205 protein-coding genes, 1 pseudogene and 1 riboswitch (2 of these 207 cut by a window edge) are annotated in these 230,686 nt (G+C 62.6%); of the genes and pseudogenes, 88 read left to right on the top strand and 118 right to left on the bottom strand.

The features are described 5' to 3' along the window. Window positions 1–812: the 3' portion of a citrate synthase gene (locus F3J17_RS07100; protein WP_167055259.1), read on the top strand. 439 nt of this gene lie to the left of the window's left edge; only the last 812 of its 1,251 coding nucleotides appear in the window; its start codon lies beyond the left edge, outside the window; the stop codon is at window positions 810–812. Window positions 813–838: 26 nt separating this feature from the next. On the opposite strand, the gene F3J17_RS07095 is transcribed toward F3J17_RS07100, so the two are convergent. The 6 genes from F3J17_RS07095 to F3J17_RS07070 form a co-directional block, all read right to left on the bottom strand. After that, window positions 839–1,777 carry a helix-turn-helix domain-containing protein gene (locus F3J17_RS07095; RefSeq protein ID WP_167055257.1) on the bottom strand — a complete coding sequence of 313 codons (939 nt, stop codon included), beginning with the start codon at window positions 1,775–1,777 and terminating at the stop codon, window positions 839–841. 42 nt (window positions 1,778–1,819) lie between these two features. Next, window positions 1,820–2,188: a cupin domain-containing protein gene (locus F3J17_RS07090; protein ID WP_167055254.1), complete on the bottom strand. Its 369-nt coding sequence runs from the start codon at window positions 2,186–2,188 to the stop codon at window positions 1,820–1,822. A gap of 39 nt (window positions 2,189–2,227) precedes the next feature. After that, window positions 2,228–3,529, bottom strand: a complete 1,302-nt coding sequence (locus tag F3J17_RS07085; RefSeq protein ID WP_167055251.1) for an FAD-binding oxidoreductase — start codon at window positions 3,527–3,529, stop codon at window positions 2,228–2,230. Window positions 3,530–3,621: 92 nt separating this feature from the next. Further along, a complete protein-coding gene (locus tag F3J17_RS07080; RefSeq protein ID WP_167055248.1) occupies window positions 3,622–3,981 on the bottom strand; it encodes a cupin domain-containing protein in 360 nt (119 codons plus the stop codon). 113 nt (window positions 3,982–4,094) lie between these two features. Beyond that, window positions 4,095–4,796, bottom strand: a complete 702-nt coding sequence (locus F3J17_RS07075) for a methyl-accepting chemotaxis protein (RefSeq protein WP_167055245.1) — start codon at window positions 4,794–4,796, stop codon at window positions 4,095–4,097. Between the two features lie 35 nt (window positions 4,797–4,831). Continuing rightward, complete coding sequence (locus F3J17_RS07070) at window positions 4,832–6,043, bottom strand: porin (protein WP_167055242.1); 1,212 nt, start codon at window positions 6,041–6,043, stop codon at window positions 4,832–4,834. A 277-nt stretch (window positions 6,044–6,320) separates the two neighbouring features. On the opposite strand from F3J17_RS07070, the gene F3J17_RS07065 reads away from it, so the two are divergent. The 4 genes from F3J17_RS07065 (at window position 6,321) to F3J17_RS07050 (ending at window position 11,695) form a co-directional block, all read left to right on the top strand. After that, complete coding sequence (locus F3J17_RS07065) at window positions 6,321–7,316, top strand: LysR substrate-binding domain-containing protein (protein ID WP_167055239.1); 996 nt, start codon at window positions 6,321–6,323, stop codon at window positions 7,314–7,316. Window positions 7,317–7,456: 140 nt separating this feature from the next. Then, window positions 7,457–9,415 carry a phosphatase PAP2 family protein gene (locus tag F3J17_RS07060; protein WP_167055236.1) on the top strand — a complete coding sequence of 653 codons (1,959 nt, stop codon included), beginning with the start codon at window positions 7,457–7,459 and terminating at the stop codon, window positions 9,413–9,415. Window positions 9,416–9,799: 384 nt separating this feature from the next. Further along, window positions 9,800–11,218, top strand: coding sequence for a PLP-dependent aminotransferase family protein (locus F3J17_RS07055; protein WP_167055234.1), 1,419 nt, complete (start codon window positions 9,800–9,802; stop codon window positions 11,216–11,218). Window positions 11,219–11,299: 81 nt separating this feature from the next. Continuing rightward, window positions 11,300–11,695: a Rieske 2Fe-2S domain-containing protein gene (locus tag F3J17_RS07050; protein ID WP_205194666.1), complete on the top strand. Its 396-nt coding sequence runs from the start codon at window positions 11,300–11,302 to the stop codon at window positions 11,693–11,695. Window positions 11,696–11,713: 18 nt separating this feature from the next. On the opposite strand, the gene F3J17_RS07045 is transcribed toward F3J17_RS07050, so the two are convergent. The 4 genes from F3J17_RS07045 to F3J17_RS07030 are packed head-to-tail and all read right to left on the bottom strand — an operon-like array spanning window position 11,714 to window position 14,391. After that, a complete protein-coding gene (locus F3J17_RS07045) occupies window positions 11,714–13,078 on the bottom strand; it encodes a HAMP domain-containing sensor histidine kinase (protein WP_167055232.1) in 1,365 nt (454 codons plus the stop codon). Beyond that, window positions 13,075–13,815 carry a response regulator gene (locus F3J17_RS07040; protein WP_167055230.1) on the bottom strand — a complete coding sequence of 247 codons (741 nt, stop codon included), beginning with the start codon at window positions 13,813–13,815 and terminating at the stop codon, window positions 13,075–13,077. The genes F3J17_RS07045 and F3J17_RS07040 overlap by 4 nt, the downstream gene beginning before the upstream one ends. 7 nt (window positions 13,816–13,822) lie before the next feature. Beyond that, window positions 13,823–14,014 (bottom strand): hypothetical protein, encoded by a 192-nt coding sequence (locus F3J17_RS07035; RefSeq protein ID WP_167054550.1) that lies wholly within the window; start codon window positions 14,012–14,014, stop codon window positions 13,823–13,825. After that, window positions 14,011–14,391 carry a GFA family protein gene (locus F3J17_RS07030; protein ID WP_167055228.1) on the bottom strand — a complete coding sequence of 127 codons (381 nt, stop codon included), beginning with the start codon at window positions 14,389–14,391 and terminating at the stop codon, window positions 14,011–14,013. The genes F3J17_RS07035 and F3J17_RS07030 overlap by 4 nt, the downstream gene beginning before the upstream one ends. A gap of 264 nt (window positions 14,392–14,655) precedes the next feature. On the opposite strand from F3J17_RS07030, the gene F3J17_RS07025 reads away from it, so the two are divergent. Further along, entirely contained in the window at window positions 14,656–15,516 is an 861-nt protein-coding gene (locus F3J17_RS07025; protein ID WP_167055226.1) for a DUF2071 domain-containing protein, read from the top strand. On the opposite strand, the gene F3J17_RS07020 is transcribed toward F3J17_RS07025, so the two are convergent. Then, on the bottom strand, window positions 15,470–15,907 hold the full coding sequence (locus F3J17_RS07020; protein ID WP_205194665.1) for a hypothetical protein: 438 nt from the start codon (window positions 15,905–15,907) through the stop codon (window positions 15,470–15,472). The two genes, F3J17_RS07025 and F3J17_RS07020, sit on opposite strands and share 47 nt — an antisense overlap. Before the next feature lie 281 nt (window positions 15,908–16,188). Between F3J17_RS07020 and F3J17_RS07015 the strand changes: the two genes are divergently transcribed. Continuing rightward, window positions 16,189–16,440: a toxin HicA gene (locus tag F3J17_RS07015; protein WP_167055224.1), complete on the top strand. Its 252-nt coding sequence runs from the start codon at window positions 16,189–16,191 to the stop codon at window positions 16,438–16,440. Continuing rightward, window positions 16,437–16,760 (top strand): toxin-antitoxin system HicB family antitoxin, encoded by a 324-nt coding sequence (locus tag F3J17_RS07010; protein WP_167055222.1) that lies wholly within the window; start codon window positions 16,437–16,439, stop codon window positions 16,758–16,760. The genes F3J17_RS07015 and F3J17_RS07010 overlap by 4 nt, the downstream gene beginning before the upstream one ends. Window positions 16,761–16,768: 8 nt before the next feature. Here the strand turns inward: F3J17_RS07010 and F3J17_RS07005 are convergent, their stop codons facing one another. The 3 genes from F3J17_RS07005 to F3J17_RS06995 form a co-directional block, all read right to left on the bottom strand. Further along, complete coding sequence (locus F3J17_RS07005) at window positions 16,769–18,013, bottom strand: MFS transporter (RefSeq protein WP_167055220.1); 1,245 nt, start codon at window positions 18,011–18,013, stop codon at window positions 16,769–16,771. Between the two features lie 15 nt (window positions 18,014–18,028). Beyond that, window positions 18,029–18,505, bottom strand: a complete 477-nt coding sequence (locus F3J17_RS07000; protein ID WP_167055218.1) for a MarR family transcriptional regulator — start codon at window positions 18,503–18,505, stop codon at window positions 18,029–18,031. Between the two features lie 69 nt (window positions 18,506–18,574). Next, window positions 18,575–19,231: a glutathione S-transferase family protein gene (locus F3J17_RS06995; RefSeq protein WP_167055216.1), complete on the bottom strand. Its 657-nt coding sequence runs from the start codon at window positions 19,229–19,231 to the stop codon at window positions 18,575–18,577. A 209-nt stretch (window positions 19,232–19,440) separates the two neighbouring features. Here F3J17_RS06995 and F3J17_RS06990 point away from each other — a divergent pair, with 209 nt between their 5' ends. Next, on the top strand, window positions 19,441–19,767 hold the full coding sequence (locus tag F3J17_RS06990; protein WP_167055214.1) for a DUF4148 domain-containing protein: 327 nt from the start codon (window positions 19,441–19,443) through the stop codon (window positions 19,765–19,767). Between the two features lie 71 nt (window positions 19,768–19,838). On the opposite strand, the gene F3J17_RS06985 is transcribed toward F3J17_RS06990, so the two are convergent. Then, on the bottom strand, window positions 19,839–20,948 hold the full coding sequence (locus F3J17_RS06985) for an alkene reductase (RefSeq protein WP_167055584.1): 1,110 nt from the start codon (window positions 20,946–20,948) through the stop codon (window positions 19,839–19,841). 293 nt (window positions 20,949–21,241) lie between these two features. Between F3J17_RS06985 and F3J17_RS06980 the strand changes: the two genes are divergently transcribed. Further along, complete coding sequence (locus F3J17_RS06980; RefSeq protein WP_167055211.1) at window positions 21,242–22,189, top strand: LysR family transcriptional regulator; 948 nt, start codon at window positions 21,242–21,244, stop codon at window positions 22,187–22,189. A gap of 24 nt (window positions 22,190–22,213) precedes the next feature. Here F3J17_RS06980 and F3J17_RS06975 read toward each other — a convergent pair whose 3' ends face one another. Next, complete coding sequence (locus tag F3J17_RS06975; RefSeq protein ID WP_167055210.1) at window positions 22,214–23,101, bottom strand: SDR family oxidoreductase; 888 nt, start codon at window positions 23,099–23,101, stop codon at window positions 22,214–22,216. Between the two features lie 99 nt (window positions 23,102–23,200). Here F3J17_RS06975 and F3J17_RS06970 point away from each other — a divergent pair, with 99 nt between their 5' ends. Beyond that, on the top strand, window positions 23,201–24,088 hold the full coding sequence (locus F3J17_RS06970) for a helix-turn-helix transcriptional regulator (RefSeq protein ID WP_167055208.1): 888 nt from the start codon (window positions 23,201–23,203) through the stop codon (window positions 24,086–24,088). 290 nt (window positions 24,089–24,378) lie between these two features. Next, complete coding sequence (gene pstS / locus F3J17_RS06965) at window positions 24,379–25,416, top strand: phosphate ABC transporter substrate-binding protein PstS (protein ID WP_167055206.1); 1,038 nt, start codon at window positions 24,379–24,381, stop codon at window positions 25,414–25,416. A 20-nt stretch (window positions 25,417–25,436) separates the two neighbouring features. Here the strand turns inward: pstS and F3J17_RS06960 are convergent, their stop codons facing one another. Next, entirely contained in the window at window positions 25,437–26,483 is a 1,047-nt protein-coding gene (locus tag F3J17_RS06960; protein WP_167055204.1) for a LacI family DNA-binding transcriptional regulator, read from the bottom strand. 178 nt (window positions 26,484–26,661) lie between these two features. On the opposite strand from F3J17_RS06960, the gene hisD reads away from it, so the two are divergent. Further along, window positions 26,662–27,975, top strand: a complete 1,314-nt coding sequence (hisD, locus tag F3J17_RS06955; RefSeq protein ID WP_167055202.1) for a histidinol dehydrogenase — start codon at window positions 26,662–26,664, stop codon at window positions 27,973–27,975. Window positions 27,976–27,996: 21 nt separating this feature from the next. Here hisD and F3J17_RS06950 read toward each other — a convergent pair whose 3' ends face one another. The 12 genes from F3J17_RS06950 to F3J17_RS06895 form a co-directional block, all read right to left on the bottom strand. Continuing rightward, window positions 27,997–28,911 carry an ABC transporter ATP-binding protein gene (locus F3J17_RS06950; protein WP_167055200.1) on the bottom strand — a complete coding sequence of 305 codons (915 nt, stop codon included), beginning with the start codon at window positions 28,909–28,911 and terminating at the stop codon, window positions 27,997–27,999. Between the two features lie 53 nt (window positions 28,912–28,964). Further along, window positions 28,965–29,936 carry an ABC transporter permease gene (locus F3J17_RS06945; protein WP_167055198.1) on the bottom strand — a complete coding sequence of 324 codons (972 nt, stop codon included), beginning with the start codon at window positions 29,934–29,936 and terminating at the stop codon, window positions 28,965–28,967. Window positions 29,937–29,964: 28 nt separating this feature from the next. Continuing rightward, on the bottom strand, window positions 29,965–30,996 hold the full coding sequence (locus tag F3J17_RS06940) for an ABC transporter substrate-binding protein (RefSeq protein WP_167055196.1): 1,032 nt from the start codon (window positions 30,994–30,996) through the stop codon (window positions 29,965–29,967). A gap of 65 nt (window positions 30,997–31,061) precedes the next feature. Continuing rightward, window positions 31,062–32,855: an allophanate hydrolase gene (atzF, locus tag F3J17_RS06935; protein ID WP_240160836.1), complete on the bottom strand. Its 1,794-nt coding sequence runs from the start codon at window positions 32,853–32,855 to the stop codon at window positions 31,062–31,064. A gap of 23 nt (window positions 32,856–32,878) precedes the next feature. Further along, window positions 32,879–36,487 carry a 5-oxoprolinase/urea amidolyase family protein gene (locus tag F3J17_RS06930; RefSeq protein WP_167055192.1) on the bottom strand — a complete coding sequence of 1,203 codons (3,609 nt, stop codon included), beginning with the start codon at window positions 36,485–36,487 and terminating at the stop codon, window positions 32,879–32,881. Continuing rightward, window positions 36,487–37,140: an urea amidolyase associated protein UAAP2 gene (locus tag F3J17_RS06925; RefSeq protein WP_167055190.1), complete on the bottom strand. Its 654-nt coding sequence runs from the start codon at window positions 37,138–37,140 to the stop codon at window positions 36,487–36,489. The genes F3J17_RS06930 and F3J17_RS06925 overlap by 1 nt, the downstream gene beginning before the upstream one ends. Window positions 37,141–37,149: 9 nt before the next feature. Then, window positions 37,150–37,917 (bottom strand): urea amidolyase associated protein UAAP1, encoded by a 768-nt coding sequence (locus tag F3J17_RS06920; RefSeq protein ID WP_167055188.1) that lies wholly within the window; start codon window positions 37,915–37,917, stop codon window positions 37,150–37,152. Between the two features lie 56 nt (window positions 37,918–37,973). Then, window positions 37,974–38,125, bottom strand: a riboswitch (guanidine-I (ykkC/yxkD leader). 428 nt (window positions 38,126–38,553) lie between these two features. Beyond that, on the bottom strand, window positions 38,554–39,993 hold the full coding sequence (locus F3J17_RS06915) for an MFS transporter (RefSeq protein WP_167055187.1): 1,440 nt from the start codon (window positions 39,991–39,993) through the stop codon (window positions 38,554–38,556). A gap of 184 nt (window positions 39,994–40,177) precedes the next feature. Then, entirely contained in the window at window positions 40,178–40,474 is a 297-nt protein-coding gene (locus F3J17_RS06910; RefSeq protein ID WP_167055185.1) for a ferredoxin family protein, read from the bottom strand. Then, window positions 40,471–40,785, bottom strand: a complete 315-nt coding sequence (locus tag F3J17_RS06905; RefSeq protein WP_167055183.1) for a hypothetical protein — start codon at window positions 40,783–40,785, stop codon at window positions 40,471–40,473. The genes F3J17_RS06910 and F3J17_RS06905 overlap by 4 nt, the downstream gene beginning before the upstream one ends. Before the next feature lie 12 nt (window positions 40,786–40,797). Next, window positions 40,798–41,379, bottom strand: coding sequence for a sigma-70 family RNA polymerase sigma factor (locus tag F3J17_RS06900; protein WP_205194664.1), 582 nt, complete (start codon window positions 41,377–41,379; stop codon window positions 40,798–40,800). 85 nt (window positions 41,380–41,464) lie between these two features. After that, the gene (locus F3J17_RS06895; RefSeq protein WP_240160835.1) at window positions 41,465–42,079 is read right to left on the bottom strand and encodes a LysE family translocator; all 615 of its coding nucleotides are present in this window, start codon (window positions 42,077–42,079) and stop codon (window positions 41,465–41,467) included. Window positions 42,080–42,294: 215 nt separating this feature from the next. Here F3J17_RS06895 and F3J17_RS06890 point away from each other — a divergent pair, with 215 nt between their 5' ends. Continuing rightward, the gene (locus tag F3J17_RS06890; protein ID WP_205194663.1) at window positions 42,295–43,215 is read left to right on the top strand and encodes a LysR substrate-binding domain-containing protein; all 921 of its coding nucleotides are present in this window, start codon (window positions 42,295–42,297) and stop codon (window positions 43,213–43,215) included. 56 nt (window positions 43,216–43,271) lie between these two features. On the opposite strand, the gene F3J17_RS06885 is transcribed toward F3J17_RS06890, so the two are convergent. Continuing rightward, window positions 43,272–45,803: a response regulator gene (locus F3J17_RS06885; RefSeq protein ID WP_167055579.1), complete on the bottom strand. Its 2,532-nt coding sequence runs from the start codon at window positions 45,801–45,803 to the stop codon at window positions 43,272–43,274. A 548-nt stretch (window positions 45,804–46,351) separates the two neighbouring features. Between F3J17_RS06885 and F3J17_RS06880 the strand changes: the two genes are divergently transcribed. Then, window positions 46,352–47,332, top strand: coding sequence for a PDR/VanB family oxidoreductase (locus tag F3J17_RS06880; RefSeq protein WP_167055177.1), 981 nt, complete (start codon window positions 46,352–46,354; stop codon window positions 47,330–47,332). Here F3J17_RS06880 and F3J17_RS06875 read toward each other — a convergent pair. Next, on the bottom strand, window positions 47,277–48,323 hold the full coding sequence (locus tag F3J17_RS06875; protein ID WP_167055176.1) for a LysR family transcriptional regulator: 1,047 nt from the start codon (window positions 48,321–48,323) through the stop codon (window positions 47,277–47,279). The genes F3J17_RS06880 and F3J17_RS06875 overlap by 56 nt on opposite strands. Before the next feature lie 145 nt (window positions 48,324–48,468). Between F3J17_RS06875 and F3J17_RS06870 the strand changes: the two genes are divergently transcribed. The 3 genes from F3J17_RS06870 to F3J17_RS06860 are packed head-to-tail and all read left to right on the top strand — an operon-like array spanning window position 48,469 to window position 50,684. After that, window positions 48,469–49,746 carry an aromatic ring-hydroxylating dioxygenase subunit alpha gene (locus F3J17_RS06870; protein WP_167055174.1) on the top strand — a complete coding sequence of 426 codons (1,278 nt, stop codon included), beginning with the start codon at window positions 48,469–48,471 and terminating at the stop codon, window positions 49,744–49,746. Next, entirely contained in the window at window positions 49,743–50,243 is a 501-nt protein-coding gene (locus F3J17_RS06865; RefSeq protein WP_167055172.1) for an aromatic-ring-hydroxylating dioxygenase subunit beta, read from the top strand. The genes F3J17_RS06870 and F3J17_RS06865 overlap by 4 nt, the downstream gene beginning before the upstream one ends. 54 nt (window positions 50,244–50,297) lie before the next feature. Then, entirely contained in the window at window positions 50,298–50,684 is a 387-nt protein-coding gene (locus tag F3J17_RS06860; protein ID WP_167055170.1) for a tautomerase family protein, read from the top strand. 17 nt (window positions 50,685–50,701) lie between these two features. Here the strand turns inward: F3J17_RS06860 and F3J17_RS06855 are convergent, their stop codons facing one another. Then, window positions 50,702–52,171, bottom strand: a complete 1,470-nt coding sequence (locus F3J17_RS06855; RefSeq protein WP_240160833.1) for an ATP-binding protein — start codon at window positions 52,169–52,171, stop codon at window positions 50,702–50,704. 272 nt (window positions 52,172–52,443) lie between these two features. On the opposite strand from F3J17_RS06855, the gene F3J17_RS06850 reads away from it, so the two are divergent. From F3J17_RS06850 to F3J17_RS06830, 5 genes are read left to right on the top strand one after another with little or no spacing between them, the layout of a single operon-like run. After that, window positions 52,444–53,643, top strand: a complete 1,200-nt coding sequence (locus F3J17_RS06850) for an acyl-CoA dehydrogenase family protein (protein WP_167055166.1) — start codon at window positions 52,444–52,446, stop codon at window positions 53,641–53,643. 52 nt (window positions 53,644–53,695) lie between these two features. Next, window positions 53,696–54,076 carry a hypothetical protein gene (locus F3J17_RS06845; RefSeq protein WP_167055164.1) on the top strand — a complete coding sequence of 127 codons (381 nt, stop codon included), beginning with the start codon at window positions 53,696–53,698 and terminating at the stop codon, window positions 54,074–54,076. A 7-nt stretch (window positions 54,077–54,083) separates the two neighbouring features. Further along, window positions 54,084–54,623, top strand: a complete 540-nt coding sequence (locus F3J17_RS06840) for a nuclear transport factor 2 family protein (RefSeq protein ID WP_167055162.1) — start codon at window positions 54,084–54,086, stop codon at window positions 54,621–54,623. After that, window positions 54,620–55,753: an amidase gene (locus tag F3J17_RS06835; RefSeq protein ID WP_167055160.1), complete on the top strand. Its 1,134-nt coding sequence runs from the start codon at window positions 54,620–54,622 to the stop codon at window positions 55,751–55,753. The genes F3J17_RS06840 and F3J17_RS06835 overlap by 4 nt, the downstream gene beginning before the upstream one ends. A 44-nt stretch (window positions 55,754–55,797) precedes the next feature. Beyond that, window positions 55,798–56,541, top strand: coding sequence for an SDR family oxidoreductase (locus tag F3J17_RS06830; RefSeq protein WP_167055158.1), 744 nt, complete (start codon window positions 55,798–55,800; stop codon window positions 56,539–56,541). Between the two features lie 84 nt (window positions 56,542–56,625). On the opposite strand, the gene F3J17_RS06825 is transcribed toward F3J17_RS06830, so the two are convergent. Beyond that, complete coding sequence (locus tag F3J17_RS06825) at window positions 56,626–57,261, bottom strand: response regulator (RefSeq protein WP_167055577.1); 636 nt, start codon at window positions 57,259–57,261, stop codon at window positions 56,626–56,628. A gap of 297 nt (window positions 57,262–57,558) precedes the next feature. On the opposite strand from F3J17_RS06825, the gene hpaC reads away from it, so the two are divergent. Beyond that, window positions 57,559–58,092, top strand: a complete 534-nt coding sequence (hpaC, locus tag F3J17_RS06820; protein WP_167055156.1) for a 4-hydroxyphenylacetate 3-monooxygenase, reductase component — start codon at window positions 57,559–57,561, stop codon at window positions 58,090–58,092. A 71-nt stretch (window positions 58,093–58,163) separates the two neighbouring features. Here hpaC and F3J17_RS06815 read toward each other — a convergent pair whose 3' ends face one another. Both F3J17_RS06815 and F3J17_RS06810 read right to left on the bottom strand, forming a co-directional pair. After that, on the bottom strand, window positions 58,164–59,174 hold the full coding sequence (locus F3J17_RS06815) for a 3-hydroxybutyryl-CoA dehydrogenase (RefSeq protein ID WP_167055154.1): 1,011 nt from the start codon (window positions 59,172–59,174) through the stop codon (window positions 58,164–58,166). After that, the gene (locus F3J17_RS06810; protein ID WP_167055152.1) at window positions 59,171–60,283 is read right to left on the bottom strand and encodes an NAD/NADP-dependent octopine/nopaline dehydrogenase family protein; all 1,113 of its coding nucleotides are present in this window, start codon (window positions 60,281–60,283) and stop codon (window positions 59,171–59,173) included. Before F3J17_RS06810 ends, F3J17_RS06815 begins: the two co-directional genes overlap by 4 nt. 252 nt (window positions 60,284–60,535) lie before the next feature. On the opposite strand from F3J17_RS06810, the gene F3J17_RS06805 reads away from it, so the two are divergent. After that, window positions 60,536–61,516 carry an AraC family transcriptional regulator gene (locus F3J17_RS06805; RefSeq protein WP_167055149.1) on the top strand — a complete coding sequence of 327 codons (981 nt, stop codon included), beginning with the start codon at window positions 60,536–60,538 and terminating at the stop codon, window positions 61,514–61,516. Next, window positions 61,513–62,550, top strand: a complete 1,038-nt coding sequence (locus F3J17_RS06800) for a LysR family transcriptional regulator (RefSeq protein ID WP_167055148.1) — start codon at window positions 61,513–61,515, stop codon at window positions 62,548–62,550. The genes F3J17_RS06805 and F3J17_RS06800 overlap by 4 nt, the downstream gene beginning before the upstream one ends. On the opposite strand, the gene F3J17_RS06795 is transcribed toward F3J17_RS06800, so the two are convergent. After that, entirely contained in the window at window positions 62,547–63,659 is a 1,113-nt protein-coding gene (locus F3J17_RS06795; protein WP_167055146.1) for a porin, read from the bottom strand. The two genes, F3J17_RS06800 and F3J17_RS06795, sit on opposite strands and share 4 nt — an antisense overlap. Window positions 63,660–64,022: 363 nt before the next feature. Between F3J17_RS06795 and F3J17_RS06790 the strand changes: the two genes are divergently transcribed. Further along, window positions 64,023–65,423, top strand: a complete 1,401-nt coding sequence (locus F3J17_RS06790) for an MFS transporter (RefSeq protein WP_167055144.1) — start codon at window positions 64,023–64,025, stop codon at window positions 65,421–65,423. A 60-nt stretch (window positions 65,424–65,483) separates the two neighbouring features. Here the strand turns inward: F3J17_RS06790 and F3J17_RS06785 are convergent, their stop codons facing one another. From F3J17_RS06785 to F3J17_RS06755, 7 genes are all read right to left on the bottom strand, one after another. Further along, window positions 65,484–67,028, bottom strand: coding sequence for a dynamin family protein (locus F3J17_RS06785; protein WP_240160857.1), 1,545 nt, complete (start codon window positions 67,026–67,028; stop codon window positions 65,484–65,486). 26 nt (window positions 67,029–67,054) lie between these two features. Next, on the bottom strand, window positions 67,055–68,311 hold the full coding sequence (locus F3J17_RS06780) for a GTPase (protein WP_167055142.1): 1,257 nt from the start codon (window positions 68,309–68,311) through the stop codon (window positions 67,055–67,057). A 59-nt stretch (window positions 68,312–68,370) separates the two neighbouring features. Continuing rightward, a complete protein-coding gene (catA, locus tag F3J17_RS06775) occupies window positions 68,371–69,306 on the bottom strand; it encodes a catechol 1,2-dioxygenase (protein ID WP_167055140.1) in 936 nt (311 codons plus the stop codon). A gap of 56 nt (window positions 69,307–69,362) precedes the next feature. Continuing rightward, window positions 69,363–69,653 (bottom strand): muconolactone Delta-isomerase, encoded by a 291-nt coding sequence (catC, locus tag F3J17_RS06770; RefSeq protein WP_167055138.1) that lies wholly within the window; start codon window positions 69,651–69,653, stop codon window positions 69,363–69,365. 27 nt (window positions 69,654–69,680) lie between these two features. Next, window positions 69,681–70,817, bottom strand: coding sequence for a muconate/chloromuconate family cycloisomerase (locus tag F3J17_RS06765; protein WP_167055136.1), 1,137 nt, complete (start codon window positions 70,815–70,817; stop codon window positions 69,681–69,683). 250 nt (window positions 70,818–71,067) lie between these two features. Further along, a complete protein-coding gene (locus tag F3J17_RS06760; protein WP_167055134.1) occupies window positions 71,068–71,358 on the bottom strand; it encodes a DUF1330 domain-containing protein in 291 nt (96 codons plus the stop codon). Further along, window positions 71,355–72,050 carry a GntR family transcriptional regulator gene (locus tag F3J17_RS06755; protein ID WP_205194661.1) on the bottom strand — a complete coding sequence of 232 codons (696 nt, stop codon included), beginning with the start codon at window positions 72,048–72,050 and terminating at the stop codon, window positions 71,355–71,357. Before F3J17_RS06755 ends, F3J17_RS06760 begins: the two co-directional genes overlap by 4 nt. 62 nt (window positions 72,051–72,112) lie before the next feature. Here F3J17_RS06755 and F3J17_RS06750 point away from each other — a divergent pair, with 62 nt between their 5' ends. The 12 genes from F3J17_RS06750 to F3J17_RS06695 all read left to right on the top strand — a co-directional run bounded on the left by F3J17_RS06750 (window position 72,113) and on the right by F3J17_RS06695 (window position 85,450). Beyond that, on the top strand, window positions 72,113–72,715 hold the full coding sequence (locus tag F3J17_RS06750) for an amino acid synthesis family protein (protein ID WP_167055132.1): 603 nt from the start codon (window positions 72,113–72,115) through the stop codon (window positions 72,713–72,715). After that, window positions 72,684–73,514, top strand: coding sequence for an alpha/beta hydrolase (locus F3J17_RS06745; protein ID WP_167055130.1), 831 nt, complete (start codon window positions 72,684–72,686; stop codon window positions 73,512–73,514). Before F3J17_RS06750 ends, F3J17_RS06745 begins: the two co-directional genes overlap by 32 nt. A gap of 1 nt (window position 73,515) precedes the next feature. Beyond that, entirely contained in the window at window positions 73,516–74,451 is a 936-nt protein-coding gene (locus F3J17_RS06740) for a flavin reductase (protein ID WP_167055128.1), read from the top strand. Window positions 74,452–74,462: 11 nt separating this feature from the next. Then, window positions 74,463–75,500, top strand: coding sequence for an LLM class flavin-dependent oxidoreductase (locus F3J17_RS06735; protein ID WP_167055126.1), 1,038 nt, complete (start codon window positions 74,463–74,465; stop codon window positions 75,498–75,500). Window positions 75,501–75,512: 12 nt separating this feature from the next. Then, window positions 75,513–76,982 (top strand): aldehyde dehydrogenase, encoded by a 1,470-nt coding sequence (locus F3J17_RS06730; RefSeq protein ID WP_167055124.1) that lies wholly within the window; start codon window positions 75,513–75,515, stop codon window positions 76,980–76,982. 108 nt (window positions 76,983–77,090) lie between these two features. Then, the gene (locus tag F3J17_RS06725; RefSeq protein ID WP_240160832.1) at window positions 77,091–78,506 is read left to right on the top strand and encodes a cytosine permease; all 1,416 of its coding nucleotides are present in this window, start codon (window positions 77,091–77,093) and stop codon (window positions 78,504–78,506) included. Between the two features lie 106 nt (window positions 78,507–78,612). Next, window positions 78,613–79,179: a GNAT family N-acetyltransferase gene (locus tag F3J17_RS06720; protein WP_167055121.1), complete on the top strand. Its 567-nt coding sequence runs from the start codon at window positions 78,613–78,615 to the stop codon at window positions 79,177–79,179. Between the two features lie 113 nt (window positions 79,180–79,292). Next, window positions 79,293–79,847, top strand: coding sequence for a sigma-70 family RNA polymerase sigma factor (locus F3J17_RS06715; protein ID WP_167055119.1), 555 nt, complete (start codon window positions 79,293–79,295; stop codon window positions 79,845–79,847). Next, window positions 79,840–80,904 carry a FecR domain-containing protein gene (locus tag F3J17_RS06710; RefSeq protein ID WP_167055117.1) on the top strand — a complete coding sequence of 355 codons (1,065 nt, stop codon included), beginning with the start codon at window positions 79,840–79,842 and terminating at the stop codon, window positions 80,902–80,904. The genes F3J17_RS06715 and F3J17_RS06710 overlap by 8 nt, the downstream gene beginning before the upstream one ends. A gap of 118 nt (window positions 80,905–81,022) precedes the next feature. After that, window positions 81,023–83,455: a TonB-dependent siderophore receptor gene (locus F3J17_RS06705; protein ID WP_167055115.1), complete on the top strand. Its 2,433-nt coding sequence runs from the start codon at window positions 81,023–81,025 to the stop codon at window positions 83,453–83,455. Between the two features lie 8 nt (window positions 83,456–83,463). Continuing rightward, complete coding sequence (locus tag F3J17_RS06700; protein ID WP_167055113.1) at window positions 83,464–84,477, top strand: alpha/beta hydrolase-fold protein; 1,014 nt, start codon at window positions 83,464–83,466, stop codon at window positions 84,475–84,477. Between the two features lie 79 nt (window positions 84,478–84,556). Then, window positions 84,557–85,450 (top strand): class I SAM-dependent methyltransferase, encoded by an 894-nt coding sequence (locus tag F3J17_RS06695; protein WP_167055111.1) that lies wholly within the window; start codon window positions 84,557–84,559, stop codon window positions 85,448–85,450. A gap of 198 nt (window positions 85,451–85,648) precedes the next feature. Here F3J17_RS06695 and F3J17_RS06690 read toward each other — a convergent pair whose 3' ends face one another. The 18 genes and pseudogenes from F3J17_RS06690 to leuC form a co-directional block, all read right to left on the bottom strand. Further along, the gene (locus tag F3J17_RS06690) at window positions 85,649–86,110 is read right to left on the bottom strand and encodes a hypothetical protein (RefSeq protein ID WP_167055109.1); all 462 of its coding nucleotides are present in this window, start codon (window positions 86,108–86,110) and stop codon (window positions 85,649–85,651) included. Between the two features lie 241 nt (window positions 86,111–86,351). Then, a complete protein-coding gene (locus F3J17_RS36190; RefSeq protein WP_240160855.1) occupies window positions 86,352–86,405 on the bottom strand; it encodes a hypothetical protein in 54 nt (17 codons plus the stop codon). A gap of 485 nt (window positions 86,406–86,890) precedes the next feature. Further along, window positions 86,891–87,196 (bottom strand): hypothetical protein, encoded by a 306-nt coding sequence (locus F3J17_RS06680; RefSeq protein WP_167055107.1) that lies wholly within the window; start codon window positions 87,194–87,196, stop codon window positions 86,891–86,893. A 476-nt stretch (window positions 87,197–87,672) separates the two neighbouring features. After that, window positions 87,673–88,293 (bottom strand): hypothetical protein, encoded by a 621-nt coding sequence (locus F3J17_RS06670; protein ID WP_167055103.1) that lies wholly within the window; start codon window positions 88,291–88,293, stop codon window positions 87,673–87,675. 9 nt (window positions 88,294–88,302) lie between these two features. Next, window positions 88,303–88,653, bottom strand: coding sequence for a hypothetical protein (locus F3J17_RS06665; protein ID WP_167055101.1), 351 nt, complete (start codon window positions 88,651–88,653; stop codon window positions 88,303–88,305). A gap of 662 nt (window positions 88,654–89,315) precedes the next feature. Further along, window positions 89,316–89,924, bottom strand: a complete 609-nt coding sequence (locus F3J17_RS06660; protein WP_167055099.1) for a hypothetical protein — start codon at window positions 89,922–89,924, stop codon at window positions 89,316–89,318. Continuing rightward, window positions 89,924–90,421, bottom strand: a complete 498-nt coding sequence (locus F3J17_RS36185; RefSeq protein ID WP_240160831.1) for a hypothetical protein — start codon at window positions 90,419–90,421, stop codon at window positions 89,924–89,926. Before F3J17_RS36185 ends, F3J17_RS06660 begins: the two co-directional genes overlap by 1 nt. A 160-nt stretch (window positions 90,422–90,581) precedes the next feature. Next, entirely contained in the window at window positions 90,582–90,908 is a 327-nt protein-coding gene (locus tag F3J17_RS36180; protein WP_240160830.1) for a hypothetical protein, read from the bottom strand. Between the two features lie 13 nt (window positions 90,909–90,921). Next, window positions 90,922–91,449 carry an SMI1/KNR4 family protein gene (locus F3J17_RS06650; protein ID WP_167055097.1) on the bottom strand — a complete coding sequence of 176 codons (528 nt, stop codon included), beginning with the start codon at window positions 91,447–91,449 and terminating at the stop codon, window positions 90,922–90,924. 387 nt (window positions 91,450–91,836) lie between these two features. Then, window positions 91,837–92,361 (bottom strand): annotated as a pseudogene (locus F3J17_RS06645) (RHS repeat-associated core domain-containing protein); the annotation flags it as partial. 340 nt (window positions 92,362–92,701) lie between these two features. Further along, a complete protein-coding gene (locus F3J17_RS06640; protein ID WP_167055095.1) occupies window positions 92,702–93,292 on the bottom strand; it encodes an SMI1/KNR4 family protein in 591 nt (196 codons plus the stop codon). A gap of 868 nt (window positions 93,293–94,160) precedes the next feature. After that, window positions 94,161–98,447 carry an RHS repeat-associated core domain-containing protein gene (locus F3J17_RS06635; RefSeq protein ID WP_345891145.1) on the bottom strand — a complete coding sequence of 1,429 codons (4,287 nt, stop codon included), beginning with the start codon at window positions 98,445–98,447 and terminating at the stop codon, window positions 94,161–94,163. Then, window positions 98,444–98,905 carry a DUF1795 domain-containing protein gene (locus F3J17_RS06630; protein WP_167055093.1) on the bottom strand — a complete coding sequence of 154 codons (462 nt, stop codon included), beginning with the start codon at window positions 98,903–98,905 and terminating at the stop codon, window positions 98,444–98,446. Before F3J17_RS06630 ends, F3J17_RS06635 begins: the two co-directional genes overlap by 4 nt. 13 nt (window positions 98,906–98,918) lie before the next feature. Then, window positions 98,919–101,063: a type VI secretion system tip protein TssI/VgrG gene (gene tssI / locus F3J17_RS06625; protein WP_167055091.1), complete on the bottom strand. Its 2,145-nt coding sequence runs from the start codon at window positions 101,061–101,063 to the stop codon at window positions 98,919–98,921. A gap of 374 nt (window positions 101,064–101,437) precedes the next feature. Continuing rightward, on the bottom strand, window positions 101,438–102,766 hold the full coding sequence (locus F3J17_RS06620; protein WP_345891144.1) for a leucine-rich repeat-containing protein kinase family protein: 1,329 nt from the start codon (window positions 102,764–102,766) through the stop codon (window positions 101,438–101,440). Between the two features lie 71 nt (window positions 102,767–102,837). Further along, the gene (locus F3J17_RS06615) at window positions 102,838–104,175 is read right to left on the bottom strand and encodes an MFS transporter (RefSeq protein WP_167055089.1); all 1,338 of its coding nucleotides are present in this window, start codon (window positions 104,173–104,175) and stop codon (window positions 102,838–102,840) included. A gap of 82 nt (window positions 104,176–104,257) precedes the next feature. Then, window positions 104,258–104,896: a 3-isopropylmalate dehydratase small subunit gene (gene leuD, locus F3J17_RS06610; RefSeq protein ID WP_167055087.1), complete on the bottom strand. Its 639-nt coding sequence runs from the start codon at window positions 104,894–104,896 to the stop codon at window positions 104,258–104,260. Beyond that, window positions 104,889–106,301 carry a 3-isopropylmalate dehydratase large subunit gene (gene leuC, locus F3J17_RS06605; protein WP_167055085.1) on the bottom strand — a complete coding sequence of 471 codons (1,413 nt, stop codon included), beginning with the start codon at window positions 106,299–106,301 and terminating at the stop codon, window positions 104,889–104,891. The genes leuD and leuC overlap by 8 nt, the downstream gene beginning before the upstream one ends. A 115-nt stretch (window positions 106,302–106,416) precedes the next feature. On the opposite strand from leuC, the gene F3J17_RS06600 reads away from it, so the two are divergent. Both F3J17_RS06600 and F3J17_RS06595 read left to right on the top strand, forming a co-directional pair. Continuing rightward, entirely contained in the window at window positions 106,417–107,322 is a 906-nt protein-coding gene (locus F3J17_RS06600) for a LysR family transcriptional regulator (RefSeq protein ID WP_167055083.1), read from the top strand. Window positions 107,323–107,401: 79 nt separating this feature from the next. Beyond that, window positions 107,402–108,025: a glutathione S-transferase gene (locus F3J17_RS06595; RefSeq protein WP_167055080.1), complete on the top strand. Its 624-nt coding sequence runs from the start codon at window positions 107,402–107,404 to the stop codon at window positions 108,023–108,025. Between the two features lie 59 nt (window positions 108,026–108,084). On the opposite strand, the gene F3J17_RS06590 is transcribed toward F3J17_RS06595, so the two are convergent. Beyond that, window positions 108,085–109,014, bottom strand: coding sequence for a hypothetical protein (locus tag F3J17_RS06590; protein WP_167055078.1), 930 nt, complete (start codon window positions 109,012–109,014; stop codon window positions 108,085–108,087). A 358-nt stretch (window positions 109,015–109,372) separates the two neighbouring features. On the opposite strand from F3J17_RS06590, the gene zwf reads away from it, so the two are divergent. Both zwf and F3J17_RS06580 read left to right on the top strand, forming a co-directional pair. Continuing rightward, window positions 109,373–111,010: a glucose-6-phosphate dehydrogenase gene (gene zwf / locus F3J17_RS06585; protein WP_167055076.1), complete on the top strand. Its 1,638-nt coding sequence runs from the start codon at window positions 109,373–109,375 to the stop codon at window positions 111,008–111,010. Between the two features lie 102 nt (window positions 111,011–111,112). Continuing rightward, window positions 111,113–111,838, top strand: a complete 726-nt coding sequence (locus tag F3J17_RS06580; protein ID WP_345891148.1) for an ROK family protein — start codon at window positions 111,113–111,115, stop codon at window positions 111,836–111,838. Here the strand turns inward: F3J17_RS06580 and F3J17_RS06575 are convergent. From F3J17_RS06575 to F3J17_RS06530, 11 genes are all read right to left on the bottom strand, one after another. After that, entirely contained in the window at window positions 111,835–112,971 is a 1,137-nt protein-coding gene (locus F3J17_RS06575) for a porin (RefSeq protein WP_167055075.1), read from the bottom strand. The two genes, F3J17_RS06580 and F3J17_RS06575, sit on opposite strands and share 4 nt — an antisense overlap. A gap of 21 nt (window positions 112,972–112,992) precedes the next feature. Continuing rightward, complete coding sequence (locus F3J17_RS06570) at window positions 112,993–114,492, bottom strand: aldehyde dehydrogenase (protein ID WP_167055073.1); 1,500 nt, start codon at window positions 114,490–114,492, stop codon at window positions 112,993–112,995. A gap of 93 nt (window positions 114,493–114,585) precedes the next feature. Continuing rightward, complete coding sequence (locus F3J17_RS06565) at window positions 114,586–115,377, bottom strand: gamma-glutamyl-gamma-aminobutyrate hydrolase family protein (RefSeq protein ID WP_167055071.1); 792 nt, start codon at window positions 115,375–115,377, stop codon at window positions 114,586–114,588. A 47-nt stretch (window positions 115,378–115,424) separates the two neighbouring features. Continuing rightward, a complete protein-coding gene (locus F3J17_RS06560; RefSeq protein ID WP_240160829.1) occupies window positions 115,425–116,387 on the bottom strand; it encodes a PDR/VanB family oxidoreductase in 963 nt (320 codons plus the stop codon). After that, on the bottom strand, window positions 116,384–117,415 hold the full coding sequence (locus tag F3J17_RS06555; RefSeq protein ID WP_167055069.1) for a Rieske 2Fe-2S domain-containing protein: 1,032 nt from the start codon (window positions 117,413–117,415) through the stop codon (window positions 116,384–116,386). Before F3J17_RS06555 ends, F3J17_RS06560 begins: the two co-directional genes overlap by 4 nt. Window positions 117,416–117,442: 27 nt before the next feature. After that, window positions 117,443–118,243 carry an SDR family NAD(P)-dependent oxidoreductase gene (locus F3J17_RS06550; protein ID WP_167055067.1) on the bottom strand — a complete coding sequence of 267 codons (801 nt, stop codon included), beginning with the start codon at window positions 118,241–118,243 and terminating at the stop codon, window positions 117,443–117,445. After that, window positions 118,240–118,659: a VOC family protein gene (locus F3J17_RS36000; RefSeq protein ID WP_205194658.1), complete on the bottom strand. Its 420-nt coding sequence runs from the start codon at window positions 118,657–118,659 to the stop codon at window positions 118,240–118,242. The genes F3J17_RS06550 and F3J17_RS36000 overlap by 4 nt, the downstream gene beginning before the upstream one ends. Window positions 118,660–118,687: 28 nt before the next feature. Next, a complete protein-coding gene (locus F3J17_RS06545) occupies window positions 118,688–119,761 on the bottom strand; it encodes a C45 family peptidase (RefSeq protein ID WP_205194657.1) in 1,074 nt (357 codons plus the stop codon). Then, entirely contained in the window at window positions 119,758–120,597 is an 840-nt protein-coding gene (locus F3J17_RS06540; RefSeq protein WP_167055065.1) for a polysaccharide deacetylase, read from the bottom strand. Before F3J17_RS06540 ends, F3J17_RS06545 begins: the two co-directional genes overlap by 4 nt. A 109-nt stretch (window positions 120,598–120,706) precedes the next feature. After that, on the bottom strand, window positions 120,707–122,350 hold the full coding sequence (locus tag F3J17_RS06535) for an APC family permease (RefSeq protein ID WP_240160854.1): 1,644 nt from the start codon (window positions 122,348–122,350) through the stop codon (window positions 120,707–120,709). Between the two features lie 576 nt (window positions 122,351–122,926). Further along, on the bottom strand, window positions 122,927–123,397 hold the full coding sequence (locus F3J17_RS06530) for an Lrp/AsnC family transcriptional regulator (RefSeq protein ID WP_167055062.1): 471 nt from the start codon (window positions 123,395–123,397) through the stop codon (window positions 122,927–122,929). Window positions 123,398–123,635: 238 nt separating this feature from the next. Here F3J17_RS06530 and F3J17_RS06525 point away from each other — a divergent pair, with 238 nt between their 5' ends. The 6 genes from F3J17_RS06525 (at window position 123,636) to F3J17_RS06500 (ending at window position 130,041) form a co-directional block, all read left to right on the top strand. Further along, window positions 123,636–123,800: a hypothetical protein gene (locus F3J17_RS06525; RefSeq protein WP_167055060.1), complete on the top strand. Its 165-nt coding sequence runs from the start codon at window positions 123,636–123,638 to the stop codon at window positions 123,798–123,800. A gap of 127 nt (window positions 123,801–123,927) precedes the next feature. Next, window positions 123,928–125,310 carry a glutamine synthetase family protein gene (locus tag F3J17_RS06520; RefSeq protein WP_167055058.1) on the top strand — a complete coding sequence of 461 codons (1,383 nt, stop codon included), beginning with the start codon at window positions 123,928–123,930 and terminating at the stop codon, window positions 125,308–125,310. 66 nt (window positions 125,311–125,376) lie between these two features. Beyond that, entirely contained in the window at window positions 125,377–126,690 is a 1,314-nt protein-coding gene (locus tag F3J17_RS06515; RefSeq protein WP_167055056.1) for an FAD-dependent oxidoreductase, read from the top strand. 199 nt (window positions 126,691–126,889) lie between these two features. Beyond that, on the top strand, window positions 126,890–128,200 hold the full coding sequence (locus tag F3J17_RS06510) for an MEDS domain-containing protein (RefSeq protein WP_167055054.1): 1,311 nt from the start codon (window positions 126,890–126,892) through the stop codon (window positions 128,198–128,200). Window positions 128,201–128,291: 91 nt separating this feature from the next. Continuing rightward, window positions 128,292–128,951, top strand: a complete 660-nt coding sequence (locus F3J17_RS06505; protein ID WP_167055052.1) for a M24 family metallopeptidase — start codon at window positions 128,292–128,294, stop codon at window positions 128,949–128,951. 169 nt (window positions 128,952–129,120) lie between these two features. Further along, on the top strand, window positions 129,121–130,041 hold the full coding sequence (locus F3J17_RS06500; protein WP_167055050.1) for a LysR family transcriptional regulator: 921 nt from the start codon (window positions 129,121–129,123) through the stop codon (window positions 130,039–130,041). 160 nt (window positions 130,042–130,201) lie between these two features. On the opposite strand, the gene F3J17_RS06495 is transcribed toward F3J17_RS06500, so the two are convergent. From F3J17_RS06495 to F3J17_RS06480, 4 genes are all read right to left on the bottom strand, one after another. Next, window positions 130,202–131,401, bottom strand: coding sequence for an FAD-dependent oxidoreductase (locus F3J17_RS06495; protein ID WP_167055048.1), 1,200 nt, complete (start codon window positions 131,399–131,401; stop codon window positions 130,202–130,204). Next, complete coding sequence (locus tag F3J17_RS06490) at window positions 131,398–131,565, bottom strand: rubredoxin (RefSeq protein ID WP_027819204.1); 168 nt, start codon at window positions 131,563–131,565, stop codon at window positions 131,398–131,400. The genes F3J17_RS06495 and F3J17_RS06490 overlap by 4 nt, the downstream gene beginning before the upstream one ends. Window positions 131,566–131,581: 16 nt before the next feature. Then, window positions 131,582–132,637: an aromatic ring-hydroxylating dioxygenase subunit alpha gene (locus tag F3J17_RS06485; RefSeq protein ID WP_167055047.1), complete on the bottom strand. Its 1,056-nt coding sequence runs from the start codon at window positions 132,635–132,637 to the stop codon at window positions 131,582–131,584. Window positions 132,638–132,784: 147 nt separating this feature from the next. After that, window positions 132,785–133,726, bottom strand: a complete 942-nt coding sequence (locus F3J17_RS06480) for a LysR family transcriptional regulator (protein WP_167055046.1) — start codon at window positions 133,724–133,726, stop codon at window positions 132,785–132,787. A 118-nt stretch (window positions 133,727–133,844) separates the two neighbouring features. Here F3J17_RS06480 and F3J17_RS06475 point away from each other — a divergent pair, with 118 nt between their 5' ends. Continuing rightward, entirely contained in the window at window positions 133,845–134,951 is a 1,107-nt protein-coding gene (locus tag F3J17_RS06475) for a tartrate dehydrogenase (protein WP_167055044.1), read from the top strand. A 70-nt stretch (window positions 134,952–135,021) separates the two neighbouring features. Then, window positions 135,022–136,338, top strand: a complete 1,317-nt coding sequence (locus tag F3J17_RS06470) for an MFS transporter (RefSeq protein ID WP_167055042.1) — start codon at window positions 135,022–135,024, stop codon at window positions 136,336–136,338. A 15-nt stretch (window positions 136,339–136,353) separates the two neighbouring features. On the opposite strand, the gene F3J17_RS06465 is transcribed toward F3J17_RS06470, so the two are convergent. Then, window positions 136,354–137,745 (bottom strand): MFS transporter, encoded by a 1,392-nt coding sequence (locus F3J17_RS06465; protein WP_167055040.1) that lies wholly within the window; start codon window positions 137,743–137,745, stop codon window positions 136,354–136,356. 95 nt (window positions 137,746–137,840) lie between these two features. Between F3J17_RS06465 and F3J17_RS06460 the strand changes: the two genes are divergently transcribed. Together F3J17_RS06460 and F3J17_RS06455 are read left to right on the top strand one after the other, a co-directional pair. Then, window positions 137,841–138,701: a LysR family transcriptional regulator gene (locus tag F3J17_RS06460; RefSeq protein ID WP_167055039.1), complete on the top strand. Its 861-nt coding sequence runs from the start codon at window positions 137,841–137,843 to the stop codon at window positions 138,699–138,701. 545 nt (window positions 138,702–139,246) lie between these two features. After that, window positions 139,247–140,344 carry a porin gene (locus F3J17_RS06455; protein WP_167055037.1) on the top strand — a complete coding sequence of 366 codons (1,098 nt, stop codon included), beginning with the start codon at window positions 139,247–139,249 and terminating at the stop codon, window positions 140,342–140,344. A gap of 62 nt (window positions 140,345–140,406) precedes the next feature. Here F3J17_RS06455 and F3J17_RS06450 read toward each other — a convergent pair whose 3' ends face one another. After that, a complete protein-coding gene (locus F3J17_RS06450; RefSeq protein ID WP_167055035.1) occupies window positions 140,407–141,189 on the bottom strand; it encodes an SDR family oxidoreductase in 783 nt (260 codons plus the stop codon). Window positions 141,190–141,608: 419 nt separating this feature from the next. Between F3J17_RS06450 and F3J17_RS06445 the strand changes: the two genes are divergently transcribed. From F3J17_RS06445 to F3J17_RS06425, 5 genes are all read left to right on the top strand, one after another. Then, the gene (locus tag F3J17_RS06445) at window positions 141,609–142,478 is read left to right on the top strand and encodes a branched-chain amino acid ABC transporter permease (protein WP_167055557.1); all 870 of its coding nucleotides are present in this window, start codon (window positions 141,609–141,611) and stop codon (window positions 142,476–142,478) included. Beyond that, entirely contained in the window at window positions 142,475–143,491 is a 1,017-nt protein-coding gene (locus tag F3J17_RS06440; protein ID WP_167055033.1) for a branched-chain amino acid ABC transporter permease, read from the top strand. Before F3J17_RS06445 ends, F3J17_RS06440 begins: the two co-directional genes overlap by 4 nt. Further along, on the top strand, window positions 143,484–144,251 hold the full coding sequence (locus F3J17_RS06435) for an ABC transporter ATP-binding protein (protein ID WP_167055031.1): 768 nt from the start codon (window positions 143,484–143,486) through the stop codon (window positions 144,249–144,251). Before F3J17_RS06440 ends, F3J17_RS06435 begins: the two co-directional genes overlap by 8 nt. Continuing rightward, window positions 144,235–144,942 (top strand): ABC transporter ATP-binding protein, encoded by a 708-nt coding sequence (locus F3J17_RS06430; protein ID WP_167055029.1) that lies wholly within the window; start codon window positions 144,235–144,237, stop codon window positions 144,940–144,942. The genes F3J17_RS06435 and F3J17_RS06430 overlap by 17 nt, the downstream gene beginning before the upstream one ends. A 66-nt stretch (window positions 144,943–145,008) precedes the next feature. Next, on the top strand, window positions 145,009–146,187 hold the full coding sequence (locus F3J17_RS06425) for an ABC transporter substrate-binding protein (protein WP_167055027.1): 1,179 nt from the start codon (window positions 145,009–145,011) through the stop codon (window positions 146,185–146,187). A gap of 35 nt (window positions 146,188–146,222) precedes the next feature. On the opposite strand, the gene F3J17_RS06420 is transcribed toward F3J17_RS06425, so the two are convergent. The 12 genes from F3J17_RS06420 to F3J17_RS06365 all read right to left on the bottom strand — a co-directional run bounded on the left by F3J17_RS06420 (window position 146,223) and on the right by F3J17_RS06365 (window position 161,371). After that, complete coding sequence (locus F3J17_RS06420; RefSeq protein ID WP_167055025.1) at window positions 146,223–147,803, bottom strand: class I adenylate-forming enzyme family protein; 1,581 nt, start codon at window positions 147,801–147,803, stop codon at window positions 146,223–146,225. Between the two features lie 15 nt (window positions 147,804–147,818). Beyond that, window positions 147,819–149,036 (bottom strand): acyl-CoA dehydrogenase family protein, encoded by a 1,218-nt coding sequence (locus F3J17_RS06415; protein WP_167055023.1) that lies wholly within the window; start codon window positions 149,034–149,036, stop codon window positions 147,819–147,821. A 69-nt stretch (window positions 149,037–149,105) separates the two neighbouring features. Next, on the bottom strand, window positions 149,106–150,194 hold the full coding sequence (locus F3J17_RS06410; protein WP_167055021.1) for a phosphotransferase: 1,089 nt from the start codon (window positions 150,192–150,194) through the stop codon (window positions 149,106–149,108). Window positions 150,195–150,599: 405 nt separating this feature from the next. After that, window positions 150,600–151,406, bottom strand: coding sequence for an IclR family transcriptional regulator (locus F3J17_RS06405; protein WP_167055019.1), 807 nt, complete (start codon window positions 151,404–151,406; stop codon window positions 150,600–150,602). 149 nt (window positions 151,407–151,555) lie between these two features. Beyond that, window positions 151,556–152,785 (bottom strand): porin, encoded by a 1,230-nt coding sequence (locus tag F3J17_RS06400; RefSeq protein WP_167055017.1) that lies wholly within the window; start codon window positions 152,783–152,785, stop codon window positions 151,556–151,558. Next, window positions 152,782–154,221, bottom strand: coding sequence for a cytochrome c (locus tag F3J17_RS06395; RefSeq protein WP_205194654.1), 1,440 nt, complete (start codon window positions 154,219–154,221; stop codon window positions 152,782–152,784). Before F3J17_RS06395 ends, F3J17_RS06400 begins: the two co-directional genes overlap by 4 nt. Window positions 154,222–154,260: 39 nt before the next feature. Further along, window positions 154,261–155,910, bottom strand: a complete 1,650-nt coding sequence (locus F3J17_RS06390) for a GMC family oxidoreductase (RefSeq protein ID WP_167055015.1) — start codon at window positions 155,908–155,910, stop codon at window positions 154,261–154,263. A 17-nt stretch (window positions 155,911–155,927) separates the two neighbouring features. Further along, the gene (locus F3J17_RS06385) at window positions 155,928–156,575 is read right to left on the bottom strand and encodes a sugar dehydrogenase complex small subunit (protein ID WP_167055013.1); all 648 of its coding nucleotides are present in this window, start codon (window positions 156,573–156,575) and stop codon (window positions 155,928–155,930) included. A 329-nt stretch (window positions 156,576–156,904) separates the two neighbouring features. Further along, window positions 156,905–158,308 (bottom strand): MFS transporter, encoded by a 1,404-nt coding sequence (locus F3J17_RS06380; RefSeq protein WP_240160827.1) that lies wholly within the window; start codon window positions 158,306–158,308, stop codon window positions 156,905–156,907. 93 nt (window positions 158,309–158,401) lie between these two features. Continuing rightward, window positions 158,402–159,229, bottom strand: coding sequence for a shikimate dehydrogenase (locus F3J17_RS06375; protein ID WP_167055011.1), 828 nt, complete (start codon window positions 159,227–159,229; stop codon window positions 158,402–158,404). Window positions 159,230–159,333: 104 nt separating this feature from the next. After that, window positions 159,334–160,536, bottom strand: a complete 1,203-nt coding sequence (locus F3J17_RS06370) for a YncE family protein (RefSeq protein ID WP_167055009.1) — start codon at window positions 160,534–160,536, stop codon at window positions 159,334–159,336. Between the two features lie 58 nt (window positions 160,537–160,594). Then, a complete protein-coding gene (locus F3J17_RS06365) occupies window positions 160,595–161,371 on the bottom strand; it encodes a glucose 1-dehydrogenase (RefSeq protein WP_167055007.1) in 777 nt (258 codons plus the stop codon). 202 nt (window positions 161,372–161,573) lie between these two features. On the opposite strand from F3J17_RS06365, the gene F3J17_RS06360 reads away from it, so the two are divergent. Beyond that, window positions 161,574–162,485 carry a LysR family transcriptional regulator gene (locus tag F3J17_RS06360; protein ID WP_167055006.1) on the top strand — a complete coding sequence of 304 codons (912 nt, stop codon included), beginning with the start codon at window positions 161,574–161,576 and terminating at the stop codon, window positions 162,483–162,485. 45 nt (window positions 162,486–162,530) lie between these two features. Then, window positions 162,531–163,181, top strand: a complete 651-nt coding sequence (gene yfcF / locus F3J17_RS06355) for a glutathione transferase (protein ID WP_167055004.1) — start codon at window positions 162,531–162,533, stop codon at window positions 163,179–163,181. Here the strand turns inward: yfcF and F3J17_RS06350 are convergent. The 8 genes from F3J17_RS06350 to F3J17_RS06310 form a co-directional block, all read right to left on the bottom strand. Further along, a complete protein-coding gene (locus F3J17_RS06350; RefSeq protein ID WP_167055002.1) occupies window positions 163,176–164,810 on the bottom strand; it encodes a methyl-accepting chemotaxis protein in 1,635 nt (544 codons plus the stop codon). The two genes, yfcF and F3J17_RS06350, sit on opposite strands and share 6 nt — an antisense overlap. A 13-nt stretch (window positions 164,811–164,823) precedes the next feature. Further along, on the bottom strand, window positions 164,824–165,132 hold the full coding sequence (locus F3J17_RS06345) for a hypothetical protein (RefSeq protein ID WP_167055000.1): 309 nt from the start codon (window positions 165,130–165,132) through the stop codon (window positions 164,824–164,826). A 32-nt stretch (window positions 165,133–165,164) separates the two neighbouring features. After that, a complete protein-coding gene (locus tag F3J17_RS06340) occupies window positions 165,165–167,705 on the bottom strand; it encodes an EAL domain-containing protein (protein WP_167054998.1) in 2,541 nt (846 codons plus the stop codon). A 175-nt stretch (window positions 167,706–167,880) separates the two neighbouring features. Further along, on the bottom strand, window positions 167,881–169,323 hold the full coding sequence (locus F3J17_RS35995) for a hypothetical protein (protein WP_205194653.1): 1,443 nt from the start codon (window positions 169,321–169,323) through the stop codon (window positions 167,881–167,883). A gap of 466 nt (window positions 169,324–169,789) precedes the next feature. Beyond that, window positions 169,790–170,737, bottom strand: a complete 948-nt coding sequence (locus F3J17_RS06325) for a DMT family transporter (protein ID WP_167054994.1) — start codon at window positions 170,735–170,737, stop codon at window positions 169,790–169,792. A gap of 164 nt (window positions 170,738–170,901) precedes the next feature. Further along, window positions 170,902–173,052 (bottom strand): TonB-dependent receptor, encoded by a 2,151-nt coding sequence (locus F3J17_RS06320; RefSeq protein WP_167055551.1) that lies wholly within the window; start codon window positions 173,050–173,052, stop codon window positions 170,902–170,904. Between the two features lie 701 nt (window positions 173,053–173,753). Then, a complete protein-coding gene (locus F3J17_RS06315) occupies window positions 173,754–174,881 on the bottom strand; it encodes an MBL fold metallo-hydrolase (RefSeq protein WP_167054992.1) in 1,128 nt (375 codons plus the stop codon). Window positions 174,882–175,019: 138 nt separating this feature from the next. Continuing rightward, window positions 175,020–175,160 carry a hypothetical protein gene (locus F3J17_RS06310; RefSeq protein WP_167054990.1) on the bottom strand — a complete coding sequence of 47 codons (141 nt, stop codon included), beginning with the start codon at window positions 175,158–175,160 and terminating at the stop codon, window positions 175,020–175,022. A gap of 258 nt (window positions 175,161–175,418) precedes the next feature. On the opposite strand from F3J17_RS06310, the gene F3J17_RS06305 reads away from it, so the two are divergent. Next, the gene (locus F3J17_RS06305; RefSeq protein ID WP_167054988.1) at window positions 175,419–175,685 is read left to right on the top strand and encodes a hypothetical protein; all 267 of its coding nucleotides are present in this window, start codon (window positions 175,419–175,421) and stop codon (window positions 175,683–175,685) included. A gap of 142 nt (window positions 175,686–175,827) precedes the next feature. Here F3J17_RS06305 and F3J17_RS06300 read toward each other — a convergent pair whose 3' ends face one another. Next, window positions 175,828–176,301 (bottom strand): MerR family transcriptional regulator, encoded by a 474-nt coding sequence (locus F3J17_RS06300; protein WP_167054986.1) that lies wholly within the window; start codon window positions 176,299–176,301, stop codon window positions 175,828–175,830. 60 nt (window positions 176,302–176,361) lie between these two features. After that, window positions 176,362–177,249 carry an acetoacetate decarboxylase family protein gene (locus F3J17_RS06295; RefSeq protein ID WP_167054983.1) on the bottom strand — a complete coding sequence of 296 codons (888 nt, stop codon included), beginning with the start codon at window positions 177,247–177,249 and terminating at the stop codon, window positions 176,362–176,364. Window positions 177,250–177,410: 161 nt separating this feature from the next. Between F3J17_RS06295 and F3J17_RS06290 the strand changes: the two genes are divergently transcribed. The 5 genes from F3J17_RS06290 (at window position 177,411) to F3J17_RS06270 (ending at window position 183,919) form a co-directional block, all read left to right on the top strand. After that, on the top strand, window positions 177,411–178,649 hold the full coding sequence (locus tag F3J17_RS06290) for an NADH:flavin oxidoreductase/NADH oxidase family protein (protein WP_167054981.1): 1,239 nt from the start codon (window positions 177,411–177,413) through the stop codon (window positions 178,647–178,649). Window positions 178,650–178,963: 314 nt separating this feature from the next. Next, window positions 178,964–179,251, top strand: a complete 288-nt coding sequence (locus F3J17_RS06285) for a YtcA family lipoprotein (protein ID WP_167054980.1) — start codon at window positions 178,964–178,966, stop codon at window positions 179,249–179,251. Window position 179,252: 1 nt separating this feature from the next. Further along, window positions 179,253–180,305: a multidrug transporter subunit MdtN gene (gene mdtN, locus F3J17_RS06280; protein WP_167054978.1), complete on the top strand. Its 1,053-nt coding sequence runs from the start codon at window positions 179,253–179,255 to the stop codon at window positions 180,303–180,305. After that, complete coding sequence (locus tag F3J17_RS06275) at window positions 180,286–182,337, top strand: FUSC family protein (RefSeq protein WP_167054976.1); 2,052 nt, start codon at window positions 180,286–180,288, stop codon at window positions 182,335–182,337. Before mdtN ends, F3J17_RS06275 begins: the two co-directional genes overlap by 20 nt. After that, window positions 182,324–183,919 (top strand): TolC family protein, encoded by a 1,596-nt coding sequence (locus tag F3J17_RS06270; protein ID WP_167054974.1) that lies wholly within the window; start codon window positions 182,324–182,326, stop codon window positions 183,917–183,919. Before F3J17_RS06275 ends, F3J17_RS06270 begins: the two co-directional genes overlap by 14 nt. Window positions 183,920–183,935: 16 nt before the next feature. On the opposite strand, the gene F3J17_RS06265 is transcribed toward F3J17_RS06270, so the two are convergent. After that, window positions 183,936–184,271: a DUF4148 domain-containing protein gene (locus F3J17_RS06265; RefSeq protein WP_167054971.1), complete on the bottom strand. Its 336-nt coding sequence runs from the start codon at window positions 184,269–184,271 to the stop codon at window positions 183,936–183,938. Window positions 184,272–184,634: 363 nt separating this feature from the next. Between F3J17_RS06265 and F3J17_RS06260 the strand changes: the two genes are divergently transcribed. From F3J17_RS06260 to F3J17_RS06250, 3 genes are read left to right on the top strand one after another with little or no spacing between them, the layout of a single operon-like run. Further along, a complete protein-coding gene (locus tag F3J17_RS06260) occupies window positions 184,635–187,874 on the top strand; it encodes an efflux RND transporter permease subunit (protein ID WP_167054969.1) in 3,240 nt (1,079 codons plus the stop codon). 34 nt (window positions 187,875–187,908) lie between these two features. Next, window positions 187,909–189,081, top strand: coding sequence for an efflux RND transporter periplasmic adaptor subunit (locus F3J17_RS06255; protein WP_167054967.1), 1,173 nt, complete (start codon window positions 187,909–187,911; stop codon window positions 189,079–189,081). Further along, window positions 189,078–190,538, top strand: a complete 1,461-nt coding sequence (locus F3J17_RS06250) for an efflux transporter outer membrane subunit (protein WP_167054965.1) — start codon at window positions 189,078–189,080, stop codon at window positions 190,536–190,538. The genes F3J17_RS06255 and F3J17_RS06250 overlap by 4 nt, the downstream gene beginning before the upstream one ends. Here the strand turns inward: F3J17_RS06250 and F3J17_RS06245 are convergent. The 3 genes from F3J17_RS06245 to F3J17_RS06235 all read right to left on the bottom strand — a co-directional run bounded on the left by F3J17_RS06245 (window position 190,535) and on the right by F3J17_RS06235 (window position 193,085). Next, window positions 190,535–192,004, bottom strand: coding sequence for a heavy metal sensor histidine kinase (locus F3J17_RS06245; RefSeq protein ID WP_167054963.1), 1,470 nt, complete (start codon window positions 192,002–192,004; stop codon window positions 190,535–190,537). The genes F3J17_RS06250 and F3J17_RS06245 overlap by 4 nt on opposite strands. Continuing rightward, window positions 192,004–192,681: a heavy metal response regulator transcription factor gene (locus tag F3J17_RS06240; RefSeq protein WP_167054961.1), complete on the bottom strand. Its 678-nt coding sequence runs from the start codon at window positions 192,679–192,681 to the stop codon at window positions 192,004–192,006. The genes F3J17_RS06245 and F3J17_RS06240 overlap by 1 nt, the downstream gene beginning before the upstream one ends. Before the next feature lie 122 nt (window positions 192,682–192,803). Next, a complete protein-coding gene (locus F3J17_RS06235) occupies window positions 192,804–193,085 on the bottom strand; it encodes a hypothetical protein (protein WP_167054959.1) in 282 nt (93 codons plus the stop codon). A gap of 344 nt (window positions 193,086–193,429) precedes the next feature. Here F3J17_RS06235 and F3J17_RS06230 point away from each other — a divergent pair, with 344 nt between their 5' ends. From F3J17_RS06230 to F3J17_RS06195, 8 genes are all read left to right on the top strand, one after another. Then, the gene (locus F3J17_RS06230; protein WP_167054957.1) at window positions 193,430–193,933 is read left to right on the top strand and encodes a sigma-70 family RNA polymerase sigma factor; all 504 of its coding nucleotides are present in this window, start codon (window positions 193,430–193,432) and stop codon (window positions 193,931–193,933) included. Window positions 193,934–193,944: 11 nt separating this feature from the next. Continuing rightward, window positions 193,945–194,928 carry a FecR domain-containing protein gene (locus F3J17_RS06225; RefSeq protein ID WP_167054955.1) on the top strand — a complete coding sequence of 328 codons (984 nt, stop codon included), beginning with the start codon at window positions 193,945–193,947 and terminating at the stop codon, window positions 194,926–194,928. A 189-nt stretch (window positions 194,929–195,117) separates the two neighbouring features. After that, on the top strand, window positions 195,118–197,469 hold the full coding sequence (locus tag F3J17_RS06220; protein ID WP_240160850.1) for a TonB-dependent receptor: 2,352 nt from the start codon (window positions 195,118–195,120) through the stop codon (window positions 197,467–197,469). Window positions 197,470–197,474: 5 nt separating this feature from the next. Beyond that, window positions 197,475–198,206, top strand: a complete 732-nt coding sequence (locus F3J17_RS06215; protein WP_167054950.1) for a hypothetical protein — start codon at window positions 197,475–197,477, stop codon at window positions 198,204–198,206. Between the two features lie 82 nt (window positions 198,207–198,288). Further along, complete coding sequence (locus tag F3J17_RS06210; RefSeq protein ID WP_167054948.1) at window positions 198,289–199,149, top strand: hypothetical protein; 861 nt, start codon at window positions 198,289–198,291, stop codon at window positions 199,147–199,149. Between the two features lie 71 nt (window positions 199,150–199,220). Further along, window positions 199,221–199,748, top strand: a complete 528-nt coding sequence (locus F3J17_RS06205; RefSeq protein ID WP_167054946.1) for a MarR family transcriptional regulator — start codon at window positions 199,221–199,223, stop codon at window positions 199,746–199,748. A 106-nt stretch (window positions 199,749–199,854) separates the two neighbouring features. Next, a complete protein-coding gene (locus F3J17_RS06200; protein ID WP_167054944.1) occupies window positions 199,855–201,108 on the top strand; it encodes an SDR family oxidoreductase in 1,254 nt (417 codons plus the stop codon). Then, window positions 201,105–201,575, top strand: coding sequence for a DUF2269 domain-containing protein (locus tag F3J17_RS06195; RefSeq protein WP_167054942.1), 471 nt, complete (start codon window positions 201,105–201,107; stop codon window positions 201,573–201,575). Before F3J17_RS06200 ends, F3J17_RS06195 begins: the two co-directional genes overlap by 4 nt. Here the strand turns inward: F3J17_RS06195 and F3J17_RS06190 are convergent. The 6 genes from F3J17_RS06190 to F3J17_RS06165 form a co-directional block, all read right to left on the bottom strand. Next, a complete protein-coding gene (locus F3J17_RS06190) occupies window positions 201,545–202,531 on the bottom strand; it encodes a DUF535 family protein (RefSeq protein WP_167054940.1) in 987 nt (328 codons plus the stop codon). The two genes, F3J17_RS06195 and F3J17_RS06190, sit on opposite strands and share 31 nt — an antisense overlap. Before the next feature lie 166 nt (window positions 202,532–202,697). After that, entirely contained in the window at window positions 202,698–203,510 is an 813-nt protein-coding gene (locus tag F3J17_RS06185; protein ID WP_167054938.1) for an ATP-binding cassette domain-containing protein, read from the bottom strand. A gap of 31 nt (window positions 203,511–203,541) precedes the next feature. After that, complete coding sequence (locus F3J17_RS06180; RefSeq protein ID WP_167054936.1) at window positions 203,542–204,678, bottom strand: iron ABC transporter permease; 1,137 nt, start codon at window positions 204,676–204,678, stop codon at window positions 203,542–203,544. A 16-nt stretch (window positions 204,679–204,694) separates the two neighbouring features. Continuing rightward, the gene (locus F3J17_RS06175; protein WP_167054934.1) at window positions 204,695–205,606 is read right to left on the bottom strand and encodes an ABC transporter substrate-binding protein; all 912 of its coding nucleotides are present in this window, start codon (window positions 205,604–205,606) and stop codon (window positions 204,695–204,697) included. Continuing rightward, the gene (locus F3J17_RS06170) at window positions 205,603–206,718 is read right to left on the bottom strand and encodes a ChuX/HutX family heme-like substrate-binding protein (RefSeq protein ID WP_167054933.1); all 1,116 of its coding nucleotides are present in this window, start codon (window positions 206,716–206,718) and stop codon (window positions 205,603–205,605) included. The genes F3J17_RS06175 and F3J17_RS06170 overlap by 4 nt, the downstream gene beginning before the upstream one ends. Before the next feature lie 42 nt (window positions 206,719–206,760). Continuing rightward, entirely contained in the window at window positions 206,761–209,175 is a 2,415-nt protein-coding gene (locus F3J17_RS06165) for a TonB-dependent hemoglobin/transferrin/lactoferrin family receptor (RefSeq protein WP_167054930.1), read from the bottom strand. Between the two features lie 232 nt (window positions 209,176–209,407). Between F3J17_RS06165 and F3J17_RS06160 the strand changes: the two genes are divergently transcribed. Next, entirely contained in the window at window positions 209,408–209,566 is a 159-nt protein-coding gene (locus tag F3J17_RS06160; RefSeq protein ID WP_167054929.1) for a hypothetical protein, read from the top strand. A gap of 9 nt (window positions 209,567–209,575) precedes the next feature. Further along, entirely contained in the window at window positions 209,576–210,190 is a 615-nt protein-coding gene (locus tag F3J17_RS06155) for a TetR/AcrR family transcriptional regulator (protein ID WP_167054927.1), read from the top strand. A gap of 19 nt (window positions 210,191–210,209) precedes the next feature. Here the strand turns inward: F3J17_RS06155 and F3J17_RS06150 are convergent, their stop codons facing one another. Further along, a complete protein-coding gene (locus F3J17_RS06150; RefSeq protein ID WP_167054925.1) occupies window positions 210,210–211,409 on the bottom strand; it encodes an MFS transporter in 1,200 nt (399 codons plus the stop codon). Window positions 211,410–211,507: 98 nt separating this feature from the next. On the opposite strand from F3J17_RS06150, the gene F3J17_RS06145 reads away from it, so the two are divergent. Both F3J17_RS06145 and F3J17_RS06140 read left to right on the top strand, forming a co-directional pair. After that, on the top strand, window positions 211,508–212,434 hold the full coding sequence (locus F3J17_RS06145; protein WP_167054923.1) for a LysR substrate-binding domain-containing protein: 927 nt from the start codon (window positions 211,508–211,510) through the stop codon (window positions 212,432–212,434). A 9-nt stretch (window positions 212,435–212,443) separates the two neighbouring features. Beyond that, window positions 212,444–213,286, top strand: coding sequence for a helix-turn-helix transcriptional regulator (locus F3J17_RS06140; protein ID WP_167054921.1), 843 nt, complete (start codon window positions 212,444–212,446; stop codon window positions 213,284–213,286). An 8-nt stretch (window positions 213,287–213,294) separates the two neighbouring features. On the opposite strand, the gene F3J17_RS06135 is transcribed toward F3J17_RS06140, so the two are convergent. The 4 genes from F3J17_RS06135 to eat all read right to left on the bottom strand — a co-directional run bounded on the left by F3J17_RS06135 (window position 213,295) and on the right by eat (window position 218,288). Beyond that, the gene (locus F3J17_RS06135) at window positions 213,295–214,323 is read right to left on the bottom strand and encodes a helix-turn-helix domain-containing protein (protein ID WP_167054919.1); all 1,029 of its coding nucleotides are present in this window, start codon (window positions 214,321–214,323) and stop codon (window positions 213,295–213,297) included. 247 nt (window positions 214,324–214,570) lie between these two features. Further along, window positions 214,571–215,392, bottom strand: coding sequence for an ethanolamine ammonia-lyase subunit EutC (gene eutC / locus F3J17_RS06130; RefSeq protein WP_167054917.1), 822 nt, complete (start codon window positions 215,390–215,392; stop codon window positions 214,571–214,573). After that, the gene (locus F3J17_RS06125; RefSeq protein WP_167054915.1) at window positions 215,389–216,819 is read right to left on the bottom strand and encodes an ethanolamine ammonia-lyase subunit EutB; all 1,431 of its coding nucleotides are present in this window, start codon (window positions 216,817–216,819) and stop codon (window positions 215,389–215,391) included. The genes eutC and F3J17_RS06125 overlap by 4 nt, the downstream gene beginning before the upstream one ends. A gap of 47 nt (window positions 216,820–216,866) precedes the next feature. Then, complete coding sequence (gene eat / locus F3J17_RS06120; RefSeq protein ID WP_167054913.1) at window positions 216,867–218,288, bottom strand: ethanolamine permease; 1,422 nt, start codon at window positions 218,286–218,288, stop codon at window positions 216,867–216,869. A 530-nt stretch (window positions 218,289–218,818) separates the two neighbouring features. Between eat and F3J17_RS06115 the strand changes: the two genes are divergently transcribed. From F3J17_RS06115 to F3J17_RS06095, 5 genes are all read left to right on the top strand, one after another. After that, a complete protein-coding gene (locus F3J17_RS06115) occupies window positions 218,819–220,219 on the top strand; it encodes a TolC family protein (protein WP_240160826.1) in 1,401 nt (466 codons plus the stop codon). Window positions 220,220–220,236: 17 nt separating this feature from the next. Then, a complete protein-coding gene (locus F3J17_RS06110) occupies window positions 220,237–221,370 on the top strand; it encodes an efflux RND transporter periplasmic adaptor subunit (protein ID WP_240160825.1) in 1,134 nt (377 codons plus the stop codon). Further along, the gene (locus F3J17_RS06105; protein ID WP_167054909.1) at window positions 221,367–224,450 is read left to right on the top strand and encodes an efflux RND transporter permease subunit; all 3,084 of its coding nucleotides are present in this window, start codon (window positions 221,367–221,369) and stop codon (window positions 224,448–224,450) included. The genes F3J17_RS06110 and F3J17_RS06105 overlap by 4 nt, the downstream gene beginning before the upstream one ends. A 97-nt stretch (window positions 224,451–224,547) precedes the next feature. After that, on the top strand, window positions 224,548–225,210 hold the full coding sequence (locus tag F3J17_RS06100; RefSeq protein ID WP_167054907.1) for a response regulator: 663 nt from the start codon (window positions 224,548–224,550) through the stop codon (window positions 225,208–225,210). Continuing rightward, window positions 225,207–226,568 carry an ATP-binding protein gene (locus F3J17_RS06095; RefSeq protein WP_167054905.1) on the top strand — a complete coding sequence of 454 codons (1,362 nt, stop codon included), beginning with the start codon at window positions 225,207–225,209 and terminating at the stop codon, window positions 226,566–226,568. The genes F3J17_RS06100 and F3J17_RS06095 overlap by 4 nt, the downstream gene beginning before the upstream one ends. Before the next feature lie 90 nt (window positions 226,569–226,658). Here the strand turns inward: F3J17_RS06095 and F3J17_RS06090 are convergent, their stop codons facing one another. After that, entirely contained in the window at window positions 226,659–228,785 is a 2,127-nt protein-coding gene (locus F3J17_RS06090) for a TonB-dependent receptor (RefSeq protein ID WP_167054903.1), read from the bottom strand. Window positions 228,786–229,179: 394 nt separating this feature from the next. Here F3J17_RS06090 and F3J17_RS06085 point away from each other — a divergent pair, with 394 nt between their 5' ends. Beyond that, window positions 229,180–229,599, top strand: a complete 420-nt coding sequence (locus F3J17_RS06085) for a DUF6632 domain-containing protein (protein ID WP_167054900.1) — start codon at window positions 229,180–229,182, stop codon at window positions 229,597–229,599. A 116-nt stretch (window positions 229,600–229,715) separates the two neighbouring features. Continuing rightward, window positions 229,716–230,012, top strand: coding sequence for a hypothetical protein (locus tag F3J17_RS06080; RefSeq protein WP_167054898.1), 297 nt, complete (start codon window positions 229,716–229,718; stop codon window positions 230,010–230,012). Window positions 230,013–230,110: 98 nt separating this feature from the next. Here the strand turns inward: F3J17_RS06080 and F3J17_RS06075 are convergent, their stop codons facing one another. Continuing rightward, a protein-coding gene (locus F3J17_RS06075) for a PhzF family phenazine biosynthesis protein (RefSeq protein ID WP_167054896.1) crosses the window boundary here: on the bottom strand, window positions 230,111–230,686 show its 3' portion. It continues 216 nt past the right edge of the window; the window shows 576 of its 792 coding nt (coding positions 217–792); its start codon lies off the right edge, out of view; the stop codon is at window positions 230,111–230,113.

Raw genomic sequence — 230,686 nt, 5'->3', positions numbered from 1 at the left:
TCGCAGCGAACGGCCATTCCACGCTCGGGCGCACGGATGCGGCCTTGCATGTGGAAGCCGGTCAACTGGTCGCAACGGTCGCGCGGGCATTCGGCGCGCTCAACGAAGGCGCGGCCATACCGCTACACGAACGGCTTGCACGCGGTTGGGGACAGACAACTGACGGCGCGGAGTTAATCCGCAAAGCCATGGTGCTGGTCGCCGATCACGAAATCACCAGTTCGGCCTTTGCGGCGCGTATCACAGCCTCCACGGGCGCTTCGTTGCCGGGCTGCCTGCTCACGGGTCTGGCGACGTTTTCAGGGCCGCTGCACGGCGACGCATCCGGACGCGTGCGCGCGGTGTTCGACGATGTGAATCGCCTGGGCGCAGATCAGGTGGTCACGCATCATCTGCAGTCGGCCATTCCCATTCCGGGATTTGGACATGATCTTTACCCGGATGGCGATCCGCGCGCCGAGGCGCTACTGGATGGCTTGCAGCCGCCCGGCGAGCTTGGCGCGTTTATCGCCAAGGTGGTGAAACTCACGGGTTTGAAGCCGACTATCGACGTTGCGCTGGCTGTGCTTGCCGCACAATTGAATCTGCCGCGCGACGCTGCGTTCGCGTTGTTCGCGACGGCGCGCAGCGTGGGCTTGCTGGCGCACTGCATCGAGCAATTGCGGGTGGGTAAGGTGATTCGCCCGCGCGGGCGTTACACCGGGCCTGCGCTGGAAGAAACCAGCGCGGCGCGGGAAGGTCAAGACAACGCCGATACGCTCGATGAGCAGACGTTGCAGAAGAATCAGGTTTTTAGGGCGGTGGGTGGGTGAGCACAGCGTTTGGCACGCAAGCTCACTCACCCCTTCCGCAAAGTCTGCGAAGGCAATTCCCCAAACAACCCGCGATACTCACGCGCAAAATAGCTCGGATGCGTAAATCCCCATTGCGCGGCGGCATCACCCACCATCAATTCATCTTGCCCGGTCGAACGCAATAAACGGCGCACCCCGTTCAAACGCACAGATCGCAAATATTCGATCGGCGAGACATTGGCGACACGCTGAAAGCTGGTCTGCAACGTACGTCGGCTGCAACGCAGCGCGACGCACAGATCGAGTACCGTCTGCGGTTCATCGGCGCGCTGTTGCAGAATGCGTTCGCTACGAGAGACGATTTCGGCGTAAGTCGCATGCGTGACGTCGCGCTTTTGCGCGTACTCGGGATTAAAAAGCTCCAGCAACATACTGAGAATTTCATCGCGAAAGCGCTTGCTCGCGACGGGGTTATCAAACGCCTCGGGCTGCTGCCGGAACGCATCAAGAAAACGTGACAACTCCGCGCCCACGCGTTCGCCCTCTTCCGAATCGACAGGAAGCAGATTGCGATCCAGCAACGTGGCAGCCCGGTCGCCCAGCACGCAAGCCGCTAGCGCGCGCATTTCGTCGGCGGGAATACTCGCGCCGAGGTAATACATCGTTTCAGGCGTATAAAAACGAAAGTCCTCGCCGGGACCGAGCAGCCACAGCGCGTAACCATCCAGCCTGCAGCCTTGAAACGTGCCCGAAACAGGTCGCTGCAACGGCAAGGCAATCGACGCAAAACCGCGTGGCGCAATACCGGATTGCGCCACGCTGCGATTGGTCGATTCGCGAAAGAACAGGAAGTCGGTCGCCTGCGCTTGCATGATGACGCTTTCGAAGCGGCCCGGCGTAAGCTGGCTATAGACCTGCTCCCAGCCGTTCACCGCCAGCGAGTGATCATGCACATCGGACAACGCCCGAACCCTGAACTCCATCCCGCTCTCCCGCGCTACGCCGTCATTCCTTGAGTATTCGCTTCAGGCAAAAGCAAGGTAATGCTTCACGAAGCCATCCGAGAGCACTTCCCACACCGTCGACGTACCCTTGGTCACGAACCACGAATCGCCTGCCTTGAAGGTGCGTGTTTCGCCGCTCGACTCGTCGGTCAGGCGCACTTCGCCTTGCACTACGGTTGCCTGTTCCGAAAACGGATAGACCAGGCGGAATTTGCCCTGATTCGTGCCGAAATAAGCCGCCGATACGGCATCGGTCGGTGCGCCGTGCGTCATCTTGCCGAAGGCGCCAATATCGCCGCCTTCAAGAATTTGCGCGCCGAGGTCGCTGAGTTTGCCCCATGCTTCGAGATCGGAAAGCTGGATGCCTTGCTGGATTGCGGTAAGACTCACGTTTTGATACTCCGTGTCAATGAATTGAAAAGCTGGCGATCAGCGACGGCCGTGCCAGTAGCCCGAGGTCTGGTGCATGACCTTGCCGAGCGTGACGAGTAACGCGCGATACTGATCCTTGCCGCGAATGCTGGCGCGCGGAATCGAACTCACGAGGCGATAACGATCCGAGCCGCCCAGAATGCCTTCAGAGAGGATCTTGCAAATGATCTGGCTGGGCGTGACGCCAAAGCCCGAATAACCCTGCACGAAATACGCGTTCGGTCGATCCGGCAACGTCCCGATCTGCGGAAACAGATTGAGCGTCGAGGCCATCGGGCCGCCCCACGCGAGATCGATTTTCACGTCCTGCAGATACGGGAAGACTTCGAGCATCAACTTGCGGTTCCACGCCTTCAGATCAGCCGGAATATGCTCGACAAGCGACGTGGACGAACCGAACAGCAAGCGGTTTTCATTCGTCACGCGGTAATAGTTGATAACCGGACGAATATCGCTGTACGCGCCGTGAATCGGGCTGATGCGCTTGATGAGTTCATCGCTCAGCGGTTCGGTCATCGAGTTATACGCGTACACATTGATCGTGCTTTTGTGCAATTCCGGCTCGATGCCGTTATTGAAACCATCGCAAGCCCAGACGATCTTTTTCGCGCGCACGCTGCCCTTGGCCGTGCGCACATGCACCGTATCGCCGTATTCGATCTGCAGCGCCGGGCTATATTCAAAGATGCGCACGCCGTAGATTTCCGAAACGGCTTTGGCTTCACCCAGCAGCAGATTCAGCGAATGCACGTGGCCGCCGCCCATATGCAGCAGGCCCGCGTGATACACGTCGGAACCGATCAGCTGTTTGACGTCCGCGCCTTCGACATATCGAATCTCGTGCGGGCTGCCCAGCGATTTGAAATCTTTTTCCCAGCTGCGCAGCGTTTTAGCCTGGCGCGCGTTGTAGGCCAGATAACCGTAACCACTGCAAAAATCGGCGTCGATGTTGTAGCGCTCGATGCGCTCGCGCATGATCTGCGGGCCAAGATCGCTGAGCGCAAAAATCGTGCGCAAGCCGTCTTCGCCCACGTCGGCCTTGATCGCATCCAGATCGTGGCCAATGCCGGCCATCACCTGGCCGCCATTGCGGCCCGTGCCGCCAAAGCCCAGATAGCGCGCCTCCAGCACGACCGTATCCGTCACGCCCCGCTCGGCGAGTTCCAGCGCAGTATGAATGCCCGAAAAACCTCCGCCGATAATGACCACTTCGGCCTGAATATCGTTTTCGAGCGACGGAAAGCTCAATTCGTATTTCTTCGTCGCCGTGTAGTACGTCGCGGTTTCATCTGTGTGCATCGTAGTTCCTGCTGGCGCATTGCACCGTCAAGCGTGAGGCGTTAATCGAGCGGAGCGCGCAGCGCGTGCTCCCGTGCAACTATTGGCGGCTTTCAGGCCACCGCGAAGTAATGTTTGACGAAGCGGTCGGTGTGAATCTCCCACGTTACCGGCGTGCCTTTTTGCACGAACCAGCTATCGCCCGCGCGATAGCGCACGGCCTCGCCGGTCAGACCATTGCGCAGCGTGACTTCGCCGCTTACCACCGTCGCCTGCTCCGTGAACGGATAGACCATGTCGAAGCGGCCCTGCGTGCAACCGAACCAGCCGGCGCTCACCGGCGAAGTGGGCGAACCATGCGTCAGCAGGCCGAACACCTTGACCTCGCCTTCCAGAATCGTCGCGCCGAGGTCCGCGACGGTGCCCAGTTCTTCCATTTCCGGCACGATTTCGCCAGGTTTGATGCTGTACATCGACTTGCTCTCCGATCAGGGTTTGAACGACTTTAAGTGCCCAAAAACGGGGAGCGTCAGCACAGATTGGCAAGGTGTCGGGGGCCCAGGGAAAACACGGCAGCAGATCAGATCTAGCCGCGAACGGGGTCGGCGAGCACCTGGCGCGCCACTTTCACGCGTTCGGAGATGCGTTTTGCGAGCTTGTCGGTATCGTCGGCGAGCCGTTTCATTTCCGAGGCGACCACGGTAAAGCCACGCCCTGCATCGCCCGCCCGCGCCGCTTCGACGCGCGCGTTGAAGGAAAGAATCGACAGCGTGCGAATGGTGCGCAGGATTTCGTCGACGTCCGCGAGTATCGGATTGGTAGCCGCCGTCATCGCCGTGAGACGATGCTGCGCCGCCAGCTGCGCAGCGCGCTCGCCCTGCACTTCGATCACCAGCCCTTCCAGAAAACGCAGCTCGCCCGTCTCCGAATACACGCCACCGCCCACTTCGCGCACCCAGATCGGATCGCCGCGTGCAGGTCGGATGCGATAGTCGATCGTCCACGACTCCCGCTTCGCCAGCGCCTTGCGCACCACGTCGAGCACGTAGACTTCGTCGTCCGGTTCGGTCAACGAGGGCAAGGTACGAACGGCGTTGTGAATGAAATCCGTCGCTGGATAGCCGGTTAGCGCGGCAATCGACGGCGTCGCGTAGACGACCGTATAGGTCGCGTCGTTGAGCTGCCGGTAGAGGAACCCGTTCATCCTGCCCGTGATGCTGTGCATGATGCCGAGTTCCTGACTACGCGCTTCGCCGTCCTTGACCTCCGCCCGAGGTATCGATGTCATTGCGTGCATGCTGTCGAATATCGAAGCGGCGACACTTAAAAGTTCACGCGAATGCCGGCCATGATGGCCAGTTGCCGATCGGAATTGCTATTCACGAGATTGGGAATCTGCGCGTAATTCGTGCTCGCCCCCGTTTGCGTATCAATGCCCAGCCCTGCGCCCGACGACTTTTGCGCAATCGCCACGGCATACAGCGCCGTCTGCTTCGAGAGCGAATAATTGGTGCCGAGATTGATCTGATGGAAGCGCGTGGAGCTGCCGCCGCTGACCTTCGCATCGTTGAAGATATACGCCGCGCCAACGGTCCATGCAGGCGTCACGGTATAAACCGCGTTGAGTTCGGCGATATCGAACGAGACGTCCGAGCCGGACGGATGCGCACCGCTGGCGAAATACTGGCTGTTTTCAAGGCGCGTATGCGTGTAGACCACGGCGATCGTTGCCTTGTCGATGACGACGGAGCCGCCCGCGCCCCATGCTTTCATTGACGATGCGTTCTGCAACTGGCAATACGACGCATCGGTATTGGAGCAGGTCAGATCGCCGATATAACCGGTCGATCCGCCCAGCGCCGCGTCAAGCGGCTGGTTCAGCGAAAGATAGCCGGCGCTAAGAGAAAACGGCCCTTGATTGTAGGCCGCAGCAAGCGCATAGCCGCGTTTAGCCGAGAAATCTCCAGCCTGTCCGCCAAAGCTAAACGTGCCGCCGAAGGTAAAGCCGCCGAAATTCGCGCTGGTGAATTTGAGCGCGTTATTGAAGTTGAACGCCTCGTTCAGGTTGTCGATGTCGCCGAAATGCGAGCCGTACAGCGTCGCCCAGTTGTTGCTGGACGCGTAGACGCCGAGAAAATCCGAATACGAATCGTACTGGCGCCCGGCTGTGAGCGTGCCGTAGCGCGCATCGCCCAGCCCAACCCACGCCTGGCGATTGAACAGCGAGCCGCTTTGCAGCATCGCGCCGGTGCCGGTGAGGAACTGGTTTTCAAGGTCGAAACTGGCCTTGAGGCCCCCGCCCAGGTCTTCGCTGCCCATCAAACCCCAGCGCGAAGGCACCAGATTGCCGCCGCTCATCTGTACAGCGTGGCCGCCGTGCACGGAGCCGTCGGCGTTGGTCGTCTGCTGGTTGGTCGAATAGATCAGGCCCGCATCCACGGTACCATAGAGCGTCACGCTGCTTTGCGCCGAAGCGCCAGCCGAAACACCCATGAGAAGGACTGCTAATGCCTGACCGGTCAATTTATAGTTCATCGTTGTTTTGAATCGTATTCAGCGTGAGTGGAAGTCCAACGCGTGCCCGCAGCAAACAGACGTGCACGGATGCGCGCGCGAGACCCGGCGGATCGAGGCGTCAGCGCGATGTCGCGCTTCGAGGGCAATGTAGAAGGCCAAAAATTGGCACCGGCAGCACAAATCGGCAACGCGAGTCGCTGAGCGGGCAAACCAGGGTTTGTTTGGAGGGAAGAAAAGGGAGACATCGCCCGGTAAAATTACCCTCGCTCCAGCCCCGCCCCAAGGACCCGATCCGATGAAACTCCACCAGTTGCGCGTGCTGCTCGCGCTCGCGCAGCACGGCAGCATGCATGAGGCGTCGCGCAGCCTGCATGTCTCGCAGCCCGCGCTTTCCAAGGCCGTCGCCGAACTGGAACGCGAACTGGGCGTGACGCTGATCTCGCGTTCCGTGCGTGGCGTGAGCCTCACGAACTACGGTCGCGCGCTCGTCAAGCGCGCGAGCGTCGTCGAGCATGAATTGCGTCACGCGCTGGAAGATATCGAATCAATGCGGGGTCACGCCGAAGCGCAATTGAATATCGGCTTTTCCGCCGTCGCTTCAAGCGGCCCGCTGCCCGAAGCGATCGCGGCGTTTCGCACGCGCTTTCCGTCCGTGACGATTCGCGCCTATGAGTTGCGCCCGCAACAAATACTCGAAGGCCTGCGTGAAGGCCATCTCGATCTCGCGCTCATATCGACCAATAGCGGCCCGGGCGCCGGGGCGTTCCAGTGGGAACCCCTCTTTTCCGTGGGCATGGTCGTGGCCGCGCGTCCCGGTCATCCATTGGGCCGCGTCACCCGCATCCGTTCGCTGGCCGAGGCGCAATGGCTCACGCTCGATCCACTCGACGATCCCGGCAGCCCGCTTGCGAGCCTCATGCGACTGCATCGACTGGAAATGCCGCGCGACGTCGTGCAAAGCAGTTCGAACCTGCTGGGCCTGCAACTGGCCACGCGTACGGATCTCATTAGCGTGTGGTCCGATTTCGTGTTCTATGGCGGCGTGGGCCCGCTGGCGCTCAATCCCGATGCGCTAAAGCCGCTGCCAATCCGTGACGAATTGCCAGATTACGACGTCTTTATGGTCTATCGCTCGACCGATCTGATGACGCAAACCTGCCTTGAATTCAGTAAGGAAATCCGCCACCGCGGGCGGCAGATGGTATCGCCGCGCGTGGCGGCACAAGCCGCATCCAACGGGACTTCGCGCGTTAAAAAGGCGTCCGGCGCATCAACCGATGCACCAAAATGAGGCCTCCATTACTTACGCGCTTTAACATATGAGTAATAAATTCGTAATTGGGGAGTAATTACCTGTAACGATAATCCGCCGCCGTGAATTCAATTTTCTAACGCTCGTTCGCGAGCTTTCACGACGACGGAGCCCCTTGAATGTCTGCTTCACGCACCCGTTTTCCGCTGCGCCTCGCGGTGCTTTCCAGCGTTGCCGCGCTGGCCGCCTGCGGTGGCGGCAATAACAATAATTCGACGACTGCCGCCACGCCGGCCCCGCCCGCCGATCCGGGTTTCGTCGACGCAGCGCCCATTCCCGACGTCCCCGCTTTCGTCGACAACATCGCCACCAACCAGCGCGGCGATGCGCGCTACGCGACGCTCGCCACCAACGCCGGCGTGCGCGTGGTGGCGCGCTTTCTCGACCTCTGGCAACCGCTTACGCTGCTCGTCGACGCGGGCGTCTCTGCGACTGCAAACGGCTCCTTCCCGGCGGTCACGCAATCGACGTGGACCGGCCTGCCCAACGACGGCACGCCGGGCGGCGCGATTCTGAACAGCACCGTGCTCGGCGCGAACGTGCAGTACGTTGTCAACGCAACGACCAGCCGCACCCAGGCGCAGGCCGATGCGGCCTATTACGACGACCGTCGCGGCAAAGGCTACAGCGTGACTGACGGCATGGGCCCGCTCACCAGCGTCTGGCGCGCGGCTGCGCAGCAGACCACCAGCATCACCTCGATTCCCAGCGACGCCACCACCACGCTCTACAACGATTCGGGCAATAACGTCGGTGTGGGCAGCAGCACCAATACGAGCTTCGGGCAGGTCGTGGATCTGCTCAACACGATGGGCAATAACGCCTCGACGGAACCGGCCAAGCGCTTCTACAAGTACGCGCGGCCGTTCCGCTGGAGCACCAGCGTCGTGGTCGATCCCACGCTGGTGCCTGCAATCAGCACCGCTCCCGCGACCGATGGTGGCTTCATCAGCGGCCACGAAGCCGAAGCGATGCGCGACGCCATGACGATGGCCTACCTCGTGCCTGAGCGCTTCCAGGAAATGGCCAGCCGCGGTCTGGAACTCGGCGAAAACCGCATTCTTGCGGGCATGCACTCGCCGCTCGACGTGATCGGCGGGCGCATGTTCGCGCTTGCGGCCACGGCGGCCAATCTCTACGATCCGGCCAACGCCACGCTCAAGAGCGCCGCCTACACGCAGGCGCATAACACGCTCATGCAGTTGACCAGCACGAGCGCGACCACCTTCGCGGCTTACGCGCATTCGGGCACCAGCACGACGGACCGCTTCGCCAATTACGCGACCAACAAGAGCGAATTCGCGCGCCGCATGACCTTCGGCTTCTCGCAGATCGAATCGACCGAAGCGCCGCCCGTGGTGCCTAAAGGCGCGGAAGTGCTGCTTGAAACGCGCTTTCCGTATCTGAGCGCCGATCAACGCCGCGTGGTGCTGAAGACCACCGAACTCGCATCGGGCTACCCCGTGATGGACGATGCGGAAGGCTGGGGCCGCCTGAACATGTTCGCCGCCGCCGACGGTTACGGCGTGTTCAACGGCAACGTGAGCGTGTCGATGGACGCCACCAAGGGCGGCTTCAACGCGGCCGACACGTGGCGCAACGATATCTCCGGCACGGGCAAGCTCACGCTGCAAGGCAGCGGCACGCTCAAGCTCGCGGGCAATAACACCTTTAGCGGCGGCTCGCAGGTGAGCGGCGGCGTGCTCGAAGCGGATTCGGCCAATGCGTTCGGCAGCGGCGATGTGTACGTGGGTGGCAATGGCGGCGTCGCAGTCGCCGCAAGCGCCACGCCGGTGACGGTCAACGGCAAGTTCACGCAGCTCGCCAACACCACGCTCGAACTGTCGCTCGACGGCAATGGCGGTGGACGTCTGCGCGTGGGCGGGCAGCTCACCATCGCAGGCGGCACGCTGCACGTGAAATTCGTCAACGGTTACACGCCCAAGGCCGGCGATACGCTCGACCTCATCGACGGCAGCGGCGGCGCAAAGCAATTCACGACCATCAACGTGGATGGCTTCAAGGCCACGCCGGTTTATACGAACACGGGCGTTTCGGTGAAGCTCTCGGCTTCGTAATTAATTTAGACGTAAAAAAACCCCAGCGCGTCGACACGCTGGGGCTGAGTGCTTGCCGCGCAAACGGAAAAATTCAGGCAAAAACTAGCCGCAAGCTCTGCGGGTTTTAAGGGGTGATGACCCAGGGCACTCGCGCAGTTATCCGCATGCCCGATGTCGACAGATTGGATGTAAGTAGCATCAGGCACGGATGTCATTATTCAAGTTAGCCATTGCAGCGTATAGAAGCAGTTGCGCGCAGCGTCATCGCAGCAGCGCGCAAAATGTCGCAGGTTTATCGCACGTTTAACGCATCCGGACATCGTCCGGACATGAGGATTCCGTAGCAGATTCGCACGCGTCATCGTAGGATGCAGGCTTTATCGCTATTACGTCGTGCGCCGCATGCATCGCTACGAAACCCTCGCGCACACCATGGCCGAAGAGATCCGCTCCGGCAGCATTCCGGTGGGTGCGCGCATGCCCTCCCTGCGCCATGTGATCGCGCAACACGGCGTAAGCCAGGCCACCGCCACGCGCGCCTACTATCTGCTGGAAGAATGGGGGCTCGTGCGCGCGCAGGAGCGCTCGGGCTACTACGTCGCGCCGGGCGCGGGCGTCATGGCAGTCGAACGCACGCCGCTCGCCGCCGCAGGCAAGGTCGATATCAGCGATCTGGTGTTTTCCGTGCTCGATGCCGCGCGCGAACCGGATATCGTGCCGCTCGGCTCGGCGTTTCCTTCGCCGCAACTCTTCCCGCTCGAACGGCTCGCGAAATCGCTTGCCACTGCTTCGCGCAACCTCAATCCGTGGAGCACGGTGGTCGATCTGCCGCCCGGCAACGAGGCGCTGCGCCAGCAGATCGCGCTGCGTTACATGGGGATCGGCATCGCCCAGCCGATGGACGAAATCGTCGTGACCAACGGCGCGCTCGAAGCGCTCAATCTCTGCCTGATGGCGGTCACGCGGCCCGGCGACTGCGTTGCGGTGGAATCGCCCGGTTTTTACGCCGCTTTGCAGGCGATCGAACGGCTCGATCTGCGCGCGGTGCCGATTCGCGTCGATCCTGTCACGGGCCTCGATCTCGATGCGCTCGCCGCCGCGCTGGAAAACCATCCGATCCGCGCGTGCTGGTTCATGACCAATTTCCAGAATCCCACTGGCGCAACGCTTTCCGTCGAGAAAAAACGTACGCTGGTCGAATTGCTTGCACGCCACGAGATCCCGCTGATCGAAGACGACGTCTACGGCGAGCTGCATTTCGAATCTGACTACCCGCTGCCCGCGCTCGCGTTCGATACGCAAGGGCTCGTGATGCACTGCAGTTCGTTTTCGAAGACGCTGGCGCCGGGCTATCGCATCGGCTGGACGGCTGCCGGCCGCTATGCGCAGAAGGTGCAGCGGCTCAAGCTCATGTCCACGCTTTCCGCGAGCATTCCGGTGCAGGCAGGCATGGCCGATTATCTGCAACACGGCAGCTACGACCGCCATCTGCGTAAAGTGCGCGCGGCGCTGCTGGCGCAACTGGGCGACATGGAGCGCGCGATCCGCCGCTGGTTGCCGCGCGGCGTGCGCTACGCGCGGCCACGCGGCGGCTATTTCGTGTGGCTCGAATTGCCCGAGGCCATCGACGCGATGGCCTTGCATCGCCTCGCCATTGCGAGCGGCGTGAGTCTCGCGCCGGGGCCGATCTTTTCGCCGGAACATGGCTTTCGCAACTGCATCCGTCTGAACTTCGGCCACCCGTGGAGCGAGCCCATCGAGGCCGCGATGCGCACACTCGGCAGACTGCTCGCCGACCCGGCGGTACGCATACCGTTGTAACGCCGCCTCGGCGTGAATGCCGAATCGGCGGTCGATGTCGTAAGATAGGTTTTTTGATGCTTTCTGGATGGATCGACACGTATGCCACTTTCGGGACGGGGTGCGAGCGCTGCGCGGCAGTTTGAAGAAGACGCGATGGACTGGTCGGCGCTCTGCGCGAGCGACGAGGTGGCCGACTGCACGGCGCGCGCGGTGACGCTCGGGGCCGCAAGGCTGGTGGTCTGGCGCGACGGCGAAGGCGGCGTGCACGTCTGGGACGATCGCTGCCCGCATCGCGGCGATCCGCTGTCGGGCGGCAGCGTGAACGGCGGCCTGCTCACCTGTCCCTCGCATGGCTGGCGTTTCGACGTGAACGGCCAGCAGGTACGCATGCTGACCGTGGCGTCGCCGCGCTGCATGAGCGCGAACGACGCCACGGTCTATCCGGCGTGTGAACGGGATGGGCTGATCTGGGCTTGCGTCACGTCGCCAGCATAAAGCGGCCCATGCTGCCGGTCATGCGCGTTTGAGCACGAGACGCGCTTCCAGCCCGCCGCCGGTGCGGTTATGCAGCGAGAGCTGCGCGCCCATCGCCACCGCCAGTTGCCTTGCGATCGCCAGGCCCAGGCCAGTGCCGCCCGTGCCGCGATTGCGCGACGTTTCGAGCCGGTAGAACGGCTCGAACACTTTCTCCAGCGACTCCTCCGGAATGCCCGGCCCACGATCCATCACCGAAATCGTGACCTGGCCGTCGCCGGGACCTTCGACCAGCGCAATTTCCGCCGCACCCGCGAACTTCAGCGCGTTATCCACGAAATTGCCGACGATGCGCTTGAGCGCCTGGGCGCGCGTCACCACCGCCAGCGGCGCGCGGGTGTCGTAACGCACGTCGCTGCCGGCATCGATGTAGTCGCACACGATGCTGTCGAGCATCGAATCCAGATCGAGCCGCACTGGCACTTCCGCCGCGCCGTGCAGCGTGCGTGCATAGGCGACGCCTTCCTTGACTAGCTGCTCCATCTCCTGCAGATCCTGGCGCAGACGCGTGGCCTGGGTGTCGTCGTCCATCACGTCGACACGCAGACGCATGCGCGTGATCGGCGTCTGCAGGTCGTGCGAGATGGACGCGAGTATCTGCATGCGCTCGGCCATGTAGCCGGAGATACGCGCCTGCATCGCATTGAATGCACGCGCCGCGCGAGCGACTTCCGACGGCCCGTTTTCGTCCAGATGCTCAGCCTTGAGATCGGGGCCGAGCGTATCGGCGGCCTTGGCGAGCGCATTCAGCGGCCGCGTCGCCACGCGCACCGCCAGATAGCAGCACACCGCCAGCACGATCAGTTGCACCGCCAGCACCAGCGGCAGCCAGCGCGAGAGCGGCAGCGCATGCTGAGGGCGCACGTCGATGGTGAGCGGCGTGCCGTCGCTCAGACGTAGATGCACCTGAAAATTCTCGCCGTTGCCGGGGATCGCATTGGCCGTCATGGCGTAGTGCTTGCCGATGCCCTTCGAGATCGCCGATTCGTAGCGCATCGACAGTTGCGCGTCGGGCGCAACGCCTTGCACGCCCTCGCCCAGCACGAACATATAGCTGCGTCGCGCGAGCTTCGGCAGCCAGGCGGCGCGTTCGGCGGGCGGCAGATTGTCGAGCAGCGCCACGGAGCTGGCCACCTCGCGCTCGACGTAATCCATCATCATGTTGGCCGTGGTTTCGTCGCGCTCGGTGAGCGTGAGCCAGACCGAAAGCGTCTGCGCGAGCGCGAGACCCACGCAGAGAATCAGCGCGAGCCGCGCGAACAGCGTGCGCGGCCAGTGCAGCAGATGGCGCGCCGGGTTTTCGCCCAGGGCGGCCGCTGGCGCAGCATGCGTGGCGGCGCTCATGGCGTCCCCTCAATCGCGCTCACTGTCGCCGAAAACACATAGCCCTCGTTGCGCAGCGTCTTGATGTAGCGCGGTTCGCGCGCACCATCGCGCAGGCGCTGGCGCAGACGGCTCACGAGCAGATCGATGGAGCGGTCGAACGCATCGGCCTGACGCCCTTGCGTGAGGTTGAGCAACTGGTCGCGCGTGAGCACGCGCTGCGGATTGTCGAGAAACACGCGCAGCAGGCGATATTCCGCTCCGGAGAGCGCCACCAGCGTGCCTTCCTCGTCGAGCAGATGGCGTGCCGTGGTGTCCAGCCGCCATTCGCCGAAGCCTAGCATCGGCGCGGTTTCCGTCACCTGCATGCCAGGCGGCAGCATGCGCGTGCGGCGCAGCACCGAACGGATGCGCGCGAGCAGTTCGCGCACGGCGAACGGCTTGGACAGATAGTCGTCGGCGCCCATTTCAAGGCCGACGATGCGGTCGGTTTCCTCGCTGCGCGCCGTGAGCATGAGCACCGGCACCGCGCGGAAGCGGCTCGCGCGCAGGTCGCGGCACAGCACGAGACCGTCTTCGCCAGGCATCATCAGGTCGAGCACGATGAGGTCCGGCGCGCCATTTTCGAGCGCCTGACGCATCTCGCGGCCATTGGCGGCTAGCGACACGCGAATGCCGTTCTTTTCGAGGTAATCCGCAATCAGTTCGCGGATGCCGCGATCGTCGTCGACGATCAGGATGTGGTCGATTTTTTCCATGCGCCGATCATACTCCGCGCTGTGCCGGACGACGCGTAAGGCGGCGGCGTCGGCGCTCGTTCGGGTTGGCCGCCGGATCGTCGTCCGGTTCGAGGGTTTCGCGCCGCGTGGCCGGGGCCATCGTGCAGACGAGCGGATGCACCGCTTCGTTGGCGAGACCGCCTGCCAGCAGCGCGAGCATCGCAAAGAGCCGCTTCATGCGTCCTCCACCACGGAAACCACCGAAAGACTCGCGCCATCGTTCAAACCTGCTTCCAGCGCGTAGACGTCCACGCCCTCCAGACAGCCCAGATTCACACGCCAAAGTTTGGGATCCTTTCGCGTCTGATGAAACGGATAAATACCGCAGTGCTTGCAGAAATAGTGCTTCGCTACGCGGGTGTTGAACTGGTAGAGCGTGAGGTCTTCTTCGCCGCGCGTGATGGTGAGTTCGGCGGCCGCAAACGGCGGCGACATCAGCGCGCCCTTGCGGCGGCACAGGCTGCAGTTGCAGCGCGAAGCGGGCGTAAGCGCGGTGCGGACTTCGAAGCGCACAGCGCCACAGTGACACGAACCGTGCAGGACCTCGGCGTTCATGGACGTTCTCCTCGATGCATTCGATTGCGATGGAAGCTTTATAGCGCAGCGCGAAGAACGCTTTGTATCCCAATGTATCCGTCTGTCCCGGCGACACAAAATATTGCACGGCGAACGTGAAAAGCGGGTTTTTTGCGCCTGGCCATGCGCGCTGGATTGCCATGAGCCGGGATGGACAATCAGCCGACGTGACTCGATGGCCTCGGGGCATACTGCGCGTCTTCGTTTGAAACCAGTCCCCCTCTTTCGCGCCGGAGTTCCTGTTTGTTCACCAACGAATTCGTTTCGCCCTCAAGTGGCTTTACCAGCGTTGCCGCCGAAAAGCTGATCAACTGCCGCTCGCTGCTGCGCGCACGCCGCGCCGTGCTTGGGCGGTTGCCGTTCCCGACACTGGCGAGCGATGTCGTCGACATTGTGTATTGCACCTGGAGCGTCGATCTCGCACGCATCGAAGCGGCCAGGCTCGTACCGCCCGGCGTCGAGCTCGCGCAACGCGACGGCAAGACGCTCTTCACGATCCTCACCTACGCGCACCGTCACTTTGGCCCGGCGCTAGCCGGCCCGTTGCGGCGGCTCTTTCCATCGCCGCTGCAAAGCAACTGGCGCTTCTATGTCGACCGATTCGACGGCGCCAACGTCGCAGAGCCTACCGTTCTGTTCGTCAAGAACGTGGTCGATCAATGGGTTTATGCCATCGGCAGCCGTGTGTTCAGCGACGCGCTGCCCTCGCATCTTCCTGAGCGCTTCGAGCATTGCGCCCAGGCAGATGGCTACAGCACGCTCATCACGGGTGGGCGAGGAAGCGCGCCGGGGTTCCGCTGCGACGCGCGGCGCACGTCGGTGCGCGCCGTGCCGGCCGAATTTGGCGCTTTTTTTGGCTCATGGGATGAAGCAGTCGCGCAGCTATGCCTTCAGGATGCAGCGCTATCGCATGTCGAGGATTGTGGGCGGCTCGCGCATGCGCGCATAGATTTGCCTATCGATCTGCGTAGCGCTCAGCCGCTCGAAGTCGCGCCTTCGGCGGTGGGCAGTGCGTTTCTCGACGGTATCGGCGCGACGGGTTCGCCGTTTTGCTTCGTTATCCCAGGCGCACCGTTTCGCGTGATTTCGGAACGTCTGATTTAAGCGCATCGATGGGGCCGCGCAAGCGAAACGGCCTCGCCGCCAGCGGCGTCATCGCCAGCACCGCGACACAAAACGCAAGCTGGGAAACATAGAACGTCGCCAGCCACTGCCCATGGCGCGCGACGTACCAGCCGTTGTGCAGCACATCGCACACGATGATCGCGACCGTCAGCGCGAGCCCCGCACGCGGGCGCACAAAAAGCAGCAGCGCGGCGAGCGGATCGAGCAGCGTGAGCGCGGCCCAGAAAACCCTGCTGGCGAACACGGCGTCGTCGCCGTAGCCGTAGTCCCAGAGCAGCCCGTGCGCTGCGATGGCCCGCGCGTGATTGAGGGTCGCGGCGAGCAGGCAGAGCGCGAAGAACGCGCGAATGACAAGAGAGCGACGATGCATCGGGCGGGCGGTTCCGTTAATGAGAAGGCGCGAAGGCTAGCGGCTCGGGAAGCGTAGCAGGTCTGCGCCCGCAGCTTGATTGCCCGACCGCTGGCCATCCGGCCAGGTGTTGCGCGCCGGATCCCCTTCTTAAGATTTCAGCGTCGGACTCGATCCCGCAGTCCCCTCTTGTTTCGCCACCATTCGCACTTCCGCCGTGCGCGCGCCGACCATGACGGCGCGCAAATTCGCGCCACGCGAGCCCTGCACCCGGCTTGACGAATGGTGTCAATAGTGACACCATGAGACACGAACAGAAAATACTCGAGCAGATGCGCGGCGAGCCCGCCAATGTGCGATTCAACGACCTCTTCAAGGTGTGCGAGACGTATTTCGGCGCGGCGCGTCAGTCCGGCTCCAGTCATGCGGTTTTTAAAATGCCGTGGCCAGGCGACCCGCGCGTGAATATCCAGAACGATCACGGCAAGGCCAAGGTGTATCAAGTGCGCCAGGTTCTCGAAGCGATCGACAAGCTCAAGGAGCTGCAATCATGAAGCACGACCACTACACGTATCGCATCTCGTGGTCCCCTGAGGATGAGGAACACGTTGGGCTGTGCGCGGAGTTTCCCTCGCTGTCATGGCTCGACAAGTCGCCCGAAGGCGCGCTCGCCGGTATCCGCCGCCTGGTACACGAAACCGTGCAGGAAATGACGGCCGACGGCGAGAAGGTGCCCGATCCCATCGCGGATCGCAGCTATAGCGGCATCTTCAAGGTGCGGATTCCGCCAGCGGCCCATCGCGCGCTGGTGATCCAGGCCACCGAAGAAGGCGTGAGCCTCAACCGCCTCGCCAGCGCAAAGCTCTGCGCGTAATTGTCACGTCAATTCGCGCGGTCTACCGGATCTGCCGGGTTCAGGCGACCGCGCGTCATCACCCAGATCGCCACCGCTGCCGCCGCGAATCCAGACGAGGCCCCAACCAGCAATGCCCAGCGCGGCCCCCAATGGTCGGCCACCCAGCCGACGATCGGCGCGCCAATGGGTGTACCGCCCAGCGCCACGGCCAGGCGGATCGCGAGTACGCGCCCGCGCATCGAAGGCTCGGTGGAGAGCTGCATGAGGCTGTTGGTTTCCGTCATGACCGTCAGCGACGCCACGCCAATCACCACCAGCGCTGCGCCAAACCAGCCATAGCTGGGCGCAATCGCCGCCAGCACACAGCCCACCCCGAACATCGCCGATGCAATCAGCAGCGATGCAAAACGCGGGTTGCTGCGATGCGCGCCGAACAGCGCGCCCGAGACCGTGCCCACCGCCATCAGCGATGAAAGCAGGCCATAGCCGCCCGCGTCGGCGTGAAAGACGCGCACGGCCATCGTCGAAATGAAGATCGGAAAATTCAGGCCGAAGGTGCCGATCAGAAACAGCATGACCACGATCGCTTTCAAGTCCGGGCGCGACCACACGTAGCGAAATCCCGCCACGAGGTTGCCCTTGGCGGGCTTGGCGCGCGAGCGCATGCGCAATTCGTGCGAGCGCAGCCGCGTGAGCGACACCAGCACGGCGACGAAAGACAGCCCATTGAGCACGAACGCCCAGCCGACGCCCACCGATGCGATCACAATGCCCGCCACCGCCGGTCCGACCATGCGCGCGGCGTTGAACGAGGTCGAATTGAGCGCGACCGCGTTGGCGAGGTCGGAATCGCCGACGAGTTCAGAAACGAAGGTCTGTCGCACCGGCGAATCGAACGCCGTGGTGGTGCCAAAGAGGAAGGCGAACAGATAGACGTGCCAGAGCTGGACGACGCCCGTGATCGTCAGCAAGCCCAACGCCAGCGCGAGAACGCCGAGTATCGCCTGCGTGAACATCAGCAGGCGGCGCTGATCGAAGTGATCGGCCGCGTAGCCCGACCAGGGCAGAAACAGCAATTGCGGCCCGAACTGCAGGCCCATCACCACGCCCACTGCCGCCGCGCTGTGATGCGTGAGGCCCGTCAATACGAGCCAGTCCTGCGCAGTGCGCTGCATCCAGGTGCCGACGTTGGACACCAGGGCGCCCGCCGACCACACGCGATAGTTGAAGCTGCGCAGCGAACGGAACATGCCGGTGGCGGAATCGCTCATGGCTGGCCTCCGTCCTTAGGGCTGCACGAGCCGCTGAAGCAGCGCGATGGCGTGAGCGAGTTCCGTCTGTTCGAGGCCGGAAAGGCGCGCTTCGATCGTGCGCGCGAGCCAGTCCTGGCGCGCCGCACGGCTTTCGCGCATCCAGTTAGCGAAGACATCCGTGAGCGACCAGAGCGTTTGCCGCCCATCGGCTGGGTCCGGCGCGCCGGTCAGCAATCCCGTCGATTCCAGCGCGGCGACCACGGTGCCCATCGACTGCGGGCGCATGCCTTCCGCGCGTGCGAGGCTGGATACCGTCGCCGGGCCATCGCGTTCCAGCCGTTGCAGGACCGCCAGTTGGGACGGCGTGAAATCGCCTGCGCTCGCCTGCTCGCGCAGCCGCCGTTTGAGCTTGCCGACCAGCGCGCGCAGATCGCCCGCGAGGGCGTCAGCCTGGGCGGAAACGGGTTGAGCGTCGGGTCGCGTCGTGCTGGAGGTCGGATGAGAGGTCATGCGCGCATTCTAGATAATATGAAGCTAAACTGCAAAGCTAGGCTTCATATCTGCGCGCCGTGATGCGTGTTAAGGCGTTCCGTTGAATAGCGCCAGTTGCGCGGCGAAAGCCCGCTGGTAAGCACTCCGCGCCTCGCCGCGCGCGACATAGGCGCTGAGATCCGGATACTCGTCCAGCAAACCGGACGCCCTCAGACGCAGCAAAACCGACACCATCATCAGATCGCCCGCGCTGAACGCGCCGTCGAGCCATTCGGCTTTGCCAAGGCGCCTGGAAAGATCACCCAGGCGCTCGCGAATTCGATCCCCGACGAGCGGCAGGCGTTGCTCGAACCAAGGCTTATCGCGTTCCTGAAACTTGAGGGTCTGGAGTTCGAGGATGGGCGGCTCGACCGTGTTGAGCGCGGCAAAGAGCCAGCTCATCGCGCGTGCCCGGGCGTTGGCGTCGGCGGGTAGCAGCCCGGCGTGGTGCTCTGCGATATGCAGAACAATCGCGCCCGATTCGAACAGAACAAGATCGCCCTCCTCATAGGTGGGAATCTGCCCAAACGGATGCAGCGCCCGATGCGCGGGTTCCTTCATCGCGCTGAACGAGACGAGGCGAACCTCATACTGCTGGCCTGCTTCTTCGAGCGCCCAGCGCACGCGCATGTCGCGCGCGAGTCCCTTGCCGCGATCGGGCGAGCGTTCGAAAACGGTGATAACGGGGATCGATTGATGTCTCATGCCGGTGTCTCCTGTTGGGTTATCTCTGTCGACGTTCGAGAGCGGGTCGAATCGACATCGTCTGCGCAAACCCGCCAATCCTTCCACCACGTGGAAGAATGCTTTTCGGAGATCATGGTTAACCCCAGGCGTCCAAACTCCTAGACTTTGCTCATCGGTTGCAGCGAATCCGCCGCATCGAATACCAAAGCACAATGGAGGTTGTCATCATGAAGTCCCTGATTCAAGCCGTTGCAGTTGCCGCTGCCCTTATCGTTCCGGTTGCGTCGTTTGCCCAGTCGAATGTGTCGTCGAACGGTCCGGTGACCCGCGCTCAGGTTCGCGCCGAACTGGTCCAGCTCGAAAAGGCCGGTTATAGCCCCGCACGCGGCAACGATCCGCACTATCCGGACGATCTGCTTGCCGCCGAAGCCAAGGTTGCCGCGCAGAACAACGCCGTTGGCGGCGTCGCGGATGGTTCATCGGCTTCGGGCGCCGCGGTTGCTGCAGCGCGCCCGGCCTACGACGGCATGAAGCCCGTCTACTTTGGCCAATAAGCCAGCATGACTAAAACGCCAAGGGCCGCGCGACGCTCGCCGTGCGGCCCTCGGCATCTGAAAGCCCCCACTCACGCCGTAACGGCGTCCTCGGCGAAGAACGGGTAGTCGGTGTAACCCACCGCAGTGCCGCCGAAAAACGTTGCGCGGTCATACGGATTCAACGGCAACTGCTTGCGCAGACGCTCCGGCAGATCCGGATTCGCGATGAAGTGCCGCCCGAACGCGACCAGATCCGCGTCGCCTGATTGCACGATCGCTTCAGCGCTTGCGCCATCGAAACCGCCCGCCGCAATGATCGGGCCGTGGAACACCGCGCGCAGCGTCTTCGCAGCCACCGGCGCCTGGTCGCGCGCACCGTCCTCGATATTGCCGGCGATGCGCGGCTCGATCAGATGCAGATACGCAATGCCCAGCGCGTTCAATTGCGCGGCAACGTAGGCGAACAGCGCTTGCGGATCGCTATCGGACATATCGCCCCACGAACCGCTCGGGCCAAGCCGCACCGCCACTTTATCCGCGCCCCAGACGTCGATCACGGCGCGCGTCGTATCGAGCAGCAGACGCGCACGATTCTCAATCGACCCACCGTATTCGTCGGTGCGCTGGTTGCTGCCGTCCTGCAGAAACTGATCGAAAAGATAGCCATTGGCTGCGTGCAGTTCGACACCGTCGAATCCTGCCGCAACGCCGCGCTTTGCGGCCTCACGAAAACGCTCGACGACACCCGCCACTTCCGCGGTTTCCAGCGCGCGATTTGGCGTATTCGGCACCCAACCCGCTGCCGTGTAGGCCACGCCGCCGTGCGCCACTTCGGACGGCCCGACCGGGCGGCCACCGTTGGGCTGCAATTGCGCATTCGATTGCCGGCCCGCGTGATAAAGCTGCAGGAAGATCTTGCCGCCTTTGGCGTGCACGGCGTCGGTGACGGTTTTCCAGCCGGCGATCTGGCTATGGTCGTAAAGACCGGGCGCGCCGAGATAACCGTTGCCTTCCGGCGCGGCGATGGTCGCTTCGCCGATCAGCAAGGCGCCGGCCGAAGTCCGTTGTGCGTAGTATTCGGCCATCAGCGGGCCGGGGCGTGCGCCTTCCTCGGCGCGCATGCGGGTCAGCGGCGCGAGGACGACGCGATGCGAAAATGCATACGAGCCGACTTTGACTTGCGAAAAGAGCTTGGACATTTCGAGCTTGGACATTTCGTTCTCCATCATTCCGTTTAGCGGTTGCGTCTTGCCGAGGACCGGCGACGCTTGAGACGAAATGTAGACGGGCGGCCGTGCGGGAAAAACGGCCTGGCGGTGCGCTCACCCCGGACACGCCTGTCCGCAATCGCGCTGCGCCCTTTGGCGACGGGCCTGTGCGGATTATTCAGGCAAGCCGAATAGTCATGTCGCCCATGTGGCGTTGATCGCGCCGCATGCCGTTGCGCTCATGCACAATCAGGTTCCCGAACGCCCACAGGAATGGCCTCGCGATGACCGAACCCGAACGCGCTACAACCATCGGCGTCACCCGCACGTCCGGAGCGCTCGATCATATGAGCGGCTTGGTGGTGTTCACCCGCGTGGCGGAAACACTGAGCTTTGCGCAGGCGGGGCGGCAACTCGGGCTGTCGGCATCGGCAATCGGCAAGGCGGTGGCGCGGCTGGAAACGCGGCTCGGCGTGCGGCTCTTTCATCGCAGCACGCGCAGCGTGCGCCTCACGCCTGAGGGCGAGCTGTTTCTGGCGCGCTGCCAGCGCATCCTCGGCGAAATCGAGGAAGCCGAATCCGAACTGGCGATTTCACGCGCAAAGCCAATGGGGCGTCTGCGCGTGAGTATCCCGCTCGTCGGCACTTTGCTGATGCCGGTGCTGTCGGCGTTCATGCACGCGTATCCGGAAGTGCAACTCGATATCGACTTCAGCGATCGGATGGTCGATATCATCGAAGACGGTTTCGACGTGGTGCTGCGTACCGGCGACGCCGTCGATTCGCAACTCACGATGCGCACGCTCGGCCATTACACGCATCTGATCGTGGGCGCGCCCGCTTATCTCGCGGCGCGCGGCGAACCGGCCACGCCCGAAGAACTGACTGCGCACGCCTGCCTGCAGCACCGGTTTTCGCGTTCCGGGCGTCTGCGACGCTGGACTTTCGTGCGCGACGGCGCAACCTTCGACGTCGACCTGCCCTCGACGGCCATCGCCAGCGCGGTGGAACCGCTCATCGCGCTGGCCGAAGCGGGACTGGGTTTGGCGAACGTGCCCGATTACACCGTGCGCAGACAACTCGCCGATGGCTCGCTGGTCGCCGTCCTGCGCGATTTCACGGCAGACCGGATTCCATTTCGCGCGCTATGGCCTTCGGGGCGCATGACGCCGCCGAAGGTGCGCGTGTTCGTCGACTTCCTGCATCAACACCTGTTTCCGGACGCGGCGTAATCAAACGGCACGATCGCGGCATCGTTACAGATAGCGCGCCTGATCCAGATCCGAAATCAGCGACGGCCCGACCGGTTTCCAGCCCAGACGCGCCTGCGTCAGCGCACTGGAAGCCGGCATATCCAGGCTGACGAACATCGCCATCCAGCCGAACTGCGCCTGCGCCTCATCCGGCGAAATCGACACGACCGGCAGCTTGAGACCACGCCCGAGCGATTCGGCGATCTCGCGGCTGCTGACGCCTTCCTCGCCTACAGCGTGATAGCGCGCGCCCGGGAGCGCCTTTTCGATTGCCAGCCGATACAGCCGCACGGCATCGGTTAGATGCCCGGCCGGCCAGCGGTTGCGGCCTTCGCCGATATAAGCGACCGCGCCTTTCTCGCGCGCAATCGCGATCAGCGGTGTAATCAGCCCTTGCTTAAGCGGGTTATGCACTTGCGGCAGGCGCATCACCGAGACGTTCACGCCAGCGTCGAGCAGCGCGTTGCCCGCGATTTCCGAGCCGATGCGTGGATTCGGATGCTGCGCGTTGAAAACATCTTCGCTTGCGGGTTCGCCGTGCTCGCCGCTGCCCACACCCGTGCCCGAGGTGATCAATAGCGGCCGGTCCGAGCCCTGCAATACCGATCCCAGCGCCGCGATGGCGCGCTTGTCCTTCTCGCAGTTTTCGACGAATCGCGAGAAGTCGTGATCGAACGCGGCGTGAATCACGGCGTCCGCGTTTTCGGCGCCGCGCTTCAGGCTTTCGACGTCTTCGAGCGTGCCAAAGTGGGGTTGAGCGCCCGCCGCCTTAAGCGCCTGCGCGCCCGCGTCCGAGCGGGTCATGCCGATCACCTGATGACCCGCCTCAATCAGTTCCGGAACAAGGGCCGAGCCGATAAAACCGGTCGCACCCGTCAAAAAGATTCGCATCGTCAGCTCCTTCTGGTCGTGACCTGCGCACTATCTGCCGAATCTTTATTCCGTTAAAGTAGTGACGTTATCATGGTAAAACGACTAACAGGAATGGCCATGTCAGTCACCACCGCCACCTCGCTCGGCGACTTCCTGAAGAGTCGCCGCACGCGGCTCGATCCCGCGAGCTTCGGCTTTTCCGGCCGTCGGCGCACGCCTGGCCTGCGCCGGGAAGAGGTCGCGCAACGGGCGAATATCAGCCCCACCTGGTACACCTGGCTCGAACAGGGACGCGGCGGCGCGCCCTCGGCCAGCGTGCTCGAACGCATCGCCAGTGCGCTCATGCTCACCAACACCGAGCGCGAACATCTCTTCATGCTGGCCTTGGGCCGACCGCCGGAGGTTCGCTATCACGCCGTCAACGACGTCCATCCGCGCCTGCAGCGGTTTCTCGATTCGCTGCAATCGAGTCCCGCCATCATCAAGAATCCCGTGTGGGACGTGGTCGCCTGGAATCGCGCAGCGGCGGTCGTGCTAACCGACTACGGCGCGCTGCCGCCCAACGGGCGCAATATCCTGCGCTTTCTGTTTGGCAACGCCGACGTGCGCGCGAAGCAGCACGACTGGGACAGCGTGGCGCGTTTTGTCGTGGGCGCGTTCAGAGCGGATGTGGCGCGCGCGGGTCTGGTGTCCGAGGCGGGAAAACTCGTCGATGAACTGAGTGCCGCGAGCCCGCAATTCGCAGCGCTTTGGCGCGAGAACGATCTGCATAATCACGCCGATGGCGGTGTCAAAAAACTGCTGCATCCCAAGCTTGGGCCGATCGAGCTGGAGTATTCGGCGTTCGCAGTCGATGGGCGGCCCGATCTGGGCATGATCGTTTATACCCCGCTCGACAACGAGATGGCCGAGCGCATCAAGACGCTTGCGGAAACTACGACGCTGGGCGCAAATTCCACCGAACCTACGCCGACGATAGAATTCGCCGCCGTCTCATCAGACTAAATCGGCTGGCTCATGGTGAGCCTTTTTGATTTTCTTATTCAGGATTGCAAATCTTCATTCGCAAATCTTCAATACGGCGAAGACAGCGCGCGCGATAGCTTGATTCAATTTGAATAGCGACTGTCACCGTCCTGTAATGGTGAGAATGTGGCGAATCGCCGGGCATGAATCTGGAATAACCAGGTTTGCAATCCAGGCGATCTTTGATTCGTCCACGTTCGACCGGGATCGATTTGCCCGGCACAACAAACTCCGCGACGTTTTAAAGCGCGATCAAGCCGGAGATAACCATGAGACCAGCTCGCCCTCTGTTTTTTGGGCTGATATTCGGCTTTTGCGCGCTCACCGCTCACGCCGACGGTGTGACGGGAGCGGGAAGCACACTCGCCGCCCCGCTCTATGCACGATGGGCTGCCGAATATCGGCAATCGGGCGGCGGTAAAGTGGTCTATCGCGGCACGGGTTCTTCCGAAGGGCTCAAACAGGTCATCGCCCATGAGGTGGATTTCGCAGGCTCCGATGCGCCGCTCACCGAAGACGAGCTCAATCACCATGGCCTTCAACAATTCCCCACCGCGATTGGCGGCGTCGTGCCCGTCGTCAATCTACCGGGAATCAAGGCCGGACAAGTGATATTGACGGGCGAAGTGCTCGGCAATATTTTTCTCGGCAAAATCCAGTATTGGGACGATCCAGCCATCGTGCGTTTGAATCCGCAGATCAAAATGCCGGATACGCCGATTGCGGTCGTGCGTCGTCAGGACGGTTCAGGTACGACGCTGATCTGGACGCACTATCTCTCCCAGGTCAGCCCCGAATGGAAACGTCGCGTAGGCGAAGGCACCAGCGTTCATTGGCCACTGGGAATTGGCGGTAAAGGCAATGAAGGCGTTGCGACCTATGTGGGTTATCTGCCCGGCGCAATTGGCTATGTTGCATGGGATTTTACGAAGCAGAATCATCTAACCTATGTGGCGATGACCAATTTTGCGGGCGCGGTGGTGCAGCCCGGACCGCCCTCGTTCAATGCCGCGGTCGCCAGCGCCAACTGGACGACTTCGCTTGCCCCGGCCTTGACCAATCAGCCGGATCACAATGCCTGGCCCGTGGTTGGCGCGACCTACGTGTTGCTGCACGCAGCACCGGAAGGCTCCGGAAACACCGATGCGACCTTGAAGTTTTTCGACTGGGCCTTTGCGCACGGCGCAGCCGCGATCCAGACGCTCGATTACGTGTCGCTGCCTGAGACCGTGGTGGCCCGTATTCGCGCGCAATGGACCGATGCCTCGCACAGTGACCTGATGCACAAGGCCGTCGCCGCCAAATGACATCCCGCTACGATCAGCGATCAGGCGACCGGCCCGGTCGAATCGCGCCTGAGTAGCTGAATCGGCAGCACGTCGCGCGTGGGCGCGCCCATGCCGCCCGCGCGGATGCGCTCAACGAGACGCCGCGCGGCGGTGCGCGCCATTGCCTCGACCGGTTGCCGGATCGACGTCAAGCCCACTAGCGGCGAACCCGCCAGCGGCATATCGTCGAAGCCGATGATCGACAGTTGATCCGGCACGGCGATGCCTCGGCGGCTCGCGGCTTCCAGCACCCCCAGCGCAATTGTGTCATTGCCCGCGACGATGGCAGTCACCGGCCTGCTCTCGCCCAGCAGCGACATCGTGCTGGAATAGCCAGCCTCGGTCGTGTAGTCGCCCCACATGATCGAGAGCGCGTCAGCCGGCAAGCCCGCGCCTTGCAGCCATTCGATCGCGCCGCGCGCGCGGTCGCGGCTCGTGGACGTATTTTTTGGCCCCATCACCAGCCCCATGCGGCGATGGCCGAGTTGATAGAGATGCTCGGCCGCCACCGCGCCCGCATGCACGTTATCGATCTCGACGGTATCCACGGCCACGTCGTCCACCGAGCGCACCACCAGCACGAGCGGAATGCCGCGTCTTTGCATTTCGGCGACCACGGGCGAATCGAGCGTCGCCGTCGCGAACACGAGGCCATCGAGATAGCCGTCGATCAGCGGACGAAATGCGAGGAGATTGCCCGCGTCGTTCATGGGATCGATCATCAGCGTGATCTGGTAGCCGAACTCCTGCAACGCGTCATGCAGATGCGTGAGCAGCACCGTCATGAAGCGGTTGTGCAGCGCGCCCACCACCACGCCAATCAGCTTCGTTTCCGATTTGCGGCCGCGCCGCCCTTGCGAAGGGATCCGGTAGCCCAGTTCGGCCGCCACCGCCTGCACGGCGCTGCGCGTTTGATCGCTAATGGCGGGATGACCCGCGAGCGAGCGCGAGACCGTCGAGACCGAGACGCCCAGCCGCTCGGCCACGTCGTCGAGCCGGACTTTCGCCGCCTTCGGCCGGCCTACTCTATTTGCATTTTTTTGCATGATTGTTTCCGGATTGCAGCGCCCACAAACCCTGTATCGACGGGAGTACCAGGGTAATTTCGGACTATTTGCACTGCATTTGCATAAAAGCTTGCGCTAAATTTGCGTCCAATCGTAGCGCAACGCCAAAGCAAACGGCAACGCAAATCAACCGGTCCTCACCTCCCCAGGAACCATCATGGCAATCCAGTTTTTGAAGCACGGCCGCACCGCCGAAGCATCGTCGCAGGACGCCGCCAGCGTGCGCGACACCGTCACGGGCATCCTCGCCGATGTCGCGGCGCGCGGCGACGCAGCGGTGCGCGAACTCTCCGAGAAATTCGATAACTGGTCGCCGGAGCGCTTCCGTCTCTCCGAAGACGAGATCGCTGCATGCGTGCGCTCGCTCTCGCAAGGCCAGCTCGAAGACATCAAATTCGCCCAGGCCCAGGTGCGCAATTTTGCACAGGCGCAGCGCGAATCGATCCGCGATATCGAAGTCGAAACGCTGCCGGGCGTGGTGCTCGGCCACAAGAACATGCCGGTGGACAGCGTCGCCTGCTACGTGCCGGGCGGCAAGTTTCCGCTCGTCGCGTCCGCGCATATGGGCGTCGTGACAGCCAAGGTGGCGGGCGTGCCGCGTATCATCACCGCCTCGCCGCCCGTGCAGGGCCGCCCCAATCCCGCTGTGATCGCGGCGATGCACCTGGGCGGCGCGGACGAGATCTACACCTTCGGCGGCGTGCAGGCGATCGCCGCGATGGCGCTCGGCACGCAGAGCATCGATCCGGTATCGATGGTGGTCGGTCCCGGCAATGCGTTCGTCGCCGAAGCGAAGCGTCAATTGTTCGGCCGCATCGGCATCGATCTGATTGCCGGTCCCTCCGAAACGCTGGTCATCGCCGACGACAGCGTGGACGCCGAACTGTGCGCAACCGACCTGCTCGGTCAGGCCGAACATGGCTACAACACGCCCGCGATCCTGCTGACGAACTCGCTGCAACTCGCGAAGGACACCATTGCCGAAGTCGAGCGCATCCTGAAGATCCTGCCCACGGCCAACACCGCAGGCGTATCGTGGCGCGATTTCGGCGCGGTGATCGTGGTGGACAGCTACGAGGAAATGGTTCAGGAAGCTGACCGCATCGCGTCCGAACACGTGCAGGTCATGACGCGCGACCCGGATTACTTCCTGAACAATATGAAGAACTACGGCGCGTTGTTCCTTGGCGCGCGCACCAACGTGGCGTTCGGCGACAAGGTGATCGGCACCAATCACACGCTGCCGACGGGCAAGGCCGCGCGCTATACCGGTGGTTTGTGGGTCGGCAAGTTCATCAAAACCTGCACCTATCAGAAGGTACTGACCGATGAAGCCAGCGCGCTGATTGGTTCGTACTGCTCGCGACTGTGCGCCATCGAAGGGATGACCGCACACGGCGAACAGGCGAATATCCGCGTGCGCCGCTACGGCCAGCAGGACGTGCCTTACGGCTCGGCCGTGCCGGCCTGATACGTTTAACCGCGCATGGGTTCACTCGACCGAATCGTGAATATCGGTCAGACGGATCATATGCGGTTGCGCGCCGATCTCGTCATCCGTTTCGTCCTGCGCGGGCGGATGGATGAGGGCATCGAGCCGCGCGCGCGTGGCGAGAAATTCGGGCGAATTGAATTGCGCGTAGCTGCGCGGTCGCGGCACCGGCACTTCGATCAGTTCCTGCACTTCGCCCGGATTCGCCTTGAGCACGAGAATGCGGTCGGCAAGAAAGATCGCCTCGTCCAGATCGTGCGTAATAAAGAAAATCGTAATATCGACATTGCGCCAGATATCCAGCAGATGCCGCTGCATTTTCGCGCGCGTCTGCGCATCGAGCGCGCCAAACGGCTCGTCCATCAGCAAGATTCTGGGCTTGTTGGCGAGCGCGCGCGCAATCGCCACACGCTGCTTCATACCGCCCGAAAGCTGATGCGGATAAGCATTGGCGAACTTCTCCAGCCCCACCAGATCGAGCCATTGCAGCGCTTCGCGCTCCGCTTGCGCCGCGCCCTGCCCGCTCATGCGCAGGCCGAACATCACATTCTTCTTCACCGTGAGCCACGGAAACAGCGTGTAGCCCTGAAACACCATGCCGCGCTCCACACCGGGGCCGCGCACGGCTTTGCCATCGACGCGCACTTCGCCCGAAGTCTGCGTTTCCAGCCCCGCGAGAATGCGGATCAAGGTGGATTTGCCGCAACCCGAAGGCCCGATCACGCAGACGAACTCGCGCCGGTGTGTCGTGAAGCTGATATCCGATAGCGCGGTATGTTCGCCCTGTGGCGAGGCAAAGCATTTGGTCAGATTGCGCACTTCGAGAATCGGCTCGCGCGCCTTGATCCGCGCAAAGCGCTCGCGCACTTCGCTGGATTGCAGAAGATAGTCGGGGACGGGCTGCGGGTTATACATGGTGGCGTCCTTTGAAATGAATGCGTGATGCAGATAAGGCTCATGAAGCGCGTTCACGCCTTCAAGATGCGGTCCCACGGAAAGAGCTTGCGCCCAACGAACGCCAGCACCAGATCGGTTCCCAGCCCGATGATGCCGATCATCATGATCGCGGCGTAGACATTGTCGAAATGCTGATAACGCGCCTGCTGCGTGATGTACCACGTGATGCCCGAACTCGTGCCCACCAGTTCCGCGACGATCAGATAGGTCCACGCCCAGCCCAGCAGAATGCGCTGGTCGCGATAAAGATCGGGCAGGATGCCGGGGACGACGACATGGGTGAGCAGTTTCAACCGCGTGGTCCCCAGCGTCATGGCCGCTTCGAGCAAGCCGAATTCCAGCTTGCGCGTAGTGTTTGCGATAATCAGCACCTGCTGGAACAGCGTACCGATCACGATAATCGCGATCTTCGGCGCATCGTAAATACCGAGCACGGCCACCATCAGCGCGCCGAATGCGGGTGCGGGCAAATAGCGGAAAAATTCGAAGAACGGCTCCTGCAGGCGCGCGAGCGCGCTATAAGTGCCGCACACGATGCCCAGCGGCACGCCGATCAACGACGACACCAGAAAGCCCCAGAAAATGATCTGCACGCTGTGCCAAAGGCTTTGATGCAGCCACACGCCATCCGCCGAAGCGGGCGGCGTGGTAAAGGCCGTATAAAACGCACGCAGCACTTCATGCGGCGCGGGCAGATACACGGGGTTCGCGGGCACGCCGGACGGCAGCGCTGCATGCGTTTCGCGCGCATGGGAGAGCTCGTCGGCGAACACTGCCTTGTCGATACGCATGCCTGGCTGAAAATAATCGACACTGCCAGGCTGCGTAATCAACACCTGCGGATGCCACACGAACGGCACGTAGCTCACCACGCACCAAACGAGGAGCGGCACCAGAAACGAGCCGAGTCCCAACATCCATTTGCCGCGCGACGTAAGCTCGCGGCGTACTGCAAACATACCGGTCTGGCTGATTTCGGCCATGGCGCTCTCCTCTAATGCAGCGATGCGGTTACTTCAAGGCGCTCGTGATGGACGGGTCCACATACGCGCCCACATCCTGCGACGTCTTGTAGACCTGATACTTCACGTTGAATGCATCGGCGGCGTGGCTGGAGCCATAAAGCGACTTGAAGCCATCGGCTTTCACGTAAGCCTGTTGCGCTTCGGGCAGCGTGAGCAGTTTCGTGCCTTTGAGCAGCGGCAGATATTGCGCGGGCGTCAGACCCACTCGCGCCGACATGATCTTCACCGCGTCGCCCTGCGTGGCCGGATCTTCGATGTAATGCACCACGCGATACCAGACCTTCGCGAGTTTTTTGTAATCGGCCTTATGCGCCGCGAGACTCACGGGATTGACGGCGAGCACGTCGTAAATGAGGCCCGGTTCGTCGGCGGAAGTGAACACCGGTCGTGCGCCTGGCACCGCGCGTTGCGCCTCGCCCGCATTAGGCTGCCATGCCGCAATCGCGGCCACATCGGATGAGGCGAGCACTTGCGGCGTTTCCGTGGTCTTGGCGTTCACGAGTGTGACGTCGCCCTCTTTCATGCCCGCGCGCTGCAAGGCGTCGAGCAGCAGCAAATGATCGACCACACCGAATTCCACGCCAATCTTCTTGCCCTTCAGATCCTGAATCTTGCGCGCGGGCGGCTTGGCGATCACCATGTCATTGCCGTTCGAGTAATCGGTGATCAGCGCCATCACGTTTTTCGCGCCGTTCGCGCCCATCGTCAGCGCGTCTCCATTGGTCACGAGCACGGCGTCGAGCTTGTTGGCCGCAAACGCATCCATCGAGGCCGCGTAATCGAACCAGTCGAACTTCACGTCGAGACCGGCTTCCTTGAACCAGCCCTTGTCGATGGCGACTTGCCAGGCCACCCAGCCCGGCCAGTCGCTATAACCGATACGCAGCGGCGCGGCGCTCGCCGCCTGGCCGGTTGCCGCAAACAGTCCGGCAGCAAGCGCAACGCCTGCGGCAAGACGGGTGGCCCAGCGGCGCGCCGGGGACGTGCCCTGTTCAAACGTAACGTGCGTGGCTTTCATGACTGATCTCCATGTATTGAACGGTACGGCGGGTGTTTCTGAAACTTTGGAATTGAATATTTTCATCAGCATTCCTGCTTTTCTGACGATTCGATGGGCGTTGACGCATTGCGCTGGAGCCATGCACGCCAGCCGCCGAATGCGCTGATATCAGCGGCACCTTGCAAGGCAATGCTTTCGCACAGAAAGCCCTGCACCGTGCTGCCATCGACGAGCGACAGCGTGCCAATGCCAAGCGGCGCGGGAATGAGCGCGACAAAGGAGCCAAATTGCGCCGCAGGCATTTCCCAGACCTCGACTTCGATCTCAACGCCGCCTTCGGCTACGCGCTGAAGGCCCGGTTTCTGGCCTTGCGGCAACGCGTAAAGGCGATACGCAGGCGCGGTACGCGTCGTTTCGATAAGGCGCGCGCCGCGCGAGGTCAGTTGATCGTTGAGTGGCTGGCCGCTCAGATGTGCGCCCACCACGGCAACACGCACGTTTTCCGCCGTAGCCTTTTTGACCGTAAGCGCTCGCTCGCCAAGCCAGGCTTGCGCAATTGCCAGAAGCTTCGAATCTTCGTGTGCGCGCGCAACGAAAGTGATACCAAAAGGCTTTCCCGCATGCGCGCCCGTTTCGCAAATGCCAGCAGGCACGGCCAGCGCGGACAGATCGAGCAGATTCACGAAGTTCGTGTAATAGCCGAACTTCGCATTCACGCCGATCGGATCGGCTTCGAGTTCGGCGACGGTCGAGGTGGTCGGCGAGGTGGGGGTCAGCAGTGCGTCGATATCTGGCCAGACGCGTTCGGATTTCATCCGCAGCGCGGCCAGCCGGTCGAAGGCGGTGAAGGTGTCTGCCGCGCTCCAGCGCGTCGCGCCGCCAATGATCGCGCGCGTCACGGGATGCAAGGCATTGGGATTCGCTTCATAAAACGGACGAATCGCCGCCAGTCGCTCCGCCACGAACGGTCCTTCGTAGAGCAGGCGCGCGGTGTCGATAAACGGCTCGAAATCGATCTCGATGATTTCAGCGCCTTCGGCACGCAGTTTGTCGAGTGCAACATCGAATGCCTCAGCATACGACGCATCGCCATAGAACTCGCGTTGCGCCTCGCGCGGCACGCCCAGACGCAGCCCGCGCAGCGAAACCACATCGCCAGAGGCACCTTCCCATGCACGCGCATACGGATCGCCTTCCGTCACGCCGTGAGCGGATTCGAAGACCGTCTGCGCATCGTCCGCCGTGTGCGCGAAGATCGATACGCAATCGAGCGAGCGGCACGCGGGCACGACGCCCTGCGTGCTCAACACGCCCTTGGTCGGTTTCAGTCCCACGAGGCCGTGGAAGGCGGCCGGCACGCGGCCCGAGCCGGCGGTATCGGTGCCCAGTGCGAAGGCCGCGATCCCCAAAGCCACCGACACAGCCGAACCCGAACTCGAACCGCCCGAAGCGTATTCCGGGTCCAAGGCATTGCGGCAAGCGCCGTACGGCGAGCGTTGGCCCGAGAGGCCCGTGGCGAACTGATCGAGATTGGTCTTGCCGACGGGAATCGCGCCCGCAGCAATCAGGCGCGCGACAACGGCCGCGCTGGCCTGTGGCGTGTACGCGTAATCCGGGCAGGCCGCCGTGGTCGGCACGCCTGCAAGATCGATGTTGTCCTTGATAGCGAACGGAATGCCGTACAGCGGCAACGTGGCCGGATCGCGCCCGGCGAGCGCTTCCACATAACGCATCATCTCGTCGCGCGTGAGTGCGCGAATCCAGACGTGGTGCGGATCGTCGCCCGACGTGCGCGCCGCAATCTGCTCGACGACCTGCGCGGGCGTGAGGCTGCCATCAAGATAACGCGCACGCAGCGCGGCAATCGTCATTGGCATAGGGGAAATCGTTGTGAGCGCATTCATTGGCATTCGGCCTCCTCGTCGCCGATGTTTTCTGTTGCCGTTACCGAAGCCGTGCAGTCGGCGTCGATGCGGATCACCATCAGCCGCTGCCCTGCGGTGACCGCGTCGCCTTCCGCGCACGCGAGCGATTCGACCACGCCCGCCGCGAGCGCCGACACTGTCACTTCCATCTTCATCGATTCGAGAATCGCCACGTCCTGGCCTTCTTCGACGCGTTCGCCCTCGGCCACCAGCAGCTTCCACACGCTGCCCGACACATCCGCGCCAATGGCCCGGCAATCGTCGTCGAGCGCATCCGGCGTGGCCGCTTGAGCCGCGCTTTCCGCACCGGCCTCGCCCACGTATTCGGCGTGGCCCGCGGCGCGCCAGCGTTCGCGTTCCGCTTCGAACGAGGCCTGCTGCGTAGTCTTGAAAGCGGCAATCGAAGCAGATTCGTCGCGCAGGAAACGCTCGTATTCGCCAAGATCGAACACGGATTCCTCGATGCGCAGCGCGCGCCGCCCCGCGATGAATTCGCTGCGCCATTCCGCCAGTTCCGCCTCGCTCACTTCGAAGAAGCGGATTTCATCGAAGAAGCGCAGCAGCCACGGCTGGCCCGGCGCAAATTCTGCCGTCGAGCGATAGCGGTTCCACATCTGCACCGTGCGCCCCACGAACTGATAACCGCCGGGGCCTTCCATGCCGTACACGCACATATAGGCGCCGCCGATGCCCACTGCGTTTTCCGGCGTCCATGTACGCGCCGGGTTGTACTTGGTCGTGACGAGACGATGGCGCGGGTCCACCGGCGTCGCCACCGGCGCACCCAGATAGACGTCGCCGAGACCGAGCACGAGGTAACGCGCGTCGAACACGATGCGCTTCACGTCGTCGATACTGTCGAGCCCGTTGATGCGGCGGATAAATTCGATGTTGCTAGGACACCAGGGCGCATCGGGACGCACGCTCTGCATATAGCGCTCGATGGCGATGCGCGTCGACGGATCATCCCAGGACAGCGGCAGATGCACGATGCGATTGGGCACGCGCATCGCATCGACGGCGGGCAGTTGCGCCTGCGCACACTTGATGTGATCGATCAGCCGTTCGAGCGACAACACCGCGGGGTCGAAATGCACCTGCAAGGAGCGGATGCCCGGCGTGAGATCGACAATACCGGGCACGCGATGATCGGCGAGCCAGTTCATCAGCGCGTGCACGCGAAAGCGCAGCTTGAGATCGAGCACCGGCGCACCGTATTCGATCAGCAGATTGCGATCGCCCGAGCGGCGGAATACGACGGCCGACTCCTCGCCATCTTCCGCGGGCGCGCTGCGATAGAGCACGCATTCGTGCGCGTCCTCTTGCGATTCTTTCCGCGCGGGAACGAAACGCACCGTATCGCCGGGCCGCAACTGGCCGAGTTTCCACAGCTCCTCGCCCACCACCGTCACCGGGCAGACGAACCCGCCCAGGCTCGGGCCGTCCGGTCCGAGAATCACCGGCATATCGCCCGTGAAATCCACTGCGCCAATCGCATAGGCGTTGTCGTGAATATTCGACGGATGGAGGCCCGCTTCGCCGCCGTCGGTGCGCGCCCATTGCGGCTTCGGGCCAATCAGGCGCACTCCCGTGCGGCTGGAGTTGTAATGCACCGTCCAGCGCGCCTCGTAAAGCATGGCGATATCCTCGCGCGTGAGGAAATCCGGCGCGCCATGCGGGCCGTCCAGCACCGCCAGTTCCCATGCGTGCGTGAGCGCCGGAATGCGCTCCGAAGGCAGTACCGCGCCTGCCTCGCCCTTGCCAGCGCCGGGCGCAAGATGCAGCACATCGCCCTTGCGCAGCGCGCGGCCCGCATGACCGCCAAACTGGCCCAGCGTAAATGTCGCCTTGCTGCCGAGATAATCGGGCACCTGCAAGCCGCCCTTCACCGCCAGGCACGCGCGTACGCCGGCCCCTGTCACGCCACCCAGCTTGAGCACATTGCCCGCCGCCGCGCGCATAACCTGCCAGAACGGCACGGGCTTGCCACCCAGCGTCGCGGCCAGCGGCGCGCCGCCCAGCACGAACAGCGTGTCGCAATTGAAACGCAGCGTCGCGCCGACCATCGTGAATTCCAGACCCGCAGCATTGGCTTCGTTGCCTAGCAATTCATTAGCAAGACTGAACGACAGATCGTCCATCGGCCCCGATGGCGGCACGCCCACGTCCCAATAGCCCAGGCGTCCTGGCGTTTGCTGCACGGTAGTCTGCACGCCGCCGTCGAGCACATCAACGGTATGCGGCGCAAACAGGAACCGGCCCAGAAACGCGGTGGTCTGCTCGCCCGCTGCAAAGGTCGCCGATCCCACCACCGCGCGCAGGTAGTCGAGATTGGTCTCGATACCGTAAAGCTGCGTGCGTTCGAGCGCGCTCGTGAGTTTCGCGAGCGCGGCTTCGCGCGTGTCGGCGGTCGCGATGATCTTGGCCACGAGCGGATCGTAAAAGGCGCTCACTTCCGTGCCCGCATCGACCCAGGTATCCACGCGCACGTCGTCCGGAAACACCACATGCGTAAGCAGTCCGGAACTCGGCTGGAACTGGCGGTTCGGGTCTTCGGCATAGACGCGCACCTGCACGCTCGCGCCGTGCGGCGCTTTGACCGCCAGCGTGTCGAGCGGCGCGAGCGTGCCCTCGGCCTGACGAATCATCCATTCGACCAGATCGACGCCATAAACGGCTTCGGTCACACCATGTTCGACCTGCAGACGCGTATTGACTTCTAGGAAATAGAACGCACGCTCGCGCGCATCGAATACGAACTCCACCGTGCCCGCGTTGGCGTATTGAACCGCGCGGGCGAGACGCACCGCTGTTGCGTGCAAAGACTCACGCTCCTGTGCGCTCAATCCCGGCGCGGGCGTTTCCTCGATCACCTTCTGATTGCGCCGCTGCACCGAGCAATCGCGTTCGCCCAGCGCAATCACGCCGCCCTTTCCATCGCCGAAAATCTGCACTTCGATATGGCGCGCATGCTCGACGAACTTTTCCAGGTACACGCCCGCATTGGCGAAGTTGCTCTGTCCAAGCCGCGCCACCGATGCAAAGGCCGCTTCAAGCTGCGCCGCGTCGCGGCACAACGACATGCCGATACCGCCGCCGCCCGCCGTGCTCTTGAGCATGACCGGATAACCCAGCGCGCCGGCCGCTTCGAGCGCAGCCTGCACATCGGGCAGCAAACCGGTGCCGGGCAACAGCGCCACGCCGTTCGCCTGGGCGATCTCGCGCGCCGTGTGCTTGAGGCCGAACGCCGTCATCTGATCGGCGCGCGGCCCAATGAACGCGATGCCCGCGGCTTCGCAGGCACGCGCAAACGCCGCGTTTTCGGACAGAAAGCCGTAGCCCGGATGCACGGCCTGCGCCCCCGTCTGGCGCGCGGCGTCGAGAATAGCCGCAGCATTCAGATAGCTCTGCGCCACCGGCGCCGGGCCGATGCAGATGGCTTCGTCCGCCAGCATCACATGCATGGCGTGACGATCGGCTTCCGAATACACCGCCACCGAAGCAATGCCCAGACGCTTGAGCGTGCGAATCACGCGGCACGCAATTTCGCCGCGATTGGCGATCAGGATCTTGTCGAACGCCATCACGCCTCCCACACGAGCAGGCGCACCGGCGTGGGGTTATAGCCGTTGCAGGGGTTGTTGAGTTGCGGGCAGTTCGAGATCAGCACGGTCACGTCTTCTTCTGCGCGTACTTCCACGTATTTTCCGGGCGCGGAAATGCCGTCTTCGAACGTGAGCTTGCCCAGCGGCGTCACCGGCACGTTCATGAAGAAGTTGATATTGCTGACGAGATCGCGCTTGCCGAGCAAGGCCGCCGCGCCACAGGTGCAATGCGCGAGCGCGTTGAGGTAGCTGTCCCGGCAGCTATGCATATGGCGTTTGTCGAGCGCATAGCGCACGGTATTGCTCTCCGCCGCGCACGCGCCGCCGAGCGTATCGTGACGCCCGCAGGTATCGGCGACGATGGTCAGGAGCGGATTGCCCAGATTCGACATCAGCACGCTGCCGGCGCTCAGATACAGATTGCGTTGCGCGCGAATCGTGTCCTGCGCGCTATAGCGTTCGACCGGATCGGCGCTGCGATAGAACAGCGTATCGACGGCCTGATTGCCTTCGAGATCGACAATGCGCAGCGTCTGCCCGCGCTTGAGGTCATAAAGCCAGGGCTCGCCTGCGGGGAGCGTGAAGTCGTAATGGGCATGGCGCGCGTCGAGCGCGCTTTCGATGATCGGCATGGCGGCTCCTCAGGCGAACAGGCGGTCGGTGTTGGTGAAGGCGCGGCCGTTCTCGGCGCACGAGGCGCGGCAGAGATCGTCTTCGGGCGCGCGGGCATCGGCGGCATAGGCGCGCCATGCGATCAGTTTCACCGGCTTCGGTGCGTAGTCGCGTTGAGGATCGAGCGGATGCGGCGCAGTGGAGAACGCCGCAAGCGTATTCATTTCGAAGCGCAGATCGAGCGCAGCGCCCGCCTGAGAATGGCGCGGCACATATTCGAGCGAGCCGTCCTCGCCCACCGACACCTTGCTGAAGAAGTTCACATTGGCAACGAGATCGCGCGCGCCCAGCCCGTATTTCGCGAGTTCGAGTACAAGGCTGTCGCGGCCATTTCGGATCATCTCGTTGCGATGATCCTGATAGCGCTTTGCAGCGTATTTACGCGCGAACAGCGCGGCGTCGCCCACGCCGCCCAGCGGATCGTGCCAGCCAAGCGTATCGCCGGTAATCGACGCGATGACGCGGCCCATATCGGTATGCAAGGCGTGGCCGCGCGTGAGATGCGCGGTGTGCTGCGCCTTGAGCGTATCCGCCATGTTGTAGCGTTCGAGCGGATCTTCCTGACGATGGAACACGGCGGCGAGATTCGCACCGCCTTCGAGATCGACGATGCGCAGCGTGAGGCCGCGGCGCAGAATGCCGGACCAATGCGCGCCTGCGGGAATCACGGTTTCCCACAGCGGTGCTTGACTGGCTAATTCGGTTAGCGCGAATTCAGCGTGGAGGCTGGACGGCATGGAGGCTCCTGGTGGCGAAGGGAATAAGCGTGAGAGGGCGATCAAACGACATCGCGACCTCCCGGGCTTTTATCCCTCCGTGGAGCCTCGGCACCGCCCTCGGAACGAAGGTGGGAGACGAGACCGGATTGCTCTCGGACCAGGCATCGGGCGCGGACTAAATACGACATCGTCCTGCGCAGCGACCGGAACCCTAGCGATCCTAAGATGATGCAAATTACTTCGCACCTCTCGCAGACTCGTTTAGCGAGATCTGTGCCAGTGCTTCAACCGTGATTGAAAAATCGCGGTATTTAAAGGGTTTGGCGGGGCGTTGAGCTGGTGGAGCGTTGCGCTTGAACTGCCGCGTTCGCAGAGAGTGCGCGCCCTATGTTGGGGATTAATGCGCTATGGGCGAACCGCGCGGCACTATTTGAGGGCACGCGGTTCGCCTTACGCATCAGTAATATGCAGAATTGATGGATGGCATGGCTGTTGCATTCAACGCGATCATTTTGCTTCGGCTGGAGAGTGATCGTGTCTAATGCCCTGCGCCAGTTTTTCTATTCGATCTTCGCGTCGAGATTCATTGAATTGCAACGTGGTCGCGCTGGCGAACCGCAACACCGCAATCGTTCATAGCTGGACGCGCTTCGCTTATTTCTCCCAGACCTCGTTGCCCGCAATTGGCGCTGCAATCGCGGCATCATCGCTCGACGTCAGTGCTTCGAGCGACAATCCTTTGGTTTCGATACCCAGCGTCCAGACCGCGAGCGCAGCAATGGCAAATGACAACGCGCCCAGCATGAACACGCCGCCCTGCCCGAACAACGGCAACACCACGCCCACTGCGTAAGGCCCGATCAACGACCCGACGCGCCCGATTGCCGATGCGAATCCCGAGCCGGTTGCACGCGCGCCGGTGCCATAAAGTTCGGGCGTGTAGGTGTAAAGCGCGGCCCACATCGCGAACAGGAAGAATTGCATGACGAGGCCCGTGCCCAACAGCAGCGGAATGCTCGCGCCGTGCAGCGCGGTCTGCCCATAGGCGTAGGCCATCACGCCGCCGCCCAGCAGCGACGCCACGCAGGTGGGCTTGCGGCCCCAGACTTCGACCAGCCACGCCGCGCAGAGAAAACCCGGCACGCCGCCTAGCGAAATTAACACCGTATACAGCACGGACTTCGTGACCTCGAAGCCCGCCTGCTGCAACAGCGCGCCCAGCCACGATGTGAGTCCATAGAATCCCAGCAACGCGAAGAACCAGAGCCCCCACACCATCACCGTACGGCGACGGTAGGCTGCGCTCCAGATTTCGCGCAGCGCGCTGCGGCCGCGCACAGGCGCGGACTCCACCAGACGCGCAGGCGGCGGCAGGCTCGACAGTCCGGCGGAACGCATCACACGCGCCTCGATCTGTGCGACGACGCGATCTGCTTCATCCGCCTGACCGCGATGTTCAAGCCAACGCGGCGATTCAGGCACGACCCTGCGCACCACCAGCACAAAAGCTGCCGGAATCGCAAGCAGCGCGAATACGGTACGCCAGCCCAGCACGGGCAGCACGAAGTACGAGACGATCCCCGCCGTGATGAAGCCGAGCGGCCAGAAACCGTCCATCAGTGCGACGAGGCGGCCACGCTTCGCCGCGGGCACGAACTCGGACAGCAGCGCCTGGGCAATCGGAAACTCCATGCCCATGCCAAAGCCCAACAGAATGCGGTAGATAATCAGCGAATTCATATCGTGCGCTGTCGAGCACAGATACGAAGCTACGCCCCAGAGCACCATGCTCCATTGAAATACGGGCCGACGCCCAAAGCGATCCGCCAGCAGTCCCGCCACCGCCGCGCCAAGCGTCATACCGAAGAAGCTCGAACTCGCCACCAGCCCGGCCTGTGCGTTCGAGAGTGCAAACTCTTTCTTGATCGAACCCAGCACGAAAGTCATCGTGCCGAGATCCACCGAGTCGAAAAAGAACGCCAGCGCGATGATGGTAAAAATCAGCTTGTGGTAGCCGGAAAGCGGCAAACGCTCAAGCCTGGCCGCAGCGCTCGCGCGTGATTGCGTTGAGGGAGAAGCGGAAGCAATTCGCATGACGTCCTCTGATGGGGAACGGCAACGTCACGGGACGTAAAGTTGCCGACCGGCTCAGTAGAGGCCGCCATTAAGCGCTGCAATAGAAGGAGAACGGCATTTAGACAGAATGTAAGCGTCAATGGCGTTTATGGAAAACTTTGTGTCGTTTTCAGTTAACCCGGCATCACAGCGATATTTCGCACTACGCCGTTCTCGCGAGTTTGATTGCGCGTTCAGGGCACGCCGTCACACAAAGACCGCATGAGCGGCAGGCCTGTGCATTCGGCGTATAAGCGACTTTCATTCCGTGTACGCGCAGCTTTAGCCGATTTCCCCAACCCAGTTCGCGATAATCCGCGTCATCGATCCGGCGAATCTCGAACACATTCTCCGGGCAAACTTCCAGGCAATCGCCCTTGCCTTCGCAGCGTTTCAGATCGACCACGGGCGCAATGACGCCCGGCTTCTGTTTGCAGTCGGCAGTGGATTTCACGCTCATGCTTCATCTCCCGTGCGCCGTGCGTGGCGCGCACGCCATGCCGACTGGAACTGCTCGCGCTCCTCGGGCGTCATGGCTTCCCACTTGCGCCAGTGACGCCGATAGCGCCCGCCGCCATGACCGCGAAATCCGCCAAACAAAATGCGGCTCAATACCAGCAACCCCAGCGCATGCGCGAAGTCAATCGTGCGCGCGCCGACGAATAGCGCCGGAATCACCCAGTTCCACAGGGTCATCACGACCCATCCCAGCACGACGATGGCCACCACAGCAAGCAGCGCTTTCCCCGCACATCTAATTCGAAACCTCATCAGTCGACTCCTTTAAATATCCAGTTCGTCATAAACAGGCTGTAGCCGCGCGCGCAGATGCAGCACGGCATAGCGCTTGCGCGCCAGCAGCGTATTGAGCGCGACACCGCTTTGCGCCGCCAGATCCTTGAAAGACCGCCCTTCCAGTTCGTGCGCGATAAAGACATCGCGTTGCTCCGTCGGCAACTCGTCCAGCGCTTCCTGCAAGGCCTTGAGCAACAGACTGCGGGCGTAGACGGCCTCCGGCCCGGCGTCGTGCGAGGGCAGCGCCAGGTCGAGGCGATACTCGCTGTCGGCGTCGTCGCCGGTTTCGGCAAACTCGGCCAGCGGCTGCTCTTTCTTCTTGCGAAAACGATCGACGATGCGGTTGCGCGCGGCACGAAACAGCCACGCGCTCGCCTGCTCGATCGGGGCGGGAAGCCGGTAGGCCTGCACGAATTCGTGAAACACGTCCTGAAGGATGTCCTCGGCATCATCCTGGTCGCGGATGCGACGCCGGATGAAATTGACCAGCCTCGTGCGCTCACGCACCACGGTCGCGGTGATTTCGCTGTCTCGGTCGGTCATCGGCTGCGAGGTGGGTGGCGGTTCCATGCGTCTGAAGACGTTTCAGCCGCAGGAATATTGTGGCGAACGCGAAAAATATTTCGCCGGCTGCATGGCACCCCAGTTTATGACGCTAGACGCCAGCGCGCGCGGCGCCTGCCAGCCCCGCCATTGCCACCACGAGCAGGAAGCCCGCTGAGAGAACCGCAATCCAGCGCTGCTGCCGGTGGATCAGCGGGTGCCTGGACGCAAGGATATAAGCGCTCAGAATCGTGAAGTCGACCACAATCCAGAGTGCTGCCAGAATCGCCAGGCTCGCGCGCGAGTCCGAGGTGATGCCAATGAACTGCGGAAAGAATGCGACGAAGAACAGCACATCCTTGGGATTGGCAATGCCGACGAAAAAGCCCTGAAAGACAGCGGGCAAACGGCGCGATGCGGGCCCGGCGTCTTGCGCGGTTCTATCACCAGGCGTGGTCGATGGCTGCGATGGCCGCGATGTACGCCATTCGCCATACAACGTCCGGACCGCGAGCAGCGAAACGAAGACGCATCCCAGTAACTGGAGCCAGCCAAGCAGGCGATCGCTGACCATCACCACACCGAATACCATCAGCGTCGCCAACGCGATCAAAAGCAGGCTCGCCGCATTCGCCCCCGCTGCGGTCAGGACGCCCTGAGACGCGCCCCGTCGCGCTGCAGTGCCGACGACGAGCATCACGACAGGGCCGGGCGTGGCGATCAGCAATACGATCGCCGCAAAATAGGCGAGCAGAAGCGAGGCATGGAGATTCATGAGAAAAAGTCGAGATAAAAACCGGAGCCGAGCGCCGACGACATAGCGGCTTTACTGGGGAGATTCCTGAAATGTCGGCTGAAGGTATAGTATTGCCGCACAGCAGCGCCGATAAAAACGGAAAATACTGTGCGCAAGCATGACTTTTATTCATGTGGATACCCGTCTTGAAAGCCAAGCCCCTACCCCCTGTTTACGCGTTGCGCGCGTTCGAAAGCGCAGCCCGCACTGGTTCCTTTACGCTTGCCGCCCAGGAGCTGAGCCTGACGCAAAGCGCGGTCAGCAAGCATGTGAAGACGCTCGAAGATTATTTCGGGCGCAAGCTATTCGTGCGGCAAGGGCCGAAATTAAGCGTCACCACGCAAGGACAGCTTTTTGCTGCCGGGTTACGGCGCGGCTTTCATCAGATCGAAGAGGCCTGCACGCTGTTTCGCACCCGTCATGACGTGTTGCGGCTCAAGGCCCCGTCCACGCTGACGATGCGCTGGCTGCTCGACGCGCTCGCGGCATTCCGCAAGACACAGCCCGCCTTCGAGGTGCAGATCACCAGCGTCTGGATGGATGTCGATACCGTCGATTTTTTCAGCGAGCCGTATGACTGCGCCATCCTGCTGGGCGCAGGCGGGTTTGGCACGGAAACGCACAGCATCAAGCTGTTCGACGAATGGCTGATCCCTATCTGCTCACGCGCGCTCGCGGCGGCTGCGCGAGCCGATCTCGCGGCGTGCGAACTCATTCATCCGTCGCCCGATCGCCGTGACTGGCGGCGCTGGCTCAAAGCCAGTGGGCATGAAGCGAACGTCGACCTCGCCCGTGGCCAGGTGTTCGACATGCTCGAACAGGGGATTGCCGCAGCGGCCGCGGGCCATGGCATTTCGATTGGCGATCTGGCGCTGTGCGCCAACGCAATCGATGCGCGTCAACTGGTGCTGCCGTTCAAAACCGCCGTAGGCAGTGGCGACGCCTATTACCTCATCAGGCCGGAAGATTCCGATAAAGCCGCACAGGTGGAGGAACTGCACGCATTCCTGGCAAGCCGCATGCCGACACTCGCCTGGCCGGGCATCCAGTTCAAGACGCTGCGCTAATGCCCGATTGAGCCAAAGCCGCGCGCGCAATCGTTTCACGCGCAACGAACTAAAATTCAGCGCAGCAATTGCGGACGCAGCGACGCGACTGACTCGAAGTAGGCGTCGAGCGCATCGGCGGAACGCGCGCCCAGCAAGCCCAGGCGTTCGACCCAGTCGGGCTCCAGCGGCCAGCGCCCTTCGACCATCGACGGATAGATGCGCCGTCCGAACGCATGCAGGGCCTTCGCGCCGATATTGCCGCTCACGCCCAGCAGGCGATGCAGCGCCTCGTGGGTCGCGTCGATCTCCTTCGCGCGCGCGGCTTTCGCAATCTCGCCGATCAGGGCGCGCAACTGGGCGATGCCATCGAGGAAAGTCTGGTCGAGCATATCCAGCCCAACGAGTTCGTCGAGATGCCGTTCGTCGAGCAGGTCGCGTTCATCGAGCGCCAGCACCTCGTTCCTGGCCGATTCTGCGACCGGCGGCACGCGCACTGCTGGCGTATGCACGCGCGCCAGGTGCGTCATCAGCGAAGCGTAGAGCGTGGCGGCCTGCACGGGCTTCACCAGCACGTCGTTCATGCCCACGGCGATACATTCGCGCACCGCTTCCATATCCGACTGCGAGGTCAGCGCGATGATCGGCGTCGCCGCATAGCGGTCGCTGCCCGCGCGAATCCGCGCCGTGGCTTCCACGCCGCCCATGCCCGGCATGTTCATGTCGATCACGATGGCGTCGATGGCCATGTCCGATTGCAGGCGCACCAGCACCGCCTGGCCGTGGCCCTCTTCCACCACGCGCGCGCCGCCGCGTTCGAGCACCGCCTTGGCGACCTGGCGGCTATAGACATCGTCGTCGGCGACCAGGATCGACTTGCCCAGCAGCCCGTCGAAACCACCATAGGCGCGGCGGCGCTTGCCGCTAGCGAACAGCGATTCCAGGGCGACGATCAGCCCCATCGCACCGCCCGACTTGCCGATCACGATATCCATGCCCGCGCGCCGCGCGCGCACCTGCGCGACGTTGCCTTCCTCCACCGTATAGCCGGCAATCGGCACGCCCTGATTCGGATGCGCATGATTCGCGCGGATCTTTTCCGCCACCGCATAGCCGTCGAGCACCGGCATGTTGACGTCGAGCAGCACCAGATCGGAAGGCGGCGCTTCGCTGTCGCCCAGCATCGCCAGCGCCGTCTGGCCGTTGCCAGCCTCGCTCACCAGCGCGCCCAGGCCCGCCAGCACGCGCCGCGTGCGGGTGCGATGGTGCTCGTCGTCGTCGACGATCAGAATGCGTTTGCCCGCGAACACGGGCATCGCGCGATCGAGAATCTCGCGCTCGTACTCGGCCACTTCACGCTCGGGCACCGGCGGAAAGCGCAAGGTGAATTCGGTGAACTGCCCGGGTTCCGAGCGACACTCGATACTGCCGCCGAACGCCTCCATCGCGCGCTGGCAATAGAGCAGGCCCAGCCCGGTTCCCGCCGTGTTGCTCGCGGTGCGAAACGGACTGAACAGATGCGGCATAAGCTCGGGCGGCACGCCGCCGCCGGTATCGCGCACGCTGATTGCGTGGCGCTCGATCGTCAGCGTGAGCGTGGCGGCCGGCTGCGCGGCCATCTGATGCAGCGCGTTCTTGATCAGATTGAACAGCGTGAACAGATATACGGTTTCATCGACGCGGAAGGTGAAGTCCTCGCGCACGATCAGGCGCACCTTGTTGCGCTCGGCTTCATCGGCAAAACCGTACTCGTCGAGCGCCTTGCGCGTGGTGGCGGCCGCGTTGAGATAGGCGAGCCGCTCGGGGCGAATGGCCTTGGTGCCCACTTCGTCCAGCGTCATGGCGATCACGCGCAGTCCGCGCTCGATCGACATCTTGCCCTGCGCGAGATGGCGATAGAGCGAGGCCGCGTCCTCGGGCGAGATCATGGTCGAGCGGCGGGCATCGTGCGTGGCGGGCAAGGTTGCCTCGATACTGTCCAGCACGTGCTTCAACTGGCTCAGCGGATTGCGCATCTCGTGCACGATGGAGCCCGCGAGCGCCTGCAAGGCGCGATTCTTCGCGACGAAAATACGTCCCTTGCTGATCGCATGGCTGAACGCCATGCTGCACAGCACGACCACTGGCAGCAGCGCGAGATCGGCCTGGGTGGCCGCGCTCAACACGATGGGCGTTGGCGAGGTCAGCATCGCCGCCGCCGAGCCCGCGGCCACGCCGATGCCCAGGCACGCCAGCAGCAGGACCGGGTTGTCGATACAGAGCGCGAGGATGAAGATCATCATCACCTCGGTCATCATCCACATGGTGGAGAAGCCGTTTCTGATCGTGAGGAAGGTGCAGGCGAGCGGTAAAACGTAGATCAGGCACGCGTGCCAGTACACCAGCAGCCAGTTGTTGAAGCGCTGCGGCCAGCGCGCCTGAAAAATCAACGGGATGCACACGAGCGCTGCGCTCAGACGCACGAACAGATTGTCGTACGGCTGCGGCAGCACATAGGTCCAGACGACCCAATAGATGGGGTGGCACAGGAGGCCGAGAATGCCTCCCCACCGGATAGCCAGACGGCTAGGTTCCAGTACCTCCCCCATTCGCTCGCGCGACATCACAATCAGCCCTCCCAGGCTCTCTTTTGGTCCTGCCAGTTCAGTGTTGCTGCCATGCGGCCAAACAGCGGACGAAGATCGTACGCGATCTGCTGCTCTCATGGCGCATAACCTTCGGCAAAGCAGGTGTAGCCATCGCGTGACGAAGTCGGCTCAAACGGAAAGCCGCCGCCGAGGCCGCTCCGGCCCCGGGCAAAGCCCCCAATATATAGCGTCTCGCCTTACTAGGCGAGTTCTAGCTCGCCGCTCACCGCGTGCGAATGAGAACGACCGTGCAATACCGCTCACCAGCAGGGCATGACGATGACGCTCGGGAGAATGGCAACATCGGACGCAACGTCGGACTGTGGCAACTGCATGTCGGCACGTCAGGGGTCCGTCCTGATGAGGGTTTTCCCGGGTAAAGTCGCGAAAAGCCCTCCAGATATCAGGCACATGGATTTGACTTACTAATTTTCATCAATTTGCCGGATCAAAGGGGAGTGGATAAGCTCCGCTCACACGCTGCCCTTCGTGGCATCACAGTCAACGTCCCTCCCCCGCCCGGTGTCATCATGCAAGCCAACACGTTCAAGGTCCGCGTCGACAGCATTCGCGACGAAGCCCACGGTATCCGTTCATTCCGCATCGCCCGCGTCGACGGCCAGCCCTTCGAGAGCTATGAGCCGGGCGCGCATATCGACGTCACCGCGCCCTCCGGCATCACCCGCCAGTATTCGTTGTGTGGCGATCCGGCGTTCAGCGCGTTCCAGCTTTTCGCCGTCAAACGCGAACCCGAGTCACGCGGCGGTTCGCGCTCGCTCCATGACGACGTGGGCATCGGCTGCGAACTGCTGGTCGGGCCGCCGCGCAATCTGTTTCGCCTGGACGCCCAGGCGAGCGCGCATGTGCTGATCGGCGCGGGCATCGGCATCACGCCCTTGCTGTCGATGGCGTACCGGCTTGCCGCGCGCAACGAGCCATTCGTGCTCCATTACTTTGCGCGCAGCGAAGCGCACGCCGCGTTTCTTCCCGTGCTCGCGCAGGAGCCGTTCGCATCCCACGTGCGCTTTCACTTCGGCATCGGCAACGGCGATCTGGCTGCGGCACTGCGCGAGTGTCTGGCCGGGGTGCGGGACGGCGCGCATGTCTACACCTGCGGCCCCGCGCCGTTCATGGACGAAGTGGTGAGCGTGGGCGAAGCGACGCCGGGCGTCGCGCAGGTGCATCTGGAGCGCTTCGGGGCCGATCCCGCCGCCGTGGCCGCGATGGATAGCGGCGCGGCGCAGGGAGAATTCGACGTCAAGATCGCCAGCAGCGGCCAGGTGGTGCGCGTGGGCAAGGAGCAGTCGATCGTCGACGCCCTCGCCGCCATCGGCATCGAGATCGACACCTCGTGCGGCGAAGGCGTGTGCGGCACCTGTATGGTCGACGTGGCCGAAGGCGAGCCCGAGCATCGCGACCATTGCCTGAGCAAGGCCGAACGCGCGAGCAACAAGGTTATTTGCTGCTGCGTTTCGCGCTCGCGCTCGCCGATGCTGATCCTGGACGTTTGACCGCGGGCTTCTTGCCGGCGCGGCCGGTCGTAGCCGTAGCCGCGCCAGCCGAGGCGGACGCATCGGCGCTGGCCGGCCCGGCGAAGCGCCGCATGATATTCATCAGCAGGTCGCGCATCCACGCGATCCCTTCGTCCTCGTGAAAGTGCTCGTGCCAGTGCATCGTCACGGCCGCCGACGGGATCTCCACTGGCAACTCGAAAATCTCGAACCCGCCGCCTTGCGCCAGAATCCCGGCGAGGCGGCGCGGCAAGGTCGCGATCAGATCGGTTACGGCCAGCACACCCGGCAGCGCCACGAAGTGCGGCACCTCCAGGCCGATATTGCGCGCCACGCCCTTCGAGCGTAATGCGTCGTCGATGGCGTGATGGCTATGCTCGACCGAACGGATCAGCACGTGTGTGCCTTCCACGAATTCCGCCAGCGTCATCTGCTGGCTCTTCGCCATTTCCGGCCGACGACGCCGCACGCACACATATCCCTCTTCGAATAGCACCTGATGGCGCGTGCGCGAAGTCAGCTCCGGCAAATTGCCGATGGCGAAATCCAGCTTGCGCGCCCGCAACGCTTCTTCGATCTGCCCGACTGGCAGCGGCTCGATACAGATCTTGATGCGCGGCGCGAGCCGCTTTACTTCCTCGCAGATCGACGGCAAATACGCCATTTCCCCCGCATCGGATAACGACAGCCGGAACGCCCGCGTACTCACCAGCGGATCGAAACGTTCCGCATACCTAAGCGCCTCACGCACCGAATCGAGCGCCCTCGCGACGATCACCGCCAGCTCCTGCGAAATCGGCGTGGGCTGCATGCCGTGGCGCGTGCGCACGAATAGCTGATCGTCGAATAACGCGCGCAGACGCGCCAGCGAATAGCTCATCGCGGGCTGCGAGAGCGCGAGACGCTCGCCCGCTTTCGTCAGGCTCTGCTCCTCGACGATTGCAAGGAAGACCCGCAGCAGATTCAGGTCGATGCCATCGAGCGTTTGCATGTGATATCCATCCGATTTATGTGTCGACCAATTTTAGATCAATTTGACGCATGACACGAGCGGAACGACACTTCATCTACGCGCTATTCAACGCCCAAGCGAAGCAAAGCATTCATCCCCGCATTCACCTCGATACCCTTAAATCATGAGCGAAACCTGGCAAAGCATCGACACGAGCTCGCTGCGCGGACTCGCGCAGGCCGACCGCATCGCGCCGTCCCTCTACTACGATCCGGCGCTGTTTGAAGCCGAACTCGACCGCATCTTCTACAAGACGTGGATCTGGGTCGCGCACGAAAGCGAACTGCCCAATCCCGGCGACTTTCGCACCACCACCATCGGCCGCCAGCCGGTGATCGTCGTGCGCGATAAAACCGGCGCGATCAATGTGCTGCAAAACCGTTGCCGCCACCGCGGCGCGACGGTGTGCGAGGAACACAAGGGCAACGCGAAAGGCTTCACCTGCCCGTATCACAGCTGGTCGTACGCGCTCGACGGCACGCTGCGCGCGCTGCCCTACGGCGACGGCTACGAAGGCGTCTGCGAAAAGGGCGATCTGCCGCTGGAAAAGCTGCGTGTGGGCGTCTATCAAGGCCTGATTTTCGCGAGCTTCAATGCGGAGATCGAACCGCTCGAAGACTTCCTCGGCGGCGCCAAGCCGTGGATCGATCTGTTCATGAAGCAAGGCGCGGGTTATCCGGTCAAGTCGAACGGCGAACATAAGTTCCGCTTCAAGGGCAACTGGAAAATCCAGCTCGAAAATACCACCGACCTTTATCACTTCCCGGTAGTACATAAATCGTGGCTCAAATCGATCGATGAAGAAACCACGGCGGTTATCACGAGCTTCATGACCAGCGATCAAGCCTTTTGCCGCTCGCTCGGCAACGGCCACAGCCTGGCCGTGCTGGTACCGGAACTCGTCGATCTCGATCAGGACGACGGCGCGCCGCTGCCCGAGCGCTTCGATGAACTGGCCGCGCAGCTCTCGGAAAAGCACACGCCGGAAGAAGTGCGCCGCATCGTGCGCTCGCTGATGGGCGTGGGCTTCAATCTCAACCTGTTCCCGAATCTTGCGTTGTCGATGGCGTTCTTCCGCGTGCTGCGGCCGATTTCCGCCGACGAAACCGAAATCCGCCACGTGGCGCTGGCAATGGACGGCGGACCGGAAGAAGCGAACCGCGTGCGCCTGCGTATCCATGAACACTTCCAGGGCCCGTTCGGCTTCGGCAGCCCCGACGACGCGGAAGCGTGGGAACGTGTGCAGCGCGGCTCGCATGCGGGCGCCAATACGCCGATTCTCGTCAATCGCGGTCTGAACCGCGAAACCACCGCGCCCAATGGCGAAAAAACCGCGCACGCAACCGATGAAACCGGCATGCGCGAAGCTTATGCGCAGTGGCGCAAGATGATGGAGGCATGATGGACGACCGCAACAAGCTGATGTCTCAAGACACGTTTTCGCGCGCCGTGCGCTTCATCTGGCGCGAAGCCGAAATGCTCGACCGCCGCGAATATCGCGAGTGGCTGCAGTTGTGGGATCCCGCCGGTTTCTACGTAGTGCCGATCGATCCGGCCACCACGGACTTCGCCGCCACGCTGAACTACGCCTACGACGATCAGGACATGCGCGAGAAACGCGTGGAGCGCATGACTTCGGGCTACTCCGCTTCGGCATCGGATGCGGCGCGCACGGTGCGTACGGTGTCGCGCTTTACGCTCGCCAGCGACGAAGCGGATGTGGTGGAAGTGCAATCGGCTCAGATTATCGTGGCCTACAAGCGCTCCATTCCGACGATTTTCGCCGCCGATCTCACGCATCGAATCCGCTTCGACGGCGATGAGCCGCGCCTTGTGCAGAAAGTGATCCGCCTGATCGATTCGACGGACGCATTGAACGCCATTGGCTTCCTGCTTTAAATAACCTCAAGGCCTCGATATCGAATCGAGGCCTTGTCACTTCCGGTTAATTTCATGCCTACGCTTGAAGTGTATTTGCCCGCGGGCCACGCCGAAACGCGCAAAGCCGCGCTCATCGAACAACTCACGCAAGCGACTGTCGACACCATCGGCGCGCCGGCGGAAGCAGTGCGAATCCTCTTGAGCGAACTGCCGTCAAGCGACTATGGCATTGGTGGGCGCGCGGCTTCGCAAGGTACGCCGCCTGCGTTGCCCGTCATCATCGCCATCCTCATTGCGGGGCGCACCGATGAGCAGAAGCGCGCGCTGATTCATGCGCTGTGCGAAACGGGCGCCAGCGTTCTGGATACGCCGCTCGACGCCACGCGCGTGATGATCAAGGATATTCCGAACACGGACTTCGGTCTGGGCGGAAAAACCGCCAGATCGCTCGGCCGGTAATCGTTAGCCACTAATCGTTAGTCGTTGGCAAACGGCAACCAGAAGCGGCATTCGAGCCCGCCCGTCTCCACCGGAAACGCGCGGATCACGCCGCCATGTCTTGCAATGATGCTTTTGCACAGCGACAGGCCAATGCCATTGCCCGTCTCCTTCGACGATGAAAAGCCGTCGAAGAGACGCTCATGCCCTTCCGAAATGCCAGGCCCGTTGTCGCGTACGAAAACCAGCGCCTGGCCTTCATTCACGCGCGCGCCAATGGTCAAACTCTTGCGGTTCTGGTGTTCGCCATGCGCCGTGGCCAGCGCGTCGATTGCATTGAACGCCAGATTCAGCACGACCTGCCCGATCAACACCCGCTCGCATTCGATCAGCAGCGGCTCGTCGCCCAACTCGACATGAACGCTGACATCGGCTTCACGCGCGCGCACCTGCACGAACCATGCGGCTTCGGAAAGAATCGTGCGCAGATCCGTGACGGCGATATTCGGGTCGCGCCGCGCGACGTATTCGCGCACGCTCTTGATGATCGCCGCCGCGTGCTCGGCCTGCCGGTCTGCCGCGCGCAATCCCCAGATCGCCGATTGGAGCGAATCTGGCTGCGCAAGCCGCTGGATCGCGCCTTCCACGAAATTGCGGATGGCGGCCACCGGCTGGCTCAACTCGTGCGCAATCGCCATCGCCATTTCACCCATCGCGTTGTAACGGCCCGCGTATTCGAGCAGGCGCGCTTCGGCGCGGCGCGCTTCTTCGGTTCGCACCACGTCGGTGATGTCGCGAAAGTGAATCAGCACGCCGCGCAGATCTTCTTCAAGCTCGATGCGTCTGCAGGTGAGACGCAGCCAATGCTCGCCGTCGGCGCTTCGATAACGACTGGGGCTGGACGGGCCATCCGTTGGCGCTTCAGCGAGTTGTTGCAGAAGGCCCGGCACCTCGTCCGCTGCGAGGTAGCCGACGATGACGCCGGGCGCATCGTCTGCCGCAAGGCCCAGCAAACGCCTGCCCGATTCGCTGATGTACTGGATCTCAGCGGTTTCGTTGAGCAGCGCCACGCCTTCGCTGAGGTCCTGCATGAATTCGCGCAACCGCGTTTCGTGCGCGCGCAACTTTCTTTTAATGCATTCTTCGGCGCTGATGTCGCGAAACTGCACCATCACGACGTCGCGCTCCTGCAGATGGACCGTCGTGGCGATCGCCTCGGACAGCATGTCGCCGCCCGTTCTCGACCGGTAACACCACTCATACACCTGCGGCCCCTGCGTCGCCGAACGGTTCATCGCCGCAATCGCCAGTTCGCGATCGTATTTCGGCTCGGGCCGCGTCATGTCGCGCGCCTTCAGCGGAATCAGTTCGTCCACGCTGAAACCCAGTGCGTCGCACGCCGCCCGGTTCGCCCACACGATCGCCTTGCTTTGCGAATCGTGCAGCAGCACGCAAAGCGTCAATGCGTCGAGCAAACTATGGAAATCGGCTTCTACCAGGGACGTCATATGCACAGTTCTCTCAAACGAGCCGCAGCGCTCAGTCGAAACGCTAGTCGGAACGATATCACCGGCCCTGTGCGCCGGGAACCTGAAGATTTCTTTAGATGGCCGCTGGATTTCACCCATGTTTCGAGTCTGCGCCCCAATTGCTGGCCAATTTTGTCGTTCCTAGACTGAATAGCAAATCGGACGAGACGCGGACGAGACGCTTTTCGGCAGGTCCGCAGCGCCCGCACCACAACATCGAACACTTGCCCCCAATCTTCAGGAGATGCTTCATGCGCGCTACCGCGACCGCCCTTTCGCCCCAGGCCAGCCACTTTCCGGCCTCGCTTCCCGCCGACGCCAACGAAACCCTGACACTGGACGAGCTTGTCGAGGTCATTGTCGCGCGCCGCGATGAGTTCGAGCGGCTCTCGCACGTGCCGCGCGACGTGATCGACATGTTCAAGCGCGCGGGCATCTATCGCGCCGCCACGCCGAAGCGCTTTGGCGGCGACGCCCGCCCGCCGGCGGAATTTCTGCGCATGATCGAACGCATCGCCACCGCCGACGGTTCCGCCGCGTGGGTCGCAAGCTTCGGCTCGGCGAATATCTATCTGGCCGCGCTGCCCCTTGAAACGCAGGCCCAAATCTACGCGAGCGGTCCCGATCAGGCCTTCGGCGCGGGCCTCTTTCCGGTCCAGAAAGTGCAGCCCGCCGAAGGCGGCGGCTGGCTGGTCGAAGGCACCTGGAAGTTTGCGAGCGGCTGCAAGGGTGCGGACTGGCTGGGCGTGGGCATCGACACCGGCGCCAAAGATGGCGGCGCGCCGGGCAAGCCGCGCACCGCCGTGTTTCGCGCCTCCGATATTGAAATCGTCGAGAACTGGAGCGTCGTGGGCATGCAGGGCACCGGCAGCCACGACCTGCGCCTCAAGGGCGCGGTGGTCTCCGACGAATGGACCTTCGTGCGTGGCGGCCCCGCCACCGTCGATGAGCCGCTTTATCGCTACCCGACGGTCGCTTACGCGGCGCAAGTGCTGGCCGTCGTGAATCTGGGCCTTGCGCGCGCCGCGCTTGATGTGGCCAACCAGATGTCGGGCGGCCGCCGCACCACGACCGGCGCGCCGCAACTCGCGGACCGCGCCTATTACCGTATCGAACTCGCCAAAGCGGAAGCGCAATTGCGTTCCGCGCGTGCGTTCTTCTACGAAGCGACCGAAAGCGTATGGGAGTCGATTGCGGCAGGCAATAGCGCCACGCCCGATCAGGTCAGCCTGTTGCGCCTTGCGGCCACCCAGGTTGCACGTGAAGGCGCGGACGTCGTGATGCGCGCCTATCGCCTGGGCGGCACCATGGCGATCTATCGCACGCACCCGCTCCAGCGCCTTTTGCGCGACGCCATCGTGGTGACGCAGCACGCTTTCCTCGCCGAAGGCAATTACGATGGCGCGGGCGCGGTTTTTGTGGGCGTGCCGCCGATTCCCGGCTATCTGTGAAGCGTTTTCACTAAATCCAGTTATTTGATTCGAACTACCAAGGAAATAATCGATGAACACCGCCAACAAGCTTCCCCTGCGTGTCCTCTTCTGCTGCGGCGTCACGCAAAACTTCTTCGATCTGCCGCGTGAGCAGATCGGCACGGTGTGGCAGGCCTACGGCAAGATGCTGGCCGCTATCGAAGCGATGGAAGGCGTGCGCGTGCTCGGCATCATGGACGACGACCGCCTCGTGGTCGGCCAGTCGGACGGCGCGCCGTGGACGTTCTACATCATGGCCGACGTGGTGGATTTCGACACGGTCACCGCCGTCTGCAATCTCTATCGCACGACTGCGGTGGGCGAATACAACCTCTGGCGCTACGGCAAGATCGAAGCACGCGTGGGACGCGAACTGGTCGTGCCGCCCGCAGTGAACGCAGCGAACGCGTGAGCACGCAATGAGCGACACTGACGCACGCATCGCGGCGCTCGAAGCGCGCCTTGCCTATCTGGAAGCGGAGCGCGCCGTGCGCCGCACGTTCACGCGTTATATGGCGCTGTGCGACGTGCCCGCGACGGTGCTCGACGGCGAATCGCTGGGCGCGCTCTTCACCGACGATGCGGTCTGGGAAGGCGTTGGCACGCACTACGCGCAGACCTTCGGGCGCTCGCTCGGGCGTGCGCAGATCGTCGCGATGCTCTCGCGCTACTTGCCACCCACGCCGCATTTCACCACCAACGTGCATTTCGTCACGTCCGAAACCATCGACGTCAACGGCCAGCAGGCAACGGGACGCTGGATCATGATGCAGGCGTCCGGTTATGTCGACGGCAGTGCGGAGTTGATTGGTGCGCGGCTCGCGGTGGATTTCACACCGTCGCCAAACGGCGTGGACTGGCTGATTGCGCATTTCCGCACCGAACGTCTGTTCGACGCGCCGTGGTCGGTCAATGCTCGCGCCGCCCTTCTTCCATCGGATCAGGAAACGTCAGCATGAGTGCATTGCTTGAGCAATTTTCATTGGGCGGCCGCGATGCCGCGAGTCCGACCATCGTCATCAAGGACTCGATCGACATCGCAGGCTATCGCACCACCGGCGCGAGCCGTGCGCTGGCCGACGTCGCGCCCGCCCAACGCCACGCCGAAGTCGTGCAACGCCTGCTCGACGGCGGCTGGAAGATCGTCGGGAAGGCCAATATGCACGAACTGGCTTTTGGCATGACCGGCATGAACGAATATACGGGCACGCCGGTGAATCCGCAGGACGCCACGCGTATTCCCGGCGGCTCATCCAGCGGTTCCGCTGTCGCAGTGGGCGCACGCCTGGCGGACGCCGCGCTCGGCACCGATACGGGCGGTTCAATACGCGGCCCGGCGGCCTGCTGCGGTGTGATCGGGTTAAAGCCGACCTTTGGACGTGTCTCGCGCGTCGGCGCTGCGCCCGCTCACAGCACGCTGGATTGCGTCGGGCCTTTTGCGCGTGAGATGCGGGTGATCGTCGCGGCGATGTCCGCGATCAGTCCGGCATTCGACCTCGGCGTTGCCGAAGGCGGCGCTGGCGCGGCGCGTGTTGGCATCGTGCAGGCCGAGGCTCGCCCCGAAATTTCTGAAGCGGTCGAACTGGCCATACGCAAAGCCGATTTTGCATCGGCATACGTCAATCTGCCTGGCCTCGCCGATGCGTTCAACGCGGGACTGTCAATCATCAACCGCGAAACATCGGTGGCATTTGGCCAACTCGTCGAAACGGGCCACCTTCAGCCCGATCTCGCAGCACGGCTGCGTGCGGCGGCAAAGACCAGCGATCTGGACGTGGAAAACGCGGAGCGAGTGAGAACACGCTTTACCCAGGCCGTCAATCATGCGCTGGAAACCGTGGACGTTCTGGTTATGCCCACCCTGCCCGATTTTCCCATCACGCTTGAACAGGCGCGCAATGGCACGTCGGTGATCGCCATGTCGTCACTGATCAGGCCATTTAATCTGAGCGGGCATCCGGCCTTGAGTCTGCCGGTTACCGTTAAAGGCACTGCGCTTAAAGCGGGTCTGCAGATCATCGGCCGGCACGGCGCAGACGAACTGGTTTGCGCCGTGGCGTCGCGTATTGAATCTGCGCTTGCCGCTTGATCGTTGCTTGAGCAACAACCTATGAATTCCAGGAGTTTATTCTCATGACGACAAGAGTCGTGATCGTAACGGGTGCGGCACGCGGGCTGGGCGCGACCATCGCCACGAAATTCCACGCAGCGGGCTATCGCGTCGCGCTGGCCGATCTCGCGCTCGACGCGGCGCGTGAAGTTGCTGCCTCGCTGAGCCCCGATGGCTCGACGGCCTTTGCCGTGCCTCTCGATGTCACCTCGAAGGCGGGCTTCGAAAGCGCGCTGAAAACCGTGGCCACACGCTGGGGCCAAGTCGACGCACTCGTCAACAACGCCGGTGCGTCCAAGGTCGTACCCGTCATGGAGATTACCGGCGAGCAATTCGATCAGGTCATCAACGTGAACCTGAAAAGCGTGCTGTTTGGCTGCCAGGTTTTCGGCCAGTATTTCGCCGATCGCGGCGAGGGCCGCATCGTCAATATCGCTTCACTGGCGGGGCAAAATGGCGGATCGGCCACGGGCGCGCATTATGCCGCAGCAAAAGGCGGCACACTGACGCTCACTAAAGTCTTTGCACGCGACCTCGCCGCCAAGGGCGTGACGGTGAACGCCATCTCGCCCGGCCCGCTGGATTTGCCCATCGTTCATGAAAGCGTGCCAGCAGATAAGCTCGACAAGGTGATTGCAGGCATTCCAGTGGGACGGCTCGGCAATGCGGAATATGTGGCCGATGTGGCGATTCTGCTGGCTTCTGGGCAGGCATATTTCGCCAATGGCGCCTGCTGGGATGTGAACGGCGGTCTCTATATGCGCTAATGGCGCTTGAATTACGCGTGCTTGTCAGGCTCTCGCAGTCGCCTGTCCGTCGCACACTGCGGCTGACAAGCGACTAAAACCCGCTCAGACTTTATCTGCGCCGTCATCCGGATTCCATACAGCGACCACGTCGCGCACGAGCATCGCAATCGATTCTGCGCCGAGCTTGTCCTTGATGCTCGCACGATGCACATCCACCGTTTTCACGCTGATCTCCAGATCGGCGGCAATGCGTTTGCTGCCCTTTCCATCGATCACACCACGCAGGACTTCCTTTTCACGCGCCGTCAGCGATTCAATTCTTTGCCGCAATTCACTGCGCTTCATGTCAACGGCGTGACGTTGCCCGGCGATCTTGAGCGCACGCTGGACGCGGTCGAGCATCTGCTGCGAGTTATAGGGCTTTTCCACGAAATCGATTGCGCCATTCTGCATCGCACGAACCGACATGGGAATATCGCCGTGACCGCTCACAAAGATAATCGGTAGCGTAGCGCCGCGCCGGTTCAGCTCGAACTGCACATCAAAGCCGCTGCGCTCGGGCATCCGAACATCGAGTATCAGGCAGGCTGGCGTCTTCGCGTCGTAGGCCGCGAGAAATTCCGCAGCGCTGCCAAATCCTGCAGATTGAATCCCCACCGAATCGAGCAGCCATGCCAGCGAGGTACGCATGCCACTATCATCGTCTACGATATAAACGACCTGAGCAGGAACCGTCATCTGCTCTCTCCACAAAAAGTTAATGCGGCTTCGACCCGCGAGACTCACACATCCTGCACGTGCGTTGCAGGCTCAGATATAGCGTCCTGCCAGCGCACCATCCTATCCGATCAAAATCGCCCGGGAAACCAGGTATTGCGCTTAGGTGACGTTTGCCATGCATTGCGCACTGCGCTGAAGAAATCTTTAGATCGATGCGGGCAAGCGCCTATGAAGCAGGCAATCATGCCGATACTTTTCAAAATTACCGTGCCCTAATCTGAGTCTATCGCTCACGCCTGAATACGGAACCGACGTATGTCCCACACTGCCAATCACGCTCCCACGCCCGCCGACGACGCCCGCGCCAATTTCCGGCAAGCCATGGCCCACCTCCCCGCTGCGGTCAATGTCATCACCACGGATGGTCCATCTGGCCGCTGCGGCATCACGGCTAGCGCAGTCTGCTCCGTGACCGATACGCCGCCCACCGTGCTCGTGTGTCTCAACCGTTCGAGCGCGATGCATTCAGTGTTCGAAGGCAACCGGCGCGTGTGCATCAACGTGCTGCCCGGCGAGCATGAAGACCTGGCGAAACACTTTGCGGGCATGACGAAACTGCCCATGGAAGAGCGCTTCGCGTTGCCAGGCTGGCTCGACGGCGACGCCGACGTTCCCGTGCTGCGTGACGCGCTAGCGAGCATCGAGGGCAACATCGTGGAGATGAAGGAAGTCGGCTCGCATTCGGTGATGTTCGTGGAAGCCACCCGTATTCGCGTGCGCCACGATGGTGACGGGCTGGTGTATTTCAGCCGGAATTTTCATCGGATCGCGCGTCCGGTTGCGGCTTGATCGCTTTTATCGTCTTGATAGCCGATGTAAAAAGCGCCCAATCGGGCGCTTTTTTGGTCGCTCGGTCTGGATTACCCGGCGGCTTTGCTTAACGCGCCGTCAAACTCGGGCGCTAAACCCAGATGGTCGAGCAAGGCGCCAAACGACTGCACCCGCCGACGCACGTAATCGGGCACATCGACATCGGCGTAATCGTAGAAGCCTTTACGCGTGCGCAATCCGTCGCGGCCCTGCTCCATATTGTCGATCACCGCTTGCGCCGGTTCGAAGCGCGGCGCAATTTCGCGTGCAAGATAGTGCGAAGCGTAATAGAGAATATCGCAGCCGCCCCAATCGATGAATTCGAGCAGCCCAAGCACAGCAAAACGCAGGCCGAAACCCGTGCGTATTGCCGTGTCGATATCCTCGGCACTTGCCACGCCCTCTTCGACCATGCGCGCCGCTTCGTTCATCGCCAGGGCTTGAATGCGCGGCACGATGTAGCCGGCGGACGGCGCGCAAACAATCGGCCGCTTGCCGATGCGCGCAAGCAGTTCAGTGGTGAGCGCGACAGCGTCGGCGTCCGTTGCATCGCTGCGGCTCACTTCGACGAGGGGAATCAGATGCGCGGGATTAAGCCAATGCGCGTTGATGATGCGGCCGGGCCGCGCACTGAATGCCTGCAATTGCGTGACCAGGAAAGTCGAGGTAGTCGACGCAATCACCGCATGATCGCTGAGCGCGCTTTCCATCCATCGCAACGCTTCGGCTTTCACGTCGAGCACTTCGGGCACCGCCTCGAATACCAGCGTTGCCTCACCCAGCGCTTGCTGGCCATGTTCGCGGCTCACGAATGCGATGCGATCCAGAACGCGTGCGGCCTGATCGGCGGTTAAACGCCCGAGCGCGACCAGCGATTGCAATTGATCGCTAATCGAAGCGCGCGCTTTCTGGACGAACGCATCGTGTTCCGCGTACGAGCGCGCCTTGAAATCGACCAGCGTCGCGCGCAAGCCCGCGAAAGCCACTGCAAGCGCGATACCCTGGCCCATGCGGCCCGCGCCCACCAAATGCACGCGATCGATGCCATGCGCCGCGCTCACGAACGCGCTCCACTATCAAGGAAGCCGCGCAATTGCGCCGGTGCGAGCGAGGCAAGACCCAGCGCTTCCAGCGTGCGTCCTTGCGCGTAGAGGTCGCGCCCGGTCACCGCGCTCGCCAGCGAAAGCAGGCCTTGCGCAACCGGCGTCGGCACACCCGCATAGCGGCCACACGAAACGATAAAAGACAGACCAAGGCGCGTGTCTTCCAGCATGTATCGATGCGTCTGCAAATCGATTTTTTCGCGCCAGTCGCCGCTATCGGTCAGCTTGCCGTGCGCGCCACGCCCGTACATCCATTCGTCGCCTTCGCTTGCGTAATGATCGGCAAGCGGAAAATGCGGCGCGCCATAACCCAGCGCCTCGCGCACTGCCATGCGCTCCGCGTCGAGTGCATTCGTCACGCGGCGAATCGATGGCTGCGTGCCTTCATTATGAATATCCCAACTCTCAAAGTGTTCGAGTGGCCCGGCATTCATCAGAATGAGTGGCGGATGAATGACGGGACCGGCGTTCATCAACGCGCCAGACAAGGCGTCTTCGATACGCTCGACCGATGGATATGCGCTTTCCAGAATTTCGAAAGCCCAGTTTCCTGCGCTTGTCGGGAACACACCGGTCGGCAAACGCGTCGCATAGGCGCTGATCACCACGCGGTTCGCGCCGTGCGTACGCACGAGATAGGGCAGCGTGCCGGTTTCGGCAATGGCCACGCGGCTGCGATTGCCGACAGCAGCGAGCGCATCGGCAAACACCATACTGCCGAACGTGCCAGGCGGCAGGTAAATCACCTGGCCGTCCTTGAGCAGCGGCGCAAGTTGCGCAGCAAGCGGCTCATGAGTGATCGCTGGCAACGGAATCACGATCAGCTGCGCGCCGTCCACAGCGTATGCCAGTTCATCGACAAGATGGATTGCACCGGACGTACGCAGCGCTGAAAGCGGCACACGGCGCGTGCCGTGCCAATCCTGCACTTCCAGTTCGCCGAGCGTGCGCAGCTTTTGCGCCGCTTCGCGATCGCGCCGCCACCAGCTCACTTCGTGCCCTTTTTCAAGCATGTCGATTGCAGCGGCGTGACAGCCGTGCCCCCCACCCAGAACGCAGACTTTCATTCCAACCTCTCCTTTATGGCGCATGCAGCGCCTCGGTTATTTGCATCCGGCGCGCGATGGCTTGATTCGCGCGCTGCCTGGAATGAAATTACGCGTCGCGCGCAGTGGTGTCGCTTCAATTCACGCAAGTTCAGTACAAATCCGGCAAGCCCTGGTTGCGGGCGCTTTTTTTCTCGCCGATCATTGCACTCACGCATACGGCACTACGCGTCACAGAACGACACAAGCACGACGAATCGAAGAGAACGGCTTATGACTCCCGCAATATCCCGCATGAACGCCAATCTGTTGCACGCCACGCACGCCCGCGCCGATGTCGAGCGCACTGTTGCGCGTCTGCTCGGCCCGCACAGCATGCAGGCGCAGGGGCGCGAGCCGCTCAACGCAGAGCTTTACGATGTCGCGCTCGCCCATGGCGGTCTTGCGGAACTCAGCTACGGACGCGCCACGCGTATCGATTTCGCGGGCAATGCCGGACAATTCCTGTTTCGTCTCACGCTCGCAGGGGCGTGCGAATTAAGCTCGGGGCGCGAGCATGCGGCGGTGACGCGGGGCGCGATCAGCGTTTCGTCGCCCGCACGCGCGAGCCGCATCGAAACGAGTAGCGACTGCCGCAGCCTGTTGCTGCGTATCGATCGCAACGCGCTTGAACACAAGCTCGCGGATTTGCTGCAAGCCACGCCGCGTGCGCCGCTGCGCTTCGCGATGAGTGTCGAGGCCGAACACCACGGCGCGGCTATCGTGCGCGACACGCTCGGTCATCTGCATCGCATGCATGCGCAGTGCGATAGCGCGAGCGCCGCGACGCTATTCGGCGGCGATCTCACGCAATGGCTCATGACGATGCTGCTCACGCAGCTTCCGCACTCGCACAGCGATGCGCTTTTGCGCAGCGACACACGCACGCCCTTGCCCGCCCATGTGCGCCGCGCACGAGACTATATTGACGCTCATCTGGACAGCCCACTCACGCTCGCGGTTCTCGCTCGCGTGGCCAACGTATCGCCGCGCACCTTGCAAAATGGCTTCGCGCAGTTCGTGGGCCTGTCGCCCGCTGCCTATGTGCGCGAGCGACGTCTGGAAGCCGTACACGCCAGGCTCACGCACGATCCGCACACGAGCGTCGCGCAAACGATGCTCGCCTGCGGTGTGCAGAGCTTCGGGCATTTCACGAGGGCCTATGTGCGCCGCTATGGCCACGCGCCTTCGGTTACGCGCGGGCGGTTCGCATGAATCACGCGCTCAACGAAGCCCCCGCCCATCCCGCCGCACTGCGCGTGCAGGATCTGGATCTCAACCTGCTCAAAACATTCCGCGCGGTGTATCAGGAAAAGCACGTGGGCCGCGCCGCCTTGAGCCTGGGCGTCACGCAGCCTTCCGTGAGTTATGCGCTCGGGCGGCTGCGCCTCATGTTTCGCGACGCATTGTTCGTACGCACCGGACTGGGCGTCGAGCCGACGCCGCGCGCGCGGCGCCTCGCAGCCTCGGTCGACAAGGCGCTGGCGATCCTTCAGGACGTGCTAGACGATGGCGCGAGTTTCACTCCCGAGACGACCCAGCGGGTGTTTCGCCTGCATATGAACGATTTCGCCGCGAGCGCCTGTTTGCCAACCTTATTGGGCGTGCTGGACGCGCGCGCGCCGGGCGCGGTCGTCGAAACCCTGCATCTGGACGAGCAACAGCTCAATATCGCGCTGGAAGCGGGCAAGATCGATTTCGCAATCGGTCACTTCAATCAGGCATCCGAACATTTTCAGCGAACGGAATTGCTGAGCGAGCGCTGCGTGCTGATTCTCTCCGAAGCGGCCAACCGGCGGATTGGCCTCCCGGCAGGCTTCGTGCTCGACGCGCAGGCGCCCGCGGCGCTGCGTCTGGTTGCGGTGATGTCGCATCCGCAATCGATGACGCTGCTGGAGCGCCACGAATTGATGCCGCGCGTGCGCGCATCGCTGCCTGACTTTCTCGTGCTGCCTTCCCTGCTGCAAGGCGCCGATTACGCGGCGATCGTGCCTCGCACGATTGCACTGAGTTTCGCCGCGCAGCACGCCTGCGCGATCCATGAAATCGCCGATGCGCAAAGCTGGAGTGTGAATGCGTATTGGCATCGGCGTTTCGACGTTGATCCGGGCCATCGCTGGCTGCGTGCGCTGCTGGTCGAGTTGTTCGGGATTGGCGAGCGCGAGCCGTTCGATGCCTGGCTCGCCTCGCCGTGCCTCGATCACGCTGCCATCGGCGATGCAAGCGATCTGGCCGACCCGGAAGACTAGAACGATACGAGCATGCCCGCCACCAGCGAGCTTGCCGTAGCGCCCGCCTTCGCCACCGCGACGCCACCTCCGCCCGCGCCGTTCACCGTAAACGACGCGTGGCTGTTGTTGCGCACCATCGCCGCGCCCGTGTAAAGCACCGTGCGCTTCGAAAGCGGATAGTCGAGGCGCAGCGCATACGAATCGGCATTGCCGTCGCTATCCGCGGTCTTGCGGTAGTGACCGTAGCTCGCCAGCAGTTTCGCGCGCCCCAGCGGCACCGTTGCATCAATTTCGTAGACGTCGTGATGCGGATAGGCGCTCAACGAATCGACAGCGGTTTGCACATCAGGGCCGCCGCGGTGGCGCAGATACAAGCCTGCCAGTTTCGCCCAGCCGAAGTCATATGACGCACCCGTCACGAAATAATTGCCCTGCGCCGTGGGGCTTTCCGTGTTGAGCGTAGCCGCCGTAACCGGGCTGAACTTCTGCTCCATATAGGCAACATCGAAGGACACCGGACCGCGAGCGTAATTGAGGCCCGCGCCATAAGTATCGCCAAGCGTAGCGGGTTGTCCGCTGGCTCCATTCGCGCCGCGCGCCACGATGCCGCGCAGCATGAAGCCGTTCCACTGCGCCGAGGTCAGGCGCACGGCGTTGTGCACGCGCAGATAAGCGGGACCGACAAAGTTATTGGTGGCATTGCCCCATTCGAGACCCGCGCCATAGGCTGGCAGCGAATACGTGACCAGCACCGTGTGCAGAATCGTATAAAGCTCGCCAAGCTGCACGCCGCCGTAAGGACTCGTGAGGCCTACCCATGCCTCGCGGCCAAACATCGCGCCATTATTCGAAAATGCGCCATTGGCCGAATTAAAACCGTTTTCGAGCTTGAAGATCGCAGCATAGCCGCCGCCCAGATCTTCGATACCCTTCATACCCCATTCGGTCGCGAACAGATTGCCGGTCCCCATGCGCACAACGTGATTCGGGCCGAAGTTCGTATATTCAAGCGACGTATCGATACGCCCATACAGCGTAATGCTCGATTGCCCGAAAGCAATCGCAGGAAAAAGAAGCGCAGCACCGCATGCCGCGATTGAAATACGTTGGAGAGCGTGAGGTTTCATCTGTGTGTTTATCGAATGACCTGAAATCGGTTGCGCCGCGTAGGCAGGCATGAATCTGCATTGCGTAGCGAGTCTAGGAACACCAATTTTCCAGGTCGATTAAACGCTCTCTATAACGCTTATAGACCGCATGCACGGATTGACGCGAACCCTTTCCCACAGGCGCTTTCACGCATCTTGCGCATACGTGTATGGGTGTTTTCTTTACCCTTCCCGGGGAAACTCACTATGCCCAAGGGTGCACGCCCCATTTGTAATGGGATTTTGGCTGGATACATTGCTTTCGTTTGCCCATTTCGTTTGCTGATTTTGTTCGCGTGCCTCGCCGCACCGAACATCCCCATGTCCCCTTGGAGAATTCGTATGAACACTACTGCGGCCGCCCCCCGCCCCGGCCGGCGCGACGCCTATGCGTGGTATGTCGTGATCGTCTGCATGCTCGCGTATGTGTTTTCCTTTATCGATCGCCAGGTGCTCGTGCTGATGATCGAGCCTATCAAACGCGATCTGATGCTGACTGACACGCAATTCAGCCTGCTAAGCGGCTTTGCGTTTTCGCTTTTCTACGCCTTCATGGGCCTGCCGATTGCGTTTCTCGCTGACCGCTACGCGCGGCCGCGCCTGATTTCCGTGGGCATCGCCATCTGGAGTGTCGCAACGGCGGCATGCGGCGTCAGCCAGAACTTCGTGCAGATGTTCGTTTCTCGTATGGCGGTGGGTGTGGGTGAGGCCGCACTTTCACCGGCCGCTTATTCAATGCTTGCGGACTATTTTTCAAAAGAGAAATTAGGCCGCGCGATTGCCGTGTATTCGCTGGGATCGTTTATCGGCGGCGGCGTGGCGTTTCTGGTGGGCGGCTATGTGATCGCCCTGCTCAAGCACGCATCGGCCTTTGCCGTGCCGTTTTTTGGCCAGATTCACCCGTGGCAAATGACCTTCTTTATCGTCGGGCTGCCTGGCCTCGTTGTCGCGCTGCTGGTGCTGTTTACCGTGCGCGATCCGCAACGCAAAGGACTCGCGCAGGACGGAAAAGGCAGCGCCGCACGCATGACGACCGCCGACGCCCTGCGCTTCGTGTTCCGTCATCGCGCCACGTTCGGTTGCCATTACTTCGGCTTCTCGTTCTACGCCATGACCTTGTTCTCGCTGATGAGCTGGACGCCGGCGTTCTATATCCGCCATTTCGGTCTCACGCCGGTTCAAGCGGGTTACACGCTGGGCACGGTGCTACTGGTAGCGAATACGGCTGGTGTGTTCTGCGGCGGCTGGTTCAACGACTGGCTGCTGCGACGCGGCTATCAGGACGCACCGATGCGCGCCAGTTGCATAGGCGCGGCGTGCATGCTCGTACCTGCTGCCTTATTCACGCAGATTCCCGGTTTGTATGGCTCGCTTGCGGTGCTGGTTGTTGCCATGTTCTTCGCTTCGTTTCCGATGCCGACGTCCACTGCCGCCATGCAAACGCTCGCACCGAATCAACTGCGCGCGCAGATTTCAGCCCTGTTTCTGCTGGTTCAGAATCTTCTCGCGCTGGGTCTGGGTACGACTATCGTTGCGCTCTTTACCGACAAGGTATTCGCTTCGCCGCTCGCCGTCGGGCATTCGGTTTCCATTGTGAATGGCAGCGCGGCGTTGTTAGCGATGGTGTTGCTCGGCGTGGGCTGCCGGCATTATCGACAATCACTTGTGCGTGAACAGGCGGGAATCGAGCAAGCGAAGCATGACGCAATCGATTCTTCGAAGCTGGGCGCAATAGCGCAGTGATTCTGAAGCGAAAATGAGAAGCGCCGCTCTTTTGTGGCGCTTTTTTGTGCGGAAAATGTCTTACGCAGCGTGCGTGCGTATTTCATCCTTCAAAGCCATCAGGCGCGCCTTCGACTCAAGCAAAACGTCATCCAGCTTTGCGGCCTGATCGAGCAACTGATTGATCGCGGCGTGCGCCTGCCCTGCAATTTCGTGCGCAAGCTGGCGAACACCTACGACAACAGCCTGTCTCGAAGCGTTGTGAAGCCGCTGATAATCCACGCCAATGACTTCTTGCACGCGTGCATTTGCGCTGCCCGATTCGATCACAATATCCTCAAACCGGACACTGTCACTCAACTCCAGACGCACGTTGTCGGGAACGACATCATATTCGGCAAGATACTCACGCACGCAACCGGGAAACGTTTCATCAATCGCGGTTGTAAGCGCGCGAACGAGCCCCTCAACGTCGCGCTCAACTGCGTGCGCATCCAGCATGTCAGGCAGCGCCGCCAGCGTGCGCTGGCAAACCGCATCGGACAGTTGCGCCTGCTGTTCCGTCAATTGCGCCAAGGCACGCTGCGCCGAGTTCCGCATTTGAAGCAACAAAGGCTGCGCACTGGCATACAGTGCATCCAGCACGTTTTCTTCCAGATGATGCAGTGCGACTTCCGCACGCTTGCGACGTTTATATTCGAGCGCTGGCCCGGCAATCGCGTGTAGCGCAGCATAAAGGCGTTCGAAGCCCGCTTCGTTCATCGCGACCGGCGCGAATCCCTGTTCACGCGCCATATGAACCGACACCGACAACGGCCGCTTGAGTAAAGCACTGCTAACGCCCATCGAAAACAGCTTCTCCTGCGCACGCGCCTGCACATCGGCCTCCTGTAACGCACGTCGCGCCTCGGACTTATTGCATAAGCGCCTGACCAGCTCGCCGTCGATTTCGTCTTCGTCGTATTCGTCGCTGCGCGTCACGACGGGCAAGAGCGGCTTGTTGCGATGAAGCTCGCGGCTAAGATCGTCGAGTTCCTGAACCTGTCCCGGCGAAGTCGAACTCGTCAACCAGATCACACCATCCGCGCTTTCGATAAAGCGCTGCGTGAGTGCCGCGTTTTCCGGCACGACCGAATGCAGGCCCGGCGTGTCGAGCAACACGAGCTTTTCGCCAAGGCACACGCCTTGCAGACGTACCGTGGTTTCCGTCGCCCCTTCCTCGAAGCACGCCGAAGTCTCGACAATACGACCCGCTTCTACATGGAAATAACGCGCGTTCTTGCCGTGTGCAACGAAGCGCTCCGCGATGAAATTGCAAAAGGCGCTCTTGCCCGCATTGAACTTGCCGAACACGAGCAGCATGAACTTGTCGTCGAATGAATCCGCCAGCGACTGTGCTGCCTCCAGCGATGCCCATGGCTGCGCGCAATCGCGTGAATGCGCATGGAACGCTGCGTCGATTGCCGCCGCTTCACGCGCAAGCGCGCTGTGAGCATGCAAGCCGCGCGTGACAAATCGGTGCGACTGGAGCGTTTCACACAGCGCATTGAGCCATATTTCAAGCGCCTGAAGCAGGTCATCGACATTGTGCGCGCCGAATTCGAATGTATCGATTCCAGCAATCATTCGCAGTTCGTTGCTCAAATCCGTTTTCATGTGCGAGCTATCATGATTTGCAGCGCCGCGATGGCCGTTTCCGCCGCGCGCAACGCCGCGTCCACATCGACAATGCGTTGTGCGAGCGTCTTGCGCCCCGCAGACAACTCGTAATAGTGCGCGAAGTCGCGCTGCATGCGCTCTCGTCCCTGCACATCGCAGAACATGGCGCGCAGATCCTTGCGGAATTTCACCGATATACCCAGCACAGCGATCATCACGGAATTGATGCTGCTTGCCGCCGTGCGCTGTTCCGATGGCAATTCCATCACGCCGCGGCCGGTCAAAAAGCCATCGATCGCAATGCACGCGCGCGAATACGCAATCTGAATATGCGCGCGTTCACGCTTGCCTGCGGTGCTCGCGTAAATATCCTTCGCGGTATCCGGCACAATGGCGTGATCGGTGCCTAGCGCGTTCAACATCGCGTCGATATCCGCACCGGATTTATCGATCACAGCCCTTAGTCCGCGATCAAACTCTTCGCGCTGTTGCTGTTGTTTTGTACGCAACGTATCCAGTAATGCCGCTTGCGCGGTGCGATGCTCGCTGAGTGCCGAGTGGATTTCGTCCCGCAATAACGCGGCTTCACTCGCTCGCGCGTGGGGCACGCGATGAATCGCGTCGCGCAATAAGGTGTGCAAAGCGGGAATGCCGCTACGCTCCACCATCAGCGCCTTACCGCCTTCCTGTCCCTTGCGATGGCGCGTCGCAGAAACCACACGCCATTCGATACCCTCACATTGCGCGGCCAACGCCGCGCGTACTCTTTCGAGTTCGCTGTCGTCGGCGAGTTGATCCGCTTGCGTGAGTACGAAAAACGTTTGACGTGCGCTACGTTCGCTATCAGCAAGTAGTTCGGCCAGCAACGCGCGTTCGCGCGCATCGAGTTCGCCTTCCTTCGCAGCATGCACGAAAAGGCGGATATCCGCGTGCAGCCAGACGGCGTCAAACGCGTGGCGGTCGTCCTCGCTGCCGACGTCGGCGTCGAGGCCCGGCGCATCGAGCCAGCGCACGCCTTCCTGAACGCTATGCGCAAGCGCCACGGTTTCGCGCTTGTCCGAAACGGCAAAAGCCTGCTGTCCGAGCAATTCGTTCAGCAGGCTGCTTTTGCCGTGGTTATATTTGCCGACTACCGTGACGACAGGCACATCGTCATCGGCGATCAGTTGCAGGCGCGCGAGATCGTCCGCGCGATCAGGCAGTACCGCATGGATCTCGCGCGCGGACTGGCCGCGCAGGTCACTGGACACCGTTGTCTCCTCCTCTGCGAGCGGCGGCGCATTCGTACACGCCGCCGTTTCCTCTAAGGTCAAACCGTAGCGGCTGCACGCAGACGGTTGACAATCTGATTGTCGCGGCCTTGAACGAGCGGCGTCAACGTGACGTCGAACTCGATCGACTTGTACGCATCTTCTTTCAGGCCAAGCGCCGCGCCGCCGGCTTTTTCGACGACGTGCGGGATCAACTCCTCCCGGGTAGCATAAGCGAAGTCGTCCCAGATCAACGGATCGCCTTCAATATTGAACTGCGTCGTGAGCTTGCGATGGCTCTCGCTAGTGACGAAGAAGTGTACATGGGCCGGGCGGTTGCCGTGGCGGCCCAGGCTATTGAGCAATTGTTGCGTGGAACCGTGCGGCGGGCAGCCGTAGCCCACGGGCATGAGCGTGCGGAATTCGTATTTGCCGTCCGCGCCGGTTTTGACCGCGCCGCGCAGGTTGAAATCGGTTTGTGCGCCGGTTGGGTCGAAGTGCGAATAGAAGCCCTTCGAGTTCGCGTGCCAGCATTCCACCACGGCGTTCGCGACGGGCTGACCGTCCGTTCCCTTCACGACGCCGTGAATCACCAGCGGGCCGGCTTCCGTATCGGCGTTGATATCGATCTTGCTGGTGCCATCGCGCACCGGCGCGCCGGCCACATAGAGCGGGCCTTCGATCGTGCGCGGCGTGCCGCCGTCCAGACCGACTGCCTTGTCTTCCGCGTCCATGCGGATATCGAGGTATTTCTCCAGACCCAGGCCCGCCGCAAGCAGCGCCGCTTCCCCATCCTGGCCCAGCTTGTTCAGGTAGTTCACACCCGCCCAGACTTCATCGGGCGTGATGTCGAGATCGTCAATGGCCTTGAACAGATCGCCCAGCAGGCGGTGCACGATCTGCTGGAAACGCGCGCTGCCGTTGCTGCCTTCGAGATTCGCTGCGGCCTTGAGCAAGTCCTGAACTTCTGCGGTTTCGAATACTTTGACGCTCATGATTAGTGTCTCCACACTTGTATTTTGGGGAAAATCGCCTGAATGGTTTTTTAGCTTCAGGCGTCGTCGTCGCGAACCGACGACGGGTGGCGACACAGCGGCGTCACCGAAATCTTCATGTACGGAAACAGCGGCAGCGCGGTGAGAATATCGTGCAGTTCCGCGTTGCTTTCGACATCGAAAATACTGTAATTCGCGTATTCACCGACCAGTCGCCAGATATGGCGCCACTTGCCGCTGCGCTGAAGCTCCTGCGAATAGGCCTTCTCGCGCGTCTTGATCTCGTTGGCGACCTCGGCGGGCATATCGGCTGGGATATTCACATCCATGCGTACGTGGAAAAGCATTGTCTGCGTCCTGTTACGTGATTCGGGTTACTTCGTGACTTTCTTCAGGCCGTCGCGCGTAAAGCGCTCAACCTTCGCTTCGTCCAGTTCGATGCCCAGACCCGGGCCGCTGGGTACGGTCAGCGCGAAATCGCTGTAATCGAGCGGTTTCGTCAGAATCTCTTCGGTGATAAGTAGCGGTCCGAACAATTCGGTGCCCCACTGCAGGTTGGCGAAGCTCGCAAAGAGATGCGCCGATGCGACCGTGCTGAATGCGCCTTCAAGCATGGTGCCGCCATACAGTTCGATGCCTGCAGCGTCCGCGATCGCGGCCACGCGTTGGGCGGCGAACAGGCCGCCACTCTGCTCGATCTTGATGGCGAAGACATCCGCGCCGTTATTCTTCGCGATGTCGAAGGCGCTTTCCGGGCCTTGCAGGATTTCGTCAGCCATCAGCGCGACGGGGAAACGGCGCATCAGACGCGCAAGCGCTGCGGCCGACGCCACCGGTTGCTCGACCAGTTCGCAGCCCGCATCGGCCAGCGCGGGAATCGCCCAGGCGGCCTGCGTCTCGCTCCACGCCATATTCACGTCGACACGCACGGCAGCGCGGTCGCCCACGGCCTTCTTGATCTCAGCGACGTGCTTGATATCGGTTTCCAGCGCCTTCGCGCCGATCTTCAGCTTGAAGACGTTATGGCGGCGCACTTCGAGCATGTGCTCGGCTTCAGCAATATCTTTTGCCGTGTCGCCCGAAGCCAGCGTCCACGCAACCGGCAGCCGGTCACGACGGCGGCCGCCCAGCAGTTCGCTCACCGGCACGCCCAGGCGCTTGCCCTGCGCGTCGAGCAACGCGGTTTCCAGCGCGCTCTTCGAAAAGTGGTTCACCTTCACCAGCTTGCCCAGATGCGCCATCAGCGCCTGGATGCGCGTGGCGTCCTGGCCGATCATCGCGGGCGCAAAGTAGGTATCGATAGCCACCTTCATCGCTTCCGGGCTTTCGGGGCCGTAGGCCATACCTGCGATCGTGGTGCCCTCGCCGATGCCGATCACGCCATCGCTGCAATAGATCTTCACCAGCATCAGCGTCTGGCCGTACATCGTCGCCACTGAAAGCTTGTGAGGGCGGATCGTCGGCAGATCGACGAGGCGGGTTTCGATGCGTTCGATTTTTGCTGTATTCATTTGGATTGCAAACTAAATCGCTTCCATCGTGTGCGGAAACAACGATCGATGAAAATGCATAACGTCTCGGCATGACAAATTAGCGATCGGTCGCTCATCTGTCAAATCAATCATATATGCGCGATATCATCCATCCGATGGATATCATCGAGGATTCGCGGTTTGCTACGACTAAGAGATGGGATGGGTACGGCAAGAGACCAACACGCGGGGACATTGCATCCCCGCATTTCCAAATCAGCCAGGCGGATCAGCCCGGCAGACCTTCGACAATCGTAATCTGGGCCGTGCTATACCCCTCGCGCTTCGCCCTCGCCGCCTGATACTCAGGCGAGTGATAGCACGCAAGCGCCGTCTCCATATCCTTGAACTGGATCACGACATGGCGCTGGAACGCGTCGCCTTCGAGCACCTCATACGCGCCGCCGCGCGCCAGAAAGACCGCGCCGTACTTCTTGAAGGCTTCCGGCGCAGCGTCCGTATAGCCCTTGTACTTGTCGGCGTCGTGCACCGTCACGTGAGCAATCCAGTATGCCGTCATGATTTCTCCTTTTCGTTCTCAAGAATGCGTTGTGCAATGGCGGCCGCTTCGCTGATATGGGCGTGCACGGCCAGTTTCGCCTGCTCCGGGTCGCGCAGTTCGCAAATCGCACGGCAAATCGTGTCGATGCGCTGGTATCCGGTTTCACTACGATTCGTCGATTTCATCGTCATGGCGCGCAAGCGGCTGATCCGGCCGTTAAGCCGCTGTACCACTTCCCACGCCACGCTCTGTCCTGCAACGGCAAAAATCTTCTCATAGAGTTTCGACGAGAGATTGACGATCGCATTGACATCGTCGCCGCTGAACGCGGCCTTGAATTCCGCCAGCAAGGCCTGAATCTGCAGCGCCGTTTCGGGCGTCAGGCTCTGCGTGCAGGCCACCACCGCGCCTTGCTCCAGCACCATGCGGATCTGATAGATCTGCGCCGCAACGTCCCAGCTCAACGTCGAAACCGTCGGGCCCTTGCCTGTGACGATCTCGACCAGCCCTTCCCCCTCCAGATAGCGGATCACCTCCCGCACGACCGACCGGCTCACGCCCATCTCTTCGCACAGGCTGCGCTCAACCAGCCGTTTTCCGGCCGGGAAATAGCCGCTGATGATCGCATTGCGCAGCTTGTTCAGCGACAACTCGCGCAGCGTCACCGGTGGATTTTCAATAGTTAGATTCATTTCAGGGTTAACACTCATGGCATGCCGTACTATGGTATACCAAACTATCAACCACAATCAACGCACCAAAGGAATGCGCCATGAGCCTGATTCGCAAGTCCATCCTCCATGTCGAGAACGTCTTCGTCGACGGTGACAAGGACGCCGCCAAGCCGCTGAAGATGATCGGCGCGGTGGCCGTCATCAAGAACCCGTGGGCGGGCCGTGGCTATGTGGAGAACCTCTCGCCGGAAATCCGCGAACTCGCCCCGCAGATCAGCGCGCACCTGACCAAGCTGATCATCGATGAAGCCGGCTCGGGCGAAGCCGTGGAAGCGTTCGGCAAGGCCGCCATCGTCGGCCTGGACGGCGAGCTGGAGCACGCTTCCGCGCTGATCCACACGCTGCACTTCGGCAATACGTACCGCTCGGCGGTGGGCGCGAAGTCGTATCTGGCGTTCAACAACACGCGCGGCCCGGCCAATGCGCCGCTGCTGATTCCGATGATGGACAAGAACGACGAAGGCCGTCGCTCGCACTACCTGACGCTGCAATTCGCCATCCCCGATGCGCCGGCAGCCGACGAAATCGTCATCGCCATTGGCGGTGCAACGGGTGGCCGTCCGCATCACCGCATCGGCGATCGCTACAAAGACCTCGCAGAGCTCGGAAATGACGTCAACAATCCTGCAGCTGTCCGATAAGCGCGTCGCGCACTACCTCGAACAAGGTAGTGGCGAGCCGCTGGTCCTGATTCACGGCGTGGGCATGCAGGCGCACGCGTGGTATCCGCAGATCGACGACCTGTCGCGCGATTTCCGCGTGATAGCCGTCGATATGCCGGGCCACGGCCAGAGCGCCCCGCTCGACGTTGGCGCGGGCCTGCAGCAGTTCGTGGCGTGGGCGATTGCCTTTATCGAGGCGCTGGACGCCGGTCCCGTGAATCTGGCGGGTCATTCGATGGGTTCGCTGATCGCCGCGGGCGTAGCCGTTACGCGCCCCGATCTGGTGAAACGCGTGGCACTCCTGAACGGCGTCTATCGTCGTACGCCGCAAGCGCGCGAAGCCGTGCTGCAACGCGCCGCCGAACTGCGCTCCGGCACCATCGACGTCGAAACGCCGCTCAAGCGCTGGTTCAACGCCGAAGAAGCCCAGCAGATCGCCGCGCACAAGGTGGAATCGTGGCTGAAGTCGGTCGATCTCGCGGGCTATGCCACGGCGTATACGGCCTTCGCGAAGGGCGACGAGGTCTACGCGGACGGCTGGAACACCATCGCCTGCCCGGCGCTCGTGCTGACCGGCTCGGACGATCCGAACTCGACGCCCGAAATGGCGAACCAGATGGCCGCCGCCGCGCACAACGGCCGCGCCGTGGTGATCGAAGACGAGCGCCATATGGTGAACCTGACCGCGCCGGAAACCGTCAATCGCGCCCTGCGCGACTGGTTGAAGGTTGAAACGCCGATCGATTCGCCGGTTGAACCCTTGAAGTCGGAAGCCTGATATGAGCCAAGAGACCGTTTCCACGAACGCCGTTCTGAACACCCGCGAACTTCGCGATGCGTTCGGCGCCTTCATGACCGGCGTGACCATCGTCACCACCTCGCGCGACGATGGCCAACCGCTCGGCTTCACCGCGAATTCGTTCTCGTCGGTGTCGCTCGATCCCGCGCTGCTGCTGGTGAGCATCGCCAAGACGTCGAGCAACTATCAGACGTTTTCGACCACGCGCCACTTCGCAATCAACATCCTCGCGGAAGGACAAAAGGATCTGTCCAACACGTTCGCACGTCCCAGCGAGGACCGCTTCGCGAACGTGAACTGGAATCTCAGCGCGAACAACAACCCGCTGCTCGGCGATGTGAGCGCCTGGTTCGACTGCACCACCCACGCCGTAATCGATGCGGGCGACCACGCCCTGCTGGTCGGCAAGGTCGAGGCGTTCCATTCGGCCGGCTTCGCGGGCCTGGGCTACTACCGCGGCGGCTATTTCACGCCGGCCAAGGTGTCGGCCGAAGTGATCGCAGGACCGAAGGTGATCGTCAGCGCCATCATCGCGCGCGACGACAAGGTCCTGCTGACCCGCACCGCCGATAACAAATGGGGCCTGCCGTCGAAAGAAATCGGCAAGGAAGGCGCGGACAAGGCGCTGGCCGAACTGTTCGGCAAATACCAGCCCGATGCCTCTGCAAGCTTTATTTATTCGGCTTATAACAACACCGAAACCCATTACCAGTACATCTCGTTCCTCTGCAGCGCGCCGGATGAAGCGGCGGTCGCAGGAGATTTCGTGAGCCTCGACGACATCGAGCCGGATCAGTTCCAGGACAGCGCAACGGCCAGCATGCTGCAGCGCTATCGCAAGGAAAGCCAGCTCAAGAGCTACGGTATGTATTACGGCGACCACAGCAACGGCACGGTCCGCCCGCTTCTTTCCTGAAAGGTCACACCATGCGTTTTTCGCTTTTCGTTCACATGGAGCGCGTCTCCGACCAGACCAGTCAAAAGCAGCTGTATGACGAAATGGTCGAACTGTGCCAGATCGCGGACCGTGGCGGCATGCATGCCGTCTGGACCGGCGAACACCACGGCATGAACTTCACGATCGCGCCGAATCCCTTCCTCAACCTCGTGGATCTCGCGAGCAAGACGAAGAACGTGCGCCTGGGCACCGGCACGGTGATCGCACCGTTCTGGCACCCGATCAAGCTTGCCGGCGAAGCCGCGATGACCGACATCATCACGGGTGGCCGTCTGGATCTGGGCATTGCGCGCGGCGCCTATTCGTTCGAATATGAACGTCTGATGCCGGGCCTCGACGCCTGGGGCGCGGGCCAGCGCATGCGCGAGCTGATTCCCGCCGTGAAGAAGCTCTGGGAAGGCGATTACGCGCACGAAGGCGAGTTCTGGCAATTCCCCTCGACGACGTCGGCCCCGCAACCGCTGCAGCAGCCGCATCCGCCGATCTGGGTGGCCGCGCGCGATCCGAACAGCCACGAATTCGCGGTGTCGAACGGTTGCAACGTGCAGGTCACGCCGCTGCATTTCGGCGACGAAGAAGTCGAAAAGCTGGTGGGCCACTTCAACGCCGCATGCGAGAAGTTCAGCGAAGTGCCGCGCCCGCAGATCATGCTGCTGCGCCACACGTACGTCGCCAGCAACGAAGACGATGCGCAAGTGGCTGCGGAAGAAGTGAACGCGTTCTACAACTACTTCGGCGCGTGGTTCAAAAACGAGCGTCCGGTCAGCCAGGGCATGATCAAGCCGCTGACGAAGGAAGAGATGGATGCCCATCCGTTCTACACGCCGGAAGCGATGCGCAAGAACAATGTGATCGGCACACCTGAAGAAGTGATCGGCCGTCTGAAGGCTTACGAAGCGCTGGGCTTCGACGAGTATTCCTTCTGGATCGACACCGGCATGAGCTTCGAGCGCAAGAAGGCCTCGCTCGAGCGCATGATCAACGACGTGATGCCTGCGTTCAAGTAAGGGACGGATTCCATGAGTGTTCAGTTTCAGCTGTATATCGACGGCCAGTTCGAGCCGGGCGCCGCGAGCTTCGGCAGTATCAATCCCGCTACGGGCAAGGTGTGGGCGCAGATGCCCGAAGCCCGCACCGACGAGGTCAACCGCGCCGTGGCGGCCGCCAGCCGCGCCTTGAGCGATCCCGCGTGGGCCGGTCTCACCGCATCAGCGCGTGGCAAGCTGCTGCACAAGCTCGCCGATCTGGTGGAAAAGGCTGCGCCGCGACTGGCTGAAATTGAAACGCACGATACCGGCAAGATCATCCGCGAGACGTCGAGCCAGATCGCGTATGTGGCGGAGTACTACCGCTACTACGCGGGCATCGCCGACAAGCTCGAAGGCAGCCATATCCCGGTGGACAAGCCGGATATGCAGGTGTGGCTCGAACGTCAGCCTGTGGGTGTGGTGGCCGCGATCGTGCCATGGAATAGCCAGCTTTTCTTGTCAGCCGTGAAAGTCGGCCCGGCATTGGCTGCCGGTTGCACGGTGGTCCTCAAGGCCTCCGAGGAAGCGCCCGGCCCGCTGCTCGAATTCGCAAAACTGATTCACGAAGCGGGCTTCCCTGCTGGCGTTGTGAACGTGATTACCGGTTTCGCGCCGGAATGCGGCGCGGTGCTCAGCAGCCATCCCGATGTCGATAAAGTTGCCTTCACGGGCGGCCCGGAAACGGCACGGCATATCGTTGCGAACACATCGAAAAACCTCGCCAAGGTTTCGCTGGAACTGGGCGGCAAATCGCCGTTCATCGTTTTCGCCGATACCGATATCCAGAGCGCCGTGAATGCGCAGGTGGCAGCAATTTTTGCCGCCAGCGGCCAAAGCTGCGTGGCGGGCTCGCGTCTGCTGGTGGAAGCGTCGGTGAAAGAGCAGTTTCTTTCGATGCTGGTCGAACGCGTGTCGCGCATCCAGGTGGGCGCACCCGACGATCTCGCCACGGAATACGGCCCGCTGTGTACGGAGCGTCAGCTTCGTCACATCGAAAAGATCGTGGCGAATTCGGTGAGCCAGGGCGCGAAGGTGCTCGCAGGCGGCAAGGCGCTTGATCGCGACGGCTTTTACTTCGCGCCGACGATTATCGATTGCACCGGCGTGGAAAACGCAGACAGCATCACCACCGAACTATTCGGCCCAGTGCTTTCCGTCGACACCTTCTCCACCGAGCAGGAAGCGATCGAAAAAGCCAACAGCACGGCGTATGGCCTGGCAGCGGGCATCTTCACGACCAACCTCACGCGCGCGCATCGCGTCTCGAAGCGTGTGCGCTCCGGCATCGTGTGGATCAATACGTATCGCGCGGTTTCGCCGCTCGTGCCGTTCGGCGGCTTTGGCCTTTCTGGCCACGGTCGCGAAGGCGGCATGAGCGCGGCGCTCGAATACACGACGACGAAATCGGTCTGGCTGCGCACCTCGGACGAGCCGATCAGCGATCCGTTCGTGATGCGCTAGGCGCTAACTCATCGGCCTGCGCGCCGAAAACACCATAGCCGTAGACGCCACGCGTCGTCGCACCAACGCGTGTGCGTCGACGTATGGTCTGGCAATAAAGTTGGAGACATGATGACAAACCCGGCGAACGATAACAGCGTTCTGACCATCGAAAGCAACTCAATCGAATATGTTGCACCGGAGAATCGGCACGGCAAGCCCGCCGATCTGTTCACGCTGTGGTTCTGCACGAACGTTGCGCCGCTCGCCGTGATTTCGGGCGCAACATCGGTACTGATTTTCCACCTCGATCTGGTAAGCGCGATTCTCGCAATCGCCGCAGGTCAGTTTTTTGGCGCGATCTTTCACGCCCTCACGTCGGCGCAAGGTCCGCTCGTTGGCGTGCCACAGATGATTCAAAGCCGCGCGCAATTCGGGCGTTACGGCTCCTTGCTGGTCGTGGGCTTCACCACGCTGATTTATCTCGGGTTCTTCGTCTCCAACATCATTCTCGCGGGCAAGACGCTGCATACCGCCGCGCCGTTCGTGCCGGTGCATGTGGGCACCGTGCTGGGCGCCGTGCTCGCCACGCTGGTGGGCGTGATCGGCTATCACTTCATTCACCGCTTCAACAAGATTGGCGCGTGGTTCATGGGCGGCGCGCTGGTGGTGGGCATGGTCATGCTGATCCCCAGCCTCGACGCGAGCGCCTTCCATCAAGGCCATTTCGATCTCGCCAACTGGTTTGCGATGTTCGGCCTGTGCGCCGTGTGGCAGATCAGCTTCGCGCCCTACACGTCCGATTATTCGCGCTATATGCCCGCTACCACGGGCTTTGCGAAGACGTTTGCCTTTACTTACTTCGGCACGTCGCTGGGTACGATTTTCGCGTTCCTGTTTGGCGTGCTGGCTGTGAGCACCGGCCACGCCACCGATGCAATGGAAGCGATCCGCACGCAGACCGGCGCATTCGGTTATGTGCTGATCGGCCTCTTCCTGATCAACATCATCGGCCACAACGGCATGAATCTCTACGGCGGCGTGCTGTCCATCATCACCGCCGCGCAGACCTTCCGCCCTCACTGGGTGCCGGGCCGCCAGGTGCGCATCGTCGTATCGGCCTTGTTGCTGGTTGCCTCCACCGTGACGGCGCTGTGGGCGTCGAGCAACTTCATCGCGATCTTCCTCACGGCCATCTTCGCGATGCGCATCGTGCTCGCACCGTGGATCGCCATCAATCTGGTCGACTTCTACCTGATCAATAACCGCCGCTACCGCGTGTCGGAAATCATCAGCAGCAATGGTGGCATGTATGGCTCGGTGAATATCAAGGCGATTGCCATTTACGTCTTTGGTATCGCGATTCAGGTGCCGTTCATGGAAGAGAGCTTTTTCCACGGCCCCTGGGCATCGATTCTGGGCGGCGCGGATGTTTCGTGGATGGTGGGTCTCGTTGCGACCGCGCTGACTTACTATGTGCTGGCGTCGAAAAACGGCTCGCCTTCGCCGCGCCGTTCGCCGGCCGGTGCGCAAGCGTCCGAATAAACGACGTAATCGCAGTGTCCAAAACGGCAGCCTCTTTTGCGAGGCTGCCGTTTGCTTTTTAGGCACGCCTGTAGAATCGCCGGGGATCCTCACACGCCCCTGGCCTATGCTCACCATCCGCCACCCGACCTTGAACGATGCCGATGTGCTTCTCGCATTCGAAATCGACAATCGCGCTTACTTCGAGCACTGGATCAACGCTCGCCCCGCAAACTATTACAGCCTCGAAGCGGTGCGCACAGCGATAGCCGCAGCGCAAGCCGATATCGACAAGGACCGCGCTTACGCATATCTCGTCTGTTTCGGCGATGAGCTTGTCGGCAGAGTGAATCTCGTCGATGTGACGCGGCCGTATTTCAACCGCGCGACGCTGGGCTATCGCATCGGCCAGCCGTTCGCGGGGCAAGGCTACGCATCAAGGGCGGTCGCCCTCGCGCTGGAGGCGGCCACACGTGATTTGCGCTTGTCGCGCGTTGAAGCGGTCGTGCGGCCACAAAACGCCGGATCGACACGCGTGCTCGAACGCAACGGCTTCAACGCCTTTGGCCGCGCCACCCGCAGCATGTATTTCCAGGGCGAGTGGCACGACCTCCTCCACTACGAGCGCCATCTGTACGACGCCGCAGCAGCGCCCGCAAGCGGCCCCGCCCGAGCCAAGGCCGCCGCCGACTGAAAATCCCCGCTTGCACGAACGTGCATAAACGATAATAATTCTCATTCGTAAAATTATCGTAAGCGCCATGAAACCAGCCGGCCACCCGGCCCTGGTCTCCTGCAGATCCACTCGTGCAGCCGTCTTCCAGCCTCGCTCACACGTTCGCCGCGCACTATCGCGCGCTGCTGGCGTTCGCCTCGCGCCGCGTGAAGTCGGCGGAAGCCGCCTCGGATCTCGTCCACGACGCGTTCGTGAAGGTCGCTTCGCTGCCGGGCGCCGCCGAGGTGCGCCAGCCGCGCGCGTTCTTCGTGCGCGTGATCGAGAACCTGATCGTCGACCGCTTCCGCGAGAGCCGTGGCAGCACGCTATTGCACGTCGACGTGACGCCTTCCGACGACGATAATGACGCCTTTGCCGATCTGGCCGTCGACCGCATCGACCCGAGCCTGCTTGCCGAAGCCGCGCAGACCGCACGCGCCCTAGAAGCCGCGGTGAGTGCGTTGCCGGCGCGCTGCCGCGAAGTGTTTCTGCTACGCAAGGTCCACGGACTGTCGCATGAAGCCATCGCCGAGCGGTTGCAGATCAGCCGCAACATGGTGGAAAAGCACTTGCGGCGCGCGCTGATGGGGCTGACCGAATTCGATCGCAGCGCACCCGACGAGACTGCACCGCCAGCCCATGACTAAGGATTTCCAGCCACTGGGTATGCCCGTTTCTTCTTCAGGTAGTTCGAGCGCCAGCGAGCGCGACGCGCACGATGACGCGCACGGTAACGTTCGCGCGCGGCGTCTGCGCGCCGAGGCCGCCGTGTGGGTCGTGCGCATCGACGTGGGCCGCGCGACGCGCGACGATGCGCGTCTGGCACGCTGGTGCGCGCGCTCGCCCGCACATCGCGCCGCGTTTGAAGCCGCCGCCACGCAATGGCAAAAGGCCGATGTGCTGGGCGTGCAAGCGGCTGCACGACCGACCATGCGCGCAACGCCCGCGCCGACAGCACGACCGCGTTTCTCTTTCGGCTTTACCGCGCCGCGCGCCGCGTTTGCGTTCGCTTTCGCCGCAGCGGGGATCGGCCTGGGGCTGTTCCTGCACGCGCCCGATATCGCCACATCGGCGGGCGAGGTGCGCACTGTTGCACTGAATGACGGCAGCACAATGCGGCTCGATGCCGATTCGGCCGTCGACGTTCACTATGATCAACACGAACGGCGTGTCGTGCTCGAACGCGGCCGCGCCGCCTTCGACGTGAAACACGGCGACTCGCGCCGCTTTATCGTGCAGGCCGCAGCCGGAGAGATCGTCGATATTGGCACCGCGTTCCAGGCAAGCCTGCCCGAACACGGCGACGCTACGCTCGTCACGGTCACGCAGGGACGCGTAGACGTGCGCAACGCCGCTGGCCATATCGAAGCCGCCGCCGGCCAAAGCGTCGAATACGACGATCCGGCCCACGCGCCACGCACCGTTGCCATCGACACCTTCGCGGCCACCGCCTGGCAGCGCGGCCGCATCGTCTTCAGCGATGCACCGCTTGCCGACGTTGCCGCCACGCTCAATCGCTACTGGAAAGGCCATTTCATCTACGTGCGGGGAAGCGCGGCAACGTTGCGCGTCTCGGGCAATTTCGCCATCGATGCGCCTGCGCAAGCGCTTGCGACGCTGACCGAAACGCTTTCGCTGCGCTCCACGCAGATCGCCAACCGCGTTGTGATTCTCTCGGCCCAGGACGCCGCCGAAGCCCGCTAAAACACGCGATAAAAAATATTTCGCGCAGGACGTCCGGTTTTTGCGCGGCCAAACGTCTATTCCCTCAGCAAGACCAGAAACGTACAGCATCAACACGCATCAGTTCGGGGGAATTTCGTTGTTCACGCAAGCATCTCTTCGTCCGCTCGCAATCAGCGCGGCGGCAGCGGCACTCTTTGGCGCGGCATTGCCCGCACTCGCAGACCAGAATGCGGCCCACGACGCCGCCACGGCGCAACGCAGCGCATTGCTCGATTACCGTATCGCCCCGTCCAGTCTGAACGCGGCGCTCAACCAGTTCGCGGAAACCAGCGGCGTGCAACTCGCGTACGCCAGCGCAATGGTTGCAGGCAAGCAATCGCCGGGCTTCACTGGGCGCGCGGAACCGGCCAACGCGCTCGCGCAACTGCTGCGCGGCACGGGCCTGCGAGCGGTACGCGGCCAGAACGCCGCCTTCGTACTGGAAACCGATCCCGAACCGCCCGGCCCCACTGCCGATACGACGCCCGAAACTTCGCTGCCCGCCGTGAAGATCAGCGCGCAAAACACAGGCGACGGCCACGATCCGACCGTCGCGAGCGCCGCGCTCAAGTCGAACGTCGCGCTCTCGCGCACGCCGCAATCGGTCTCGATCATCGAGCGCAAGCAGATGGACGAACAGAACGTGCAGTCGGTATCGCAGGCGCTGCGCTATTCGGCGGGTATCGTGCCTGAAACGCGCGGCATCGGCGATCGCTACGACAGCCTGCAGATGCGTGGATTTGGCGGCTTCGGCGGCAATGCCGTGTATGTGAATTTTCTCGATGGCCTGAACATGGGACGCGGTCTGTCCTATGCCGTGCCGCAAATCGAGCAATATGGCCTGCAACGTATCGAGGTATTGCGCGGACCGAGTTCGATTCTTTATGGCCAGGCGAACCCGGGCGGCGTGGTGGTGCTGGAAAGCAAGCGCCCCGAAGCGGATCACGTCAACGAAGTCATGCTGGGCGCGGGAACCCACAACCGCTGGGAAGGCGCGTTCGACCTGGGCGGCGCGATCGACGCCGATAAACGCGTGCTGTACCGCTTCGTCGGCCTTGCGCGCGACGCCGATACTCAGGTCTCCGGAACGAAGGAACAGCGCATCTATGTCGCGCCTTCGCTCACACTGCGTCCCGACGCCAATACCGAACTCACACTGCTCGCCAGCTATCAATACGATCCGAACAACGGATACTACGGTTTCCTGCCGCGCTACGGCACGGTTTCGTACAACCCCAACGGCATGCTGGGCACCGGTTTCAATGACGGCGAACCCGACTACGATCACTTCCGCCGCGAACAGGCACAGATCGGCTATGCGTTCACGCATCGCTTCAACGACACCTTCACGGTACGTCAGAACGCGCGCTACATGCATATGTGGAGCGACTATCAGACGGTCTATTCGAGCGGCTACACGACCACGGCGAACCGCTACCTGAACCGACTCACGACGGCGTCGATGGAGCATCTGGACGCGCTCTCCACCGACACGCAACTCGAAGCCGATTTCAACACTGGCACGGTGCGTCATGCGGTGCTGATGGGCCTCGACTACCAGATGACGATGGCCGACCGACGCCTTTCCTCGGGCAAGGCGCCCTCGCTCGATATCACCGATCCCGTCTATGGCCAGTCGCTCACTGCCCCGAAGCTCGCGAGTTACACGCGTCAACGCACCGACGATCTCGGCCTCTATCTGCAGGACCAGATCACGCTGGGCAAATGGTCGTTCGTGCTGGGCGCGCGCGAAGACTACGCCACGACCAATGCGAACGAGTATGTGAAGCACACATCGACGCAACAATTCGACCGCGCATTCACATGGCGCGCGGGCGCGTTGTATGCCTTCGATAATGGGCTTTCGCCGTTTGCAAGCTTTTCGCGCTCGTTCCAGCCGGTCACGTCGGGCACGACGGCCGATGGCAGCGCACTCAAGCCCGCGACAGGACGCCAGTTCGAAGTGGGCCTCAAATATCAGATTCCGGGCACGAGCAGCTTCACCACGCTCTCGCTTTACGATCTCGAACAGCACAACGTTTCCACGCCCGATCCGAACAATTCGAATTACCGCGTGCAGACGGGCGCCGTCAAAAGCCGCGGCGTGGAGCTGGAAACGCACCTGAATCTCACGCGCGAACTGTCGCTGATCGCTGCCTATAGTTATACGAGTGCGTGGGTGGCGAGCGCAAACGATAGCTCGCTGGGTCACACGCCCGCCGCCGTGCCGAAACAAACCGCCTCGCTGTGGGCCGACTACACGCTGCATCGCGGCACCTTCAAGGGACTGGGCATGGGCGCGGGCGTCCGTTATATCGGCAGCACCTATGGCGCAGCAGACGATTCGTTCCGCGTCGGCTCCTTTACGCTGGTCGATCTCGCTCTGCACTACGAAATGCGCAACTGGCGTTTCGCGCTCAATGCATCGAACCTGTTCGACCGCCAATACGTAGCCGCCTGCGCGAGCGCGACGCAATGCTTCTGGGGCGTGCGCCGCGAAGTGATCGGCACCGCCCGCTATCAATGGTAATGCCGACAATGAAACGCTCTCTCAATAGTCTGCAACGCGCGCTGGCCGGCTTTGTTGTGGCAGCTTCGGCCTCTGTTCAAGCCACGCCGGTCAGCACCGATATCGAATCGATCGGTGCGTCAAACGCCCTGCTGCCCGATACCGAATCGTTCATGCTGCAAGCCGGGCCGCAAGGCCCGCGCTATCGCGTCTGGCTCTATCATCCTGATACGACTTCGGCCATGACGCCGCGCACGGCGGCGGGCGAAATCACCAATAGCTGCGTTCGTGAAGGTGCGCCGCCGCTGCTCGTGCTGCTCGACGGCAACGCTACCTTTGCGCTGGCCGTGAGCGCCGCGAGATTGCAGGCGCGCCTGATCGGCCCGGTCACCATCGCCGCGATCGCCGCCGATAACGACGCACTTTTCGACGAACGCCAGCGCTCGCGCGATTTCACCACGCCCAGCCGCGACGGCTGGGGCGTGCCGCGCGATGCGCAAGGTCAGCCGTTGCAAACCGGTGGCGCTGAGGCGTTCGAAGCGCTCGTCAATGAGACGCTGCCGAGTGCGATCCAGGCGCGAACACACGAAACGCCGCGAAGCCGCATGCTGTTCGGACATTCGCTGGGTGGCTATTTCGTGCTGCACGATGCACTTGCGCATCCACAAGCGTATTCGCGCTATATGGCGGCCAGCCCTTCGCTGTGGTGGGATGCGGGCGCGTTGCTCGAACGCGTGCGTGATGCCAGTCGACCGATTGTGCCTTCTGCGGGGGGAATTCCGCTCGCGATACGCGTGGGCGGCGACGAGCAGCGTCTCGCGCCCAGCAGCCCGCCGGCACGCGTCGAACGCGTACAGCGTGCCGCGATGATCGACAATGCGCGCGCCTTCACGAAAGCGCTGAACGATACGCCCGTGTTCGGCTTTAATGCGGATCTGCAGATTTACCCCGGTCAGAACCATATTTCGTACTTGCCTGCAGCGATCAGCGAAGCAGTGACGCTCGCCGCCCAACACGCGTGCGCGAAGCCGCCTCAACCGTGACGCACCACACGATGCCCGGCCAGCGTGATTGCCGATAACCGGGTATCGTGTGATCTATTCAAAACCCGCGTCCTCGCCCATGAACCCGATATTGCGTAATCGCGTCCCCGCACGTCATACATTGAAGCGCGTCGCCGCCATCGCCACCGCATCCTTTGCGCTGTTCGCAGCCGGTTGCGCGACGACCGCCCAACAGGCCGCACAGCCCGCGCAAATGCAGGCCGCGAGTACAAGTTCGCTCGACGCCGCGATCAACGGTCCGCAGCGAAACGAGCGCGCCAAGGCCCGCGATGTTTATCGACATCCGAAGGAGACGTTGCAGTTCTTTGGCGTCGAGCCGACGCAAACGGTACTGGAAATTGCACCTGGCGGCGGTTGGTACACGGATATTCTCGCGCCTTGGCTGCACGACCGCGGCCACCTCGTTGAAGCCCAGTACGTCAGCACGTCGCCGGCGCTTGCTGCCGAAGATCGTGAAACCGATGCAGCCTTTTTGCGCAAGCTCGCGGCAAGCCCTGCGTTATATGGCAACGTCAAGGTGGGCACTTTGCATGCGGGCCAGTTCGCGGGCTTCGATGCGCACGAACAGTTCGACCGCGTGCTCACGTTCCGCAATATCCATAACTGGATGAAGGATGGGCAGATCGACGACAACCTACGTGCGTTCTGGCTTGCGCTGAAACCCGGTGGCGTGCTGGGGGTGGAAGAACATCGCGCGAAACGCGGTGCGACCGTGCAGCAGATGATCGATTCCGGCTATGTGACGGAGGACTACGTGATCGAGCACGCGCAGGCAGCGGGCTTCGTGCTGGCCGCGCGCAGCGAGATTAACGCGAATCCGAAGGACACCAAGGATTATCCGAACGGCGTCTGGTCGCTGCCACCGACGTATAAAGGCGGTGACGTTGATCGCGCGAAGTTTGCCGCGATTGGGGAATCGGATCGGATGACGTTGAGGTTTATTAAGCCGTAGGGCGCAGGTCTAGTTTCAACATACGCGACGCTTTTCCACACACGAAGTGCTGCGCCAGATTCAGAACTGGCGCAGGCACTTGTGTCGGCTTCGAGCTGCCAAAGCTCTGTGTACACAGATATTTCCCCGGCAAATTCAATAATCACCCAAAAAAAAATTAATCGCGGGCACCCCAAACACCGACTGAATTAATAATTTTCAATTTAACAATGACATAACCTCTGACACATACTGCTTTGCATTGGGAATTTTGGATTTTTTAACATAATCACCTAAAAAACCCTTCCCTTTAACGCCAAGCAAAAATTCTATGGCGTACATGATCAAGATGCCACGAGAAAATCCGAGCAACTTTTCCTTCTGATCAAACTTCTCAACCTCCTCACCTTTCGGAAAATCCTGCTTCATCTCCCGCGCCCGAAAAAATTCAATCTTCGAAACACAAAATTTAGAGAATCTCACCCACTCATCTGTCAACAACCCAGTCACGTCAGTCAAATCGAGAGCGGATAATTCAAATCTATTCTTATCAAACTTAAAAACCACATCGTTATATTGTGAATGAATTGACACGCCTGAGCGCGTGCAAAGCTCGTCAAGCCTCTCTCGATAGAGCGCAGAGAAAATCAATTCACACAAATCTTTCTCTTGACCTAACATGTATCTATTCCTTTTATTACGCTTAACAGATCTTCACCAGTATGTCTATACGGATCGACTGACTCATGCTGCCACGGCGTCAACTCGCTAAGATTCGACGGGGCATGAACCCCAGCACCACCAATACGTTGAGGAATGGTCCAGCCTCGCGATCCAGGTATTGCCCCTGGAAGCGCAGATTCTGCGGACGCGGCGCTTCGCGCTGGATCCACTCCTCCTGCACCGCGTTGCCCCACACCTTTTAACGCGCCTGCCAGACCAGATCGCCATCCGCGTCGGTCAGTTCTTCCGGCATCCCCAACACGTCATTATGAAAATAATAAACCGCATCGCGAACGACACGCGCATCTGCGTTCGCATCATTCGCCGCGGGCGCAGCATGACTTCCACACCGCACCGGTCGTGATACGTCTCCTGGAGGAGGCGCATGCCGACCCACAGAAAATCCGTGCTCGCATGGCTGCCGTTCAGCTTGCGAGAATTCCTCGATTTCGCACGACTCTGGAATTTACATCTGTACTGGCGTGGTGATAGCAGTTGGCGACGAGCGCAGTTCGGGAGCGATTGAACACCCTTTATGCTTATGTGTCTGTGCTGCGCGGCAGGTTAGGTACGGCATATGATCAAGCTTGGCAAATGCTGACCCGTTTGCACAGTTGACGGCCCATCCTCGTGGATGTTTCGTCAACATGCAACGACTCGGAATCAGCCTTCTTGATCAATTTTTTTGAACAAAGCCGAGGGTGAAACATTTTCATCTTCGATCTGTTAATCTAAAAATTACTCGAGAAAATCGTCGTTTTCAAGGTAATAAATTGCAGCAATCGCAATAGCCTCAGCAGTGGGGTTAGCCATATTTTTTTCTCGAATTTCAATAACGTCAAGAAACGTAGGAATTTCAAGCCAAGTCAAAAGATTGTCTTCTCCGTAGAACTCGTCATCTTCGTTCTCAGGGATATTGAAATCCGCCGCGAGCAACGCCTCGACGGAAGTCTTATCGAAGCCATTCTCCACAAAGATCCAGCCAACTTTCGGCAAACTACGACGTTCCGCGATCAAGGCGCTCAATCCGTTAATAGTCTTCACTCATTTTCTCCTTTCAAAATTTCAGCGACACCCTGTGCCGCCACCCCATTTGTTTCTCCCACCCTTCCCGTCTGGATGGTAGATCTTGTGGAAGCTTCGGTGATCGCCATGATCAACGAGCTTCAGCGAACCCGGCGAGTCACCATGATGCCAAGTCATGTCCGGCGGCGAGGTCCCTCGGAATCTTCCTGTCTGCGTTGGACTCACGTGTTCTAACACACCTGGATACTTGGTTTGCAGAGTCTGACGGAATTCCGTGTCCATCTGGGCCCGCTGATAAACAGATTCATTTGCGAGACGGAAATGTTCCGAATCCGAAAGCGTATACTGTTCAGGATTCAGCGTGTGCTCATGGAAAGCGTGGAACTTTCCGAGTTCGCGTGAGCCTTCTCCCTTGTAAAGTCCAAGTGGATCAATCCATCGAACCGGATTCGGCGCATAAGCAAAGTCGATGCAAAGCAACAACATCCTCACGACTAGACGAGAAGACCATGCTTTCTAAGCAACTCAGCATCATAATTCTTATTCTTTGAAACTTTTTTTCCCAACATATAGTCAAAATTCAAACCATCTGTATTCAAATTATTTTTATAGACAGCAAAAATTATTGTCAAAACCGGATAAGAATAGTAATCAGGATTCGCCAATACATCATCAACAAGACGTGGATCGGCTTCAAGAACGCGAAGAACGCGAGGCAGATAAACGTCTTTGACTTTCCCACAAATCCATTGACAGACACTCTCAATTTCTACCTCATTTCGAGGCAAAGCAATTGCTCCGCCTTGATTTGGAGAGAATAGCTTGTCAATTTCCATGGATGTGTTCATTGCAAATGCAAGCCCTGTGGCAATATTAGGCTTGTATGGCGGCTTTATCTCACTGAAGAAGCTCTGCAGATCTGCAGAGTCTGCGGACGCTGCGAGAATATATCCGTTAGCATTTGACAGAAACCTGAATCCGATTCTGCCGACTGCATCCTCACTTTTCTTGACGGTTATTTCGTTTCGAAGAAATTTAACACCATCCAAATCGATATTGGATTTCAAAACCTCCTGCAATCGCTTTTCGAACGTTTTTTTTACGTCCAAGACCATTTTATTACCTCAATATTTCAATACATGAAAAGTCGCATCATATGACGTCCCGCGCGTACCCAGCACGTCTGTTATGTTCTTATTCCCAGTTGCAACGTCAAAACTCCCGGCGGTACCAGCGGACGGTGTGATCACGCCACCACCGATAACGTCCACAGTGTTAGATGGACTCGACATGTCAAATACTCCGCTTGCCTTCTGATTTTGGGTCAATCGACCTAAACCATGTTTAGCCTCGAATACGTGGTAGTTACCCTGTCCATTCGTTGCAACAAAGTCAGCGCGAATCCGCTTTCCGTTCACCTTCATCGTTACTTCTTCGGCCACGACCTTATAGCCATTCCGTTGCAAGTCGTACATCGACTTTTCTCGACCGCGATTTCCGTCCGGCATCCCCGACACGTCATTGTAAAAATATAAACCGCATCACGCGCAGCATCCGCACTCGCATCATTCGCCGCAGGCGCGGCATGATCGATACGCGCCAGCGGCACGTAACTATCGGGCTCGTAAAGATACGTCAACGCCTCCACACCACGCCGGTCGTGACACGTCTCCTGTACCAGCCGCATGCCGTCCCACAGAAAATCCGTGCTCGCATAGCTGCCATTCAGTTGCGAGAATTCCTCGGTTTAGTTCGGCTCCGGCATTTGCGTCTCTACGGGCGTGGTGAGAACAGTTTGTAATGAGCGCGGCCCGCGACGGATTGGACGTCCTTTATGCTTATGTGTCTGCGCTGGGCGGCAGAAAATGGCTTCTGCACATCATACGGCCAGCCTTGGCGAATGCCGATCTGTTTACACAGCTGAAGGGTTTGCTAACGCAGCAGCTAAGAAAGGTTGGGTTGCAGCCAGTGATGCGGCTACTTGATGGGTGTGAACGGCGCAGACTGCGCTGAGCGTCTCAGCGAGTAGGCGCCGCGCGAGTTACAGCGTGTATCGCCCCCACAGTCTCTTACTAATTACCGTGGCAACGTGAACCAACGCACATATTTTCATGAATATAGCCTTGTGAGCACAAGGCTAGTCAAAAGACAGAGATTCATATTTGAAATTTTTATCAATCGGCGTGAATACGACCCCTTTGATATTGTCGCTCTCGATTGCCGCCTTGAAGGATCCCGTGCATACACGTTGAAACCCAATTTCCGGCGCCATAAAAAATGGTGGTTTTTCGAAATTATTAATAGAAATTTTCTCCAAAGAATCAAACTCAGGGATCTCCGGGAAATTTTTGCTCATCTCATAGCGAGTTCCATCACGAGTCATCATCCTGGTGAATGTTGTTTTCTCCATATTCACAAACGATATAAATTTATTCAACAAAATGAAATAATATTTCCCATCAACCTTATTTCCATTGAGAACAATGTCAAGCGGAACCAGTTGGCAATCCACCCGCTGCTTCAAACAGACAGAAGAAAATTTCTCGCTAACAATTGGCGCAGATTTATTAAAATAGTCGAGATCAATTTCCTTCAACCTCTTCCAATCAATATTCATTTCAAATCCAGCATCAATTTCCCCTGAAATAGAGACATCATCCCAAGGAAATTCCATATCTGGACGAAATTCAGCCTTCCCGATCCAGGCATTAATTTCTGGCGTAACTACATAAAGTTCTTCACTCATTAATTCAACCTTCCTGTAGCTGGGTCGACACTGAAAGTTCCATTTTCCAATCCGGATCTCGCTGCCCCTTGTATTTTCCCAAGCCCCAGAACCACGTCCATATCTGTTAGCTTCCCACTCCTGTACATATTGTTAAGCCCGATAACCTTTGATTCAATAGCGTCAGTGTACTGATGCCAGTCGTCGTACTCGAAGGTCTGATCCTTCGTCGGCCCATGCCCGCTCAGTTTGCGTGACAGACGTCCAAACGCATCGTATTCAAAGCGCTTGTCCTCGAACATCTTCAGCCGGTTGTGCTCGATGTAGCCGCCCGGATGATCGCCCGATACGAGATTCGCCGCCGCGTCCCATCGAAACACTTCCGAAGGCAGCCCAGGCCCCATCGCCTGTTCGATGCGCCCGGTCGGGTCGTAGCGATACGCAGTCGCGCCATAGCGCAAATCCTGCTTGCGGATCATGCCGCCCGAGAGGTCGTAATGCCACTGCTTCGCCAGCAACGGATCGGACGCAGCGCCACGCAACGCCGTCGTAGCCGAATTGGCTCGTCAGATTGTCTTGCGTGCGCAGTACTTCGCGGTGCAGGTCGTCACGTTCGATATCCGCAATTTCCACACCATCTATGCGGATCTGGTGAACATGACCCGAGCCGTAATGCAGCTAGTCGACCGTGCGCTCGCCCGAGATCGTCGTCTGCGCGCGGTTGCCCAGTTCATCGTAGACGTGCGTGAGCCAGCCTGTCGGCGTATATTCTTCGAGCACTTCGCCACGCGCCCCATATTTGAGGCTCACGCGGTTTTTCAATGCCATGCCATTCGCGTTGACGGCATAGAGTTCCGCCGATGCGATCCGGTCGCCCTTGTCGTACAGATACGAACAGCGTTCTCGGCCCGCTTCCTTTTTCCACACACGAGGCGCTGCGCCGGATTCAAAGCTGGCGCAAGCACTTGTGTCGGCTCCGAAGTCAACATCGGCCATCACTTCCACCGCTGTACAAAAATCAAGCTTCACGCCTACGCGGAACGATATTTTTCACAAAATCGGAGAACGCTGGAGCTATATCAACAACATCAATCGAATTCCCCCTGGATTCCCACAAAATATACTTAATCGCCCCACTATTCAAATCAATCCAGAAATCATTATCCCCTGCATCGCCAGCAAAGGGAAAATGATCGCGACAAAAAATATCCCTCTCTTCAGAATACCTGGCCCTCAACTTACGAACTTTCTCCGCCGAACGAAGATTAACCTCACTTTCATCATGATACTTCTCGCCAACATAATAGAAGCTCTCCACCTCCATCGAACCATAATCACCAACATCTGCGCGAAAGAATAAATCCCGATAAAAATACGCCCCTCGGTTGAAATATCCACCATTATTTTTCACATAAAATTCAACAAAATCTTCGACACCGTTAAAATTCGCACCAGACAAGACCTCTCTAACGATTTCCTCAGAAACAGACGGACCTTGATCACAAAAATCAAAACCGCCCCCACAAAACAGGCCATCAATTAACATCGGACACCTCTATAGTCAACACCCTGATCCTCCGCGTTTTGCAATCGCGTCATTTCTCCTGGTTGCTTCATCAATCGCGCCCTGCGTCCCATATTTATGCCCCGTGGCCTGTTTGAAATCATCAGATCCTCCGAAATGAGGATAAGAGTGATAATTTGGATCAACCAATTGCCCTCGCATTGTATTCGTCGCAGCATCATAATCTATATGATGATTCATCCACTTGGCAGAAGGTCGCTCTCCGAGTGCTGCCGCGTCATACAACGCCTGCTTGTCCAATATGTAACTTCCTGTTGCCTTATACGCATAAATTCCCGACGGATTACTGGCAGTTACCGTTCGCGAATGTAAAACTTCCGACGGAAATTCGATCGGCTCGAACTCCAGCCCGAAAGGGTCTATCCAGCCAAAAGGGTTGGGCGCATACGCATAAAGATTCAACCCACCATTCAACCCAATCGGGTCCTGATTGATGAACCTTCCCACATCCGGTTCATAAAACCGGAACGTGTTGTAGTGCAGCCCGGCCTCGCGATCCAGGTACTGCCCCTAGAAGCGCAGATTCTGCGGACGTGGCGCAGCGCGCTGAATCCACTCCTCCTGCAACGCGTTGCCCCACACCTTGTAACGCGCCTGCCAGACCAGATCCATATCGGCGTCGGTTAGCTCTTCCGGCATCCCCGACACGTCATTATGAAAATAATAAACCGCATCGCGAACAACACCCGCATCCGCACTCGCATCATTCGCCGAAGGCGCGGCATGATCGATACGCGCCAGCGGCACGTAACTATCGGGCTCGTAAAGATACGTCAACGCCTCCACACCGCGCCGGTCGTGATACGTCTCCTGCACCAGTCGCATGCCGTCCCACAGAAAATCCATGCTCGCGTAGCTGCCGTTCAGCTTGCGAGAATTCCTCGATTTCGCACGACTCTGGAATTTACATCTGTACTGGCGTGGTAATAGCAATTGGCGACGAGCGCAGCTCGGGAGCGAGCGAACACCCTTTGTGCTTATGTGTCTGCGCTGCGCGGCAGGTTAGGCACGCCATTTGATCAAGCCTGGCAAATGCTGACCCGTTTGCACAGTTGACGTCGCGGCCAAGTATGGCGGGATCGAAGGCAGTGATTGGGTTACTTGAAGAATCTCAATGGCGCCGACTACACTGACCGTCTCAGCGAGTGGGCGCCGCAGCCGCGTGGAACGGACGCTGTTGAGCACGATGCCGGTTTCGAGACCACAGCGTACTTTATACCGGCAGTGTAGATGCAGTCTCGTCGATTGGTTGGCCTTTTTCATCAAAAAGCTTAGATATTCTTTCCGACTCATCGGCTATGAAATCGCGAAGCGATGGCCACTCTTTCAACGGAGTCGTGGAATCATTTCTACAAAAATAAATCTTGCTATCACTCGTTTTTGTATACACGAAACTACCGTCCCAGTCGTACCACGCGAAGAAAATAATTTCGTCTTGCGCACCTCGAATTCTTTCCTCTACGTTAGGTGTCTTCAAATCATATGGTTGATAGAAAGCGGCAGAATTGCGACCAGCCTTGGACCTCAATCCATAGAAAGTTAGCGTATCGACAAAATAGTGAAGACCGTTACACTCACGATAAAAATCGACCAACTGACCAGGAAGTCGCACTCCAATTTCACTTTCCAGAACAACAATCCCCTCACTACTTAAGGGAGGATATATCGTATGAAGAAATGCCTTTGGGCCAACAAAGGGAGCTTTCCCATATAAAGCTACCCCGTCATTGACACTCTCAACACCCAACTCTGAAAATTGCTCCATCTTACTGCGCAGTGGAGCGATCAAACTTTTTTCGGCCATGATCTCAATCCCTTCTTCAATCTACGACGAATTATCCATCTAATTTTGCATCGCGGTAATTGCTTCTTGAAGCCTATCGCTTCTATCAAGCATGGCACCAATGGGATTCAGGAAAATTCACCATACTCAAAAATATGCTGTGCCCCAACCTTGAATTTTCTCAACAACTGGCGGCCTATCCGCGTGGATTTTTTGTCAAGGTGACGACTCGCAATCAGCTTTCTTGATTGAATTTTTTGAAAAAAACAGAGGATTGGGAAAAATTTTATTGTCGATCTGTCAATCTAAAAATTACTCGAGAAAATCGTTGTTTTCAATGTAATACTGGAAACGCCGGTGATTGCTCTAACTAGTTGCGCTCGACGTAGCCGCCCAGGCGATCTCCCGACACGAGGTTCGCCACGGCGTCCCAACGGAACACTTCCGAAGGCAGCCCGGGTCCCATCGCCTGTTCGATGCGCCCGGTCGGGTCGTAGTGATACGCAGTCGGGCCCTAGCGCAGATCCTGCTTGCGGATCATGTAGCCCGAGAGGTCGTGCCACTGCTTCGCCAGTAGTGGATCGGGCGCGGCGCAATGCTTCCGCGGCCAATATCGATCGTCAGCTTGCCCTACGGGCGTAGCTCTTCGCTGCACAGATATTACACAAATTTATAATTGAATTGGCTTATACGAAAGAATCTTGTCCACGATCTCCTCGGGCGACAAATCCTCGTATTCTTTTTGAAAAATATAATCCATTGCGTACGGGTCAATTGAATTCCTTGTTAAAACATCAATATCGATTTCCGCTTCATTCTCAGACGAATATTTCGACTCCTTTATTCTTGTAACCAGCGCTATCAAATCAACTCTTTCCACGATCGACTCCTAGTAATGATATGACGGGTCAAGAACTTCCGCATGATATCGCGGTGTCACGACAAGCAGGTTATTCATATCATAAACGCCCCCACCGTGCTGAATTGGCTCTATATGATGCAAAACATAGGATGTGTTCTTTCCAACCCCTTGAGTGACCGAGACCTTTGGAGCTAACCCTTCGCTCATGCGCGCAACGTTAGACTTCGAAAATTGGCCGCTCAAATCAGTGTCTTTTGAAACTGATTTCCAAAATTCTGATCTAAAATGATCAAAGTCTCTAAATTGTTGTCCTCGCAATTTGTCTGCAATTGATTTGGGGAACACACCCGCATTGCCGTGGGTTCCTCGCAACCACCTGCCAGGCGTAACCGTACGCCCGCTGCCCGTTGCCTCACCCGGGCCACATCTTAGCCCCCACGGATCCACCCACAACACCGGATTCGGCGCATACGCATAAAGATTCAACCCACCATTCAACCCAATCGGGTCCTGGTTGATGAACCTTCCCACATCCGGATCATAAAACCGGAACGTGTTGTAGTGCAGCCCGGTCTCGCGATCCAGGTACTGCCCCTGAAAGCGCAGATTCTGCGGACGCGGCGCTTCGCGCTGGATCCACTCCTCCTGCACCGCGTTGCCCCACACCTTGTAGCGAGCCTGCCAGACCAGATCGCCTTCCGAGTCGGTCAACTCTTCCGGCATCCCCGACACGTCGTTATGAAAATAATAAACCGCATCGCGAACGACATCCGCACCCGCTTTCGCATCATTCGCCGCAGGCGCAGCATGATCGATACGCGCCAGCGGCACATAGCTATCCGGCTCGTACAGATACGTCAACGCTTCCACGCCGCGCCGGTCGTGATACGTCTCCTGCACCAGTCGCATGCCGTCCCACAGAAAATCCGTGCTCGCATAGCTGCCGTTCAGTTTGCGAATACGCCGGCCAAACGCGTCATACTCAAAATGCGTAGTCGAAAGATTCAGCCTGTCCTTCGTCACGACCGTCTTCAACTGATGCCAGTCGTCATACTCGAAGGTCTGATCCTTCGTCGGCCCATGCCCGCTCAGTTTGCGTGACAACCGTCCAAACGCATCGTATTCAAAACGCTTGTCCTCGAACACCTTCAGCCGGTTGTGCTCGACGTAGCCGCCCGGATGATCGCCTGATACGAGATTCGCCGCGGCATCCCAGCGGAACACTTCCGATGGCAAGCCCGGCCCCATCGCCTGCTCGACACGTCCGGTCGGATCGTAGCGATACGAGGTCGCCCCATAGCGCAGATCCTGCTTGCGGATCATGTCGTCCGAGAGATCGTAGTGCCACTGTTTCGCCAGCAGCGGATCGGGCGCAGCGCCACGCAATGCGCTCTGGCGCGCACGCCGCCCCACGCTGTCGTAACCGAAGTGACTCGTCAGCTTGCCTTGCGTGCGCAGCACTTCGCGGTGCAGGTCATCGCGTTCGATATCCGCTATTTCAGCGCCGTCCATGCGGATCTGGTGAACATGACCCGAGCCGTAGTGCAGCCAGTCGATCCTGCGCTCGCCCGAGACCGTCGTCTGCGTGCGATTGCCCAGTTCGTCGTAGATGTGCGTGAGCCAGCCTGTCGGCGTATATTCTTCGAGCACTTCGCCACGCGCGCCATATTTAAGGCTCACGCGGTTCTTCAACGCGGGGCCATTCGCGTTGACGGCATAGAGTTCCGCCGATGCGATCCGGCCACCCTTGTCGTACAGATACGAACAGCGTTCGCGGCCCGCTTCCTTAGCGGTGAGGCGGCCCAGCGGATCGCGTTCGAAACGCGTATGCAGGCGCCCTTCTCGCAGACCGATACCGAAGCCGCACGCATCGTACTCGTACGCGCGACGGCTGCCATCAAGGCGCACTTCTTCGATCAACTGATCGCGCCGGTCGTAGCGGAAGGTGTAGCGTTCACGGTTTTCATTGGTCAGCGTGCCCAGCCGGAAAGCTTCGTCGTAGCCGAATCGCACGACACGGCCCGCGGCATCGGTGCGCGCTAGCAGCAATCCGCGCGGGTTCAGTTCATAGCGTGTGCTGCGAGCGTTCGGATCGACCACTTCGATCAGGCGGCCAGCCGCGTCATAGCGGAACGTCTGACGCGCGCCGTCGGCAATCACGATGGCGGTAACACGCCCCATCGCATCAGCTTCGTAGACGGTCTGCTGGCCCGCCGCATCGATCACACGTGCGAGCGCGCCGCGCTCGTCGTACGCAAAGCGCGTGGTCTTGCCCGAGCAATCCGTATAGGCCGTCAGTTGCGCGCGCGCGTTCCATTCGAGGTGTTTGTAGCCGCCGCGCGCGTCGCGTACGGTATGCACCAGTCCGCGTTCGTCGCGATGGTATTCGGTCGCGAAGCCAGCGGGGTCTCGCGTCATCGTCAGATTGCCGCGCTCGTCGTAGCGATAGGTCCAGCGCGCGTTCGCGGCATCGGTTTCTGCGACGGGCAGATCGTAGTAGCCGTTCCATTCGGTACGTTCGCTCTGGCCCAGTGCATCGGTGCGTGCGATCTGGCGGCCTCGGTCGTCATATTCGAAACGCGTCGTGTGTCCCGCTGGATCGGTTGCGCCCAGCAACTGCCGCAGCGCGTTCCATTCAAAGCGCCAGACATGCCCTTCGGCGTCCGTATAACTGAGCGGCTGCTGATCTTCGTTCCACGTCCAGCGCGTGATGCGGCCGAGTTGATCCGTGACCGTCACAGCGCGCTGTGCGAGATCGGCGTCGAACGTGTAGGCTTCGCCGTCGTCGGTCCAGTGGCGCACAACGCGCGCGTCGCGGCCCACGCCCTGCCATGCGTAGAAGCATCGCAAGCCGCCTGCCAGCGTGTGCATCGTCATGAGGCTGTCGGTGTAAGCGAAGCGGCGTACGATGTGGCCGCTGCGGTCCGTCACCGAGGCAAGTTCACCCTCTTCGCTATAGCCGTAGCGCACCAGCGTTTCCGCAAGCTCGCCTTCCGCGCCGCGCACGAGGTCGATACTTTCGATGCGCCACGGGTGGGCTTCGGCGTAGTTCAGCGCGAGCACACGGCCCGTCACGTCGAGCAGGCGGCGTGGCTTCCCATCGGCTTCGTCACGCGCGATTTCGATCCAGTTGCCATTGCGGTCTTCGAGTCGCCAGAGTTTCAACACCTCTGATTCGGCATCCGAAATATTCGACATGCCAAAATCGCGATACATGCCGTCTACCGACTCGACCACGAAATGTCCGCCCGCCGTGCAGATCAGATAGAGGCCTTCAGGGACGCTGAAATGGCTCTCGCCGGGCGCGACGGCCGGGAACACGATATCTCGGCCTTGTTCGTCCCAATAGGTGATCGACTCGATCTTGCCTGTTGTGTCGCGCACGATCTTCAATTCGACGCTGATCGGCACGCTCCAGCCACGCCCAAAGAGGCTGTCGGCTCGGTCATCGTGGCTGCTGTAGAAGCGCTGCCAGGCAATCGGCAGCGGCCCAGGCAGAACGAAATCCGTATCGTCGGCGCCATCGAGAATCTTGCCGCCCGTGATGACGTTGACGGGGTGGCCCATCGCCACTCTAAACAGATGCCCAAGTGCGGTGCCGACCAGCCCTCCCGCGAGGTTGATCGCCAGACAAGGCAACGCGGCCTTGAGCGCACTCCAGTTGTTCTTGCCACGTCCGCACAAGGCAAGCGCGATACCAATCGCGGTGCCCAGCCACGCGACCCATTTGCGCGCAGGGGTGATATCGCGCACCTGCTGCGTGCCGCCGCCGATAAATACGTTGTCCGATCCCACGGCGATCGTGCCGTCGCAGGTGGTCTTGTCGCTCACTCGCGCAGCCGGCTGATTGTTGATGTAGACGTTGCCCGATCCCTGGGCGATCATCTGCGGGCCAGAATGGTTCTGGCAAGCCACGGTGTCGGCGTCGCCGGGGCTCGCGGCGCGCGACGCCGCCTTGTCGTTGACGTAGACGTCGGTCGAGCCGCTCTTGATCGTGCCTTTGATCTCTGGCGGCGCGATAGCGTTAGCCAGCGCGTGTGCCGCGCCGTCAATCTTCTCGTTCAGCCCCGAGCCTTCCATCACGGCGGCCATGCCAATACCAATGCCGATCACGATTGGCGTGGCCAGTCCCCCCGAGCCAATTTCGAGTGCGGTCATCGCCGCCCCGACGCCAATCTGCACGACCTTCGTCAAGGCCCAACCAATTGCCGCGCCACCGAGCAGCGACCCGCCCATTCCAAGCAGATCGCCGAGCAGACTCGTATGACTGATCGGATCGTCCTTGCGCGCGGCGGCGAACTGTTCGCTGCTCACGATGCGCTATCCGGCGACTCGATCAAGGTAGGCCGCGCCACGCGCGGCTGGTAGCTGTCGATCATGCGCGCAGCCATCGCACGCTGCTCGTCCGTGAACGGCGCAGCTCTGGTGAGCGTCATGACCAGCACGGCGCCGCTATCGTCGCTCGGAAACACGATCTGGATCTGATGACGCAGACGCCCTTCCTGCTCGTGCGTCGCTTCGATCTGCACGCCGCCGCGTCCACCCACCGTCACCGCCGTGCGCGCGCGCTCGGTCAGTTGCGGCGCTTCGCGCGTCGCCAGCGCCCATTCGCGCGCGATGAACGCGTCGAGGTTCTCGTCTTCGCGCAAACGCCCTCGCGAGATGACGAGATTCAGGCCGCCGGGGCCGTCGTTGAGCATGAGGATATTGACGGTGCGGTCGAGCGTCGTATCGGGCAGCACGAAGCTACCCTCATAAATCGCGTAGTGCATGGCAGGTCTTCTGTTATTTGTTCAGGTCGATGCGCTGGCCGTTGATCGATACGCCGGAATCGTCCAGGCGGATCACGGAACCGTTGTGCTGGAGCGTAATGCCCTCAGGCGCAAGCACGATGAAGCTGTTCTGCACCTTGAGCATCAGCCCGAGTTCGGCCTCATATTGCTGCGTGCCGCCGCCGCCATCTTTCGCAGGCGTGAGCACTTCGACCGTGGTTGCCGTCGTGCCTCGCTTCTGCGCAATGGTTTCGGTCAGATTGCCCTTGGCGATCCATTTGGTTTCGTCGCCCGCGTCGAGCGTCACAATACGCGCGCCACCCACCACACGGTGCGTTTCGGTATCCTGAATGATCGTATTCAGGTCTTTCTGGGCGTGCAGGAAGAATTCCTGCTGGCCGTTCGTGTCGGTCATGCGGATTTCGTTCGAGCCCTGCCCCTTGAAGGTCTGGCTCTTGATCCCCATGGTTTGCCCGGCTGCGCCGTGATACGGGTTGCCGTTGTCGCCGTTATAGACACGCCCTACGATCACGGGATTATCAGGGTCGCCCTGATTGAACGAAACCAGCACCTCCTGGTTGATACGGGGAATCGCCGCCGCGCCCCAGCCTGCACCGGCCCACGGCTGCGAAACGCGAATCCACATCGAATCCGATCCGTCCTTCTTGCCGCGCCGGTCCCACAAAAAATGCAGTTTCACGGCGCTGCCGTTGGTGTAGATTTCCTCGCCCTTAGGCCCCACCACGATCGCCGACTGCGTGCCCTGAATCAGCGGCTTGGGCGTCGTACGCATCGCACGGTACGGCACCTTGTTCGGCAGCAGCGCAAACGAATTGCGATACGGCAGCTTGACTTCGTGTTGCGCATAGTCGTTCACGGCTTCGTGACGCACACGCAGGATCACGTATTCGCGATTCATGGCGACGACGGGATGCCCCGTGACCGTCACGTTGCCCGCCGTGGTCATGCGCCACGCGAAGCCTGCCCCGGTATAACGCTGCGCCTGCGCTTCTTCCGCTTCCATCGCATAGCGCGCGTAACGATTGCCGTCGTCGCTGCGGTCGTAGAGCGACTGATGCTCGAAGCGCTCGGTCGAATCGAGCCGCGCGTGCTTGATCGTCTGCGATTCCGCTTCCACCAGCATCAGCGGCGAAGTCGGGTTGTGATAATTGAAGTCGCGATACGTGACTTTGCCCAGCCCAAAGTGGCCGCCTTCATGCAGTTGATCGATACCGTTGAACTCGCTCGACACGCTGTCCGCGAACGGCACAGTCGGCAGTCCGTCGATGGGACGAAACACCAGATTCGAATCGCCGATCGCCAGCAGATGCTTGTCTTTCTGGTAGCGGTGCGTCCAGATCAGCCCTTCCTGTTCCATCAGGCGCGCGCAGAAGTTGAAGTACGACTCCTGGTACATCACGACATATTCGAGCGGCGTTTGCGTACCGTGAATATCGAACACGAAATCAGCGAAACCGTGTTCCTGGAACACCTCGGTGAGAATGTCCTGCGCGGTCTTGTTCTGGAAAATGCGGCAATCGGTGGAGCGCGTGAGGAACCAGAACCACGGCACGATCGTCATCTGATACTGCGTAACGCGGCCGGGATTGCTCGCGCGGTCGAACGACGCGACGTAACCATCGAAATAGCGCGTGTTTTCCGCGCCAGCGGCGCTCGCCACCACGCGCTCCACAGAAAAGTCCGCGGCGTTCTGGTCAAGCTGGATTTTCACCTGCTGGCCGATCAGGTCGCTGGGCTGCAGATCGTGACGATGCGAGAGCAGATCCAGATGGATCTCCGGCAAGCGGTTCACGTGTTCGTCCACGACCAGCGCGCTCACGAGGAGCACATCGCTGCCAAGCGGCGTATCGATCGTCACGTAGCGGTTCATCTGCGTGAGCAGCGCCGCGTCGCCCGCCGTGCTGTTGATCGCCTGCGCGACCGCGCCTGGCGTCTTGCCCAATAGCGAGAAGCCGGTTTGCGCGAGTTGCTGCGCGCGCTGGATCGTATCGAGGTGGCCGGCGAGGCCGGCCAGCGGTCCGGCGCTGCCGGAGATGGCCGAAGCGGCCGAATTCGTCAGGCCGCCGAGCGTGCTGAATGCGCCTGATGATCCACCGCTCAGGTCGCCAGGCAAGCCGCCATTAAAGGCGAAACTCATCGTTCTTCCTTCATCATCTTAAGTTTTTATCCGGCAAACCGGATGCCTGGTCAGGGGCATCGCTACTGTAGGTGAAAATAGCGCGATTAAAAACATATGGAAGCACGATTAAATGCAACATTTGTTACAACGCCGTCGCGCTGATTCAATTCGCATTGCGCGAATATCCCTGCGAGGCTGCACACGGGCAGCCAGCATGGCAAACGGCTTGATCGAGGAAAAAATTACAGCGCCTTGAATAAGGCGCTGTACATAATCAGGAATGAATTACCGGACTAAAGCAGCGTCGCGAAATCTTCGCAGGGAAGCCATTAAGATGACCCGGCGAAAGTTAATCGCATTCGAATATGACGCCGCCTGACACGAACTCTGTTTTAAATCAGCGCCTCAAGCCGTCCGATAATCTCATCGAACAACGGACGATCTTCGACGCGTTCGCCCAGACAGGCGCGCACCAGCGCCGCGAGCGCAGCCGTGTGCGTTTCCGAAGCCGGAATCGCCCGCTCAGCCAGTTCTTCCAGCAGACACCCAAACGCCCGCACTTCGATACGCTCGAACGCACTTGCCCGCGTGCGATCGTCGGCATCATGGAACGACGCCGCGCCGAAGTCGCCGAGCAACGCGTGTCCCGCCCCATCGTGCAGGATGTTGTGCGCGTAGAGATCGCCGTGCATGATGCCGCGCCGATGCAAATGCTGCCCGGCCGATGCGATGCCGCGCGCCACACCCAGCGCAACGGGCCAGTCGAAGCGCACGTCGTCCGCGTAGACGTCGCGCGTGCACGAATCGAGGCTTGGCGGGCCGGCCAGATTGCGGAACGCCGGATCGATCAGCGCCATCGCGAGACCGTGCTCGTCCAGCGGATGCCCGGCGATGCGACCCAGCACGGGAATGAGATTGGGATGCCGGCCCGCGCTCAGACAAGCCGCCATTTCAAGGTCCGGCAAGCCATCGCTCGTCACCGCGCCCTTGAACAGCTTGACGGCAAGCGCCTCGGCAGGATGGCCGTCCTTGAGCAAACGCGTCGCGCGATGAATCACGCCCGAAGCGCCTTCGCCCAGCGTCTGTCCAAGCGCAAGCGAATGCCAGTCGATGTCAGGCACGCCCGACTGCTGGGCGGCCGCGTCCTCGCGCGCCGTATTGAACGGATTGCCCGCATAGGCCAGCCATGAAAGCCGCGGCAAGGCCAGCAGCCAGTCGGGCAAGGCATCGAATTGATTCGCCGAAATGCGCAGCAATTCGAGCCTGCTGCACGCCGCCATCGTCTCGGGCAAGGCGCGCAGACGATTGCCCGCCAGCATCAACTTTTGCAGATGAGGCCGCGCGCCGAGTTCCTGCGGCAGCGTCTCGACATCGTTATCGGTGAGGATCAACCAGCGCAGCAGCGGCGGCAACGCACTCGCGGGAACATGGCGAATGCGGTTCGACTTGAAACCGACCATGCTCAGCGCGGAGCACTCGCCCAGCATCGGCGGCAATTCGGTGAAAGGGTTCTGCGAGGCGAACAGGATGCGCAAGTGCTTCAGGCGCGGCAGATCGTCGGGCAATGACGTCAGCGCATTGCCGGAGAGATCCAGCACCTCCAGCGTGTCCGCGAGGTCGAAAATCTCGCGTGGGAATTCGGTCAAGCCGCAGGCGAGTTTGAGCTGGCGCGCGCCGGCGAGTTGCCCGGCGCGCAGTTGGTCGAGAGTGGCGGTCGTCACGCTGGAATGGGTCTGAAAAAAATTGAAGTGCGATGAAACTGCGGATCATCGCCATTCTAGCGGGATCGCCTTCAGCGTTGAGCCACGGCGGGCTCCTGAGTACCCCGCTGCCCGCGCTGGCGCGCCCCGAACAGATACGCCAGCACCGCCGAAACAAACAGCGTCGCGCTCACGAAATAGAGGCCCAGCGAATAATCGCCGCCGACGTCGCGCAGTTTGCCGATCACCATCGGTCCGATCGTGCCGCCCAGCAGGCTGCCCATCGCATTGATGAGCGCGATGCCCGCCGCCGCGGCCGAGCCGGAGAGGAACTGCGTCGGCATGCTCCAGAGCGGCGGCTTGGCGGCGTTGATGCCAAAGTTTGCAATCGATAGCCCCACCAGCAGCATGATCGCGCTCGACGCATAGCCCGACATCAGCATGCCGATTCCCGCCGCGAGACAGGCAATCGCCACATGCAGGCGGCGCTCGCCGGTGCGGTCGGAATTACGCGCCCACAGCACCATCGTGATCACGGCGAAGAGGTTCGGGATGGCGTTGACGAAGCCCAGCTCGACATAGCTGAAACCAAAGCGATGGATGATCATCGGCGCCCAGATGCCGATGGCGTAGAGCCCCGTCGAGGTGCCCGCGTAGACGAGCGCCAGCAGCAGCACACGCGGGTCTTTTACGGCGCTCCACACGCTGGAGCGGCTTTGCGCCGCCTTGGCGTCGCGCTCGCGCTGCATCTCGGCGGCGAGCCAGTTGCGTTCGGCGGGTGCGAGCCAATGCGCCTGTTCCGGTCGATCAGTCAGATAGAAGTACGAAACGATGCCAAGCAGCACGGTAGGCGCGCCCTCGACCAGAAAGAGCCATTGCCAGTCGTGCAGATGCGCCATGCCCTCCAGCGTCATCAGCGCGCCCGAAATGGGCGAGCCGATCATATTCGCCAGCGGCGCGGCGGTCATGAACATCGCCGTCACAAAGGCGCGGTGACGCGCTGGAAACCAGTAGCTCAGGTACAGGATGATGCCGGGAAAGAAGCCCGCTTCCGCGAGTCCCAGCACGAGGCGCAGGCCATAGAAACTATAAGGCCCGCTGGCGAATGCGGTAGCCGCGGACAGCGCGCCCCACATCACCATCAGGAACGCAATCCAGCGGCGCGCGCCCACGCGTTGCAACGCGAGGTTGGACGGCATGCCCGCCGCGATATAGCCCACGAAAAAGATACCCGCGCCCACACCGAACATCGCCTGCGTCAAGCCGATGTCCCGATTCATCGTGAGGCCCGCAAAGCCCACGTTGACGCGATTCAGAAAACTCAGGAAATACAGGATGATGATGAAGGGCGTGATGCGCCGCGATACCCGCCGCACTACGCGGGTTTCCAGCGCGGCGTCATCCTCCGCGCGAACTGAGGCAATGCTCATGTTTGTCTCCTGCCGCGCCACGCGTGAAACTCACAGCGCGGGCGGCTTTCGTTATTGGAATGGGTGGGGTTTAAAGCAGGTTTCAGCGACGTTGCTGCTGCGCCGGTAAATCGATACGACACCACGGGCGCGCGTGGGCGTGCTCCGTTTCAAATGCGGCAATCCTGTCCGCATCGCGCAAGGTCATCCGCACCATGTCGAGCCCCTCCACCAGCATCTGCTTCTGGCGCGCGGGCAAGGAGAACGCATAGCGCTGGCCAGCGGGCGTCACTACCACTTCGTTCTCTACATCGATCGTGACGCTTTTTTCTGGGCTGTTTTCGAGTTCGGCAACCAGCGCCTCGACTTGTTCGAGCGGCAGCGTCACCACCAGCAAACGGTTATTGCTGGCGTTGAAATAGAAAATCTCACCGTAGCTCGGCGCGATCACGGCTTCAAAGCCTGCCTGCTGCAAACCCCACACCGCATGTTCGCGGCTGGACCCACAGCCGAAATTCGACCCTGCCACCAGAATCTTCGCGCCCGCGTATTCCGGCTGATTCAGCACGAAACGTTCGCGCGGCTGGCCGTGCGCGTCATAGCGCAGGTCGTAGAGCACGCCCTGGGCGAGGCCCGATTTGTCGATGCCAAGCAGGAATTGCTTCGGCATGATCTGGTCGGTGTCGAGATTGTTGAGCGGCAGCGGCGCGGCCGTGCCTGAGATTGCGAACGGCTTAGCCATGCTGGAACTCCTTGCGTACGTCGACGATACGGCCCGCCAGCGCGGCGGCGGCAGCCATCGCCGGACTCATCAGATGGGTGCGTGCGCCGCGCCCCTGGCGGCCCTCGAAATTGCGGTTGGTGGTGGAGGCGCAGCGCTGCCCCGGCGAGAGGATGTCGTCGTTCATCGCCAGGCACATCGAACAACCGGGCTGACGCCATTCAAAACCCGCGTCGATCAGCGTTTGCGCCACGCCTTCGCGTTCAGCCTGTTCGCGCACGCGGCCCGAACCCGGCACCACCATCGCGCGCACGGATTCCGCCACTTTGCGCCCGCGCACGATCGCGGCCACCGCGCGCAGATCCTCGATGCGTGCGTTGGTGCAGGAGCCGATAAAGACGTGATCGACCGCCAGGCCGTCGATGGCCTGGCCCGCGTCGAGCCCCATGTAGTCGAGCGCCTTGCGCGCGTTGCTGCGTTCGAGCGCATCGGCGGCCAGCGCCGGGATGAGCGCATTGACCGCAATCGCCTGATCGGGGCTGGTGCCCCAGGTGACGAATGGCGCGACTTCGCCTGCGTCGAAACGATGCGTGACGTCGAACGTTGCGTCCGCATCCGATTTCAATTGCTTCCACTGCAGGGCGAACGCTTCAATCTCCTCCTGCGTGAAGCCCTGAATGCGTTCGCTTACATATTGAACGCTGATATCGTCCGGCGCGATCAGCGCGCCGCGCGCACCCGCTTCAACGGTCATATTGCACAGCGTCATGCGTGCTTCCGCCGAAAGCGCCGCAATGGCCGTGCCGGTATATTCGACGACGAAACCGCGCGCGCCCTGCGCGCCGATTTTCGAAATGATGTAGAGCACGAGGTCTTTCGAGGTGGTGCCGTCCGGCAACACGCCATCGACATGAATGCGCATGTCCTGCGCCACGCGATACACCAGCGTTTGCGTCGCCAGCACATGCTCGACTTCCGAGGTGCCGATGCCAAACCCCAGCGCGCCCAGTGCACCGTAAGTGGTCGTATGGCTGTCGCCGCACAGCACCACCATGCCCGGACGAATCAGGCCGATTTCGGGCGCGACCACGTGTTCGATACCCTGTTCGCGGTCGGTGACGTCAAACAGATGGATGCCGTGCTTCTGGCAGTTGCGCGTGAAATTCGCGGCCTGATGCGCGGCCGCGTCGATCATGATCGTGCGCTTTTCCGCGGCAACCGGGTGCGTGGGAATCACATGGTCCACCACGCCCATCTGCTTTTCGGGGCAACGCACGCCCAGCCCTTTCGCATCCAGTGCGCCGAAAGCCTGCGGGCTGGTGTACTCGTTCATGATGTGCAGATCGGCGTAAAGCGCAACGTGCTGATCGTCGATGCGGAAAACCGTGTGGTCCCTCGTGATCTTCTGATAAAGCGTCTGTCCCATCGTTTCCTCCAGGCTCCGGACAAAGGCCTGTCCGGATCGTTTGCGCTAGTGTAATTGGGCGATCAACGCATTAAAATGGAGCACAACTAAAGCCACTCTTAAATTAAATTTAACAATGGATCCGATCTCCGATCTCGACTTCTTCGCCCGACTGGTTACGCAAGGCAGCCTGTCCGCGCTCGCGCGCGACATGGGCGTGACGCCGCCAGCCATCAGCACGCGCTTGAGCCAGATCGAGCGGCGTCTTGGCGTGAAGCTCCTGAACCGCACTACGCGGCGGCTCGCCATTACCCAGGAAGGCGAGTTGTATCTGTCCACCGGCACGAAACTGCTGGAGCAGGTGCAGGAGCTTGAGCGCCTGGTTTCCAGCAGCCGCGATAAACCGCAAGGATTACTGAAGGTCAATGCCACATTCGGTTTCGGCAGGCGTCACATCGTTCCGGCGCTATCGGCGTTTCGCCGCCAGCATCCCGATGTACAGGTGCAACTCGATCTCACGGACCGGCCAATGAATCTCGCAGAGCAGGGCTACGACGTGGGCATCCGCTTCGGCGACCTGCCGGACCAGCGCGTGGTCGGCAAGAAGATCGCGAGCAACCGGCGGGTGGTCTGCGCATCGCCTGCCTTTCTCGCGCAACATGGTGTGCCGAAAACGCCTGCTGAATTGCGCGCGCTCGACTGCATCGTGCTGCGCGAGAACGACACCGCCTATGGCACCTGGCATTTCACCAAGGGCAAGCGGCACGAAACGGTGAAAGTCCACGGCGTGATGAGCAGCAACGACGGCGAGGCGACGTTGCGTTGGGCGCTGGATGGACACGGCATCGTCGTGCGTTCGGAGTGGGATGTGCAGCCCTATGTTCACGCGCGCAGGCTCACGCGCCTGCTTGCCGACTGGTCGTTGCCCGCCGCCGATATTTATGCGGTGTATCCGGAACGCCTGAATCTGTCCGCGAAGGTGCGGGTCTTTGTGGAATTCGTGGCGGAATTTTTGAAGCACCCACATGAAGCACCCGCATGAAGTAACAGCGTGACGTCGCCCTTGCGCGCAAAACCTGAACGCGCGATTATCGACACCCCACCCTCATCACGCCCGCGCCATGATCGAAATTCTCGGCAAGACCTCGTCCATCAACGTCCGCAAGGTGCTGTGGACCTGCACAGAATTGAATCTACCCTTCACGCGCGAAGACTGGGGATCGGGATTCCGTTCGACGCAAACGCCCGAATTCATCGCCTTGAACCCAAACGCGCTCGTGCCCGTCATCAAGGACGGCGATTTCGTGCTCTGGGAATCGAATTCGATCATCCGCTATCTGGCCGGTCGCTATGACGGCGAGGCTCTCTATCCCGCCGATCCGTTCGCGCGCGCCCGTGTCGATCAATGGATGGACTGGCAGGCCACCGACCTGAACCGCTCGTGGAGTTATGCGTTTCTCGCGCTGGTTCGGCAGTCTGAAGCGCATCAGAATGCGCAGGAAATCGAGAAGTCGATCGCGCAATGGACGCAGAATATGCGCATTCTCGATGCGCGTTTGCAGGAGACTGGCGCATTCGTTGCGGGCGCAAGCTTCTCTCTGGCCGATATTCCGGTTGGTTTGTCCGTGAACCGCTGGCTCGGCACGCCGTTCGAGAAGCCTGAACTGCCAGGCGTGAGCGCCTATATGGAGCGACTGGGCAAGCGCGCGGGCGCAGCGGCTTATGCCAATAGTTCGCTAACCTGAAACACCGTCGAAAGACTGCCCAGCGCGACTTCGCGGCCGGGCAGTCAAGCTGGGATTGCTCAGCTATCGATGTAATCGATACCCGTAAGCGGTCCAAGATGGGCGACCGTGGTGAAATGCGACACTTCCTTCGTGTCGATATTCAGTTCGCGTACATTGCCGCCCAGATCGGTCACGAACGCACGGCGGCCACGGGCGTCGAGTGACACGCCAATGCCTTCCTTGAGTTCTCGCGCCAGCACCTCGCGCCCAACCAGCCCTTCGGGCGTAATACGCGCGCGATTGAGCGTGTTGCCGTCGTGCGCGTCGTCGCCGCGATCGGTCCAGTAGAGCACGCCGTTGGCATGATCGATATCGAGGTCGATGGGTTCCGGCAGATCGGCCAGCAGGCATTCGATATCGGGACGCTGCGCGGGATGCGCGCCCGCAGGCAGCTCGATGCCCGCGCGGAAGATGCGGCCCTGGCCGGCATCGGGCGGCCCCTTCTGGGTCCAGTAGACGTGGCCATTGGCCTTGTCGAGCGCGATGCCCACGCAATGGCGCGTGGCGTCTTCGGTATCGGCGGGGAAATTGCCGGTCACCACCAGTTCCGTCACTTCGCTGCCGTCCAGGCGCGCGCGCATCACGCGCATGCCTTCGCGGTCGCACCAGTAGAGGTGGCCGCTTTCCTTGTCGAGCACGAGTTCCTTGGGCGTGCCCGCCAGCCCCGACGCCACCAGCACTTCATGGGCACTGCCGTCCAGATTCGCGCGCTCGATCGTGCCGTCGTTGGGCGGCACCGCGCCCGAGGCCGGATCGCCGTCGATCAGATGAATGCCGGTGCCCATGTTGGTCCAGTAGACCACCTCGCTTTCTGCGTCCACCTTGATGCCGTCGGGCGTGCGCGTGAGGTTGGCGAGCACCACTTCGTGCGAGCCGTCCGGCCACAGCGCGATGATCGCCGGGGGACGGGCCTGCAGAACGTACAGCGTTGCTTGCTTCGTTGCCATCGTAGTTGCCTCCATCTGGTCAAGATAACAGTCGCCTGATTACTTGCTTACTACCGGATTCGACCCAAACACGCGCAACAAACTGAGCGCTTTGCGAGAGGCTACCTCAGCTTGCGATACAACTCCGTGAACCCTGCCAACTCGCGCGGCGCAAACGCTGCAGTGCACCAGAAGGAGGCGTTTCAAGCGGATTTCAACGCTTTCTGCTTACGCGTATTTACAGAATGCCTACGCCCACGAAGCTCACACAGGGAACCGCAAGACCCTGCGCGTTGTCATTCAAGGTATCGATTTTGCTGACTTCGACAGATCACCCGCGGGTCAACTCTCATTCGAAACGGATAGCCAAAGCGAAATCATGTCTACGAAAACTGCGAATGCGTCTGCCGATGCCTCCCCTGCCGCGCGCGCCAGCGCCAAAGTGCCCGTCCATGCGCATGACGCGTCCGCGCCCTCGGCGGCGCCGGCCGGCAAACATCGCGCGCCGCCCTGTACGCTGGTGATCTTCGGCGCGGGCGGCGATCTGACCAAACGTCTCTTGATGCCCGCGCTCTACAACCTCGCCGTCGACGGTCTGCTCGACGATGGCATGCGCATCATCGGCGTCAATCATGGCGAGCGCGAAACCCAGCAATGGCGCGACGATCTGCATGGCGCGCTCGAACAGTTCGCCGCCGACAAGGCCAGCACTTTCCACGCAGGCAAGCTGGACGACAACGCCTGGAACTGGGTCGCGCAACGCCTCGACTATCAGGCGGGCGAATTCGAGGACGACGCGCTTTATCAAAACCTCGCCAAGGAACTCACGGGATCGGGAAAGACGAAAGCAAACGTCGTGTTCTACCTCGCCGTGGGCGCACGTTTTTTCAAGCCGATCATCGAGCGGCTGGGCAAAGCGGGCTTGCTCAATGAGGACGAAGGCGAGGACGAGCACGAGCGCGCCGCCTTCCGCCGCATCGTGATCGAAAAGCCGTTTGGCACCGATCTCGCTTCCGCGCGCGATCTCGACCGGCATCTGCTGGATTTCGCGCAGGAATCGCAGATCTATCGCATTGACCACTTTCTCGGCAAGGACACGGTGCAGAGCATTCTGGCGGTGCGATTTGCCAATGCGCTATTCGAGCCGATCTGGCGGCGCGAATATATCGACAGCGTGCAGATCACGGCCGCCGAGGTGATTGGCGTAGAAGGACGCGGCAGTTTCTACGAGCAGACCGGCGCGTTCCGCGACATGGTGCCGAACCATCTGTTCCAGTTGCTCGGCATGATTGCGATGGAGCCGCCCAACTCATTCGACGCTGAAGCCGTACGCGACAAGAAGGCCGAAATCTTCGATGCACTCAAGCCGCTCACGCCGCAAGACGTGGTGTTCGGCCAGTATGAAAAGGGACCGCAGGGCGTGGCCTATCGCGACGAACCCAACGTCGCGAAAGACAGCACCACGGAAACTTATGCCGCTGCGCGCGTATATATCGACAACTGGCGCTGGGCGGGCGTGCCGTTCTATCTGCGCACAGGCAAGCGCCTGGCGGCGCGGCGCACGGAGATTTCAGTGCAACTCAAGAGCGTGCCATTCCGGCTCTTTCGCGACACGCCTGTCGATGCGCTAACGCCCAATGTGCTGACGCTGCGCATCGATCCGTCACACGGTACGAGCTTCGATTTCAACGTGAAAACGCCGGGACCGGTGATGGAAATTGGCGCAGTGCGCTCGGCGTTCGACTACGACGACTTCTTCGCGCAGCATGCCAACGTGGGCTACGAAACGCTGCTTTACGACTGCATGCTGGGCGACGCCACGCTGTTCCAGCGCGCCGATAGTATCGAAGCCACCTGGGCCGCCGTGGACGCCGTACTGCATCCCAAGGATGGCGAAGCGGTGCCGGTGCACGGCTACGCATCGGGCAGCGCGGGCCCCAAAGAGGCTGATGCACTACTCGCGCAGGATGGCCGCGCATGGCGTACGCTTACGCCATCAGAACCTAAAAAGTCGTAAAACAGGCACGGAGGAGCTGTGATCACAAAAAAGAGCGCTAAAACCACCACACGCGCGAAAGCCGCGCCAACGCGCAGCGCAAAAAAAGCCGCTGCGCCGAAGATCGAAAACATCCTCGCCATCGATATCGGCGGCACGGGACTGAAAGCCGCGATCGTCGATGCGCAAGGCCATATGCTGACCGAACGCGTGCGCGTGGCCACACCGCACCCCTGTCCGCCCGCCCTGCTGGTCGATACGCTGCATACCCTCGTCGCGCCGCTCGTAGAACAATATTCGCCTACGCGTGTTTCGATCGGCTTTCCGGGCTTCGTGCGCAATAACCATGTGCTGACTGCGCCACATCTGGGCCTGGAAGACTGGAACGATGTGCCGCTCGCGCAGATGCTAGGCGAGCGTCTGGGCATTGAATCAGTGCGTATGATCAACGATGCGGAAATGCAGGGGTTTGCCGCTATCGAAGGCCACGGGCTGGAATTCGTCCTGACGCTGGGCACGGGCGCGGGTACTGCGCTCTTTCGCGACGGCGAATTGATGCCGCATCTGGAACTGGCGCATCACCCGGTCAGCAAAAAACACGCATACGACGAATATATTGGCGACGCCGCGCGCCGCAAGGCAGGCAACAAGCGCTGGAATCAACGCGTGGAGAAGGTGATTGGCATACTCGAATCGCTCGTTCATTACGACAAGCTGTGGATAGGCGGCGGCAACGCCGAACGGCTCACCTTCGATCTGCCGCCCAATGTGGCGACCGTGCCGAACGATCGCGGTATCGAAGGCGGCGCGCGGCTCTGGCATCCGCTTTCGATACGCGAGACGCGCTAGAACGAGTGCGACATGCCCACGCGCGCGACGAACTGATGTCCGTTCGACGACGCGCCGGCGGAGCCCGGGATATAGGCGGTGTCGAGCGGCGTGCTGCCGTCGCCGCCGCTCAGTGTCTGATAGACCGCCTGCGCATAGACCGACGTGCGCTTCGACAGCAGATACTGGCCCATTACGCCGAATTGATTCCAGTGCCGTGAAGCGTCACCATTGCTGCGGCCCAGATGCGCGCGCGTGTAGGTGTACATCGCGCCCACCAGCACATCGTCGCGCAGGTTGTAGCGCGCGTTCAGTTCGACGTTATCGAAATTGAGCTTCGACACATCCGCACCGAAATCGCCCACATAAAGCGACGAAGCCGGCTGCCCGATCGCCACATGCGTGTAAACCAGGCCAAGCACGGCAGCGCCGATGCCATAACTCGCCCCCACACCGTAGGTCTTTTGATTCGCGGCGACGAAATTGGCATCGTCCGATGCGACGCTGCCCGTCGCAGTCGTGCCCGGCGAAGACAGATCCTCATACACCGCGCCCAGGGTCAGCGTGCCGATTGCGTAATTCAGGCCGGCGCTAAAAACACGGTTGCTAGCAAAGCCACCCGCCTGGTTGCCGAAGCCGTAGAGCGCCGTAGCACTCAAGCCGCCATAAGTCGCCGAAGTGAATTTGACCGAATTGCTGGCGTGGAATGAGGCATCGGTATTGTCGTTATCGAGCGGATGCGAGAACAGGAAGCCCGCCCAGTTGCCATTAGCCGTTATCGAGCCGATCACGTCGGTGATGGAATCGAATTGCCGTCCAAAGGTAAGCGTGCCGAAGCGGTCCGATTGCAAGCCCGCGTACGACTGATAGCCGAACAGGCGGCCGCCGTAATAGAGTTTGCCATCGTCCATCGTGAAGCCGCTTTCCAGATCGAAGATTGCATGCAGTCCGCCGCCCAGATCTTCACTGCCCTTGATGCCCCAGCGGCTCGTCGCCAGATCGACGCTCGACGTCTGCCAGGCCCGATGGCCGCCCGCGTTGCTCGTGAAATTCAGCCCTTCATCCAGCACGCCGAACAGCGTTACGCTACTCTGCGCCTGCGCGCCCAGCGACGCACACAACAAGCCTGCCAGCACCCCGACTTTCGCCTTCATTGCCTGCCCCTATCAATTGGATTAACGCAGCCGCAGCAGCGTCGATTTGAGTTCCGTGTACTTTTCCAGCGCGTGCAGCGACTTGTCCCGTCCGTTGCCCGACTGCCGATAGCCGCCGAACGGGAAATTCATGTCGCCGCCTTCGTCGTAGCAGTTGACCCAGACCGTACCCGCACGAAGGCGTCGCGAGACTTCGTGCGCCGTCGTGAGGTCGGCGGTCCAGACTGCGGCAGCCAATCCGTACTCGCTATCATTCGCAATCCTGATTGCTTCATCGACAGTATCGAAGGTCATGACAGCAAGCACGGGTCCGAAGATTTCTTCGCGAGCGATACGCGTGTCGGACGTGGTTTCGAAAATGGTCGGCTCGATGTAGAAGCCGCCTGTCGCCTCGCGCACGGCGCCACCACCAGCTAGCAGCGTGGCTTGCGCACGGCCCGATTCGATCAGCGCGAGCACTCGCGCCTGTTGTGCACGGTCGATGATCGCGCCCATCGCTGTGGCCGGGTCCAGCGGATTGCCAGGCTGCCACGCCCGCACGGCGTCGAGCAGTTTCGCCATGAAGCGTTCGCGGATCGCTCGATGCACGAGCAGGCGCGAGCCCGCCGTGCACATTTCCCCCATGTTGTAAAAGATCGCCGAAGCGGCGGTTTGCACCGCGCGGTCGAGATCGGGGCAATCGGGCAGCACGATATTCGGCGATTTGCCGCCCAGTTCGAGCCACACGCGCTTGAGATTGGATTGCGCCGCATACTGCATGATCTGCTTGCCTACCGCCGTCGATCCGGTGAAGGCCACGCAATCGACATCGCCATGCAACGCCAGGTGCTGGCCGGTCGCGCCATCGCCTGGCACGACGTTGAAGACGCCCGCAGGAATGCCCGCGTCATGCGCAAGCTGCGCAATGCGAATGGCAGTCAGCGGTGACTTTTCCGATGGCTTGAGCACGACGCTATTGCCCGCTGCGAGCGCGGGCGCAAACTTCCACGCGGCCATCAGCAGGGGAAAATTCCACGGCACGATGGCAGCGACTACGCCAATCGGCTCGCGCGTGACAAGTCCGACGAGATGATGATCGGCCGGTGCGACTTCGCCGCCCGTCTTGTCGATGGCCTCCGCGAACCATTCGAGGCAATACGCTGCGCCGGGAATATCCACCGTGGTGGTATCCGCGATGGGCTTGCCAGCGTCGAGCGTTTCGAGCAACGCAAGTTCGTCCTGATGCGCGCGCAGCGCGGCTGCGAAGCGCAACAGGATCGCCTTGCGCTGGCGCGGGTTGAGATTGGCCCATATGCCTGCGTTAAAAGCCCGTCGCGCCGCCGCGACGGCTGCATCGACATCGGCTTCGCCCGCGTGAGCAATCTGGGCCAGGCAGCGGCCATCGATTGGGCTGATGCAGTCGAAACGCTTGGCGCTTGAGGACTCGCAATACGCGCCGTCGATAAACAGACGTGTTTCAATCGCCAGGGTCTCGCGTCGCGCAAGCCAGTCGTCCAGACTGGGTTTCAAATTCGTTTCCATGGGGGAGTCCATCGTTTCGTTTTGCCGTCGATCGTTGTTTCAATCGTCATGCGCAGTAGCACGCGCCATTCCATGTCATCGCCCTCAGCGTTCTTATGACGCGCAGCCAGCAAGGATCGCTTCTTTGGCCTCGCGCGCTTCACGGCAAGCCGCGCCAAACGCCGCGAAAATTGCCTGCGATAGAGGCTGATCGTCGTACTGCCATTCGGGATGCCATTGCACGCCTAATGCAAATGCCTGCGCGTTCATCACGCTCGCCGCTTCGATCAAGCCATCCGGCGCACGTGCCTCTACACGCAAGCCCTCGCCCAGCCGCGCGATGCCCTGGCCGTGTAAAGAATTCACCTGTGTTTCCAGCGCTTTCAGCACGCCGCGAGCGCACGCTGCCAATAGGCCGCCTGGTTCGATTAAAAGCGCATGGGCCTGGCCGTATTGCTCGTCGAGCGATGCGTCGCGCTTCTCGCGATGATCGATAAAGCCCTCCACGGCATGCACGGCCTGATGCAGCGTGCCGCCATAGGCGACGTTGAGTTCCTGAAAGCCGCGGCAGATCGCCAGCACCGGTACGCCGGCTTCAATCGCTGCGCGCAGCAAGGGCAACGTCGTGGCGTCGCGCTGCGGATCGTGCAGGGTGCCGGGCGCGCTGGGTCCTTCGCCGTAGCGATGCGGCTCGACGTTGGAATAACTGCCCGTAAAAAGCAAACCATCGACGCAACGCATAACCGCTTCCACACGCTGCCTGCCGCCGCACGCGGGCAGCAACACCGCAAGCGCGCCCATCCCGTCGATGATGGGCGCGACATACTTGTCGTGCGCCGCGTGCGCCCAATGCAGGCCAATCTGGGTTCGATCGGCGATTACGCCGATCACACACTCTATTTGCATTCCTGATTACCTGTTAGTCAATGCCATCGAACACTCGTCCCCGTGCCTTAGAGATCGAGCGTCAAAGTTGGCGTGAGCGCACGCGAGACGCAGAGCATCATCACGTCGCCGCGCTGGCGTTCGCTTTCGGTCAGCAGTTGATCGCGATGATCCGGAACGCCGTCCAGCACGCGCGTCTCGCACATCCCGCACACGCCCTGCTCGCACGACGACGGCACCTCATGCCCCGCCGCGCGCAGCGCGTGCATCACCGAACAATCGGGCGGTACGTCCACCTGCGTGCCGCTGCGCGCGAGAATCACGCGCAATGTGCCCTGTGCCTGTTGCGTGGGCGCGAGTGGAGCGGCGGCAAAGCGCTCGAGATGCAGTTGCGAAGCAAGCCCAGCAGCGTCGAAACGTTCGCCGAGCGCATCGAGCAACGCGCCCGGCCCGCAGCTATACACTTGCGCCCCGGCTTGCGCCGCAGCCACGACGGCATCAAGATTGAGCAGCCCGGTCTCATCAGCAGGCAGGATCGATACGCGTTCGCCGCCGAATGCCAGCAGCTCGTCGACAAACGCCATCGAAGCGCGCGAGCGACCGCCGTATAACAGACGCCAACGCGCGTTGGCACGCTGAGCGGCACGCAGCATCGGCATGATCGGCGTGATGCCGATGCCGCCCGCGACAAACAGAAAATCGTCGGCCGGCGCGAGTTCGAACGCATTGCGCGGGCCCCGCAACGTCACGCTCTGGCCCACTCGCAACATGTCGTGTACTTCGCGCGAGCCGCCGCGTCCCGCTTCTTCGCGCAACACAGCAATACGCAGACAGCGCCGATCCTGCGGATCGCCGCACAGCGAATATTGGCGTATCAGTCCCGAAGGCAGCACGAGATCGACATGCGCACCCGGCTGCCACGCAGGCAATTCCGCATCATCGAGCGCACGCAGTTCGAGCGACATCACGTTCAGGGCTTCAAGGCGCATCGCCACGATGCGCGCCTCGAAAGCGGCGGCGCGCGCGTTCATACGGCCGCCGTCACTTCAACGGGAAACACGGGCGCGAGCGGCTTCGCACGTTCGATAAATTCGCGGAATGCGCGTCGGTAATTGAGCGTGAAAAGATCGGCGGGCACCGAATGCTCCGCGACCTGGCCGTCCCAGTCGATTTCGCGCGGGCGGATCGTCGCGGCAATCGGCATGTCCTCCAGATAGACCATTTCCTCGATACGCAGACACTCTTCGAGATCGGCCCCGCGATAGCCACGCTCGTTCGCCACGCCCCAGAAAATGCGCACCTCGTCATAGGCCACCGGCGAAGGGAAGCCCGCTACGATGCGCTTTCCAAGACGCTCGTAGTGATAGGTGATCGAAGCGAAACCTGGCGCGCCGCAGTGATACTGCATCAGGCAGTCGCCGTCATTGGCCCAGTCGCCCTCTCCCGCGTCGAGCGTGCGCTCCATCCACACGTCGAGTCCTTCGCGGCGCACCTTGAGCGCTTCCACCACGTGTTTCGACGGTCCCATCGACACTTCATGCACGAAAGGGAAATGCGCGACATCGCGGAAGTTTTCGATGGCAACGGCCACGCCCGTGGGCGATTCGAGCGGCGTAGCCGCCAGCCAGTCGAGTTCGAGTTCGCGCCAGTGCGCGGGGTCGTAGAGTTCGGTCGCGGGCGCGTCGAGCACGGTCCAGACATGCGCGAAACGCTCGATCACGGGATACGTGTGGATCGCGGCGTTGGGCGGAATCTTGCACTGATCTTCGAGCGACGGGATATGCGAGCACTTCCCGCCATCGGCGGCGAATTGCCAGCCGTGATACGGGCACGCGATGCTCTCACCGTGCACCTTGCCAAGCGCGAAATCCGCGCCACGATGCGGGCAACGCGCATCCTGCACGACAGCCTGGCCCGATGCCGTGCGCCAGACCACGAGACGCTCGCCGAGCAGCGTGGCGCTTTGCGGCTTCGCCAGATCAGCCGAGCGCACCACCGGGAACCATTGCCGGCGCAGCGCGCGCTCGGCCTGAATGCGAAGAGAAGGTTGCGTGGACATAAAAAACCTCTTGAAACAAGGGATAAATCAGGCGCCGACGACGAGCGCGCCGCCATTGACTGCAATCGACTGGCCGGTGATGAAGGCCGCTTCGTCCGATGCGAGGAACGCCACGGTGCTGGCGATTTCCTCGGGATGCGCGAGACGGCCCAGCGGAATTGCGGCCTGTTCGCCCGCGATGCAGTCGTCGGGCACCATGCGCGTGAGGATCGCGCCGGGCGTGACCGCGTTGACGAGAATGCCGTCGGGTGCGAACTCCTTCGCCATCGTTTTCATCAGACCCAGTTGCGCGGCCTTTGCGACCATGTAGGCGTACGAGTGGCCGTCGGGCACCTGGCCCCACTGTGAGTTGATGAAGATGACGCGCGGCGCGCGGCTGCTGCGGAGATACGGCAATGCGGCGCGCGTGAGAAAGAGCGGCGCGTGCACATTGATTTCGAGCAGCGCGTTGAAGTCGGCGTCATCGGTGGCTTCGAGTCCGGTGAGCGAATACATGCGGCCCGCGTTGTGCACGATGATGTCCAGCGCGCCCAGACTGTCAACGGTCTCGTGAATCGCGCGTTCGGCAAGCTCGCGGTGCGTGATGTCAGCGGCAATTGCGATTGCGTGGCCGCCTTCGCTTTCGATTTCAGCGACGGTTGCCTGCGCCACGTCCGCATCGATATCCACCACGGCCACTGCTGCGCCGCGACGCGCCAGCAGGCGCGCATGCGCGCGGCCCGCGCCCCGTCCCGCGCCGCTCACGAAGGCCACGCGCCCCGCGAGACGCCCAGCATCCGCCGCTAGTGTCAACACCGCTTCCGGCGCTGTGCGTGCTGCGGCGCTCATGCGTGCACCTTGTGCGGCTCGGTGACGTAGAGCATGTTGCCGTCCGGATCGAACATCGGACGATAGCGATAGTGCGTGCCGTTCGGGTGCTGCCATTCGATCGGCGCGTCGGTGACCCATTGCACCTTCCCATCCAGCGCGCCGATTGCATCGTCAAGATTTTCGACTTCGAATGCGAAGGAGTCGAAACCCGGTTTGTCTTTCAGATTGACGGCCGTGCGACGTTCGACCGGCGTGGCGTCTTCGGTGCGGAAGATATAAAGCGTGACATTGCCCAATTCGATGGCGGCCCAATGTTCCTGCGGCTCATACGGCAGGAAGAAGCCCAGGCCGAGCGTGCCGTGATAGAAGTCGACCAGACGCTGCACATCCGGCGTGAGGATGTCCATATTGTCGAGACGTTTGAGTTTCAGCATTTTGTAATCCTTATCAAGTTCAGGAAAATCAATTAGCGGCAGGCAAACGCGCATGGCCGCACGGACCGCCTGGCAGCGCGTCGAGACGCCCCGCCGCCACGTCCAGCACGATGGTCGCGAGCGTGGCGTACTGGCCGCTTTCCGGTGCGTTGGCGTCCGGGTGACAGCACACGGCCGTGGTCGCGCCGAAGTGGTTGTTCATCGCGCCGATCACCTGCAACGGGCCAAGACGCGTGTGCCGCGCGAGGCGGCGCGTAAGCAGGTCGTGGCGCAAGAGCGTGTCCGGGTAGCGGCGCGGCTCGGTGTCGCCGGATTGCGCTGCGCCTGCGAGGAAATGATTGGTGTGGACCAGCAGGCCGTTCGCGTCGGGAAAGACCAGGCCTGGGCCGCCCGGAAAAAGCTCTACCGACACCGCAGCGCTGCTGTCGTCGGCGCTGGCGATCACCGTGAGCGACGACGAAGCCGAGACGGGCGCAGCAGCCAGCAAACGCAATGCATCGTCAAGCGCAGCGCAGCTATCGAGCATCCAGCGCGACGCCACATGGACCGGCACGCCGATGCTCGCGCCGTCGCGCTCGTGATGCAGGATGTTGAAATGCACGCCCAGACCGCGCCCGTTCACGCCCGCCTTGCCGACGATGCCGTATTCGGTCACCGTCGTCGTCATGTGGCCGTTCGCGTGCGGAATCTCCCACGTGAGCCACTGATCCGCAAATTCGGCGTACCAGTCCCAGGTCTGCACCGCAACGGGACGCGCGCTCCACGGGTCGACCTGCACCACGGTCGAGCATTCGCCGCGCAACGGCGCGCCTACATAGGCGAGAATTTCCGTGCGCGCGTTGATCGCGCCAACGAGTCGCACATCGACATCCGCGCCTTCCGCCATACCGACGATCTCGTCGAACAACGGCGGCGCGAACGCACGAATCTGCGCCAGCGCCTGGGCGCCGAGTTCGGCCATGTCGAAGGGCTTTTGCGCAGCGCGCTCGAACAACGCGCGATAACGTGCGACGCCGCTACGCACTTTCGCTGCATGCGCCGCGCCGAATTCGCGGCCACGGGCGGCCGGTTCGAGCGCCGTCGAGCGGAACACAGTCGTCATGCCGCCTCCTTCGCGAGGCGCGGTTCGACCCATTGCGCGACCTGGTCGAGACGCGCGAACCAGACGTCGCCGTCGGCCACCAGGCGCTCGACAAAGCGCTCCAGTTGATCGAAACGCGCGCCACGGCCAATCACTTCGGGATGCATCGTGAAGGTGGTATGACGGCCATCACGGCGCGCCGATTCATATTCGGCCAGCCACGTGTCCACCAGCGTGCGCGGCGCGCTGAAGTTGCCGCCGTTGTCGATGCTCCAGCCAAACATCGGATAATCGTCGAGCGACCAGTGCACCGGCAGTTCCAGGATCGAGTGGCCTTCCCAGGTCTCGCGGTACGGTCGGTCGTCGCCCATGCAACTGGAGTCGTACTTGAATTTCGATTCGATCAGGAGTTCGAACGTTTCCGGCGTAAGTTCCCAGGACGAGGAACGATAGCCCGCAGGCTTCGGCGCACCGGCTTTCGCGAGCGCGGCAAGACCGGCGTGCATTTCTTCGGCCTGCTGCTGCGGCGTGGATTTATCGCTGCGCAAATGCATATGGCCGTGGTGCCCCACTTCGTGGCCTTCTTCGAGCAGTTGTGCTACGAGGCCGGGATGCCGCTCGGCCGTATGACCCGGCACGAAGAAAGTCGCGGCGATATGGTGGCGGCGCAGCAGTTCGAGAATGCGCGGTACACCACGCACCACGCCGAAGCGCCCTTCCGAGAGGCTGGTCAGGCGGCGCGCATAACTCGGGCTTTCGCCGAGATAACCGGCTTCGGCGTCGACGTCGAAGGTCAGCGACACGGCGGTCGATTTCGTGTCGGGCCACTTGGGCGTGGCGATCGGATGAGTCGTCATCGTCAGAACTCGCAGGTTACGAAAGTGAAGGCGCAAGCCGTCCCCCGCCGCGCGCAAATTACGCGCGGACATCGTCGATATAGGGGTGCGGCGGGAGCGGCTTAGCGCATCAGGTAATTACGGTGAGCTTCGCGCTGATCCAGACCACGGCAATGGCCGCGGCGAGCGCCAGATAAGGCAGGATGCCGGCGCGCGGATGCTTGAGTTCGATATCGCGGCGCATCGATTCGGGAAAACGGCCCTTGTCCTGCACGTAGTGGCGGTAGCAGAACACCGGCACGATCAGCAGCATGGCGATCACGCCATTGCGCAAGGTGTTTTCGCCCTGAAAATTCGCACCGGCGCCCACAAAAACCAGATCGACGAACCCGCACAGCGCACCCAGACCGAGCACCCAGTTACGGCAGCGATACGGACGCGGCCAGTCGGCGCGATCGAGACGGTGAATCCAGCCCGACTGCAAATTCAGGAATACGAAGATCATGTAGCAGACGTTCGACAGCGCCAGCACCGTCATGTAGTCCGACATCAGCAGCAGCACCACGTTGAAGGCGAGATCCGTCCACATCGCGCGGGTGGGCGCGCCGTGACCGTTCACATGTGAGAGGTACTTCGGCAGCCAGCCGTCGACAGACGCCTGATAGAGCGTGCGCGACGAACCCATCATCGAGGTCATCACCAGCAGCAGGATCGACAGCACCATCATCACCACGATCACGTTGAACACCACCGCGCCGCCGTGCACGAAGCCCGCCATCACTGCACCCACGCCCGAGCCGTCTACGACGCTTGGCGCAAGCATGCCCTTGAGCCCGAGTTCGCCCTGAAACGCGATCGGCACCACCACGAACATGAACAGACACAGCAGTCCCGAACTGAAGATCGCCTTGAAGGTGTCCTTTTTCGGGTCGCGGAATTCCCGCGTGTAGCACACCGCCGTTTCGAATGCGAAGGTGGACCAGCAGGCGAGGAACATCGCGCCCATCGCCGTGCTGACGCCCGCCGCGTTCCAGTGCCCCATGATGGCCGCGCCGGTGGCGTCGTGCGTGAGCGGCAGCATCGGCAGGAAGTGGGTGGCGGGCATATCGCCGGTGAAGATGGGCACGAGCGAGACCAGCACCAGCGGCGCCAGCGAGGCGATACCGAGAATGCGCTGCGTGCGCGCCGCCGCCGACGCGCCCGCATGCTGGAGCTTGAACGCGATTAGCAGAAAGCCCAGCGCCAGCACAAAGGTCGCGTTGATGCGCAGCGTCAGCCCCTTGGTGATGAAGCCCAGATCGAGCAGCGTGAGGTGCCAGGTGTTGATCGCGGCGTTGGCCGGGAACAGACAACTGAGCGTGTAGCCCGCCGCGAGGCTGGTGCCAAGCGCGAGCATCGGCGACCACGCGATCCAGTTGCACCAGACCGAAACCGGCGCGACGAACTTGCTGTAGCGCACCCAGCCCAGCGCGCCATACACCGACGCGCCGCCCGATTTGTGCGGATAGAGGCCCGAGATTTCCGCGTAGGTGAAGCACTGTGCGAAGCCGATCAGGATCGCCAGCACCCAGACGAACCACGCGGGCTGGCCGATCGTCGCGGCCACGCCGCCAATCGTGAACAGCACGCCCACGGGCACGCCGCTAGTGACCCAGAACGCGTCTTTCCAGCTGAGATTGCGGTGGAGTTCGTGGCCTTGCACGTCGCCCTCGCTGGCCGTATCGCCGTGGGCCGACGTGGTGGTGGTTGCCGACGCGAGCGGCGCGCTCGCCATCAGATCGTCGTGAGTGGTCATCGCGGCGCTCCCGGTTGCGCATTGCGCTGCACGGCGCAAGCGTCATGGGTCGAACGGGCGGCCAGGTTGCGCCGTCCCGCACGCGGGCCATCGAGGCAAAGACCGCGCGCCAGGGCGCGGTCTGAATACGTGGTTCGCATGGATTCTCTCTCGTGTCGGGGTTGAACGGCGGCTAGCACGCGATGAGCGAATCCTAAGCGAGCAAATTGCGCATGTGTATACTTTTTAACCCTAATAACTGCGCATTGCGTATTTCACAGCGCGTTTAAAACAGCGATGCGCAAACATGGAGCGCGTTGCACCTTGTTTGCGCAGGCGGGCTTACATCGGCATTTCAGAGTGGCAAAGACGCGCGCCAGCGCGACGCCGAACATGTTGCCCGGCATCGTTTGAGGAGGGAAATGGGTACAGAGAGATGCGAATACGCCCGGCGCAATGCGCTATATCGGGGCATTCGAGGATGCGCAAAGCGCAAAAACAACACGTCTTATTTGCGCAACAGCGCCGACCAGGGCGCTTTTGGCAGGTTAGCGGCGCGCGCTGCGCCGCGCAGTCTCACTCCACTTCCGTCTCGGCGGGCGGCAGCGTGAAACGGATCTTGTGGACCTTGACCTCGTGCATCATGCGCACTTCGCGCACGCCAGGCAGCGCGCGAATGCGCTGCTGGAGCGCGAAGAGCCCTTCGTCGTCGCGGCACAGCACCTGCACGCACAGATCCGCGCCGCCCAGCGTGGTCGAGAGATAGCTCACCTCGGACCAGCGCCCCAGATTGTCGACGGTGCGGTCGTGATCCTGTGGATCCACCTCAACGAACAGCAGCGCCAGCTTGGCCTGGCCGAGCTTCGAGGGATTGGTGAAAGCAAGAATCTGCAAGATGCCCAGATCCTGAAGGCGCTTGACGCGCGTGCGCACCGTCGCTTCGGGCACGTTGACGTTACGCGCAATCTCGCGGAACGCCCGCCGCCCGTCTTCCTGCAACTCACGGACGATCTGGTAATCGAGGGTGTCGAGTATGGAATTCGGCATGGTCTTTGTCTTTCCGAATGGGGTGCGCAGAATCAGCCTGGAATTTTAACGCATTGCAAACCAAAAACTTCCTTGGTAGATTGAATGCGCAAATCCAGCGCGCTGCCTGCGGCTCGCTCACGACCAAAAGCGTACCGCATCGACGAATTGCGCAGGATTGCCAGCCTCATGTTGCGCATTGCGCTGCTTGTGGCCGCTTCAAGCTTCAATACCCGAACACATCGCATAACGAGACACCATGCCCGCCGCCCGCCCTGACCGCACCCGCTGCTCGCCCGATCCGGCGAACCTGCGCGCGCGCGTGGTGGCGGCGCGTCTCAATCCGCTCCTGAACGTGATCCTGGCGTTCTGGGCGCAGTTTCATTGCCGCCACGCCCGCCCTCCGGCCCTCGCGCTCGCCTGATCGGCATCACGCCGATTCGCGTCCACTGACGCATTCCCGAGCTATTCGACCGAGACATCCGGCCCGACCGCGCCGCGCGGCGGGTCACGCACGCGCGCAGCCAGCGGCAGCGCGCCATGAGACCCCCATGACCAAAACCTTTACCACCCCGTTTGCCCCTGAGCAGGAAGCCCTCGATTTTCTCGCCCGCCATCCCGATATCGAACTCTTCGAGCTGTTTATCGTCGACGCCGCGGGCGTGCCGCGCGGCAAGCTGCTGCATCGCGATGAACTGCTCGCTGTCTATCGTGACGGCCGCCCGCTGCCGAGCGCGATCATGAACCTCACGATCAACGGCGACGACACCGAAGACAGCGGCCTCGTCTGGGATGTCGGCGATATCGACTGCCGCGCCTATCCGCTGCCCGGCAGCCTCGTGCGCCTGCCGTGGCGCAAGATGCCCACCGCCGCCGTGCAGGTGCAGATGCATCCGGAACAAGGCCTGCCCGCAGGCGTGGCCGATCCGCGTCAGTTGCTCGCGCGTATCGTCGATCAATTGCAGGCCGACGGTCTATATCCCGTGATGGCGTGCGAACTGGAGTTCTATCTGCTCGATGCGCGCGCCGACGCGCAAGGCCGTCCGCAGCCCGCGCTCGACACCGACGGCCGCCGCCCGCGCACCACCCAGGTCTACGGTCTGCGCGAACTCGAACAGATCGAGCCCTTCCTCAAGGACCTCTACGACGCCTGCCGCGATCAGGGCATTCCGGTGCGCACGGCCATTTCCGAATACGCGCCAGGCCAGGTCGAGATCACGCTCGAACACGGCCCCGCGCTTGAAGCGATGGACCACGCGGTGCGCTACAAGCGCATCGTCAAGGGCGTGGCCAACGCACACGGCATGACCGCCTGTTTCATGGCCAAGCCGTTCGCCGATATCGCGGGCTCCGGCATGCATATGCACGTGAGCCTCGCGAACGCGCAAGGCGAGAACCTCTTCGCATCCGAAGACAAGGCCGGCACGCCGATGCTGCGTCACGCGGTGGGCGGCATGCTGCACGGCCTGCTCGATTCGATGCTGATGTTCTGCCCGAACGCCAACTCGTACCGCCGCTTCCAGGCGAATAGCTACGCGCCTTTCACGCCCACCTGGGGCGTGGACAACCGCACCGTGAGCCTGCGCGTACCGGGCGGCCCGGCGCCTAGCCGCCATGTCGAGCATCGCGTCTGTGGCGCGGATGCGAATCCGTATCTCGCGGCCGCCGCGATCCTCGCCGCCTCGCATTACGGCGTGCGCGAGAAGCTTGATCCGGGCGCGCCGGTCGAAGGTAATGGCTATGCACAGGCCACCTCCTATCTGCCGACCGACTGGCTGAGCGCGCTCGACGCACTCGAACGCTCGGCATGGGCACGCGATGTGTTTGGGGCGGCTTTCCTGAAGGTGTTTCTCGCGATCAAACGCGCGGAGTACCGGCAATTCATGGGCGAAGTGGGCGAGCAGGACTGGCGCTGGTATCTGCATCAGGCGTGATGCGTTTGATGCGTTTGATGCGCTCGATGCGCAAAACAGCCCAGTCACTATCGAACAGGATTCCTCATGAATGCAGCTATTCCCTTGCAGCGGGCCGCGCCTGAGCGCGAGCCCTCTTATTACACCGCCACCATCGGTCAGGAGACCGCTTACCCCACGCTCGAAGGCGAGCATCGCGCCGATGTCGCCGTCATCGGCGGCGGCTTCACGGGCGTCGCCACCGCGCTGGAACTGGCCGAGCGCGGCCTGAAAGTCGCGCTGGTCGAAACGCACAAGATCGGCTGGGGCGCGAGCGGGCGTAACGGCGGCCAGATTACCGGCAGTCTTTCCGGCGACGCGGCCATGCGCAAGCAGATGCACGCAACGCTCGGCGATGATGTCGACGATTTCATCTGGTGGCTGCGCTGGCGTGGCCACGACATCATCCGCGCGCGCGTGGCGCGCTATGGCATCGACTGCGATCTGCGCAACGGCCATCTGCATGCGGCCATGAAGGCTTCGCATCTGCGCGAACTCGAATCGAGCTACGAAGAAGCGCAGCGGCGCGGCATGGGCGACCAGGTCGAACTACTCGATCGCGCCGCCGTGCGCCAGCACCTGGACACGGATATCTATAGCGGCGCGCTCAAAAACCTGCGCAATATGCATGTGCACCCGCTGAATCTCTGCATCGGCGAGGCGCGTGCGGCGGAAAGCCTGGGGACGTCGATCTACGAGCACTCCGAAGTCATCGATATCGTGCATGGCGCGACGCCCACCATCACCACCACGAAAGGACGTATTCGCGCGAATCAGGTGCTGCTCGCAGGCGATGTCTACCACAAGCTCGCGCGCTCGCAACTCAGCGGCAAGATTTTTCCGGCGATGGGCGGGCTGGTGACGACCGAACCGCTCGGCGATCTCGCGCACACCATCAATCCGCAGCAGCTTGCGGTGTACGACTGCCGCTTCGTGCTCGACTATTACCGGCCCACCGCCGATGGGCGGCTGCTGTTCGGCGGCGGCGCGAATTATTCGGGACATGGCCTGCGCGATGTCGCCGCCGAACTGCTGCCTTGCATCGAGCAGACCTTCCCGAAGCTCAAAGGCGTGCGCATCGACTATCAATGGACCTGCGCGATGGGGATCGTCGTCAACCGCATTCCGCAGCTCGGCAAACTGTCGGACAACGTCTGGTATTGCCAGGGCTATTCGGGACACGGCGTCGCCACGAGCCACATCATGGGCGAAATCATGGCCGAGGCGATCACCGGCACGCTCGGACGTTTCGATACGTTTGCCGCGTGCCGTCACGTGCGCGTACCGATGGGCGATCTAATCGGCAATCCGCTGCTCGCGGCGGGCATGTGGTACTACCAGATGCTCGAACGCCTGCGCTAGGCCACCGGTTTATTCGCCCCGCATCGAAAAGGCAATATTTACCGACCCAAGGCGAATGAAAGGAAATGAAACGGGAGAAAGACCCCGTTCTGCCGACGCGCGATGTAGCAGACGGAGTATATTGAGATGTGAGGCGGCGACCACGTATCGCCGCCTCGAAGCCATCCTCAATGGCACGCCTTTTTTACTCCGTCGGACCATGCAAGAAGAACCCGCTCAATCCCACGCACCGTCGGGCATTGCGTCATTGCCGCTGCTCTCGTGGGGCAGCCATATCGGCCAGCTTTATCGCTCGGCCGATGATTTGCGCGACGTCCTCGTCCCCTACTTTCAGGCGGGCCTCGAGAATCACGAGCGCTGTCTGTGGGTGACCGAAGCGCCTTTCAGCGCCGACGACGCGCGCGCCGCCCTGCGCGAAGTCGTGCCGGACCTGGACGCGCGCGAGCAGCAAGGCCAGATCGAAATCCAGGATGTGCGCACATTCTACGCAAAAGGCGAAACGCTGCGCGCGGACGCGCTGATCGCGGGTTTGCTGGAACGCGAGCGTGAAGCACTGGCCGCCGGTTATCGCGGGTTGCGCACTAACGGCAATTGCTCGTGGGTCGAAAAAGCGCAATGGGACGATTTCCTCGATTACGAGTCGAGCGTGCAGCAGATGGTGCGCGGCCGCCAACTGATTTGCATGTGCAGCTATCAACATGACGGCATCGACGCCGCCGCTACGCGCGAGATGCTTGACCGGCACCAGCTCGTGCTGCGCAGCGCGGCTTCCGATCTCGATACGGACGCGCGTTCGTCCGCCCCCACTGCCGAAACTCAACGCGATATCGACGCCATCCAGGCGTTTGCCGTGCTGGGCCATGACCTGCGCAATCCGCTCGCGGCCATCGGCGCGGGCGCGCGGCTGCTGCGTCTGGGCAAACTTGACGAGCGCGAACGGGCGATCTCCGAAACCATTGGCCGCAGCGTGCGCCATATGACGGCGCTCATCGACGATATTTCCGATGCGAGCCGCAGCCGTCTGGTCGACGGCATGCCGCTGCGACTGAAGCACGACGGGCTGGAAGCGTCGCTGCGCCATGCGGTGGAGGAACTGCGCCTCGCGCACCCGCATCGTGAGATTGAGCTTGCGATGTCGATTAAGCGCCCCATCGCCACTGACCCGGTTTATATGGCGCGCATGCTCTCCAATCTCGTCAAGAACGCGCTGACCTATGGCTCGCAAAGTGCGCCCGTCGTGGTGAGCGCCAGCGACGACGACGGACTCGTGCTGAGCGTCAGCAACCAGGGGCCGGTGATTCCGCGCGAGCTGCACGCACGGCTGTTCGCGCCGTTCACGCGCGGCAACGTGCGCGACGAGCAGCGCGGCCTGGGGCTGGGCCTCTACATCGTCGCCGAAATCGCGCGAGCACATGGCGGCACCGTCGAGCTGAAATCAGACGAGAGCGAAACGCGCTTTACCTTCCGCATGCCGTTCAACGGCGGCAACAGCGAAAACAGCGCAAGCTGAATGCACCTCCGTCGCCTGGGCGTTGTCAAAGTTTCGATATATACGCGAGAATATATTGATACCGATAACCCCAACGATGGAGTCCCCGCACGTGAATAGCGATACCCGAGAAGCCGTAGGCGCGCCATTTTCCGCCGCTGCAATGGAACATGCGCGCGTGAAGACCTGGGAGGCCGTGGAGAATATCGCCGCGGCCATCAAGCCCGGCATGCTCGAATCCGAAGCCAACGCGCAAGGCAAGGCCATCCTTCAACAGATGGGCATGGACCGCATCTGGCACCCGGTGCTGATCCGCTTTGGCGAAAACACGCTGCGCACCTTCAAGGAGCGCTCCGACGGCGATCCCGTGCTGGGCGAGAACGATATTTTCTTCGTCGATCTGGGCGTGGTCTGGGACCGCCACGAAGGCGACGCGGGCGCGACCTTCGTGACCGGCGACGATGCCGACATGCAGCGCTGCGCACACGATGCGAAAACCGTCTACGACGAAGTGGCCGCGCACTGGCGCACGACCGGTTGCAGCGGCGCGGCGCTGTACGATTACGCGGCCGAGCGCGCGCAGGCGCACGGCTGGCGTTTGAACGTGGACATCAAGGGCCATCGCGTGAGCGACTTTCCGCACGCGATCTATAAGGCCGGCAATCTCGCCGATTTCGACCACGCGCCCGCTGCGGGGCTGTGGATCCTCGAAATCCAGATCGCGCATCCCACGCGGCCTTTTGGCGCGTTTTACGAGGACCTGCTGGCTTGATTTGCCTGCGCGACTTCATGCGGCGGGCAACATAGTCAGGATGCACGCCGCATCATAAACCCCGCCCAGCAAGGCCTCGCGCGCCCACCAGGCAATTTCCCTGATTTGACGACCCGATATATCGACACGTATACAACAGGTACAAGTGTCTACATCATCGGCGGTTCGCATGTCCCGGGAAGTCATCGACTCCTATCTGCTCAAGGTTCTCCACACGCTCATTACCGAAGCCAGCGTTTCGCGCACCGCCGCGCTGCTCGGGCAATCGCAGCCCACTGTGAGCGTCGCGCTGCGCCGTCTGCGCGCGATGACAGGCGATCCGCTACTGGTGCGAAGCGGCAGCCGCATGGTGCCCACCAGCCACGCGCTCACGCTGATCGAACCGGCCGCGCAGGCGCTCGCGGGCATTACCGCGATCCTCAATCCCACCACGGCGTTCGATCCGTCCACCACACGGCGCACGTTTTTGATCGGCTCGCCCGATTATCTCGACGTGTTTTTTCTGCCCGCCATCGTCGATGCGTTTCATACCCAGGCGCCGCGCGCACGCATCGAATTCCAGCACTTGATGATGGTGGACGGCGGCTATGGACATGGGCTGGAAAGCGGCACGCTTGACCTGGTGATCGGCAACTGGCGCACGCCGCCTGAACATCTGCATTTGCAGCCGCTGTGCAAGGACGATCTGGTCTGTTTGATGCGCGCGCAACATCCGGTCAAACCCGGCACGCTCAATCAGGCCATCTACGAAGAGGCCGAGCATCTAGCCGTGACGACGCACAACGCCACCGGTCTGGGTACGATCGACGCCGAACTCGCGCGCAATGGCCTCTCGCGCAACGTCACGACCACGCTGCCCTACTTCGGCATGGCGCCTTATGTGCTGATGCGCTCGAATCTGCTGTTCACGACAACGCGCGCACTTGCCACGCATTACTGCAATCTGCTGCCGCTGCGCATCGAGCCCTTGCCCGGCGAGCCGCGCGCGCTCACCTATTACCAACTCTGGCACGACCGCACGCATCGCAGCACGGCGGCAGTCTGGCTGCGTCATCTGGTGGCTGGCGTGGCGAAGGGTTTGATTCGCTGAAGTCGTTGAACCACACAACGAAAAAAGCACCGCGAGCGCGGCTCGCGGTGCGAAACGTCCCGTAACGACGGCCCGCAGACAGGATAGAGCGGGCGTCGCCACGTGAGCGCGACAGGGGTCGGTCAGCGGAAGCTGCCTGTCGAAGCGGGTTTGCGTGATATCACGTCGCCGTCGCCATCGTCTTCAGCAAGGCGGCCTTGTCGGCGACTGCCGCGCCCAGCAGCGCGAATCCGCTCATGCGCTGGGTTGCTTCGTCGGCGCAGATTGCGCGCAGTGCATGAGCGCTGTCGTGCGTGCCCGCTTCGACGGTCCAGCGGCCTTCAGCGCTTTCCGGCGACACCACCACGGCCGGAACCGCAGGCGTCTTGACAACGATGGGCATGACCGGAAACGCCACACGCGTGAGCGTGCCCGCAAGCGTCTGGGCGAGCGCGCGCGCCGCGTGCATGATCGGGAGCACGTAGGGCTGCACGCGACCGTCGATGGCCGCACAATCGCCGAGCGCATAGACATCGGGCGCGCTCGTTCGACACCACGCGTCGGTGGCGACGCCGCCTTCGATCTGCAATCCCGCCGCGCTCGCCAGCGACGTGCGCGGCACCAGACCGACCGCCGATACGACCAGATCCGCATCGAGCGTCGCGCCATCGCTCAAGGTGAGCCGATAACCGGGCTCGCGCGTCGCCGCCGACGTCTTCACGATCGACTGCACGCCGCGCGCCAAGCGCAGATCCACGCCCGCAGCGGCGAGCGCGCGCGCAAAGGCCTCGCCCGCTTCAGCAGGTAGCAGAAGCCCGAGCGGCAGCGGCGCGGGATCGATCAGCGTCACGCCATAACCGCCCACAAGCAGATCATTGGCGAACTCGCAGCCGATCAAGCCCGCACCCAGCAGCGCCACCGACCGGCATCCCGCCAGGCGCTCACGAAAACGCGCGTAGTCGCCCAGATCGTTGACCGACAGCACGTCAGCCGCGCCATCGCCTTCAACCTGCACACGACGCGGGTCCGCCCCAGTCGCCAGCACCAACGCGCGATAACGCACCCGCTGCCCGTCGACCACAATCGCGTGATCCTGCGGCACAATGCGCTCGACCTGACGATGAGTCCAGACGCGCGCCTGCAACTGCTGCGCCATCGCCGGCGCATCGAAACGCGCGAGCGCATGCGGTTCGGTGTTCGTCGCCAAGGCGTTTGAGAGCGCGGGCTTCGAATAGAAGCGGCCATCGTCGCGGCTCACGATCAGCACAGGCGTTTCGCTGTCGAGCTTGCGCAGTTCGCGCGCCAGCGTATAACCCGCCAGCCCGGTGCCGACAATGACGATGGGGTCTTGAGTATCGTCCGGTTGAGTGGTCGTGCTCATGCCACCACCTGCATTTCAAAGTCATGTTTGCCCGTCGCGCAGTCGGGACACATCCAGTCGTCGGGCACGTCTTCCCAGCGCGTGCCGGGTGCGATGCCCGCTTCGGGGATTCCCGCGGCCTCGTCGTAGCGAAAGCCGCAAATCACGCATTCCCAGATTTTCATGCTGTTCTCCTTCGCCTCAACGCACGTAGGTCTGGCCCAGGCCGATCTCACCCAACGCGCGGCGATACGCGCCCGAAGAACGGTCAGCGAGAATCGGCGCTTCCTGCGAGCGGTCGATCGGCAGATCTTCGGGGCATTGCAGTTCGACGATCGCGCGGTCCTCTTCGAACACCTGGCGATTGAACGCATAGACATCGTCGAGCGGCAGGTCCTGATCGAAATTACGCGCGATCGGCACGAACAGGCGCGTGTGGCGCGCAGAAACAGGACTCGCCGCATTCAGGATCGCGAGCCGCCCATCCTCCGGAAAATGCACCGTGAGGCGCGCAAAAAACGGCACATCGACTTCGAAAATACGACGCCACACGAAACCTTCGGGCGCGCGATGCTGCATCGATTTCGGGAAATTGCTCACCGTGCTCACGTATTCGGCGCGCAGACCATTGGGGCGGCGCTCCACCGAATACTGCGGCACCACCGGGTTATGGCGATCCGCGAAACTGTCGTGATGAATCCACGCGAAATGCGCGACATCGATAAAGCCTTCCGTCTGCCGTCCCGCCGAAGCGCGGATATCGATCGAAGGCGGCAGGATCTGCTGATAGCCTTCGCTGTTCCAGGCCGGGAATTCAGGCAAGGCTTCTTCGCCGCCGCCCAGCGACACCCAGATCAGGCCATAGGCTTCCTGAGCGGCATAGGTCGTGAGGCACAGGCGCTCGGGTATCGGTCCTTCGGGCTGCGAAGGAATACGTACGCACTTGCCGCTCGACTCGTAAGCCAGGCCGTGATACGGACACACCAGATTGCCGTTGTCGACCCAGCCCTGGCTCAGCGGCGCGCCGCGATGCGGACAGACATCGCGCGCAGCCACTACGCGGCCCTGCGAGCGGTACACCACCAGCGCTTCGTCGAGCAGCGTGACGGAGAGCGGTTTGTCCTGCACGTCCGTTGCGAACGCAACGGGATGCCAATAACGACTGAGGATTTCCCAGTCGCGGGCGTCGAAGGTGCAATGGCGGGGCATGGCCGGCTGACGGGGCCGCGTGAGCGCGGCAAGCTGGGCTTGCGTCATGTTGTTGTCTCCTGGATCGTGGGTATCGACTGAGCGGCTGTGGCAACAGCCGTCGTAGCGGCTTGCGTTCTGTACGCGAAACTCGCTGCGTGGAGACAACAATATCCAACCGGGCGCGCGCAACCCATACCCGCGCGTCCATGTAGTCTATGTATGCGCAGGCATGGCTATGCGCTCCTGCGCGCCACCCAGCTCATCGGCGAGAAAATCGACGAAGGCGCGAATACGTGTCGATAGCTGGTGCCGTTGCGCGTAGACGGCGTAAATATCGGCGCCCGGGGTTTCGTAGTCGGGCAACACCGGCACGAGGCGACCATCGGCGAGATAGTCGTTGATGTCCCACTCCGCGCGCATGAGGATGCCGTGGCCCTCCAGCGCCCACTTCACGGCGATCTCGCCGTCATTGGTCGTGAGATTGCCGTGGATACGCACCGACTCCGTTTTGCGTGCATTGCCGCGCTCGCTCGTCAGACGCCACACGCCATACGCTTCGTCGCCCTGGCGGATGCCGATGCAGTTGTGTTTTGCCAGATCGTGCGGCGTGACGGGCGCGCCGCGCCGTGCCAGATATGCAGGCGCGGCGCACAGCAAGCGCCGGTTGGACGCCAGTCGCCGCGCGATCACGCGCGCATCGGGTGGCTCGCCAAAGCGTATGCAGACGTCGAACGAATCGTCGGTGAGCGGCGGCGGCGTCACGGACAGTTGCAACTGCACCTCCACCTGCGGATAGCGCAAAACAAAGCGCGAAATCGCCGGGCCGATATGGCTGCGCCCAAAACCCAGCGTCGCGTTCACGCGCAGCAGCCCTTTGGGATGCGCCTTCGAGCCGCCCAGCAATTCGCCCAGTTCGTCGATCTCGTCGAGAATGCGCCGCGCGTGTTCCAGATAGACCTCGCCTTCGGGCGTGAGCGTCATGCGCCGCGTCGTGCGGTTGACGAGCGGCACACCCGCGCGCTGCTCCATCTGCGCCAGCCGTTTGCTCACGGCGGCGGGCGTGAGGCCCAGTTCGCGCGCGGCGGCGCTCAGGCTGCCGCAAGCCGCGAGCATGGAGAAAAAGCCCAGATCGCCGGGCTGAACAGTCTCGGTCACGGTAGCTTGATGCCCTTCGATTTGTGAATTCAGGTTAAAGATGCTTTGAGTATAGCGCCGGTTCCTGAACTGCCAGTTGGGTAAAGTGGATTCACTTTCCATCGATCAGGACCGCATCATGAAGACTTATCGCATCGCCACCATTCCGGGCGACGGCATTGGCAAAGAGGTCGTGCCGGCCGGTCAGCAGGTGCTCGAATCGCTCGCACGCGCAACGCAGCGCTTCAGCTTCGAGTTCGAGGATTTCGACTGGGGCGCCGACTACTACCGCGCGCACGGCGTGATGATGCCTGCCGACGGACTGGACGCCCTGCGCGACAAGGACGCGATCCTGTTCGGCTCCGCAGGCGACCCGGACGTGCCCGATCACATCACGCTCTGGGGCCTGCGCCTGAAGATCTGCCAGGGCTTCGACCAGTACGCGAACGTGCGGCCGACGCGCATCCTGCCCGGCATCGACGCGCCGCTCAAGCGCTGCGGCCCGAACGACCTCGACTGGGTGATCGTGCGCGAGAACTCCGAAGGCGAATACTCAGGCGTGGGCGGCCGTGTGCATCAGGGCCATCCGATCGAGGCCGCCACGGATGTGTCGATCATGACGCGCGCGGGCGTCGAGCGCATCCTGCGCTTTGCGTTTCGCCTCGCGCAGTCGCGCCCGCGCAGGCAACTCACCGTCATCACCAAGAGCAACGCGCAGCGCCACGCCATGGTCATGTGGGACGAGATTGCGCAGCAGATCGCGCTGGAGTTTCCGGACGTGAAGTGGGACAAGGAACTCGTCGATGCCGCCACCGCGCGCATGGTCAACCGGCCCGCCTCGCTCGACACCATCGTCGCCACCAATCTGCACGCCGACATTCTGAGCGATCTGGCCGCCGCGCTCGCGGGCAGTCTGGGCATCGCGCCCACCGGCAATATCGACCCGGAACGCCGCTATCCGTCGATGTTCGAACCGATTCACGGGTCGGCGTTCGACATCATGGGCAAGGGCCTGGCGAATCCCGTCGGCACGTTCTGGTCCGTCGTGATGCTGCTCGAACACCTGGGCGAAACCGAAGCCGCCGCGCGCGTGATGCAGGCCATCGAAACGGTGACCGCCGATAGTTCGCTGCACACGCGCGATCTGGGCGGCAACGCGACGACGGCGCAAGTCACGGCGGCGCTCTGCGCGTTGCTCGAAAAGACCGGCGCGAATACGGCTGTATCGGATGCCGTGACGGCATAGGCTGCTGTACCTCGTAGTTACCGGAGCGATAAGGGGCGCGCACGCACGCGCCCACTCCAATGGAGGAGACATGGATACGGACAATACCGGCATCGCCGCGCGCGTCACGCGCAAGCTCATGTGGCGGATCATTCCGTTCGTGATGCTGCTGTACTTCGTGAGCTTTCTCGACCGCGTCAACGTGGGCTTCGCGGCGATGACGATGAACAAGGCAATCGGCCTGTCACCAGCGGCGTTCGGGCTGGGCGGCGGTCTCTTTTTCATCGGCTATTTTCTGTTCGAGATTCCGTCCAACCTGATCCTGCATCGCGTGGGCGCGCGGCTGTGGATCGCGCGCGTGATGGTGACGTGGGGTCTGGTGTCCGCCGCTTCGGCATTTGTTAGCGGTCCTGCCAGTTTTTATACGTTGCGATTCCTGCTGGGCGTGGCCGAAGCCGGATTCTTCCCCGGCATCATTCTCTATCTGAGCCTGTGGTTTCCGGCACGGCAACGCGCCGTCGCGGCGGCGTGGTTCATGGCGGCCGCACCAATCTCGACCGCGCTTGGTTCGCCGCTTTCAGGCGCGCTCATGCAATTGCCACCGTTCATGGGCCTGGCCGACTGGCAATTGCTGTATCTGATCGAGGCCGTGCCCGCCGTCGTTCTCGGCTTCGTAGTATTGCGGGCGCTCACCGACTCGCCGGACAAAGCGCGCTGGCTCAATGCCGACGAACGCAACTGGTTGATCGCGCAACTACGTGAGGAAGCATGTGAGCGCGAAACGAATACGGGCCACACGGCCGCGGCGTGGAGCGCGCTACGCGACCCGCGCGTGCTGGCGCTCGCGCTGATTTACTTCGGCACCTCGGCGGGACTGTATACGCTGGGCCTGTGGGCGCCGCTCATCATCCGCGAATTTGGTTTCAGCGCGCTGCAAACGGGACTGCTCAACGCGATTCCCGCCGTTGTGGCCGTGGTGGCGATGATCGTCTGGGCGCGCCACTCGGACCGTACCGGCGAGCGCACCTGGCACGTCGTGCTGCCTTGCCTGCTGGCATGCGCGGGTTTCGTGTTCGCGGGATCGGCGGCCTCGGCGCTCGTGATCGTGCTGGCGCTCGTCAGTGTGAATGTCGGCATCAGCGCAGCCAAAGCGCCGTTGTGGGCGATGCCGGGCACGTTCCTCTCTGGCGCAGGCGCGGCGGCGGGCATCGCAATGATCAATTCGATCGGCAATCTGGGCGGCTTCGTCGGGCCTGCGGCAATTGGCTGGCTAAAGGCGCAGACCGGCGGTTATGCGGCCGGTCTGCAACTGGTCGCGGCGACCCTCGCGATCTCGGCCATCGTCGCCCTGCTGCTGAGCCGCAAGACGCGGCAAAGCGTGCTCCCACAGGTCAGGCACGATCATTGAAGCGCCCTTGATCCGCTAGCGCGCACGCACTTCCAGCGTGCGCCATGCCACGACGCACGCGACCGCCAATAATGTTGCCGACACAACCAGCGCCTGCGTGACGCCGTGCATGAACAGCGCGCTCTGCGTGTGGCGCACGAAGAAGCCGAACAGCGCCACACCCATCACCCCGCCCACCTGGCGCGCGGCGTTCAGCAGCCCCGAAGCGATGCCCGACTGCTCGCGCCTGACCGCCGCGAGCAGCGCGTTAGTGAGCGTGGGCACCGCCAGCGCGATACCGCCGCCCGCCACCAGCATCGGCGCAATCAGCCATTCATACGACTGCGCGGCGAGCGCGGGCAGCATCGACAGATAGCCGACGATGGCGATTGTCAGCCCCATTATGGTGAGACTTCGCGCGCCCATGCGATTCACCAGTCGTCCTGCTGCGATGTTCATCGCCACGAGCACCGCCATCATCGGCAGGAACGCCAGCCCCGTGCGTTCGGGCGTGAAATGCCAGACGGTCTGGAACAACAGGCTGAACGTGAAAACGATGCCGTAAAACACCAGGTTCGCGATCAGGCCGATCGCCGTCGTGCCGCTGACCGTGCGGTTGGCGAACAGCGCGAGCGGCAGCATCGCGGCAGGGTTGCGCGCCTGCAGCCACACGAATGCCGCGCCCGAGACGATGCTCAATGCGAATGCGCCTTCGATCAACGGGCTACGCCACGAAAGACCACTCGCCTCGGTCAACGCGAAGGCGAACGCCGCCAGCGCGAGCGCGCCGCTAATCTGGCCGAGCGGATCGAGACTGCGCCCTGGATGGCCGGGCGAACGCGGCGCGTGACGCAACGTCATCCAGAGGCCCATTGCGCCGACGGGCACGTTGACGAGAAAAATGCTGCGCCAGCCGAACGCCGCAATCAGCAGACCGCCGATCACCGGCCCGGCCGCCAGCGCAGTGCCGCCTCCCGCCGCCCACCATCCCACCGCGCGACTGCGCGCACCGGCGTCGTGAAAAGCCTCGCGCAGCACCGAAAGCGAGTTGGGCACCAGCAGCGCGGCGCCGACACCTTGCGCAAGCCGCCAGGCGATCAGCACCGCGAGCGAACCCGCCAGCCCGCAACCTACCGAGGCGCACGTGAAGAGCGCGAAGCCCACCGCGAATACGCGCTTCGCGCCGAAGCGGTCGCCCAGCGCTCCCGCCAGCAGCAAAGCCGATGCGAACACCAGCGCGTAGGCGTTGACGACCCACTGAAGGCCCGTCACATCGGCGTGAAATGCGCCGCGCAACGCATCGAGCGCGACGTTGACCACGCTCACGTCAATTGAGACCACGACGAATCCCAGGCACGCGGCGATCTGCACGAAGCCAGGCCGCGCGTCGGCGTGCGCAGCGGTCGATTTTGAGGTCAGTGTTTGCATCGCTATGCCTTTGAGTCGCAAAACGACAGCGTAAGCGCCGCGCTTCTGTGCGAATATTCCCTAATCGTGCACAGTAGATGGGAGAAAACGCACCGATGTTCGATTGGGAAAATCTTCGTTTCTTCGTGGCCGTTGCGCAGACGGGCAGCCTTTCCGCCGCGGCGCGACAGCTCAAGGTCGATCACGCGACCGTCGGCAGGCGTCTGAGCGCGCTTGAAGCCGAGCTGGCCATGCGTCTGGTCGACCGGCTGCCGCGCGCCTGCCAGTTGACCGCGTCGGGTCGCCAGATCGTCGAACTCGCGCAGCGCATGGAGGCCGAGGCTTTCGCCATCGAACGACTCGCGCGCGCGGTCCAATCGCCGATGCACGGCAAGGTGACCCTCAGCGTGCCGCCGGTGCTGGCAAGCAACTTCTTCGCGACCACGCTGGGCGCGTTCGTGCAGCGGCATCCTGGCATCCAGTTGTCGATTGCGAGCGAGGCGCAACGCGTCTCGCTCGGGCGGCGCGAGGCGGATCTCGCCGTGCGGCTTGCGCGCCCCGACGAACCGCGCAACGTCACGCGCAAGCTCGGCACGATGCCGTTCGCACTCTATGCGAGCCGTGACTACGCGCAGGCGGAGCAGCCCGCCGAATGGGGTTTCATCGCTTACGAGGCGCGCCTCGCGGACATGCCGCACGAGCAATGGCTGCGCGCGGCGGCGGGCGCGCGGCCCGTCGTGTGCGAAGTGAGCGACATCACCACGCAACTGGCGGTGGCGCGCACCGGCATTGGCGTGGCGGGCCTGCCGGTATTCATGGGCGACGCCGATCCGGCGCTCCAGCGCCTGCCATGGTCGGGCGAGGCCTTCTCGCGTGATATCTGGCTTGTCGTGCACGACGACCTGCGGCACTCGCCGCCAATACGCGCGGTGATCGATTTCATCGCCGAGAAAGTGGGTCAGACGTTCAAGGCTTGAAACGCCAAAATTTACAACGCACTCCGAATCATTATTTGCGCGCTGCATAAAGCGCGCGACCTTACCAATCCCTACCAGATTGTCGCCCATACGACAATTCGGGCCGCCTGTACACGCGCCCGATAAAAATTAGAGTGTCGCCCCCACGTTTCCCCCAGGGTGACGTTTCCGTACGACCGTACAAAAATAATCCCCGTCTGACAGACATTCCGGACAATCTTGCAAGCCCTACCTGGTATGTGGAGAGGCAATCGGTGAACGAGCAACAGCCTGAACTTGCGATCCGAATCCGACATGCGGCGCGCCGCCCTGTTCCTTGCGCGCCGGACCTGGCCTCACCGGCAAGACGTCCTTCCCGTGTTACCGCAGCAATCCCCGTAACGACGTTCGCGTAACGCGTCGAAGCCGGCCACCCGCTGTTCAACGAGGCCGGCAACCCGCACGGATGGCGCACATGCGCCACGTCCGCGCACCCTGACGCGCCGCGACAAGAAGTGCACTGATCCAACCAATTTCAAGCCATTCCAGTCGATCAGGATTCCAAAATGTCAAAACGCAATACGCTACGCAAGAAACTGCTTGCCACCGGGGTCGCAGCGACGGGGCTGATGGGCATGGCAAGTGCCGCACACGCGCAGAGCAGTGTGACGCTGTACGGTATCGTCGATGCCTCGCTGCTCTACACCAGCCACACCATGAATACGTCGACGGGCCAGAACGAGGGACACCAGTTCTCGTTCACCGACAGCGGCATGACGGGATCGAGCTTCGGCATGCGCGGCGCCGAGGATCTGGGCGGCGGCATGCGCGCGGTCTTCACCCTGGAGAGCGGGATCAGTGTGGCGAACGGCGCGTTCAATAATTCGAACGGCAATATGTTCGGCCGCCAGGCGTGGGTGGGCATCGACAGCCCCTACGGTTCGATGAAGGCCGGTCTGCAATACTCGCCGTTCTTCCTGTCGCTTTACGATACGGACCCGCGCGGCATGTCGTACTTCGGCAGCGGCCTGGTCAGCTACGTGAATAACGTCTACGTTACCGGCCTCTTTAACAGCAATTCGCTCACTTACACCTCGCCGGAAATCTACGGCATCCAGGCGGCGGGCATGATCGCGCTGGGCGGATCGGCGGGCGACTTCCAGGCAGGACGGCAATATTCAGCGAGCCTGCGCTATCACCTGGGCGGTCTCACGCTCACGGGCGCGCTCTATAACGGCAACTCGGGCGGCAGCGCCGCCAGCACGCCGATCCCGAGCACCGTGGAATTCGTGGGCCGCACGCTGGGCGCCACCTACCGCTTCGAAAACAGCCTGACCATTTCGGCCTCCTACGCGCTTTACAAAGTGGCGGGGTCGTTCGACAACAGCGTCTATTCGGGGGGTGCGAGCTACTTCGTCACGCCTTACCTCAACGTGAACGCGGGCGTCTGGTACACGCGCGACGGCAACAACGGCGCGAACCATTCGATCATGACCTCGGGCGGCGTGCAGTTCTTCCTCTCGAAACGCACGACGCTCTACGGCCAGGTGGGCTACGTGAACAACCACGGCCGCATGGATACGGGTCTGTCGATCAACAACGCGCTCTACGAGGTGAACGGTTCGACGGTGGGCGCGAGCCTCGGCATTCGCCATATGTTCTGATCGCGTTTAGCCACGTGAGGCATGCGGCCCGCCTATGAAAGCGGGCCGCATAAACACTGCGTTCAGACCTTCATACCGGGCAGATTCAGCGAAGCGGTATTGCCGCCGTCAACAGGCAATGCCTGGCCAGTGACATAGCTGGCGTCGTCGCTGGCGAGAAAGGCGATGGCCGCAGCCACCTCTTCCGGGCGGCCCGGACGGCGCAGTTCGCAGCGGTAGCCCAGCCGGTCGGTCTTGTTCAGCTCGCGCGCGCGTTCGAATACCGGCGCCGTCATGCCTGTCTCGATCAGACCCGGGCACACGGCATTGACGCGGATCTGCGAAGCCGCGAGATCGCAGGCGCTCGTCATCGTGAGGTTGATGACGGCCGCCTTGGAGGCGCTGTACGCATTGCCGCCCGCCCCCGAGCGCACACCCGCCACGGAGGCCACGTTGACGATCGCCCCCTGGCCGCGCGCGATCATCGCCTGCGCGGTCCATTTGGTGAAGTGAACTACGCCCATCAGATTGACGGAGAGAATCTGCTGCCAGACCGCCGTGTCCGTTTCCGCGACGATCGAATAATCGCCGCCGGCGATGCCCGCCACGTTGCAGAGCACGTCGATCTCGCCGAAGCGCGCGCGCACCTCGGCCACACAGCGCGCCACGTCGTCTTCGCGCGCTACATCGACGACGCCATGCCACACGCGCGCGGCGTCGAATTCCGCCGCTACGTCAGCGAGCGCGCCGCTCTGTCGGTCCACGAGCGCAACGGACGCGCCCTCGGCGTAGAGCCGCCGCGCCGTCGCGCGGCCAATCCCGCTGGCCGCCCCGGTCACAATGGCGACCTTGTTGGTGAAACGCATCGTCCCTGCCCTCCATTCGCGTTGATAAAGAATGAATTGATTCCGATTAGTGGAATATTTGCCTGCATTGCAGAACTTAGACACACGATGGTCGTGAGTCAAGGCAGTCAGTCGACCCCAATTGGCGTTCGCTGCACCGCAAAATCTATCGATGACAGCGAAAAATCCGCTAAAAATTAACGACCTCACGATTTTCGAACGACCGTCTGGTATTTTCCCCAGGCTGACTGCACTGCAGAATTCATTGCCAAATTGAACCTGGCCAGATGTCGATGTTCAAGGCCAATCCTCGCAGCAACCGCATGATCGAAACGCCTGCCGTCAATCCTCACTCGGGTGCGCGGCAGTTCAATCTCCGGCCTTCGCCCTGCCGCCTCGCGCGGCGCTCGACGCGAAAGGCCCGTGTTCGGGAGGTCACGGTGGATCTGTTTTTGCAGCAGGTGCTCAACGGTCTGACGCTCGGGGGCATCTACAGCCTCGTCGCGCTCGGCCTTACGCTGGTGTACGGGATCATGGCCGTGCCCAATTTCGCGCACGGCGCGTTCTACATGGTCGGCGCCTTTGCCGCGTTCTATCTCACCTCGCGCTTCGGGTTGGGCTACTGGAGCGCCATGGTTGTCGCTGCCGTATGCGTCGCCGTGCTGGCCATGCTTGCCGAGCGTCTGGTGTTCTACCCGCTGCGCAACGCCCCCGAACTCTCGCCGATGATCGCCGCCATTGGCCTCATGCTGTTCCTCGAAGCCGCCGCGCAGGCGCTCTGGGGCACCGACTTCCACCGCATGTCGCCGCCGTGGTCGGGCGTGCTCGAATGGAACGGAGTGATCGCACCTATCCAGCGCCTCCTCATCGTCGCTGCAGCCTTTGGCCTCGTGCTGGCGCTGCAACTGTTCCTGCATCACACCGTTGCGGGATCAACCATCCTTGCGGTAGCGCAGAACCGCGAAGGCGCGGCGCTCATGGGCATCGATCCGCGCAAGGTGGGCATGGCCACCTTCGCCCTCTCCGGCGTGCTGGCCGCCGTGGCCGCCGCGCTCTATGCGCCCATCAACCTGGTCTATCCGGCGATGGGTCAGTTAGTCATCCTCAAGGCTTTCGTCATCATCATCCTGGGCGGAATGGGCAGCGTGCCCGGCGCGGTAGCGGGCGGCCTGATCATCGGGCTTGCCGAAAGCTTCGGCGCGTTCTACGTCTCGCCCGACTATCAGGACCTGATCGCCTTCGTGCTGCTCGTGGCGATCCTGTCGCTGCGTCCGCAAGGGCTCTTTTCGCGGGAGATGCGCGCATCATGACCACGACCTCGCAGACGCCGCTGACGCGTCATCTCGGCTGGATCGCGCTGTTCATCGCCGGGCTCGTGCTGCCGTTTCTGGTGCGCAACGACTATTCGCTCACGGTCATGTCCACGGCCTATATCTTTGCGCTCGCCACAGTGGGGCTGAATCTGCTGACCGGCTACACCGGCCAGTTCAATCTCGCGCATGGCGGCTTCATGGCGGTCGGCGCCTATACGGTGGGGATTCTTACCGTCGATTATCAAGTGCCTTTCTGGGCGGCCTTCGCGCTTGCGGGCGTGTTGAGCGTGGTGCTGGGCTTTTTCGTCGGCATTGTTTCGCTGCGGCTGAAAGGCAATTACTTCGCGATCTTCACGCTCTGCGTGGGCTACATCATCTTTCTGGTGATCGAGAAGTGGGACAGCGTCACGCACGGCGTGGTGGGCATCATCGGCATTGCCGCGCCGCCCGATATCGGGCCGGTTTCGTTCGAAAGCCCGCGCGCGCTCTATTACCTCACGTTCGCGTTTCTCGCCGCGGGCATGTGGCTGATGCATCGCATCGTGCATTCGTTGCTGGGCCATACCTTCGTCGCGATCCGTAACAGCGAGCATCTCGCGCAAGCGCTCGGCATCGATCTGATGCGTAACAAGATGCTGGCGTTCCTGATCTCGACGTTTTACGCGGGCATTGCAGGCGGCCTCTACGCGGGCTTCGTGCGCTTTCTTGGGCCTGATCTCGCCAACATCAGCCACACCTTCGATATGACGATGTACGCGGTCGTGGGCGGCATCGGCACGCTGGTCGGGCCGCTGCTGGGCGCAATTGCGCTGCCGTGGCTCACGCAGTCGCTGCAGTTCATGCAGGACTACCGCTTTATCGTCTTTGGCCCCTTGCTGATCCTGCTGCTGATTTTCCTGCCGCGCGGCCTCGTGGGACTCTATCAGAGCGTACGCAGCCGCATTGCGCTGCGCGATGTCACCGCGCCGCCCGCGCGTCGCGCCACCTCAAGCGGAGACGGCCATGCTTGAAATCAGCACGCTCTCGAAACAGTTCGGAGGCCTGAAGGCTGTCACGAACGTCAGCACGCAGATCGACGAAGGCAGGGTGAACGCCATCATCGGCCCTAACGGCGCAGGCAAGACCACGTTCTTCAATCTGATCAGCGGCATGTACCGGCCGAGCGCCGGCACGATCCGACTGCGCGGTCAGGATGTCACGGGCCTGCGCGCCGATCAGATGGCGCGCCTGGGCGTGGCGCGCACCTTCCAGGCTACCGCGTTGTTCGAAACGGCTTCCGTGCTGGAGAACCTGATCGTCGGGCACCGTCTGCGCACGCGTTCGAATCTCTGGGACGCCCTGCTGCGCACCTCGCGCTGCAAAACGGAAGAACATGCCTGTCGCGACAAGGCGCGCGAAGCGCTCGATTTCGTCGGCCTTGCGCATCTGGAATCCAAGCCCGCGGGCGGCATCACGCAGGAAGAGCGCAAACGCGTGGCGATTGCGCTCGCGCTGGCGACCGACCCCACGCTGCTCTTGCTCGACGAACCGGCAGGCGGCGTGAACCCCGAAGAAACGGATGGCCTCGCCGCCTTGATCCGCAAAATCGCGCGGCGCGGCATGACCGTGTGCCTCGTCGAACACAAGATGAGCATGATCATGAATCTCGCCGACAAGATCATGGTGCTCGATCACGGCGAAAAAATCGCCGAAGGCACCCCCGACGCCATCCGCAAAAACCAGGCCGTCATCGACGCCTATCTCGGGAGCGAACATGCTGACGTTCAATGACGTAAGCCTCGATTACGGCAGCTTCCGCGCGTTACACGGCATCAACCTGCACGCTGATGAAGGCGAACTCGTGGTGCTGCTGGGCGCGAACGGCGCAGGCAAAAGTTCGATCTTTCGCGCGGCCAGCGCGCTCACGCGGGCGAGCGGCGGGCAGATCCGCCTGAAGGACGTCGATCTGGTCGGCAAGCGGCCCGCCGATGTGGTCCGTGCGGGCGTGATCCACTGCCCCGAAGGCCGCAAGCTGTTTCCGGCGATGTCGGTACTCAAGAACCTGATGCTGGGCGCGTATGCACACCGGCGCGACCGGGCGGGCAACCGCCAGCGCCTGGACGACGTGCTCACACTCTTTCCCGATCTGGTCAGCCGCAAGGACGATCCCGCCGGATCGTTGAGCGGCGGCCAGCAACAGATGGTGGCGATTGGCCGCGCGCTGATGAGCCGCCCGCGCGTGCTGTTGCTCGACGAACCCTCGCTCGGCCTCGCACCGCTGGTGGTCAAGCAGACCTTCGAGGTGATCCAGCGCATCAATCGCGCGGGCACCACCGTACTGCTAGCCGAACAGAACGCGCACGCAGCGCTCAAGATCGCGCACCGTGCCTATGTCGTGGAATCGGGCCGCATCGTGCTGGAAGGCACTTATGAGAGCCTGGCCGGCAACGAAGCCGTACGGCGCGCCTATGTCGGCGGCTGACGTTTCACATTTTCGCCACGTTTCGACTCAGCGGTTCTTCATCGTCACCCCTTCGAGGATACGTTCATGATCGTCAGGAAGCTGTCTCTCGCGGTTGCCGCAACCTTTGCCGTCTCGTTTACGCTGGCCGCGCCAGCGATCGCGCAGGAGGCCGCCGTTCACATCGGGTATTCGGGGCCGCTTAGCGGCGGCGCCGCAAAATACGGTCAGGAAGTGCTCGAAGGCATGCAGATGGCCGTTGCCGAAATCAATCAGGCCGGGTTGGTGGTAGGCGGCAAGAAGATCAAACTCGATGTCGTGGCGCTAGACGACCAGTACAATCCGAGCGAAACCGCCATCAACGCGCGCCGTCTTTCGCAGGAATACAACGCCAGCGTCGTGCTGGTCCCGCACTCGGGCGGTTGCTACGCAGTCCAGACGATCAACCAGCAGCAGAAGCTGCTCCTGCTCGCCTATACCAGCGTGCCGCAGCTGGCAGCGCGCGGCAATCCGCTCACGATCCGCATCCCGCCGGAATTCACCTCGTATACGCCGGCATTCGTGAAGTACGAGATGGACAAGTTCGGCAAGGACGCCGCCATCGCGAACACCGATACCGACTATGGCAAAGCCTGGACCGCCGCGTTCAAGCCCGCATGGCAGGCGGCGGGTGGCACCATCGTCGCGGACAACCCGATGTCGTACAACCGCGCCACCGACTTCTACAGCGGCGTGAGCCGCGTGCTGGCCTCGAAACCCAAGGTGATCTTCGTGGGCGGCCCGTCCGAGCCGACCGGCCTCATCATCCGCCAGGCCCGCGAACTGGGCTTCAAGGGCGGCTTTGTGGTGATGGATCAGGCCAAGCTCGACGAAGTCGCGAAGATCGCGGGCGGCTACGGCGCGCTCGACGGGTCGATTGGCGTGATGCCGATTGGCGACGATCCTTCGCCCGACGCCAAATCCTTCGTCGCGCGCTTTTCGAAGACGCACGGCGGCCGTCTGCCGAGCCAGGAAGCCTCGCTCAACTACACGGCGGTCTGGGCCACGGCGCAGGCGATGAAGGTTGCGGGCACAACCAGCGATGCCACCGCGATCCGCAAAGCCTACGATCAGGCGCTGAAATCGCTCTCGCCGCAAAATAATCCGCACGGTTTGAACGGCGTGGATGCGCGCGGCGGCATCACCATGGGCCGTGCGGTGGTGGCGGTCGTGGAAGGCGGCAATATCAAGGCGCTGCCCGATACGGCCGTGGCTGCAGCGAAGTGAAATTAGAAAAGGCGCGCCAGGCGGCGCGCCTGAACTCAAAGCGCGCGGGAAGGCTTGAAGCTCTCGCGCAATTCACGCTTGAGGATCTTGCCGATCGCACTACGGGGCAATGCTTGCGCGATCACCACTTCGGCAAGCCGCTGCATCTTCCCTAAACGCTCGTTCGCCCAGCCTGCGAGCGCTTCGCCGTCCATCGCTGCGCCGTCGCGCAACGTCACAAAGGCCACGGGCGTTTCTCCCCAGCGTTCCGAAGCGATACCGACAACGGCCGCTTCCGCGATATCCGGATGCTGCAATAACACCTGTTCGAGATCGCTGGGATAGACGTTAAAACCGCCCGAAATAATCATGTCCTTCTTGCGATCCATCAGCACAAGAAAGCCGTCTTCGTCGAAGCGGCCAATATCGCCGGTGCGGATGAAACGCTGGCCGTCGCGGTCGTGCCACTCTGCTTCTGCGGTCTTGTCGGGCTGGCGATAGTAGCCCGTCATCATCGTTGGCGAGCGGCCCACAATCTCGCCGATACTGCCCGGCGGCAGTTCGTTGCCGGCGGCGTCGATCAGGCGCATCTCGTGGCCGGACATCACGCGGCCAACGGTATGGAGTTTGTCCGGGTGGTCGTTGGCGCTGAGTTCGCACGACGCGCCGCCTTCTGTCATGCCGTAAAACTCGGTGAGACTCCCAGGCCACCGGCGCACCACATCGGCCTTCACGCGCGCCGAAAACGGCGCACTCGTGCAGGACTTCGACACAAACGTCGATAGATCGTAGCGGTCGAAATCGGGTTCGGCCATCAGGCGTTGATACTGTACGGGCACGAGCATCGTGTGCGTCGCGCGATGCTGTTGCGCCAGTTCCAGATAGCGCTTCGTATCGAACTTCGGCATCAGTACGACGGTGCCGCCCAGCTGGAGCGTGGGGAAAAAGCTCACGAGCGTGGTGTTCGAATAGAGCGGCGTCGAAATCAGCGTGACCGCCTGCGGTCCGTAGCCGCGCTCGACCGTGCGCGCCGCATAGGCGAAGCGCATCGCGTGCGATTGCACGATGCCCTTGGGCAAGCCGGTCGTTCCCGACGAATAGATGATGTTGAAGGCCCATACGGGCTTGATTTCGACATGGCGCGGCACCCTTCCGCGCGGCGCAAGCCAGGCGTCGATGGCCGTAATATCTGCGGCTTCGTCTTGCGCATCCAGCCGCACGCTGCGCACGTCGGGCGGCGTCGCCGCGCTTTGCAGGGCATCGCGCACGGACGCGTCAAGGAACAACACGCGCGCGCCGGAATTCGCGATCATGGCGGCGAGACTGTCCGGATGCGAGGATGGCGCGAGCGGGGCGACGGCCACGCCCGCACGCAGGGCGCCCAGAAACACCGCCACATACCAGGGCGAGGCATTCGCGCAGATCGCGATCACGTCTTCGGGCGCAACGCCATCGCGTTGCAGCGCGCTCGCGCATCGGTCGATCATGACGTCGAGATCGGCGTAACTGTAGGTCATGCCTTCACAGATCAGCGCGGGATGATCGCCCTGCTCCACGGCCCATTGACGGATCTGGTCGCCGATGCTCGCAAACGGCGTGCTGTTCGGCTCGGTAACCGGAGGTGAAATGGCGTTCATGGTTCGCTCCTCGGCTTAAAGGTAGGCCGCGAGTTCCATCTTGGCGATGGCGTTGCGATGCACCTCGTCCGGGCCATCGGCGAGACGGATCGTGCGGGCGCTCGCGTAGGCGCGTGCAAGGCCGAAATCGTCGCTTACGCCGCCACCGCCGTGCGCCTGAATCGCCCAGTCGATCACCTGGCAGGCCATTGCGGGCGCGGCCACCTTGATCATGGCGATCTCCTTGCGCGCCGCCTTGTTGCCAACCTCATCCATTTTCCAGGCTGCGTGCAGCACCAGAAAGCGCGCCTGGTCGATCAGGATGCGCGCATTGGCGATGCGCTCGCGCGTGACGCCCTGATCGGCAATCTTGCGACCGAAGGCGGTGCGCTGCGTGGTGCGTTGGCACATCGCTTCGAGCGCACGCTCGGCGCGGCCAATCAAGCGCATGCAATGGTGAATGCGGCCCGGCCCCAGTCGCCCCTGCGCGATCTCGAAGCCACGCCCCTCGCCCAGCAACACATTCGTCAACGGCACGCGCACATTCTCGAACAGCACTTCGGCGTGACCATGCGGCGCATCGTCGTAGCCGAACACCGGCAGATGACGCAGCACCGTCACGCCAGGCGTATCGAGCGGCACCAGCACCATCGACTGGCGCTGATGGCGATTCGCGCCTTCGGGATCGGTCTTGCCCATGAAAACAAGGATTTTGCAGCGCGGATCGTTCGCGCCCGAGGTCCACCATTTGCGCGCGTTGATCACATAGTGATCGCCGTCGCGCTCGATGCGCGCCTCGATATTGGTTGCATCCGACGATGCGACCGCCGGCTCCGTCATCGCAAACGCCGAGCGGATCTTGCCGTCCAGCAGCGGCGCGAGCCATTCACGTTTTTGCGCTTCGCTGCCATAGCGCAGCAGCGTTTCCATGTTGCCCGTATCGGGCGCCGAGCAATTGAACGGTTCCGCGCCAATCGCGGATCGGCCCATGATTTCGCACAGCGGCGCATATTCCAGATTCGTCAGGCCGCCCTGGCCTTCATGCGGGGGAAGAAACAGATTCCACAGATCGGCGGCGCGCGCCTTGTCTTTGAGCTGCTCCATCACCGGCGCGGGCTGCCACGGGTTGCCCGCCTGGCGCGCGGCGTCCATTTCTGCGGCGAACTGCTTTTCCGCCGGATAGACATGCTGATCCATAAAGGCCGTAAGACGCGCCTGAAGTTCCTTCACCTTGCCCGAGTGTTCGAAGTTCATATGTCTTGTCCGCGTGAGTTGTCGGCCGGAAGTCGGCCCGGATGGATGCGTCTGGATATCTGCGCCGCGTTAGCGCATGGCGTCGACCTGACGCGCCAGCGCCCAGGCCTGCTCCGCAAGCGGCCGCGTGCGGCGGCCTGTTTCCAGTGCGAGCGCATTGGAAGCGTTGCCCTGCAGCGCGCGCGCCATCACGCCTTGCAGGATGCCCACCAGCCGGAACATATTGAAGACGAGGTAGTAACCCCAATCCACCTCCGGCACGGTCGATTTAGATGTGTGCGCAACTTTCTCCAGATAGCGCTTCAAATAGGTCTTTTCGTCCGGAATACCGAGCGCGGCAATATCGAGCCCCACCAGGCCGCGACGCGCACCGGCCTGCATATGCCAGATCATGCAGTGATAGGCGAAGTCGACCAGCGGATGCCCGAGCGTGGAAAGCTCCCAATCGAGTACCGCGAGAATACGCGCTTCGTGCAGGTGAAAAATGACGTTATCGAGCCGATAATCGCCGTGCACGATGCGGCGCTCGTCGCCTGGTGGAATATGTTTGGGTAGCCAGTCGATCAGTTCGTCTGCCGCCTCGATGCGTTCGGTTTCCGAGGCGCGATACTGGCGCGTCCAGCGCGCGACCTGCCGCTCGATATAGTTGCCCGCGCGGCCATAATCGCTCAGGCCAATCGCATCGGGATCGACCGAATGGAGCGCAGCAATCACGCGATTCATCTCGCCATAGATCGCCGTGCGGGCTTCGCGCGTCATGTCGGGCAACGCCGCGTCCCAGAAAATACGGCCTTCCACGTACTCCATGAGGTAAAACGGCGAGCCGATCACATCGGCGTCCTCGCACAGCGCATAGGTCTTCGCAACCGGCACCTCGGTCTGCGCGAGCGCGCGGATCACGCGGTATTCGCGCTCCACCGCATGCGCGGAAGGCAGCAGTTCACCAGGCGGCTTGCGCCGTAGCACGTAGCGCGCGCCAGCGGATTCGAGCAAAAAGGTGGGATTCGACTGGCCCCCCTTGAATTGCTCGACGCTGACGTGGCCATTGAAGCCATCGACATGCTCGCGCATCCACCCAGCAAGACGCCCGACATCGAAAGCATGCGCAGGCGCGACGGGACGTGTGCCGCTGAAGCTCGACTGGAGATCGATACTCATGGAATCCACAGGCCTCCATAGGCGAGGCGCGGCTTCCGGACTGGAGCCGCACCACACCATCAGATTATTCTGCAAAGCAATCATGAATTCTGCACTGCAGAAATGCTAACGCGGAGCCTCCGGCGCTGTAAAGCGCCGATTGAACTCAATAGATCGGGAAAAACCCCACTGGCGAGGGGCTAAATTGAAAGCCAGGATTTTTCTGGCGCCACGAGCGTTAGATTTGAAGTGACGTATTCCGCATAACGTCCTGCGCACGGGATTCTGCGTCGCGGACTTCACTCCAGGCTGTCTGGATTTCGACTATTGCATCGATCACGCCGGATTAATTTCGCATACCGAATTATTCGATCAAGAAGAAAAGGCGCAGACACACCGGCTATCGCCGTGTCTGCGCCTTCACCTTTATCGTCCCGCTATGGCGGCTTCCAGTTGCGCGATCATGTGCAACAGCCGCGGTTTCACTTCGTCGAGTAGAAATTTCGGCGTAAGCGAAAAGGAAGGTCCGCCCACATTGATCGCCATCACCGGCAGCCCGCCGCCCGGTTCAAACGCGCGCGCAATGCCGTTCACGTCTTTCTGCCATTCGCCGAACGAGCAGGTCACACCCAGTTCGGCGTGATCGCTCACGCCCTGCTCGATGCCGCGCCGCACGCCTGGCCACGCGACATCGTCGAGTTCGTGGATCTGCTCCATCACCTCTTCGCGCTCGCGTGCGGGAACCGCTGCAAGCCATGCCCGCCCGATCGCCGAGGTGCCCAGTGGAATGCGCGAACCCACGTCGAGGGTCAGCGCGAGCGCCGCCGTGCTGCGACAGCTTTCGATATACAGCATCGACAGCCGGTCGCGCACGCCCAGCGACACCGTGCCGCCCGAAAATTCGGAAAGCTCCTGCATCATGGGGCGCGCGAGCTTGCGCACGTCCAGGCGTGCGAGCATCGAACTGCCCAGCGCGAGGCACGCCGTCCCCAGCCGATAACGTCCGGTGTCTTCCAGATGAATCAGGTAGCCCAGCTTCGTGAGCGTCATCGTCAGGCGCGAGACCGTCGAGCGGGGCAACTTGCAGCGCTGGGCGATTTCCTGATTGGTCAGCGTCGTGTCGCCACCGCGAAAGCACGCGAGGACTTCGAGCCCGCGCGCGAGCGCGGTGACGAAATGGCGATCTTCCTTGTGAGCGCTTGCTCGGGCCGGCTTCTGCGCGGTATCAGACATTGCGATAGTGGGAATAGAGAACGCGGTTCACCGCAGGGCGCGGGTCCGGCGGAATTATATTCTGTATCGCAAAATCGTCCGGCGACGTCAATGGGTGGGGGCCCCTAACTTCGCCGCTAAACAGCTGACGCCGCCCTGGTCGGCATCCTTCAAAACAGTTGCCGCAAGCCTAAGCGCGCCACCACCTGCCGGCCGTTCGCCGATGACGCGCCGTTCGACACATCGCCCAGCGACGCTGTCGCCGCGACCGCATTGCCCCAGGCGTCGAGCGTGGCGCCACTGGCCTGCTGATAACCCACCAGCCCGTAGAGCCAGGTGCGTTTGCTCAGCGCATAGAACGCCGAGAGGTTGAACTCGTGATATTGCGCGCTACCGGCGTCGCTCACGGCGCTGCGATGCGTATAGCCGTAGCCGCCCGCCACGCGCAGCGCGGCCGTTGCCTGCCAGCTCAAGGTCGCCTGCACCGTATCGAAGATGGCGCTGCCCGCGAATAGCGAACCCGCGCCCGAGTCGTAACGCGCGTTGCTCCAGTTGAGCCCCGCAGTCAACGCGCGATAGCGGTACGTCAGCGCAGCGGCGAACACATCGAGCCGCGCCGCCGATGCAAAGCCCTCGTTGATCGACGACGAATAGTAGCCGTCATAGATGCCGTTCCATGCGCCCTGCGCGGCGTCGCTATTGGCATGCAGATACGCGGCGGCAAGGTTCAGCGGTCCTTCGCGATATGCGAGCCCCACGCTCCACGCATTGCGTGCCGCGACACTGCCCGCCTCGCCGCCAAAGCCGTAGACCGCCTCGAATTGCAGGCCATAACGTTGCGGGCTTGCGTACTTGATCGAACTGTTGATGCGCGCGTTATTGTCGACGTTGTCGATATCGCCGGGATGCGCGGCCATGCCCGTGAGAAAACTCGTGGGACCGATCGCGCCGACCATATCGACGATGGCATCGTACTGGCGACCCAGCGTGAGCGTGCCCAGGTTCTCGTCGGCGATACCCATCCAGGCCTGGCGGCCAAACAGCCGGCCGCTCTGCCCCGCCGCGCCCGTGCCCAGATTGAAGCCATTTTCGAAGTCGAACAGCGCCCTGCGACCCGCGCCCAGGTCTTCCGAGCCGATCAGACGCCAGCGGTCGCCGTTCCAGGTGCCGCTCTGGAAGCCGTAGCTCGGTTGTCCCACGTAGACGGCAGGCGTCCCCGCCGCGCCCGCGGTCTGCGCCACACGCACGTTGCTGCTATAGCCAAAGCCGCCATCGACAATGCCTGAAAGTGTAATGCTGCCCTGCGCAGCGGCGGCGCCGGAAAACGCCGCCGCGCCGCCAAACACGGCGAACGTGGCGATCCGGCGCACGTTCGCCGTGGCTGCTATCCGTGCCGTCATACCTTCTCAGCCTGCGTCACGGCGACCGGCGCCGATGCGCGCCGGCGCGCACGACGCACGAAGCCCACCGCCAGACCGATCACGAGCAACACCGCGACGACCATACCCGGCACCATCACCGGTTGCAGCCGCGCCAGCAGCGGGCGTGGCCCGCCGTTGCGCGCTTCGACGACATCCTCAACCGAGACATGGACATCGGCATTGCCATATTGTGCGAGCACGTAATTCGCAATCGACGCCACCTGCTCGTCGTTCAAAGGCTGAACATAGGAGTCCTCGCCAAAGCTCGGCATCAACACGTGCTGGCCGCCTGTTTCGCGATCCACGCCATAGAGCATCGCGGCAAGCAGATTCGACGGATTGAGCGAACCCGTCGCCGTATTGGCGGAAAGCGAGGGATACGCCTGGCTCGGGCTGCCTGTACCGTCCGCGCGGTGACAGCTTGCGCAATAGCCACTGAAGAGCGCAGCGCCGCTGGTCAGCGTGCCATTGGCGTTCGACGGCTGCATGCCGCGCAAATCCGTTTCCACGCTCGCGGACGCGCCATGCGCAAACGCAGGCTTCGTCTCGCGTGCGTCGCGGATCGGCGGGGTGTTGCGCAGATACGCGACGATTGCGCCGAGATCGTCGTCGGAGAGATATTGCAGGCTGTTCTGCACCGCTTCGGCCATTGGACCGGCGGCCTGATTCTTGCCGGGCGCGCGGCCCGTCTTCAGGTAGCTCACGAGTTCCGCGTCGCTCCACGCGCCAATCCCGCTCACCGCATCGGAGCTGATATTCGGCGCGTACCACGGGCCCAGTTGCGCACCGCCCAGTTCCTGCTTCGCGTCCTCGGCCATCATGAAGTTGCGCGGCGTATGGCAGGCACTGCAATGCGCGAGCACGTTCGCGAGATACGCACCGTGGTTCCATTGCGCATCGTGCTGCGGATCGGGCTCGAAACGGCGCTCGCGCAGATAGAGCGTATTCCATAGCGCCATCGACGCGCGCACGTTGAACGGGAACGGCAGTTTCGTCTGCGGCGCGGCTGCGTCGACCGGCGCGACGCCGTGCATGAAGTACGCGTAGAGCGCATGCACGTCGTCATCGGTCAGGCCCGTGTACGAGGTGTAGGGCATGGCCGGATAGAGATGCGCGCCGTCTGCGCGCACGCCTTCGCGCAATGCGCGTGCGAACTGCACTTCCGTGTATTCGCCGATACCGGCCGTCTTCGAAGGCGTGATGTTGCTCGAATAAATCGTGCCCATCGGCGAGGCGATGCCGTAACCACCCGCGAACGGCTTGCCGCCATTGACCGCGGTATGGCAGGCCATACAGTCCGCCGCAACGGCAAGCTGGTGACCTTTGGCGATCAAGGCCGGATCGGCGTCGCTGGCGCCAGGCGCTTGCGCCCATGCGAATTGCACCGCGCCCATCAGCAGCGCGGCAACAGCCATTTTCGTGCTTCCAATGAATCGATCAGCAATCCTCATGGCTCACCCCTTCAGACTGGCCGAGATCGAATCGGCCGCCTTGATAGCGAGTGCGGCCATCGACAGCGTCGTGTTCACAACCGAAGCGGACGGCATCGCCCCACCGCCCGGCAACCAGAGGTTGTCGTGATCGTGCGCGCGGCAGTTGCCATCGACAACCGAATCCTTCGCGCTCGCACCCATGATGGTGCCGCCCATGATGTGGTTGTTCGCGTTCAACGCAGTCGTGATGTTGAATTCCACCGCGTTAAACAGGCTGCCGATGTGTTCGAGCTGCTTGTGCGCGGCTTCGGCACCTTTGCGCACGTAGTCGCCCACGTCGTAGTGGATATCCGGGCACGCGAGGCCGTGCGGATCGGTGCGCGTCTTGCTCAGCGTGAGACGATTGTCCGGATCGGGCAGCGGCTCCAGGCTGATCGACAGATCCACGCCATAAATCGCGCGGCGGCGAATCTCATCATCGAGTTCCTTGCCGACGAGGCCCAGCTTCAGCGCCTGCTGCGTCGCCGGCCCGACGCGCGAGATGTTGTTGAGAATCATCTTGTTCGCCGAGTACTGGCCACGGAAATCGCCATCGCGCGGGCCGACGATGCAGCTGCTCTGCGCGGGGCCGCGTCCCAGCCACATCGGTTCGTCAGCGAGGAAGGTGCAGTGGAAGCCCGAGTGGTCCATCATGTTGCGGCCTACCTGATCCGACGCGTTCGCAATGCCGTTGGGATTGCGTTCGTTGGCGGCGAGCAGCAGCAGGCGCGGCGTTTCGATGCCGTTACAGGCCAGCACGAAGCGCTTGCCGCTGGCCTTGTGCGACTTGTGCGCCTTGTCGTACCAGTGCACGGCCGTGATGCGGTTGTGCTCGTCGGTATCAATGCGATAGACCACCGATTCCGCGAGCACATGCGCGCCCTTGTGCTCCGCGCGCTGCACGTGATGGATGCCGTTGTACATCGCGCCGATCGGGCAGATCGGCTGGCAATTGTTGTTGCCGCAACAAGTCGGGCGGCCATTCCATGGGCGCGTGCTGCGCGCCTGCGGAATGGGAATCGAGTGATAGCCGTGCGCGTTCACCACTTCGGCGAAGCGCTTGTCGCCGTGGCCCCACGGCACCATGTCCATCGGATACGGGCGGCTGCGTTCGGTCGGCGACTGCATCGACGGATCGTTCGGACCGGCCACGCCCAGTTGTTCTTCCGCGCGGCAGTAGTACGGCTCCAGTTCCTCGTAGGCGATGGGCCAGTCGCGGCCCACGCCATAGGTCGAGTGCATGCGGAAGTCCACTGGCAGATGGCGCCAGCACGAAGCAGCCCAGTGCCAGGTCGTGCCGCCCACCGTGCGCAGATAGCCCTGCTGGAAGCTGTTGCCGTCCGGCCCGCTCAGGCCCACGTAGTTGTTCTTCGGGAAATACAGCGGCGCGGGCGCGTGCTCGGCTTGCGGATAGAGGCCCTGAAAATCGGAGCCGACGCGATTGTCGAACGGCATGTTGCGCCAGTTCTCGACGGCCTGGGCGCGCTCGATACGCAGACCGGCTTCGAGCATCAGCACGGAATGGCCTTCGCTCACGAGTTGATCGGCGATCAATGCGCCGACCACGCCGGAACCGACGATCACGACATCAGCCGTGACATCGCCATTCGCTTCAAATACGGGTGTTTTCATGGGTGAGGTGCGGACGTTCAGGCGGATCGGTGAGCGGATGCGGCGGTGTGCGTGGCGGCTGGCGCCACAGCTTTCGCGCGACGAGCGGCGGCTGCCACGGCGGGAGACGTCACGTCGGCGGGCGGCGGCTCGGCGGTCCACCAGAGCGGGCCGTTCGCGCAGTAGGTGGGCGGGCTCATGCCGTCGCCGACCGTGCCGTACATCAGCGCGTTCGCGTAAGTGACCATCACGGCTTTCGTGCCGTGGCCCACGGTGCCCGTGTACCAGGCGGCGACGATGGCGTGCGCCGTGTCGCCCAGATTCGCGGCGTCTGCGGCGGCGAGCAGTTGCTGCGGCGTGACTCCGGGCTGCATGCGCTGCGCCAGTGCGGCCGCGCGCGCGGCAAAACCGCGGTCTGCGTTGCCAAGCGCCGTGAAGAGCCGCGCGCCAATGCCCACATCCAGATTCCGGCGCCCGGTCAACGCCTGCGAGAGCGCGACGAAATCCGTCGCGCCAAACGGTGCGCCCGCGAAGGCGCTCGGCGCGACCGCCAGGAAGCCGGCGTGCGTCAGCGCCGCCACCAGGGTTTTGAGCAGGGTGCGCCGGCGAGCGCTGGACGGCGCGCCGTGCATATCGCGCGCACTGCGCAAGGCGTCGCCAGCTTGCTGCGGGTTGATCTTTTGCATTTTTCTGAATGGTTACGCGGCCCTGCCCGCATGGCCCGACGCCATGCGGCACTGCCCCAACACGCTTGCCGACCGCGCGCAAACTCGCTCCAACGGGACCATTCCCCATCGAGAGGGTGCGACGTTCTGAAGCGGCGCGAATTATGGAACCGGTTCCATAACTTCGTCAAGCAGAGAAGTATTGCGAAATTTGCAATAAATCTCCACGTGAAGAATTTTATGGGGACAGACTGAAGCGAAACTGGAGCGCGCGAACGTGCGGCGGAAATGAAAAACGGCGGCCTGAATGGCCGCCGTTGGACTGCGGGAATGCCTTGCCTAAATGAAAATCAGGCGTCGTTGAGGTCGTCGAGACTGCGCCCGCGCGTTTCGGGAATATGGAACGTCGTCAAGACGCCGATCAAACTCAGGACTGCCACATAACTGGCTAGCGGAATCCACGCAAGCACGGTGCCAGCGGCGCCATGGCCCGCACCCCAGTGTGACGTTGCGTAAGCGATGATCGACGCGCCCACCAGCGGCGCGACGCCGCCCGCCACCACCGCCGACAACTCGCGCCCCACCGCTACGCCCGCATAGCGATGCTGCGCGCCGAACAATTCAGGCAGCAAAGCGCCTTGTGTCGCGAACATACCCCACACGCCGGCCAGCGTCACACACAGCATGACGATGCTCGCTGTGGCGTTGCCCAGGCTCAGCACCCACCAGGTGGGAAACGCCAGAACAAGCTGATAAACCGCAAAAATGCGGTATGTTTTCACGCGACCGATACGATCGCTAAGCAGTCCTGCAAGCGGAATCACGATGGCACCGGATGCGCCCGCGAACAGCAGCGCGAGCGGCCCGATCTGCCCCTTCAGCCCTGTCGCAGTCGCGATATAGCTGATCGCAAGCGACTGATAAATCGACGATCCGCCATTCTCAGCCATGCGCAGGCCAATCACCTTGAGGACGGTCGGGCGGGAGTGGCGCATCAGATGGCGCAGCGGGCTTTCCTTGATCTGCTGGCGCGCTTCGAGCCGCGCGAACGACGGCGATTCACGCAGGCGCAGGCGAATCCACACCGCCACGGCGATGATGACCGCGCTCAGCAGAAAAGGCACACGCCAGAGCGGCGTTTGCGAAATATCTTCCACACGCACGAGCGCGAAGTAGATCGCCGCGGCCATCACGGTGCCCAGCAACACGCCCATGAACGGCAGCGCCGCAAAATAGCCACGCCGTTGCGGCGGCGCGAATTCGGCCATCAGCACCGCTGCGCCCGCCTGTTCCGCGCCCGCGCCTAGCCCTTGCAGCAGGCGGCAGCCCACCAGCAGGATCGGCGCCCAGATGCCCACGCTCGCATACGTGGGCAATACGCCGATCAGCGTGCTCGCCACGCCCATCAGCAGGATCGTCGCCATCAGCACGAACTTGCGTCCGTAGCGGTCGCCCAGCGCCCCAAACAGAATGCCGCCCACCGGCCGGATCGCGAAGCCGATGAAATACGCACCGAAGCTCGCGATCAAACCCAGCGCGGGATCGCTCGACGGAAAGAACAACGGCCCGAAAATCAGCGCGGAAGCCAGGTTGTAGAGCGCGAAATCGTAATACTCCAGCGCACTGCCGATCGAGGCCGCCCACGCCGCGCGGTAGAGATCCGCCGAGGTGACTTTGGCTTGCGCGGCGTCCGCCTGAGTGCTTTGCGTTGCGCGCGTTCCTGCACCCGTCATGGCAATCGATTGCTGCTTCATGTTGTCTCCTTCCATTTCAACTCCTGTGCATGCAGGCGCCATTTCGCCGCGTCCAGCGCCCGTCTGACGCGGGCTGCTGGATGCATGAACCTGCTAGGCGGCGCTGCGCGTGACGCGCTCGATCTCATCGAGCAGCGCGATGCGCATCGCCTCGAACGGCGCAGGCCGATCCGTGTAAAGCTCGATCTGCCCGCAGAATTGATGCAGCAACATGCGTGTGCCGTCGACGGTGGCGCAGCCCGCTTCGTCGGCGTCGCGAATCAGGCGGGTGCGCACCGGCAGAAATGCCGCATCCATCACAAACAGATGCGAAGCCAGTTGATGCGGCGTCAGCGGGCTCGCATCGGGTGCGCGAAAGCCTGCGGCCGTCGCGTTGACCACGCCGTCGAAGGCTTGGGGGTCGAAGTCCTGCAACGCGCCGCCGAAACGCAGGCCGAAATCGTCGGCGAGCTTTTGCCCGCGCTCGGCTGTGCGATTGAAAACCGTCACACTGGCGCCCGCGCGTTGCGCGCCCCACGCAATCGCCCGCGCCGCGCCGCCCGCGCCCAGCAGGGCTATGCGTTTGCCGGGCAAAGTGGTGACCTCTTCCAGCGCGCGCACCGCGCCCACGCAATCGGTGTTGTAACCGGTCAGCTTTCCTAAACGATTGTCGATGGTATTGACTGCGCCGATTTCGCGCGCCGTTTCGTCCAGCGCATCCAGATGCGGAATCACCGCCTGCTTATGCGGCATCGTCACGTTCATGCCGCGAATCCCGAGCGTGCGGATCGCCTGCACGGCGAGCGGCGCATCTTCGACGCCGAAGCTCACGAAGGTGTAGTCGAGGCCCAGTTCGCGATAGGCGGCGTTGTGCACCTTGACATTGAAGGTGAACGGCTGGCCCGCGAGCGAGCCGCAGAGTGTTGGTATCGAATGAGGCATGATCGACTGTATGAAATCCGGAATGGCTAGAAGTTAGTTGTCTTGATTGATATGGTTTTTTACGCACATGCCAGCCGGCCCGCCAGCATGTGCGTCGTGCCTCTTTATCGCGGCGTCGTGCGCAGCGAGGACGGGCCGCCCTTGATTTCGATGCGCTTGCCCGTATCGCGCAGATGTCCGCCGTTGACCGCGTAGAGCGCCAGTTGATGCTCCACGTTGAACTGCACGATCAGATACTTGCTGTCCGCCGTGAAGACGATGCCCTGCGCGGCCTCGCCACCGGGCGCTTCGGCCACCTGATGCGCCACGCCATTGCGGATCTCGAACAGCACGACCTTGCCGCGCGCGTGACGGCCCGGGTTATCGGGCGTGAGGTTCGAGCCGTCCATTGCCTGCACGCCGATCCAGCGTCCATCCGGCGAAATCGCCACGCCTTCGGGCAACGAAGGCACCGTGAGATGCTGGACCGCACGGAACGGCTCGTGCGAGACATCGATGAGCGTGATGGCGTCCGCATCGCCCGCCAGCTTGCCCGCATAGTTGGGCAGCCCGGCGAGGCCGACGTCGCTTACCACGGCCCATTTGCCGTCGCTCGATACGTCGATGGTGTAAGGCGCAACACCTGACGACAGACGCACGCCCGTATCGCTCACATGAACATCGTTGACGTCGAGCACGGCCACGCCTTGTTCATCGCGCAGCGACACCAGCGCATGGCGGCCATCATGCGTGAAGCTCACGCCCGCCAGACGCTTTTCGCCCAGCTTGAGCCAGTCGGCAATCTTCACGCTGGTGCCGTCGATCTGCACTACGGCCACGCGACCGTCCACGCCGGTCACGAGCGCAAGACGCCCGCTGCGATCGATCGCGATGCCCTGTGGATGCGTGCCCAGGTCGACGCGCGTGACGGCGGGCGGCGTAGCGTGGAGATCGACCACCTGCAGGAACGGGTCCATGACCAGTCTCTTCGCGGCTTCGTCGTAACGCGTGGGCGCGGCTACCAGGGCGAGCGCGCCGTCGGGCGTCACGGCCACGGCTTGCGGCGGCCCTTGAATGCCGTTTTCGACTTCAACGGTCGCCTTGACCTGGGGCGGAAAGTGGCTCGCGTCGAGTAGCGTGAGCGTGTCCGGCGGCGGGTTCGCGAGGTAGGTGTCGCGCCCTTCCACACGCTGATACTTGCCGTCGTTGCCCGAGACGATCCAGTCGGCGGCGTGAGCCGTCTGGACCACCGCGCCCAGCGTCAATGCGAGCGTCAGGCCAGCGAGCACGCGCAGCGGCGTGGAGGGACTTTCAGAATTCGACTTCATTGTTTGATCCTTGATTGCATGGTCGCGGACACCGCGCACACGTTGCACGAACAACGCCTCACACCACGCTCGTGATCCCGCCATCGACGAAGAGCGTCTGACCGTTCACGAAGTTCGACGCCTCGGAAGCGAGAAACACAGCCGCGCCGCACAGTTCCTCGACGCGGCCCCAGCGGCCCGCGGGCGTGCGCTTGCAGAGCCATGCGCTGAATTCGGGATCGTCCACCAGCGCGCGATTGAGGTCGGTTGCGAAGTAGCCCGGTGCGAGCGCGTTGACCTGGATGCCGTGGCGCGCCCAATCGGCGCACATGCCTTGCGTCAGCATGCGCAATGCGCCCTTCGAGGCGGCATAAGGCGCGATCGTGGGCCGCGCCAGCGCGCTTTGCACCGAACTGATATTGACGATCTTGCCGCGCCCGCGCGCGAGCATATGGCGCACGACGGCCTGCGAAACGTGGAACACGCCATCCAGATTCACGCGCATCAGTTCGTTCCAGTCGCTTGCGGCGAACTGGTCGAGCGGCGCGCGCTTCTGGATGCCGGCGTTGTTGACGAGAATGTCGATGGGACCCAGACGCGCTTCGACGTCATCGACTGCGCGGGCAACGGCTTGCGCATCGGCAACGTCGAACACGGCGATATCGGCTTCGAAGCCTTCGTCGCGCAGACGGGCGGCGACTTCAGTGGTCTGCGCCTCATTACGTCCGTTGATAACCAGTGCGGCGCCGGCGCGCGCGAGGCCGCCCGCAAGGGCAAGCCCGATGCCTCGTCCGGAGCCCGTTACCAGGGCGCGGCGGCCATGCAGGCCAAACAGGCGGAGTGTCTCGTTCGTCATTGTCGTGTGCGTCGCGGATCTGCCGGGGCGGACGGGCTGTGGGCCGCGTCCGCTGCCGTCAGCCTCGCGTTGCGCGTGGCTTCGGTGTCTTCCGTGGGAGTTGACCGTATTCTGCGCGCTTCGGCCAATAGTCTTTCGTGACCTTGTTATCATGAACCGTGATAACCCACTTCTGATCGGCAATGGCCGAACGATAATCGCCATGGAACTCAAGCACTTGCGCGCCTTCGTCGCGCTCGCGGAAGAACTGCATTTCGGCCGCGCCGCCGAGCGGCTGTGCATCGTGCAGCCCGCGCTGAGCATGCAGATCAAGGCGCTCGAAGAAGATCTGGGCGTGCGTCTGTTCGAGCGCGACCGCCATCGCGTGGCCTTGAGCGAAACCGGCGCGATTTTTTTGCCCGAGGCGCGCGCCACGCTTCATCAGGCGGCGCGCGCGGAACAGGCCGCGCGGCTTTCGGCACGCGGAGAGATCGGCACATTGCGCGTGGCCTTTGTATCGTCGGTGCTGCCGCGCCTGCTGCCCGAGCTGATGCGGCGCATGCACGCGCGCTATCCCATGATCACGCTCGAACTCAAGGATATGCCCACGCCCGTGCAGATTGCCGCGCTGCACGACGGCAAGCTCGATTTCGGCCTGATCCGTCTGCCGGTGAGCGCTGCGGGCGTGGAGATTCGCGTGGTGATGGAAGAGAGCTTCGTGGTGGCGGTGCCCGAAGATCACGCGCTGGCGCGCAAGGCGCAGATTCGCCCCGCCGATCTGCGTGGGCGTCCCGCCTTCGTGCTTGCGCGCCGCTATGCGCCGGGGCTTTATGACGAGATGCTGGTGGCGTTCCGCCAGCAACGCGTTTCGCTGGAAATCGCCGCGGAACTGGGCGAATACACCACCATGCTCGCATTGATTTCAGCGGGACTGGGGATCGGCGTGATTCCGCAACATGCGGCTATGGCGCTGCCGCCCAAAGTGGTCGCGCGGCCACTGGATCTGCGCGATCATCGCACCGGCATCGGCCTTGCGTGGCGCGATCTCGACAGCCCGGCCAAGCGGATCTTTGCGGAAGTGCTGGAGAGTTGCGCACAGGAAATTCAGGCGGATACAGCGCACGACGTGGCGTAATATGAACGCTCGTGGCGAATCAAGCCACGTTCAACGGAGACCGTTTTGTCCCAGCCGAAATTCGAACTCTACGCCGACGCACAATACGCCAGCCCCTATGCGATGTCCGTGTTCGTGGCCCTGCACGAGAAGTCGCTGCCCTTCACCCTGCACACCGTCGATCTGGACAAACAGGCCAACCGTGCAGCGGATTTCGCGGCGACCTCGCTCACGCAGCGCGTGCCCACCTTGATTCACGATGGCTTTGCGCTGTCCGAGTCGTCGGCGATCACCGAGTATCTCGACGAAATTTTCCCCGAGCCCGCGCTCTATCCCGAAGACCGTCGCGACCGCGCGCGCGCCCGCCAGGTGCAGGCGTGGCTACGCAGCGACCTGATGCCGATCCGCGCGGAACGCTCGACCGAAGTGGTGTTCTACGGCCCCACTGCCGAGCCGCTTTCTCCCACCGGTCAAGACGCCGCGCGCAAGCTCTTTGCCGCCGCGCAGGCGCTGCTGGCGCACGGCCAGCCCAACCTGTTCGGCGACTGGTCTATCGCCGATGTCGATCTCGCGCTGATGCTCAATCGCCTCGTGCTCAACGGCGATGCGGTGCCGCCCCTGCTGGCCGATTACGCGCGCTACCAGTGGCAGCGGCCCACGGTGCAGCGCTGGCTGGCGCTGGAGCGGCCGCCGCGCGACATCGACGTCGCGCTATAACGCGACCGCGCCGGGCGCGAACGTTTCAAGCGGTGCGCCCGCGCTTTTCAGGGACTCACGCATCCTCCCAACCGCGCCAGGCTCACGCAGCCTGAACGTTGCGACGGCGTCTGCCATCAGGCTCGCCTGCTGTTCGAGCGACCCGGCAGCCGCAGCGGCCTGCTCAACCAGCGCCGCGTTCTGCTGCGTGACCTGATCCATCTGGCTCACCGCCTGCTCGACCTGTTCGATACCGGCGCTCTGCTCGACCGTTGCGCTCGCAATCTCTTTCATCAGCCCCGAGACCTTCTCGATCGACGCGACGATCTCCGCCATCGTTTCGCCCGCTTCGCTCACGCGCGCCCGGCCTCCATGCACTTCCTTCACCGAGGCGTCGATCAAGGACTTGATTTCACGCGCCGCCGCCGCGCTGCGTTGCGCGAGCATGCGCACCTCGCCTGCCACGACTGCGAAGCCGCGCCCCTGCTCGCCGGCACGCGCCGCCTCGACCGATGCATTGAGCGCAAGAATATTGGTCTGAAACGCGATGCCGTCGATGATGCCGGTGATATCGGCGATCTTGCCCGAACTGCGCGTGATCGCCTCCATCGTCTCCACGGCCTCTTCCACCACGCGACCGCCGCGCTGTGCGACGTCGGCGGCTCCCGCTGCAAGCGCGCTGGCCTGATTGGCATGATCGGCGTTCTGGCGCACTGTGGCAGTCAATTGCTCCGTGCTCGCCGCCGTCTGTTCGAGCGAGGCGGATTGCTGCTCGGTGCGGGTCGACAGATCGAGATTACCGGCGGCGATTTCGCGCGCGCCGGTGTTGATCGCGTCACAGCATGTGCGCACGTTGCGCACCGTCTCAGTGAGGCCGTCCTGCATGCGGCGCATTGCGTCGAGCAACTGGCCGATTTCATTACGACCGCCCGGTGCGATCGGCACAGCGAGATCGTTGGCGGCAATCTGGTTGAGCGCTTCGACCGCAAGCGCAAGCGGCGTGGTGACGAGCCGGCGCAACGCAAGGTGCGTGGCGACGACGAGTGCGAGCGCACCGGCCAGGCCAATCGCGACCATCGCCATGACCCAGTCATGCTCGCGCGCGCCCTGTACGAGCGTCGCACGAACCGTTGCGTCCGCATCGGTATGGAAGGCGGCGATATCGGCATTGAGTTGCGCGCCGGTGTGGGCGATGTCGCCGCTCGCGAGCGTGGCGTAGGTTGCGGTATCGCTGCGTTCGAGTGCATCGGCCGCGCTTTGCAGGCTGGCGACGAGCGCGGCTTGTGTTTCGATCACGGCGGCGTTACGCGATGGTTTGGCGCTCGCCTGGTTTGCCGCGCGCAACGCTTCGGCTTCATGCGAGGCTTGCGCGACCAGAGCGCGGGCCTCGTTCAGCGCGCCATCGCGCGCCGCCCTATCGCCTTGCTCCTTGAGCGCGGCATAAGCCCGCGCAAGCGCCGCCTGGGCCTGCGCCGCATCTCGGCCCAACGCGTCGGCCAGCGCGGACGCACGCGCGGCTTCGTGCACGCGATGCGCTGCGTCGTCGGCGCGGCCGATCATCAGGACGCCCACTGCCGCGCCTACTACGAGCATTGTCGCAAAGGTGCACAGCACTGCGAGCAGGCCGCTTCGAATCGTCAGATTACGCATGTTGGCAGTTCCTTCAACGCGACGCAGCAGCATTGCTGCCGAGGCGGTTCAGCAACACATTGCTCTGCTCCAGCAACGTGGCGCGATAATCGCCCGGCAGCACGGTTTTATCGGTGTCGTCCGCCACGTCGAGCGCATCGCCGATCAGCGCGCGAAATAACTCGATAGTGCGTTCGATCTGCGCAGCCGAGAGTTGCGGCAAGACCGCCTCGGCAAATTTGCTCATCACGACCACACTCGCGCCAAAACGCGAAATGGCCTTGCCATGCGAACTGACGAGCGCCGTCATCGATCGCAGCAACATCTCATCATGAGTGGTCACAGCACTCTCCAGATCAACAGGATTACGAAATATCATTTGATTTGGACGACGTCGCACGCCGCCTCGAAAGACGGCAGCACGCGTGGCATCGCGGCAGCAGGAGCGGGCCGCGCGAGCAAAAAGCCCTGCGCGCGATCGCAGCCGATCTCGCGCAAAAACTGGAATTGCTGCGGCGTTTCCACGCCCTCCGCCACCACCGATACATCCAGCGACTTCGCCATCGCCACGATCGCGCGCACGATGGAGCCATCGCCGCTCGCCGCATCGCCAATCTGCGCGAGAAAGGAACGGTCGACCTTGAGCGTGTCCACCGGCAGTTTCTGCAAATAGCGGAACGAAGAATAGCCGGTGCCGAAATCATCTATCGCAAGGCTGATTCCGCGCGCCGCCAGTTCCTGCAAGAGTGCTTCGATACCGCCATTCGCCGAGGTCATCGCCATGCTTTCGACCAGTTCGAGTTGCAGACGGTTGGCGGGCAGGCCGGTTTCGGCGAGTATCGTGGCCAGTTGCGGCAGAAAGCCGTCGTTCAGACATTGGCGCGCAGACAGATTCACGCAGATGCGCCCGAAGTCGAACCCTTCGTCGAGCCACACGCGCGCCTGCCGGCAGGCCTCGCGCAACACCCATGCACCAATCGGCACAATCAGTGCGGACTCCTCCGCAATCGGAATGAACTGGTCGGGCGGCACGAGACCGCGTTGTGGATGCTGCCAGCGCACCAGCGCTTCCACATTCGAAAACCGGCCGCTTCGCACATCGAATTCGGGCTGATAATGCAGCAGCAATTCATTGGCGTCGATCGCGCGATGCAATTGCGTTTCGAGCTGGATGCGCTCCATCGCGCACGACGTCATCGGCGCGGCGAAAAACTGGAAGTTGTTTTTGCCAGCATCCTTGGCCTCGTACATGGCACGATCGGCCTGCATCAGCAGTTGCTTTGCGCTGCGCGCGTCGTCGGGAAACATGCTGATGCCGATGCTCGGCGTGACGAACAGCGTCTGCTCGGCGGCGCGGATCGGCGCGGCCACGGTGGTCAGCAAGCTCTCCGCGATGCGGCCAACGTGACGGATATCGTCGATATCCTCGATCAGCAACGTGAATTCATCGCCGCCCAGTCGCGCAACCGTATCGGTTTCGCGCACCGCATCGCGCAGACGCCGCGCGATCACGGTGAGCGCTTCGTCGCCGATGCTATGCCCCATGGTGTCGTTGATGAGCTTGAAGCGGTCGAGATCGAGAAACATCACCGCCACGCGCTTGCCGGAGCGGCGCGCGCGTGCGAGGGACAACGCAATGCGCTCGGTAAATAAGGTGCGATTCGCCAGACCCGTGAGTGCGTCGTGAGTGGCGAGATAACTGAGCCGTTCCTCGGTTTCGCGGCGCTGCGTGATATCCGCGAAGATCGCCGCGTAGTGCGTGCAATGGCCATGCGCGTCGCGGATGCTGGAAATCGTGAGGTATTCGAGAAAAATCGTACCGTCCTTGCGGCGGTTCCAGATCTCGCCCTTCCAGTGCCCCGTGGTTTCGATGCTTTGCCACAGCGCCGCATAGAAGGCCGGCCCCTGGCGGCCCGAGCTGAGCAGGCTCGCGTTGCGGCCCACTGCGTCCTGCTCCGTGTAACCCGTGAGCCGCGAGAAAGCGGGATTGATGCGTTCGATGTTGCCGCCGAGATCGGTGATCATCACGCCGTCGAGCGTCGATTCCACCACCTGGTCCGCCAGGCGCAGGCTCGCACGCGATTCGAGCAGCGCGTCGTCGCGTTCGCGCAGCGCGTCCTGCAACTCGCGCACGTATTCGTGTTCGAGGTCGCGCAGGATATCGGCGAAACCGAGCAGGCCAGTCAGTTCGCCGGCCTCATCCAGCACGCCGACGTGGCGCATGCGGTGCTCGATCAGATATTGGCGCGCCGAATAGAGACTGCGCGAGTGGGCAAGCGAGCGCAGCGGGCGGCTCGCGTAGCGGCCCACTTCGACGCTCGCCTGATCCAGCGCGCCTTGTGCGACCGCGCGCACGACGTCGCGCTCGGTGAGGATGCCGAGGCCGCCGTCGGCATCGCGCACGACGATCGCGCTCAGGCGGCGCTCGCGCATCTGCGCTATGGCAGCGGCAAACGACGCATCGGCATCGACGCAATGCGGGCGCGGCGGCTTCGCGCAGGCGAGCGTGCGCAGCCGCAGGAAGCACTCCGGCCCCTGGCTCATGACGAGATCGGTTTGCGTGACGAGCCCGAGCGGGTGGCCGGCTTCATCGACAGCGAGGCAATGGCGGATGCCCTCGCGCGCGAACAACGCGGCGGCCTCGCGGGCGCGGGTCTGCGCGGGCAGCGTTCGCACCGGCCGGCTCATCGCGGTAGCGATCGGCTGGGCGGCGGCTGCGGCATGGGTGTTCAGTGCGAGCGCGTCGCGCTCGGTCCAGATGCCGATGGGCCGCCCCGCTTCGGTGACGACGATCGCGCTATAGCGATGCTCGGCCATCAGGCGTGCGGCTTCGCGGATCGTCACATCGGGTCCGCAGGCGAGCAGCGGCCCGGATAAAAGGCGCCCGATTTCGACGTCCAGCGTGTGGTGTTGCATGTCGCGCCCCGTACCGCATGTGTTTGTATTTTTGAGATGCGATGACGGTAGCAGGCGAGAGACGGTGATTGGATGATCTAGATCAAGGTTATGCGCTGAACGGAGAGAGACGCCGGACCTGAAAGGCGGGAGAGCCTTCAGATCCGGCGGGGCGAGTCGCGAATCGCCGTCTGACTTAGTGCTTGTGCGAGCCGGATGACGGCGAGGACGTACCGCCGCCAAGGCCGCCCACGCTGCCCAGACCACCGGTCAGACCGCCGAGCAGGTTCGTCACGGGCGATAGCAGCGAGGAGGCGCCACTGCTGCCTTCGTTTTTGCCACCGCTTCCTCCGCTCGTTGCGCCGCCCAATGCACCCGTCAACGTGCTGACGATATTCGTCAGCGGTGCTGCAGGGTTGGACGTCGATGTCGACGAGCCGCCGCCCTTGTTGCCCTGACCGGACGAGCCGCCCGACGATGTACCACCCGACGCACCGCCCGCCACGCCGCCGAGCGCGCTGGTCAGGCCGCTGAGCAGGTTGGTCGGCGATGCACTGCTGCTGCCACCGCCCGATGCCCCGCCGCCGCTCACCGGCGCTACCGAGACGCCGCCGAGCAAAGCCGTCACGGGCGCGAGCAGGCCGCCAGAGGTATGGCCGCCCGAGCCACCGGAACCACCCGAGCCAGTTTGCGATCCCGCCGACGAACCGTTGGCGACGCCGTTGCCATTGCCACTGCCGCTGTTGTTGCCGATCGTGATCGGAACGATTGGCACGCTCACTGCGCCAACGTTGACGATCAGATTGGCGATCGGGCTCAGCAGGCCGCTGCTGCTCTGGTTGCCATTGCCGGAGCCGCCGACGCCGGTGGTGTTGCCGGGGTTGCCGCCGGTGTGGCCGCTGGAGCCACTGTTGCCTCCGGAGCCGCCTGATCCGCCCGATCCTCCGTGACCACCATTTCCTGCACCACCACCGCCCCAGCCGCCGTGGCCACCGTCGCCTGATCCGCCTGAACCACCCGAGCTACCCGATCCACCTGTGCCGCCTGTGCCGCCTGAGCCGCCTGAGCCGCCTGAGCCGCCTGAACCTCCAGAGCCGCCTGAGCCGCCCGAGCCCCCGCTTCCGCCAGAGCCCCCATGACCACCGTCACCGGAACCACCACCGCCCCACCCACCGTGGCCACCATCGCCGGAGCCACCGCTACCGCCCGAACCGCCACTGCTACCCGATCCACCATCGCCTGAGCCATTCCCCCAACCACCGTGGCCGCCATCTCCGGACCCACCTGAGCCACCCGATCCGCTAGAGCCGCCATCGCCACCGCCGCCGTAACCACCATTTCCAGAACCACCGGAACCACCAGAACCGCCAGATCCACCCGACCCCGAAGAGCCCGAACTCGCACCCGATCCACCCGCATAACCCCAACCGCTCGAACTGCCCGGAATCGTGCCTTCCGCCCACGCGTAGCCCGGCCCGGAGCCGCCCGCGATCGGCCAGCCGCCGGTGTTTTGAATCGAGGAACTCGTCGCGCTCGTCGGCGCGGTCGACGTAGCATCGCCAGCCTGCGCCGTAGCCGCAAGCGACCACCACAGGAGAGCGCTCGCCGATGCAACAAGAGTGTGTTTGAAGGGAGCCATGATTAGTCCTTTCGCGATGAAATCGCGACCTGATTGGTCAAAGGTGTAATCAGTGCCCCCGGGAAACCGCTGATTGGTCTTGCTCTATACGGTTGCTGGATAGCCGATACCGCGTGGTCGCGCGTTGCCTTGGTCTGTTTGCCGAGCGCGACGTGATAGCGACGCACTCGTATATGGCTGGATCGGACGAGCCAGAATTGCAAGTTCCAAGCCAATAAAAAAAGCGCAAATCGAAATTCGATTTGCGCTTTTAGCGGCTTTAGAAAGCTGTGAAAGAAAGCGGCAAACGCCTTGCTGGCTAAGGCGATTGAATCAAGGCATCGATGAAAGCAAACACCTGTTCACGAATGCGCGTTACGCCACAGACGTAACGTTTTTGGCGGCGATAGAACGTAACTGCGGAAAATCGCTTTCCGATTACGTTTTGTATGCTTTGGTATCCGAATATAATTCAGACAAAAGCGATTTAAATCCCCGCCCCACCACGCACCCGTCCTGCGCGCACAAAAATCTGCCGCACCACTGCCTGGCCATTCACGATCAGCAACCCGATCAGCACAAGTGCCGCCCCACCCAGAAACGCCGCATCAACGCGCTCGTGCAGCAGCGCCACACCCAGCGCCACCCCAAACAACGGCGTCATGAACGACAGCACGCCCAACCGCGCCGCATAGTAGCGTCGCAACATCCAGAACCACACCAGATAACTCGCGAACGTCACCACTACCGTCTGAAACCCCAGACTCGCGAGCGCAAACGGCGTGAGATGAAACGCGGTCTGCCCGGTGATAAATGCCACCGGCAATAGCAACACGAACGCACACGCCAGCTGGCAAAAAAGCGTCTGCGTAGCGGGTGCTTCACTCAACCGCGTCGTCCGCACGGCGACCGTGGTCATGCCCCACGCCGCGCCGCCGCACAGCCCCATGAAGTCGCCGAGCATCCAGTCTGGCCCCGGCACCGCGCCGTCACCCACAATCGCCGGTCCCAGAAACGCAATCGCAATCCCCACGAATGCCAGCCCAATCCCGCCCCACTGAATCCCGCCCAGGCGTTCATCGGGCAGCTTCATATGAAGACCGATCGCCGCGAACATCGGCGCCGTATACAAGAGCACGGCGATATGAGAAGCGCTGGTCCAGCGCAACCCCTCGGCGACGAACAGAAATTCCAGCGCGAACAGTGCGCCCACCGCCAGCCCCGAGCGCAGCGCGATACCAGGCAGCCAGCGCTCGCGCAGCACGAAACGGTTGACGAGCCAGACCAGCGCCGCCGCGCCGCCCGAGCGCAGGGCGACCTGCAGCATCGGCGTGACATCGCCGGCCACCGCCTTGATCGCCACTTGCTGCGTCGCCCACATCAAACACAGCGTCACCATGATGGCAACTGCCGCGCCGTCTACATGCTTTCTCATTGCCGTCTCGCCGACATTATTTTCTGACCGACGTAGTATGGGTTCGGCGGATTCAAGTCATATAGCGCAAAACTGACAACCGATAGCGACGGACCGCCAGCCGCGCATCCGTTCAGATGCACCACTGGCGGTCCGTTGATTTCATGCCCGGCAGCGTGGCCGGATCAGAAGTCGATCTTCGCGTTCAGGCTGACCGTGCGCGGGTCGCCCGGCGCGATATAGCTGTCGTACTGGAACATCCAGTAGCGGCGATTCGTGAGGTTGTCGATCGCCGCGCGCAGCGTAACGTCATGGCCGCCAATGCGCGTCATATAGTTCGCGCCCACATTCACCAGCATGTAGCCGCCCGTTTCCAGATCGCCCGCCGGGCGCACACTGGTGTTACCCGTGTACTTCGCGTCTGCGCCCAGTTGCAGGCCCGGCACGAATGGCACGTCGTAGCTCACGCGCGCGGCGGCCGTGAACTGCGGCGCGCCGGCCACGCGCTTGCCGTTATAGGTCTGGCCCTTCGCGTACCACGTATCGAGCAACATGATGTCGCCGCCCACCTGCCAGCTTCGGCCCAGACGCACACTGCCGCCCGCCTCGACGCCTTCGTAGATCGAGCTGCCGTCCTGCATCAGCACGTTCTGGCTGTTTGCATAGCTTGCGCCGCGCTCGATACGGAACAGCGCCGCGTTTGCGCTCCAGCGTTCGTGTTCGGTCTTGATACCCACTTCATACTGGCGCGAGCGCAGCGGGTTCAACACCGATCCACCGTTCGCATAGCTGCTCGACACGATCTGGCCCGCCTCCAGCGATTCCAGATAGCTCGCGTAGATCGTGGTGAGCGGATCGAGCTTGTACATCAGCGCAAAGGTCGGCGTGATGACGCCGTTCTTGCCGTAAGACGCCGTGGTCGCGCCCGACTCCGCGAAGGTTTCCTGATCGTAGTTGGTGTAACGCAGGCCCGCGAGCAGCGACCAGCGGCTGGTGATCTGCATCGTGTCGCTCAGGAACAGCGCCTTCTGGTTGATCTCGCTCGCGCGGTATTTCTCAAGCCCACTGCCCGAATAGAAAACGTACGGGTTCTGCACGTAGAGATTGCCGCTGCCGAGCACACCGCCCGCAGTGGTCTCTGCGTTGTTGTAGTCGTTGGTCTGATGCTGGACCGACGCGCCAAACACCAGTTGATGCGTGAACGGCCCGGTCTTGACCTTGCCTTCGAAGGTGCCTTGCCAGTAGATATCCTGGTGACCTTCGTCGCCGTTCCAGCGGTAATCGGAGTAATTGCCCGCCTGGTTCGCCAGCGTGAGCGTGCTTTCGTTACGATCGCGCGCCGACTTGCTGTAGCTCGCCGATGTATTGAAGGTCCAGTCCGGCGCGATCTGGTATTTCACGCCCGCCGTGTAGAGCTGCAGGCTGGTGTTCAGATGCTGGCCGGCGCTGTTGAGCAGGTTCGAGCCGCCGCTGATGGTCGCAGGCAGGCTCGTGCCGGCATACGACGGCGAAATATAGATCGCCGGCGTCTGGCCGCTCGAACGGCTGGTCTGATAGATCGCGTTGAAATAAACGTCGAGGTCGCGCGTGAGCTGGCCGTCGAGCGCGAGCGCCACCGAATTGCGGTTGATATCGCCGGCGTTATAGGTCTTGCCCGCTTCGTGCGTGTAGTTGATGCGCGCGCCGAACATGCCGTCCGGACCAAAGCGGCGGCTCAGATCGGCATGCTCGCTGATCACGCCGTCCATGCGATAGCCCATGTCGAAGCTCGTCACCGGGTCCTTGCCCGGTTTCTTCGTCACGTAATTCACCACGCCGCCCGGCTGCGCGAAGCCGTACATGAATCCGCCCGCGCCCTTGAGCAGTTCCACGCGTTCGAGATTTTCGTAGGGCATGGTGATGCCGTACGAAATGAACGGGTTGCCGTCGATCTTGAAGCCGTTCTGCCAGTCGATCGGCAGGCCACGAATCGTGATGTAGGTCGCCCACGCGCTGTACGCGTTGCTGTTGTCCGTCACCGAGGCGTCGCCCGCGAACACATCGCCGAGCTTGTTGGCCTGGCGGTTGGCCAGATCCTCGCCCGTCACCACCGTGGTCGAAAACGGCGTGTCGAGCTGCGAACGGGTGCCGAGCGCGCCGTTCGAAACCGGCGTGGTCAGATGGAGCGGGGAATCGTCGGCGGTACTGGCGCTGACCTTGACGGTGGGCAGCGACTGCTCCGTGCCGGTTTTCGATGTCGCAGCCGAATTCGATGTCGTGCTGCTGTCGGTCGAGGCAGTTTGGGCGAAAGCGGATTGAGCGGCGGCCGCGAAGGCCAGCCAGACGGCAATCTGCATAGGACGAGCGAGCGAACGCTCCGTGCGGCGTACGAGTTGTGAATTATTCATGTCAGCGAGAAGTTGGAGCGTCTCCCGCTCCAGAATGCCAATGAGAAGTATTCTCATTACATAGCGCCGGCATGGTAGCAAAGCCGTTTATTTTTTGAAAGGCTTATGTCGCCTGCTGTCAGGGTGTTGCATGGATGACACGCAAGCGCCCGCAAGGTGGAATTTTTGACCGATTGCGCGGACTTTTGAGACGCACGGTCAATCGTCAGTGGAAAGAACTGCTATGTTGGCTGGCGCCCGGCGTTTGAGAGATGCCGGGCGGAAAGACGGGGGACGCTCCGGCGCGCGCGGTCAGCCACGCGCCAGCGGCTCGCCAGGTGCATGCGACGCGGACTCACAGGGGATCCGCGCCGCATGCCCCGGCTGGCTGCGGCAAGGCACCTGCGCCGGTGCAGCGGTACGCGTCACGACAACACCACCGAGGGCCATAGCCGGCGGCGGGTTCGCGATCCAGCGCTCTATTGCGCGTTTCGACGGACCACATCGACCGGCGGATGCGTACCCGTTGCACTGCGCGAGGCTTGCCAGCGCAGATCAGTTGCAAATGAGTGCGCGCGCGGGAGTGTCCCTTTTGTTTTTCTCGTTTTATCTCTTCACTTCGGGCGATGCCGTCGCCCGCGCGCGCGGGCCGTCACACCGCCCCATCGCGCTCAGGACCTGGCGCTGCCCGCCTCCCGGCACCATCCGCCGCGCCTGCGTCCACCGTTGATCTCCGGCTCCTGCACAGTTTCGCGCCACCAACGTTCGCCGCGCTGTGGCTCGCTCAGATCGAGACGCTCACCCATGCGTGGCGTCGCCAGCGCCACGCCACGCGCGGCCGCCAGTCCCATCACGCGTTCGAACGGCTCCTGCCAGCGGTGCAAGGCCAGGTCGAAAGTGCCGTTGTGGATCGGCACCATCCATCGCCCGCGCACGTCCAGATGCGCCTGCACCGTCTCCTCGGGCTGCATGTGCACGTACGGCCATTGCGGATCGTAGGCGCCCGTTTCCATCAACGTGACATCGAACGGCCCAAGCCGCTCGCCGATCAGGCTGAAGTGCTCCGAGTACCCGGTATCTCCGCTGAAGAAGACGCGCAGATCGTCGTCCGCAATCGCCCATGAGGCCCACAGCGTGCTGTTGCCGTCGAACAGACTGCGCCCCGAAAAATGCTGCGCGGGCGCGGCGGTGAAGGTGATGCCGTCGATCTGCGCGCTCTGCCACCAGTCGAGCTGCCGCACCTTGTTCGCGTCGATACCCCAATCGATCAGCCGGTCGCCCACGCCCAGCGGCGTGAGAAACACATCCGTGGTGGCGGCGAGCGTCAGCACGGTCTCGCGATCCAGATGGTCGTAGTGGTCGTGCGAAAGGATTACGCCACGCAGCGGCGGCAGGTCTTCGAGCGCAATCGGCGGCGCATGAAAACGCTTGGGGCCGAGTCGCTTGAACGGCGAGGCGCGTTCGCCGAACACCGGGTCGGTGATCCAGTACCCGCCACGCAGTTTGAGCAGCAGCGTGGAGTGACCCAGCCGATAAAGGCTGCGATCGGGCGCGGCGTCGAGATCCGCACGGCTCAATGCAGCGAGCGGCAGCGCGCTGGAAGGCACGGTGCCGCGCGGCTTGCGGAACAGCACGTTCCAGATGATGCCAAAACTCTTCACCAGACCTTCCTGCGGACGCGGCTGCACGTTGCGAAAGCGCTCGCCGTCATGCTGCGGCGAACCGCCCGACAAGGCGCGCGAGCGACGTGCCGCGGCAAAACCAAGAGTGCGACCGAGAAAATCAGGGATCGAAGCCATGAGCGCCTTCCGACGAAAAGTAGACTGTGTAGTGTAGTTTATCCTGGCTAAAAGTAAACTGCACGGTGTAAATCGGGTCTCATCGGGGCTTAATCTGGTCAGGCTAGTCTGCGTACGAGCGACATCGCACGAACCAATTCAGGAGGTTTCTTCGATCGGCGCGCTTCTTTGCCGTGCAGCACGGTGCAGCGCATCGACTACTCCGCAGTCCGAATAAATCACATCGCGATTGCTTAAATTCTCCCACTCCCATTCGCATCGACAGAAAATCGTTTTCATGCGTCATTCGTTGAACGAGACCAATCAATGCACAGTAGCGATTACCACTGCATTTCCCTGCAAATTATTAATTCGCATACCTTAATTTCAGGAAATAAGTGAAAGGCTAAAACATTGAATCTTGCACCGCGACATTTCTTCTTACTTGCTGCATTGCCGCACATTTTAGTTAGTGATCTGTCAGGGAATTCACCGAGTATTCCTCTCATGGATCGTGTGCGACTCTATGTCTCAGTGCCATTCCCTATGGAGACAGGCATGCAATCAGAAAAGCTCAAGAATGCAAAGGTCGCCGTTTTCCTGAATCGGTCGGCGTTGTGTCTGCTGCTGTTACCGGTTGCGTGCCTCTGTCTGGCACTCAATGCGTACTCAATACAGAACGCATTCCTTCTCAGCTTCGTACTCGCGACCTATTCGTGGTCATTCGCCGGCGTGCTGTATATCGTATCGGCGGCGTTCCACGTCCGCACGCGCGATCAACGCCCCGAACACGACGCCGGACTGCGCGAAGCGCACGGGCACTAAGCCCTGCGCTGTACGCTCTGGCAGCATGCTGGAGCGGGTCGATTCGACATCGGTTTGATGTTCGCAAACCAGGCCATGTGTTGATGGCCTGGTGATTGCGAATTCAAACTCAGTTGTCGGCGATCGCTTGCGTGGCCGGGCTTCAACGCGCGGTGCGACGTCTGGCCTTGCGCAGCGTCGTCACATCGTCTTGCACCAGGGCAGGCGCTTTCACCTGCCCCGCGCGTATGCGCGACAACACGCGCCTGGCGTTGTCGCTGCAGTCCATGTTGTCCGGCTTCGCGTCGATCTCCGCCAGCAGCGCGACGAGATGCGCCTTGCTCTGTGCAAGTCGCGCCTGCATGGCTTCGATTTCCTGCACCTTGCCGCGCAGCGTTTCGACCAGCGCCCCATGTCCCCACTGCGCCATGTCGAGTGGCAACAGCGTGCGAATCTCGTCCAGGCTGAAACCGGCCTGCTGTGCGGCCGCGATCAATTCGAGCACCAGCACGGCTTCCGGCGAATAGCTGCGGTAACCGTTCGGCTCGCGCTCGGCCTTCAGCAAACCGATGTCTTCGTAGAAGCGAATGCGCGAGGCGGCGAGGCCCGTACGCAGCGCCAATTCCCCTATTTTCATGTTCCCGACACTCCCGCCCGGAATGAATTGCGTCAACCGCGATGATGGCACATCGGCACTTTAAAGCGGCGTGGGCAAATTCAGCACTACCTGCGCATCCTTCACCACATCCAGTCGAACCATCGTCTTCACGCCCAGTCCATCGAGCAACTGGCTTAGCGGGCCGCCATTGCGCAACAGCGTCACATCGCGCGGAAAAAGACGTTGCGCGAACGATAGCGTATTGGTCTGCGCCGTCGCCTGATGCCACTTTCCATCGACGAGATTGATCATCGTGGCCGTGCTCATATGCGATTGCGGCGCGACTTCGCGCAGCACCGGCAGCGGCGCATTCAAGGTCAGATCCGGCGCACCATTTGGACCGGCAATATGCGCCCGCACATCGGAATCGATGCTCACATCGATTTGCGCACGCCACTTGGGTAACTGGTAACCGTACACACCGCGCACGCGCGCGATTTCCGTGCTGACGGGCAGCGCCAGCACATGCGCGAAGAAATGCCGACGCCGCATGGCATCGCGCAACTCCAACGCTTGCGCCCCGCGCGCGCCAGGCCTGCGGATCACCACGGCAACCGAGACTTCATCGTAGGGATCGTTATCGCACACGCCATAGGAAAAGAAGGTCAGCGCCACCAGCCCAAAACCGGGAAACGCACGCAGCGGTTCGAGCGGCATCGGCAATAGCGCCCGCAGCCGCGACATGGGGGCAAGAAAAAGCAGCTGGATCTGGCTGGTGCGATAGTAAAAATTCGGCGCCCAGGTGGGCCCGATTCTCGACGCCACCATCTGCTTCGGAATCCTTCTGAAAAAATCGATATTCCCGGCTGCGGGATCGCGCGCCACCTCATCCAGATCCGGATTCATCCGGAAGCGATCGTAGTATCCGCCCGCGGGCACTTCCACCGTGTACGGCCCGAATTCGACCTGCGCAAACAACCTGTCCATAGTCGCCAACCTCTGTCGATAGTTCAGGTCACCACTCTAAGGTTCAAGTCAACTTGAAGGTCAAGCGTTCGAATCGTCACTCTAGAGCGCCGCAGAAAAGCGGTTGACATTCAAGTTGGCTTTAACCTTAAAGTCGGAACACGATCTAACGAGGTGAACTCATGAACGTGTTCGACAAGCTGGCGCTACCCAACGGCTCGACCATCCAGAACCGCATTGCCAAGGCTGCGATGGAAGAAAACATGGCCGACGCCCATCACGCCCCTTCCGCGCAATTGATGCGTCTTTATCAGGCCTGGGCGGAAGGCGGCTCCGGCTTGCTCATCACCGGCAATGTGATGGTCGACAGCCGCGCAATGACGGGTCCAGGGGGCGTGGTGCTGGAAAACGACCAGCACCTGGACGCGTTCAAAAAATGGGCGCAAATCGGCCGCGCGAAAGGGGCGCAATTCTGGCTGCAGATCAATCATCCGGGTCGACAGATGCGCGCCAATCTCGGTCAGCCGACGTGGGCGCCTTCGGCGGTTCCGCTTGAGCTGGGCAAGATGTCGAAGCATTTCAACACGCCCCAGGCGATGACCGAAGCCGTCATCGACGACGTGATCCAGCGCTTCGCCCGCACGGCGCGCCTTGGAGAACTGGCGGGCTTCACGGGCGTGGAAATTCACGCCGCTCATGGCTATTTGCTGAGCCAGTTTCTTTCGCCGCTTACCAATCAGAGAACGGATCAATGGGGCGGCTCGCTGGAGAACCGTGCGCGACTATTGATGGAGATCGTCAAGGCGGTTCGTGCGGTGGTGTCGCCGCGCTTTGCGGTCGCCGTCAAACTCAATTCCGCCGATTTCCAGCGCGGCGGCTTCAGCGCCGACGACGCGCGGCAAGTGGTCGAACTGCTCAATGCACTGCCAGTCGATCTGGTCGAACTCTCGGGCGGCAGCTACGAAGCGCCTGCGATGCAGGGCGAGGCGCGCGATGGCCGCACGCTCGCTCGCGAAGCTTATTTCGCCGAATTCGCGCGCGAGATCCGCACGATCGCCAGCATGCCGGTGATGGTCACGGGCGGCATCCGCCGCCAGGCAGTTGCCGATCAGGTCATCGCAAGCGGCGTGGATATGGTGGGCATCGGCACGGCGCTCGCCATCGACCCCAATCTGCCGCGCGACTGGCGCGCCGGCAAAGACAGCGCACCGGCGCTTTTACCGATCACATGGAAAAACAAGCCAATGGCATCGCTCGCCAATATGGCCGCGGTGAAGTTCCAGTTGCGCAGATTGAGCCTTGGAAAAAGACCTGATCCCGATGTTTCGCCATTGCGCGCGCTGCTCCTGCAACAGCTTGGCGAAGTGCTGCGCACCCGCGAATACCGGCGCTGGATTACGCAAAGGACGATGGCGGCTTGATGACGGGCTTCTACCAGACTGTCCTCGTCGCGCAGGTTGCGCACACGTAGGAGCGACGCACGAACGAACGCGCGTTCGTCTATGACAACGGTACGAATACCGCCAGCAAGCCGCGCAACATAGGCTGCGCTATGATGAGGAGCCTCGCCGCCCAGTACCGCACTCAGCACAGCATATCGAAGCAAGCTGTAAGCCGCACATACGAACCTCATCCGGACATACGCAAGCCGAAACAGCATCAAGCCAATACGTCAGCCAATTGCAGGTAAAGGCAGACGAGTGGGTATCCAGTTCTTGTTCCAGTCACGCAAGCGATGAAACAACGTACATGGCCCAGATCCGCTACCGCCTGTTCACTACTGGCAACCGTCACGCTTGCTGGCTGCGCCGCGCGCGGCGCACCGTCCTTCGCGCTTTTCGGCGCGTACTTCCCCTTCTGGCTGACCAGCGCCATCGCGGGCGTAGTGGGTGCGTTGATCGCCCATCGCGTATTCGTCAAGACCGGCTGGGCCCACACGGTGCCGTACCAGTTATCCGTGTGCACCGCCATCGGCGTCATCGTCGGGGTGTTGGTCTGGCTGATGGGCACGGGGGCGCGCTGAGATGAAAATGGCTGGCGCGCCCGCCGCACCCGCCTGGAAAGGCCGCGCCATCGCGGCCGTGATCGTCGTGCTGGGCGCGGCGGCGCTCTGGTATGCCTACGACCGCTCCACGCGCTATCCCTCGACTGACGACGCCAGCATCGATGCCGATGTCGTGCACGTCGCCTCGCCGGTGGGCGGGCGCATCGTGCGGGTGCCGGTGGAAGAGAACGCGCACGTCGCGAAGGGCGACATCCTGTTCGAAATCGATCCCGTGCCGTACCGTCTGGCGGTCCAGCAGGCACAAGCCGAAGTCGAAGTCGCACGCGCGGCGCTGGCCACACGCAGACGCTCTGTGATAGGCGAAACGTCGAACGCCGCGCTCGCCGCCGATCAGACCCGGCGCGCCACGCACAACTACGACCTCGCCGCCCGCAGCGTCGAGCGCTTGCGCCCGCTTGCGGCGCAAGGCTACGTGTCTGCGCAGCAGTTCGATCAGGCGGTCGTCGCACAGCGCGACGCCAGCGTATCGCTGGAGCAGGCCAAAGTGCAGCAAAAGTCCTCGGCGCAAACCATCGGCGACGACGCCGACGCCATCGCCTCCCTGCACGCGCGCGAAGCGGCGCTGGCGCGCGCCCAGCACGCACTCGACGACACGATCGTGCGCGCACCGTTCGAAGGCTATGTCACGGGTCTTTCGATTCTCGCGGGCGAAACCGTCGCGCCGAATCAATCGATTTTCACGCTGATTCACGCGGGCGAATGGTTCGCCGTGGCGAACTTCCGCGAGACCGCGCTGGGCGCAATCGACCTTGGCGACTGCGCGACCGTGTACTCGATGATCGACCGCAGACAGGCGATGAGCGGCAAGGTCATCGGCATCGGCGCGGGCATCGCCGATACCGACCGCATCAATATCCCGCACAGCCTGCCCTATGTGCAGCAATCGGTGAACTGGGTGCGGGTTTCGCAGCGCTTTCCGGTGCGGGTGCGCATCGAGGCGCCGCCCGCGAAGCTGGTGCGGATCGGCGCGAGCGCAATCGTCGAGGTGCGCCATGGCCAGTCCTGCCGCTGAACTGCGCGCGGGAGAACGCGAAGGGTTGCGCGCCAGCCTGGCGGGCGACGTCAACGCGCCGCGACCGCGCGAGATCATCCGGCTGCTTGCGCCGTTTCCAGGGCGTGCATCGATCGTCACGCGTATCGCGCTGATCTGCGCGCTCACCGCGCTCGTCAACAGCGCGTATGGCACGCCCGAAGCCGCGACATCGGCTTATATCGTGTTCTTTCTGAATCGTCCGGACCGGGTCACGAGCGTCGTCATGTCGTGCGCGCTGTTCCTGCTCGTCACCGTGATCATCGGCATCGTGATGGTCTTCGCGATCTTCTCCATCGACGTGCCCGCGCTGCGGGTCGGCTATATGGCGCTGCTTTCGTTCGGATTACTATTCGTAACTTCCGCCAGCAAGCTGCGGCCGGTGGGGGCGATCGTCGCCATGATCGTCGGCTTCGGGCTGGATGAGCTCGGTCTGGCGCCCGTGGGCGAAGCGGCCACACGGGGCCTGTTGTATGCGTGGCTGTTCGTGTCGATCCCGATTGGTCTGGCAATCGTGATGAACCTGCTGATCGGGCCATCGCCGCGGCGCCTGGCGTGCGCGACGCTCGCGCGGCGTTTGAAGCTCGCTGCCGCCTGTCTGACCGATAACGCGGACGCCGCCGGGCGCGCCGCCTTCGAAGCCAGCCTGCGCGAAGGCGACCATCAGATCATGACGTGGCTGAAGCTCGCCACGCTCGAAGGCAGCCTGAAACCCGCCGACGCCGCCGCGCTGCGCCAGGCCACCGCGTCCACCACGGCGATCCTGATCGCCACCGACCTTGCCGCAAGCGAGCCCGCTGCGCAGTTGCCGCCCGCCAGCGCCGCGCCATTCGTCGATACCTTCATGCAAATGGCCGCGATGCTCGAAGCAGGCGGCTATCCCGTCGACATCACGGTCCCTGCCGCGGATGAAAAAGCACTCACGCCGCTGGCCGCCATCGTACTCGCGGATCTACGCGCAGCACTGGCACATTTCGCCATCGCGCCGGAAGCCCCTGCTCCAGCGCCCTCGCCCGCGCAAGAAAAGCCCGCGCGCAAAGGCTTTTTCGACGCCGATGCTTTCACCAACCCCGACCACGTCCGCTACGCCCTCAAGACGACGGCAGCGGCGATGTTCTGCTACCTGCTCTATCAGCAGCTGGATTGGCAGGGCATCCATACCTGCTTCATCACCTGCTATATGGTGTCGCTCGGCACTACGGCGGAAACCGTCGAGAAACTCACGCTGCGGATCGCGGGCTGTCTGATTGGCGCGGCACTGGGCACGGCCGCCATCGTGTTCGTCACGCCCATGCTGACCACCGCGTGGCAGTTGATGGCGCTCGTTTTCGCGGGCGCATGGCTGGCCGGATGGGTGGCGATGGGTTCGCCGCGCATCGCCTACGCGGGCATGCAGATCGCCTTCGCGTTCTTCCTCTGCGTGATCCAGGGCGCCGCGCCCGCGTTCGACCTGACGCTGGCGCGCGACCGCGCGATTGGCATTCTGATCGGCAATGTCGTGATCTATCTGGTGTTCACACGCGTCTGGCCAGTGAGCATCGCGGGAAGTATCGACGCGGCGCTGGCAAAGCTGGTCGCGCAATGGACGCGCATCGCCCATGCCACCGACGTCGCTACGCGCCGGACGTTGACCGCCACGGCGCTGGCCGATTACGGCGGGCTGCGCCAGAACCTCGGGCTGATTCATTACGAGCCTTCGTGGGTGCGCCCCGCGCCAGCCTGGATCGCCAGCCGGCGGCGCGCGCTCACCGCACTGGGCGCGCTGGAAGCGCCGCTGTTTCTGGCGGCCGGAAAGGCGGGCGCAGCGGGCGAGGCGCGACTGAAGGAGATAGCGCTGCAACTCGCGCCCGAAGGCGAGGCCACTCGACCCGCCCCGGCGACATCCCGAACCGATTCCGCCTCCGCCCCGGACATCGAAGCGCTGCTCAAACTCATCGCGCAACGCTACGACCGCATCGCGGCGAGCGCCACGCCCGCCCCGCACGAGGAGACGCCGCCCGATGCGCGCCCCTGACCCGACGCCGCGTTCGACCCCGCTGGCCGTCGCTCTAGCGCTGGCGTTCGCAGCAAGCGCGCTCGCCGGTTGCGCAACCTCTTCGCTCGATCTCGCGCCGCCCGCCGCCGACCGTCCCTGGCAGCCGCAAACCGATACCGCGGGCAACATCGTCCCAGGGCCGCCGCTGCATCTGGCCGATCACGCGACAAAGCACGACGCCTACACCCTGCCGCGCAGCGCAGCCTTATCGAGCATCGAACCCGCAGCGCCGCTCGACGTCAACCACGCGTACACGCTGCCCGAACTGATCGACATGGCAGAGTCGACCAATCCGTTCACGCGCATCGCCTGGAACGACGCCCGCAACGCAGCGCTTGCCGCTGGCATCGCCAGAACCGCCTATCTGCCGCAACTCACCGCGACGGCGATGGGCGGCTACACGGCAGCGAGCGGTTCGACCACGACGCTGCTCGGCACCACCTCCACGAGTACCGACATTCACGGCACGGTGTCGGTGCTCGCGCTGCAATGGCTGCTGTTCGACTTCGGCGGCCGTCGCGCGCGCGTCGATGCCGCGAACCAGCTATCGCTCGCGGCGAACATCGCCTTCACTGCCGTCCATCAGCAGGTGATCCACGATGTGAGCGTCGCGTACTACACGTACGAGGCCGCCTCGGCCCGTGCGCGCACCACGCAGCAGGCGCTCGACAACGCGGATGGCATCCTCGCCGCGGCACGCGCGCGTCTCAAGCAGGGCGTCGGCACCGTGGTCGAACTCGCCCAGGCCAACCAGAACCGTGCCCAGGCGAATCTCGCCAAAGTGCAGGCCGATGGCCTCGCGAGCGACAGCTATCTGAACCTCGTCGCGGCGCTCGGCATTTCGCCGCTATCGAAGCCGACGATTGCGGCGCTGCCGCCGCGCACGCTTTCGCCCACGATGCAGCGCCCGGTCGACGAGATCGTCTCGGACGCCATCGCGCGCCGCCCGGACGTGCAAAGCGCCTACGCGCTCGAACAGGCCAACCAGGCAAAGATTCGCGCGGCCGAAGCGGCATTCATGCCGAAGGTGTTTCTCTCCGCGTCGGCGGCCTACGGCACGGGCACGACAGCGATCACGGCGATCCCGCCAATTGGCGACCAGGCCGCCACGGTCAATCTGAACGGCAGCCGCCGCAGCGGCAGCATCTTTCTGGGCGTGACCATTCCGCTCTACGACGGCGGCCTGCGCTCCGCTGTGCTGATGCAGGCGCGCAACGACGCCGACAGCGCCACTGCAAAATCCACGCACACGCGCGATGAAGCCGTGCGCCAGATCGTCTCAGCACAGAATGCGCTCACGACCAGCCTCGCTTCGAACAGCGCGGCAAAAGCGCTGCTCGATGCGACGCAAACGACTTACGACGCGGCGTTCGCGGCCTATCGGCACGGCGTGGGTTCGATCACCGACGCGCTGCTCGCGCAGAACCAGTTGCTCGCCGCACAGAACGCCTACGCGGACAGCTACAGCGCCGCGCTGTCCGCCGCCGCGTCGCTTGCGCTCGCCACGGGCGAAATAGGCAGCGCCCCGCCGGGCGCAGACGCCGCCTGGCAGGGCGATTGAAGCGACACACGCAGGCTCAGGAGTGCCCGTAGATCGGCTCCAGACCCACCACATCGTTCTGATCATTGTCTGCCGTGCCGTGCACCACGCGCGCGCCCGCCGCCGAATGACCATTCGAGCCCGAACCATAAGCCGAGGCCGCCGCCTGGTTCTGCGCATCGACACGCGCCTGGGCGGCCTGCAGATTCTGCGGATATTGCGTGTAATCGGCGGCCGGGTTGTAACCCGCCTTTTCCAGTTGCACGAGTTCGGCACGCACCTGGGCGCGGGTCAGCGGTTCGTTCGATTGTGCGAACGACACGGCAGGAACGGCAACGGCAACAGCGACGAGCAGGGCTTGAACGAGTTTCATGGCTTTTCTCCAGCGAGTTGAGTAAGGGATTCAGCGGTCCAGTCATCGGTTTGATCGCTCTTGCGATGCAGTTGACTGGCTTGGATGTATTTGAACGCCCCGACGTATCCCGCTTGTGTCCGCTCACCGCCCCTTCTGCAAGCCTGCGTGTCTGTCTACGCCGCAGATACACGGCGATACAAAAAGCCTTCGTCGGCCTCGTCCGGTCGATCTCGCATAGATCGCGCCCTACATTTCAAATTCGTAATCCGCCGGTCAGCGTCCGGCAAAGCCTTCACCCGCAGACTGCGAACCTCCATACCGTCGCGCGCGCCGGCTGCACCAGCACCGGAATGCGCAACTTCACGCTCATACAGGTTCGTTATGTGGATTGTCCGGCTCGCCCTGCGCCGCCCGTATACCTTCGCCGTGCTCGCGATTCTCATCCTGATCGCGGGCCCGCTCGCGATCCTGCGCACACCGACCGATATCTTTCCCAACATCGATATCCCCGTCGTCAGCATCGTCTGGTCGTACAACGGCTTTTCAGCGCAGGACATGGCGCAGCGCATCACCTCGAACTACGAGCGCGCGCTGACCTCGGACGTCGACGATATCGAGCACATCGAATCGCAGTCGCTCAACGGTGTCTCGGTGATCAAGGTGTTTTTCCATCCGGGCGCCGATATCAACCGCGCGATCGCCCAGGCCGCCAGCAATTCGGCGTCGATCCTGCGCGTGTTGCCGCCGGGCACGTTGCCGCCGAACATCATCACGTACAACGCCTCGACCGTGCCGATCCTGCAACTGGGACTCTCAAGCGCAACGCTCGCCGAGCAGCAGTTGTACGACCTGGGCAACAGCTTTATCCGCACACAACTGGCCACCGTGCAGGGCGCATCGGTGCCGCTGCCGTTCGGCGGCAAGGTGCGGCAGATCATGGTCGATATCGATCCGCATGCGCTGCAGGCCAAAGGTCTCGCACCGCTCGACGTGGTCAACGCCATCAACGCACAAAACCTGATCCTGCCGGGCGGCACCGCGAAAATCGGCACGCGCGAATACAACGTGCAGATGAACGGCAGCACCGACAGCGTGGCCGCGCTCAACAACCTGCCCGTGAAAACCGTGAACGGCAGCGTGGTGTATGTGCGTGACGTGGCGCACGTGCGTGACGGCTACGCGCCGCAAACCAATATCGTGCGCAGCGACGGCAAGCGCGCGGCGCTGCTGACGGTCGAGAAGACCGGCAGCACGTCCACGCTGTCGATCATCAGCCAGGTCAAGTCGCTGTTGCCGCATATTGCGGCGGGTCTGCCCAAGGCGCTCACGATCACGCCACTGGGCGACCAGTCCGTGTTCGTGAAATCGGCCATCGGCGGAGTGGTGCGCGAGGCGCTGATCGCCGCCTGCCTCACCGCGCTGATGATCCTGCTGTTTCTCGGCAGTTGGCGCGCGACGCTGATCATTGCCGTGTCGATTCCGCTGGCCGTGCTCACGTCGATCCTCGCGCTCTCCGCACTCGGTCAGACCATCAACATCATGACGCTGGGCGGGCTTGCGCTCGCGGTCGGCATACTGGTTGACGACGCAACGGTCGCGATCGAGAACATCACCCATCATCTGGAAAACGGCGAACCGCTTTACGACGCGATTCTCAACGGTTCCGGCGAAATCGCCGTGCCCACCTTCGTCTCCACGCTGTCGATCTGCATCGTCTTCGCGCCGATGTTCCTGCTCACCGGCGTGGCGCACTATCTGTTCGTGCCGATGGCCGAAGCCGTGATCTTTGCGATGGGCGCGTCGTACTTCTTCTCGCGGACGCTGGTGCCCACGCTCGCGCTCTATCTGCTCAAGCCGCGCGCGCACAACAAGCGTCCCACGAATGCGCTGATTGCCCGCCTGCAAGCGTTGCAGAGCGCCTTCGAGGCGCGTTTCGAAGCGTTGCGCCTGATCTATCGCGCGGCGCTCGCACGCGCCATCGCGCAGCGCCGCCGCTTCGTGCCGGTATTTCTTGGCTGCTGCGTGGCGTCGCTCGCCCTTCTCGCTTTCACAGGCCGCGACTTTTTCCCCAGCGTCGATACCGGCGAAATCCGTCTGCATCTGCGTGCGCCCACCGGCACGCGCATCGAACAGACCGCGCGCCTCACCGATCAGGTCGAAGCCGCCATTCGCAAGACCATTCCGGCCAGCGAACAAGGCGCGATACTCGACAATATCGGCGTGCCGGTCAGCGGCATCAATCTCACCTACGATTCGTCGGACCCGGTGGGCGCGGGCGACGCCGACGTGATGGTCTCGCTCAAGCCCGGCCATCGCCCGACCGCTCAATACGTCAGCGAGTTGCGCACGCAGTTGCCCAAACAATTCCCCGGCGTCACCTTCGCTTTCCTGCCTGCCGATATCGTTAGCCAGATCCTCAACTTCGGCCTGCCCGCGCCGATCGATATCCAGATCGTTGGCAACAAGCTCGCCGCAAACCGCGTGGTCGCCGATGATCTGCTCGCGAAGCTGCGCCACGTGCGCGGTCTGGTCGACGCACGCATCCAGCAACCCGGCGACGCGCCCGCGATCAATATCGACGTCGATCGCACCAAGGCGATGCAGGCGGGGCTGCTGCAACGCGACGTCGCGCAGAACCTGCTGATCGCGCTGTCGGGTAGCTCGCAAACCACGCCCAACTTCTGGCTCGATCCGAAGAACGGCGTGAGCTATCCGCTGATGGTGATGATGCCGCAGTACGACGTGAATTCCCTGCAGGCGCTGGCGAATCTGCCGCTGACGGGTTCCAGCGCGGTCAGCACAGCCGCGGCGAAGAACGCGGCCAATGACGCGCCCGTGCAGAATCTGCTCGGCTCGCTCGCCACGTTCTCGCGCGCCACGCAGCAGGCCGTGGTCTCGCACTACAACGTGCAGCCGGTGCTCGATATCTTTGGCGCGGTGCAGGGGCGCGACCTGGGCGCAGTGGCAACCGACGTCGCCAAGGTCGTGGACAGCGAGAAAGCGAAGCTGCCGCCCGGCTCGTCGATCGTGATCCGCGGTCAAGTACAGGCGATGCACGAGGCTTTCTCCGGACTCCTGATGGGTCTCGCGTTCGCTATCGCGCTCGTTTATCTGCTGATGGTGGTGAACTTCCAGTCGTGGCTCGATCCTCTGGTGATTCTCAGCGGTCTGCCCGCATCGCTTGCGGGCATCGTGTGGATGCTGTTTGCCACCGACACCACGCTCAGCGTGCCCGCGCTCACTGGGACGATTCTTTGTATCGGCATTGCGACCGCCAACAGCATTCTGGTCGTCACCGCCGCGCGCGAACGGCTTGCGCAAGGCGCAACCCCCTTCGAGGCCGCTGAACAGGCGGGTTTCACGCGCTTTCGCCCCGTCATGATGACGGCGCTGGCGATGTTGATCGGCATGCTGCCGATGGCGCTGGGTCTGGGTGACGGCGGCGAACAGAACGCGCCGCTCGGGCGCGCCGTGATTGGCGGCCTCGCGTGCGGCACTGTTTCGACGCTGATGTTCGTGCCCGTGGTGTTCGCCATCGTGCATGGCTGGCTCGCGCGCCGCAAAGCGAAAAAAGCCGTGCAGGAAGCCGCGCTCGACCAGCCCGCCGACGCCGAACAGTAACGCCTCCCGATTTCGCGCATTTCATCTACCGATCATGACCGACCTCGACAAACAAACCGCGCCGCGCCGCAAGGCCGCTTTCGTGCTGGCCGCACTCGCGCTTACGCTGCTCGCCGCTGGTGTCGTGCCGCGCCTCCACGCCAGCCGCGCACTCGCCGCGCAAACCGCTTCGCAAAGCACGCTGACGGTTTCCGTGGTGCGCCCACAACCCGCGCCCGCAAGCCAGGATCTCGTGCTGCCAGGCGCAGCCACACCATTCGCGGACACCGCGATTTTCGCGCGCACCAGCGGCTACATCGCGCACTGGTACACCGACATCGGCACCCATGTGAAGGCCGGCCAGGTGCTCGCGGATATCGCCGCGCCCGATCTCGACGCCCAGTTGCGCGCCGCACGCGCCGACGAGGCTTCGGCACAAGCCGCCTATGCTTACGCAAAAACCACCGCGCAACGCTGGCAGACGATGCTCGCGAGCCAGTCCGTCGCGCAGCAGGACGCCGACGCGAAGCTCAGCGACATGCAGACCAGACAAGCCGCGCTCGCGGCAGCGCAGGCCAATGTCGCGCGTCTGGCCGAGCTGGTCTCGTATGAAAAAGTGACCGCGCCATTCGACGGCGTCATCACGGCGCGCGACGTGGACGTGGGCGCGCTCGTAACAGCGGGCGGCACGCCCGGTTCGCCTTCCGCCGCAAACGAACTGTTCCATCTTTCGCAGACGCAAACCTTGCGCGTATTCGTCGATGTGCCGCAAGACGATGCGGCCGACGTCACGCCCGCCACCGAGGCATGGTTGACAACGCAACAATATCCGGGTCGCCGCTTTAACGCGCGCGTGGCGCGCAGTGCGGGCGCGATCGATCCGACCAGCCGCACCTTGCGCGTGGAAATCGACGTCGACAATGCGGACGGCGCGTTGCTGCCCGGCGGCTATGTGCAGGCGCATCTCGCGCTCAAGAGCGCGACGCCTGCGCTCGACGTGCCGGTGACCACGTTGCTGTTCCGCTCCGAAGGCGTATCGGTCGCAACGGTCGATGCGACCGGCAAGGTCCTGCTCAAGCCCGTGCATCTGGGCCGCGACTTCGGCACGCATGTGGAAGTGACCTCGGGCCTCTCCACCACCGATCGCGTGATCGACAACCCCGGCGACAGCATCAGCAACGGCGAAACGGTGAGCATCGCCCAGCCCGCAAAGGCGGCGCAATCATGAGCACGCAACGTTTTCCTCTGCGTCTGGGTGTGCTCGCGATAGCGGTTGCGCTGGCAGCCTGTTCGACGACCGCGCCTTATCAGGCGCCTACGGTTGAAATTCCCGCGCATTATGCGGGCCAGTCGAATCCCGATGCTTCGAACACCGCCTGGCGAGTCGCCTCGCCCGCCGATGCCGCGCCACGCGGCGCATGGTGGACCGTCTTCGGCGACGCGGAACTGAACTCGCTGGAAACGCGCATTGACGTGTCGAACCAGAGCGTGCGCAAGGCGCTTGCCAATCTCGCCGAAGCGCGCGCCACCACCGACTATCAGCGCGCGGGCTTCCTGCCGACCATGACGGCAGGCGTCGCGCAGGATCGCTATCGCACCTCGGCGAACAAGCAGGGATCGTCGCTCGCGGGCAAGACCATTCCCGACTATTCGATGGGCGTGACGGCCACGTGGGAGCCGGATGTGTTCGGCCGTATCCGCGATGAAGTGACGAGCGCGAACGCCACCGCGCAGGCCAGCGCCGCCGATCTCGAAGCCGTACGTCTTTCGATGTCGGCACAGCTTGCAGTCGACTACTTCAGTCTGCGTTCGCTTGACGCGCAAAAGCAGTTGCTCGACGACAGCGTGCGCGCCTACACCCGCGCCCTGGCCATCGTGCAGGACCAGTTGCGCAATGGCGCGATCGACGCATCGGCGGTCGCTCAGGCGCAAACGCAACTGGACAGCACCCGCACCCAGGCACGCGATATCGACGTAAGCCGCGCGCAACTGCAGCATGCGATTGCCACGCTGATCGGCGAGCCCGCTTCGATCTTCTCTTTGCCGCCTGTGCAGAACGCACAGGGCGCAATGGCGGGCTTTGAGCTGCCAGTCATTCCGGCGGGCCTGCCCTCGCAACTGATCGAGCGCCGTCCCGACATCGCCGCCGCCGAGCGCCGCGTGGCCGCGGCCAACGCGCAGATCGGCGCGGCGCATGCAGCGTTCTTTCCCAATCTCGTGCTTAGCGCAACGGCCGGTCTGGAAAGCTCGATGTTCGCGCCCTGGCTGAGCGCGCCCAGCCTGTTCTGGTCGCTGGGGCCGCAACTGGTCGGCACGATCTTCGATGGCGGCAAGCGCAGCGCGACGCTGCATGCCGCCAGCGCGCACTACGACGGCACCGTCGCCGATTATCGACAAACCGTGCTCACCGCGTTCGAGCAGGTGGAGAACAATCTCTCCGCCCTCCAGGCGCTGGCCGACGAATCCACCACGCAGCAGCACGCCGCGCAGGCCGCGCAACAGGCTCTGCAGCTCACCACGAATCGCTTCAACGCAGGCGCGGTCAGCTATCTCGACGTCGTGACGTCGCAGACCATCGCGCTGACGAACCAGCGCGACGCAGTGGTGATCGAAGGCCGCAGAATGACCGCGTGCGTACGCCTGATTGAGGCGCTGGGCGGTACGTGGAATGGCAACGCGAGCTAGGCGCGTGGGAAGGTCAGAATGAAACGCGTGCTGCGCGCATCGCTCTCGGCGCGCACCTTGCCGCCGTGCAGTTCCATCACGGTGCGCACGATCGCCAGGCCCAAACCCGCCGACGCCCCTGGGCCGGTCGATTCAGGCCCGCGCGTGCGTGACGGATCGGCGCGATAGAAGCGCTCGAAAATACGTTCAAGATGTTCGGGTGGAATGGGCGTGCCGGGGTTTTCGACCACGACGTCCAGCGTTGCCTCGTGCGAGCGCGCCGCCAGCACAATCGTCCCGCCTGGCGGCGTATAGCGCAGCGCATTCGCCAGCAGATTGCTGAGTGCGCGACGGAACAGTTCGACATCGGCGCTCAAAGACGCGCTGCCTTGCACGCTGATCGCCAGACCGGCTTCGTCGGCGAGACCCTCGAAATATTCGGCGATACGTTCGAGTTCGTCGCGCACATCAAAGGCGCGTCGACGCATTTCGAAGCGCGGATGCTCGGCGCGCGCCAGAAAAATCACATTCTCGATCATGCGCGACAATCGTTCGCATTCCTCCAGATTGGAAGCCAGCACGGCCTGATATTCATCGTCGGAGCGCGGGCGCGCGAGCGCAATTTCAGTCGCGCCGCGCAGATTGCTCAAGGGCGTGCGCATATCGTGCGCGAGATCGGTGGTGAACTGACTGAGCCGCTGGAAACCGGCGTGCAAACGTTCGAGCATCGCGTTGAGCGATTCCACCAGCGTCGCCAGTTCGCTTGGGATATGTTTGACGCGGATCGGCCGGTCGAGCCGGTATGCCGTCACTTCGCGCGACTGGTCGGCAATCTGCCGCAACGGCCGCAACGCGAGCCGCACCAGCGCATAGCTGCCCAGCAGCACCACCAGCGTGCCGATACTGCCCGCCAGCCCCAACGTGTCGCGGTACGAATCGAGCAGGCTCAACGGGCCGCGCAGATCGCGCGCAATACCCACGCGAACGGTTTCGCCATTGCGCAGCGCGACGTCGAAGGCGATGCTGCGCACGGGCACACCCTGCGCGCTGCGCCATTCGCGGATCGCCGTATCGACGATGCGCGCATCGGGCGCGAGCACGAGCGCACCGGCGCGTGCGGCGGACAGATCGACATCATTGGCGGTAACGGCGTTGTTGGGCGGCGCGGGCGGTTCGTCGAAGGTCGCGCCTTCGTCGTGTGTTGCGACAGCCTGGCCGTGGGCATCGACAATGCGCAAGGCGAGCGCCTGATTGCCCAGCACGGCGCTGGACAGACGCAGCGCATGATCGCGTGCATCCTGGGTGGAAGCGAGCTCGGCGGCGAGACGACGCACGTGACGCGCGGCCAGCACGATGTCCTGATCGTCCTGCTTGCGCACCTGATGCGCGAGCGCCACGTAGAGATACCAGCCCACGCACGCAAACACCGCGAACGTGGTCGCGCTGAATACCAGCGCCAGCGTGAGCGCAAGCGAGCGGCGCGCCATCAGGGCGCGTCCTTTTCTTCCATCACGTAGCCCACGCCGCGCACCGTGTGGATCAGCTTGCTTTCATAGCCATCGTCGATCTTGGCGCGCAGACGGCGAATCGCGACTTCGACCACATTGGTGTCGCTGTCGAAATTCATGTCCCACACGAACGAGGCGATCTGCGTGCGGCTGAGCACTTCGCCCTGGCGGCGCGCGAGCAGTTGCAGCAGCGAGAATTCGCGCGGCGTGAGGTCGATGCGGGTTGCGCCGCGCTTGACGCGACGGCGGATCACGTCGATTTCCAGATCGGCGATACGCATCGTCTCGGCTTCGCGCGGCGGCCCGCGGCGCGCCAGCGTGCGCACGCGCGCGAGCAGTTCGACGAAAGCGAACGGTTTGACCAGATAGTCGTCGCCGCCCAGTTCGAGCCCTTGCACGCGGTCGGCAACATCGTCGCGCGCGGTGAGAAAGAGCACGGGCGTAGCGCGCGTGGCGCGCAAGCGCTTGAGCACCGACCAGCCGTCCAGCACCGGCAGCATCACGTCGAGCACGATCACGTCGTACTCCTCTTCCTGCGCGAGCAGCAGCCCTTGTGCGCCGTCGGTCGCAAGATCGACGCTGCAGCCCGATTCCTCGAGCCCTTTCTTGACGTAGGCCCCCGCCTTCGGCTCGTCTTCGATTACGAGGACTCGCATACGCATTCTCCCGCCTTCATGGTGGGACGATTTTACCCAAACCTGCGTAAAGCAAGGGGCCGCCGGATAACGCACGGTTAACCGGCGGATTACATTTTCGACATCTGGGGCGCGGCGCTCACTCAGTGGTGGAGATAAAGCGCGGTCAAGCCGGCTTTCTCCGAAGCGCTACCCGATTGCGAGTTTCCAGCCGTGGCGTTGCCATAACCACTGTTGCCCGAAGCCGAAGTCTTGACGACGCCATTCGCGGCGTGCACGTCCGACTGATGCTGCGTGCCGCTTTGTTGCGCCTGCACGCTCTGCGGGCTGACCTGCATATTCTGGATACGCTCGTTCTGCGCAAAAGCGATCATGGGAAACATCGTAGTACTGACGACAAGTGCAGCAAGCAGTCTGGCTTTCATGGTAACGCTCCTCAAATAAGGCAAAAAATCATTGAATTACGCGCCGATGGACATTCTCCCTGCGCGCCGCGACTTCTGAAGCATCGCGAAGTCAGGGGCATTGTGTGCGTCGCAGACTTAAGGGATTCTGAAACTGAAGGCAGATGACAAATTCGTAATCCGGCTGATATTCCGGCGTCACTTTGCGCCGAGCGATTCACCAGAAAGGTGCAAAAACGGCGATTCGCACCGTTGTTATACGAGAACAATTCTCATTTACTTATGCGAAATCAACGTGTAAGCTACGCTGCCGACGATGTAAGCAAACCACGAAGCCAACCGCACACCAATCTGCGTCACGCCGTATGACCGCCCTTCCGCCCTCCGCCCCACTCGAGATCGACGCGCTCTACCGCGCGCATCACGGCTGGCTGCACGGGTGGCTGCGCCGCAAGCTCGGCTGCGCGCACCGCGCCAGCGATCTTGCGCACGACACCTTCATGCGCCTGCTCGCGCGCGAGGAACCGGTCGAAGCGCGCGAACCGCGTGCGCTGCTCACTACCGTCGCCCAGCGCGTGCTTTACAACCACTGGCGGCGCGAGCAGGTCGAACGTGCGTATCTGGAAGCGCTGGCCCACGCACCCGAGGCCCTCGCGCCCTCGCCGGAAGACCAGGCGGTGCTGCTCGAAACGCTCTGCGAAATCGACCGCCTGCTCGACGGCCTGCCCGTTATCGTCAAGCGCGCGTTTCTGCTTGCGCAGCTCGACGGCGCGACGCACACCGAGATCGCGGCGACGCTCGGCATCTCGCTCGCCACCGTCAAGCGCCATCTGGTGAAAGCTGCGGCGCAGTGCTTTTTCGCACTGTGAGCGGCACGCCGATGTCAGCCACCCCGCGCGATATTGCGCCCGAAATCGCCCATCGCGCCGTCGAGTGGTGGCTCGATCTGGGCAGCGGCGCGATCACGCCAGCGCAGCGCGCCGCGCTCGATGCGTGGCGCGCGGAACACGCCGACCATGAGCGCGCCTGGCAGCACATCCAGACCGTCTCGCAGCGCTTTCAATCGCTGGGCCAGGCGCCATCGGCTCACGCCGCGCGCGCGGCGCTCACACGCGGCGTTTCGCGAAGCCGGCGCTCGACCGTCAAGGCGCTCGCCGCGCTCTTCTTCGTGGGCGGCGCGACGTGGAGCGCGCGGCATCGTTCCGCGTGGCCCGGCTGGACCGCCGATATGCACACCACCACCGGCGAAATCCGCACCTACGCGCTGGAGGACGGCACGGCGTTGACGCTCAACACATCGTCGTCGGTCGATCTGCGTTTTACGGCGCACGAGCGCCGTATCGTGCTCCGCCGCGGCGAGATCATGGTGGTCACGGGCCATCGTGACGGTGCGAACCTGCGTCCGTTCGTCGTGCAGACGGCGCAAGGTACGGCCACGCCGCTCGGCACGCATTTTTCCGTGCGCGAGCGGCAGGACGATACCCAACTGGCCGTGTTCGAAGGCGCCGTGCGCATCGTGCCCGACGACGCGCCTTTGGCCGCACGCACGCTACGGGCGGGTGAATCCGCACGCTTCACCCGTCAGGCGATACGCGGAATCGAATCAATCGAGAACGAAGCCGCGGCCTGGACTCAGGGCATGCTCGTCGCCAACGACATGCGGCTAGGCGATTTTCTGGTCGAGCTTGCGCGCTACCGCGAAGGCGTCGTGCGCTGCGATCCGCGCGCGGCGTCCTTGCGCGTATCCGGCACCTATCTGCTCGCCGATACCGACCGCGTGCTCGATACGCTCTCGCACGCGCTGCCATTGCGCGTGGACTATCTGACGCGCTACTGGGTGACGGTGAGCCCGGCGCGCACCTGAAATAAAAATATTTTCGAAAACCTGAGCTGTTTTCGATTCTCGCGGGACAAGCCAGATGAAAGCACTTTTATCTGACTCATTCCAGCCTTCGATTCCATGTCATCACCTCTTCAGGCTTTGCGCCGACGCCATCACTGGATCGGCGCGGCAGTCCTCACGCTGTTTGCCGCCAGCGCCCATCCGGACGCGATGGCCGCACCGCCCGCCGCTTCCCAGCAAAGCGCCAGCGTGCAGCACTACGAGATCGCCGCCGGACCGCTCGCCACGGTGCTCAACCAGTTCGGCCAGCAGGCCGGCGTGATGATCGCCTATCCGGGCGCGCTGGCCGCGAATCGCGCGAGCGCGGGATTGCACGGCGATTACCGCGTCAGCGAAGGCCTCACGCGCATTCTGCGCAATACGGGGCTTTCCGCCAGCGCACAGGAGAACGGCAGTTTCACGCTCGCCGAAGACGCCAGCAACGCCGCGCTCCCGGACAACGCCGTGCTGCCCACCGTGAAAGTCGCTGCATCCGGCATCAAGGCGGGCAGCTATCGCGCGCCTGCCGAAGCCAACATCACGCGCTCGGACACGCCCGTGCTCGATACGGCGCAGGCCGTCAACGTAGTGCCCGCGCAGGTGCTGCACGATCAGCGCCCGCGCAATCTCGACGATGCGCTCGCCAATGTCAGCGGCATCGTGCAGGGCAACACGCTCGCGGGCACGCAGGACACGCTGCTCAAGCGCGGATTCGGCGGCAATCGCGATGGTTCGATCATGGAAAACGGCATGCCGCTGGTGCAGGGCCGCGCGCTCAACGACGCCGTCGATAGCGTGGAAGTGCTCAAGGGCCCCACTTCGCTGCTCTACGGCATCATGGACCCGGGCGGCGTGGTGAACGTGGTCAGCAAGCAGCCCTTGCTCACGCCGTATCACGCGATCTCCCTGCTCGGCTCGACCTATGGGCACGGGCGCAACGGCGGCGGCGCGACGCTCGACACCACCGGCCCGATCGGCGATACGAAGCTGGCGTACCGGCTCGTACTCGATCAGGTCAGCGAACAATACTGGCGCAACTTCGGCGAGCATCGGGAAACGCTGGTCGCGCCATCGCTGGCGTACTACGGCAGCGATACCCAGGTGGTGCTCTCGTATCAATACCGCAAGTTTCTGTATCCCTTCGATCGCGGGACGGCGCTCGACCCCAAGACCAATCAGCCGCTGGCGATTCCCGCGCGCGAACGTCTGGACGAGCCGTTCAACAATATGACTGGCGAGTCCCATCTCGCGCAGTTGCTGGTCGATCACCAGATCAACGCCGACTGGAAGGCGCATTTCGGCTACAGCTATAACCGCGAAACCTACGACGCCAACCAGTTGCGCGTGCAAGGCGTCAACAGCACCACGGGCGCGCTCTCGCGCAGCAACGACGCCACCCACGGCGCGGTGAGCACGGACAGTTACGCGACCGCCTATGTGGACGGCCACTTCACGCTGGCCGGCTTGCGCAACGACCTGCAGGTGGGCGTGGACGACGAATATCGCCGCATCTATCGCGCCGATCTGCTGCGTCAGGCCACGCAAACCACCTTCAATTATCTGCATCCGGTCTATGGGCTCGAAAGCCCGTCGAGCACCGTCTCGGCGAGCGACAGCGATCAGACCGACACGTTGCACGATGCGTCCGTCTACTTTCAGGACAGCCTGCATCTGGGCGACAAGTGGATTCTGGTGGGCGGCGCGCGCTTCATGACCTACAACCAGATCGCCGGCAAGGGACGGCCTTTCAAGGCCAATACCGATCTGAGCGGCAATAAATGGCTGCCGCGCGCGGGCGTCGTTTACAAGGCAACCGACACCATTTCGCTCTACGGCAGCTATACGCAGTCGCTCAAGCCGACTTCGACGATTGCGCCGCTCAGCACGGGCGTGGTGATCGATTCATCGGTGAAGCCGGAAGAAGCGACTTCGTGGGAACTGGGCGCGAAAATCGCCATGCCAGCAGGGCTTACGGGCACGCTCGCGCTCTTTAATATCGACAAATCGAACGTGCTGGTCTCGCAATACAACGACACCACCAAGCAGACGGACTGGCGCACCTCGGGCAAGGCGCGCTCGCGCGGCGTGGAACTGGATGTGTCCGGCCAGATTGGCGAGCACTGGAGTGTGATCGCGAGCTACGCGTTTATCGACGCCAAGACCATCGAAGACCCTGTTTATGCGGGCAACCGGCTGTGGAATGTCGCGCAGAATACCGCATCGCTCGCGGCCGTATACGACTTTGGCACGGTGTTCGGCGGCGATCAGTTGCGCGTGGGCGCAGGCGCACATTACGTTGGCTCGCGGCCAGGCGATTCGGCCAATAGCTTCACCCTGCCCGCCTATACCGTGGCCGACGCCTTCGCGACCTACGACACAAAAATGGGCGGCCACCGTGTGTCGTTCCAGCTCAACGTGAAGAACCTCTTCAACAAGACCTACTACCCGTCCAGCGCGAACCGCTACTTCGTCGCCGTGGGTGATGCGCGTCAGGTCTCACTGCTTTCCACTTTCGAATTCTGATCGCCATGACTTCCCGATTTGTTCCGCGTTCTGCGCGACGCCAGGCGCTATTCTCGCTCGCCGCCCTGGCCGCCGCATGCGTCGCCCCTGCGAGCCGTGCACAAACATCCCTTAAAAAAGGCGCGATCCTGATGGTCGTGCAACTCGATGGGCCGAATATCGCTGTGGACCGGCAGATCGCAGCGCATTTGCAAAGCCGCGGCTATACAGTGCAGCTCGTGAATCAGGACTTCGATCCACGCGGTGCGCTGGATGCCGGGCTCGTTGTGATTTCCTCCACCGTTTCTGCCAAGGATGTGCCGCCAGGTTGGCGCGATGCTCCCGTGCCGCTGCTCACATGGGAGAACGATCTCCTCGACGATCTCGCCATGAGCGGCAAACGGCACGACGTCGATTTCGGCGAGGTGGAAAAGGAGCGCTATCTGTGGCTCGTGAATGCGCCGCATCCTGCGTCGGCGGGGCTGCCCGCCGGCGTCGCCAACGTCTTTCGCAAGCAGGCGCCGATGAGCTGGGGCAAGCCGGGACTCGGCGCATCGATCATCGCGACGATTTACGGCCAGCCCGAGAAGGCCGCGATCTTTACCTACGAGAAAGGCGCGACGATGGACTACGAAGCGCTCGCGCCCGAGCGACGCGTGATGTTCTACATGGACAACGATTCGTTTCCGAATCTCTCGGCGGCGGGATTGAAACTGTTCGATGCGGCGATCGACTGGACCGCGCGACGCACGATCTAATCCGCATCATCTAGTCAGGAACCGCTAAAGATATTCGCCCCTCCCGCCGTAAACAAATTGAAAACCCAGACGGGAGGTGCGGATGAGTCTAACGATTAACACGGCGAACACCATCAGCCTGACTGGCGCGGATTCCAGCACCGGCAACGGCGCAAGCCTCTCTTCGGCGGCGCTTGCGTCTCAAACCGCAAGCGCTACGGCTTCGCCGGATTCGTCCACGCCCATCACAGTCACCGCTGTCGATCCGCTCGACCATAGCCGTATCGACAAGTATCTGAGCGCGCTGGGCGCGCCGCTGAAGATGGGAGCGGATGCCGAGCAAATCGCCAATGCGCTCGTTCCCGTCATGCAATCGCTGATCAAGGAACGACCCGATCTCGCCAGCGCCGATTTCGATTTTTCCTCGAATGATGGCAGCATCGCCGTCTCCTCGAAAACGATGAACGCCGCCGATCAAAGCTGGCTGCAGGACAAACTCAATAGCAGCGCGCCGCTCGTGCAAGCCGTGAAGGCGTATCACGACGACGCCGTCGCCGGCTATGCGACATGGGCGGATGCGGACGGCAATCCGCTATCGGCATCGGAAACCGCGGCAGTCAGCAAACAGGCCGACAAGCTCACCAGTTTCATGTCGCTGTTCTCGGCATTGGGCTCCGAAGCCCAGCGCTCCCTCATGAAGGGCGGCACGTACCATCTCGACAGCAACACGACCGGCAGCAACACGCTGAACCTGGCGCAAGATCCCGGCAATGCCACGGGCTTCCTGCAATTCATGAAGAGCGTCAACGCCGCCAAAAACGGCACGGCCACGTTCACTTCGACATCCGGCCATACGTGGTACGGTGTGCTTCGCGTGGATATCTTCCTCATGGGAAGCAAGGCGATACCGAACTTCTTTCCGCAATCGGACACGCGTTCACTCGGCATCGACGAAACGGTTTAACCCGCGCGATCGTGCTTCATTCAGTCATTTCTGTCTTGACAGAAATAACTGAAGACCCTACAGTCGAGCCCATGGAACTCACACCGACCGCCGAAAAATTCATCCTGCATTGGGGCGAAATGGGCTCGCGCTGGGGCGTCAACCGCACCGTGGCTCAGATTCACGCCCTGCTCTATCTGGAGGGCCGCCCCGTCGCCGCCGACGAAATCGCCGAAGCATTGGGCGTAGCGCGCTCGAACGTCAGCAACAGCCTGAAGGAGCTGCAAGCGTGGCGGCTCGCGAAAGTCGTGCATGTGATGGGCGACCGGCGCGATCACTTCGAGACATCCACGGATGTCTGGGAACTGTTCAAGCTGATTGTGGAAGGCCGTCGTCAGCGTGAGATCGACCCGACGCTCACGATGCTGCGCGACACGCTCGAAGGCCCGGAAATCGCCAACGAGAGTCGCGAAACCGAACAACGGATTCGCGACACGCTGCAATTCCTCGAAACCATGACGACATGGTCCGACGAAATGCTGCGTCTGAAGCCCGATACGCTCATGAAAGCGCTGGGCATCGGCGCGAAGATCAGCAAAGTGGTCAGGCGCAAGTCGTGATGCGCGCAGTGCAGGCTTGCGGGCCTGCATTTTTTTGATCTGTTATTTCTGTCAATACAGAAATAACAGTAACGTTAGCATCATCGAGCGAGAAGGAGACACAAGAATGAACATCCTCGTTTGCGGGGCGCACGGATTTATCGGCAGCACAGTGTGCGAGTGGCTCGAAAGTCATGGTCATCGCGTGGTGAAGGGCGTGCGTCACGCCACGCAGGCCGATGAGATCCAGATCGATTTCGCTGCCGGTTTCGATGCCAAGACGTTGCGCGTACAACTTGATGGCATCGATGCCGTGATTAATTCGGTCGGAATTCTGCTGGAGCACGGCGAGCAAACCTTCGATGCGGTGCATACGCGCAGTCCGATTGCTTTGTTCGATGCGTGTCAGCAGGCGGGCGTCAAGCGTGTCGTGCAGATATCCGCGCTGGGTGTGGAGACAGGTTCTGCGCCCTACTTCACGAGCAAACTGGCAGCGGACCGCCATCTGCAAAGCCTGCCGATCGACTGGCAGGTCGTGAGGCCCGCGCTGGTCTATGGCGAGCATGGCACATCGTCGCGCTTCTTCCGTGCGCTTGCGAGCATCCCGTTTCATGTGCTCCCCGCCGGCGGACATCAACTACTACGCCACATTCACGCCGACGATCTTGCGCAAGCGGTAGGCCGCCTGCTCGAAGCCGATACCCCCGCGCGGCAAACGCTCGATCTCGTTGGCGGTGACGAGGTCGAGTATCGCGAGATGCTGGCGATCTTTCGTTCCGCACTAGGATTCGCGCCCGCGCCGCGTATCAGCGTGCCTGGCATCGTCATCGGCGCGACGGCTGCGGTGTTCGAGCATGTGCCGGGTTCGATGCTTACGCGCGATACGTGGCGCATGCTGCAGTCGGGCAGCACCGCCGACGTGGCGGATACGGCCATGCTGCTTGGGCGCATGCCGCGCGGCATTCGCGACTTCATCGGAAGCAATGCGCTTTCGTTACGCCGGGAGGCGCTTGACGCCTGGCGCTCCTATGTATTGCGCTTTGCGCTCGCGCTCACGTGGATCTGGAGCGCGCTGGCCAGCGCGTGGCTTCATCCGCAGGCGCAAAGCCTCGCGTTGCTGGCACGCGTCGGTCTGCATGGAACCGCGGCGCTAACCGCGCTTTATGCCGCTTCCGCGCTCGATTTCGTTTTTGGTCTGGCCACGATTTTCCGCCCGGGAAGGCGGCTATGGTGCGCGCAAATCGCGCTGATCGTCGTGTACACCGCGATCATCGCGCTCGCCCTGCCCGAGCTGCTCACCGATCCGTTCGGCTCGATCCTCAAGAATCTGCCGATTCTCGCCCTGCTACTCGTCCTCCTGGGCGAGGAGGCCCGTTCATGAACCTCTATCTCATCGTCAAGACCTTGCATATCCTGTCGTCCGTGCTGATGGTCGGCACAGGGTTCGGGACCGCGTTTTACCTTTACTTCGCCAACCGCACGCGCTCGGTTCCCGTGATCGCGGCCGTGGCGCGGCTGGTAGTACGCGCCGACTGGTGGTTCACCACGCCCGCCGTGCTGTTCCAGCCTGCCAGCGGCTTGTGGCTCGCACACGCGGCGGGATGGCCGTGGCAGAGCCCGTGGATCGTCGCCGCACTGGCTCTGTATGCGCTCGCCGGGGCATGCTGGCTGCCCGTGGTGTGGTTGCAGTTGCAGCTTGCCCGGCTGGCGCAGGACACCCACGATGCGCACGCAACGGTACTGCCGGCGCGTTACTGGCAATACGCGAAGATGTGGGAGTGGCTGGGCTACCCGGCTTTCATCGCGATGTTGCTGGTCTACTTCCTGATGGTGTTCAAACCCAGTTGAGCGCCCGCCCAAGCGAGGCCGAATGGCCTTGCAATGCGCGTGGGCATGCTGATTTCGGCGTACTCGCCCTCACGCTTCGCGCTCTGGAGATGGTTTTGAATCTGCGCGCTCATATCCGCGATCAAGGCCTGACGACGCCGGAACGCGGAGCGCTTGTTCGACGGCACGTCTTCGATCGCGCGATGCGGCAAGCTCAATGGCAAGGCGTAGCCGCCTTCGATGGGCACGCCGCCGAGTTCGAGCCAGAACGCGTCGTAATCGGAGCGAAACTGGGCGTCGCTCGCGCTAGAGATGTGCGATGCGCGCGCCACCGCCACGATGCGCGCGAGGCCCAATTCACGGCCCATCGCGCAAAGTGCCTCGATCACCGCCGCTTTCGGGCGCAGACCATCACAGGCCCGCGTCAGCGTGCGCACGCGTTCCCGATGCTCGCCCGACGGTCCCTGAAGACCGCCGATGAATACCCCCGTTCGACGGTGCGCGTCCTGCTCGAAGATAACGCTTATCCAGGCGAGATCGACACCGGTTTGCGCATCGCGCATTGAAATACTCAGTAATCCTTCTCGTTTGCAGAGTGTCACTTCACGCGCGACAATCTCAAACTGCTCGCACGAAGCCAATATCACCGGCTCGCCGCTCACATAGAGCCTGTCCAGCCAGCTATCGCCAAGCAGACGCGACATGGCCGCATAGTGTCCCGCGATCAACTTAGCGCGCCCTTGCGCGTCGAGACCGGAGCGGCCGAAGCCGTGAAAGGGCTTTTCCACGAAACGCCGGTCGCGGCGCGCAGCGGCGGCCAGTAAGGGAATATCAGTGAGTGCGCGTATCCAGATGCGCCCCGTTGCGGGTTTCAGGCCCGCATAGAGCCAGACGCGCGCGCGACTAAAGCGCGCTTTCAAGGTCGAACCCGGAATGGATTCGCGCAGCAGCCGCTGCATGGCAAGCATGGTTTTCATTGTTATAGCGAAGGTAAAGCCGGTCCTGCACTACTCGTCCCGACGCGCAACAGGCGGTCGGCCCAAGCGTATTCTGGGCAACCGCCATGCAGCAACTATCGAGGAATGATGGAGATCGCATGGAGCGCGCTCGTTCCCCGGGCGCGCAAACGTTTCCACCTAAAAATCAGGCAGGAAAAATACTTGCCACGGCGTCCTGTTCGTGGCCGGCGATCTGCATCGGCGCGCCATAGCAACGCTCGAGCAGATCGGTTCGCATGACTTCGCGTGGTGGTCCATCGGCGATGGCGCGGCCATTCGCAATCAGCACAAGGCGGTCTGCGTGGCGCGCGGCGAGATTGCAGTCGTGCGCGATGGCGAGCGCGCCGATATTCCATGCGCGCGTGATCCTGCGCGCCGTGGCGAACAGCCGGTGCTGCTGGACGAGGTCGAGCGCCGCCGTGGGTTCGTCCATCAGCAGATAGCGCGGCGGCATCTGATGGGCGTCGAGCGTCCATAACTGCGCAAGCGCGCGTGCGAACTGCACGCGTGCGAATTCGCCGCCGGAAAGCGTGGTGATGTCGCGATCCGCAAGCGGCGCCACGCCCGCCAGCGCCAGCATGTCCTGCACCAGCACGTCGACGGAAAATGGCATGGCCGCGCCGTCCAGATGCGCGTAGCGGCCGAGTTGCACCACTTCGCTCACGGACACCGCGAACGTATTGGGCACGCTCTGCGCGAGCACCGCGCGCAGTTGCGCCAGGCGCTGCGGCGCGATGCGGCGCACGTCCTCGCGATTGAGCGTGAGCTTGCCGCTGCTCGCGCGATCGGGAAAGCCGTGCAAGGTGAAGTCGCCCGCGAGCGCCTTGAGCAAGGTGCTCTTGCCCACGCCGTTCTGGCCGAGCACGACCACGAATTCGCCAGGCGCGACGCTCAGCGAAAAATCGTCGAACAGCAGCCTTCCCCGGTAGCCGATGCGCAGATTTTCAATCGAAAGCATGAATATGATTTATGTGTGATTGCTGATGCGCCTATCCGCCAAATTGCTTCCGGCTGCGCAGGATAAGTACGATGAAGAACGGTGCGCCCAAGAGCGCCGTCAGCACGCCAAGCGGAATTTCAGCGGGTGCAACCAGCGTTCGTGCAGCGAGATCCGCGCCCACGGTCAGCAACGCGCCCAGCAGCATCGCCCCCGGCAGCACCACGCGCTGATCGGGCCCACAGGACAGCCGGATGCAGTGCGGCGCAACCAGCCCGATAAAGCCGATCTGCCCCGTGCTCGACACCAGTGCGCCCACTGCGAGCGCCACCGCCAATAGTATGGAGTGCTTGACACGCTTCACCGGCACGCCCAGATAGTGCGCCTCCAGCTCGCCCAGTTGCATCGCATTGAGCGCGCGCGTATGCGCTGCAATCGTGACGATGCCCAGTATCACGAAGGGCGCGATCGCGCCCAGTGTGGACCACTTTGCATCGGCGAGACTGCCCAGGCTCCAGAACGTCAGCGAGCGCAGCTGCGCATCGGTGGCCACATACGACAGCGTACCGATTACCGCGCCCGCAAGCGCATTGGCGGCCACGCCCGCAAGCAGCAGAATGGGCAACACCACACGGCCATTCGACGACGAAATCCGGTACACGCCGAGCGTCACGCCCAGCGCACCGACAAACGCCGCTATCGCCGTGAGTTGCCCCGATCCGGGCGCCAAACCTGCACCGAATACAGCCGGCCAGTAAGTGGCCAGATGCGGCAGCAGCACCGACCCAAAGACGATCAGCAAAGAAGCGCCCAATGCCGCGCCACTCGATACACCGATCAAACCGGGGTCCGCGAGCGGATTGCGCAACAGCGCCTGCAAAGCGCTGCCCGCCGCACCGAAACCCGCACCCACCAGCAACGCGAGCACGACGCGCGGCACTCGCAATTCGAGTAGTACGAGCGCGGAGCGATCGGCTTGTGCGCCCGCATGAAGATCGCCCGCCACAAGCGCCTGCCAGAGCGCGGCAGGCGACACGGGATACGCGCCCATGCACACGCCCGCGAGCACGGCAAGCGCGAGCAACACACCAAGCGCAGCGAACACCAGCGGCACGCGCGAGCGCCGCGTGCGCGCAGGAGAAGGCGCAGCCAGCGAAGGCTGCGCGAGTCGAAGACTGTGCCTCGTCATGATGCAGTCCCTCGCATCACGCTTTTGCGAGGCTGCGGTTGAGCGCGCTGACCGCCTCCGGCAGACGCGGACCGAAGCCGAGCAGGAACAACGCATCGAGCGCGACCACGCGCGTCGAGCGTCCTGCTGGCGTGAGCGCAAAGCCCGCCGAATCGAGCAGATGACGTTTGCTGCCGGCGGCCTTGAGCGCGTCGTCGGTGGTCAGCACGATGTCGGGCTGCGCCGCTACCAGCGCCTCGGGCGTGAGCGCGCGATAGCCCGAGAAGCCCTGCATCGCATTGCGTGCGCCCGCATAGGCGAGCATGGCGTCGGCCGCCGTATGCTGGCCGGCCACCATCGGCTGGTTGCCGGTCGGGCTCATGAGGAACAGCACGCGCGGCTGGATCGCCGGCCTGGGGGCCTCGGCCACGTGCGCCGATGTCTCGCTCCACGCGCGGTCGAAGCGCGCGAGCAGCGTTTGCCCGGCGTTTTCCGCATCGAGCGCGCGCGCCACGCCGACGATCTTTTCGCGCACCGATGCAACATCATGACCTTCGCTGAAGGTCGCAAGCTTCACGCCCGCGTCGGCGACGCGTTGCAGCACCGAAGGCGGCCCGGCCTCGGCGGAGGCGAGAATCAGCGTCGGTTGCAAGGACAGCAGTCCTTCGGCGGATAGTGCGCGCTGATAGCCAACCTTAGGCAGCGACTGGGCCTGAGGCGGATAGGTGCAGGTCGTATCGGCGCCCACCAGTGCATCGGCGCGGCCAAGCGCGTAGACGATCTCGGCCAGCGCGCCGCCGATCACGACCACGCGCGGCGCATCGCTTTTCGTGGGCGCTGGAGCCGCACACGCCAGATCGGCCAGGCCAACGCCCGTTGCGGCAAGCAACAGCCCGCCCGTACTCATCAGCAAACGCCGCCGGCGCAAATCGAATCGATCATCGCTCATGCGCGCGCTCCCTCGACGGCGCGCGGGTCGTCGTCAAGACGTGCAAGCTTCTGCACCGCGGCACGCCAGTCCTCGCGTTCCGCCTGCCCCGGCTTACGGGCGCCGAACAGCATGGCGATATTCTCGCCCGCCGCATCGAAAAGTTCGACCGAGGTGACGACGCCGTCGTCCGTCGGCTTGCGCACGACCCAGGCGTGCGCCACCAGATTCGTGCGCAGGTGCAGATTGAAATCCGCGTCGAGCACGTTGAGCCACGGCCCCATCGTGCGGATCGTCTGCACCGGGCCGGTGTGAATCTGGATCATGCCGGGATTGCCGACAAAGACCATGATCGGCAGTTGCGTGGCAGCGGCGTCATTGAGCAGCGCTTCGATGGCGTTGAGCGCAATCGGCTCGGCATAGGCTGCATCGGCCAGGCGCAGCGCCTGCAGGCGCGCCACGCCAAATTTACGCAGGATATCGAAGAATTCGTGCGTATCCTTCATCGCGGCCCATGCAGCATGGAAGCCGGCCACGTCGATCTGCGCATCATCGCGCTGCAGCGGCCGCGGCTGGGCCGCCTCCACCGCGAGGCCCGCTTGCTGCACCGGTGAAGCATGACGCTCGACCAGCGCATCGAATGCCGCCTGATCGCTCGCATCGCGCAAATAGACCTTGGTGATGGCCACGCCCTGCGCGTCGAAGAACTGCAGGCTCTTGCGCACGCCGTCGTCATAGGCCTCGCGCACCGCAAACGCCGACGCCCATTTCGCGTAGAAGATGCGCAAATCGATCGCGCGCCCCACGGTCAAACCCACCGGACCGTTACGGCTGACCTTGCCGAAAGTGCCGATCTTTTCGTGCACGACCGCATCGTTGCGCGTGAGCACCATGACCTCGCCGAGCAGCGGCATGGCCTCGAAAATCCCGGCAAATTGCTCAGCAGTGCTGGCGTCGAGTCGTATCACGTGCTCGCCGACGAAGGCCGCCAGCGCCTCGCCTTCGCTCACGCCCAGTTCCGCCGCCGCTTCGCGATGGCGCAGCTTGCGCGTCGTGCGCAGTTCGGTAAAGGCCTCGCGCAGCAGCGCGAGCGTGGCCGGATTCGCGGGAACCGGTAGAGATGTTTGCGTCATGATGGTCCTGCCTGAGTGCTTTGTTCGGTTGAATACGTCGCGTCAGAAGTCGATCTTCATCGCCACATTGAAGTTGCGGCCCGGCGCGGTGTACGCGTCGAGTTTCGCCGCGCTGTCGCTGGTCGAAAGACCGCGCACGTCGTTCCAGATCCAGTATTTGCGGTCGAACACGTTGTCGATGCCCGCCGTCACGCTCACATGGCGCGTGATGTTGTAGCCCGCATGCAGGTCGAGAATCGTGTAAGACGGCGTCGAGAAATACGACGACGAAGACATCGTCGATTTGCTCTTGCGCGAGTTGTAGGTGAGGTCGGCGCTTGCGAACCAGCGCTCGGTGGGCGCGTATTTCACGCCGAGCACGACCGCAAGCGGCGGCACCGTATCGAGCCCCGAGGTCACGCCATCTTTGGTTTCGGTGCCATGAATCCACGCGAAGCCGCCCTTGACCTCCAGGCTGTCGTTCACGTACCAGTCGGCCTTGCCTTCCAGGCCCTGAATCGAGGCCTTCGAGTAATTCACGTACTGCACCGTGTACGGATTGGTCGCCGACGTCACGCTGCCGCCGATCACCTTGGTGTCGATGAAGTTGCTGTAGCGGCCTGCGAACGCGGCGGCGCTGTAGTTCACCTGACCGTGACCGACGCCGAGCTTGCCGCGCAGACCCACTTCCACCGAGTTGCTGGTTTCCGGCTTAAGGTTCGGATTGCCAACTTGCTGGTAATAGAGACCGTAAGAGCCGGCCGGGTTGTAGAAGCTGTTGACCTGGTACGCCGACGGCGCGCGGAAGCCATGCGCGTACTGCACATAAGGCACGAACGCAGGCGAGACTTCGTACAGGATCGCCAGGCGCGGCGAGACTGCATTACCCGTGGACGTCGTGGTCGGTTTCGTCGATGTCGCGGACGCTGCCTCGTACGTCGCGTCCGGATGCGGCGTCATGTCGTACCAGTCAAAGCGCACGCCCGGCACCACGCTCAGCTTGTTCCAGCGAATTTCGTCCTGCACGAAGGCGCCGAAACTGGTCTGGGTGGTCTTGGGGAACGCTTCCGGATAGCCGTCCGACGCGCTCGTCCATTCGCTTCCCGCCGAGCTGGAGGTGCTGTAATGCGACACGCTCGCGTCAAAACCGTAAGTCAGCTTGTGCTGGAGCGGGCCGGTTGTGAGCGCGCTATCGGCCACCACGCTGCCGCCAAAAATATTGTCGCCGTAGTCGTTGATACGCGAGCGCGACGAAGTCGCACCGCTGGACTTAGTGCCGCCAATGTCCAGCGTCTGCCGCGTAGACGCGTTGCGGTAATAGAGCGACGCATGCAACTGCTGGAAATACGGGTTCGTCGCGTCGCGATGATCGTAGTCGAGCTGGACGCGGTTGCTGTTCACCTCATTGCCGGTCACATAGCTGTTGGCGGTGTAGCCGCTCCACGTGTAGGCACCGCCGAGTTGCGACAGCCCGTCGCTTGAATTCGTATTACTAAGCGTTTCAGCAGTAATTTTCAACGTGTCGCGCGGCGTCAATTTGAAAACCAGCTTGCCTAACGCGCTGCGGTTGTTGTAAGTCAGCGGGTCCGCTTCGGAACGCGTCGCGCCCAGCGTGTTGCTGTCGCCCTTGTTGTCGGTCTCGTGGCCGTGGCGTCCGGACAGCGCAATCATGCCCTGCACCACGTCGCCGCCGAATGCCGCCGTGGCCGTCGAACCCCAGCTGCGGTCGGTCGAGTCGTAGCCTGCCTTCAGCGAGAAGTAAGTCTTCTTGTTGTAGATCGACAGCAGATCGCTCGGGTCCTTGGTCACGAAGTTGACTGCGCCGGTCAGGCCGTCGCTGCCGTAGAGCGCCGAGGTGGGCCCGCGCAGCACTTCGATGCGCTGATAAAGATCCGTGTTCAGATAGTCCGCGCGGCCGGCCGAGCCCGAACCGAACGCATACGACTGCGGCAGCGGCACGCCGTCTTCGAGCAGCAGCACCTGGTTGCCTTCGAGACCGCGAATATTGATGCCCTCGTTGCCCGCTCGCCCCGTCGATCCGGTAATGCCCGCCGGACGATAGGCCGAATGGCGCACTTCGACGCCCGGCTCGTACTTGAGCGCGTCCTTGACGTCCTTGGCGTTGTTTTCGTCGATATCGTCGCTCGTGATCACCGATACGGTGGCCGCCGTGCGGTTCGGGTCGGCGCTGCCGCCGCGCGTAGCCGTGACGGTGACGGCCTTGAGCGCCTGCTCGCGGCGCAGGGTTTCGGCGCGGATCGGTTTGGCGGCGCTCGCGTTTTGAGCGTCCGTGGACGTCGAGGCGTCGCCGGTCGCGGCGCTCTGTGCGAGCGTTGCGGTGGCGGCGGGCTGCGCCGCTTGCTCCACTTGCGCCACTTGTGCCGCCTGCGCGGCCAATGCGTTGCTGGCGTAAAGCGCGCAGGCTTCGGCGATCAGCGCCGGCAACACGCGCCGCACCAGTCTTTGCTTGAGATGCATCGAATCTACCCCGTAGTCAGAATCCAGACGCTTCGGCTTCTTACGAACCGAAAGCGGGCTCGATCTTAGCCTGGATGCAAACAATTCTCATTTACTTTTTAACAAACGGTTAGACACGGGCAAGTGAAGGCTGGCTGAAAGCTTGTTCAGCAAACCGACGGACTCACTTGAAAAGCGCCGTCTTATCAGGCAGTTAGTTGCTATCTTCGGTCGTCGATAGATGCAGCCGCGAATGTCTGTTTTGCGCGACGCCGGCAACGGCAAGCCCTTATATGCGTCATGGTTATCGGGCAAAAAATCGGCTGGAACCGGCATCAATCGGCCCGAAATGTCCGGTTTCGAAGCCAGATACCTAGCGGCGGGCGCGCTCGACAGCGAGGCGAACCAGTAAAATCGCGTCATGGATTCGACCGCCACCCCACAACGCCTGACCGACCGCAAACGCGCCGCCATTCTGGAAGCGGCCATCGAGGAATTTCTCGCCGCCGGTTACGACGCCACCAGCATGGACCGCATCGCCGCGCGTGCGAGCGTCTCCAAGCGCACGGTCTATAACCACTTTCCAAGCAAGGAAGCGCTGTTCGCGGCGATCCTCATGCGCCTCTGGGACGCAAGCCAGACCGGCGCACCGCCCGCTTACCGCGCTGCGGAACCGTTGCGCCCGCAACTGCTCGCGCTGCTCGCGCGCAAGCTTCGTCTGATGGCCGATGAGTCGTTTCTGGCGCTCGCGCGGGTGGCGATCGCAGCGGGCATCCACTCGCCCGAGCGTGCTCGCGACATGGTCGCGCGTCTGGGCGAGCGCGAGGAAGACGTGACGATATGGATTCGCGCCGCCGCCGCCGACGGGCGTCTGCGTATCGACGATCCGCTGTTCGCCGCGCAGGAGTTGCAGGGCATGGTGAAGGGCTTTGCGTTCTGGCCGCAGGTGACGATGGGTCAGGCGCCGCTGGACGAGGCCGGACAGGCGCGCGTCGCCGAATCCGCTGCGGATATGTTTCTCGCGCGCTACGCCTGATCTGGCGCGCGTCGGCAGGTTAACGCATCGACGCCTGCGCCTCGATACCCCGCACGCCATGCCCCGTGGGCTCGCGCCAGAACCGCCACGCCAACAGCCCAGCCAGCGCCTGCGCGCCGATCACGAAGGCCACGCAGCCGCTCCAGCCCCATAGCCGCCAGGCGGGCACGGGCAGCACCGAACCCAGGCTGCCGCCCAGGTAATAGAACGACAGATACAGGCCAATGGCCGTGGGCCGCGCCGCACCGGCGCTCTGCGAAATGAACGCATTGGCGGCCGCCTGCTCGACGAAAACGGCAGTCGATCCCAGCGCGAGACCCAGCAGAATTGGCACGAGACCGTGCGCGAGCGTGAGCAGCGCGCCCGCCAGTGCGAGCCACGCCGCCCACACCGCCAGATCGCGTGGCGAGCGATGACGCGCGATGCGTCCCGCAAGCGGTGTCACCACCATGGCGAGCAGGAACACGGCGTAAATCGCGCCGATCTGCGCCGTGCCAAAGCCATACGGCGGCTGCGCGAGCCGCAATCCGGCGAAGGTGAAAGTGGCCACCTGCGAGGCGAGCACGCACGCGCCGAAGCCGAACGACGCCAGCAGCGGCGGCCGCGTGAACAATCGCAGGCGCGATGATGCAAGCGGTGCTTCGATACGCGATTCGCGCCCTGCCCGCGCGACATCGGGCAGCCACGCATAGATCGCCACGCCCGCCACCAGGCTCAACATCGCCACTACGTCCAGCGCATGCCGCCAGCCGAGCGCGGCCACGCACGCATTCGTCACGAAGCGCCCGGCGAAACCGCCAAGCGTGGTTCCCGCGACGAACAGCGCGCTCACTTCCGCCGTCTCTTCACGCGAAAACAGCTCGCCGATAAACGACACCGCAATCGCGAAGATAAACGGCATCAGCAAGCCAACGGCAAAGCGCGCTGCCAGAAACACCGCGAACCCGCCCGCATGCGCCGCCCACCATGCGGGCAGCGCGGATACCATCGCCGCACCCGCGATCACCGTGCGGCGAGCGAACGGCGCCGCAATTGCGCCGACGAATGGCGCGATAATGGCGACGGCCAGCGTGGTCGCGCTCACGCCCTGCCCGGCGCGTTCGGCGCTCACGCCAAACGCCTGTGCCAGTTCGTGCAGAATGCCCTGCGTGGCGTAGAGATTGAGAAAGGCCGCGCAGCCGCAAAGAAAGAACGCCGCGCGCAAGGGCTTGCCTGACATGAATGGTTTCCGTGACGATATGCGTCCATTCAGTCTGCAGGTCTCGCGCGTCGCAGGCTAATACCGTTTTTGTCGCCATTGATACCGGGACGCTTCGCATGCTCGACCTGCGCCGCCTGCGCTACTTCGTAACCGTCGCCGACGAACTGCACTTCGGCCGCGCCGCCGATCGCCTGCATATGGCCCAGCCGCCGCTCACGCGCCAGATTTCCGCGCTCGAAACGGAGCTGGGCATCCGCCTGTTCGAGCGCTCGACGCGCAACGTCACGCTTACGCCGGAAGGCGCGCAGTTTCTCGATCAAGCGCGCCGGGTGCTGGAGGCGGCCATCAGCGCGCAGACTTCGGCGCAGCGGCTTGCAAGCGGCGCAGCCGGGCGCCTCGCGATCGGCTACACCAGTTCCATTCCGATGTCGCGCACATTCAGCGAGATCGTCCGTGAATTCGGCCGTGCGGCGCCGGAAGTGGAATTGAGCTTTCGCGAAGTGGCGAGCGTCGATCAACATCGGCAGATCGCGGCGGGCGTGCTCGACATTGCCTTCGGTTGGGCCGCGACGGAAGCCGCGCCGCCGGCGATCGCGCAGCGCGTGCTGGCCCGCGAAGCGCTGGTCGCCGCGGTGCCGTGCGCAAGCGAACATGCCGCGAGCGACGCGGTCGAATTCCCGGCGCTCGCGCACGAGGCCTTTATCACGTATCCGGCAGGGCAAGGCTCCGCGCTCAATGCGGCGCTCTATCGTCTATGCGCGAAAACGGGGCTCACGCCACGGTTAGGGCCGACCGCCACGCAGGTCGCTGCGCTCGTGGCGCTGGTTGCCGCCGAGCGCGGCGTCGCGATCGTGCCCGCGTCCGTGGCGGCGTTGCAGATGCCTGGCGTGCGTTATGTGCCGCTCGCGAATGAAGCACCGCTCGAACAGACGCTGCTCTGGCGCGCGAACGATGCCTCGCGTTGCGCGCTGCGCTTCGTCGAGTTCGCTCATGACAGCGTCAACGGAAACCCGCATCGAAGCGCAGCAACGCAATCCACCTAACGCCGAGCCATGTCCAGGTCCCGCTCGAAATCCAGCCCGCCGCGCCACGCGCCACACCTGCGTCAGCCACCATTTATCGACACGCTGCCGGTGCCCGTCTACTTCCGCACGGAACACATGCCTTCGCACGCGACTTATCCGTCGATGTGCCATCCGTGGGGCGAGTTCGTCTACTCGTTCAGCGGCATCACCGAAGTCACCACGCGCGACGACTACTTTCTCGCGCCGCCGCATATGGCCTTGTGGATTGCGCCCGGCACCGAACACGTAGGCTTCAATCACGCGGAGACGGTGCATTGTTCGGTCTACATCAAGCGCGAGCTGTGCGCCGCGCTGCCCGCCCAGACTTGCGCGGTGATGGTGTCGCCGCTCGTGCGCGCGATGCTCGAACATCTGCGCGCGCTGCCGCCCGAAGGCCACGACGGCCTCGAATCGCCCACGCGCGCGCGCCTGCTGCGCGTGCTCGTCGATCAACTCAGCACTTGCGCGACCACGGGCAGTTATCTGCCCCAGGGCAACGATCCGGAGCTGGACGCCGTGCTCAAGGTCTTTCACGACAATCCCGCCGATAACCGCCCGCTCGCCGAACTGGCTGCTGCGTTTCACATGAGCGAGCGCACGTTGATGCGCCACGCGCAGCGCGAGCTGGGGATGTCACTGACCGAATGGCGCGCGCGTCTGCGGCTGGTGAGCGCGCTGCCGCTGCTGCAAGCAGGACGCAGCGTGGAATCGGTGGCGCTCGATCTGGGTTATGCGACTTCGTCGGCGTTCATCGCGATGTTCCGACGTCTCACCGGCACGAGCCCAGGCAAGTTCATTGCGCGCCCGGCCAGTCATCAGGTGTCCGGATGATCCGGCGATCAAGCCGCGCGCAGCGCCTCTGAAGGCCGCATACCGAACATCCGCCGATAATCCGTCGCGAACTGGCTCAGATGCCAGAAGCCCCACGCCGCCGCCACGTCCTGCACGGAACCGGCCGCGCGCCCGCATAGATCGCGACGCGCGCCATTCAGGCGCAGCGCGCGCAGATAGGTGGCAGGCGCCATGCCCAGCACATCCTGGAAGCAGTATTGCAAGGTGCGGCGGCTCACGTGCAGTTGCTCGCAGAGTTCCGGCACGCCGACCGGACGCGAACGATGCGCAAGCACGTAATCGCGCGCCTGCGCGACGATCCAGCGTCGACGCGACGGCGCATCGGCGAGCGTGTCGCCTGGCTCGTCATCGTGTGCTGTGCAGGCGTCGAAGAGCGCCGCCAGCAGTTCTGCCTGGGCGTCGTCGCGTTCGATATCGGAAAGCATGGCGTCGCGCTCCTCGCTATCGTCCGTGTTGCCCAGACGTTGCGCGAGCAATCCGCAAAGCTGCGCGAGACGCGCCGCGCCCGCGCGCACCGTCGGCGCAGTGGGCAAGCGTGCGTCCAGTGGCACGCGCTCGACGGTTTCGGCATAGTGGCGCAGCACGTCGCCGCGCACGACCACGCCGTAGATCGAAAACTGCGCGGGCGTGAGCAGTTCGAATTCGACGTTGCCGGGCCGCACGGCAATCGCATGCTCGCCGAAGGGCTGCGAATCGATACGCGCCTGCGCGTCGAGCGCCGCCGGAATGCCGAACCAGTACGCGTCGCCACGCACTTCGCACGCCTGACGCAGCGTGTGGCTGGTGGTCTCGCAGAAAATCTTCATGGTATCGAGCGGGATTTCTGTGAGCGTGCCGACGAAGCGGCCCGCCGCGAGCTGGTCATACGTCTGCCGCCAGCCGACGAGATTGCGCGCCTGTTCGTCGGCGTCATGGGCGACGCTCACGATTGCGCGCCCGGCCGGCACGTGCGCGCCCTGCGCGTTGAGACGCGTGTCTTCTGCGGTCTGTTCGATGCGCGTGGCCGCTTGATTCATGGGTGACTCCTTGCGCATGAAATTGATCGAAACGATCAGGCTTCGATGCAAAATTCGCGCCAGGTTCGTGCCAGGCTGCTGCGGCGGGATGTGGGCGGCGTGGGTGTGACAGTTATGTGTCGATCATGCGCCTTTGCGGAACACCACCGCACGCCTGGCGCGGTTTATCGATGTTCAAAATCGGCGCATCGTTGTGGCAGGTGTCGCAGGTCGCGCCCCAAAAGAGTGCACTCTCAAGGGCGCACGCTCAGGCGGTTTCCACCCGCGCGACATGCGGCTCCTGCGGCAAGGTCGCGTCGCTATCGTCTTTCAGGCCAACGCCCGTCAACTGCAGCCGCCGCGCGTGCGTGAGCAGGTAATGCAGCTTGTGTGCGGCCGCTTCGTAGGGCAGGCCTTCGGGCCGGACATTCGAAATACAGTTGCGCAGCGCATCGTGGCAGCCCACTTTCGGCGCCCAGGTGAGATACACGCCCAGACTGTCCGGCGAACTCAACCCGGGACGCTCGCCAATCAGCATGGCGACGAGCTTCGCGCCCAGCAATTCGCCGATCTCATCGCCCAGCGCCACGCGCGCCTGGCGCGCCACCACCACGGGGCCGATGCGCCATGAACTCGTGGCGGAATCGTCTTCCAGACGCCTGCGCACCGCCTGCAACAGGGGCAAGGCCTGCTTTGCGGCCGCAAAAGCCGAAAGTCCGTCGCCAACCACGAACACCACGTCAGGCGCGACATACGTGGCTTCGGCTTCGGTGTTGGCCCGCACTTGAGCAAGCGCTTCACGGCTTTCGTCGCTTAGCCTGCGTCCCAGGTCAGGCCGACGCAAATAGTGTTGCCTGTCAGCAGCCGCGCTCGCCGCGCCCAGCGTCGCAAAGCCCTGCTCCTCCAGTTGCGCGCGCAATGTTTCTGCATCGAGCGGCTGATGCACCGCGTCGCGCGCCTGTGCGTGCGAAAGATTGAACGCGAGCAGCGGCGCAGTCGGCAGGCCATTGCCCGCTCGGCCCAACGCAATGCGTGCGTTCGTGAATGCCTTCAGCCCGGCCCACGGATTCTTTTCGACGGCATCGCTCATGCGCTTGCCCCCTGGCTCGTGCCCGTTGCGCTTACGCCAATACCCATCCACTCGTTCGCACCCGCGAGCAACGGCACGCGCGTCGAGGTGGGCAGCAACGCGCCCTTCGCATCGGCGATCTCCATCGTTTCCAGCCATTCCTCGAATTCAGGCGCGCGGCGCAGGCCCAATACCTCACGCACGTACAGCGCATCATGAAACGACGTGCTCTGGTAATTGAGCATCACGTCGTCCGCGCCGGGAATTCCCATGATGAAGTTGATGCCCGCCGTGCCCAGCAGCGTGAGAAGCGTATCCATATCGTCGGAATCGGCTTCGGCGTGATTGGTGTAGCAGATATCGCAACCCATTGGTACGCCTAATAACTTGCCGCAGAAATGGTCTTCCAGCCCGGCACGGATGATCTGCTTGCCATCGTAGAGGTATTCCGGGCCGATGAAACCCACCACCGTATTGACGAGAAACGGATCGAAATGGCGCGCGACAGCGTAGGCGCGCACTTCGCAAGTCTGCTGATCGACGCCGAAATGCGCGTTCGCAGACAATGCGCTACCCTGCCCGGTTTCGAAATACATGAGGTTGTTGCCGACGGTGCCGCGCTTGAGCGACAGCGCCGCTTCGCGCGCCTCGCCCAGCAGCGCGAGCGAAATGCCGAAGCTCGCGTTGGCCTTTTCCGTGCCGGCGATCGACTGGAACACCAGATCGACGGGCGCGCCCTTTTCGATCGCCGCGATGGTATTGGTGACGTGTGTGAGCACGCATGATTGCGTCGGCACGCGATAGCGTTCGCGAAAGCCGTCGATCATCGCGAGCAGCTTGACGATGGCCGCGAGGCTATCGGTCGCGGGATTAATGCCGATCATCGCATCGCCGCAGCCGTACATGAGACCGTCGAGCATGGAGGCGGCAATGCCCTTTACATCGTCGGTGGGATGGTTCGGCTGCAGGCGCACCGACATGCGGCCCGGCAGCCCCACGGTGTTGCGAAAGCGCGTGATGACGGGACGCTTGCGCGCCACCGCGATCAGATCCTGGTTGCGCATGAGCTTGGAGACCGCCGCCACCATCTCCGGCGTCAGGCCAGGCCCTACGCGCTCAAGCGCGGCGCTATCCGCATCGGGCGCAAGCAGCCAGTTGCGGAAGTCGCCTACCGTGAGATGCGAGACCATCGCGAACGCCTGTGCATCGTGCGTATCGACGATGAGGCGGGTGACTTCGTCGCTCTCGTAGGGAATCAGCGCCTCGTTCAGGAAAGTCTTGAGCGGCACCTCGGCCAGCGCCATTTTCGCGGCGACGCGCTCTTCCTCGCTGGCCGCCGCCACACCCGCGAGCTGGTCGCCGCTGCGCAGCGGGCTCGCCTTCGCCAGCAGGGTTTTCAGGTCCGCGAAACGGTAGGTACGCGGACCGATCGTCTCCGTATAGGCCATCGGTTCAACTCCTGCGCTCAGGCATGGTGCAGAGAATCATTGTGCGCTCATTCCTCCAGCAGCGCGCCAGACGTTTCCAGCGAGTCTGCCGCTTGAGTCGCTTGCGAAGCGGCTTCGCGCTGGGCGCGGGTCGCCAGGAAATAAGCATAGCCGAGCGCCAGAAAGCCCACGAAGATCACTGCGCAAAGCACATTGAAATACACCATCGTGCCAAGACAAACCAGCGCGGCGAGCAGCGCGAAGGCCGGGAAGAACGGATAGAGCGGCGCGCGGAACGGCCGCGCCAGACGCGGTTGCGCGCGGCGCAGCTTGAAAAGCGCGGCCATGCTGACGATGTACATGACGATCGCGCCAAACACCGACATCGTGACGATATTGGCCGTGAGCGTCTGGCCGCCGAACTGGATCAGCTCGTCGCTATAAATGGCAGCGATGCCGATCACGCCACCCGCGATAATCGCGCGATAAGGCGTCTTGAAGCGCGGATGCACCTTGGCGAGCCATGCGGGCAGATAGCCTTCGCGAGCCAGCGCGAAGATCTGGCGCGAGTAGCCCAGAATGATGCCGTGGAACGACGCGACCAGCCCGAACAGGCCAAGCCACACGAGCATATGCATCCAGCCGCTATGCTCGCCGACGATGTATTTCATCGCTTGCGGCAGCGGGTCATTGATATTGGCGAGCTTGGTCCAGTCGCCCGCGCCGCCAGCGAACACCATCACGCCCACGGCGAGCGCCACCAGCGTGAGGATGCCAGCGACATAAGCAATTGGAATCGAACGTCGGGGGTTCTTCGCTTCCTCGGCGGCCATGGCCACGCCTTCGATGGCGAGGAAAAACCAGATCGCGAACGGAATCGCCGCGAACATGCCGTGGAAAGCACCCATCGAAAAGTGATCGACACCCGACCAGCCGCCCTTGGTGAAGTGATCCCACGAGAAGCCCGGCGACACTACGCCCATAAACACGAGCAGTTCGAAGATCGCCAGCAGCGTCACCACCAGTTCGAACGTCGCGGCGATCTGCACGCCGACAATATTGAGCGCCATGAACACGAGGTACGCGCCCATCGCCGCGTGCTTGGGCTCAAGCCCTGGAAACTGCACGTGCAGATAGGCGCCGATGGCCAGCGCGATGGCCGGCGGCGCGAACACGAATTCCACCAGCGTGGCCGCGCCCGCCAGATAGCCGCCTGCGGGACCGAACGCGCGGCGCGCGTAGGCAAACGGGCCGCCTGCGTGCGGAATCGAAGTGGTGAGTTCGGTGAAGCTGAAAATGAAGGTGGTGTACATCGCCGCCACGAACAGGGCCGTGACGACGAAACCCAGCGTGCCGGCACTCGCCCAGCCATAGCTCCAGCCAAAATATTCGCCGGAAATCACAAGCCCGACGGCAATGCCCCACAGTTGCCACGTGCCGAGCGTCTGCTGAAGCGCGGGCGCGGACTGGCCTTTTGACTCTGCGTGCATGGTGTTTTCTCCTCGATGAAGGCCCACGCGGGCATGGCTGCGGGTCGATGGATGCGACCGCAGGCAGCCCAGGCGGGGATGGAAACCATGCTAGAGAGTCATTAATCGACGTGTTATCGAAAATCGGCAATCTGGATTTATTACAATTACCATACGAAACATGCCCTACTGAACGTCCGGATCTTGAACGTGCACTTGTGAAACCCGTGTTCATTCGACAGCGACGCGGCGACGCATGCGATGGATGGAAAAGAACCGCCCGAGGGCGGTTTCGGGAATCTCAGCCGAATGCGGGAGCTGTATTTCAAATGCGCTGAAAATGCTATCTGGGCAGATCGAGACTGCGGTTTGTCTCGATTTGAGCGCGCGCTGAAACCTTGACTGAGATTGAGGATTGCGCTTGTGACGTCGCACTACGTCGCATAACGAACGTTCCACCTTAAGGGACACATAAGCGTTTACCCCGCAGAATGCCTCGCAATGCTGCCGCCCCAACCCGCGCAGCGCCTGCATTCATCGAGGAACGTCCGTTGTCCTGCCTGTCTTTCCGTGTACCATTTCGCGCCTTGCCGCTTGCCGCTCTCATTCTGGGCGGCTGCGCGGTCTATCACGCGAAGCCCTTGCCGTCCAACGATTCGCTGCTCTCGCAAGAGGCGCTTCAGCGCGTGCAGATCGATCCGGCGACCATGCCTTTGCCCACGCTCGCCGCCCATCGTTTCGATCCGTCCAATGGCTTCGATATCGACGAAGTGGCGATGCTGGCCGTCGTGAACAACCCCGATCTGCGCCTCGCACGCGACGATCTGCATATCGCGCAGGCGCAGGCATTTTCCGCAGGACTGCTACCCGATCCGCAGGTAGGCATATCAAGCGACTATCCAGGCGCCGTCGGCCTGTCGCGCGCGTTCAGCTACGGCTTGAGCATGGACGTGATGGCGATCGTCACGCGCGGCGCCAACCAGCGCTCGGCCGATGCCACCGTGCGCAAAACGGACCTCGGCCTGCTGTGGCAGGAATGGCAGATCGTCGCGCAGGCGCGCCAGTTGTTCGTCAAGACGCGCTTCCAGGACGAAGCGTTGCCGCTGCTCGCCCAGCAAGCCGCCCTGACGCAAGCGCGCTATATGCACATCGCGCACGCCGCCAGCGAACACAACGTCACCGGCGACACGGCTACGGCCGCGCTCACCGCATCGCAGGACGCGCGCAAGCAATACGTCGATATGCAGCGCGCTCGCGAGCAATCCCGCCACGACCTCAACGCACTGCTGGGTCTCGCGCCCGATGTCGATTTGCCGCTGACGGGCGAGGCGCAGGTCGAACCCGTCGATGCAGGTGCGCTCAACGCAGCGCTCGCCGCGCTGCCGCAGCGCCGCCCCGATCTGATCGCGCTACAGGCCGGCTATGAAGCGCAGGAGCAGAAGTATCGCGCTGCCATTCTCAACCAGTTCCCGAGCCTGTCCGTGGGCTTCACGCGTCAGCGCGATACGTCGGAAATCTATACGAGCGGCTTCGCGATCAACCTCACACTGCCGGTATTCAACCGCAATCGCGGCAACATCGCCATCGAGCAGGCCACGCGCCAGCGTCTCGCCGACGAGTACCAGAGCCGCCTGAATGCCGCCCGCGCCGATATCGCGCACTTGCAGGCCGACGGCGCACTGGCCTCGCAGCAGCTCGACGAGGACGAAGCCGCACTGCCCGAACTCGATCGCGCGGCGGCGCATGCGCGCGACGCTTACGCGGAGCACGACATCGCGATTGGCCAGTACGTCGATGCGCAAAGTGCGGCGCTTGCACGGCGTGTCGATGCCGCCACTGCGCGTGAAGCGCTCGCGGAACAGCGCATCGCGCTCGAAGCGCTGCTGGGCAGTGTGATTCCCACGCCCTACAGCGCGGCGAGCGATCACACACAGAACTCCGCTTCTCGCTGACCCATAAGCCGAAACTCATGTTCAACCGCAAATTCTCCATGCGTACCGCCGCGTACGCCCTGTGCGCCGCTGGCGCGCTCGCTGCGGGCGGTGCCTTCCTTGCCGCCAATGCGGCACACGCCGACGCATCCGCAACGAGCGATAGCGCAGACTCCACACCCACCGTTGCCGTTCAGACCGCCAAGGTGGTGCGCGAAAGCGTCTCGCAGCGCATCGTGGCTTATGGCGTAGTCGCGGCTGCGGGCGCGAATGCCGCCACCGTGAGCCTGCCCTACGTCGCGCGCGTGACGCGCGTGCTGGTGCAGCCGGGTCAGCGCGTCGCTCGCGGCGCACCGCTATTCGTCGTTCAGGCCGATCCGGCCGCCGTCATCGCGCTCACCCAGGCGCAAAGCGCGGCGACGCTCGCGCGCGGCGAACTCACCCGCACCCAGGCGCTCTATCGCGACAACCTCGCCACCCAGTCGCAACTTGCCGCCGCGCAGAAGGCGCTCGACGATGCCATGCAGGCGATCGCCGCGCAAAGCGCTTCGGGCATCGCCGCGGGCGCGAAGACGATCACCGCGCCAGCCGCCGGCGTGGTTGCGCAGGTCAGTGCTGCGCCTGGCGATCAGGTGCAAGCCGGCGCCGCGCTCGCGCAACTGGTGGGCGCAGATGCAGGCGACGCGAAAACACCGAATGTCTCGCTTGGCGTCGAAGCCGCCGATGCCGCGCTGATCCATCCAGGCGATCGCGTCGTGCTGCATGCGCTGGCCGCTTCGCAGCAAGCCATGCAGGCGCCGGGACGGATTGCAATGGTCGGGGCATCGATCGATGCGCAAAGCCAGCTCGTCGATGTCGGCGCGAGCGTGCCGCTGGCGGGCACGGCGTTTCTCCCCGGCACCCGCGTGCGCGCCGATATCGACGCGCAGCCCGGCGACTGGTGGAGCGTCCCGCGCGCGGCCGTGCTACAGGATGCGCAGGGTCACTATCTTTACCAGGTCGTCCCAGGCAACAAGGCACATCGCGTGGCCGTGACCGTCAAGGTCGAACATGGTGACATCTACGGCGTGGACGGCGCACTCGACGCAACACGTCCGCTCGTCGTGAGCGGCAATTACGAACTCGAAGACGGCATGGCGGTTCGCCTCGCAAAGCAAGGCGGCGCACAATGACTTTTGGCCAATGGATGCAGCGCCACCGGCGCTCGCTGCTGTTCGTGATTGCGCTGGCCGCGGTCGCGGGCGCGCTCACCGCCCTGAAACTGCCGATCTCGCTCTTTCCGAACGTCTCGTTCCCGCGCGCCGTGGTCTCGCTCGATGCGGGCGACCGACCCGCCGAACAGATGGCCACGCTCGTCACCATGCCCGTCGAGGAAGCGTTGCGCCGCGTGCCCAATGTGCGTGACGTGGAATCGCGCACCAGCCGCGGCGCGGCGGAAATCTCGCTGAATTTCGACTGGGGCACCGATATGGCCCAGGCGACGTTGCAGGCGCAATCGGCCATCGCCGAAATCATGGCGACCTTGCCGCCCGGCACCTCCATGCAGGTGCGCCGCATGGACCCCACCGTGTTCCCGGTGATCGCGTACAGCCTCACGTCCTCGCAGCGCTCGCTCGCGCAGCTCTACGATCTCGCACAGTTCCAGTTGCGACCCCTGCTCTCGTCGGTCGAAGGCGTGGCACGTGTGGACGTCACGGGCGGCGCGCGCGACGAGCTGGAAGTGGCCGTCGATCCCGCGCGCCTCGCAGCGTACAAACTCTCGGTCGGGGACGTCTCGCGCGCAATCGGCGCGGGCAATGTGCTGATGGCAACCGGTCGTATCGAAGATCACGACAAGCTTTATCTCGTCGTCGCCAATGCGGCCGTGAACGGCCTGGACGCGTTGAAGAACGTGGTCGTTTCCAGTTCTGGCACGAATCAGGTCCGCCTGGGCGAGATTGCCACGGTGTCGCAAGGCACGGTCCCACAATGGATTCGCGTCACAGCCGATGGTCAGGATGCCGTACTGATCAACGTCTATCAACAACCCGGTGCGAACAGCGTGGCGATGGCGCAGGCAATCCGCGCGCGGCTCGCCGCGTTCGGCAAACAGATGCCGCCCGGCGTGCATCTGGCCAACTGGTACGACCAGAGCGAACTGGTGATTGCGTCCGCAACGAGTGTGCGCGACGCCATCATGATCGGCGTGGTGCTGGCCGCGCTCACGCTCTTCGTGTTTCTGCGTAATCTCAAGATCACCCTGATCGCCGTGGCGCTCGTGCCCATCGTGATGGCCGCCACCATTCTGCTGCTCGACGTATTCGGCATGGGCTTCAACATCATGACGCTCGGAGGCATGGCGGCTGCGGTGGGGCTGGTGATCGACGACGCCATCGTGATGATCGAGCACATCGCGCGACGTATGCGTGAGGCTGGCGCGCATGCTTTCCACGGCCGCGTGATGAGCGCGGCGCTCGAATTTACGCGCCCGCTGGCGGGGTCGTCGGCGGCGACGCTGATTATCTTCGTGCCGCTCGCGTTTCTCTCGGGCGTGACGGGCGCGTTTTTCAAGGCGCTATCCGTGACGATGGCCAGCGCGCTCTTCATCTCCTTCCTCGTCACCTGGCTGGCGATCCCGATTCTGTGCGACCGCTGGCTCAACGCAAAAGACGCCGAAGAGCACCGCGAAACACGCTTTGCCGCCTGGCTCAATCGCGGCTACGCGAAGCTGGTCGCCCGCGTGAGCGCGCGTCCCGTGTGGGCGCTGGCGCTGCTCGTGCCGCTGCTGCTGGCTGCCGCGTTTGCCTTCACGCGCGTGGGCAGCGGCTTCATGCCGTCGATGGACGAAGGCGGCTTCGTGCTCGACTATCACACGCGGCCCGGCACTTCGATCACGGAAACCGACCGCCTCATGCAGCAGGTTGAGGCCATCATCCGCGCCAATCCGAACGTCGCCACCTATTCGCGGCGCACGGGTGCGGGTCTCGGCGGCGACCTCAACGAGCCGAACAAGGGCGACTTTTTCGTGCGCCTCAAATCGGGCTCGCGCGAGCCGATCGACACGGTGATGGAAGAAATCCGCACGAAGATCGATAGCCAGGTGCCGGGCGTGAGCATCGAACTCGCGCAGCTGATGGAAGACCTGATCGGCGATCTCACCGCCGTGCCGCAGCCCGTGCAGATCAAGATCTATTCCGACGATACCCAGCAGCTCGACGAGACGGCGCAGCGCGTGGCGGCGCGTATCGGCAAGATCGCGGGCATCGTCGATGTGAACGACGGCATCAATCCGGCCGGCGACGCCATCGATCTGCATATTCGCCCCGACGCCGCCGCAGCCGAAGGCCTGGACCCGCAGGCCATCGCGCAGCAGGTCAACGATCTGCTCGACGGCAGTGTCGCCACGCAGTACCAGAGCGGGCCGAAGAGTATCGGCGTGCGCGTGCGGGCGCAAGGCGCGCTGCATATGACCGATACCGCGCTGGGCCAGTTGCCGATCCGCGCCCCCGATGGGCACGTATTCGCACTCGCGCGCGTGGCCGATCGCGTGACCGTGAGCGGTCAACCCGAGATCAGCCGCGACAATCTCAAGCGCATGGTGGCGGTGACGGCGCGTATCGACGGGCGCGACCTCGGCTCGACCATCGCCGACGTTCAGCACGCGCTCGCCGACCCGAGCCTACTGCCAGCCGGCGTGTATTACGAACTCGGCGGTCTTTATCAGCAGCAACAGATTGCGTTCAAGGGGCTGATGGCCGTGTTCGGCGCGGCGGTCGCGCTGGTGTTCGGCCTGCTGCTGTTCCTCTACGAACGCTTTCGCGTGGCGCTGGCCGTCATGGCGATGCCGCTGTGCGCCACCGGCGCGGTCTTTATCGGCCTGTGGATCACGGGGATCGAGCTGAATATCTCCGCGATGATGGGTATGACGATGATTATCGGCATCGTCACGGAAGTGGCCATTTTCTACGTGTCCGAATTCCAGGGGCTGGTGCGCGACGACGGCCTGCCCCTGCACGAAGCGCTGCAGGCCGCGGGCCGCAACCGCCTGCGCCCGATCGCGATGACCACCATCGCCGCGATCCTTGCGCTGCTGCCGCTGGCCTTCGCGCTCGGTCAGGGATCGGCGATGCAGCAGCCGCTTGCGGTAGCGATCATCTCCGGGCTGATCGTGCAGATGCCGCTCGTCCTGCTGGTGCTGCCGGCTCTGCTGCGGGTGCTGCTGGGCGCGAAAGCCGAACCCGGGACCGAAAGGCGGAGTCATGGCCACGAATGAGCGACAATCACCCAACGAAACACCGCGCGCGGCGCAAGGCGATTCACACCGTGAATCGCCTTGCGCCGCGCCCAATGATGCAAACTGGAGCACCACAATGCGCCTCCTGCTGGTGGAAGACGACGAAATGATCGCCGAGCCCGTGCTCGACGGGCTGCGCCGCGAAGGCTATGCCGTCGACTGGGCCAAAGACGGACGCGAGGCCGAACTCTCGCTCGCCAACGACGTGTACGACCTCGTGCTGCTCGATCTGGGCCTGCCGAAAAAGGACGGCGTGTCCGTGCTGTCCGCCTACCGGCGGCGCGGCGGCGAAGCGCCGATCCTCATCCTCACTGCGCGCGACAGCGTGACCGACCGCGTGAGCGGACTCGACGCAGGCGCGGACGACTACCTGGTCAAGCCCTTCGATCTCGACGAACTGGCCGCGCGCGCCCGCGCCCTGCTGCGCCGGCGCACGGGCCGCAAGCAACCGGTCTATGCGCATAGCAACCTCACGCTCGACCCGGCCGCGCACGAAGTCACCATGGACGGCGCGCCGATTGCGCTCGTGCCGCGCGAATTCGCGCTGCTGCACGTGCTGATCGAAGAGCCCGCGCGCGTCTTCACCAAGGCCGAACTCGAAGAACGGCTCTACGGCTGGGGCGAGGAAGTGGGCAGCAATACTATCGAAGTGCATGTACACAGCCTGCGCCGCAAAATCGGCGCCGAACAGATCGTAACGGTGCGCGGCGTGGGCTATCGGCTCAAGAGGGCGCAATGAGATCGATCAAACGCCGCCTGCTGGGCTGGCTGATCTGCGGCTTCGCGGTCGGATCGGCGGTGGCGGGATTCGGCATTTTCCACACGGCGCGCAACGAAGCGAGCGAGTTATTCGATTACGAACTGCGCGCCGTCGCGCTCTCGCTGCCCTCGAACCTGCGCTCGGGCCACGGCAGCGAGCAGCACGAGCCGGATATGCAGGGCATTGCCGACGATCGCATCCTGATCGAAATCTGGGATCGCAACGGCACGGCGATCTATCACACCGCGCAGGCCGAGCCCTTGCCGCGCAATCCCGAAGGCTTTCATACTTTCGAGCACGAGGAATCGCACTGGCGCACCTTCGGCGTGCAGCAAGCCGATCGCTTCGTACAGGTGGCGCAGCCGATCTCCGTCCGCGAGACGCTGGCCCTGCAACTGGCGCTGCACACGCTCTGGCCGCTGGCGGTGTTCGTGCCGGTGGCCATCGTGCTGGTCCTGCTGGTGGTGGCGCGCGGACTGGCTCCCGTGGGCGCGCTCTCGACGCTGCTGGCCGCGCGTTCGCACAATGCGCTCGGGCCGGTCAAGCTCGACGGGTCGGTGCCAATCGAACTGCGCCCGCTGGTGGTCGCGCTCAACGATCTGCTCGCGCGTCTGAATACGGCTTCGCAGGCCCAGCGCACCTTTATCGCCGATGCCGCGCACGAGCTACGCTCGCCGCTCGCGGCGCTCAAACTGCAATTGCAGGCGGCGTTTCGCGATGGCACGCTTAGCGGCGAGCCGCAGACAACCGAGCGCATCGAAACGCGTCTGAACCGTCTTATCCGCCTGGTGCAGCAATTGCTCACGCTCGCGCGCGAGGATGCGCAGGCAGAATTACCCGTGGCCGCCGTGAGCCTGCGCCGTCTGGGCGAACAGGCTATCGGCGATCTCTCGTTGCTCGCCGAAGAAAAGAACATCGATCTCGGGCTGGAACTGCGGCCGCCCGTCACCGACGACGATATCTGCAACGTGGCCGCCGACGCACACGGCCTCGCTACGCTGCTGAACAATCTGCTCGACAACGCCATCCGTTACACGCCGCCCGGCGGCAAGATCGATCTGGTGCTCACCCGCACGAATGGCCGCGTAGGTTTCGATGTAGTGGACAACGGACCGGGCATTCCGGAGGAACATCTCGAACGCGTGCTGGACCGCTTTTATCGCGCCAACCATGTGCCGGGCACGGGTAGCGGGCTGGGACTTTCGATTGCGATGCGGATTGCGCAACGGCATGGTTTGAAGCTGGCCCTGCGCAATAATCCGGGTGGACGGGGGTTGACTGCTTCGGTGAGCGGGCTGGTCGTGCAGGAAGAGGCGGAAGTCAAAGCACAGGTGTGAACGAAGGCGGCGGGTTCTGGCCGCCTTCGACACTCACTGAGGAATACTATTCAAGCCACGTGGAACAACTGGCCTGAACCGCCCCGCGCTTTAGAACGTCGTCCTCAATCCCACCATCACACTGCGTCCGCCTTCCGGCGCAATGTCGCGCACCACCGAACTCGCATAACGCACGTCCTGATTCGTGAGATTGTCTCCACGCACATAGGCAAGCCAGTTCGTCGATCCCACGTGGAACTTGTACGTCAGTATCAGTGCGAGCGTGGTGTAGCCATCGGTCGGCAGATCGTCTTCGGGCACGCGATGTTGCGCCCAGGCATGCACGAGTTCCGCGCGCGCCCCAAACGGACCATAACCGTAATCGCCCGCCAGCGTCGCGCGCAGCGGCGCGATGCGCGGTAGCGGTGCGCCCGTATCGACATTGCGTGCGTGCGTGTAATCCGCCGTGAACGACACATCCACGCGATGCGCGCCCTTCTCGAATACGCGCCACTTGCTGTCGATTTCCACGCCGTAGAACTCCGCGCGCACGCCGCGATAAACCGCTTCGTTCAGGGCATCGTCGGTGCCGGCGGGGACGACTTCGTCATCGTCATTTACCAGACGACCGGTGTTGTACTCGGTCAGATAGTTGCGGAAGCGGCTATAGAACACGCCCGCGCTGGCCTTGTTCGGGCCGCGTTCGAAGCGCAACGAAAGATCGGTGGAGATCGCCTTCTCTTTCTGCGCGTCCGGATTGCCGATCAGATATTGCCCCGTCGCGTCGTGCGGGCCGTTCGCGTACAGCTCGTAAAACGTCGGCGCGCGTTCCGTGTAGGCCACGTTGCCCACCACGGACCATGCCGGCGTCAGCTTGTAGAGCGCGCCCGCAGACAAACTGCCCGCATTGAAATCGCGCCCTTGCGCCGAGGCGAATTTATCGTTGCCGTTGGGCGTCGGGTCGAGCTTCACGTGCTCGTAGCGCGCGCCCACGCTCAGCTTGAGCGCCGGCGTGACGTTCCATTCTTCGAGTCCGAATAGCGCGACATTGGTTGTCTGCGTGGTCGGCACGAGCGCTTCGTCGCCGAGCGCGGAGAACGTGTTCTGGCTCACCTGCACGCCAATCGCACCCTCGAACGGACCGATCTTCTTGTGCCGCGCTTCGAGCCGCGCTTCGTAACCGTGATTGCGGAACGTCGTGCCTACGGTGCCGTTGTCGATTTCGCGGTGCTCGTAGTCGGTGTAGCCGAAGTCGAATTTGAGCTGGCTGAACGGCCCGCGCAGATTGCGCACTTCCGAGGCCACGGCCACGTGATCCTGATGCATGCGCAGACGCACGTCGTCTTCGGCGACCGAGCCGTAATCGCTCTGGTAGCCGTTGTACGAGACGCCCGCGTAGCCGTCGGCCCACGTGTACGAGGTGCCGACTGCGCCGCCATGCCAGCGGCCATCGCTATTCGGAATGCTGCCGTAGGCTTCGCTCGCATCCGCGCCGTCGAGCGCGCGCTGGCGCGTCGAATGGGCATAGCCGGGGATGCGTTCGTTGCTGGTGTCGCGGTCGAAGGCGTCCACGTGGAAGGCGAACTGGCCATTGCCGGCTTCCACTTGCGCCGCGCCCGCGCGTGCGTCGTTGGCGCCGCCGTAGCTGGCGTCGACTGCGCCCGTCACGCCCTGAATCGGCTCGCGCGGAATGCGGTTGTCAATCGTGTTGACGACGCCGCCGATCGCGTTACCGCCATAGAGCAACGCCGCCGGGCCGCGCACGATTTCGACGCGCTCGACCGTGAGCGGGTCCTGCGGCACGGCGTGGTCATACGAGAGCGAGGAAGCGTCCCAGGCCGCGACGCCGTTCTGCAGCATACGGATGCGGTCGCCGTCCATGCCGCGGATGATCGGGCGGCCGACCATCGGGCCGTAGGTCGTCGTCGACACGCCGGGCAGGCCGTTGAGCGTTTCGCCGATCGAATTGGCGGCGCGCAGCGTCAGCGCGTCGCCGTCGAGCGCGGTAGCGGGCGCAATCAGATCGGCGTCGCCGAGCGGATTCGCGGTGACGAAGACGGGCGCGAGCGTGGCTTCGGACGCTGAGTTCGCGCTCACGCTGCCCGCAGCGCTATTCGTGCCGCTATTCGTGGATTGCGCATGGGCCAGCGCGCCGAGCAGTGCGAGCGAAACCGGCGTAAGGCGCAGCAGCGCCGAGCGGGACGAAAATGCGCGTCGCGCGCGTCCAGCGCGCCGCATCGATGAAAGTTCAGACTGGGTTGAAGTCGCCACGGTGATCGTTGTTTGCTTCTTGAGTTGCGTCGGTGGAATGAGGCGCGGCGCACGGGCGATTCCCCTGGCCCATGTGCGCGGCGCGTGAGGTGCTTTTGCGTAGCGGGCCGCAATAGTCGACGCGAATGTTACGTTATAACATTACTGATTGTGAAGATAAATTTTCAGTTTGCTTACCGTACTGAAACTGGCGGAAATCGCTGAATAGCCCGCCAGACAAGGTTCGTAGGGCGGGAAGAAAATTCTTTCGGGAATGTTGCAAGAGCGCACTTAGACGCGCATATTCACGACATCGGCCCGCAGCCGCGGGCGCGAAGCGCACCCCAAAGTCAGCGCGAAAACAGCGCAAAGGCAGGACGCAATGGACGACCCGGCACGCCTTCGGTATCTGCGCATCGCGCTCGTCGCCATCGGTGCGATCGCAACCTTCGCGGTCTATCCGCTGATGGTGCTCTGGCCTGCCGGTTGGGCGTGGCACACCGGGCATTCGGACTATCCGCTGATGATCGTCGGCATCTACGCGACGCTCGGCGTGTTTCTGATGCGCGCCGCGCGCGATCCGCTCGCTCATCTGAGCCTGATCTGGTTCACCGTCTGGTCCAGCGTGGTGCACGGCGCGATCATGGCCGCGCAATCGTTCGCAACGCCCGGCCATCACGGCCATCTGCTCGGCGACGTGCCCGCGCTCTTCGTCATCGCCGCCGTGCTGGCCGCCCTCACTCCGCGCGCGAAACTGCAGGGGGCGCGGGGATCTGCCCCCATGGAGCGCCGACCAACCTGAAGCCGCTGCCGATCGGCGCAGCGCTCAACTTTTGCGCCGCGCTGCCGACAAACGGATAGACGCCGTTCCCATCCATCGATCCCTGCACCCGCAACACAGAAGAATCGTTTCCGAACATGTCCCGCCCTATCCGCCTCTGGCTGGCGTTAGCCTTCGGGCTCGCCCTCAGCCTCTCGGTTCTCGCTACCGGCGACGCCGCCGAACCCGCTCCGGCCTCGATGGTCGTGAGCCTCGTCGTCCAGCAAAGCTGCCTCATTAGCGCAGTGGACGACCGTGTTGCCCCCGCCGTGAGCTGTCTGCACGGCGAGCCCTATCTCGTCTCGCAAGCCGACGCTTCGCCGATGCGGATTACTTCCGCCGTGCAGTTTGGCGCGCAACGGACCGCGAATGCGCTGTGGACTGTGACGTTTTGAAGTCGATTACGGCCGATGAAAGCCAAACGCCCGGAAATTCCGGGCGTTTTCTTTTGGGGAAACAGTGACGCAGCGGTGGCGTTGCGGCGCCGCGCAAACTAGCCGGTAGCTCTAACCGCCCGACCGCCAACCTGCACTACCCCGTTCGTATATCGAGCCTGCAGCGTACAAGGCTTGCCCAGCGCATCGCCCTGCAACAGCGTCATGTTTCGCTCCAGCGACAAGGCCAGCGCACCGGCCGCCACACCCGTGGCGGGATCTTCGAAGCGAGGTTCGAGATGATTGAAATTGCGCCCGGCGTAAACATCGTCATCAAGACGGCAATAGGCGTATATCCCGGAAACGCCGTGCTGGCGCCCCCAGTTTCCGATACCCGCGAGATCCGGTCGCAGTGCGTCCAGGGTGGGCCGATCCGCCACTTCTACCAGCAGCTTTGCGCTGCCCACCGACGCCAGTCGCGGCCGACCGATTAGCTCCATGGGCCGGATTCGAAGCAGTCCAGCAACGTCGTCCACTGTGCCAGCCAATGACGGGCAAGGCTGCGCCTGCAGGGTGACGAAAAGCGTCCCGTCGATTCGCTCAATCTCAAGCGACTGCCGACGCATGCTGGTCACGCAGCGAATACGCCCGCTATCAGGATTACGCTCGAAAAGCAGCGCACTTGCCGCGAGCGT

This window comes from Burkholderia sp. Ax-1719 (genome assembly GCF_011753055.1).
Lineage (GTDB): Bacteria > Pseudomonadota > Gammaproteobacteria > Burkholderiales > Burkholderiaceae > Paraburkholderia.
The sequence above is the reverse complement of the archived record's forward strand: the minus strand, read 5'-3'. Positions and strand labels throughout refer to the sequence as shown.

What these genes read in the sequence shown, in the direction of transcription:
- F3J17_RS07095 (WP_167055257.1), bottom strand. Translation starts at nt 1,777, where the DNA reads ATGGAGTTCAGGGTTCGGGCGTTGTCCGATGTGCATGATCACTCGCTG.
- F3J17_RS07085 (WP_167055251.1), bottom strand. Translation starts at nt 3,529, where the DNA reads ATGCACACAGATGAAACCGCGACGTACTACACGGCGACGAAGAAATAC.
- F3J17_RS07080 (WP_167055248.1), bottom strand. Translation starts at nt 3,981, where the DNA reads ATGTACAGCATCAAACCTGGCGAAATCGTGCCGGAAATGGAAGAACTG.
- F3J17_RS07075 (WP_167055245.1), bottom strand. Translation starts at nt 4,796, where the DNA reads ATGACATCGATACCTCGGGCGGAGGTCAAGGACGGCGAAGCGCGTAGT.
- F3J17_RS07070 (WP_167055242.1), bottom strand. Translation starts at nt 6,043, where the DNA reads ATGAACTATAAATTGACCGGTCAGGCATTAGCAGTCCTTCTCATGGGT.
- F3J17_RS07065 (WP_167055239.1), top strand. Translation starts at nt 6,321, where the DNA reads ATGAAACTCCACCAGTTGCGCGTGCTGCTCGCGCTCGCGCAGCACGGC.
- F3J17_RS07060 (WP_167055236.1), top strand. Translation starts at nt 7,457, where the DNA reads ATGTCTGCTTCACGCACCCGTTTTCCGCTGCGCCTCGCGGTGCTTTCC.
- F3J17_RS07055 (WP_167055234.1), top strand. Translation starts at nt 9,800, where the DNA reads ATGCATCGCTACGAAACCCTCGCGCACACCATGGCCGAAGAGATCCGC.
- F3J17_RS07050 (WP_205194666.1), top strand. Translation starts at nt 11,300, where the DNA reads ATGCCACTTTCGGGACGGGGTGCGAGCGCTGCGCGGCAGTTTGAAGAA.
- F3J17_RS07045 (WP_167055232.1), bottom strand. Translation starts at nt 13,078, where the DNA reads ATGAGCGCCGCCACGCATGCTGCGCCAGCGGCCGCCCTGGGCGAAAAC.
- F3J17_RS07040 (WP_167055230.1), bottom strand. Translation starts at nt 13,815, where the DNA reads ATGGAAAAAATCGACCACATCCTGATCGTCGACGACGATCGCGGCATC.
- F3J17_RS07035 (WP_167054550.1), bottom strand. Translation starts at nt 14,014, where the DNA reads ATGAAGCGGCTCTTTGCGATGCTCGCGCTGCTGGCAGGCGGTCTCGCC.
- F3J17_RS07030 (WP_167055228.1), bottom strand. Translation starts at nt 14,391, where the DNA reads ATGAACGCCGAGGTCCTGCACGGTTCGTGTCACTGTGGCGCTGTGCGC.
- F3J17_RS07020 (WP_205194665.1), bottom strand. Translation starts at nt 15,907, where the DNA reads ATGCATCGTCGCTCTCTTGTCATTCGCGCGTTCTTCGCGCTCTGCCTG.
- F3J17_RS07015 (WP_167055224.1), top strand. Translation starts at nt 16,189, where the DNA reads ATGAGACACGAACAGAAAATACTCGAGCAGATGCGCGGCGAGCCCGCC.
- F3J17_RS07010 (WP_167055222.1), top strand. Translation starts at nt 16,437, where the DNA reads ATGAAGCACGACCACTACACGTATCGCATCTCGTGGTCCCCTGAGGAT.
- F3J17_RS07005 (WP_167055220.1), bottom strand. Translation starts at nt 18,013, where the DNA reads ATGAGCGATTCCGCCACCGGCATGTTCCGTTCGCTGCGCAGCTTCAAC.
- F3J17_RS07000 (WP_167055218.1), bottom strand. Translation starts at nt 18,505, where the DNA reads ATGACCTCTCATCCGACCTCCAGCACGACGCGACCCGACGCTCAACCC.
- F3J17_RS06995 (WP_167055216.1), bottom strand. Translation starts at nt 19,231, where the DNA reads ATGAGACATCAATCGATCCCCGTTATCACCGTTTTCGAACGCTCGCCC.
- F3J17_RS06990 (WP_167055214.1), top strand. Translation starts at nt 19,441, where the DNA reads ATGAAGTCCCTGATTCAAGCCGTTGCAGTTGCCGCTGCCCTTATCGTT.
- F3J17_RS06985 (WP_167055584.1), bottom strand. Translation starts at nt 20,948, where the DNA reads ATGTCCAAGCTCTTTTCGCAAGTCAAAGTCGGCTCGTATGCATTTTCG.
- F3J17_RS06980 (WP_167055211.1), top strand. Translation starts at nt 21,242, where the DNA reads ATGACCGAACCCGAACGCGCTACAACCATCGGCGTCACCCGCACGTCC.
- F3J17_RS06975 (WP_167055210.1), bottom strand. Translation starts at nt 23,101, where the DNA reads ATGCGAATCTTTTTGACGGGTGCGACCGGTTTTATCGGCTCGGCCCTT.
- F3J17_RS06970 (WP_167055208.1), top strand. Translation starts at nt 23,201, where the DNA reads ATGTCAGTCACCACCGCCACCTCGCTCGGCGACTTCCTGAAGAGTCGC.
- pstS (WP_167055206.1), top strand. Translation starts at nt 24,379, where the DNA reads ATGAGACCAGCTCGCCCTCTGTTTTTTGGGCTGATATTCGGCTTTTGC.
- F3J17_RS06960 (WP_167055204.1), bottom strand. Translation starts at nt 26,483, where the DNA reads ATGCAAAAAAATGCAAATAGAGTAGGCCGGCCGAAGGCGGCGAAAGTC.
- hisD (WP_167055202.1), top strand. Translation starts at nt 26,662, where the DNA reads ATGGCAATCCAGTTTTTGAAGCACGGCCGCACCGCCGAAGCATCGTCG.
- F3J17_RS06950 (WP_167055200.1), bottom strand. Translation starts at nt 28,911, where the DNA reads ATGTATAACCCGCAGCCCGTCCCCGACTATCTTCTGCAATCCAGCGAA.
- F3J17_RS06945 (WP_167055198.1), bottom strand. Translation starts at nt 29,936, where the DNA reads ATGGCCGAAATCAGCCAGACCGGTATGTTTGCAGTACGCCGCGAGCTT.
- F3J17_RS06940 (WP_167055196.1), bottom strand. Translation starts at nt 30,996, where the DNA reads ATGAAAGCCACGCACGTTACGTTTGAACAGGGCACGTCCCCGGCGCGC.
- atzF (WP_240160836.1), bottom strand. Translation starts at nt 32,855, where the DNA reads ATGCCAATGACGATTGCCGCGCTGCGTGCGCGTTATCTTGATGGCAGC.
- F3J17_RS06930 (WP_167055192.1), bottom strand. Translation starts at nt 36,487, where the DNA reads ATGGCGTTCGACAAGATCCTGATCGCCAATCGCGGCGAAATTGCGTGC.
- F3J17_RS06925 (WP_167055190.1), bottom strand. Translation starts at nt 37,140, where the DNA reads ATGCCGATCATCGAAAGCGCGCTCGACGCGCGCCATGCCCATTACGAC.
- F3J17_RS06920 (WP_167055188.1), bottom strand. Translation starts at nt 37,917, where the DNA reads ATGCCGTCCAGCCTCCACGCTGAATTCGCGCTAACCGAATTAGCCAGT.
- F3J17_RS06915 (WP_167055187.1), bottom strand. Translation starts at nt 39,993, where the DNA reads ATGCGAATTGCTTCCGCTTCTCCCTCAACGCAATCACGCGCGAGCGCT.
- F3J17_RS06910 (WP_167055185.1), bottom strand. Translation starts at nt 40,474, where the DNA reads ATGAGCGTGAAATCCACTGCCGACTGCAAACAGAAGCCGGGCGTCATT.
- F3J17_RS06905 (WP_167055183.1), bottom strand. Translation starts at nt 40,785, where the DNA reads ATGAGGTTTCGAATTAGATGTGCGGGGAAAGCGCTGCTTGCTGTGGTG.
- F3J17_RS06900 (WP_205194664.1), bottom strand. Translation starts at nt 41,379, where the DNA reads ATGGAACCGCCACCCACCTCGCAGCCGATGACCGACCGAGACAGCGAA.
- F3J17_RS06880 (WP_167055177.1), top strand. Translation starts at nt 46,352, where the DNA reads ATGCAAGCCAACACGTTCAAGGTCCGCGTCGACAGCATTCGCGACGAA.
- F3J17_RS06875 (WP_167055176.1), bottom strand. Translation starts at nt 48,323, where the DNA reads ATGCAAACGCTCGATGGCATCGACCTGAATCTGCTGCGGGTCTTCCTT.
- F3J17_RS06870 (WP_167055174.1), top strand. Translation starts at nt 48,469, where the DNA reads ATGAGCGAAACCTGGCAAAGCATCGACACGAGCTCGCTGCGCGGACTC.
- F3J17_RS06865 (WP_167055172.1), top strand. Translation starts at nt 49,743, where the DNA reads ATGATGGACGACCGCAACAAGCTGATGTCTCAAGACACGTTTTCGCGC.
- F3J17_RS06860 (WP_167055170.1), top strand. Translation starts at nt 50,298, where the DNA reads ATGCCTACGCTTGAAGTGTATTTGCCCGCGGGCCACGCCGAAACGCGC.
- F3J17_RS06855 (WP_240160833.1), bottom strand. Translation starts at nt 52,171, where the DNA reads ATGACGTCCCTGGTAGAAGCCGATTTCCATAGTTTGCTCGACGCATTG.
- F3J17_RS06850 (WP_167055166.1), top strand. Translation starts at nt 52,444, where the DNA reads ATGCGCGCTACCGCGACCGCCCTTTCGCCCCAGGCCAGCCACTTTCCG.
- F3J17_RS06845 (WP_167055164.1), top strand. Translation starts at nt 53,696, where the DNA reads ATGAACACCGCCAACAAGCTTCCCCTGCGTGTCCTCTTCTGCTGCGGC.
- F3J17_RS06840 (WP_167055162.1), top strand. Translation starts at nt 54,084, where the DNA reads ATGAGCGACACTGACGCACGCATCGCGGCGCTCGAAGCGCGCCTTGCC.
- F3J17_RS06835 (WP_167055160.1), top strand. Translation starts at nt 54,620, where the DNA reads ATGAGTGCATTGCTTGAGCAATTTTCATTGGGCGGCCGCGATGCCGCG.
- F3J17_RS06830 (WP_167055158.1), top strand. Translation starts at nt 55,798, where the DNA reads ATGACGACAAGAGTCGTGATCGTAACGGGTGCGGCACGCGGGCTGGGC.
- F3J17_RS06825 (WP_167055577.1), bottom strand. Translation starts at nt 57,261, where the DNA reads ATGACGGTTCCTGCTCAGGTCGTTTATATCGTAGACGATGATAGTGGC.
- hpaC (WP_167055156.1), top strand. Translation starts at nt 57,559, where the DNA reads ATGTCCCACACTGCCAATCACGCTCCCACGCCCGCCGACGACGCCCGC.
- F3J17_RS06810 (WP_167055152.1), bottom strand. Translation starts at nt 60,283, where the DNA reads ATGAAAGTCTGCGTTCTGGGTGGGGGGCACGGCTGTCACGCCGCTGCA.
- F3J17_RS06805 (WP_167055149.1), top strand. Translation starts at nt 60,536, where the DNA reads ATGACTCCCGCAATATCCCGCATGAACGCCAATCTGTTGCACGCCACG.
- F3J17_RS06800 (WP_167055148.1), top strand. Translation starts at nt 61,513, where the DNA reads ATGAATCACGCGCTCAACGAAGCCCCCGCCCATCCCGCCGCACTGCGC.
- F3J17_RS06795 (WP_167055146.1), bottom strand. Translation starts at nt 63,659, where the DNA reads ATGAAACCTCACGCTCTCCAACGTATTTCAATCGCGGCATGCGGTGCT.
- F3J17_RS06790 (WP_167055144.1), top strand. Translation starts at nt 64,023, where the DNA reads ATGAACACTACTGCGGCCGCCCCCCGCCCCGGCCGGCGCGACGCCTAT.
- F3J17_RS06785 (WP_240160857.1), bottom strand. Translation starts at nt 67,028, where the DNA reads ATGATTGCTGGAATCGATACATTCGAATTCGGCGCGCACAATGTCGAT.
- catA (WP_167055140.1), bottom strand. Translation starts at nt 69,306, where the DNA reads ATGAGCGTCAAAGTATTCGAAACCGCAGAAGTTCAGGACTTGCTCAAG.
- catC (WP_167055138.1), bottom strand. Translation starts at nt 69,653, where the DNA reads ATGCTTTTCCACGTACGCATGGATGTGAATATCCCAGCCGATATGCCC.
- F3J17_RS06765 (WP_167055136.1), bottom strand. Translation starts at nt 70,817, where the DNA reads ATGAATACAGCAAAAATCGAACGCATCGAAACCCGCCTCGTCGATCTG.
- F3J17_RS06760 (WP_167055134.1), bottom strand. Translation starts at nt 71,358, where the DNA reads ATGACGGCATACTGGATTGCTCACGTGACGGTGCACGACGCCGACAAG.
- F3J17_RS06755 (WP_205194661.1), bottom strand. Translation starts at nt 72,050, where the DNA reads ATGAGTGTTAACCCTGAAATGAATCTAACTATTGAAAATCCACCGGTG.
- F3J17_RS06750 (WP_167055132.1), top strand. Translation starts at nt 72,113, where the DNA reads ATGAGCCTGATTCGCAAGTCCATCCTCCATGTCGAGAACGTCTTCGTC.
- F3J17_RS06745 (WP_167055130.1), top strand. Translation starts at nt 72,684, where the DNA reads ATGACGTCAACAATCCTGCAGCTGTCCGATAAGCGCGTCGCGCACTAC.
- F3J17_RS06740 (WP_167055128.1), top strand. Translation starts at nt 73,516, where the DNA reads ATGAGCCAAGAGACCGTTTCCACGAACGCCGTTCTGAACACCCGCGAA.
- F3J17_RS06735 (WP_167055126.1), top strand. Translation starts at nt 74,463, where the DNA reads ATGCGTTTTTCGCTTTTCGTTCACATGGAGCGCGTCTCCGACCAGACC.
- F3J17_RS06730 (WP_167055124.1), top strand. Translation starts at nt 75,513, where the DNA reads ATGAGTGTTCAGTTTCAGCTGTATATCGACGGCCAGTTCGAGCCGGGC.
- F3J17_RS06725 (WP_240160832.1), top strand. Translation starts at nt 77,091, where the DNA reads ATGATGACAAACCCGGCGAACGATAACAGCGTTCTGACCATCGAAAGC.
- F3J17_RS06720 (WP_167055121.1), top strand. Translation starts at nt 78,613, where the DNA reads ATGCTCACCATCCGCCACCCGACCTTGAACGATGCCGATGTGCTTCTC.
- F3J17_RS06710 (WP_167055117.1), top strand. Translation starts at nt 79,840, where the DNA reads ATGACTAAGGATTTCCAGCCACTGGGTATGCCCGTTTCTTCTTCAGGT.
- F3J17_RS06700 (WP_167055113.1), top strand. Translation starts at nt 83,464, where the DNA reads ATGAAACGCTCTCTCAATAGTCTGCAACGCGCGCTGGCCGGCTTTGTT.
- F3J17_RS06695 (WP_167055111.1), top strand. Translation starts at nt 84,557, where the DNA reads ATGAACCCGATATTGCGTAATCGCGTCCCCGCACGTCATACATTGAAG.
- F3J17_RS06690 (WP_167055109.1), bottom strand. Translation starts at nt 86,110, where the DNA reads ATGTTAGGTCAAGAGAAAGATTTGTGTGAATTGATTTTCTCTGCGCTC.
- F3J17_RS06670 (WP_167055103.1), bottom strand. Translation starts at nt 88,293, where the DNA reads ATGGTCTTGGACGTAAAAAAAACGTTCGAAAAGCGATTGCAGGAGGTT.
- F3J17_RS06665 (WP_167055101.1), bottom strand. Translation starts at nt 88,653, where the DNA reads ATGTACGACTTGCAACGGAATGGCTATAAGGTCGTGGCCGAAGAAGTA.
- F3J17_RS06660 (WP_167055099.1), bottom strand. Translation starts at nt 89,924, where the DNA reads ATGAGTGAAGAACTTTATGTAGTTACGCCAGAAATTAATGCCTGGATC.
- F3J17_RS06650 (WP_167055097.1), bottom strand. Translation starts at nt 91,449, where the DNA reads ATGTTAATTGATGGCCTGTTTTGTGGGGGCGGTTTTGATTTTTGTGAT.
- F3J17_RS06640 (WP_167055095.1), bottom strand. Translation starts at nt 93,292, where the DNA reads ATGGCCGAAAAAAGTTTGATCGCTCCACTGCGCAGTAAGATGGAGCAA.
- F3J17_RS06630 (WP_167055093.1), bottom strand. Translation starts at nt 98,905, where the DNA reads ATGCACTACGCGATTTATGAGGGTAGCTTCGTGCTGCCCGATACGACG.
- tssI (WP_167055091.1), bottom strand. Translation starts at nt 101,063, where the DNA reads ATGAGTTTCGCCTTTAATGGCGGCTTGCCTGGCGACCTGAGCGGTGGA.
- F3J17_RS06615 (WP_167055089.1), bottom strand. Translation starts at nt 104,175, where the DNA reads ATGAGCATTGCCTCAGTTCGCGCGGAGGATGACGCCGCGCTGGAAACC.
- leuD (WP_167055087.1), bottom strand. Translation starts at nt 104,896, where the DNA reads ATGGCTAAGCCGTTCGCAATCTCAGGCACGGCCGCGCCGCTGCCGCTC.
- leuC (WP_167055085.1), bottom strand. Translation starts at nt 106,301, where the DNA reads ATGGGACAGACGCTTTATCAGAAGATCACGAGGGACCACACGGTTTTC.
- F3J17_RS06600 (WP_167055083.1), top strand. Translation starts at nt 106,417, where the DNA reads ATGGATCCGATCTCCGATCTCGACTTCTTCGCCCGACTGGTTACGCAA.
- F3J17_RS06595 (WP_167055080.1), top strand. Translation starts at nt 107,402, where the DNA reads ATGATCGAAATTCTCGGCAAGACCTCGTCCATCAACGTCCGCAAGGTG.
- F3J17_RS06590 (WP_167055078.1), bottom strand. Translation starts at nt 109,014, where the DNA reads ATGGCAACGAAGCAAGCAACGCTGTACGTTCTGCAGGCCCGTCCCCCG.
- zwf (WP_167055076.1), top strand. Translation starts at nt 109,373, where the DNA reads ATGTCTACGAAAACTGCGAATGCGTCTGCCGATGCCTCCCCTGCCGCG.
- F3J17_RS06575 (WP_167055075.1), bottom strand. Translation starts at nt 112,971, where the DNA reads ATGAAGGCGAAAGTCGGGGTGCTGGCAGGCTTGTTGTGTGCGTCGCTG.
- F3J17_RS06570 (WP_167055073.1), bottom strand. Translation starts at nt 114,492, where the DNA reads ATGGAAACGAATTTGAAACCCAGTCTGGACGACTGGCTTGCGCGACGC.
- F3J17_RS06565 (WP_167055071.1), bottom strand. Translation starts at nt 115,377, where the DNA reads ATGCAAATAGAGTGTGTGATCGGCGTAATCGCCGATCGAACCCAGATT.
- F3J17_RS06560 (WP_240160829.1), bottom strand. Translation starts at nt 116,387, where the DNA reads ATGAACGCGCGCGCCGCCGCTTTCGAGGCGCGCATCGTGGCGATGCGC.
- F3J17_RS06555 (WP_167055069.1), bottom strand. Translation starts at nt 117,415, where the DNA reads ATGTCCACGCAACCTTCTCTTCGCATTCAGGCCGAGCGCGCGCTGCGC.
- F3J17_RS06550 (WP_167055067.1), bottom strand. Translation starts at nt 118,243, where the DNA reads ATGAGCGCCGCAGCACGCACAGCGCCGGAAGCGGTGTTGACACTAGCG.
- F3J17_RS36000 (WP_205194658.1), bottom strand. Translation starts at nt 118,659, where the DNA reads ATGCTGAAACTCAAACGTCTCGACAATATGGACATCCTCACGCCGGAT.
- F3J17_RS06545 (WP_205194657.1), bottom strand. Translation starts at nt 119,761, where the DNA reads ATGACGACTGTGTTCCGCTCGACGGCGCTCGAACCGGCCGCCCGTGGC.
- F3J17_RS06540 (WP_167055065.1), bottom strand. Translation starts at nt 120,597, where the DNA reads ATGACGACTCATCCGATCGCCACGCCCAAGTGGCCCGACACGAAATCG.
- F3J17_RS06535 (WP_240160854.1), bottom strand. Translation starts at nt 122,350, where the DNA reads ATGGCGAGCGCGCCGCTCGCGTCGGCAACCACCACCACGTCGGCCCAC.
- F3J17_RS06530 (WP_167055062.1), bottom strand. Translation starts at nt 123,397, where the DNA reads ATGCCGAATTCCATACTCGACACCCTCGATTACCAGATCGTCCGTGAG.
- F3J17_RS06525 (WP_167055060.1), top strand. Translation starts at nt 123,636, where the DNA reads ATGCCCGCCGCCCGCCCTGACCGCACCCGCTGCTCGCCCGATCCGGCG.
- F3J17_RS06520 (WP_167055058.1), top strand. Translation starts at nt 123,928, where the DNA reads ATGACCAAAACCTTTACCACCCCGTTTGCCCCTGAGCAGGAAGCCCTC.
- F3J17_RS06515 (WP_167055056.1), top strand. Translation starts at nt 125,377, where the DNA reads ATGAATGCAGCTATTCCCTTGCAGCGGGCCGCGCCTGAGCGCGAGCCC.
- F3J17_RS06510 (WP_167055054.1), top strand. Translation starts at nt 126,890, where the DNA reads ATGCAAGAAGAACCCGCTCAATCCCACGCACCGTCGGGCATTGCGTCA.
- F3J17_RS06500 (WP_167055050.1), top strand. Translation starts at nt 129,121, where the DNA reads ATGTCCCGGGAAGTCATCGACTCCTATCTGCTCAAGGTTCTCCACACG.
- F3J17_RS06495 (WP_167055048.1), bottom strand. Translation starts at nt 131,401, where the DNA reads ATGAGCACGACCACTCAACCGGACGATACTCAAGACCCCATCGTCATT.
- F3J17_RS06490 (WP_027819204.1), bottom strand. Translation starts at nt 131,565, where the DNA reads ATGAAAATCTGGGAATGCGTGATTTGCGGCTTTCGCTACGACGAGGCC.
- F3J17_RS06485 (WP_167055047.1), bottom strand. Translation starts at nt 132,637, where the DNA reads ATGACGCAAGCCCAGCTTGCCGCGCTCACGCGGCCCCGTCAGCCGGCC.
- F3J17_RS06475 (WP_167055044.1), top strand. Translation starts at nt 133,845, where the DNA reads ATGAAGACTTATCGCATCGCCACCATTCCGGGCGACGGCATTGGCAAA.
- F3J17_RS06470 (WP_167055042.1), top strand. Translation starts at nt 135,022, where the DNA reads ATGGATACGGACAATACCGGCATCGCCGCGCGCGTCACGCGCAAGCTC.
- F3J17_RS06465 (WP_167055040.1), bottom strand. Translation starts at nt 137,745, where the DNA reads ATGCAAACACTGACCTCAAAATCGACCGCTGCGCACGCCGACGCGCGG.
- F3J17_RS06460 (WP_167055039.1), top strand. Translation starts at nt 137,841, where the DNA reads ATGTTCGATTGGGAAAATCTTCGTTTCTTCGTGGCCGTTGCGCAGACG.
- F3J17_RS06455 (WP_167055037.1), top strand. Translation starts at nt 139,247, where the DNA reads ATGTCAAAACGCAATACGCTACGCAAGAAACTGCTTGCCACCGGGGTC.
- F3J17_RS06450 (WP_167055035.1), bottom strand. Translation starts at nt 141,189, where the DNA reads ATGCGTTTCACCAACAAGGTCGCCATTGTGACCGGGGCGGCCAGCGGG.
- F3J17_RS06440 (WP_167055033.1), top strand. Translation starts at nt 142,475, where the DNA reads ATGACCACGACCTCGCAGACGCCGCTGACGCGTCATCTCGGCTGGATC.
- F3J17_RS06435 (WP_167055031.1), top strand. Translation starts at nt 143,484, where the DNA reads ATGCTTGAAATCAGCACGCTCTCGAAACAGTTCGGAGGCCTGAAGGCT.
- F3J17_RS06430 (WP_167055029.1), top strand. Translation starts at nt 144,235, where the DNA reads ATGCTGACGTTCAATGACGTAAGCCTCGATTACGGCAGCTTCCGCGCG.
- F3J17_RS06425 (WP_167055027.1), top strand. Translation starts at nt 145,009, where the DNA reads ATGATCGTCAGGAAGCTGTCTCTCGCGGTTGCCGCAACCTTTGCCGTC.
- F3J17_RS06420 (WP_167055025.1), bottom strand. Translation starts at nt 147,803, where the DNA reads ATGAACGCCATTTCACCTCCGGTTACCGAGCCGAACAGCACGCCGTTT.
- F3J17_RS06415 (WP_167055023.1), bottom strand. Translation starts at nt 149,036, where the DNA reads ATGAACTTCGAACACTCGGGCAAGGTGAAGGAACTTCAGGCGCGTCTT.
- F3J17_RS06410 (WP_167055021.1), bottom strand. Translation starts at nt 150,194, where the DNA reads ATGAGTATCGATCTCCAGTCGAGCTTCAGCGGCACACGTCCCGTCGCG.
- F3J17_RS06405 (WP_167055019.1), bottom strand. Translation starts at nt 151,406, where the DNA reads ATGTCTGATACCGCGCAGAAGCCGGCCCGAGCAAGCGCTCACAAGGAA.
- F3J17_RS06400 (WP_167055017.1), bottom strand. Translation starts at nt 152,785, where the DNA reads ATGACGGCACGGATAGCAGCCACGGCGAACGTGCGCCGGATCGCCACG.
- F3J17_RS06395 (WP_205194654.1), bottom strand. Translation starts at nt 154,221, where the DNA reads ATGGCTGTTGCCGCGCTGCTGATGGGCGCGGTGCAATTCGCATGGGCG.
- F3J17_RS06390 (WP_167055015.1), bottom strand. Translation starts at nt 155,910, where the DNA reads ATGAAAACACCCGTATTTGAAGCGAATGGCGATGTCACGGCTGATGTC.
- F3J17_RS06385 (WP_167055013.1), bottom strand. Translation starts at nt 156,575, where the DNA reads ATGCAAAAGATCAACCCGCAGCAAGCTGGCGACGCCTTGCGCAGTGCG.
- F3J17_RS06380 (WP_240160827.1), bottom strand. Translation starts at nt 158,308, where the DNA reads ATGAAGCAGCAATCGATTGCCATGACGGGTGCAGGAACGCGCGCAACG.
- F3J17_RS06375 (WP_167055011.1), bottom strand. Translation starts at nt 159,229, where the DNA reads ATGCCTCATTCGATACCAACACTCTGCGGCTCGCTCGCGGGCCAGCCG.
- F3J17_RS06370 (WP_167055009.1), bottom strand. Translation starts at nt 160,536, where the DNA reads ATGAAGTCGAATTCTGAAAGTCCCTCCACGCCGCTGCGCGTGCTCGCT.
- F3J17_RS06365 (WP_167055007.1), bottom strand. Translation starts at nt 161,371, where the DNA reads ATGACGAACGAGACACTCCGCCTGTTTGGCCTGCATGGCCGCCGCGCC.
- F3J17_RS06360 (WP_167055006.1), top strand. Translation starts at nt 161,574, where the DNA reads ATGGAACTCAAGCACTTGCGCGCCTTCGTCGCGCTCGCGGAAGAACTG.
- F3J17_RS06350 (WP_167055002.1), bottom strand. Translation starts at nt 164,810, where the DNA reads ATGCGTAATCTGACGATTCGAAGCGGCCTGCTCGCAGTGCTGTGCACC.
- F3J17_RS06340 (WP_167054998.1), bottom strand. Translation starts at nt 167,705, where the DNA reads ATGCAACACCACACGCTGGACGTCGAAATCGGGCGCCTTTTATCCGGG.
- F3J17_RS35995 (WP_205194653.1), bottom strand. Translation starts at nt 169,323, where the DNA reads ATGGCTCCCTTCAAACACACTCTTGTTGCATCGGCGAGCGCTCTCCTG.
- F3J17_RS06325 (WP_167054994.1), bottom strand. Translation starts at nt 170,737, where the DNA reads ATGAGAAAGCATGTAGACGGCGCGGCAGTTGCCATCATGGTGACGCTG.
- F3J17_RS06320 (WP_167055551.1), bottom strand. Translation starts at nt 173,052, where the DNA reads ATGCAGATTGCCGTCTGGCTGGCCTTCGCGGCCGCCGCTCAATCCGCT.
- F3J17_RS06315 (WP_167054992.1), bottom strand. Translation starts at nt 174,881, where the DNA reads ATGGCTTCGATCCCTGATTTTCTCGGTCGCACTCTTGGTTTTGCCGCG.
- F3J17_RS06310 (WP_167054990.1), bottom strand. Translation starts at nt 175,160, where the DNA reads ATGAAAACGATTTTCTGTCGATGCGAATGGGAGTGGGAGAATTTAAGC.
- F3J17_RS06305 (WP_167054988.1), top strand. Translation starts at nt 175,419, where the DNA reads ATGCAATCAGAAAAGCTCAAGAATGCAAAGGTCGCCGTTTTCCTGAAT.
- F3J17_RS06300 (WP_167054986.1), bottom strand. Translation starts at nt 176,301, where the DNA reads ATGAAAATAGGGGAATTGGCGCTGCGTACGGGCCTCGCCGCCTCGCGC.
- F3J17_RS06295 (WP_167054983.1), bottom strand. Translation starts at nt 177,249, where the DNA reads ATGGACAGGTTGTTTGCGCAGGTCGAATTCGGGCCGTACACGGTGGAA.
- F3J17_RS06290 (WP_167054981.1), top strand. Translation starts at nt 177,411, where the DNA reads ATGAACGTGTTCGACAAGCTGGCGCTACCCAACGGCTCGACCATCCAG.
- F3J17_RS06285 (WP_167054980.1), top strand. Translation starts at nt 178,964, where the DNA reads ATGAAACAACGTACATGGCCCAGATCCGCTACCGCCTGTTCACTACTG.
- mdtN (WP_167054978.1), top strand. Translation starts at nt 179,253, where the DNA reads ATGAAAATGGCTGGCGCGCCCGCCGCACCCGCCTGGAAAGGCCGCGCC.
- F3J17_RS06275 (WP_167054976.1), top strand. Translation starts at nt 180,286, where the DNA reads ATGGCCAGTCCTGCCGCTGAACTGCGCGCGGGAGAACGCGAAGGGTTG.
- F3J17_RS06270 (WP_167054974.1), top strand. Translation starts at nt 182,324, where the DNA reads ATGCGCGCCCCTGACCCGACGCCGCGTTCGACCCCGCTGGCCGTCGCT.
- F3J17_RS06265 (WP_167054971.1), bottom strand. Translation starts at nt 184,271, where the DNA reads ATGAAACTCGTTCAAGCCCTGCTCGTCGCTGTTGCCGTTGCCGTTCCT.
- F3J17_RS06260 (WP_167054969.1), top strand. Translation starts at nt 184,635, where the DNA reads ATGTGGATTGTCCGGCTCGCCCTGCGCCGCCCGTATACCTTCGCCGTG.
- F3J17_RS06255 (WP_167054967.1), top strand. Translation starts at nt 187,909, where the DNA reads ATGACCGACCTCGACAAACAAACCGCGCCGCGCCGCAAGGCCGCTTTC.
- F3J17_RS06250 (WP_167054965.1), top strand. Translation starts at nt 189,078, where the DNA reads ATGAGCACGCAACGTTTTCCTCTGCGTCTGGGTGTGCTCGCGATAGCG.
- F3J17_RS06245 (WP_167054963.1), bottom strand. Translation starts at nt 192,004, where the DNA reads ATGGCGCGCCGCTCGCTTGCGCTCACGCTGGCGCTGGTATTCAGCGCG.
- F3J17_RS06240 (WP_167054961.1), bottom strand. Translation starts at nt 192,681, where the DNA reads ATGCGAGTCCTCGTAATCGAAGACGAGCCGAAGGCGGGGGCCTACGTC.
- F3J17_RS06235 (WP_167054959.1), bottom strand. Translation starts at nt 193,085, where the DNA reads ATGAAAGCCAGACTGCTTGCTGCACTTGTCGTCAGTACTACGATGTTT.
- F3J17_RS06230 (WP_167054957.1), top strand. Translation starts at nt 193,430, where the DNA reads ATGACCGCCCTTCCGCCCTCCGCCCCACTCGAGATCGACGCGCTCTAC.
- F3J17_RS06225 (WP_167054955.1), top strand. Translation starts at nt 193,945, where the DNA reads ATGTCAGCCACCCCGCGCGATATTGCGCCCGAAATCGCCCATCGCGCC.
- F3J17_RS06220 (WP_240160850.1), top strand. Translation starts at nt 195,118, where the DNA reads ATGGCCGCACCGCCCGCCGCTTCCCAGCAAAGCGCCAGCGTGCAGCAC.
- F3J17_RS06215 (WP_167054950.1), top strand. Translation starts at nt 197,475, where the DNA reads ATGACTTCCCGATTTGTTCCGCGTTCTGCGCGACGCCAGGCGCTATTC.
- F3J17_RS06210 (WP_167054948.1), top strand. Translation starts at nt 198,289, where the DNA reads ATGAGTCTAACGATTAACACGGCGAACACCATCAGCCTGACTGGCGCG.
- F3J17_RS06205 (WP_167054946.1), top strand. Translation starts at nt 199,221, where the DNA reads ATGGAACTCACACCGACCGCCGAAAAATTCATCCTGCATTGGGGCGAA.
- F3J17_RS06200 (WP_167054944.1), top strand. Translation starts at nt 199,855, where the DNA reads ATGAACATCCTCGTTTGCGGGGCGCACGGATTTATCGGCAGCACAGTG.
- F3J17_RS06195 (WP_167054942.1), top strand. Translation starts at nt 201,105, where the DNA reads ATGAACCTCTATCTCATCGTCAAGACCTTGCATATCCTGTCGTCCGTG.
- F3J17_RS06190 (WP_167054940.1), bottom strand. Translation starts at nt 202,531, where the DNA reads ATGAAAACCATGCTTGCCATGCAGCGGCTGCTGCGCGAATCCATTCCG.
- F3J17_RS06185 (WP_167054938.1), bottom strand. Translation starts at nt 203,510, where the DNA reads ATGCTTTCGATTGAAAATCTGCGCATCGGCTACCGGGGAAGGCTGCTG.
- F3J17_RS06180 (WP_167054936.1), bottom strand. Translation starts at nt 204,678, where the DNA reads ATGACGAGGCACAGTCTTCGACTCGCGCAGCCTTCGCTGGCTGCGCCT.
- F3J17_RS06175 (WP_167054934.1), bottom strand. Translation starts at nt 205,606, where the DNA reads ATGAGCGATGATCGATTCGATTTGCGCCGGCGGCGTTTGCTGATGAGT.
- F3J17_RS06170 (WP_167054933.1), bottom strand. Translation starts at nt 206,718, where the DNA reads ATGACGCAAACATCTCTACCGGTTCCCGCGAATCCGGCCACGCTCGCG.
- F3J17_RS06165 (WP_167054930.1), bottom strand. Translation starts at nt 209,175, where the DNA reads ATGCATCTCAAGCAAAGACTGGTGCGGCGCGTGTTGCCGGCGCTGATC.
- F3J17_RS06160 (WP_167054929.1), top strand. Translation starts at nt 209,408, where the DNA reads ATGTCTGTTTTGCGCGACGCCGGCAACGGCAAGCCCTTATATGCGTCA.
- F3J17_RS06155 (WP_167054927.1), top strand. Translation starts at nt 209,576, where the DNA reads ATGGATTCGACCGCCACCCCACAACGCCTGACCGACCGCAAACGCGCC.
- F3J17_RS06150 (WP_167054925.1), bottom strand. Translation starts at nt 211,409, where the DNA reads ATGTCAGGCAAGCCCTTGCGCGCGGCGTTCTTTCTTTGCGGCTGCGCG.
- F3J17_RS06145 (WP_167054923.1), top strand. Translation starts at nt 211,508, where the DNA reads ATGCTCGACCTGCGCCGCCTGCGCTACTTCGTAACCGTCGCCGACGAA.
- F3J17_RS06140 (WP_167054921.1), top strand. Translation starts at nt 212,444, where the DNA reads ATGTCCAGGTCCCGCTCGAAATCCAGCCCGCCGCGCCACGCGCCACAC.
- F3J17_RS06135 (WP_167054919.1), bottom strand. Translation starts at nt 214,323, where the DNA reads ATGAATCAAGCGGCCACGCGCATCGAACAGACCGCAGAAGACACGCGT.
- eutC (WP_167054917.1), bottom strand. Translation starts at nt 215,392, where the DNA reads ATGAGCGATGCCGTCGAAAAGAATCCGTGGGCCGGGCTGAAGGCATTC.
- F3J17_RS06125 (WP_167054915.1), bottom strand. Translation starts at nt 216,819, where the DNA reads ATGGCCTATACGGAGACGATCGGTCCGCGTACCTACCGTTTCGCGGAC.
- eat (WP_167054913.1), bottom strand. Translation starts at nt 218,288, where the DNA reads ATGCACGCAGAGTCAAAAGGCCAGTCCGCGCCCGCGCTTCAGCAGACG.
- F3J17_RS06110 (WP_240160825.1), top strand. Translation starts at nt 220,237, where the DNA reads ATGTTCAACCGCAAATTCTCCATGCGTACCGCCGCGTACGCCCTGTGC.
- F3J17_RS06105 (WP_167054909.1), top strand. Translation starts at nt 221,367, where the DNA reads ATGACTTTTGGCCAATGGATGCAGCGCCACCGGCGCTCGCTGCTGTTC.
- F3J17_RS06100 (WP_167054907.1), top strand. Translation starts at nt 224,548, where the DNA reads ATGCGCCTCCTGCTGGTGGAAGACGACGAAATGATCGCCGAGCCCGTG.
- F3J17_RS06095 (WP_167054905.1), top strand. Translation starts at nt 225,207, where the DNA reads ATGAGATCGATCAAACGCCGCCTGCTGGGCTGGCTGATCTGCGGCTTC.
- F3J17_RS06090 (WP_167054903.1), bottom strand. Translation starts at nt 228,785, where the DNA reads ATGCGGCGCGCTGGACGCGCGCGACGCGCATTTTCGTCCCGCTCGGCG.
- F3J17_RS06085 (WP_167054900.1), top strand. Translation starts at nt 229,180, where the DNA reads ATGGACGACCCGGCACGCCTTCGGTATCTGCGCATCGCGCTCGTCGCC.
- F3J17_RS06080 (WP_167054898.1), top strand. Translation starts at nt 229,716, where the DNA reads ATGTCCCGCCCTATCCGCCTCTGGCTGGCGTTAGCCTTCGGGCTCGCC.